This is a genomic window from Ruegeria sp. BK1, assembly GCF_056535645.1.
In genome coordinates, this window is the sequence record NZ_JBQFIS010000001.1 from 1,242,239 (window position 1) to 1,468,049 (window position 225,811).

The 225,811-nt window shown below is 58.1% G+C and carries 225 protein-coding genes, 1 tRNA gene and 2 pseudogenes (1 of these 228 only partly in view); 104 read left to right on the plus strand and 124 right to left on the minus strand.

Annotated elements, in window-relative coordinates:
* The first annotated feature begins 16 nt into the window (after positions 1-16).
* A complete protein-coding gene (locus tag ACR3E7_RS06160) occupies positions 17-496 on the plus strand; it encodes a hypothetical protein (protein ID WP_480502467.1) in 480 nt (159 codons plus the stop codon).
* Between the two features lie 12 nt (positions 497-508).
* Here ACR3E7_RS06160 and ntrX read toward each other — a convergent pair whose 3' ends face one another.
* From ntrX to dusB, 5 genes are all read right to left on the minus strand, one after another.
* A complete protein-coding gene (gene ntrX, locus ACR3E7_RS06165) occupies positions 509-1,918 on the minus strand; it encodes a nitrogen assimilation response regulator NtrX (protein ID WP_170782496.1) in 1,410 nt (469 codons plus the stop codon).
* Positions 1,915-4,203 carry a sensor histidine kinase NtrY-like gene (locus ACR3E7_RS06170; RefSeq protein WP_480502468.1) on the minus strand — a complete coding sequence of 763 codons (2,289 nt, stop codon included), beginning with the start codon at positions 4,201-4,203 and terminating at the stop codon, positions 1,915-1,917. Before ACR3E7_RS06170 ends, ntrX begins: the two co-directional genes overlap by 4 nt.
* Positions 4,204-4,302: 99 nt before the next feature.
* Positions 4,303-5,670 (minus strand): response regulator, encoded by a 1,368-nt coding sequence (locus ACR3E7_RS06175; protein WP_170774324.1) that lies wholly within the window; start codon positions 5,668-5,670, stop codon positions 4,303-4,305.
* 34 nt (positions 5,671-5,704) lie between these two features.
* Positions 5,705-6,772, minus strand: a complete 1,068-nt coding sequence (locus ACR3E7_RS06180) for a two-component system sensor histidine kinase NtrB (RefSeq protein ID WP_170788681.1) — start codon at positions 6,770-6,772, stop codon at positions 5,705-5,707.
* Positions 6,769-7,752, minus strand: coding sequence for a tRNA dihydrouridine synthase DusB (dusB, locus tag ACR3E7_RS06185; RefSeq protein WP_480502469.1), 984 nt, complete (start codon positions 7,750-7,752; stop codon positions 6,769-6,771). Before dusB ends, ACR3E7_RS06180 begins: the two co-directional genes overlap by 4 nt.
* A gap of 183 nt (positions 7,753-7,935) precedes the next feature.
* Between dusB and ACR3E7_RS06190 the strand changes: the two genes are divergently transcribed.
* The 6 genes from ACR3E7_RS06190 to ACR3E7_RS06215 all read left to right on the plus strand — a co-directional run bounded on the left by ACR3E7_RS06190 (position 7,936) and on the right by ACR3E7_RS06215 (position 13,903).
* Positions 7,936-9,066, plus strand: a complete 1,131-nt coding sequence (locus tag ACR3E7_RS06190) for a bifunctional 2-C-methyl-D-erythritol 4-phosphate cytidylyltransferase/2-C-methyl-D-erythritol 2,4-cyclodiphosphate synthase (RefSeq protein WP_480502470.1) — start codon at positions 7,936-7,938, stop codon at positions 9,064-9,066.
* Entirely contained in the window at positions 9,063-9,560 is a 498-nt protein-coding gene (locus tag ACR3E7_RS06195; protein ID WP_480502471.1) for a phosphatidylglycerophosphatase A family protein, read from the plus strand. The genes ACR3E7_RS06190 and ACR3E7_RS06195 overlap by 4 nt, the downstream gene beginning before the upstream one ends.
* A complete protein-coding gene (locus ACR3E7_RS06200; RefSeq protein WP_480502472.1) occupies positions 9,557-10,039 on the plus strand; it encodes a CinA family protein in 483 nt (160 codons plus the stop codon). The genes ACR3E7_RS06195 and ACR3E7_RS06200 overlap by 4 nt, the downstream gene beginning before the upstream one ends.
* 145 nt (positions 10,040-10,184) lie before the next feature.
* A complete protein-coding gene (locus tag ACR3E7_RS06205) occupies positions 10,185-11,366 on the plus strand; it encodes an ammonium transporter (RefSeq protein WP_170774337.1) in 1,182 nt (393 codons plus the stop codon).
* A 129-nt stretch (positions 11,367-11,495) separates the two neighbouring features.
* Positions 11,496-12,176, plus strand: a complete 681-nt coding sequence (locus ACR3E7_RS06210; RefSeq protein ID WP_480502473.1) for an orotate phosphoribosyltransferase — start codon at positions 11,496-11,498, stop codon at positions 12,174-12,176.
* A 236-nt stretch (positions 12,177-12,412) separates the two neighbouring features.
* Positions 12,413-13,903 (plus strand): replicative DNA helicase, encoded by a 1,491-nt coding sequence (locus ACR3E7_RS06215; protein WP_170774341.1) that lies wholly within the window; start codon positions 12,413-12,415, stop codon positions 13,901-13,903.
* A 1-nt stretch (position 13,904) separates the two neighbouring features.
* On the opposite strand, the gene ACR3E7_RS06220 is transcribed toward ACR3E7_RS06215, so the two are convergent.
* The gene (locus ACR3E7_RS06220; protein WP_480502474.1) at positions 13,905-14,444 is read right to left on the minus strand and encodes a GNAT family N-acetyltransferase; all 540 of its coding nucleotides are present in this window, start codon (positions 14,442-14,444) and stop codon (positions 13,905-13,907) included.
* A 218-nt stretch (positions 14,445-14,662) separates the two neighbouring features.
* On the opposite strand from ACR3E7_RS06220, the gene alr reads away from it, so the two are divergent.
* Genes alr through ACR3E7_RS06235 form a run of 3 tightly spaced genes read left to right on the plus strand, consistent with a single transcriptional unit; the run spans position 14,663 to position 17,219 of the window.
* Positions 14,663-15,697, plus strand: coding sequence for an alanine racemase (alr, locus tag ACR3E7_RS06225; RefSeq protein ID WP_480502475.1), 1,035 nt, complete (start codon positions 14,663-14,665; stop codon positions 15,695-15,697).
* Entirely contained in the window at positions 15,694-16,476 is a 783-nt protein-coding gene (locus ACR3E7_RS06230; protein ID WP_170774347.1) for an MlaE family ABC transporter permease, read from the plus strand. Before alr ends, ACR3E7_RS06230 begins: the two co-directional genes overlap by 4 nt.
* Positions 16,473-17,219, plus strand: coding sequence for an ABC transporter ATP-binding protein (locus ACR3E7_RS06235; RefSeq protein ID WP_480502476.1), 747 nt, complete (start codon positions 16,473-16,475; stop codon positions 17,217-17,219). The genes ACR3E7_RS06230 and ACR3E7_RS06235 overlap by 4 nt, the downstream gene beginning before the upstream one ends.
* On the opposite strand, the gene ACR3E7_RS06240 is transcribed toward ACR3E7_RS06235, so the two are convergent.
* On the minus strand, positions 17,216-17,746 hold the full coding sequence (locus tag ACR3E7_RS06240) for an acyl-CoA thioesterase (protein ID WP_170788689.1): 531 nt from the start codon (positions 17,744-17,746) through the stop codon (positions 17,216-17,218). The two genes, ACR3E7_RS06235 and ACR3E7_RS06240, sit on opposite strands and share 4 nt — an antisense overlap.
* On the opposite strand from ACR3E7_RS06240, the gene ACR3E7_RS06245 reads away from it, so the two are divergent.
* From ACR3E7_RS06245 to ACR3E7_RS06280, 8 genes are all read left to right on the plus strand, one after another.
* Positions 17,745-18,191 carry a paraquat-inducible protein A gene (locus tag ACR3E7_RS06245; protein WP_170788690.1) on the plus strand — a complete coding sequence of 149 codons (447 nt, stop codon included), beginning with the start codon at positions 17,745-17,747 and terminating at the stop codon, positions 18,189-18,191. The genes ACR3E7_RS06240 and ACR3E7_RS06245 overlap by 2 nt on opposite strands.
* 156 nt (positions 18,192-18,347) lie before the next feature.
* Positions 18,348-19,130, plus strand: a complete 783-nt coding sequence (locus ACR3E7_RS06250; RefSeq protein WP_170774360.1) for a GumC domain-containing protein — start codon at positions 18,348-18,350, stop codon at positions 19,128-19,130.
* 122 nt (positions 19,131-19,252) lie between these two features.
* The gene (gene radA / locus ACR3E7_RS06255; protein ID WP_480502881.1) at positions 19,253-20,614 is read left to right on the plus strand and encodes a DNA repair protein RadA; all 1,362 of its coding nucleotides are present in this window, start codon (positions 19,253-19,255) and stop codon (positions 20,612-20,614) included.
* 42 nt (positions 20,615-20,656) lie between these two features.
* Positions 20,657-21,256, plus strand: coding sequence for a CvpA family protein (locus tag ACR3E7_RS06260; RefSeq protein WP_170788691.1), 600 nt, complete (start codon positions 20,657-20,659; stop codon positions 21,254-21,256).
* A gap of 16 nt (positions 21,257-21,272) precedes the next feature.
* Positions 21,273-21,548 carry a hypothetical protein gene (locus tag ACR3E7_RS06265; protein ID WP_170788692.1) on the plus strand — a complete coding sequence of 92 codons (276 nt, stop codon included), beginning with the start codon at positions 21,273-21,275 and terminating at the stop codon, positions 21,546-21,548.
* A gap of 317 nt (positions 21,549-21,865) precedes the next feature.
* Positions 21,866-23,392: an amidophosphoribosyltransferase gene (gene purF / locus ACR3E7_RS06270; protein ID WP_170774364.1), complete on the plus strand. Its 1,527-nt coding sequence runs from the start codon at positions 21,866-21,868 to the stop codon at positions 23,390-23,392.
* A 265-nt stretch (positions 23,393-23,657) separates the two neighbouring features.
* Positions 23,658-23,906, plus strand: a complete 249-nt coding sequence (locus ACR3E7_RS06275; protein ID WP_170782508.1) for a hypothetical protein — start codon at positions 23,658-23,660, stop codon at positions 23,904-23,906.
* Positions 23,907-23,948: 42 nt separating this feature from the next.
* Positions 23,949-24,593, plus strand: a complete 645-nt coding sequence (locus ACR3E7_RS06280; RefSeq protein WP_170782509.1) for an SDR family NAD(P)-dependent oxidoreductase — start codon at positions 23,949-23,951, stop codon at positions 24,591-24,593.
* 63 nt (positions 24,594-24,656) lie between these two features.
* On the opposite strand, the gene ACR3E7_RS06285 is transcribed toward ACR3E7_RS06280, so the two are convergent.
* From ACR3E7_RS06285 to ACR3E7_RS06305, 5 genes are all read right to left on the minus strand, one after another.
* Positions 24,657-25,499 (minus strand): ATP-binding protein, encoded by an 843-nt coding sequence (locus ACR3E7_RS06285; RefSeq protein WP_480502477.1) that lies wholly within the window; start codon positions 25,497-25,499, stop codon positions 24,657-24,659.
* Positions 25,500-25,610: 111 nt separating this feature from the next.
* Complete coding sequence (gene tatC, locus ACR3E7_RS06290; protein WP_170788693.1) at positions 25,611-26,483, minus strand: twin-arginine translocase subunit TatC; 873 nt, start codon at positions 26,481-26,483, stop codon at positions 25,611-25,613.
* Positions 26,480-26,938, minus strand: coding sequence for a Sec-independent protein translocase protein TatB (gene tatB, locus ACR3E7_RS06295; RefSeq protein WP_170788694.1), 459 nt, complete (start codon positions 26,936-26,938; stop codon positions 26,480-26,482). Before tatB ends, tatC begins: the two co-directional genes overlap by 4 nt.
* 6 nt (positions 26,939-26,944) lie before the next feature.
* The gene (locus ACR3E7_RS06300) at positions 26,945-27,163 is read right to left on the minus strand and encodes a twin-arginine translocase TatA/TatE family subunit (protein WP_353390118.1); all 219 of its coding nucleotides are present in this window, start codon (positions 27,161-27,163) and stop codon (positions 26,945-26,947) included.
* A gap of 12 nt (positions 27,164-27,175) precedes the next feature.
* The gene (locus ACR3E7_RS06305; protein WP_353390121.1) at positions 27,176-27,388 is read right to left on the minus strand and encodes a hypothetical protein; all 213 of its coding nucleotides are present in this window, start codon (positions 27,386-27,388) and stop codon (positions 27,176-27,178) included.
* A gap of 218 nt (positions 27,389-27,606) precedes the next feature.
* On the opposite strand from ACR3E7_RS06305, the gene ACR3E7_RS06310 reads away from it, so the two are divergent.
* Positions 27,607-27,912: a hypothetical protein gene (locus ACR3E7_RS06310; RefSeq protein ID WP_170782513.1), complete on the plus strand. Its 306-nt coding sequence runs from the start codon at positions 27,607-27,609 to the stop codon at positions 27,910-27,912.
* A 21-nt stretch (positions 27,913-27,933) separates the two neighbouring features.
* Positions 27,934-28,605 (plus strand): helix-turn-helix transcriptional regulator, encoded by a 672-nt coding sequence (locus tag ACR3E7_RS06315; protein WP_170788695.1) that lies wholly within the window; start codon positions 27,934-27,936, stop codon positions 28,603-28,605.
* Between the two features lie 61 nt (positions 28,606-28,666).
* Here ACR3E7_RS06315 and ACR3E7_RS06320 read toward each other — a convergent pair whose 3' ends face one another.
* The 8 genes from ACR3E7_RS06320 to ACR3E7_RS06355 form a co-directional block, all read right to left on the minus strand.
* Positions 28,667-29,827, minus strand: coding sequence for a peptidoglycan DD-metalloendopeptidase family protein (locus ACR3E7_RS06320; protein ID WP_480502478.1), 1,161 nt, complete (start codon positions 29,825-29,827; stop codon positions 28,667-28,669).
* 63 nt (positions 29,828-29,890) lie between these two features.
* Complete coding sequence (locus ACR3E7_RS06325; RefSeq protein WP_170774383.1) at positions 29,891-30,541, minus strand: protein-L-isoaspartate(D-aspartate) O-methyltransferase; 651 nt, start codon at positions 30,539-30,541, stop codon at positions 29,891-29,893.
* Positions 30,538-31,320, minus strand: coding sequence for a 5'/3'-nucleotidase SurE (surE, locus tag ACR3E7_RS06330; protein WP_170774385.1), 783 nt, complete (start codon positions 31,318-31,320; stop codon positions 30,538-30,540). The genes ACR3E7_RS06325 and surE overlap by 4 nt, the downstream gene beginning before the upstream one ends.
* A 121-nt stretch (positions 31,321-31,441) precedes the next feature.
* Positions 31,442-32,527, minus strand: coding sequence for an ABC transporter ATP-binding protein (locus ACR3E7_RS06335; RefSeq protein ID WP_480502479.1), 1,086 nt, complete (start codon positions 32,525-32,527; stop codon positions 31,442-31,444).
* Positions 32,528-32,607: 80 nt separating this feature from the next.
* On the minus strand, positions 32,608-33,666 hold the full coding sequence (locus ACR3E7_RS06340; protein ID WP_480502480.1) for a methyltransferase domain-containing protein: 1,059 nt from the start codon (positions 33,664-33,666) through the stop codon (positions 32,608-32,610).
* An 87-nt stretch (positions 33,667-33,753) separates the two neighbouring features.
* Positions 33,754-34,863 (minus strand): hypothetical protein, encoded by a 1,110-nt coding sequence (locus ACR3E7_RS06345; protein ID WP_480502481.1) that lies wholly within the window; start codon positions 34,861-34,863, stop codon positions 33,754-33,756.
* 3 nt (positions 34,864-34,866) lie between these two features.
* Positions 34,867-35,646 (minus strand): SDR family oxidoreductase, encoded by a 780-nt coding sequence (locus ACR3E7_RS06350; protein WP_480502882.1) that lies wholly within the window; start codon positions 35,644-35,646, stop codon positions 34,867-34,869.
* Between the two features lie 73 nt (positions 35,647-35,719).
* On the minus strand, positions 35,720-36,082 hold the full coding sequence (locus tag ACR3E7_RS06355; RefSeq protein ID WP_170774396.1) for a nuclear transport factor 2 family protein: 363 nt from the start codon (positions 36,080-36,082) through the stop codon (positions 35,720-35,722).
* 109 nt (positions 36,083-36,191) lie between these two features.
* Between ACR3E7_RS06355 and ACR3E7_RS06360 the strand changes: the two genes are divergently transcribed.
* The 3 genes from ACR3E7_RS06360 (at position 36,192) to ACR3E7_RS06370 (ending at position 40,341) form a co-directional block, all read left to right on the plus strand.
* Positions 36,192-37,796: a peptide chain release factor 3 gene (locus tag ACR3E7_RS06360; RefSeq protein ID WP_170782518.1), complete on the plus strand. Its 1,605-nt coding sequence runs from the start codon at positions 36,192-36,194 to the stop codon at positions 37,794-37,796.
* 18 nt (positions 37,797-37,814) lie between these two features.
* Positions 37,815-38,753 carry a glycosyltransferase family 2 protein gene (locus ACR3E7_RS06365; protein ID WP_480502482.1) on the plus strand — a complete coding sequence of 313 codons (939 nt, stop codon included), beginning with the start codon at positions 37,815-37,817 and terminating at the stop codon, positions 38,751-38,753.
* A gap of 184 nt (positions 38,754-38,937) precedes the next feature.
* The gene (locus ACR3E7_RS06370) at positions 38,938-40,341 is read left to right on the plus strand and encodes a DEAD/DEAH box helicase (RefSeq protein WP_480502483.1); all 1,404 of its coding nucleotides are present in this window, start codon (positions 38,938-38,940) and stop codon (positions 40,339-40,341) included.
* On the opposite strand, the gene ACR3E7_RS06375 is transcribed toward ACR3E7_RS06370, so the two are convergent.
* From ACR3E7_RS06375 to ACR3E7_RS06385, 3 genes are read right to left on the minus strand one after another with little or no spacing between them, the layout of a single operon-like run.
* Positions 40,338-41,240, minus strand: coding sequence for an EamA family transporter (locus ACR3E7_RS06375; RefSeq protein ID WP_480502484.1), 903 nt, complete (start codon positions 41,238-41,240; stop codon positions 40,338-40,340). The genes ACR3E7_RS06370 and ACR3E7_RS06375 overlap by 4 nt on opposite strands.
* Positions 41,241-41,261: 21 nt before the next feature.
* Positions 41,262-42,140: a fatty acid desaturase gene (locus ACR3E7_RS06380; RefSeq protein WP_480502485.1), complete on the minus strand. Its 879-nt coding sequence runs from the start codon at positions 42,138-42,140 to the stop codon at positions 41,262-41,264.
* A complete protein-coding gene (locus ACR3E7_RS06385; RefSeq protein ID WP_480502486.1) occupies positions 42,133-42,336 on the minus strand; it encodes a DUF2061 domain-containing protein in 204 nt (67 codons plus the stop codon). The genes ACR3E7_RS06380 and ACR3E7_RS06385 overlap by 8 nt, the downstream gene beginning before the upstream one ends.
* Before the next feature lie 106 nt (positions 42,337-42,442).
* Here ACR3E7_RS06385 and ACR3E7_RS06390 point away from each other — a divergent pair, with 106 nt between their 5' ends.
* Positions 42,443-43,303: a helix-turn-helix domain-containing protein gene (locus ACR3E7_RS06390; RefSeq protein WP_480502487.1), complete on the plus strand. Its 861-nt coding sequence runs from the start codon at positions 42,443-42,445 to the stop codon at positions 43,301-43,303.
* A gap of 71 nt (positions 43,304-43,374) precedes the next feature.
* On the plus strand, positions 43,375-43,557 hold the full coding sequence (locus ACR3E7_RS06395) for a hypothetical protein (RefSeq protein ID WP_170354385.1): 183 nt from the start codon (positions 43,375-43,377) through the stop codon (positions 43,555-43,557).
* Here ACR3E7_RS06395 and ACR3E7_RS06400 read toward each other — a convergent pair.
* From ACR3E7_RS06400 to bcoG, 3 genes are read right to left on the minus strand one after another with little or no spacing between them, the layout of a single operon-like run.
* A complete protein-coding gene (locus tag ACR3E7_RS06400) occupies positions 43,554-44,315 on the minus strand; it encodes an SDR family oxidoreductase (protein WP_480502488.1) in 762 nt (253 codons plus the stop codon). The two genes, ACR3E7_RS06395 and ACR3E7_RS06400, sit on opposite strands and share 4 nt — an antisense overlap.
* Positions 44,312-45,793 carry a carnitine 3-dehydrogenase gene (locus tag ACR3E7_RS06405; RefSeq protein WP_480502489.1) on the minus strand — a complete coding sequence of 494 codons (1,482 nt, stop codon included), beginning with the start codon at positions 45,791-45,793 and terminating at the stop codon, positions 44,312-44,314. The genes ACR3E7_RS06400 and ACR3E7_RS06405 overlap by 4 nt, the downstream gene beginning before the upstream one ends.
* Before the next feature lie 47 nt (positions 45,794-45,840).
* The gene (bcoG, locus tag ACR3E7_RS06410; protein WP_480502490.1) at positions 45,841-46,755 is read right to left on the minus strand and encodes a 3-dehydrocarnitine:acetyl-CoA trimethylamine transferase BcoG; all 915 of its coding nucleotides are present in this window, start codon (positions 46,753-46,755) and stop codon (positions 45,841-45,843) included.
* Positions 46,756-46,886: 131 nt separating this feature from the next.
* On the opposite strand from bcoG, the gene ACR3E7_RS06415 reads away from it, so the two are divergent.
* The gene (locus ACR3E7_RS06415; protein ID WP_480502491.1) at positions 46,887-47,873 is read left to right on the plus strand and encodes a GlxA family transcriptional regulator; all 987 of its coding nucleotides are present in this window, start codon (positions 46,887-46,889) and stop codon (positions 47,871-47,873) included.
* 88 nt (positions 47,874-47,961) lie between these two features.
* Here the strand turns inward: ACR3E7_RS06415 and ACR3E7_RS06420 are convergent, their stop codons facing one another.
* The 3 genes from ACR3E7_RS06420 to ACR3E7_RS06430 are packed head-to-tail and all read right to left on the minus strand — an operon-like array spanning position 47,962 to position 50,970.
* A complete protein-coding gene (locus ACR3E7_RS06420) occupies positions 47,962-49,008 on the minus strand; it encodes an aldo/keto reductase (RefSeq protein WP_170788711.1) in 1,047 nt (348 codons plus the stop codon).
* Between the two features lie 32 nt (positions 49,009-49,040).
* Positions 49,041-49,499, minus strand: a complete 459-nt coding sequence (locus tag ACR3E7_RS06425; RefSeq protein ID WP_170788712.1) for a DNA polymerase III subunit chi — start codon at positions 49,497-49,499, stop codon at positions 49,041-49,043.
* A gap of 4 nt (positions 49,500-49,503) precedes the next feature.
* The gene (locus ACR3E7_RS06430; protein WP_480502492.1) at positions 49,504-50,970 is read right to left on the minus strand and encodes a leucyl aminopeptidase; all 1,467 of its coding nucleotides are present in this window, start codon (positions 50,968-50,970) and stop codon (positions 49,504-49,506) included.
* Between the two features lie 231 nt (positions 50,971-51,201).
* On the opposite strand from ACR3E7_RS06430, the gene lptG reads away from it, so the two are divergent.
* From lptG to rsmA, 5 genes are all read left to right on the plus strand, one after another.
* The gene (lptG, locus tag ACR3E7_RS06435; RefSeq protein ID WP_170788714.1) at positions 51,202-52,302 is read left to right on the plus strand and encodes an LPS export ABC transporter permease LptG; all 1,101 of its coding nucleotides are present in this window, start codon (positions 51,202-51,204) and stop codon (positions 52,300-52,302) included.
* Entirely contained in the window at positions 52,302-54,464 is a 2,163-nt protein-coding gene (locus ACR3E7_RS06440) for an LPS-assembly protein LptD (protein ID WP_170788715.1), read from the plus strand. Before lptG ends, ACR3E7_RS06440 begins: the two co-directional genes overlap by 1 nt.
* A 56-nt stretch (positions 54,465-54,520) precedes the next feature.
* Positions 54,521-55,708: a peptidylprolyl isomerase gene (locus ACR3E7_RS06445; protein WP_480502493.1), complete on the plus strand. Its 1,188-nt coding sequence runs from the start codon at positions 54,521-54,523 to the stop codon at positions 55,706-55,708.
* A complete protein-coding gene (pdxA, locus tag ACR3E7_RS06450; RefSeq protein ID WP_170788716.1) occupies positions 55,705-56,670 on the plus strand; it encodes a 4-hydroxythreonine-4-phosphate dehydrogenase PdxA in 966 nt (321 codons plus the stop codon). Before ACR3E7_RS06445 ends, pdxA begins: the two co-directional genes overlap by 4 nt.
* Positions 56,671-56,751: 81 nt before the next feature.
* Positions 56,752-57,594 (plus strand): 16S rRNA (adenine(1518)-N(6)/adenine(1519)-N(6))-dimethyltransferase RsmA, encoded by an 843-nt coding sequence (gene rsmA / locus ACR3E7_RS06455; protein ID WP_480502494.1) that lies wholly within the window; start codon positions 56,752-56,754, stop codon positions 57,592-57,594.
* A 55-nt stretch (positions 57,595-57,649) separates the two neighbouring features.
* On the opposite strand, the gene ACR3E7_RS06460 is transcribed toward rsmA, so the two are convergent.
* The 3 genes from ACR3E7_RS06460 to prfA all read right to left on the minus strand — a co-directional run bounded on the left by ACR3E7_RS06460 (position 57,650) and on the right by prfA (position 60,360).
* Positions 57,650-58,225 (minus strand): DUF4167 domain-containing protein, encoded by a 576-nt coding sequence (locus ACR3E7_RS06460; protein WP_170774436.1) that lies wholly within the window; start codon positions 58,223-58,225, stop codon positions 57,650-57,652.
* 237 nt (positions 58,226-58,462) lie between these two features.
* Positions 58,463-59,308 carry a peptide chain release factor N(5)-glutamine methyltransferase gene (gene prmC, locus ACR3E7_RS06465; RefSeq protein ID WP_480502495.1) on the minus strand — a complete coding sequence of 282 codons (846 nt, stop codon included), beginning with the start codon at positions 59,306-59,308 and terminating at the stop codon, positions 58,463-58,465.
* On the minus strand, positions 59,305-60,360 hold the full coding sequence (gene prfA, locus ACR3E7_RS06470; RefSeq protein ID WP_170782537.1) for a peptide chain release factor 1: 1,056 nt from the start codon (positions 60,358-60,360) through the stop codon (positions 59,305-59,307). Before prfA ends, prmC begins: the two co-directional genes overlap by 4 nt.
* Before the next feature lie 63 nt (positions 60,361-60,423).
* Here prfA and ACR3E7_RS06475 point away from each other — a divergent pair, with 63 nt between their 5' ends.
* A complete protein-coding gene (locus tag ACR3E7_RS06475) occupies positions 60,424-60,711 on the plus strand; it encodes a hypothetical protein (protein WP_480502496.1) in 288 nt (95 codons plus the stop codon).
* On the opposite strand, the gene ACR3E7_RS06480 is transcribed toward ACR3E7_RS06475, so the two are convergent.
* The 4 genes from ACR3E7_RS06480 to ACR3E7_RS06495 all read right to left on the minus strand — a co-directional run bounded on the left by ACR3E7_RS06480 (position 60,652) and on the right by ACR3E7_RS06495 (position 64,278).
* Complete coding sequence (locus tag ACR3E7_RS06480) at positions 60,652-61,059, minus strand: DUF1499 domain-containing protein (protein ID WP_170782538.1); 408 nt, start codon at positions 61,057-61,059, stop codon at positions 60,652-60,654. The genes ACR3E7_RS06475 and ACR3E7_RS06480 overlap by 60 nt on opposite strands.
* Before the next feature lie 66 nt (positions 61,060-61,125).
* Positions 61,126-62,073 carry an agmatinase gene (gene speB / locus ACR3E7_RS06485; RefSeq protein ID WP_480502497.1) on the minus strand — a complete coding sequence of 316 codons (948 nt, stop codon included), beginning with the start codon at positions 62,071-62,073 and terminating at the stop codon, positions 61,126-61,128.
* A gap of 63 nt (positions 62,074-62,136) precedes the next feature.
* Positions 62,137-63,102, minus strand: coding sequence for an agmatinase (gene speB / locus ACR3E7_RS06490; RefSeq protein WP_480502498.1), 966 nt, complete (start codon positions 63,100-63,102; stop codon positions 62,137-62,139).
* A 12-nt stretch (positions 63,103-63,114) separates the two neighbouring features.
* Entirely contained in the window at positions 63,115-64,278 is a 1,164-nt protein-coding gene (locus ACR3E7_RS06495) for a M20 aminoacylase family protein (RefSeq protein WP_480502499.1), read from the minus strand.
* A 66-nt stretch (positions 64,279-64,344) separates the two neighbouring features.
* On the opposite strand from ACR3E7_RS06495, the gene mazG reads away from it, so the two are divergent.
* From mazG to ACR3E7_RS06510, 3 genes are all read left to right on the plus strand, one after another.
* A complete protein-coding gene (gene mazG, locus ACR3E7_RS06500; protein ID WP_170774452.1) occupies positions 64,345-65,202 on the plus strand; it encodes a nucleoside triphosphate pyrophosphohydrolase in 858 nt (285 codons plus the stop codon).
* A gap of 63 nt (positions 65,203-65,265) precedes the next feature.
* Entirely contained in the window at positions 65,266-66,204 is a 939-nt protein-coding gene (locus ACR3E7_RS06505) for a nucleoside hydrolase (protein ID WP_170774454.1), read from the plus strand.
* The gene (locus tag ACR3E7_RS06510; RefSeq protein ID WP_170788724.1) at positions 66,201-66,650 is read left to right on the plus strand and encodes a GNAT family N-acetyltransferase; all 450 of its coding nucleotides are present in this window, start codon (positions 66,201-66,203) and stop codon (positions 66,648-66,650) included. Before ACR3E7_RS06505 ends, ACR3E7_RS06510 begins: the two co-directional genes overlap by 4 nt.
* 35 nt (positions 66,651-66,685) lie before the next feature.
* Here ACR3E7_RS06510 and ACR3E7_RS06515 read toward each other — a convergent pair whose 3' ends face one another.
* The 5 genes from ACR3E7_RS06515 to ACR3E7_RS06535 form a co-directional block, all read right to left on the minus strand.
* Positions 66,686-66,853 (minus strand): hypothetical protein, encoded by a 168-nt coding sequence (locus ACR3E7_RS06515; RefSeq protein WP_170788725.1) that lies wholly within the window; start codon positions 66,851-66,853, stop codon positions 66,686-66,688.
* 324 nt (positions 66,854-67,177) lie between these two features.
* A complete protein-coding gene (gene eno / locus ACR3E7_RS06520; protein WP_480502500.1) occupies positions 67,178-68,455 on the minus strand; it encodes a phosphopyruvate hydratase in 1,278 nt (425 codons plus the stop codon).
* 124 nt (positions 68,456-68,579) lie between these two features.
* On the minus strand, positions 68,580-69,461 hold the full coding sequence (locus ACR3E7_RS06525) for a DMT family transporter (protein ID WP_480502501.1): 882 nt from the start codon (positions 69,459-69,461) through the stop codon (positions 68,580-68,582).
* 126 nt (positions 69,462-69,587) lie between these two features.
* Positions 69,588-70,001 (minus strand): Fur family transcriptional regulator, encoded by a 414-nt coding sequence (locus ACR3E7_RS06530; protein WP_480502502.1) that lies wholly within the window; start codon positions 69,999-70,001, stop codon positions 69,588-69,590.
* A gap of 74 nt (positions 70,002-70,075) precedes the next feature.
* A complete protein-coding gene (locus ACR3E7_RS06535) occupies positions 70,076-70,780 on the minus strand; it encodes an endonuclease/exonuclease/phosphatase family protein (protein WP_170788728.1) in 705 nt (234 codons plus the stop codon).
* A gap of 165 nt (positions 70,781-70,945) precedes the next feature.
* Between ACR3E7_RS06535 and ACR3E7_RS06540 the strand changes: the two genes are divergently transcribed.
* Positions 70,946-71,857, plus strand: coding sequence for an FHA domain-containing protein (locus ACR3E7_RS06540; RefSeq protein WP_170774468.1), 912 nt, complete (start codon positions 70,946-70,948; stop codon positions 71,855-71,857).
* On the opposite strand, the gene ACR3E7_RS06545 is transcribed toward ACR3E7_RS06540, so the two are convergent.
* Positions 71,833-73,251, minus strand: a complete 1,419-nt coding sequence (locus ACR3E7_RS06545; RefSeq protein ID WP_480502883.1) for a protein adenylyltransferase SelO — start codon at positions 73,249-73,251, stop codon at positions 71,833-71,835. The genes ACR3E7_RS06540 and ACR3E7_RS06545 overlap by 25 nt on opposite strands.
* Before the next feature lie 86 nt (positions 73,252-73,337).
* Here ACR3E7_RS06545 and ACR3E7_RS06550 point away from each other — a divergent pair, with 86 nt between their 5' ends.
* A complete protein-coding gene (locus tag ACR3E7_RS06550; protein WP_480502503.1) occupies positions 73,338-73,757 on the plus strand; it encodes a cupin domain-containing protein in 420 nt (139 codons plus the stop codon).
* A gap of 3 nt (positions 73,758-73,760) precedes the next feature.
* Positions 73,761-74,651, plus strand: a complete 891-nt coding sequence (locus ACR3E7_RS06555) for a fatty acid desaturase (RefSeq protein WP_480502504.1) — start codon at positions 73,761-73,763, stop codon at positions 74,649-74,651.
* Positions 74,652-74,716: 65 nt separating this feature from the next.
* Here the strand turns inward: ACR3E7_RS06555 and ACR3E7_RS06560 are convergent, their stop codons facing one another.
* Positions 74,717-75,691 (minus strand): leishmanolysin-related zinc metalloendopeptidase, encoded by a 975-nt coding sequence (locus ACR3E7_RS06560; RefSeq protein WP_170752718.1) that lies wholly within the window; start codon positions 75,689-75,691, stop codon positions 74,717-74,719.
* Between the two features lie 197 nt (positions 75,692-75,888).
* Positions 75,889-77,022, minus strand: a complete 1,134-nt coding sequence (locus tag ACR3E7_RS06565; RefSeq protein ID WP_480502505.1) for an anhydro-N-acetylmuramic acid kinase — start codon at positions 77,020-77,022, stop codon at positions 75,889-75,891.
* 181 nt (positions 77,023-77,203) lie between these two features.
* On the opposite strand from ACR3E7_RS06565, the gene tyrS reads away from it, so the two are divergent.
* Positions 77,204-78,448 (plus strand): tyrosine--tRNA ligase, encoded by a 1,245-nt coding sequence (gene tyrS / locus ACR3E7_RS06570; protein WP_170774478.1) that lies wholly within the window; start codon positions 77,204-77,206, stop codon positions 78,446-78,448.
* 69 nt (positions 78,449-78,517) lie between these two features.
* On the opposite strand, the gene ACR3E7_RS06575 is transcribed toward tyrS, so the two are convergent.
* Positions 78,518-79,534 carry a hypothetical protein gene (locus ACR3E7_RS06575; RefSeq protein ID WP_214648110.1) on the minus strand — a complete coding sequence of 339 codons (1,017 nt, stop codon included), beginning with the start codon at positions 79,532-79,534 and terminating at the stop codon, positions 78,518-78,520.
* Between the two features lie 206 nt (positions 79,535-79,740).
* On the opposite strand from ACR3E7_RS06575, the gene ACR3E7_RS06580 reads away from it, so the two are divergent.
* Both ACR3E7_RS06580 and ACR3E7_RS06585 read left to right on the plus strand, forming a co-directional pair.
* Positions 79,741-80,496 (plus strand): SDR family NAD(P)-dependent oxidoreductase, encoded by a 756-nt coding sequence (locus tag ACR3E7_RS06580; RefSeq protein WP_480502506.1) that lies wholly within the window; start codon positions 79,741-79,743, stop codon positions 80,494-80,496.
* Between the two features lie 9 nt (positions 80,497-80,505).
* Complete coding sequence (locus ACR3E7_RS06585; protein ID WP_170782551.1) at positions 80,506-81,054, plus strand: sugar O-acetyltransferase; 549 nt, start codon at positions 80,506-80,508, stop codon at positions 81,052-81,054.
* On the opposite strand, the gene ACR3E7_RS06590 is transcribed toward ACR3E7_RS06585, so the two are convergent.
* The 3 genes from ACR3E7_RS06590 to ACR3E7_RS06600 all read right to left on the minus strand — a co-directional run bounded on the left by ACR3E7_RS06590 (position 81,051) and on the right by ACR3E7_RS06600 (position 84,242).
* Positions 81,051-82,859: an ABC-F family ATP-binding cassette domain-containing protein gene (locus tag ACR3E7_RS06590; RefSeq protein WP_480502507.1), complete on the minus strand. Its 1,809-nt coding sequence runs from the start codon at positions 82,857-82,859 to the stop codon at positions 81,051-81,053. The genes ACR3E7_RS06585 and ACR3E7_RS06590 overlap by 4 nt on opposite strands.
* Before the next feature lie 69 nt (positions 82,860-82,928).
* Positions 82,929-83,663, minus strand: a complete 735-nt coding sequence (locus ACR3E7_RS06595; protein WP_170788734.1) for a GNAT family N-acetyltransferase — start codon at positions 83,661-83,663, stop codon at positions 82,929-82,931.
* Between the two features lie 102 nt (positions 83,664-83,765).
* Entirely contained in the window at positions 83,766-84,242 is a 477-nt protein-coding gene (locus ACR3E7_RS06600; protein WP_170774488.1) for an outer membrane protein assembly factor BamE, read from the minus strand.
* Between the two features lie 85 nt (positions 84,243-84,327).
* Between ACR3E7_RS06600 and ACR3E7_RS06605 the strand changes: the two genes are divergently transcribed.
* The 8 genes from ACR3E7_RS06605 (at position 84,328) to ACR3E7_RS06640 (ending at position 89,645) form a co-directional block, all read left to right on the plus strand.
* A complete protein-coding gene (locus ACR3E7_RS06605) occupies positions 84,328-84,864 on the plus strand; it encodes a YceD family protein (protein ID WP_480502508.1) in 537 nt (178 codons plus the stop codon).
* A 206-nt stretch (positions 84,865-85,070) separates the two neighbouring features.
* The gene (rpmF, locus tag ACR3E7_RS06610) at positions 85,071-85,277 is read left to right on the plus strand and encodes a 50S ribosomal protein L32 (protein WP_037316137.1); all 207 of its coding nucleotides are present in this window, start codon (positions 85,071-85,073) and stop codon (positions 85,275-85,277) included.
* Positions 85,278-85,301: 24 nt separating this feature from the next.
* Positions 85,302-86,390 carry a phosphate acyltransferase PlsX gene (plsX, locus tag ACR3E7_RS06615; RefSeq protein ID WP_170774492.1) on the plus strand — a complete coding sequence of 363 codons (1,089 nt, stop codon included), beginning with the start codon at positions 85,302-85,304 and terminating at the stop codon, positions 86,388-86,390.
* A 21-nt stretch (positions 86,391-86,411) separates the two neighbouring features.
* A complete protein-coding gene (locus ACR3E7_RS06620; protein WP_170774494.1) occupies positions 86,412-87,383 on the plus strand; it encodes a beta-ketoacyl-ACP synthase III in 972 nt (323 codons plus the stop codon).
* Positions 87,384-87,479: 96 nt separating this feature from the next.
* On the plus strand, positions 87,480-87,782 hold the full coding sequence (ihfA, locus tag ACR3E7_RS06625; RefSeq protein WP_480502509.1) for an integration host factor subunit alpha: 303 nt from the start codon (positions 87,480-87,482) through the stop codon (positions 87,780-87,782).
* Positions 87,783-87,800: 18 nt separating this feature from the next.
* Entirely contained in the window at positions 87,801-88,367 is a 567-nt protein-coding gene (locus ACR3E7_RS06630; protein ID WP_170788736.1) for a MerR family transcriptional regulator, read from the plus strand.
* 60 nt (positions 88,368-88,427) lie between these two features.
* Positions 88,428-88,504 (plus strand) — tRNA-Pro (locus tag ACR3E7_RS06635).
* A gap of 61 nt (positions 88,505-88,565) precedes the next feature.
* A complete protein-coding gene (locus ACR3E7_RS06640; RefSeq protein ID WP_480502510.1) occupies positions 88,566-89,645 on the plus strand; it encodes a 2'-deoxycytidine 5'-triphosphate deaminase in 1,080 nt (359 codons plus the stop codon).
* Here ACR3E7_RS06640 and ACR3E7_RS06645 read toward each other — a convergent pair.
* From ACR3E7_RS06645 to argS, 6 genes are all read right to left on the minus strand, one after another.
* Complete coding sequence (locus ACR3E7_RS06645; RefSeq protein ID WP_170788738.1) at positions 89,642-89,866, minus strand: hypothetical protein; 225 nt, start codon at positions 89,864-89,866, stop codon at positions 89,642-89,644. The genes ACR3E7_RS06640 and ACR3E7_RS06645 overlap by 4 nt on opposite strands.
* 64 nt (positions 89,867-89,930) lie before the next feature.
* A complete protein-coding gene (gene scpB / locus ACR3E7_RS06650) occupies positions 89,931-90,581 on the minus strand; it encodes an SMC-Scp complex subunit ScpB (protein ID WP_170782557.1) in 651 nt (216 codons plus the stop codon).
* A complete protein-coding gene (locus tag ACR3E7_RS06655) occupies positions 90,574-91,368 on the minus strand; it encodes a segregation and condensation protein A (RefSeq protein ID WP_170788739.1) in 795 nt (264 codons plus the stop codon). Before ACR3E7_RS06655 ends, scpB begins: the two co-directional genes overlap by 8 nt.
* On the minus strand, positions 91,358-92,365 hold the full coding sequence (gene nagZ, locus ACR3E7_RS06660) for a beta-N-acetylhexosaminidase (RefSeq protein ID WP_480502511.1): 1,008 nt from the start codon (positions 92,363-92,365) through the stop codon (positions 91,358-91,360). Before nagZ ends, ACR3E7_RS06655 begins: the two co-directional genes overlap by 11 nt.
* A complete protein-coding gene (locus tag ACR3E7_RS06665) occupies positions 92,362-93,414 on the minus strand; it encodes an SPOR domain-containing protein (RefSeq protein ID WP_480502512.1) in 1,053 nt (350 codons plus the stop codon). Before ACR3E7_RS06665 ends, nagZ begins: the two co-directional genes overlap by 4 nt.
* 88 nt (positions 93,415-93,502) lie before the next feature.
* A complete protein-coding gene (gene argS / locus ACR3E7_RS06670; protein ID WP_480502513.1) occupies positions 93,503-95,248 on the minus strand; it encodes an arginine--tRNA ligase in 1,746 nt (581 codons plus the stop codon).
* A 133-nt stretch (positions 95,249-95,381) separates the two neighbouring features.
* Here argS and ACR3E7_RS06675 point away from each other — a divergent pair, with 133 nt between their 5' ends.
* Positions 95,382-95,933, plus strand: a complete 552-nt coding sequence (locus tag ACR3E7_RS06675) for a putative pterin-binding protein (protein WP_480502514.1) — start codon at positions 95,382-95,384, stop codon at positions 95,931-95,933.
* On the opposite strand, the gene ACR3E7_RS06680 is transcribed toward ACR3E7_RS06675, so the two are convergent.
* On the minus strand, positions 95,915-97,087 hold the full coding sequence (locus tag ACR3E7_RS06680; RefSeq protein ID WP_480502515.1) for a deoxyguanosinetriphosphate triphosphohydrolase: 1,173 nt from the start codon (positions 97,085-97,087) through the stop codon (positions 95,915-95,917). The genes ACR3E7_RS06675 and ACR3E7_RS06680 overlap by 19 nt on opposite strands.
* 76 nt (positions 97,088-97,163) lie before the next feature.
* Here ACR3E7_RS06680 and ACR3E7_RS06685 point away from each other — a divergent pair, with 76 nt between their 5' ends.
* Together ACR3E7_RS06685 and xth are read left to right on the plus strand one after the other, a co-directional pair.
* Entirely contained in the window at positions 97,164-97,487 is a 324-nt protein-coding gene (locus ACR3E7_RS06685) for a HesB/IscA family protein (protein WP_170774515.1), read from the plus strand.
* Between the two features lie 284 nt (positions 97,488-97,771).
* Positions 97,772-98,551, plus strand: coding sequence for an exodeoxyribonuclease III (gene xth, locus ACR3E7_RS06690; RefSeq protein WP_480502516.1), 780 nt, complete (start codon positions 97,772-97,774; stop codon positions 98,549-98,551).
* A gap of 4 nt (positions 98,552-98,555) precedes the next feature.
* Here the strand turns inward: xth and ACR3E7_RS06695 are convergent, their stop codons facing one another.
* Together ACR3E7_RS06695 and dksA are read right to left on the minus strand one after the other, a co-directional pair.
* Positions 98,556-99,707, minus strand: a complete 1,152-nt coding sequence (locus tag ACR3E7_RS06695; RefSeq protein ID WP_480502517.1) for an FAD-dependent monooxygenase — start codon at positions 99,705-99,707, stop codon at positions 98,556-98,558.
* A gap of 70 nt (positions 99,708-99,777) precedes the next feature.
* Entirely contained in the window at positions 99,778-100,200 is a 423-nt protein-coding gene (dksA, locus tag ACR3E7_RS06700; protein ID WP_170774521.1) for an RNA polymerase-binding protein DksA, read from the minus strand.
* A 372-nt stretch (positions 100,201-100,572) separates the two neighbouring features.
* On the opposite strand from dksA, the gene ACR3E7_RS06705 reads away from it, so the two are divergent.
* From ACR3E7_RS06705 to ACR3E7_RS06725, 5 genes are all read left to right on the plus strand, one after another.
* Entirely contained in the window at positions 100,573-101,418 is an 846-nt protein-coding gene (locus ACR3E7_RS06705) for an AAA family ATPase (RefSeq protein WP_170788747.1), read from the plus strand.
* A 97-nt stretch (positions 101,419-101,515) separates the two neighbouring features.
* Positions 101,516-101,965 carry an N-acetyltransferase family protein gene (locus ACR3E7_RS06710; RefSeq protein ID WP_480502518.1) on the plus strand — a complete coding sequence of 150 codons (450 nt, stop codon included), beginning with the start codon at positions 101,516-101,518 and terminating at the stop codon, positions 101,963-101,965.
* Positions 101,962-103,326, plus strand: a complete 1,365-nt coding sequence (locus tag ACR3E7_RS06715; protein WP_170788749.1) for a DUF2927 domain-containing protein — start codon at positions 101,962-101,964, stop codon at positions 103,324-103,326. Before ACR3E7_RS06710 ends, ACR3E7_RS06715 begins: the two co-directional genes overlap by 4 nt.
* Positions 103,327-103,329: 3 nt before the next feature.
* Complete coding sequence (locus tag ACR3E7_RS06720) at positions 103,330-103,500, plus strand: hypothetical protein (RefSeq protein WP_170788750.1); 171 nt, start codon at positions 103,330-103,332, stop codon at positions 103,498-103,500.
* A gap of 2 nt (positions 103,501-103,502) precedes the next feature.
* Complete coding sequence (locus tag ACR3E7_RS06725; protein ID WP_170782570.1) at positions 103,503-104,687, plus strand: vWA domain-containing protein; 1,185 nt, start codon at positions 103,503-103,505, stop codon at positions 104,685-104,687.
* Here ACR3E7_RS06725 and trhA read toward each other — a convergent pair.
* Positions 104,676-105,359 (minus strand): PAQR family membrane homeostasis protein TrhA, encoded by a 684-nt coding sequence (gene trhA / locus ACR3E7_RS06730; RefSeq protein WP_480502884.1) that lies wholly within the window; start codon positions 105,357-105,359, stop codon positions 104,676-104,678. The two genes, ACR3E7_RS06725 and trhA, sit on opposite strands and share 12 nt — an antisense overlap.
* A gap of 159 nt (positions 105,360-105,518) precedes the next feature.
* Here trhA and ACR3E7_RS06735 point away from each other — a divergent pair, with 159 nt between their 5' ends.
* Positions 105,519-106,208, plus strand: a complete 690-nt coding sequence (locus ACR3E7_RS06735) for a M48 family metallopeptidase (RefSeq protein WP_480502519.1) — start codon at positions 105,519-105,521, stop codon at positions 106,206-106,208.
* Positions 106,209-106,279: 71 nt separating this feature from the next.
* Here ACR3E7_RS06735 and ACR3E7_RS06740 read toward each other — a convergent pair whose 3' ends face one another.
* Genes ACR3E7_RS06740 through ACR3E7_RS06755 form a run of 4 tightly spaced genes read right to left on the minus strand, consistent with a single transcriptional unit; the run spans position 106,280 to position 111,106 of the window.
* A complete protein-coding gene (locus ACR3E7_RS06740) occupies positions 106,280-106,822 on the minus strand; it encodes an RSP_2648 family PIN domain-containing protein (RefSeq protein WP_480502520.1) in 543 nt (180 codons plus the stop codon).
* A complete protein-coding gene (locus ACR3E7_RS06745; RefSeq protein ID WP_480502521.1) occupies positions 106,819-108,021 on the minus strand; it encodes an RSP_2647 family RNA methyltransferase in 1,203 nt (400 codons plus the stop codon). The genes ACR3E7_RS06740 and ACR3E7_RS06745 overlap by 4 nt, the downstream gene beginning before the upstream one ends.
* 39 nt (positions 108,022-108,060) lie before the next feature.
* Positions 108,061-108,330, minus strand: coding sequence for a hypothetical protein (locus tag ACR3E7_RS06750; RefSeq protein WP_480502522.1), 270 nt, complete (start codon positions 108,328-108,330; stop codon positions 108,061-108,063).
* On the minus strand, positions 108,317-111,106 hold the full coding sequence (locus tag ACR3E7_RS06755; protein ID WP_480502523.1) for a [protein-PII] uridylyltransferase family protein: 2,790 nt from the start codon (positions 111,104-111,106) through the stop codon (positions 108,317-108,319). Before ACR3E7_RS06755 ends, ACR3E7_RS06750 begins: the two co-directional genes overlap by 14 nt.
* Before the next feature lie 186 nt (positions 111,107-111,292).
* On the opposite strand from ACR3E7_RS06755, the gene ACR3E7_RS06760 reads away from it, so the two are divergent.
* The 5 genes from ACR3E7_RS06760 to ACR3E7_RS06780 all read left to right on the plus strand — a co-directional run bounded on the left by ACR3E7_RS06760 (position 111,293) and on the right by ACR3E7_RS06780 (position 115,114).
* On the plus strand, positions 111,293-111,715 hold the full coding sequence (locus tag ACR3E7_RS06760) for a DUF2852 domain-containing protein (RefSeq protein ID WP_480502524.1): 423 nt from the start codon (positions 111,293-111,295) through the stop codon (positions 111,713-111,715).
* 66 nt (positions 111,716-111,781) lie between these two features.
* A complete protein-coding gene (locus ACR3E7_RS06765) occupies positions 111,782-112,213 on the plus strand; it encodes an RDD family protein (RefSeq protein ID WP_170774546.1) in 432 nt (143 codons plus the stop codon).
* A 78-nt stretch (positions 112,214-112,291) separates the two neighbouring features.
* Complete coding sequence (locus ACR3E7_RS06770) at positions 112,292-113,116, plus strand: arginyltransferase (RefSeq protein ID WP_170788758.1); 825 nt, start codon at positions 112,292-112,294, stop codon at positions 113,114-113,116.
* Between the two features lie 6 nt (positions 113,117-113,122).
* Positions 113,123-113,512 (plus strand): VOC family protein, encoded by a 390-nt coding sequence (locus ACR3E7_RS06775; protein ID WP_170788759.1) that lies wholly within the window; start codon positions 113,123-113,125, stop codon positions 113,510-113,512.
* A 243-nt stretch (positions 113,513-113,755) separates the two neighbouring features.
* Positions 113,756-115,114, plus strand: coding sequence for a dicarboxylate/amino acid:cation symporter (locus ACR3E7_RS06780; RefSeq protein WP_480502525.1), 1,359 nt, complete (start codon positions 113,756-113,758; stop codon positions 115,112-115,114).
* A 56-nt stretch (positions 115,115-115,170) separates the two neighbouring features.
* On the opposite strand, the gene ACR3E7_RS06785 is transcribed toward ACR3E7_RS06780, so the two are convergent.
* The 3 genes from ACR3E7_RS06785 to ACR3E7_RS06795 form a co-directional block, all read right to left on the minus strand.
* On the minus strand, positions 115,171-117,525 hold the full coding sequence (locus ACR3E7_RS06785; RefSeq protein WP_480502526.1) for a TRAP transporter large permease: 2,355 nt from the start codon (positions 117,523-117,525) through the stop codon (positions 115,171-115,173).
* Between the two features lie 17 nt (positions 117,526-117,542).
* On the minus strand, positions 117,543-118,469 hold the full coding sequence (locus ACR3E7_RS06790; RefSeq protein ID WP_480502527.1) for a TRAP transporter small permease subunit: 927 nt from the start codon (positions 118,467-118,469) through the stop codon (positions 117,543-117,545).
* A 122-nt stretch (positions 118,470-118,591) separates the two neighbouring features.
* Positions 118,592-119,674, minus strand: a complete 1,083-nt coding sequence (locus ACR3E7_RS06795; RefSeq protein ID WP_170774558.1) for a TRAP transporter substrate-binding protein — start codon at positions 119,672-119,674, stop codon at positions 118,592-118,594.
* Positions 119,675-119,921: 247 nt separating this feature from the next.
* On the opposite strand from ACR3E7_RS06795, the gene ACR3E7_RS06800 reads away from it, so the two are divergent.
* Positions 119,922-121,355 (plus strand): cache domain-containing protein, encoded by a 1,434-nt coding sequence (locus ACR3E7_RS06800; RefSeq protein ID WP_170774560.1) that lies wholly within the window; start codon positions 119,922-119,924, stop codon positions 121,353-121,355.
* Positions 121,352-121,999 (plus strand): response regulator transcription factor, encoded by a 648-nt coding sequence (locus ACR3E7_RS06805; protein WP_480502528.1) that lies wholly within the window; start codon positions 121,352-121,354, stop codon positions 121,997-121,999. Before ACR3E7_RS06800 ends, ACR3E7_RS06805 begins: the two co-directional genes overlap by 4 nt.
* Positions 122,000-122,082: 83 nt before the next feature.
* Here the strand turns inward: ACR3E7_RS06805 and ACR3E7_RS06810 are convergent, their stop codons facing one another.
* A complete protein-coding gene (locus ACR3E7_RS06810; protein ID WP_480502529.1) occupies positions 122,083-122,925 on the minus strand; it encodes a HalD/BesD family halogenase in 843 nt (280 codons plus the stop codon).
* A gap of 426 nt (positions 122,926-123,351) precedes the next feature.
* On the opposite strand from ACR3E7_RS06810, the gene ACR3E7_RS06815 reads away from it, so the two are divergent.
* The 3 genes from ACR3E7_RS06815 (at position 123,352) to ACR3E7_RS06825 (ending at position 126,762) form a co-directional block, all read left to right on the plus strand.
* Positions 123,352-125,103, plus strand: a complete 1,752-nt coding sequence (locus ACR3E7_RS06815) for an acetolactate synthase 3 large subunit (RefSeq protein ID WP_480502530.1) — start codon at positions 123,352-123,354, stop codon at positions 125,101-125,103.
* 67 nt (positions 125,104-125,170) lie between these two features.
* Complete coding sequence (ilvN, locus tag ACR3E7_RS06820) at positions 125,171-125,731, plus strand: acetolactate synthase small subunit (protein WP_170774568.1); 561 nt, start codon at positions 125,171-125,173, stop codon at positions 125,729-125,731.
* 293 nt (positions 125,732-126,024) lie between these two features.
* The gene (locus ACR3E7_RS06825) at positions 126,025-126,762 is read left to right on the plus strand and encodes a helix-turn-helix domain-containing protein (RefSeq protein ID WP_480502531.1); all 738 of its coding nucleotides are present in this window, start codon (positions 126,025-126,027) and stop codon (positions 126,760-126,762) included.
* Here the strand turns inward: ACR3E7_RS06825 and ACR3E7_RS06830 are convergent.
* The 6 genes from ACR3E7_RS06830 to ACR3E7_RS06855 all read right to left on the minus strand — a co-directional run bounded on the left by ACR3E7_RS06830 (position 126,759) and on the right by ACR3E7_RS06855 (position 135,385).
* Positions 126,759-127,535, minus strand: coding sequence for a DUF2189 domain-containing protein (locus tag ACR3E7_RS06830; RefSeq protein ID WP_170774571.1), 777 nt, complete (start codon positions 127,533-127,535; stop codon positions 126,759-126,761). The two genes, ACR3E7_RS06825 and ACR3E7_RS06830, sit on opposite strands and share 4 nt — an antisense overlap.
* A gap of 30 nt (positions 127,536-127,565) precedes the next feature.
* Positions 127,566-128,960, minus strand: coding sequence for an amidase (locus ACR3E7_RS06835; RefSeq protein ID WP_480502885.1), 1,395 nt, complete (start codon positions 128,958-128,960; stop codon positions 127,566-127,568).
* A gap of 186 nt (positions 128,961-129,146) precedes the next feature.
* The gene (prfB, locus tag ACR3E7_RS06840) at positions 129,147-130,271 is read right to left on the minus strand and encodes a peptide chain release factor 2 (RefSeq protein WP_170782586.1); all 1,125 of its coding nucleotides are present in this window, start codon (positions 130,269-130,271) and stop codon (positions 129,147-129,149) included.
* A 90-nt stretch (positions 130,272-130,361) separates the two neighbouring features.
* Complete coding sequence (locus tag ACR3E7_RS06845; RefSeq protein WP_480502532.1) at positions 130,362-132,848, minus strand: penicillin-binding protein 1A; 2,487 nt, start codon at positions 132,846-132,848, stop codon at positions 130,362-130,364.
* Positions 132,849-132,943: 95 nt separating this feature from the next.
* Complete coding sequence (locus tag ACR3E7_RS06850) at positions 132,944-134,164, minus strand: N-acetylmuramoyl-L-alanine amidase (protein WP_480502533.1); 1,221 nt, start codon at positions 134,162-134,164, stop codon at positions 132,944-132,946.
* Positions 134,165-134,230: 66 nt separating this feature from the next.
* Positions 134,231-135,385 carry a pyridoxal phosphate-dependent aminotransferase gene (locus ACR3E7_RS06855; protein ID WP_480502534.1) on the minus strand — a complete coding sequence of 385 codons (1,155 nt, stop codon included), beginning with the start codon at positions 135,383-135,385 and terminating at the stop codon, positions 134,231-134,233.
* Here ACR3E7_RS06855 and ACR3E7_RS06860 point away from each other — a divergent pair.
* Entirely contained in the window at positions 135,384-136,766 is a 1,383-nt protein-coding gene (locus tag ACR3E7_RS06860; protein ID WP_480502535.1) for a M48 family metalloprotease, read from the plus strand. The two genes, ACR3E7_RS06855 and ACR3E7_RS06860, sit on opposite strands and share 2 nt — an antisense overlap.
* A complete protein-coding gene (locus tag ACR3E7_RS06865; protein WP_170782591.1) occupies positions 136,763-137,521 on the plus strand; it encodes a DsbA family protein in 759 nt (252 codons plus the stop codon). The genes ACR3E7_RS06860 and ACR3E7_RS06865 overlap by 4 nt, the downstream gene beginning before the upstream one ends.
* 42 nt (positions 137,522-137,563) lie before the next feature.
* Here ACR3E7_RS06865 and ACR3E7_RS06870 read toward each other — a convergent pair whose 3' ends face one another.
* The 4 genes from ACR3E7_RS06870 to hemA form a co-directional block, all read right to left on the minus strand.
* Positions 137,564-138,232, minus strand: coding sequence for a DUF1194 domain-containing protein (locus tag ACR3E7_RS06870; protein WP_480502536.1), 669 nt, complete (start codon positions 138,230-138,232; stop codon positions 137,564-137,566).
* Between the two features lie 96 nt (positions 138,233-138,328).
* Positions 138,329-139,450, minus strand: coding sequence for a flavodoxin-dependent (E)-4-hydroxy-3-methylbut-2-enyl-diphosphate synthase (gene ispG / locus ACR3E7_RS06875; protein WP_170782593.1), 1,122 nt, complete (start codon positions 139,448-139,450; stop codon positions 138,329-138,331).
* Positions 139,451-139,522: 72 nt separating this feature from the next.
* Positions 139,523-140,737, minus strand: a complete 1,215-nt coding sequence (locus tag ACR3E7_RS06880) for a helix-turn-helix domain-containing protein (protein WP_170782594.1) — start codon at positions 140,735-140,737, stop codon at positions 139,523-139,525.
* A gap of 126 nt (positions 140,738-140,863) precedes the next feature.
* A complete protein-coding gene (hemA, locus tag ACR3E7_RS06885) occupies positions 140,864-142,087 on the minus strand; it encodes a 5-aminolevulinate synthase (RefSeq protein ID WP_170788775.1) in 1,224 nt (407 codons plus the stop codon).
* Between the two features lie 315 nt (positions 142,088-142,402).
* Here hemA and ACR3E7_RS06890 point away from each other — a divergent pair, with 315 nt between their 5' ends.
* The gene (locus ACR3E7_RS06890) at positions 142,403-143,788 is read left to right on the plus strand and encodes a dipeptidase (RefSeq protein ID WP_480502537.1); all 1,386 of its coding nucleotides are present in this window, start codon (positions 142,403-142,405) and stop codon (positions 143,786-143,788) included.
* A gap of 133 nt (positions 143,789-143,921) precedes the next feature.
* On the opposite strand, the gene lpdA is transcribed toward ACR3E7_RS06890, so the two are convergent.
* On the minus strand, positions 143,922-145,316 hold the full coding sequence (gene lpdA / locus ACR3E7_RS06895; protein ID WP_480502538.1) for a dihydrolipoyl dehydrogenase: 1,395 nt from the start codon (positions 145,314-145,316) through the stop codon (positions 143,922-143,924).
* Between the two features lie 216 nt (positions 145,317-145,532).
* Here lpdA and ACR3E7_RS06900 point away from each other — a divergent pair, with 216 nt between their 5' ends.
* Positions 145,533-145,967, plus strand: coding sequence for a hypothetical protein (locus tag ACR3E7_RS06900; protein WP_170782598.1), 435 nt, complete (start codon positions 145,533-145,535; stop codon positions 145,965-145,967).
* On the opposite strand, the gene ACR3E7_RS06905 is transcribed toward ACR3E7_RS06900, so the two are convergent.
* From ACR3E7_RS06905 to ACR3E7_RS06920, 4 genes are all read right to left on the minus strand, one after another.
* Entirely contained in the window at positions 145,964-146,539 is a 576-nt protein-coding gene (locus ACR3E7_RS06905) for a DUF924 family protein (protein ID WP_480502539.1), read from the minus strand. The two genes, ACR3E7_RS06900 and ACR3E7_RS06905, sit on opposite strands and share 4 nt — an antisense overlap.
* A gap of 109 nt (positions 146,540-146,648) precedes the next feature.
* Complete coding sequence (locus tag ACR3E7_RS06910) at positions 146,649-147,920, minus strand: MFS transporter (protein WP_170788778.1); 1,272 nt, start codon at positions 147,918-147,920, stop codon at positions 146,649-146,651.
* A gap of 109 nt (positions 147,921-148,029) precedes the next feature.
* Complete coding sequence (gene queA / locus ACR3E7_RS06915) at positions 148,030-149,079, minus strand: tRNA preQ1(34) S-adenosylmethionine ribosyltransferase-isomerase QueA (protein ID WP_480502540.1); 1,050 nt, start codon at positions 149,077-149,079, stop codon at positions 148,030-148,032.
* Positions 149,080-149,123: 44 nt separating this feature from the next.
* Positions 149,124-152,510: a YhdP family protein gene (locus ACR3E7_RS06920; RefSeq protein ID WP_480502541.1), complete on the minus strand. Its 3,387-nt coding sequence runs from the start codon at positions 152,508-152,510 to the stop codon at positions 149,124-149,126.
* Positions 152,511-152,578: 68 nt separating this feature from the next.
* Here ACR3E7_RS06920 and ACR3E7_RS06925 point away from each other — a divergent pair, with 68 nt between their 5' ends.
* The 8 genes from ACR3E7_RS06925 to ACR3E7_RS06960 all read left to right on the plus strand — a co-directional run bounded on the left by ACR3E7_RS06925 (position 152,579) and on the right by ACR3E7_RS06960 (position 161,958).
* Entirely contained in the window at positions 152,579-153,040 is a 462-nt protein-coding gene (locus tag ACR3E7_RS06925; RefSeq protein ID WP_480502542.1) for a peroxiredoxin, read from the plus strand.
* 81 nt (positions 153,041-153,121) lie between these two features.
* A complete protein-coding gene (locus ACR3E7_RS06930; RefSeq protein WP_170788994.1) occupies positions 153,122-153,802 on the plus strand; it encodes a ferritin-like domain-containing protein in 681 nt (226 codons plus the stop codon).
* A 928-nt stretch (positions 153,803-154,730) separates the two neighbouring features.
* Entirely contained in the window at positions 154,731-156,182 is a 1,452-nt protein-coding gene (locus ACR3E7_RS06935) for a tyrosine-type recombinase/integrase (RefSeq protein ID WP_480502543.1), read from the plus strand.
* On the plus strand, positions 156,179-157,756 hold the full coding sequence (locus ACR3E7_RS06940) for a site-specific integrase (RefSeq protein WP_170788783.1): 1,578 nt from the start codon (positions 156,179-156,181) through the stop codon (positions 157,754-157,756). The genes ACR3E7_RS06935 and ACR3E7_RS06940 overlap by 4 nt, the downstream gene beginning before the upstream one ends.
* A complete protein-coding gene (locus ACR3E7_RS06945) occupies positions 157,753-159,843 on the plus strand; it encodes a hypothetical protein (protein WP_170724862.1) in 2,091 nt (696 codons plus the stop codon). The genes ACR3E7_RS06940 and ACR3E7_RS06945 overlap by 4 nt, the downstream gene beginning before the upstream one ends.
* A complete protein-coding gene (locus ACR3E7_RS06950) occupies positions 159,840-160,241 on the plus strand; it encodes a hypothetical protein (RefSeq protein ID WP_170724860.1) in 402 nt (133 codons plus the stop codon). The genes ACR3E7_RS06945 and ACR3E7_RS06950 overlap by 4 nt, the downstream gene beginning before the upstream one ends.
* A 422-nt stretch (positions 160,242-160,663) precedes the next feature.
* Positions 160,664-160,870, plus strand: coding sequence for a cold-shock protein (locus ACR3E7_RS06955; protein ID WP_170382448.1), 207 nt, complete (start codon positions 160,664-160,666; stop codon positions 160,868-160,870).
* Between the two features lie 74 nt (positions 160,871-160,944).
* On the plus strand, positions 160,945-161,958 hold the full coding sequence (locus ACR3E7_RS06960; RefSeq protein WP_480502544.1) for a fatty acid desaturase: 1,014 nt from the start codon (positions 160,945-160,947) through the stop codon (positions 161,956-161,958).
* On the opposite strand, the gene ACR3E7_RS06965 is transcribed toward ACR3E7_RS06960, so the two are convergent.
* From ACR3E7_RS06965 to ACR3E7_RS06985, 5 genes are all read right to left on the minus strand, one after another.
* On the minus strand, positions 161,950-162,198 hold the full coding sequence (locus ACR3E7_RS06965) for a ParB N-terminal domain-containing protein (RefSeq protein ID WP_039524390.1): 249 nt from the start codon (positions 162,196-162,198) through the stop codon (positions 161,950-161,952). The two genes, ACR3E7_RS06960 and ACR3E7_RS06965, sit on opposite strands and share 9 nt — an antisense overlap.
* Before the next feature lie 74 nt (positions 162,199-162,272).
* Positions 162,273-162,962, minus strand: a complete 690-nt coding sequence (locus tag ACR3E7_RS06970) for a hypothetical protein (protein ID WP_170382452.1) — start codon at positions 162,960-162,962, stop codon at positions 162,273-162,275.
* A 1,738-nt stretch (positions 162,963-164,700) separates the two neighbouring features.
* Positions 164,701-165,159, minus strand: a complete 459-nt coding sequence (locus tag ACR3E7_RS06975) for a hypothetical protein (protein ID WP_170337121.1) — start codon at positions 165,157-165,159, stop codon at positions 164,701-164,703.
* 268 nt (positions 165,160-165,427) lie between these two features.
* Positions 165,428-166,498, minus strand: a complete 1,071-nt coding sequence (locus ACR3E7_RS06980) for a CobW family GTP-binding protein (RefSeq protein WP_170788790.1) — start codon at positions 166,496-166,498, stop codon at positions 165,428-165,430.
* Positions 166,491-168,149 carry an amidohydrolase gene (locus ACR3E7_RS06985; protein WP_170788791.1) on the minus strand — a complete coding sequence of 553 codons (1,659 nt, stop codon included), beginning with the start codon at positions 168,147-168,149 and terminating at the stop codon, positions 166,491-166,493. Before ACR3E7_RS06985 ends, ACR3E7_RS06980 begins: the two co-directional genes overlap by 8 nt.
* 257 nt (positions 168,150-168,406) lie before the next feature.
* On the opposite strand from ACR3E7_RS06985, the gene ACR3E7_RS06990 reads away from it, so the two are divergent.
* On the plus strand, positions 168,407-168,718 hold the full coding sequence (locus ACR3E7_RS06990) for an antibiotic biosynthesis monooxygenase family protein (protein WP_353392269.1): 312 nt from the start codon (positions 168,407-168,409) through the stop codon (positions 168,716-168,718).
* Positions 168,719-169,103: 385 nt separating this feature from the next.
* On the opposite strand, the gene ACR3E7_RS06995 is transcribed toward ACR3E7_RS06990, so the two are convergent.
* The 9 genes from ACR3E7_RS06995 to ACR3E7_RS07035 all read right to left on the minus strand — a co-directional run bounded on the left by ACR3E7_RS06995 (position 169,104) and on the right by ACR3E7_RS07035 (position 180,970).
* Entirely contained in the window at positions 169,104-170,615 is a 1,512-nt protein-coding gene (locus ACR3E7_RS06995) for a Na+/H+ antiporter NhaC family protein (protein ID WP_170724473.1), read from the minus strand.
* A gap of 203 nt (positions 170,616-170,818) precedes the next feature.
* Positions 170,819-172,906 carry a mechanosensitive ion channel family protein gene (locus ACR3E7_RS07000; RefSeq protein WP_170724472.1) on the minus strand — a complete coding sequence of 696 codons (2,088 nt, stop codon included), beginning with the start codon at positions 172,904-172,906 and terminating at the stop codon, positions 170,819-170,821.
* Entirely contained in the window at positions 172,903-174,168 is a 1,266-nt protein-coding gene (locus ACR3E7_RS07005) for a threonine/serine exporter family protein (RefSeq protein WP_170724471.1), read from the minus strand. Before ACR3E7_RS07005 ends, ACR3E7_RS07000 begins: the two co-directional genes overlap by 4 nt.
* 53 nt (positions 174,169-174,221) lie before the next feature.
* Positions 174,222-174,674, minus strand: a complete 453-nt coding sequence (locus ACR3E7_RS07010; RefSeq protein ID WP_170724470.1) for a VOC family protein — start codon at positions 174,672-174,674, stop codon at positions 174,222-174,224.
* A 71-nt stretch (positions 174,675-174,745) separates the two neighbouring features.
* Positions 174,746-176,104: a serine hydrolase domain-containing protein gene (locus tag ACR3E7_RS07015; protein ID WP_170724469.1), complete on the minus strand. Its 1,359-nt coding sequence runs from the start codon at positions 176,102-176,104 to the stop codon at positions 174,746-174,748.
* A 39-nt stretch (positions 176,105-176,143) separates the two neighbouring features.
* Positions 176,144-176,410, minus strand: coding sequence for a hypothetical protein (locus tag ACR3E7_RS07020; RefSeq protein WP_170621461.1), 267 nt, complete (start codon positions 176,408-176,410; stop codon positions 176,144-176,146).
* A gap of 64 nt (positions 176,411-176,474) precedes the next feature.
* Entirely contained in the window at positions 176,475-177,479 is a 1,005-nt protein-coding gene (locus tag ACR3E7_RS07025) for a linear amide C-N hydrolase (protein ID WP_170621463.1), read from the minus strand.
* A gap of 66 nt (positions 177,480-177,545) precedes the next feature.
* Positions 177,546-178,841 carry a serine hydrolase domain-containing protein gene (locus ACR3E7_RS07030; RefSeq protein ID WP_170724468.1) on the minus strand — a complete coding sequence of 432 codons (1,296 nt, stop codon included), beginning with the start codon at positions 178,839-178,841 and terminating at the stop codon, positions 177,546-177,548.
* Positions 178,842-179,284: 443 nt separating this feature from the next.
* Entirely contained in the window at positions 179,285-180,970 is a 1,686-nt protein-coding gene (locus tag ACR3E7_RS07035; RefSeq protein ID WP_170788792.1) for an aspartate-alanine antiporter-like transporter, read from the minus strand.
* 326 nt (positions 180,971-181,296) lie between these two features.
* Between ACR3E7_RS07035 and ACR3E7_RS07040 the strand changes: the two genes are divergently transcribed.
* From ACR3E7_RS07040 to ACR3E7_RS07070, 7 genes are all read left to right on the plus strand, one after another.
* A complete protein-coding gene (locus tag ACR3E7_RS07040) occupies positions 181,297-183,474 on the plus strand; it encodes an FUSC family protein (RefSeq protein ID WP_480502545.1) in 2,178 nt (725 codons plus the stop codon).
* Positions 183,475-183,487: 13 nt separating this feature from the next.
* On the plus strand, positions 183,488-183,700 hold the full coding sequence (locus ACR3E7_RS07045; RefSeq protein ID WP_170621470.1) for a DUF1656 domain-containing protein: 213 nt from the start codon (positions 183,488-183,490) through the stop codon (positions 183,698-183,700).
* A gap of 4 nt (positions 183,701-183,704) precedes the next feature.
* Positions 183,705-184,844: an HlyD family secretion protein gene (locus ACR3E7_RS07050; RefSeq protein ID WP_170724466.1), complete on the plus strand. Its 1,140-nt coding sequence runs from the start codon at positions 183,705-183,707 to the stop codon at positions 184,842-184,844.
* A gap of 260 nt (positions 184,845-185,104) precedes the next feature.
* Complete coding sequence (locus ACR3E7_RS07055; protein ID WP_170788793.1) at positions 185,105-185,629, plus strand: hypothetical protein; 525 nt, start codon at positions 185,105-185,107, stop codon at positions 185,627-185,629.
* Between the two features lie 323 nt (positions 185,630-185,952).
* Positions 185,953-186,462, plus strand: coding sequence for a hypothetical protein (locus ACR3E7_RS07060; RefSeq protein WP_170724464.1), 510 nt, complete (start codon positions 185,953-185,955; stop codon positions 186,460-186,462).
* A gap of 3 nt (positions 186,463-186,465) precedes the next feature.
* Complete coding sequence (locus ACR3E7_RS07065) at positions 186,466-186,846, plus strand: hypothetical protein (RefSeq protein ID WP_170724463.1); 381 nt, start codon at positions 186,466-186,468, stop codon at positions 186,844-186,846.
* Positions 186,847-187,033: 187 nt separating this feature from the next.
* On the plus strand, positions 187,034-187,366 hold the full coding sequence (locus tag ACR3E7_RS07070; RefSeq protein ID WP_170724462.1) for a hypothetical protein: 333 nt from the start codon (positions 187,034-187,036) through the stop codon (positions 187,364-187,366).
* A gap of 68 nt (positions 187,367-187,434) precedes the next feature.
* On the opposite strand, the gene ACR3E7_RS07075 is transcribed toward ACR3E7_RS07070, so the two are convergent.
* Entirely contained in the window at positions 187,435-187,677 is a 243-nt protein-coding gene (locus tag ACR3E7_RS07075) for a helix-turn-helix domain-containing protein (protein ID WP_480502546.1), read from the minus strand.
* Positions 187,678-187,783: 106 nt separating this feature from the next.
* Between ACR3E7_RS07075 and ACR3E7_RS07080 the strand changes: the two genes are divergently transcribed.
* Both ACR3E7_RS07080 and ACR3E7_RS07085 read left to right on the plus strand, forming a co-directional pair.
* Positions 187,784-188,086, plus strand: coding sequence for a hypothetical protein (locus ACR3E7_RS07080; protein WP_170724461.1), 303 nt, complete (start codon positions 187,784-187,786; stop codon positions 188,084-188,086).
* Positions 188,087-188,608: 522 nt separating this feature from the next.
* On the plus strand, positions 188,609-189,415 hold the full coding sequence (locus ACR3E7_RS07085; protein ID WP_170724460.1) for a ferritin-like domain-containing protein: 807 nt from the start codon (positions 188,609-188,611) through the stop codon (positions 189,413-189,415).
* A gap of 381 nt (positions 189,416-189,796) precedes the next feature.
* On the opposite strand, the gene ACR3E7_RS07090 is transcribed toward ACR3E7_RS07085, so the two are convergent.
* The gene (locus ACR3E7_RS07090; protein ID WP_480502547.1) at positions 189,797-190,759 is read right to left on the minus strand and encodes a hypothetical protein; all 963 of its coding nucleotides are present in this window, start codon (positions 190,757-190,759) and stop codon (positions 189,797-189,799) included.
* A 264-nt stretch (positions 190,760-191,023) separates the two neighbouring features.
* Here ACR3E7_RS07090 and ACR3E7_RS07095 point away from each other — a divergent pair.
* The 5 genes and pseudogenes from ACR3E7_RS07095 to aqpZ form a co-directional block, all read left to right on the plus strand.
* Positions 191,024-191,215, plus strand: a pseudogene (locus tag ACR3E7_RS07095) (DUF455 family protein); the annotation flags it as partial.
* Positions 191,216-191,395: 180 nt separating this feature from the next.
* Positions 191,396-192,721: a DUF5930 domain-containing protein gene (locus ACR3E7_RS07100; protein ID WP_480502548.1), complete on the plus strand. Its 1,326-nt coding sequence runs from the start codon at positions 191,396-191,398 to the stop codon at positions 192,719-192,721.
* Positions 192,711-193,211, plus strand: a complete 501-nt coding sequence (locus tag ACR3E7_RS07105) for a bactofilin family protein (RefSeq protein ID WP_170788795.1) — start codon at positions 192,711-192,713, stop codon at positions 193,209-193,211. The genes ACR3E7_RS07100 and ACR3E7_RS07105 overlap by 11 nt, the downstream gene beginning before the upstream one ends.
* Positions 193,212-193,301: 90 nt before the next feature.
* The gene (locus ACR3E7_RS07110; RefSeq protein WP_170788796.1) at positions 193,302-194,111 is read left to right on the plus strand and encodes a M90 family metallopeptidase; all 810 of its coding nucleotides are present in this window, start codon (positions 193,302-193,304) and stop codon (positions 194,109-194,111) included.
* Positions 194,112-194,177: 66 nt separating this feature from the next.
* A complete protein-coding gene (gene aqpZ, locus ACR3E7_RS07115) occupies positions 194,178-194,864 on the plus strand; it encodes an aquaporin Z (protein ID WP_170770562.1) in 687 nt (228 codons plus the stop codon).
* 39 nt (positions 194,865-194,903) lie between these two features.
* Here aqpZ and ACR3E7_RS07120 read toward each other — a convergent pair whose 3' ends face one another.
* Together ACR3E7_RS07120 and ACR3E7_RS07125 are read right to left on the minus strand one after the other, a co-directional pair.
* Entirely contained in the window at positions 194,904-195,452 is a 549-nt protein-coding gene (locus tag ACR3E7_RS07120) for a peptidylprolyl isomerase (RefSeq protein WP_170788797.1), read from the minus strand.
* The gene (locus tag ACR3E7_RS07125) at positions 195,445-195,951 is read right to left on the minus strand and encodes a peptidylprolyl isomerase (RefSeq protein WP_170770558.1); all 507 of its coding nucleotides are present in this window, start codon (positions 195,949-195,951) and stop codon (positions 195,445-195,447) included. Before ACR3E7_RS07125 ends, ACR3E7_RS07120 begins: the two co-directional genes overlap by 8 nt.
* 132 nt (positions 195,952-196,083) lie before the next feature.
* Between ACR3E7_RS07125 and ACR3E7_RS07130 the strand changes: the two genes are divergently transcribed.
* The 6 genes from ACR3E7_RS07130 to ACR3E7_RS07155 all read left to right on the plus strand — a co-directional run bounded on the left by ACR3E7_RS07130 (position 196,084) and on the right by ACR3E7_RS07155 (position 201,941).
* Positions 196,084-197,274 (plus strand): phosphoglycerate kinase, encoded by a 1,191-nt coding sequence (locus ACR3E7_RS07130; protein WP_480502549.1) that lies wholly within the window; start codon positions 196,084-196,086, stop codon positions 197,272-197,274.
* Between the two features lie 125 nt (positions 197,275-197,399).
* Positions 197,400-197,699: an FtsB family cell division protein gene (locus ACR3E7_RS07135; RefSeq protein WP_170770553.1), complete on the plus strand. Its 300-nt coding sequence runs from the start codon at positions 197,400-197,402 to the stop codon at positions 197,697-197,699.
* A gap of 164 nt (positions 197,700-197,863) precedes the next feature.
* Positions 197,864-198,853, plus strand: a complete 990-nt coding sequence (gene pdhA / locus ACR3E7_RS07140) for a pyruvate dehydrogenase (acetyl-transferring) E1 component subunit alpha (RefSeq protein ID WP_170788800.1) — start codon at positions 197,864-197,866, stop codon at positions 198,851-198,853.
* Between the two features lie 15 nt (positions 198,854-198,868).
* Positions 198,869-200,239: a pyruvate dehydrogenase complex E1 component subunit beta gene (locus ACR3E7_RS07145; RefSeq protein ID WP_480502550.1), complete on the plus strand. Its 1,371-nt coding sequence runs from the start codon at positions 198,869-198,871 to the stop codon at positions 200,237-200,239.
* A gap of 12 nt (positions 200,240-200,251) precedes the next feature.
* Positions 200,252-201,550 (plus strand): pyruvate dehydrogenase complex dihydrolipoamide acetyltransferase, encoded by a 1,299-nt coding sequence (locus ACR3E7_RS07150; protein WP_170788803.1) that lies wholly within the window; start codon positions 200,252-200,254, stop codon positions 201,548-201,550.
* Between the two features lie 154 nt (positions 201,551-201,704).
* On the plus strand, positions 201,705-201,941 hold the full coding sequence (locus tag ACR3E7_RS07155) for a hypothetical protein (RefSeq protein ID WP_170770544.1): 237 nt from the start codon (positions 201,705-201,707) through the stop codon (positions 201,939-201,941).
* A gap of 7 nt (positions 201,942-201,948) precedes the next feature.
* On the opposite strand, the gene cysE is transcribed toward ACR3E7_RS07155, so the two are convergent.
* The gene (gene cysE / locus ACR3E7_RS07160; RefSeq protein ID WP_170770542.1) at positions 201,949-202,758 is read right to left on the minus strand and encodes a serine O-acetyltransferase; all 810 of its coding nucleotides are present in this window, start codon (positions 202,756-202,758) and stop codon (positions 201,949-201,951) included.
* An 84-nt stretch (positions 202,759-202,842) separates the two neighbouring features.
* Here cysE and ACR3E7_RS07165 point away from each other — a divergent pair, with 84 nt between their 5' ends.
* Entirely contained in the window at positions 202,843-203,181 is a 339-nt protein-coding gene (locus ACR3E7_RS07165; protein WP_480502551.1) for a TraR/DksA family transcriptional regulator, read from the plus strand.
* Here the strand turns inward: ACR3E7_RS07165 and ACR3E7_RS07170 are convergent.
* From ACR3E7_RS07170 to ACR3E7_RS07245, 16 genes and pseudogenes are all read right to left on the minus strand, one after another.
* Positions 203,162-203,458 carry a DUF7742 family protein gene (locus ACR3E7_RS07170; RefSeq protein ID WP_170770538.1) on the minus strand — a complete coding sequence of 99 codons (297 nt, stop codon included), beginning with the start codon at positions 203,456-203,458 and terminating at the stop codon, positions 203,162-203,164. The two genes, ACR3E7_RS07165 and ACR3E7_RS07170, sit on opposite strands and share 20 nt — an antisense overlap.
* A 2-nt stretch (positions 203,459-203,460) precedes the next feature.
* Positions 203,461-207,429: a baseplate multidomain protein megatron gene (locus tag ACR3E7_RS07175; protein WP_480502552.1), complete on the minus strand. Its 3,969-nt coding sequence runs from the start codon at positions 207,427-207,429 to the stop codon at positions 203,461-203,463.
* Entirely contained in the window at positions 207,430-207,876 is a 447-nt protein-coding gene (locus ACR3E7_RS07180) for an NlpC/P60 family protein (protein ID WP_480502553.1), read from the minus strand. It abuts the gene before it with no gap.
* Positions 207,873-208,760: a DUF2163 domain-containing protein gene (locus ACR3E7_RS07185; RefSeq protein WP_480502554.1), complete on the minus strand. Its 888-nt coding sequence runs from the start codon at positions 208,758-208,760 to the stop codon at positions 207,873-207,875. The genes ACR3E7_RS07180 and ACR3E7_RS07185 overlap by 4 nt, the downstream gene beginning before the upstream one ends.
* Positions 208,760-209,392 (minus strand): DUF2460 domain-containing protein, encoded by a 633-nt coding sequence (locus ACR3E7_RS07190; protein ID WP_170788808.1) that lies wholly within the window; start codon positions 209,390-209,392, stop codon positions 208,760-208,762. Before ACR3E7_RS07190 ends, ACR3E7_RS07185 begins: the two co-directional genes overlap by 1 nt.
* A 15-nt stretch (positions 209,393-209,407) precedes the next feature.
* Positions 209,408-210,073: a phage tail tape measure protein gene (locus tag ACR3E7_RS07195; protein ID WP_480502555.1), complete on the minus strand. Its 666-nt coding sequence runs from the start codon at positions 210,071-210,073 to the stop codon at positions 209,408-209,410.
* The gene (locus ACR3E7_RS07200; RefSeq protein ID WP_170788810.1) at positions 210,057-210,269 is read right to left on the minus strand and encodes a rcc01693 family protein; all 213 of its coding nucleotides are present in this window, start codon (positions 210,267-210,269) and stop codon (positions 210,057-210,059) included. The genes ACR3E7_RS07195 and ACR3E7_RS07200 overlap by 17 nt, the downstream gene beginning before the upstream one ends.
* Positions 210,266-210,583, minus strand: coding sequence for a gene transfer agent family protein (locus ACR3E7_RS07205; RefSeq protein WP_480502556.1), 318 nt, complete (start codon positions 210,581-210,583; stop codon positions 210,266-210,268). The genes ACR3E7_RS07200 and ACR3E7_RS07205 overlap by 4 nt, the downstream gene beginning before the upstream one ends.
* 4 nt (positions 210,584-210,587) lie before the next feature.
* Positions 210,588-211,000 (minus strand): annotated as a pseudogene (locus ACR3E7_RS07210) (phage major tail protein, TP901-1 family).
* A gap of 20 nt (positions 211,001-211,020) precedes the next feature.
* Positions 211,021-211,434 (minus strand): DUF3168 domain-containing protein, encoded by a 414-nt coding sequence (locus ACR3E7_RS07215; RefSeq protein ID WP_480502557.1) that lies wholly within the window; start codon positions 211,432-211,434, stop codon positions 211,021-211,023.
* A complete protein-coding gene (locus ACR3E7_RS07220; RefSeq protein ID WP_170782621.1) occupies positions 211,431-211,769 on the minus strand; it encodes a phage head closure protein in 339 nt (112 codons plus the stop codon). The genes ACR3E7_RS07215 and ACR3E7_RS07220 overlap by 4 nt, the downstream gene beginning before the upstream one ends.
* Positions 211,766-212,365 (minus strand): head-tail connector protein, encoded by a 600-nt coding sequence (locus ACR3E7_RS07225; RefSeq protein ID WP_480502558.1) that lies wholly within the window; start codon positions 212,363-212,365, stop codon positions 211,766-211,768. Before ACR3E7_RS07225 ends, ACR3E7_RS07220 begins: the two co-directional genes overlap by 4 nt.
* A gap of 174 nt (positions 212,366-212,539) precedes the next feature.
* Positions 212,540-213,718, minus strand: coding sequence for a phage major capsid protein (locus tag ACR3E7_RS07230; protein WP_480502559.1), 1,179 nt, complete (start codon positions 213,716-213,718; stop codon positions 212,540-212,542).
* A 36-nt stretch (positions 213,719-213,754) separates the two neighbouring features.
* On the minus strand, positions 213,755-214,300 hold the full coding sequence (locus tag ACR3E7_RS07235; protein WP_480502560.1) for an HK97 family phage prohead protease: 546 nt from the start codon (positions 214,298-214,300) through the stop codon (positions 213,755-213,757).
* Positions 214,301-214,326: 26 nt separating this feature from the next.
* The gene (locus ACR3E7_RS07240; RefSeq protein ID WP_170788816.1) at positions 214,327-214,545 is read right to left on the minus strand and encodes a GTA head formation protein, RCAP_rcc01685 family; all 219 of its coding nucleotides are present in this window, start codon (positions 214,543-214,545) and stop codon (positions 214,327-214,329) included.
* On the minus strand, positions 214,538-215,698 hold the full coding sequence (locus ACR3E7_RS07245; RefSeq protein ID WP_480502561.1) for a phage portal protein: 1,161 nt from the start codon (positions 215,696-215,698) through the stop codon (positions 214,538-214,540). Before ACR3E7_RS07245 ends, ACR3E7_RS07240 begins: the two co-directional genes overlap by 8 nt.
* A 159-nt stretch (positions 215,699-215,857) precedes the next feature.
* Here ACR3E7_RS07245 and ACR3E7_RS07250 point away from each other — a divergent pair, with 159 nt between their 5' ends.
* A complete protein-coding gene (locus tag ACR3E7_RS07250; RefSeq protein WP_480502562.1) occupies positions 215,858-216,292 on the plus strand; it encodes a hypothetical protein in 435 nt (144 codons plus the stop codon).
* Positions 216,293-216,379: 87 nt separating this feature from the next.
* Here ACR3E7_RS07250 and ACR3E7_RS07255 read toward each other — a convergent pair whose 3' ends face one another.
* Together ACR3E7_RS07255 and ACR3E7_RS07260 are read right to left on the minus strand one after the other, a co-directional pair.
* The gene (locus ACR3E7_RS07255; protein ID WP_480502886.1) at positions 216,380-217,666 is read right to left on the minus strand and encodes a DNA-packaging protein; all 1,287 of its coding nucleotides are present in this window, start codon (positions 217,664-217,666) and stop codon (positions 216,380-216,382) included.
* Positions 217,667-218,223: 557 nt separating this feature from the next.
* Complete coding sequence (locus ACR3E7_RS07260; protein WP_480502563.1) at positions 218,224-219,105, minus strand: DMT family transporter; 882 nt, start codon at positions 219,103-219,105, stop codon at positions 218,224-218,226.
* 372 nt (positions 219,106-219,477) lie between these two features.
* On the opposite strand from ACR3E7_RS07260, the gene ACR3E7_RS07265 reads away from it, so the two are divergent.
* Entirely contained in the window at positions 219,478-220,734 is a 1,257-nt protein-coding gene (locus ACR3E7_RS07265) for a DEAD/DEAH box helicase (protein ID WP_480502564.1), read from the plus strand.
* 39 nt (positions 220,735-220,773) lie between these two features.
* Here ACR3E7_RS07265 and mltG read toward each other — a convergent pair whose 3' ends face one another.
* The 6 genes from mltG to fabG form a co-directional block, all read right to left on the minus strand.
* The gene (gene mltG, locus ACR3E7_RS07270; RefSeq protein ID WP_480502565.1) at positions 220,774-221,934 is read right to left on the minus strand and encodes an endolytic transglycosylase MltG; all 1,161 of its coding nucleotides are present in this window, start codon (positions 221,932-221,934) and stop codon (positions 220,774-220,776) included.
* Positions 221,935-223,200 carry a beta-ketoacyl-ACP synthase II gene (fabF, locus tag ACR3E7_RS07275; protein WP_170770498.1) on the minus strand — a complete coding sequence of 422 codons (1,266 nt, stop codon included), beginning with the start codon at positions 223,198-223,200 and terminating at the stop codon, positions 221,935-221,937. It lies immediately after the preceding gene.
* A gap of 185 nt (positions 223,201-223,385) precedes the next feature.
* Complete coding sequence (locus tag ACR3E7_RS07280) at positions 223,386-224,129, minus strand: 1-(5-phosphoribosyl)-5-[(5-phosphoribosylamino)methylideneamino]imidazole-4-carboxamide isomerase (protein ID WP_170782627.1); 744 nt, start codon at positions 224,127-224,129, stop codon at positions 223,386-223,388.
* 118 nt (positions 224,130-224,247) lie between these two features.
* Entirely contained in the window at positions 224,248-224,787 is a 540-nt protein-coding gene (locus tag ACR3E7_RS07285; protein WP_480502566.1) for a GNAT family N-acetyltransferase, read from the minus strand.
* 141 nt (positions 224,788-224,928) lie between these two features.
* Positions 224,929-225,162: an acyl carrier protein gene (locus tag ACR3E7_RS07290; protein ID WP_008756330.1), complete on the minus strand. Its 234-nt coding sequence runs from the start codon at positions 225,160-225,162 to the stop codon at positions 224,929-224,931.
* 208 nt (positions 225,163-225,370) lie between these two features.
* Positions 225,371-225,811 carry the 3' portion of a 3-oxoacyl-[acyl-carrier-protein] reductase gene (fabG, locus tag ACR3E7_RS07295; protein ID WP_170782629.1) on the minus strand. 297 nt of this gene lie beyond the right edge of the window, so the window shows 441 of its 738 coding nt (coding positions 298-738); its start codon lies off the right edge, out of view; the stop codon is at positions 225,371-225,373.

The window sequence follows — 225,811 nt, forward strand, 5'->3', positions numbered from 1 at the left end:
AGGGCAAGATAAGCCTATGAAAACAGTTGCCCGTTTCCTGATACCTGTCTTTGCGTTGACCTCATGCGGTCCGCTTTCGATGTATTACCAAGAAGGCGCAAGCGTTTCGCGTGTGCAGACCGAGACTACACAATGTCAGGTTCAGGCACTGGATGACGCTCCGGTGGCGACCCAGGTGCGTCAAGGCCCCCCCACCTATTGGCCGGGCCGTACCCGCTGCGACGGACGCGGCAATTGTTATCGCACAGCGGGATGGTGGCAGCCTGGGCAGATCTACACCGTGGACGTCAATAAAGGCCTACGCGACCGTGTTGAAGCACAGTGCATGGCGGCCAAAGGGTATCGCCCGATCAGCCTGCAACCATGCAAGCAACGGATAAAAGCCAGTGTACCACCCGCACGCACGACCCAATTTCCGCCGATCGGAACCGAGTCCTGCTTTGTTAAATTCGACGACGGATCGTTTCAGATCATCACACCCGGCCAGACGGGGTGAAGGACCGGCGGATTATTCCGCCGGCTCCGGTTCGTCCAGTTGCGCCACCCTTGCGCCCGATTTGTTCGACGTCACCACACCCAGTGATTTCAGCTTGCGGTGCAGCGCGCTGCGCTCCATCCCGACAAAGCTGGCGGTGCGGCTGATATTGCCGCCAAAGCGGTTGATCTGGGTCAGCAGGTATTCCCGCTCGAACGCCTCGCGGGCTTCGCGCAGCGGCAAGGTCGCCAGCGCGCCAGACAGAACAACGCGGCCGGAATCGTCGGCCTTTTCATCCTCGGTCGGCAGCTCTTTAGCCTCGATCGGCCCCGTGCCGTCGCCCAGGATCAGCACCCGTTCGATCAGGTTTTTCAACTGACGCACATTACCCGGCCATGTCATGGTCTGCAGCAAGGCCACCGCTTCTTCGGAAATCTCGCGAACCGGCAGGCCCTGCGTTTCGTTGCACATCTCGATGAAATGCTGGGCCAAAACCGGAATATCTTCGCGCCGATCCTCAAGCGAGGGCACGTCGATCGGCACCACATTCAGCCGGTGATACAGTTCCTCGCGGAAGCGATCAGCGGCAATCTCGGCATCCAGATCCTTGTTGGTGGATGAGATCACGCGCAAATCCACCCGAACCTTGTCCGACCCACCGACACGTTGGAATTGCTGGTCGACCAGCACGCGCAGGATTTTGGATTGCGTGCCCAACGGCATATCCGCGACCTCGTCGAAATAGACCACACCGCCATGCGCCTCTTCCAACAGACCTGATTCCACCCCCCGGTCCGAGGATTCGCGGCCAAACAGAACTTCTTCCACGCGCTCGGGTTCGATCCCGGCGCAGTTTACGGTCACGAAGGGCGCGTTGGCACGGTTTGAATGCGCGTGGATATAGCGCGCCGCGATCTCTTTGCCCGACCCTGCCGGGCCGCTCAGCATAACGCGGCCGTTCGATTTTGTGACCTTGTCCAACTGCCCCTGCATCGCTCGGAACGAGGCGGATTTGCCGATCATGTCGGAATTTGTCACCTCTTTGCGCTTGAGCGAGGCATTCTCGCGGCGTAGACGCGATGTTTCCATTGCGCGGCGGATGACCACCATCAACTGGTCAATATTGAAGGGTTTTTCGATAAAGTCATAAGCCCCCTGCTTGATCGCCGCGACCGCAATTTCGATGTTGCCGTGGCCGGAAATAATCACCACCGGCACATCCGGGTTGTCACGTTTGACGGCTTTCAAAATATCGATCCCGTCCATCCGGCTGTCCTTCAGCCAGATATCCAGAATCAACAGCCCCGGCGGTTCCGAGTTGATCTGGGCCATGCACTCATCCGAGTTGCCCGCCAAGCGGGTCGTATAGCCCTCGTCCTCCAGAATGTCGGACACCAGTTCGCGAATATCGCGTTCGTCATCTACGATCAGAATGTCGCTCATCTTTGGCCTGCTTTCAGTTTGTTTGTTTGAATTGCCTGCTTTTGGGGCGCGTCAGACGGGGAAAAATTACCCGCTGGTAAACGGATCACGGCCATCGCGCCAAAATGCTCCTGTCCGTCGAAGACCGGCGCGTCTTCCAAAGTCAGCGCGCCGCCATGTTCTTCGATAATCTTTTTGACGATGGGCAGGCCCAAACCTGTCCCAGCATCCCGCGTTGTCACATACGGCTCGAACAGGCGCGCCCGATCTTCGGGCAGGCCAATGCCGTTGTCTGCAATTGTGATGACGGTACCCGCGTCATCGCTTTCTACGTCCACTTTGATTTGTGGCTTCAGGTTCTCGGGGGGGCCTTTTTGTTTAAGGGTTTCTATGGCTTCCCCGGCATTCTTGATCAGGTTCGTCAGTGCCTGGTTCAACATCGTCGCATCCAGATCAGCTGGGATCGGATCATCCGGCAATTGCGCCGTGATCTCGACATCGGGCTGCCCTGATTGCTGCAACAAAACCGCCTCGCGTACCAGATCGACAACGTTTTCCTCACGCCGATCGGGCTCGGGCATCCGTGCGAATTTTGAGAATTCGTCCACGATCCGCCGCAGATCATTGGTCTGCCGCACGATCACATCGGTCATGGATACAAGGCTATCGCAATCCTCTTCATCCAGCTTGCGCGAGAATTTGCGTTTGATCCGTTCGGCGCTCAGTTGGATCGGGGTCAGCGGGTTCTTGATCTCATGCGCAATGCGTCGCGCCACATCGCCCCACGCGGCCATCCGCTGCGCGCTAACCAGATCGGTCACGTCATCAAAGGCGACAACATAGCCTTCCAGCCCGCCATCCTCACCCCGTCTGGTTGCCATCCGCACCAGCAGGTTTTCAAGACGGCCCTTGCGCGTCACCTTGACCTCACCCTGAACGGCTTCCTGCCCGCTTTCCTTAAGGCTTTCGAACAAGGGCAGAAACTCGGGCACCGCTATGCCAATCGCCAGCGTTTCGTCCCCGCGCGACCAGTCCAACAATCGTTCCGCCGAACGGTTCACCAGTGTAACGCACCCATCGGGATCGACACCAACAACGCCCGACGTGACCGAACTGAGCACCGAATCGAACAACCGACGACGACGTTCGATCTGGCGGGTATTTTCCAGCAGAGTGTCGCGCTGTGCATTGAGTTGCCGCGTCATCTGGTTGAAATAACGTCCCAATATGGCAATCTCATCGTCGCTGGCCTCTTCGATGACTTGAACGCTCAGATCACCGGCCCCCACACGTTGCGCCGCTGTAGTAAGCCGTCCGACGGGACGCGACAGGCGCTCGGCAAACCACATACCCAGCGACATCGCCGCCAAGATCAAAATGACCGCAAATCCCAGATACAGCAGACCAAATTCGAACAGTACCCTGCCCCGTTCGCTTTCAAGCTGTTGATAGAACTGCACCGTTTCCTTGGTGTCATCCAGCAGCGTCAACAACTGACCATCCACCTCGCGGCTGACATAGAGATACCGGTCCAGATAGGCGCGTAGCGGCACGAGCGCCCGGAATTCACTGTTTTGCCAATCGTCGATGATCAGAAGGCCTGTGTCAGAGGCCTCTACGATCTGCTCGGGCGTCGGTGCCTCATAGTTGAACAGGTAAGACCGGTCACCGCGCGACTTTATTTCCCCTGCTCCGTCAATGACATAAGCCTCACGCAGCCCACGCTGAATTTGCGATTGTCCTTGCGCAAGAACCGCGCGCAATTCCGCGTCCGAGATATAGAAATCCACCGCGCGCGCATTGTTGAGGTACAGCGCCAGAACCGTTGCGTCCTGCCGCAAACCTTCGCGGTGCTCCTGCTCATAGGCTTCGGCGGCGGTCAGGGATGAGCCAACAACCTGCCTCACCCGGTCCGAGAACCAGCCCTCGAGACCGATATTTACCGTCAGGCCAGCGAAAATCGCCACCGTCACTGTCGGCACCAGTGCGAGCAGGGTAAAGGCACCAATCAGACGCAGGTGCAGACGCGATCCGGCCGATTTCGCCCGGCGCGCGGCGATCAAACTGCCCAATTGGCTGAGAACCAGCGCAGCAACCACCAGCACATAGACCAGATCTGCCAACAGAATCAAGCGCAGCGACGGCGCGGTTGTGCCCAAGTCAAAGGGACCGATGACCAGATAGGTCACCAACGCCAGAACCGGGCCCAGAAGAACCAGACCCAAGGTGCTAATATTGCGCAGCTTTCGGGATTTCCGCCACCGATTAATCGATAGGATCAGCCCGCTCTGTGCTCGGGATGCCACCGTCTGCCCTCATCCTGATGCGCCGTTTTCACGGCAAACCGCCATATTTCGTGGTCCTTGTCGGGGTTAAACCCGAATGCCACGCTTTGTGTGGCGATATTACATCAGTTTGCGGCGGCGTGTCACCTGAATATCGAGGTCTGTGATCTTTTTCCGCAGCGTATTCCGGTTAATCCCCAGAAGATCAGCACATTTTGCCTGATTTCCGCCGGTTGCATCCAGGGCCAACTCGATCAGAGGGGCCTCTACCTCGCGCAGGATGCGTTGATACAGGCCCGGCGGCGGCAGAATATTGCCGTGCAAGTCGAAATACCGCCGCAAGTGACGCGCGACCGAAGTCGACAGTTTCTCGCGCTCACCATCGCCCAGAACAGGTTCGGCTTCGGGCTGGCTGCCCAGAACCGCCTCGACCTCGGATTTCGAGATTTCATCGGCGCGGCTGGTCAGGCTGAGGCGGCGGATCGCGTTTTCCAACTGTCGCACATTTCCCGGCCACGAATAGCGCCGCACCAGCTCTACCGCATCCGGGCTGAGCCAGCGTTTGGTGCCGTGTTCGCGCTCTTCCCGCGCCAGAAAGTGGTCGGCCAAAAGGGTGATGTCATCCACACGTTCGCGCAGCGCAGGCACGTGGATTGTCGCGCCGCACAGACGGTAATACAGGTCCTGACGTACGCGCCCGCTCTCCATCGCGTCGGTCAGGTCCGACTGGCTGGTGGCCATAAAGCGTGGGACGTGGTCGCCGGGCGTGTCCATCATGCGGACGATGCGAGCCTGCAGTTCGTCCTCGATATCGGCAATCTCGTCGATCAGCAACGTCCCACCTCGAACCCGCGCCATCACCCGTGCAGGACCTTCCAGATCGCGCAAATCAGCGGCTGTTGCCGTGACAAAGGGCAGTGTGCGACGGTCCGAGAAATCATGAATAGCCCGTGCAATCAATGATTTACCTGTTCCACTTTCACCAGATATCATCACCGAAAGATCAGTGTTCATCACCCGTGCGACCAACCGGTACAGCGCCTGCATCACCGGGGTCCGCCCGACTAGGGGCAGTTCTTCTGGGCGGTCCTGCGCCGGTTCGCTGGCGTCGGTTTGCACGCGCTGTTTCTGCTCCAGCGCCCGCGCGGTCCGTTTCATCAGATCAGGCAGGTCAAACGGCTTGGGCAGATAATCATAGGCATCGGCCTCGGCCGCCTGAATCGCCGTCATGATCGTGTTCTGGGCCGAGATCACGATGACAGGCAGGCCGGGTCGGTCCTGCGCGATCTTGGGCAGCATCTCCAGGCCATTGCCATCCGGCATAACGACATCTGAGATCACCACATCGCCTTTCCCTTCGCCAACCCAGCGCATCAGCGTGGTCAACGAAGAGGTCGCGTGCACCTTGCACCCCGCCCGCGTCAGGGCCTGTGTCAAAACGGTGCGGATCGTGCGGTCGTCATCTGCGACCAGTACTGTTCCATCCATTGGGTGCTCTCCTTAAGCTCTTGTCGGCTTTGTCCTACGTTGCATCCTTCGGTGCCCGCCTCAGCGAGATACGAAACACCGTGCGGCCCGGCACCGAGTCGGCGGAAATCCAGCCGTCATGGTCCGAGATGATCTTGCTCACCAGCGCCAGCCCGAGGCCGGTGCCGTTTTCCTTACCCGACACGAAAGGGTCGAAAATATCGCTACGGATTTTCTCGGGCAGGCCCGGACCATCGTCGATGATCTCAACCTGCAGGGGCAACGAATGGCCCGAGCCATCGCTGCGCCGCAGGCGGAAGGAATGTTCGAAATACGTCCGCAGACGAATGGTTCCGCCTTTGGAATCAGCTGCTTCCGAAGCATTCTTCAACAGGTTCAGAATGACTTGAAGGAATTGATCGGGGTCGCCATAGGCCAAAGGCAACGAGGGATCGTAGTCCTCGATAATCTTCATATGCGCGCCGAACCCCAGCAGCGCAGACCGTCGCGCGCGGTCCAGAACGTCGTGGATATTGACGGGTTTGAAGTCGGGCTCCGACAGGTTTCCGAATTGCTCGACCTGTTCCAGCAGCTTTACGATACGGCGACTTTCGGCGACGATAAGATCTGTTAACTCAAGGTCTTGCTGAGAGATATTCATGCTCAGCAACTGCGCTGCGCCAGTGATGCCGGCCAGCGGGTTCTTGATCTCATGCGCCAACATCTCGGCCATACCAATCGCCGACTGCGCCGCCGATTTAACCGTATTGCCCCGCGTCATCCGCCCCGCCAGCTCGCGCGGTGAGATAATCATGATCATCGACCCCGGATGCCCAACCAAAGGGGCAATCTGTAGCGCGCATTGCAGCGGCGCACGATTACCCGATCCCGCATCTACATCATTCACGAACAGGGGTGTTCCCTGTGCCCGCGCCCGCTCGAACGCTTCCTCGAGGGGGGCATCAACCGCGATCTGATCCCACACCGGGTGCCCGATCACCGATTTACGCGAGGCGTTCAGGAAGCCCTCTCCGGCTGAATTGACGTCGGATATCCGATCGTCGCCATCAATGATGAAGGCTGGTACCGGAAGCGAAGTCCAAATACTCTGGTCCGAATTCATGCAACCGCCTCCACTTGCGTCCCAAGCGCGTCACCCAGCAGGCGGATCACCTCATCCGTATCGCGAGAAGTCAGAACAGCGCGGCGCAAGGCTGCGGGCGTTCTAGCCTGATCCATGTACCAACCCAGATGCTTACGCGCGACGCGCAGACCCAGATCGGTACCGTAAAAGCCCAGCATCGCCTGATAATGCGTTCGCACCATCTCGATCAGGTCATCGCCCTGCGGCACCACCGGTGCCGGCGCGCCATAAAGATCGTGGCATACTCGCGCCAGGACCCAGGGCTGACCCTGAGCGCCCCGCCCGATCATGACGCCATCCGCGCCTGACTGGTTCAGAGCTATTCCCGCTGTTTCTGTATCCACGATATCCCCGTTTGCAATAACGGGGATATCGACCGCCTCTTTCACCGCACGGATGGCCTGCCAGTCCGCCTGCCCCTTGTAGAACTGACAGCGCGTGCGCCCGTGGATCGTCACCATTTGCACCCCTGCCTCCTGCGCGCGCCGCGCGACGTCCGGCGCGTTCAGTAACTTGTCGTCCCACCCCAACCGCGTTTTCAGCGTGACCGGAACATCGACCGCCGCGATCACCGCCTCGATCAATGTCAGCGCATAATCCGGCGTTTTCAGCAGCGCCGAGCCGGAATAGCCATTCGTTACCTTTTTGGCGGGACACCCCATGTTGATGTCGATCACCCGCGCGCCCCGATCAACGACCTGCCGGGCGGCCTCGGCCATCCAGTGCGCCTCGCGCCCGGCCAGTTGAACGGCGGTGTTTTCCACGTCGGCCGACAGCTCGGCCCGTTCGCGCACGCCGGGTTTGGCCTGCACCATTTCCTGACTGGCGACCATCTCACTAACCACCATGCCCGCGCCAAAGCGCATTACCAGATCGCGGAACGGGCGGTCGGTGATTCCGGCCATCGGGGCCAGCAGAACCGGAGGGGTCAGGTCTTTTTCAGCGAGTTGCAGTGTCAACGTGCTTAATCCTTGGGCAGATGCGACTTAGATATCGAATTGAGCGTATATGAACAACAAATCGGCAACTGAAAAGCCCGCAAAATCATCACATGCTTAATTTTTAGGCGGGTTAACGCGGGTGATTGCCTCTGCATTCACCGCACCCTAAACATTGCCCTGAATTTGCCGGAGACACTCCTTATGACCACCGCCGCCATTATCGTTGCCGCAGGACGCGGCCTGCGCGCCGGAGGGGGTATCCCGAAACAATGGCGGCCTCTAGCCGGACGCCGCGTCGCGGACTGGACGATCGAGCGGTTTCGTGAGCAGGTCGATCATATTGCGCTAGTTCTATCACCTGATGACCAAGAAGCGTGGGCAAAGCTCGCCGAGTCGGGCCTGATTCTGGCCGCAGGCGGCGCAGATCGCGCGGGATCGGTGCGCAAGGGGCTGGCCGCCCTGAGCGGTTTGGATGTGACCCGCGTTCTGATCCACGACATCGCCCGCCCCTGTGTCAGCACGCAGACTATTCGCAACGTGTTGCAAGCGTTGGAAACTCGCCCTGCAGCAGCCCCCGGATTGGCGATGACAGACGCGCTCTGGACCGGAGATGGCGCAACCGTCACCGGCACACAAGACCGCAGCGGCCTGTTCGCCGCGCAGACGCCGCAGGGCTTTCACTATGACGCTATAGTCGCGGCCCATGCTGCGTATTCCGGCAGTGCCGCAGATGATGTCGAGGTTGCTCGGGCCGCTGGTTTGGACGTGGCCATCGTGCCTGGCGATGCGGACAATATCAAAATCACACGGCCCGAGGATTTTGCCCGGGCGGAACGCATATTGGGAACGAAAATGGATGTAAGGCTGGGCAACGGGTATGACGTGCATCGCTTTGGCGACGGGGATCATGTAATCCTGTGCGGCGTGAAAGTGCCGCATAGTCGCGGCCTTCAGGGGCATTCGGACGCCGATGTGGGGATGCATGCCGTGACGGATGCCATCTATGGCGCTCTGGCGCAGGGCGATATCGGCCAACATTTCCCGCCCTCGGACCCAAAATGGAAAGGGGCCGCCAGCGAGATTTTCCTGCGCCATGCGGTCGAACTGGCCGCGACGATGGGATACGCGATCTCAAATGTTGATTGCACGCTGGTCTGCGAATACCCCAAGATCGGCCCCCATGCCGAAGCGATGCAGTTCGAGATGGCCCGGATCATGGGGCTGCGGACCGATCAGATCTCAGTCAAGGCGACCACATCAGAGCGGCTGGGCTTCACTGGCCGCAGCGAAGGTATTGCTTCTCTGGCTACAGCCTGTCTGGTGAAATCATGAACGCGGCACAATTGATCGGAACCGTCTGTGGCTTGGGTTATCTACGCCCCGCACCGGGCACGTGGGGGTCACTGGCCGCCCTGCCCTTGGCGTGGGTCTTTCATACACTGGGTGGTTTTCCCCTGCTGGTGATCGCCACGTTTGCGGTGTTCTTTGGCGGGCTCTGGGCGACCCGCGTGATGACCGCAGGGCAAGAGGATCACGACCCGTCCGAGATCGTCGTAGATGAGGTCGCAGGCCAGTTCATCGCGCTTTGGGCGATCTCTTACCCCTCCTGGGTGCATGGGATCGAGATCACGGCCCTCTGGCCCGGCTGGGTTGCAGGGTTCGTGCTGTTCCGGCTGTTCGACATCACCAAACCCGGCCCGGTGGGTTGGGCGGATCGCAAGGGAGATGCGATGGGCGTGATGCTGGACGATGTGATCGCCGGGGTGTTTGCCGCCATCGGCGTGCTGATCCTGGCCGGGATCGCGCACGGGGTGTTGGGACTTTGATCGTCGCCGCGTTACTGGACCGCGCCAAGGCGCAAGGTGTGATGATTGCCACTGCTGAAAGCTGCACTGGTGGCATGGTGGCGTCTGCTCTGACTGATATCCCCGGCAGCTCGGCCGTAGTGGACCGCGGCTTTGTCACCTACACCAACGCCGCCAAACGACAGATGCTGGGCGTGCAGGCCGCGACGCTGGATGCTTACGGCGCGGTCTCGGAAGAGGTCGCACGCGAAATGGCCGAAGGCGCGCTGCATCATTCACAGGCACAACTTGCCGTGTCGATCACAGGCATTGCAGGCCCCGGCGGGTCCGAGTTCAAACCCGAGGGCCGTGTCTGCTTCGGCCTTGCCGCCGATGGTTTGCACACACGGTCTGAGACAGTTGAATTTGGTCCGTTGGGTCGGGAAAACGTCCGGCGCGCGGCTCGAGATCACGCGCTGGGCCTGCTTTCTCAGGCGCTTTCTAGTATTGCTCAAAAATAGGGCATGTTGCTCTGATCGCCGCCTATTTAATCACCTTTTCACAAAAAGCCCCGAAAACAGGCTGCTTTTTGTGATGTTGCCTCTTTTTTCCTCGCCCCTGATCCGCTTCAAGCCGCGCCACGCAAGTTGAAGAGGAGACCGGCCGATGAATGGAGCCGATACAGCCTGGATCATTGTGGCAACCGCCTTGGTCCTGTTCATGACATTGCCGGGCCTCGCCCTGTTCTATGGCGGCCTCGTGCGCGCCCGCAACGTGCTGAGCGTGTTCATGCACTGTTTCTCGATCGCTTGTTTGATGAGCATCCTGTGGCTGGTCGCAGGCTATTCCATCGCGTTCGGCGATGGCGGATCAGGCTTGTGGGGCGGTCTGGGCAAGGCGTTTCTGAACGGTGTCGATGCAGACAGCCTATCGGGCACGCTGCCCGAGGTTCTCTTCTTCGCATTCCAGATGACCTTTGCCATCATCACCCCTGCCCTGATCGTCGGCGCTTATGTCGAGCGCGTGGGCTTTGGCTTTGTGCTGACCTTCTCGGGCCTGTGGATGTTGCTGTGCTATGCGCCAGTGGTGCATTGGATCTGGGGTGGTGGCATTCTGACAGATGGCGGCATTTTGGGCGAGGTCGGCGTGCGTGACTTTGCAGGCGGAATCGTGGTGCATGAAACCGCCGGTCTGGCCGCGCTGATTATCGCCGTGGTTCTGGGCCCGCGCCGCAACCGCACGACGCCCCCACACAATCCGGGCTTTGTCATGATCGGTGCCGCGATGCTGTGGGTTGGCTGGTTCGGCTTCAATGGCGGTTCGCAACTGGCCGCTGACGGCGGTGCTGCGATGGCGATGACCGTGACGCATATCTCGGCCGCGACTGCCTCCCTGACTTGGGCGCTGTATGAGCGGATCAAGTACGGCAAGGCCTCGATGGTCGGTCTAGTGACAGGTACGATCGCCGGCTTGGCCTCGATCACACCCGCCTCGGGCTATGTGGATCCGGTTCAGGCGCTGATCATCGGTGCCGTGGCCGGTGTGTTGTGTCAGGAAGCCGTCAATGTCATCCGCAACGTTCTGAAAATCGACGATACGCTGGATGTATTCGCCGTGCATGGCGTCGGCGGCATCTTTGGCACGCTTATGATCGCCGTCTTTGGCCTGGGCGCCTGGACTGCACAGTTGGGTGGCCTGGTCATTGTAGGTGTGTTCACAGTCGTTGTGACCTTTGTACTGATCAAACTGGTCGCGCTGATCACTCCGCTGCGGGTGGATGCAGAGACCGAGACCAATGGCCTCGATCTGTCGGTGCATGGTGAGCGCGCTTACGACATGACAAGCTGATCGCGCGTCAATCTGAATGTGCATAGCGGGCCCCTTGCGGGTCCGCTTTTCTTTTGTCCGCCCCCTCGACTCTGTGCCCTGCGGCGGGCTATCAGCCCGCAACGTGTTATCAGCCCAGAGGTTTGCATCATGATCCCCAGCTCGTACCCCGACAGCACCGAAATCGCCCGCCTGACCGCGCGCATGCTGCTGGAGATCAAAGCCGTCCACTTCAACGCGCGCGAGCCGTTCACACTGGCCTCTGGCCTGCCCAGCCCGACCTATATCGACTGCCGCAAGCTGATCTCATACCCCCGCATCCGCTCGACCCTGATGGACTTCCTGACCGTCACCGTGATGCGCGAAGCTGGGTTCGAGGCGTTCGACAACATCGCAGGTGGTGAAACCGCAGGTATCCCCTTTGCCGCCATGGTCGCCGAGCGGATGGCCCTGCCGATGACCTATGTGCGCAAAAAGCCCAAGGGCTATGGCCGCAATGCCCGGATCGAGGGTGCAATGTCCGAGGGTGAGCGCGTTCTGCTGGTCGAAGATCTGACCACCGACGGCGGATCAAAGCTGTCCTTTGTGGATGCGATCCGCGACACCGGGGCGACCTGCGGCCACACGGCGGTGATCTTTTACTACGGCATCTTCCCCGAGACCGAGAAAACCCTGGGCGATCACGGTGTGAAACTGCATCACCTGTGCACTTGGTGGGATGTTTTGGCCGAAGCAAAAGCGCAGAAAGCCTTTGATGCAAAGACACTTGACGGTGTCGAAGCCTTCCTGAACGACCCGCGTGGATGGCAGGAAGCCAACAAACCCTCCTAAAGTGCCTGTGCATAAGCTGGGGGTAACTTGGCAAAGAATCGCCCCCTCAGCGCTCGCATCTAGTGCTGCCGCGATGAAGCAGCACTAAATGTTGCGCCGCGCGGTGTTCTTTGGCAAAGTTGTCCAAACTTATCCCAAGCTGAAGTCGAGTTATTCGCGACTTATCTTCAGAGATTTACAGATGGCCCAACGGGTGCCGGATTGATTAGAACTGTCGCACGGGCAGCGGGGACAAAATGAACGAGATAAGCAGTATCGAGCAGGCGGCGGCGCAGATTCAGAACGCCGAAACCATGCCGCATTCCATCGAGGCCGAGCAGCAGCTTTTGGGCGCGATTCTGACCAATAACGATCTCTATGATCGCGTCGCCTCGATCATTGGGGCCGAGCATTTCTATGACCCGGTCCATGCCCGCATCTACGAGGTGGCGGCCAATCGCATCGCCAAGAATGCTTTGGCCTCGCCCGTGACGCTGAAATCCTTCATGGCCGAGGATGAGGGCCTCAAGGAACTGGGTGGCCCCGCCTATCTGGTCAAACTGGCGGGTGCGTCGATCAGTGCCTTTGCGGTGCATGACTATGCCCAGATGATCTATGACCTCGCCATCCGGCGCGAGTTGATCCGGCTGGGCCGCGATATCTCGGACAAGGCGGCGCGGGTGGATGTCAGCAGCGAGCCCAAGGAACAGATCGTCGAGGCCGAGCAACAGCTTTATCAGCTATCCGAGCAGGGCCAGACCGAACAGGGATTTCAATCCTTCCTCAAGGCGGTCACAGAAGCCGTCAACGTCACCAACGAAGCGTATCAGCGCGGTGGTGGCATGGCAGGGATTTCCACCGGTCTGGCCGACTTGGACAAACAGCTTGGGGGCCTGCACCCGTCCGACCTGATTATTCTGGCCGGTCGTCCGTCGATGGGGAAAACCTCATTGGCGACCAACGTCGCGTTCAACGTGGCCAAAGCCTACAAACGCGGCACCAAGCCAGATGGGTCTGAGGGTGCGATTGACGGCGGAGTGGTCGGTTTCTTCTCGCTGGAGATGAGCGCCGAGCAGTTGGCAGGCCGGGTTCTGGCCGAAGCCTCGGAAATCTCCTCGCACAAGATCCGTCAGGGCGACATGACCGAAGCCGAGTTCCGCCGCTTTGTAGACGCGGCGAAAGAGTTGGAAGCCTGCCCACTGTTCATCGACGACACCCCGGCTTTGCCGATCTCGCAACTTGCCGCCCGCGCGCGGCGGTTGAAGCGGACGCACGGTTTGGACCTGCTGGTCATCGACTATTTGCAGCTGTGTCGCGGCATGGCCGACAATCGCGTCAACGAGATTGCCGAGATTTCGATGGGCATGAAGGCCATCGCCAAAGAACTGAACATCCCGGTCATCGCTCTCTCCCAGCTGTCGCGCCAGGTGGAAAACCGCGACGACAAGCGTCCGCAACTGTCAGACCTGCGGGAATCGGGCTCGATCGAACAGGATGCCGACGTGGTGATGTTCGTGTTCCGCGAGGAATACTACAAAGAGCGCGAAAAGCCCGGCGATCATGAGCTGGAAAAGATGGAAGAGTGGAAACAGGCCATGGACCGCCTGCATGGCAAGGCCGAGGTCATCGTCGGCAAGCAGCGCCACGGCCCCATCGGCACGGTTGAACTCTCGTTCGAGGCGCAGTTCACCCGCTTTGGCAATCTGGTCAAACCTTGGCAGCAGGACGGCCAGATCGAGGGCTACTGACCTACCACATCTCTGGCACATCGAAGGCAGACACGCATCGTGACGAGCCTGCCAGCGGCGTCAGGTCCGATTTGGTGAGCGATTGCCCCTGCCATCCATGTGGCATGCTCAGCGCGTGGGGTGGGCTGGCGAACTCTATCGTCATTGGCTGGAATCCTGCTTTGCTATAGTAAGCGGGATCGCCATAGGTAACGACAACATCCAAACCCGCCTGACGCATCTGGTCCAGACCATAAGCAATCAGTTTTCTCCCAATCCCCTGCCCCTGATAGTCAGTACGAACCGCGACCGGAGACATCAGAACCACGTCGCGCGGATCATCTTCGTAAAAAAGCCGAGAAAAAAAGATACAACCCTTCAGATCTCCAACCTCGCCAGCGGTGACGCAGAACAGGTCTTCGGGGGGCGTGGTGTCCATTAGGGCTTGCGTCAGCGCAAAAAGCGCATCGCCTTCCGCTTCGCCCTCGGACGCTGCGAACACATCGCGGTAGAATTCAGGAATTGCGGCCTCTTGCCCGGTAAGCCCCGAAGATAGCATCATAATTTCACCCTTGCCCGCTGCATTACACCGTTTAGCATGATTCCTCGCCTAACCCTGCGACTGCCGTTCGGCAATTTCAATGGGATTGAGATTTTTCGCGATTTCCTGCGCGCTTTTCCCTGATCCGTGGCCAATCCCTGCCCACGTTCCTGTCAAACCGGGCAATAAACGGTGCGTACCCCCTTGACCTGCCGCGATCCAATGTCATGAACAGTGCCATGAGTACCGCACGTTTGACTATCAACCTTCTTGCGCTGGCCAATAACTGGCGCGCCTTGGATGCCAAGACGAATGCCGAGACCGCTGCGGTGGTCAAGGCCGATGCCTATGGGCTTGGGGCTGGCCCCGTTTCCGATGCGCTGGCCGAAGAAGGCGTGCGCACCTTTTTTGTTGCCGCTGCCGAAGAAGGTGCTGAGGTCCGTGCCGCCGTAGGCCCCGGTCCGATGATCGGCGTGTTCTCAGGCCATATGGAGGGCGATGCAGATCTGTTGCAGGCCCATGACCTGACGCCGATGCTGAACTCACCCGAACAGGTCCAGCGCCACGAACAAAGTCTGCCCGGCCACGCCTTCGGCATACAGCTCGACACGGGCATGAACCGTCTGGGTCTGGAACGCTCAGATTGGGCTGAACTGCGCGAACGGATCGAGGCACAAAACCCTGCGCTGATCATGTCGCATCTGGCCTGCGCCGATGAGCCCGACCACCCAATGAACACCTATCAACTGCGCAATTTCCGCGAGATGACCGAGGGTGTCACTGCACGACGCTCCTTGGCAGCAACCGGTGGGATATTGTTGGGACCCGAATATCACTTTGACCTCTGCCGCGCTGGCGTCGGCCTTTACGGCGGCATGCCCTTTGCCGCGGCGAAACCCGTGGTGACAGCGGACCTGCCCGTCATTCAGGTCCGTGAACTGGCCGAAGGTGAGACCGTCGGCTACGGCAACAGCTGGACCGCGCGACGCCCATCCCGCATCGCCACCGTCGCGGCCGGATATGCCGACGGATTGCATCGCGCGATTGGGGGCGGCATCGACGCCTTTGCAGGCGGTCAGCCCTGCCCGGTTGTTGGGCGCATTTCGATGGACCTGATCACCGTGGATGTCACCGACCTGCCCGAAGATCCCGAACGCCTGCGCATCCTGAACGGCCACCAGACCGTGGATGATCTGGCCGAGGCCGCAGGCACCATCGGCTATGAAATCCTCACATCGCTGGGCGCGCGCTATTCCCGAGGCTACGTGGAATGAACCCTTTGTATATGCTGGGCGGGCTGGGTCGCGTCGTCCTGTCCCTGTTTGCGAATTTCGGCAAAGTGTCGCTTTTCACGGTCGATGCGATCTCGCACATTTTCCGCCCGCCTTATTACCCGCGCGAATTTGTCGTGGCGCTGATGAATATCGGCTGGCTGTCGCTGCCGGTCGTCGGTCTGACTGCCATCTTCACCGGCGGCGCCCTGGCGCTGCAGATCTACGCCGGTGGCGCCCGTTTCAACGCCGAGGCCGTGGTGCCGCAAATCGTCGCCATCGGCATGGTGCGCGAACTGGGCCCGGTGTTGGGCGGGTTGATGATTGCCGCGCGCGTCACCTCGTCTATCGCGGCGGAAATCGCGACAATGAAAGTGACCGAGCAGATCGACGCGCTGGTCACGCTGTCCACCCATCCAATGAAATACCTAACCGCTCCACGCGTATTGGCTGCAATCATCACCGTGCCCGCTCTGGTGGCCGTGGGCGACGTGATCGGCATCGCCGGCGGCTATGTGGTCGCAACGCAAAGCCTTGGCTTCAACGCCGCCGTCTACCTGCAAAACACGGTCAATTTTCTTGAGCTGATCGACGTGATCTCGTCCCTAACCAAAGGGGCCGCCTTCGGCCTGATCACCGCCGTGATGGGCTGCTACTACGGCATGAACTCGGGCCGGGGCGCACAGGGCGTCGGGCGTGCCACCAAGTCTTCGGTCGAGGCTGCAGCCATTATGATCCTGGCCGCCAACTTCATTCTGACAGGGGTGTTCTTTTCGGTATGATACGGCTTGAGAATGTACACAAGGCCTTTGGCGACAACCGCGTGCTGCAGGGCATGAACCTTGAGATCCCCCAGGGCACCTCAATGGTGATCATCGGCGGCTCGGGCACCGGTAAGTCCGTGGCGCTGAAGTGTATTCTGGGTCTGATCAAACCCGACAGTGGCATGATCTACGTGGACGGCAAAGACGCCACCAAGGGCGACCGCGACGCGTTTCTGGCCCGCTTCGGGATGCTGTTTCAAGGCGCGGCGCTGTTTGACTCGCTGCCTGTCTGGCAAAACGTCGCCTTCCGCCTGCTGCGCGGCCCGCTGAAACGCCCGCCAGAATACGCCCGCGAGATCGCCATCGAGAAACTGCGCCGCGTGGGTCTGAAATCCGACGTGGCCGACCGCTTTCCGTCTGAGCTGTCGGGTGGGATGCAAAAACGCGTGGGCCTCGCCCGTGCCATCGCCGCCGAGCCCGAGATCATTTTCTTTGACGAACCTACCACGGGCTTGGACCCAATCATGTCGGGCGTCATCAACGACCTGATCCGCGAAATCGTGACCGAGATGGGCGCCACCGCCATGACCATCACCCACGACATGAGTTCCGTCCGCGCCATTGCCGACAATGTGGCGATGCTGCACGGAGGGGTCATCCAGTGGACTGGGCCTGTTGGTCAAATGGATGCCTCGGGTGATCCCTATGTGGAGCAGTTCATCAGTGGCAGTGCAGAAGGGCCGATTGAGGCGGTGCGTTAATCTTCGTTCTTTGCCATCCAATTTTCCGAACGCTCGACAATTTCCTGCGGAATGACTTCAGCGCGCCTCGTCTGCAAATTGAGCAAAACGCATTTGAAAACGGTCGTAAATGCAGGTTCTCCATCAGCAACGCGAACTAGTTTGTGGCTGAAAGTCATAGATTTCGTTCCAACCTCTAGAATCTCGCTTTCCATCTGGATGGCTTCGCCAGCACTCAATTCCGCAAGAAAATTGCTGTCTGCATGGACCACCGCAAAGGACAGCTTTCGTCCCGACCGCATGTCGTCGGCCGTAAGCCCCAACTCAGCCTGCAGCGCAAAAACGGAATCCGAGCAGGCTGCAAAATACTTGGACACATTCATGTGCCCAAGAAAATCACAGTCCGATGGGTCGACAATTGACTTGTAGGCCACAAAACCCGACATCGTTCCTCCCTTCAAAAAATAACTCTGTGGTGAGTGCTGATTTAGGTTAAGCATAGCAGAACATCGCAGCGAATTTTTAATCTCGCCAAGACGCCCTGTCATGACCCTCCGCCTCGCCACCCTCGCCCTCCTGATCCTCTACCCCATCGCGTGGTTCGCCCCGCTGATGCGCGCAGGTCTCCTGCCGATCTTCGGCCTCAGCGAAATCAGCGTCATCACCGGGCTCCAGTCCCTCTGGCAATCCGACATTTTCCTCGCATTGGTCGTCACCGTCTTCGCCCTGTTTGCGCCCTATATAAAAACCATCGGCACCGCCCTGATCCAATGGAGCCTGCTGGACCCGCGCGTTCAACCCGCGCTGAACATCCTTGGTAAGTTGGCCATGGCCGATATTTTCCTGATCGCACTCTACATCACGCTGGCCAAGGGCATCTCTTACGCGACCATCGAAACCGCATGGGGTCTTTACCTGTTCACGGGCTGCATTCTGGCCTCGCTGGCATTGGGACATATTACAGAGATGACATCCGCCTCACGAAAAGCTTAAAGCTAATTGATTGAAAACATTTACCCCAGTATCATCTTAATATTTCGAGCAGCAACAAATAGTAGTTTTCGGGTCCGTGGCGGATCTCTGTCTGTACGTTAAGTCTACTCCGCTTCGGCTCCGGTGTGTTCCGGTTCTAGAAGGAGATCGACAACCATGGCCGCCCTCCACAACATAACATTGCAATTTCAGAATGCCTTTTTAAGACTGACTTTTTTCCTCATCTGCATGGCTGCGCTTGCGGCCGTGGCAACCACCGCATTATCCGCACTCGGGGTCCTACCCTGGCTGTCCATGCAAGCTGGTTTCGGCACCGCGCCGACCGCAGATGCGGGCATGTTCATACAGATCGGATTGACCGCACTGATTCTCATGCTGGCCTTCTACCTGCCCGCAAATAGCCGGATGATGGCGCTTGAAAATGCGCATCGCAAGTTTGCGATGAACATGCAGGACATAACTTACGCTTACCAACTGGCTCATGCCGCGGATCGGGGTGACACATTCATGATGTCGTCCGAGTTCGATGCCGTCAAAGAACGTATCGCCTTTTTGCGCCAACATCCCGACCTGCAAGCGCTGGAGCCCGAAATTCTGGAACTCGCCGCTCAGATGAGTCAGATCAGCCATGAATTGGCCGTCACCTACAGTGATGAACGCGTGGCCCGAGCGCGCACCTTCCTGCAACAGCGTCAGGAAGAGATCGAACAATTCCAGCAGCGCATCGGTGACGCTCAAACCATCCAGCAAGAACTGCGGCAATGGACCCGCGATGTCGAAATCGAAGAATCCATCGCCAAATCGCAACTGGCACGCCTGCGGGACGAGTTGTTCGACCTGCTGCCCGAACTTTCGACCCAGCTTCAGGCCCCGGTCGAGGATCGCAAAACGGCGACATCCAGCGTCATCGCCATGTCGCCTTCACGCGCCGCAGAGTAGGCGCCCTTGGGCGCCCGTCGCGGACGATGGCCCGCAGGGCTTGAGGACGTGGCGCGCCACCGGCGGCAATGAAAGCCCGCAAGGGCTTGAAGAACCGCCCCACCTCGGGCACCAAGGGCCGCATGGCAAAGACGACTTTTTCATGCTCGGCCTGTGGCGCCACGCATTCCCGCTGGTCCGGCCGCTGTGACGGCTGCGGCGAGTGGAACACGATTGTACAAGAAGCCCCCCTTTCGGCTGGCCCAGCCAAGAAATCCCTCGGCGGCAAGCGGGGCCAGACCATCGCACTCACGGACTTGTCGACCGAGGAAACCCCTCCGCCTCGCACATTGTGTGGGGTCGAGGAACTGGATCGCGTACTGGGCGGTGGCCTTGTCCCCGCCTCGGCCCTACTGGTGGGCGGAGATCCAGGCATCGGAAAATCCACCCTCTTGCTGCAAGCCGCCGCACGGTTTGCTCGTGCTGGCGTCAAAACCATCTATGTCTCGGGCGAGGAAGCCAGCGCCCAGGTACGGATGCGCGCCCGCCGTCTGGGGCTGGAGGACGCGCCGGTGCAACTGGCGGCAGAAACAAACATGCGCAACATCCTTACCACGCTTGAGGCGGAAAAGCCCGGCCTTGCTATAATCGACTCGATTCAGACCATGTGGGCCGACAATGTCGACAGCGCGCCCGGATCCGTGTCACAAGTAAGGGCCGCAGCCCATGAATTGACCACGTTTGCGAAACGATACGGCATTTCGATCATCATGGTCGGCCATGTCACCAAAGAGGGCCAGATCGCGGGCCCCCGCGTCGTGGAGCACATGGTCGACACGGTGCTGTATTTTGAAGGCGAACGCGGACATCAGTTCCGTATCTTGCGCGCAGTGAAGAACCGTTTTGGCCCCGCCGACGAGATTGGCGTATTCGAGATGACGGGTAAGGGATTGGCACAAGTCACCAACCCCTCGGCCCTGTTCCTGTCCGAACGCGGCGCGCCCAGTCCCGGCTCGGCCGTGTTTGCCGGGATCGAAGGCACCCGCCCGGTTCTTGTTGAGTTACAAGCACTTGTCGCCCCCTCTCCCCACTCACAACCGCGCCGCACCGTTGTAGGATGGGATAGCGGGCGACTGGCCATGATCCTGGCGGTGCTCGAAGCGCGCTGTGGCGTGCCGTTCACCGGTTTGGACGTCTACCTGAACGTCGCCGGAGGCCTGAAGGTCAGCGAGCCCGCAGCCGACCTTGCGGTGGCAGCAGCCCTGCTCAGTGCGCGCGAGGATACCGCCCTGCCTGCAGATACTGTCGTATTCGGAGAAATCTCTCTTTCCGGGGCTCTGAGACCCGCAGCCCAAACCGAAAACAGGTTGAAAGAAGCCCAGAAACTTGGTTTCACATCAGCTATAGCTCCGGCAGGTGGCAAAACCGGCACTGTGGCAGGTCTGACACTCACCCGACCCTCTGATTTAGTGGGGTTTGTTGGCGAAACCTTCGGAGCAGGTTAAGGTAAAGCCTTGAGAGGCTGAAAAAAACTACAGGCGAGGGCCATGGAAGGTTTTACAATTATTGACGGGGTGGTTGCCCTGATCATCGTGGTGTCGGGTCTTCTGGCCTATTCCCGCGGTTTATTGCGCGAGATTTTGGCGATTGCAGGATGGGTTGCGGCCGCTGTTTTGGCCTTTATTTTCGCCCCCCAAGCGGTTCCGCTTATCAAAGAAGTTCCGGTTGTCGGAGATTTCCTGCGCGACAGTTGCGAATTGTCAGTAATCACTGGTTTTGCGGCGGTCTTTGCGGTAGCGCTGATCGTGGTCAGCATCTTTACCCCGCTGTTTTCGTCGTTGGTGCAACGCTCAGCCCTGGGCGGTTTGGATCAGGCACTTGGCTTCTTCTTCGGGATTGCGCGTGGCATCCTGCTGGTCGCCATTGCCTTCTTTGTCTACGACACCGTCATGACCGGTCAATCCTATACGATCGTCGATGAAAGCCGCTCGGCCAAAGTGTTCGAACAGTTCAGCGACCAGATCGAAGAACAAAACCCGGAAGAGGCGCTTGGTTGGATCACACAGCAATATGAAGAGCTTGTCGCCAGCTGCTCGACCGAGCCCACCGCGACCGAAGAGCTGACCGAACCGGCAGCAACTGAATAACCGCGAAAGCCCGGCCTTGGCCGGGCTTTTCTTTTACCAGTCAGGTAAAGCCCTCGCCTGCGCAAACGGTGCAGCGGATATTCTTCAAGCCGAAGCAGCCATCACAGCGGCTGGTTATAGGTTTCCCAAACACATCGCGGCTTTTGACCACTTCGCCTGCGCCATTGCAGATCTGGCAAGGCGAACGCCCCATGCCACGGCAACGGTGGCATCGGCGTTTTACGGGTGTTTCTTTCTTCTGACCCTGTTTGTGCTGCCACATGGCTCAATTCATCCCAGCGAAAACAAATGATACTCTCTATCCGGTCATGACAGCACACCCTGCCCTGCCTGTCACTTGAACAGGCGTGGTTGCTGCGAAATTCGCCTGCAACAGATGCGAATTGTGATCCTTTGATGACACAGGCATCGTTACGCAGTATGTGAGGGCCGAACTGAGATGGAATCGGAGCCACCGATCTTGCTGTACCCGTTTTCTTTCGCACCAGCCCGTTGCGGCAAGGGTGCGACTGTATCCGCAGGCAAGCCAGCGGCTTTGAACAGGGCAAGCGCCCCGCTGTTTCTCAACCTGCCGTCAATCGCTACGTCATAGAAAGTTGGAGCCCGTACATGTGTGGGATTTTGGGGATCGCAAGCCGAACGCATGATGTGTTTGCGGAAATCTATGACGGGCTGCTGATGTTGCAGCACCGGGGTCAGGATGCCTCGGGGATCGTTACTTATAACGGCGAATTCTTCCGCGAGAAGAAAGCTAATGGCTTGGTCAAGGACGTCTTCAACGCCAAGGATGCGGAAACCCTGCTGGGCAAGGTGGGCATCGGCCACGTGCGCTATCCAACCGCCGGATCGCTGAGCGCCGCCGAAGCGCAGCCCTTCTTCGTGAACGCCCCATATGGCATCTATCTGGTCCATAACGGCAACATCACCAACACGGCCGAACAGCGAGAGAAAGTGACCGGCAAATACAGCCGCCACCTGCGTACCACCTCGGACTCCGAAATTCTGCTGAATGTGCTGGCAGACAAGGTGGCTGATGCGATCAAGGTCAACGGCAATGCCGATCCGATCCGCAACATCTTTGCCGGTGTGAAGATGACGATGGAGCGTATTCAGGGCGCCTATTCGGTGATTTGTCTGATTGCCGGTGTCGGCATGCTGGCGTTCCGCGACCCGCACGGGATTCGCCCCTTGTCCGTCGCGGTCCGAGAATCGGATGTGGATGGTGACGATTTTGCCTTTGCGTCCGAGGATGTGGCCTTTGGCATCAACGGTTTTGACAAACTGCGCGACCTGCGCCCCGGCGAGGCAATCCTGATCGATCTCGACGGCAACAAGCATGAGTTTCAGGCCGTCGAAGGCAAGCTGACGCCTTGTATCTTTGAATATGTCTACCTCGCCCGTCCGGATTCGCTGTTGGATGGGGTCTCCGTCTACAAAACACAGATGCGCATGGGGCAGACTCTGGCCAAGCAGATCCAGGACTCAGGGCTTGAGATCGACCGGATCATTCCCGTCCCCGACAGCGCCCGCCCTGTGGCGCTTGAGGCCGCAAAGATCACCGGTATTCCCTACCGTGAAGGGTTGGTGAAGAACCGATATGTCGGCCGAACCTTCATCATGCCCGGTCAGGAAGAACGCCAGAAATCGGTGCGCCGCAAGCTGAATGCGGTCCCGTTGGAGTTCAAAGGTCACAACGTGCTACTGATCGACGATTCCATCGTCCGCGGCAACACGATCAAGAAGATCGTGCAAATGTGCCGCGAGGCTGGCGCGAAAAAAGTCTATATCGCCAGCGCCTCGCCGCCTGTGAAATATCCCAATGTCTATGGCATCGACATGCCCACCAAGCATGAACTGGTCGCCAACGGCAAAGAGATCGAAGAGATCCGGCAGGAACTGGGCGCAGATGCGCTGTTCTATCAAAAGTTGGACGACCTGATCTGGGCCGCCAAGGAAGGCAACCCCGAGATCGAGGCGTTTGATTGCTCGTGCTTTGACGGTAATTACATCACCGGCAGCGTCAGCGACGATTATCTGGACAGCCTGGAAAACAGCACCCGCGTCAGCAAAAAGCGCGAGGACATGCAGGTGCCGGGCGGGTCTTGGAACGCCACGAAATTGGCGTCGGGTTCGTAAATCCAGCGAATCAGAAGCGCGGAAAAGCTCGGATCTTAGTGTCGGTCCGGGCTTTTTTTGTCAGATGCAGCGCCGGGGGCAAAATTTTCTGACACACAACTCTCTGGCGAAGGAAACGCAATCGCAATGGGTTCGCAGACCCACGCGAAATTGTGAGAAAACCAGCGAGCACCGCCGCCTTTCGTTTCACCTGCTCATTTGCTAGGCCGCTGCCACCACTCACTCAGACATAAGGGGTTGGGGCCCTTCGCCCCTGCCGCAAACCATGCCAAATTCCACCGTCGAAAGTGCGGCTACGCAGAAGGACGCGCTAAAGAAAAGTTCGGTCGCCCTGTTGGGCGTGTTCGGGCCCAAAACCGAGCTACGTGCGCTGATGCGCCTGTCCTCGGGTCGGGTCAAAGAAGTCAAACCGGGTAGCCGCGTTGCCTCGGGCACCGTCGTAGCCATTGATGCCGAAGGGATCATGCTGCGACAAAGCGGCCAGACCCAGCGGATCGCCATCCCCGGTCGCTAATCCTGTCTTGACGGCTTGCGCGCAGGGGTTCAAACCCAACCCATGACCGATCAGACTAAAATTGCCCTCATCACCGGGGCGTCTCGGGGCCTGGGTGCTGCCCTGGCCGAGGCGCTGGCCCCCGAATACCACATCGTTGCTGTTGCCCGCACCACCGGTGGGCTGGAAGAGTTGGACGACCGCATTCAGGCCAAGGGCGGCGCGGCCACGCTGGCGCCAATGGACATCGCCGACCCGAACGCCATGGCAACCCTGTGCCGAGGTATTCACGATCGCTGGGGCAAGGTGGATCTATGGCTGCATACCGCCATCCACACCTCGGCCCTGACGCCTACGCACTTCATTGATCCCAAGGAATGGGCGAAGGCTTTGAACACCAACGCGACGGCGACTTCAGTTCTGATCCCATATGTCGCGCCTTTGTTGGGCGAGAGCGGTCACGCTGTGTTTTTCGACGACCCCAAGGCGGGTGAGAAATTCTATGGCATCTACGGCGCGACCAAAGGCGCACAGATGGCGTTGGCGCGGAGTTGGCAGCTTGAGACCGAGCGTACTGGCCCGCGCGTGTCTATTGTCGAGCCCGCCCCCATGCCCACCGCCGTACGCGCCCGGTTCCATCCCGGCGAGGACCGTGGTGCTTTGACGAGCCCTACGGATGAGGCGGCCCGGATTTTGGCGTCGCTATAGGGGAATGGCCCTTGCGGGCCATGCCTCTGGCAGGGATATTTTTAGCCAGATGAAGCGGGCGGATCAGCCGATATGGGTCCCGGTGCGCCCGGCCAGATCGACGAAGAATTGCCACGCTACGCGGCCAGAACGTGCGCCGCGTGTGGCCTGCCATTCGATGGCTTCGGCGCGCAGGGTGTCGGGGGCGACGTTGACGCCATAGGCGGCGCAGTAGCGGTTGATCATGGCGAGGTACTCGTCCTGATCGCAGGGGTGGAAGCCCAGCCAAAGGCCGAAGCGGTCGGAGAGTGAGACTTTTTCCTCGACCGCCTCGGACGGGTTGATGGCGCTGGACCGTTCGTTTTCAATCATGTCGCGCGGCATCAGGTGACGGCGGTTCGAGGTGGCGTAGAAGACAACATTCTCCGGACGGCCTTCGATACCACCGTCCAGCACCGCCTTGAGCGATTTGTAGTGTTGGTCATCATGGCTGAACGAAAGATCATCGCAGAACAGGATGAACCGATGCGGCGCGGCCCGCAGATGGTTTAGCAAACGCGCGACTGAGCCCATGTCCTCGCGCTGAAGTTCGACCAGTTTCAGATCGGGGTATTCAACTTGCAAGGTTCCATGGACCGCTTTGACAAGGCTGGACTTGCCCATACCCCGCGCACCCCAGAGCAACGCATTGTTTGCCTTATACCCAGCCGCAAAGCGCCGCGTGTTGTCCAGAAGTGTGTCGCGCGAGCGGTTGATGCCCACCAGCAGGTCCAAATCGACTCGGTTCACCTTGGTCACTGGTTCCAGCCGGTCAGGGTCCACATGCCAGACAAAAGCCGGGGCCGCGCCGAAATCAGGGGCTGCCAAGGGGGCTGGAGCCATGCGCTCCAAGGCATCAGCAATGCGGTTCAGGGCTTGGTCATCCATCAGGGCCTCCAGCTGTTTTGGGGTTCAAACCATGATCAGATGCAAGCGGCAAGACCCGCGCATAAAAAAGGCGCGCCACCAGTGGGCGCGCCTGATCCGGGTTAAGCCGGTTTACTTGCTTTCTTCGTCGACGATTTCGGCATCCGCCTCTTCTTCGTCGTCATAGTAGCCGTCAGCGCGCAGCTGTTCTTCGCGCTTTTTCTCGACACGCGCTACGAGGAAGATCGAGATTTCGTACAGTCCATAGACCACCACGAACAAGATCACCTGAGTAATCACGTCGGGCGGTGTCACCAGCGCGGCAAGCACCAGAATGGCGACCACGGCGTATTTGCGAACCGATCCCAGACCTTCGGCCGTCACAAGCCCCGCCTTGCCCATCAGCGTCAGCAGAACCGGCAGTTGGAAGCACAGACCAAAGGCTACGATGAATTTGATCGTCAGGTTTAGATATTCCTGCGCCGAGCCCTGAAAGACCACGCTCAGCGGGGCAGCAACTGCGCCATCGGTCACGGCCTCGCCTTCGGCACCAAATTGCTGGAAGCCAAGGAAGAAATCATAGGCCAGCGGTGTCACTACGTAAAAGGCAAAGCTGGCGCCCAATAGGAACATGAAAGGCGAGGCCAGCATGAACGGCAGGAACGCGTTCTTTTCCGATTTGTACAACCCAGGCGCCACGAACCGCCACATCTGCATCCCGATATAGGGAAAGGCCAGAATGAACCCGCCCAGCAGTGAGACTTTGATGGCCACAAAGAACCCTTCCTGCGGCGAGATGAAGATCAGCCCGCAATCCTGCCCGCGTTCAGCCAGAACGTCACACAAGGGGCGCGTCAGAAAGTTGAAAAGCGGCGTCGCCACAGTGAAACAGATGATCATCCCGATCAGAAACGCCACAACGCAATGAATAAGCCGCGTGCGCAGTTCTGCCAGATGCTCGATCAATGGGGCCGAGCTGTCCTCGATCTCGTCGGTCTTGGTCATGTCTTGCTTTCGGTTTTCAACGCGGCCTCGGCCTCTTCGGCCTTGGCCAGAGCGTCAGCCGCCTCTTTCGCCTTGCGCTCGGCGGCGGCGCGCGCAGTCGAGGCTTGAATCTTTTTGGCTTGCTCTGCCCGTTCGGCCGCCAGCTTGCCGGTCTCGCTTTCGGGGTCGAACTTGGTCGGGTCGATGCTCTTGGCCAGATCCTGCGCGGCCTCTTTCACGCCATCCATGGCGCTGCCCACAGGGTTGGTGGCCGCGTTCAGACCCTTCTTGATCTCATTGACACCCGCTTGATCAGCGGCCTCATTCATGGCGCTGGAGAACTCACGCGCCATGCCGCGGGCCTTGCCGACAAACCGGCCCACATTGCGGAACAGCACCGGCAGGTCCTTTGGCCCCACAACGATCAGGGCAACAACGCCGATGACCAGAAGCTCGGTCCAGCCCAGATCAAACATCTGCGCTTAGACCTTGTCTTTGTCGGTCTCGGGGGTAACGTCCTTGGCCATCTCGGAGGCGTCCTGTTCCAGCTCATCCGCGCCCTCGCGAACGCCCTTCTTGAACGAGGTGATGCCTTTGCCCACTTCGCCCATCAGCGAGCTGATTTTACCACGGCCAAACAGCACCAGGACCACAACGGCGATCAGCAGCAGGCCGGGAAGGCCGATATTGTTAAGTGGCATGATTTTTCTCCTTTAGTCGGAAACTTGTTCTGTTGAACTCAAGCGCCGCGTTTCCTCTGCGATTCGAAACAGAAGAAACCCAATAATCGCGCTGGTAAAGATGCTAATCACGGTCCACAGCAGAAAGCTTCTACCTTTTTTATTGGCAGCCCAGCCAACCAGAACAGGCAAAAGAAGAAAGAATGCAATCAGTATCAAGCCCGGTAGGCCGATATTGTTAAGCATGTCTTATCTCCTTCTCGTCAGCGCCACGCACCGGGAATGTGATCTGGAACCGTGTCTACGCCTGACGAGCCGTGAACAACAGTGCGCCAGATCAAATCCACGTTCGAATTCGCCCTGTTCACGCGTTTTTTGGGCGCTGGATTTTCCCAACTGACAGGTTTATGTCAGTTGTACGTGACTAGGAAGAGATCATCGAAACCAGGTCAACGGAGATTGAAATGACCCATGTTGCCGAAATCGTCACCTTTTCCCTCGCTGACAGCACCACACCCGAGGCGTTCGTGAAGCTCAGCCAAACCACCGAAGCCTTCGTGCGAGCGGCCCCCGGCTTTGCGCATCGACAGCTGAGCCAGGGCGAGGATGGCCGCTGGACCGACTACGTGGTCTGGACCGATATGAAAGCCGCACAGGACGCCGCCGCGCAGTTCCCGCAACAAGACTTCGCTGCCGCCTTGATGACGGCAATCAAGCCCGACAGCATCCAGATGCGTCACGAGAAAGTGCTATGGAACATGACCGCTTAAACGCGGTTCGGACGGCGTGACATGCGCCGCACGGATCGCCTGTTTGACATCATTCAAATCCTGCGCGACGGCAAATTGCACCGCGCGCAGGACATAGCGGACCGGCTCGAGGTGTCGGTCCGCACGATCTATCGCGATATGGATACGCTGGTCGCCTCGGGCGTCCCGGTCGAGGGTGAGCGCGGCGTGGGCTATATGGTGCGCGAACAGATCACTCTGCCGCCGCTGAACCTGACCCCAGCCGAGCTTGAGGCGCTGAACCTTGGCATGGCGATCGTTGCCCAGGCCGCCGACCCCGATCTGAAAACCGCAGCCGAGACGCTCGCAGACAAAATCGACGCAGTTCTTCCCACGCAGGTGATCGCCGAGGCCGACACCTGGAAATTCGCCGTCTACCCCTTTGCCGATGCCGCGCGTGGACTGGCCCATATGGCCCCGATCCGCGCCGCCATAAAATCGCGCCAGAAACTGCACCTCAGCTACCGCCGGATCGACGGCACACTGACCGACCGCACAATCCGCCCCCTAAACATGGAATATTGGGGGCGCGTTTGGACCCTCACCGCCTGGTGCGAGCTACGTCAGGGCTTCCGCGTCTTCCGCATCGACCTGATCGAAGCTGTCCAACCCCTGCCCGAACTCTTCACAGATGAACCCGGCAAACGCCTAAGCGACTTCGACCCCAAAGCGTGATCCGCCCTTCATCTGGCCAAAAATATCCCCGCCGGAGGCATAGCCCGGAACGGGCCATTTCCTATTTCAAAAAAGGCTCAGGATCGACCGCTTCGAACCCTTTGCGAACCTCGAAATGCACATAGGCATTGTCACCGTCCCGCAGGGCGGCAATCTTCTCACCGCGACGCACCCGATCTCCCTTTTTAACGGTGATACCGTCCACATTGGCATAAACAGTCAGCAGATCATTGTTGTGCTTGATCACAATGATCGGAACCTGATCTGCATCCGCAGTGATCGCCGCGACAGTGCCGCTATCGGCCGCTTTTACCGCGGTGCCCGGAGCCGCCGCGATATCGATCCCCTCGTTCTTGCCTTTCTGGTAGGTCCGAATGATCGAACCAGTCACCGGCAAACCCAGCGCCGAGTTGCTCTGAGACGTCGGCGCTTCCGCCGTCACATCCGGCGCAGGCGGGGCTGCCACAACCTCTTCGTCAGGCAAAGGCTGGGTGGCACTTGGAGGCGTCGGCGTGGGTGAGCCTTCACCCGGCTGAGTCACATTAGTCGCCGGTTCCTCTGTCTGGCGTGGCGGCGTCTGGGTTTTAACCGGGATCAGCAAATACTGGCCTTCGCGCACGGTGAAATCGGAATCCAATCCGTTCCAATCGGCCAGTGCATCCACCGGCACGTCATAAAGGCGCGAAATCGTAAACGCGGTTTCCCCCCGCTTGACCTGATGCCGGATGGGCTCCGGCCCCGAGGCCACCGGTGCAGGCGCTGCCGCCGGCTGCGCAGGCGCAAGGGTCGAGGTACGCACAGACCCATCGGTCGGTGCTTCATCAATCGCAGTCCCGGCAATCGTGGCAATATCGACGTTGCCCGACGTCGCACTGACCGCACGCGGCAACGCGATCACCTCGCCATCCCGCAACGTATCGGTCGGCTTCAAACCGTTGAATACGGCCAGCTCCCCTTCGGGCAATCCGACCCGCGCCGCCACGTCGCTGACCTTGTCGCCGCGCCGAGCGATGGCGACTTGGTAGGTGGGATAAGTAATGACCCCGCGTGCATCGGGCGCAGGGCGCCTTGTGGTGGCCGATTGCGCCGCGTCAGCGGTCGAAAACCCGCCTACCTGACCGCGCAGATCATAGTCCAGCGGGCCTTCACACCCGGCCAGAACCACCATTGCCACCATGCCGCTTGCGCAGCGGAGCGTCGCTGATTTGGAAACTGCTCTCATTTTACCGTCCTCATCACCTGCCCCTGTTGACCGGGGTTCGGGTGGGTTCCTCAGAATAAACTTCTACGCCTCGTCTTTTCCCAGCCCTTCCAGCAAGGGCACGAAACGAACAGGCAACAATTCGTCATAGTCCAGGCCGGTTTCGGTCCGTCGCACACGGATCAGAGTTTGAACCGCATCCGACTGCCCCACCGGCAATACCATGATACCGCCGATTTTGAGCTGCGCCAAGAGCGGGCCCGGAGGGTCCTCAGCCGCCGCGGTCACAATGATACGATCAAACGGCGCCTGTTCAGGCAAACCAAATGAGCCGTCCGTCAACATCGCGGTCACATTGGTCAAACCCAGCTCGCGGAACAACGCGCCGGTTTCCCGCACCAATCGCTTGTGACGCTCAACTGTGTAAACCCGGCGGGCCAACTTGGACAGGATAGCCGCCTGATAGCCCGACCCGGTCCCGATCTCGAGCACAGTATCGCGTGGCCCCACATCCAGCGCCTGCGTCATCAGCCCCACGACCGACGGCTGGCTGATCGTCTGCCCGCAAGCAATCGGCAACGGCGTGTCCTCATAGGCGCGCTCGGCAAACAGGCCCCTGACGAACTGGCCCCGGTCGATCTGTTCCATCGCCGCCAACACACGCTTGTCTGTCACGCCACGTGACCGAAGCGCAAACAGGAACTGCATCTTGGTTTCTGCACTCAAGCCCGTCATTCGATCGACTTCAAGGTCTCAAGCGTGTCATGCGCTGTCAGGTCCGCACGCATCGGCGTGACCGAGATATAGCCCGCCAGATTGACCGCCGCATCCGTCCCGGGCGCGGTCGGATTGTGCTGATAGCCGCCCTTGATCCACAAGAACCGCCGCCCTGAGGGCGAGCTGTGTGGTTCGACCGAGAAATGCGTGTCACGGCGAAAGCCCTGCGGCGCCACGCGGGTGCCCAGCACCTCATCTGCGGGAACGGGCGGGAAATTCACGTTATAAAACAGGCGGTAATCGCCCTGCTCGGCCGGGGTCGCGTCCAAGATCTTGCGCACAAGATCCGCCCCAAACCGGGCGGCGGCCTCGAACGGGTCGTCCAGCCCCAGATTGCGCGGGCCAAAGTATTGCGACAGGGCTATCGCTGGGACACCCTGCAAAGCGGCTTCCATCGCGCCACCGATCGTTCCGGAATAGAGCGTATTTTCGGCCGAGTTATTGCCCCGGTTCACCCCGGACAACACCAGATCGGGCAGTGCATCCTTCATCACATCATGCAGACCGGCCAGCACGCAATCGGCGGGCGAGCCCTCGGCGGCATAGCGACGTTCACCCAGCTTGGCGACCATCATCGGATGGGTATAGCTGATGCAATGGCCCACGCCGGATTGCTCGAATGCTGGCGCAACGACCCAAACCTCTCCGTCGGGTCCGGCAAGCTGGGCGGCGATTGCCTCAAGCGTGATCAGGCCCGGTGCATTGATGCCATCATCATTGGTCAGAAGAATACGCATATGCCCCATCCATCCCTGCGTTTTTCCCTTGATAGACCCGGCCCCGCGCCTCGGCAAGCGACGCGCACGCGCAATCTGCGGCATTCGCGCACCAGTTGGGTCTAAAATGCCACGTCAGGCATTAATCGGGGAAAACAAAGCACCGGTCGCGGCGAATGGTCAGCCACATAACGCGCCCCGGCTGCGGTACAAAGACATTCGGCACCGTGGCCTTCAGGATCGAACCGTCATAGTCCATGCGGAACTCAACCAGGCTTTCATTGCCCAGAAAGCGCGCCCGCTGGACCACGCCACGCGCGGCCACCCCATCAGTCGGTGTGGGCAGCGGTCCTTTGCCGTTTCGGTCGAAATCCAGTTTGACGTGCTGCGGGCGGAAGACGATCTCAACGTCCGTGCCGTCAGGTACACCCGGCGCAAGAAACTGGCCGAATGGCGTTTCCGCCAGAGCTCCGTTAACTTGCGCCTTCAACACATTGACATCACTGAAGAATGCAACCGCCGCCTTATCCGCTGGCCGGGTATAGACATTATAGGGCGCGCCTTGCTGCACGATCTTACCACGCCGCATCAGGGCAATCTCATCGGCCATGCGCATCGCCTCTTCCGGCTCATGCGTCACCAAAACCACAGCGGCGTCTTCTTCTTTGAGGATTGCCAGCGTTTCATCCCGGATACCGTCGCGCAGACGATTGTCCAGCCCCGAGAACGGCTCGTCCATCAACATGATCCGGGGACGCGGCGCCAAAGCCCGCGCCAGTGCGACCCGTTGTTGTTCGCCACCCGACAGATGATGCGGATAGCTGTCGACGAAGCGCATCAGATCAACCTTGGTCAGCAATTCCTCGACCCGCGCGCGTTTTTCGTCCTTGTGGCCCTTCAGACCGAAAGCCACGTTGTCGGCCACGCTAAGATGAGGAAACAAGGCAAAGTCCTGAAACATTAGCCCAATCTCGCGCCGCTCGGGCGGGACACGAAACACCGTGTCGCAGATCAGCTTGCCATCCACATAAATCTGGCCGGACTCCTGCATCTCGACCCCGGCGATCATACGCAGCGTGGTCGACTTGCCGCAGCCCGACGGCCCCAGCAAACACGTCACCTGCCCCGCCTGAACACTCAGCGAGACATCATCCACCACAATGCGCCCTTCATACCGGGCGACCAAATTGCGGATTTCCAGACGTGGAGGCGTTGAATTCACTGTCACCGAAGGACCCCGTTGCCTTTCCCGATCAATTTCATCGGGCTTAGGCGGGGATAGCAACCCCGCCGTTCAGGCGCAAGCGGTCAGCAGCACCCGCCCGAGACGGCTTCACCGGTGCTGGCACTGGTGGCTTCGAATGGGCTTTCCCCTCCACAACCTTCGAAGATGCCATAATGGGTCGAGAAATCGCCGATAAACTCGAAATGGCGCGCAAATCGCGTGTCTTTCAGCATCATCCAGGTGTTGCCACAGACCGGAAAGACCTTGCCCGCCTCGATCGCGTGATGGTCGTCCAGCTCGAACAGATGCGGCGCGTGGGGGATCGTGCCCTTGTAGATCACCGCTTGGCCGTAATCCTCGCAAGCTGGTTCCAGTTCGGGCAGTTTGAACAGACGATACTTGGCCGACAGGAAGCTCAAGGGCGCAACCCGCTCTTCCAGCACCGGGTTTTCGATGGTCAGCGGGCGATGCGTCACCCGGCGCGGATCGGCAAACCCGGCCTTGCGCGAGATCGACAGGAAATCATTCCAATAGAGCGCGCCCGACAGGCACTCCCCATACAAAACCTCATCCTCGGCCATTGCGGCGGGGATGCGGCGGTCAGCATAGACGTCCGAGAAATACATCTCGCCGCCATCTTTCAGCAGACGGTGCGCGCCGCGCAGAACGGCCTCTTTATCGGTGGCCAGATTGATCACGCAGTTCGAAACGATGATGTCGAAGGAACCGGGCTCAAGGTCCAGCTCGTCCAGCTTTTCGATATAGCCGTGGTGGAATTCCACATTCGACGCACCATGGCCGAACGCTTGCGCGTGATATTCTTGATGAGCGCGGGCCACATCCAACTGTTCGGGCGTCATGTCCACGCCGACCACGCGGCCATTTTCGCCAACCATCGCCGACAGCGCATAAACGTCGCGCCCGGCACCACAGCCCAGATCAAGGATGCTCATCCCTTCCAGATCCAGCGGTGCAATCAGACCGCAGCCATAGTAACGCGTCAGCACATCATCATGAATTTTTGAGAGAATTTTCTTTACATGATCCGGCATGTCATCGGGCGTGCAGCAGGCATTGGTCTGCAAATCCGCGCTACTTTGAAGGACGTCACCGTAATAGTTCTGCACCGATTCATGCTTCATCGAAGGTATCCCCTGTGTCTGGTAGGGGATCAGCTAATGCAGCAAGGGCCGTGGCGCAATCCGCACATGTGCGATTTTACAAAAGCGTTACCCGAGCAGGTCGAAATCCACGGCAGCGCGCACCTGCCCGTTCACCTGAACCTCCAGCCGGTGTGGGCCGGGCACCAGTTTGAACGTGGTCGCATTGCCCTTGAGCTTGTGGGTCTTGCTTAGCGTCAGCGCACCATCCCGCAGCGCGGTCTGTTTCAATTTGTGCACCTTGGCCGAGGTTTTACCGCCAGGGCGTTGAAAGTGAATGATATAATCCACTAGAATGGGCTGGTCTCCGGCACCACTGAGCGCCACATCGAAATTCAGCGCACCCCCGATCCGGGCATCGCCTTGCACCTGAATATCGGCCGAAATCGCCGCGTCAGGATCATAGCCCAGCATCTTCATCGCGCCGGGATGTCCGGATTTCACCAATCCACGCAGGGTGTGGCTGGTCATCCAGCGCAACTCATCTGCGTCCTGCCCGCCCTCGCGCCATTGCTGCAGACGGTCCAGCACCAGATCGGGGTCTTTCTTGGTGATATCGTTCAGATGGTTCGCCACCGACCGCGTCACGTATCGCGTCGGATCGCTGTGCAGGCGATCCAGCAAAGGCAACGGGTCGGTCAGTTCCAGGCACACCGCCTGCCCCCATGGCAAACGCGGGCGAGTGCCTTCGCTGACCAAGCGCCGAACATGATAGCTGTCATGCGCGCACCACGCCTGCATCCTGTCCAGCACCTTGTCCTGATGGGCGTTCAGGAACGGGCGAATGGCCCATTCCATCGAGAATCTCTGCGTCAGTTCCTCAAGCACGCCCAATGCCAGATCGGGATGGGCGAGGCCAACGGCCACTACCCAATCGCCCAAGGGTGCAAAGATGAAATCACCGAAATCATCATCTGTCTTTGACGGGTCCAGCGGCGGTGGCAGCGCACTTAACAGCCTAGGCGCAATGTCCGGCAGCGCGCCGGGGATGGCCTGTTGAAGGCAGTCGGCTATCCACGCCATGCGCTCTTTCAATTCCAGATCCAGCAGGCGGGACATGACCTGAACCTCGAACGCCTCTGCCTCGAAAACGGGGTCGGCCGCCGAAAAAAGCCCCGCCAGATAGCGGGTCTTTTCTGCATTAAACAGCTGGTCTTTTAGTGAAAAATTCTGCGCCATCGCCTACATCGTCAAATTGGTTCCGCCACCGTCCAGTAGGATGTTCTGGCCCACGATAAAGCCCGCATGTTGCGAACACAGAAAGGCGCAGGCAGCCCCAAATTCCTGCCGTGTGCCATAGCGGCGCGCAGGGATCGTGGCGGCGCGCTCTGCACGGGCGTCTTCCATCGAGATGTTCTTTTGCAGCGAAACCGCACTATCTAGGGACTCCGCGCGGTCAGTGGCGTGGATACCCGGCAGCAGATTGTTGATTGTCACCCCTTGCGGGGCTACCTGCCGCGCGGTTCCCGCGACGTAGCCGGTCAACCCAGTCCGCGCCGCGTTCGACAGGCCCAGCACGGCAATCGGCGCGCGCACCGATTGCGAAGTGATATTGACCACACGGCCCCAGCCCTTTTCCATCATCCCCGGCAACAACGCCTTCATGAAAGCAATCGGTGTCAGCATGTTGGCATCCAGCGCCTTGATGAAGTCTTCACGCTCCCAATCCGACCACATACCCGGAGGCGGACCGCCCGCATTTGTCACAAGGATATCAACACCCTGTGCGGCTTCGATCACCTGCGCCTGCCCCTCGGTCGAGGTCACATCACAGGCCACCGTCTGAACATCAATGCCATAGGTGTCCCGCAAGCGCGCGGCTTCGGCCTCAAGCGCCTCGGCTCCGCGGGCGTTCATCACCAGATTGACACCGGCCTCGGCCAAAGCTTCGGCACAGCCCAGACCCAAACCCTTGCTGCTGGCACAGACCAGCGCGCGTTTTCCTTTGATACCTAGATCCATCTGATCCTCCCCATCTGTTATTGTTGCCATGTCTAGCACCGGCCAGACAGAGAAGACCAGATTTCAAGCAATATCAGTAAAAGAACTCTTCCCGAACGATCTTGCCATTTGCGACGTGATAGACACCAACTTCTTTCATATCAAAGGCTTCACCGGTCTCTTTTACCTTACCTTGTACCTCGAAGATCACGGCAAAACGGTCTTCACCATGGGGCATCGGGTCGCTGACCGAGGCACCGGAAACCTCATGCGCGCCTTCCCACCATTCATGTTTGCCCCGGATCGCGTCGCGACCGTGGGTTTCGCGGCCCATATCCATGAAATCCTGCGCTTCGACCGAGACGGCATCCTCAGCATAGAGTTTCTCAAGATTTTCCTTGGCGCGGTCCTCGCGGCAACCTGCGACCAGCTCGTCGGCAATCTCTTTCAAATTCATTGTCTCTCTCCACTATTTGTTCACTATATGTTCCTATTGCCACAGGTGTATGATTCGAACCACCCCCTTTGTCTTGCCTCGGCAAGATTCCCCGCCTATACGCGCGAATATGCTTGATACCTCGAACCAACCCACCCTGCCGCCCGAGATCGCCCGTCGCCGGACCTTCGCGATCATCTCGCACCCTGATGCGGGCAAAACGACGCTGACGGAAAAGTTCCTGCTTTATGGCGGCGCGATCCAGATGGCCGGTCAGGTGCGCGCTAAGGGTGAGGCGCGGCGCACGCGCTCGGATTTCATGCAGATGGAGAAGGATCGTGGTATCTCGGTTTCCGCCTCGGCCATGTCGTTTGATTATGGGAACTTCCGGTTCAATCTGGTGGACACGCCCGGCCACAGCGATTTCTCGGAAGATACCTATCGCACTCTGACTGCCGTGGACGCCGCCGTCATGGTAATCGACGGCGCGAAAGGTGTGGAAAGCCAGACGCAGAAACTGTTCGAGGTTTGCCGCCTGCGCGATCTGCCGATCCTGACCTTCTGTAACAAGATGGACCGCGAAAGCCGCGATACGTTCGAGATCATTGACGAGATTCAGGAAATGCTGGCCATCGACGTCACGCCCGCCGCGTGGCCGATTGGCGTGGGTCGCGATTTCATCGGCTGCTATGACATGCTGCGCGACCGGCTGGAACTGATGGACCGCGCCGACCGCAACAAGGTAGCCGAGAGCATTCAGATCGACGGTCTGGATGACCCAAAACTAGCCGAACATGTTCCCGAGCACTTGCTTGAGAAACTGCTGGAAGAGGTCGAGATGGCGCGCGAATTGCTGCCCGCGCTGGACCCGCAGGCGGTTCTTGAGGGGCATATGACCCCCATCTGGTTCGGTTCGGCGATCAACTCGTTCGGTGTCAAAGAACTGATGGAGGGCATCGGCGCTTACGGCCCGCAGCCGCAAGTGCAATCGGCCGAACCACGTCAGATCGCGCCGGATGAAAAGAAGGTCGCAGGCTTTGTCTTCAAGGTTCAGGCCAATATGGACCCCAAGCACCGCGACCGGGTGGCCTTTGTACGGATGGCCTCGGGCCATTTCAAACGCGGCATGAAACTGACCCATGTGCGGTCCAAGAAGCCCATGGCAATCTCGAACCCGGTGCTGTTTCTGGCCTCGGATCGCGAACTAGCGGATGAAGCATGGGCCGGTGACATCATCGGCATCCCCAACCATGGCCAGCTGCGCATCGGCGACACGCTGACTGAAGGTGAGGCGCTGCGCGTGACCGGCATCCCGTCCTTCGCGCCGGAATTGCTGCAAGGCGTGCGTGCGGGCGACCCGATGAAGGCCAAGCACCTGGAAAAGGCACTCATGCAATTTGCCGAGGAAGGCGCAGCCAAGGTGTTCAAACCCTCGATTGGGTCGGGCTTTATCGTGGGTGTCGTCGGCGCGCTGCAATTCGAAGTGCTCGCCAGCCGGATCGAGATGGAATACGGCCTGCCCGTGCGGTTTGAGGCGTCTCAGTTCACATCCGCCCGCTGGGTCAGTGGTGACAAGGTGGCGGTGGACAAGTTCGTCAACGCCAACAAGCAGCACATCGCGCATGATCATGACGGCGACATCGTCTACCTGACACGTCTGCAATGGGATATCGACCGGGTGGTGCGGGACTATCCTGACCTGACCCTGACTGCGACCAAGGAAATGATGACGTGACCGGCCAAAGGGCCGCGCATGGGCGCTAAACCGACCTGGGGAACTGTCTCGACGGTACGGGGGACGGCCCCGGACATCCTGCGTTTAGTGGCCTATCACCTCGACCTTGGGGTGGATCGGATGCATGTCTATCTGGACGAACCCTGCCCCAAGGCCTTCAACGCCCTGAACCGGCATCCAAAGGTTGAGGTCCGCAATTGCGACGACGGGTTCTGGGCCAATCGTAAGCGGGAGCGCCCCGACAAGCACCAGGTGCGCCAGACAGCCAACGCTTCATTCACTTACCGAAAGGCCAGCGAAGACTGGTTGCTGCATATTGATCTGGACGAGTTTCTGTGGCCCGACCGCCCGGTAGCCGATCTGCTGGACGAGGTCGCGCAGGGTACCCCTTATATCCGCGTACGCCCGGAAGAGGCAGTGGCCGACGCCAAGGACCTGTACAAAGCCTATATCCCGTCCGGGCCTGATCGTGCCGCAACGGTGCAGGCGCTCTATCCCAACTATGGGGCTTTCGTGAAGGGTGGGTTTCTCAGTCACCTGCAAGGCAAGGTGTTTGCTCGCACCGGTTTGCCAGGCATCAACTTCCGCATTCACGGGTTGTTCCAGCATGGGGAACGCCTGATCTGCAAAGCGGAACTTGCCGAGGCTGCGCTCTGCCACCGGCACGCCCCGGATTGGGATCACTGGCTGGCGCATTACCGGTTCCGACTTGAGCGTGGGTCATACAAACCCGGAATGACGCCAAATGTCCCGCGGGATGAGGGCGGGATGAACATGAACGAACTGCTCAGCTGGATCGAAAGCGAGGACGGTGTCGACGGTTTGCGCGCGTTTTTCGATGAGATCAGCGGCGCGCACCCCGAGGTGCGGGCACGGCTTGAACAACACGGGTTGATCCGGCATCGGCCACTGGATCTGGACCGGAAGCTTGCGAAACATTTCCCCGGAAGCATCTGAATTGTTGCATTAAATCTGCACAGTATCGGAGCACAGGGGTCTGAAACCCTCTTCATTTGACCCTGCCCAACGTTTTTGTTATGTCCCGCCTCAGCCGAAATGCGCGGGATACGCATGGCCATCCGGGCCCGGCACACCTTCATACGCGCGGGCCAGGTCGAGTGTCCGCAAAAACCGGACATACATGACAAAGTTTAACGAACTGAACCTGAACCCAAAGGTCCTCAAAGCCATTGAGGAAGCCGGATACGAAACCCCCACCCCGATTCAGGCCGGAGCGATTCCACCTGCGCTTGAGGGCAAGGATGTACTGGGCATCGCGCAGACCGGCACCGGCAAAACCGCCAGCTTCACGCTGCCGATGATCACTCTGCTGGCCCGTGGCCGCGCCCGTGCTCGGATGCCGCGCTCGCTGGTGCTGTGCCCGACGCGGGAACTGGCCGCGCAGGTGGCTGAGAATTTCGACACCTACACCAAGCACCTGAAACTGACCAAGGCGCTGTTGATCGGCGGTGTCAGCTTCAAGGAACAGGAAGCGCTGATCGACCGGGGCGTGGATGTTCTGATCGCCACTCCGGGCCGCCTGCTGGACCATTTCGAACGTGGCAAACTGCTGCTGACCGGCGTTCAGATCATGGTGGTGGACGAGGCCGACCGGATGCTGGATATGGGGTTCATCCCCGATATCGAGCGCATCTTCTCGCTGACCCCGTTCACCCGTCAGACGCTGTTCTTCTCAGCCACCATGGCGTCCGAGATTGAGCGCATCACCGACACATTCCTGTCTGCCCCTGCCCGGATCGAGGTTGCCCGTCAGGCCACCGCGTCCGAGACGATCGAACAGGGCGTGGTCATGTTCAAAGGTGGCCGCCGCGACCGCGAGGCCAGCGCCAAGCGCAAGGTTCTGCGCGCGCTGATCGACGCCGAGGGTGAAGGCTGCACCAACGCGATCATTTTCTGCAACCGCAAGACGGATGTGGATATCTGCGCGAAATCGCTGAAGAAATACGGCTATAACGCCGCCGCCATTCACGGCGATCTGGATCAGTCGCAGCGCATGAAAACCCTGGACGGATTCCGCGACGGCTCACTGCGCCTGCTGGTGGCCTCGGACGTGGCCGCACGGGGGTTGGATATCCCCTCGGTCAGCCATGTGTTCAACTTTGACGTCCCCGGCCATGCCGAGGATTACGTTCACCGCATCGGTCGCACCGGTCGAGCGGGGCGCGAGGGAAAGGCGATCACGATCTGCTCGGGCCGCGATGAAAAGGCGCTGGATGCGATTGAGAAGCTGATCCAGAAGGACATTCCCCGGCTCGACAATCCGGTCAAGGAAGAGCCCAAGGACGAAAAGCCCAAGCGCGCGAAAAAGATTAAGCCGGTCGACGAGGCAAAGGTCGACAAAAAACCCGAGCGCAAGAAGGACGCGGACCGCCGAAAGGACAAGGAACTGCGTGGCCGTGGTCGCCGCACCGATTCAGGTCCGGCGGTTGTTGGCATGGGTGATCACCTGCCCAGCTTCATAGCGCTGAGCTTTGACGAACGCCGCGCAGGCGTAACGGCGCTAGCCGAGGCGGACGCCTCTTAAATCGTTAGCACCAGGGCCAGGATTGAGGCCCCCAGCAATGCCATCCCGGCGATCTCGCGCCGGGTGATGGTTTCGCGGAAGAACAGGATCGAGGCGAACAGGCTGAGGATCAGTTCAACCTGCCCCAACGCCTTCACATAAGCCGCATTCTGCAATGTGAAGGCGAAGAACCAGCAAAACGACCCGCTTAGACTGGTGAGGCCTACGAAGACGCCGGTGCGCCGCGTCTCCCACACCGCACGCAGTTCGGCGCGGTCTCGCCACAGCAGCCACAGCCCCATGCTGACGAATTGGAATGTCACAACAACGGCCAGCGTCACCAATGCGCGGAACCATGCGTCGATCTCGCCAAGCTGTAGCGATGCGCCCCGGTAGCTGACCGAGGAAAAGGCGAACAGAATCCCCGACCCCAGCCCCAGCCGTGACGCGCGATTGGTCAGGTGTTTCCACCACGCACCGTCCCCTCCGGGGTTTTTCGACAGCAGCAGAACTGCGGTCAGGCCCATCAGAATGGCGACTAGCGCTCCGGCTGAAACCTGGTCGCCCAGCACAAGGAAACCGACGACAGCGGTCTGGATCACCTCGGTTTTCTTGAACGTGATTCCGACCGCGAAGTTGCGCTGCTTGAACAAGGAGACCACACAGATGGTTGCCAAGATCTGCGTTGTGCCGCCAATGGTCGCGAACAGCCAGAACAGGGGTGGCATCGAAGGCAAAGACAACTCGCTGAGTTGCAGTGCAGCCCAAAGCGCCAGAACGGCCAACGGCATCGAATAGGCAAATCTGGCAAAGGTCGCACCTGCGGCGGACAATTTCACGCTGCTCAGTGATTTTTGCAGCATGAACCGCACGGTCTGAAACGAGGCGGCGGCGATGGTGACAGGTATCCAGAGGCTCATACCGCCCCTTGTGGCCGCAATTTACCCCTTTGGCCAGAGCGGATGCGGCACCGGATCCTTGGCCTTTAGGAAATGGGCCCGAAACACCTGCGCGTAAGAGCGATAGACATAAGCCTCGTTCCGCGCCAAGTACGTGTCTTGCCCTGCGCGATACAAGGCGGGCAACCGGTACCACGGCGCCGCTGGATTCATGTGATGAACCACGTGCAGGTTGTTGTGAAGAAAGAGAAAGGCCAAGGGCCCTCGATCTTCGATGATCACCGTACGAGCCGAAGCCCGATCATGGGCGCGGTGTTCAAGAAAGGTTCGGATCTTCACCAAGCCTAGCCCCAGATATGCAGCCAGTACATAGGCCCAGATTGGCATGGGCGACAGCGACACAATCCACAGCACCACCAGAACTCCGCATAGATGCAATGCCCAGGCAAGCAGGATATCTGGTTGCAAAACGGACCGTAACTCATTCCGTATGAACACAAATTGACCAATGGCCGGACCCAACACGATGCGCCCTAGTAACGTATTGTTCACTGCCAGCAAGCGTTTCTGCCAACCGCGCAGAGCTGCCCAGACCTGTGGATCCAGATAGTTAGATTCGGGATCGTCATAGGGGTCGGTCAGCGTCGCATCCCGATGATGTGCCAGATGCTGGTCGCGGAACCGGCGGTACGGAATGAACAGCGTTAACGGCAACGCCATCAACGCCTCATTCAACGCCTTTTGCCGAAAGGGGTGGCCGTGGATCGCTTCATGCGTCAGCGAAGAATGCAGTGCCGCCACGACGCCCACCAATGGCACAGCGGCCCAAACCGGCAAATAAAACAGCATTGCCGACCACGCCCCATAGCACCCAAGGATCAGGGCAAGGGTGCCCCATTCAGGCCCTGCACGCTCAGACATTGCGGCCCCATGAGATACCTGCCCATATACGTTCGTAAATCACGTAGAGCGTCAGGCCGATGGCCGTGTTGACCAAAGCCAAACCGCCCCCGATCGCGGCTGAGCCGGTTGCGACCAACCCCACAACGGTCATCACCACAAGGCCCTCCGCATTCCACAATACGGCCTTCACGACTGATCTGCGTCGTGTCTCCATTCCGTCACCCATATTTTTGTTATGGCTTAAGAATTACGGATCACGCAGATGGTGAACATTCTGAATGTGATTAACAAAATTCATCATTTGTGATAAAACCAAACACATGTCCGAAAATATCGACAAACGAGACCGTGCCGCACAGTTCCGCCTCCGCCTTGCCCGCGCGATGGAGGAGCGGCACGTGAGCCAAAGTGCTCTGGCGCGAAACATCGGCGTAGATCGCTCGACCGTGTCGCAACTGCTGACCGGCGATGGAGCGCGTTTGCCGAATGCGCATGTGGTTGGCGGCTGCGCGTCAGCGCTGGGAGTTTCGGCGGATTGGCTCCTGTCGCTCTCGGACCGACCTGAAAGCGCGGCTGAACTTTTGGCGGGTGCGCTAACTGTGACTGAGGCCGCCCGCGCGTTGGTGGATGAGCGGATATTCGAATGGCATCAAGAGGCCGCCGGATACAAAATCCGTTATGTTCCAGCGACTTTGCCGGACATGTTAAAGACCCGCGCCGTGCTGGAATGGGAGTATGCACCGCATCTGGGGCGGACGGCAGATCAGGCCATCGGCGCATCTGAGGACCGGTTGACCTGGATGCGCCGAGCGCAGTCGGACTACGAAATTGCCATGCCTTTGTTTGAAATCGAAAGCTTCGCAAGCGCAACGGGATATTACCGAGGGCTGGATCTGCAAACACGTCAGGATCAGATCGACCATCTACTTGCTCTGTGCGACCAACTCTACCCGCGCCTGCGCATCTATCTGTTTGATGCAAAAAGGCTTTATTCGGCACCAGTCACGATCTTTGGCCCCTTGCTCTGCGTGTTCTATGCGGGCAGCCACTATATGGCGTTCCGCGACCGTGACCGGATCGAAACGTTCACCCGCCATTTTGACACTCTGGTCCGCGAGGCCGACGTCACCGCGCGGGATTTTCCCGGCCATCTGCGCGCGCTACGCGACAGTATGCGTTGAACTCAATCCTGTGCTAACGTCACTGGGCGCGAACCCTTTCGCATTCCGATTATGAACGGAGGAGCACAGGAATGGACGCAATGCAAACCGCCCAATACGCACGGGCCTTATATTCCGCCCACGGAGACAGAGCCGAGGCGGAAGCTGCGCAGAAGATGCGTGAATGCGAGGCCGCCGGAAATATGCAACAGGCACAGGATTGGCAGGCGGTCCGCCAGACCATCCGCCAGATTCGTGGTCCCAATCAGGGCTAAATCTTGGGGTCGGGGTTGACGGTTTGCCCGTCCACCGCGATCACTTGCCCAGAAACCAGCCGCGCCGCGTCTGACGCCAGAAACACGGCCATATCGGCAATGTCGCGCCCCTCGACAAACCGCCCCATCGAGGTACCTGCGGCATAGCCGTTATACACCTGATCGCGGGTCATGCCTTTGGCATTGGCCTCGCGGGCCAGAACGCCCTCCATCCGGGGGCCTTCGACCGCGCCGGGGCAGATCGTATTGCAACGCACGCCGTGAGGGCCAAGTTCCATCGCCAGCGTTTTGGCCAGTCCGATGACACCCCATTTCGCCGCCGCATAGGGCGCGCGATTGGGATATCCGTATTGCCCGGCCGTAGACGAAGTGATGATGATCGCCCCACTGCCCTGACGCTTGAGGATCGGTGCCGCGTATTTTGCGCATAAAAACGCCCCCTCTAGGTTGACCGCCAGACAGGCACGCCATTCGTCAAGCGCCACATCCTCGACCAACGCCGTCGGTCCGGCGATCCCGGCATTGGCGCAGAGCGTATCCAGCCCACCCCATTGCGCCGCAATCTCGGCGAACAGGGCGGCAACCGAGGGCTCATCCGCCACATCCACCTGCGACCGTTTCCAATGCTCTGGGCACGCGCTTAACGCCTCCGCATCCAGATCGGCGACCCAGACCTGCGCCCCAACGGCGTCGAACGCCTCGGCCATGGCCCGGCCGACGCCCGAGGCCCCGGCCGTGATCAGAACCCGCCCGCTCATGCAGGTTTACGGATCGCCGCCCCCGCGCCTTCGGGATAAGGCAACCCGGCCTGCGCCTCGGCAATGCGGGCCATGGCCGCCTCGATCTGTGGCGACGGAGCACTTGGACGGCGGGTGTCTAGACTGACATGCAGCAGAAAGCTTTCACCCGTGGCCAGCAGTTTGTCGCCCTCATACATACTGTGGAAAACGTGCAGTTTTTTGCCCTGCCCCAACAGCATCTGCGTGCGCACCTGTATCTTTGCGCCTGCATGAACCTCATCCACATAGCGGATGTGGTTTTCAGCGGTGAAGTAGCTGCCGCCCGAGGCGATATAGTCCGCGTCGCAGCCAATAACCTCCATGAACCGGTCGGTAGCAGCGGCAAAGGCCTCTAGATAACGCGCCTCGTTCATGTGGCCGTTATAGTCCGTCCAATCCAGCGGCACAGCGCGCGACAAGGTCAGGATCGGTTGGCTGAGATCAGCCTGATCGATCGTAGGCAACGCACCGGGTTTCAGCATCGCATCATGCTGGTTCAGTACCGCCCCCGCGCCATAGTTTTGCGCCTTGAGCGCGCGCATCATGCCCACGAGGTTATTGTCGCGGATGCGCTCCAGTTCGCGGATCGTATGCATCCCCGATTGCGCATCCGACTGATCGGCGATCATATCGACCAGTTCATCGGTGAACTCGGGCACATCCATCAGCTTGGTCCAAGGCCATTTCAGCGCTGGCCCAAACTGAGCCATAAAGTGCCGCATCCCGGCCTCGCCTCCGGCCACGCGGTAGGTCTCGAACAGGCCCATCTGCGCCCAGCGGATGCCGAACCCCATACGGATCGCCTCGTCCACCTCTTCGGTGGTGGCGATGCCGTCCTTGACCAGCCACAGCGCCTCGCGCCAAACCGCTTCAAGGAACCGGTCAGCGATATGCGCGTCGATTTCTTTTTTGATGTGCAGAGGGAAGAACCCCACCGATTTCAGGAGCCCCTGCGCACGCTCGACCATCTCAGGCGGGTTCTTGTCCGTCGGTACAAGTTCGATCAGTGGCAGCAAGTACACCGGGTTGAACGGATGCGTCACAACGATCTGTTCGGGCCGTAACGCACCCTCCTGCAATTCCGAAGGTTTGAACCCACTGGTCGACGAGCCAATGATCGCGCCCGGATCACACGCCTCCTGCAACCCCTTGTAAACCTTCAACTTAAGATCCAACCGCTCGGGCACACTTTCCTGAATCCACTCCGCGCCCTGCACGGCCTCAACCATATCTTCATGAAAACTCAGAGAACCCTCGGGTGGCAACGGAACATCACTCAATCCCGGCAGCGAACGCCGCGCATTGTCCAGAACCTCCCCAATCTTGCGCTCAGCTTCAGGATCAGGGTCAAAAACCCGAACATCCCACCCGTTCAGCAAAAACCGCGCGGCCCAACCGCCGCCGATCACACCACCACCAATGATTGCCGCTGTTTTCACGTCGATCCGCCTCTTCATCTGGCTAAAAATACCTCGGGGGTTTGGGGGCTGGCCCCCAATCACGCTTACTTCGCCACCGGCGCGCGCTTGGTCAAACCGAGCTTCTTGCGTACCTCAGCAGGCCCAATGACCTTAGCGCCCATATTTTCAATGATGGTCCCCGCACGCTCGACCAACTGCCAGTTCTCAGCCAGAACACCCTTGTCCAGCCACAGATTGTCTTCCAACCCCACACGCACGTTGCCGCCCGCAAGCACAGTAGCCGCCACATAAGCCATCTGGTTCCGCCCCAAGGAAAACGCACTGAACGTCCAGTCATCAGGCACATTGTTCACCATCGCCATAAAAGTGTTCAGATCATCCGGTGCGCCCCACGGCACCCCCATACACAGCTGAACCAGAGCGTTCGGCTCCAGAATTCCCTCTTTCACCAACTGTTTGGCGAACCACAGATGACCGGTGTCAAAAGCCTCAATCTCGGGCTTCACACCCATATCTGTCATCATCTGCCCCATCGCCCGCAGCGCGCCTGGGGTGTTGGTCATGACGTAATCCGCCTCGGCAAAGTTCATGGTGCCGCAGTCCAGCGTGCAAATCTCAGGCAGACATTCCGCGATATGTGCGACGCGCTCGGAGGCGCCGATCATATCGGTGCCCTCAGCCACCGGAAACGGGCTCTCGACGCCGCCGAACACGATATCCCCACCCATCCCGGCCGTCAGGTTCAGCACTACATCCACATCCGCATCGCGAATCCGGTCCGTCACCTCGCGATACAGGTCCAGCCGTCGGCTGGGTGCGCCGGTCTCGGGGTCGCGCACATGGCAATGCACCACCGCCGCCCCTGCTTTGGCCGCCGCAATCGCGCTGTCGGCAATCTGCTGCGGCGAGCGCGGTACATGCGGGCTGCGATCCTGCGTTCCGCCCGAGCCGGTCACGGCACAGGTGACAAATACTTCGCGGTTCATTTCCAAAGGCATGGCGTTCTCCCCAGCTTATACCCGGTTTTGCCCTGAGTTTTCCCCAGACTTCTCCCCGGCAATCGATTTGCGTTGCCTGCGACTCTGACGCAGCCTTGTGGAAACACTTGCCAGAATGCGAATCAAACTTGATGAAATCCGCAAAAAACATCCTCCAACCCGAACATCGCGCCCTGAAAACGGCTGTGCTGGTGCTGGACGACTGCAACACGCTTAGTTTTGCATCCGCTGTAGACCCCATGCGCGCAGCCAACCGTCTGGCCGATCGCCCCGCCTTTGACTGGGATTATGTCACTGCCACGCCTGAGCCCGCGATGCTGACCAGCGCACTGACCGTACCGGGTATCCCGCTGGCGCGCCTGCAAAGCTGCGACCTGATGATCGTGGTCGCAGGCTTCCAACTGGCGCGCCACGCAACCCCCAGTCTGTTGGCTGGACTACGCCGGATCGCAAACACCGGCGCCACAATGGCAGGCATCGACGGAGGCCCCTGGCTACTGGCCGAAGCAGGCCTGCTGGACGGCCACGCCGCAACAACCCATTGGGAAGATCTGGATAATTTCGCAGCCCGTTTCCCCGAAGTCGACGTCCGCCCCGACCGGTTCGCTGTCTCGCAAAACCGCCTCACCTCAGGCGGCGCAATCCCAGCGGTCGAAATGATGCTGCATATCATCGCCGCCCGCCACGGCGCAGGCTTCGCCGCACGCGTCTCGGGCCTATTCCTCTATGACGGCGCGCCCGACCCCAGCAAACCGCAAAGCCGCACCGGCGCCCCACACCGCCACACAGCGCTGACGGCCAAAGCCAACAGCCTGATGCAATCCGCGCTGGATAACCCCCTGCCGCTGACCAACATAGCCGAGACACTGGGTACCAGCCCCCGCACCCTGCAACAGCAATTCCGCCTGCGCCTGAACACCACGCCGCAAGACCACTACCTGCAACTGCGCCTGGCCGAGGCCCGCCGTCTGGTCACAGATACTGACATGCCGCTGATGGACGTAGCACTAGCCACAGGCTTTGCCTCGCAATCAAGCTTCGCCCGCGCCTTCCGCACGGCCCACGGCCTGTCGGCCCGTGACCTAAGACAAGAACGCGCGCACCCCACCCATCACTGACCGGATCCGCTTTCATCTGGCCAAAAATATCCCGGGGGAGACGCCCGTAAAGGGCGGCGGGGGCAGAGCCCCCGACCCACCGCGAAACCTAGTACGGCATCGGAAAGGCGCGATGGGCCGCGGTGATCTCGCTCAAAACTTCCGAGGACAACTCAAGATCCTTACCCGCAAGGATACGTTCCAGTTGCTTGACCGTCGTGGCCCCGAATATTGCCGACAACATGAACTTCCGTGTCTGGCACCATGCTAGCGACATCTGGACCGGGTCCAGCCCATGCCGATCTGCAATATCAAGATAGGCCGCAACCGCGTCAAACACACGATCTGACTTGCGCCCACCCATCTCGGCATTGATCGACATGCGCGATCCGTCGGGCACCGCACCGCCCTGATACTTACCAGTCAGGAACCCCGCAGCCAAAGGTGAGAACGCCATCAATCCCACATCCTCATGCACGCTCAACTCGGCCATATCGGTATCGAAATGCCGACAAAGCAGTGAATACTCATTCTGAACCGAAGCCACCCGTGGCCCCGCCCCTGCCTCAGCCAAGCGTAACCATTGCGCGGTGCCCCAAGCGCTTTCGTTGGACAGGCCAAAGGCGCGGATATTGCCCTTGTTCACCTGCACCTGCAGCGCCTCCAGACACTCCTGCATGTTGGCCAGCACTTCGTCGGTGTTGTCACCTGCCGGCGCAAAGGTCCAATTCTGGCGGAACATGTAGCTGCCCCGGTTTGGCCAGTGAAATTGGTAAAGGTCGATGCAGTCCGTCTTCAACCGCCGCAGGGATCCCTCGACCGCCTCTGGAATGGTTTGGGCAGAGATTGGAGACCCGTTCCGCGCATGCGTAAACCCTGCTCCTGAATGTTTGGTCGCCAGCACATAGTCACTGCGGCGCGACGGGTTTGCCGCGTTCCAGTTCCCCAAGATCTCTTCGGTGCGCCCCACCGTTTCGGCCGAGATCGGGTTAACCGGATACATCTCGGCTGCGTCGACGAAATTGATCCCGGCCTCCAACGCCATATCCATCTGAATGTGGGCGTCCGCCTCGGATGTCTGGGTTCCGAATGTCATGGTCCCAAGACATAGATCGGTCACCATGATGCCGGTGCGGCCCAAAGGCTTCATTTCCATTTATCACTCTCCTGAAATCTGTACGGCAGGGCCTAAGCCTCGGCCTTCTTCTCCCATCGACCCGAAGCCTCGGACCAGTATTGCGCCGAACAACCTGCGTCAGTCAGTGCTTTCCACTGCCCCCGCGCGTGCTGCACCGCCTGTTCATCATTGCCGTCGAACAGGATGCATACCCGCTCCAACGCGTTCACTTCGTCCGGGGCAACAGCGGCACCGTCAACGGCCATCACACAAGCCGGATCGTTGCCAGCCTGCGGGCCGGTGGTCAGCAAGATGGGCTGATCCGCGTCATGCGGACCTCCCGCAAGACCATGCGGCAGGAACCCATCCTCGGGCCCCAGCCACAGTTTTTCATCCAGCCAGTCCATCCGTGCGGGATCAGTGCCCCGCACGGCAATCCGCCACCCGGCCTGACGCGCCTTGTCCAGCAACGCCGGCAAAGTGTGCTCCAGCGGGCGTTGGGTCAGGTGGTAGAAATAGACAGCCCCCATCCGATTACTCGAAATTGTCCTGCACGAACCGGCTCAGCGCCCGCACGCCCCATCCCGTTGCCCCTTTTGGCGCGTAGGACGTCTCGGACGCGACCGAGGCGACACCAGCGATATCCAGGTGAATCCACGGCGTTTCCTCTTTCACGAACCGTTGCAGGAACTGCGCCGCCGTGATCGAGCCCGCAGGCCGTCCGCCCACGTTCTTCATATCCGCGATGCGCGACTTCAGCATCTCGTCATATTTCGGGCCAAGCGGCATCCGCCACGCGCCCTCATCCTCGGCCTTGGCGGATTTCAGGAAGGCTTCGCAGAACGTATCATTGTTCGAGAAGACGCCCGCATTCTCATGCCCCAGACCGATGATGATCGCACCGGTCAAGGTCGCCAGATCGACCATGCCTACAGGGCTGAAGCGTTCTTGCGCGTACCACATCACGTCGCACAGGACCAAGCGGCCCTCGGCATCGGTGTTGATAATCTCGACTGTATCGCCCTTCATGGACTTGACGACATCGCCCGGACGCGTGGCATTGCCCGAGGGCATGTTCTCGACTAGCCCAACTAGGCCGACCACGTTGGCCTTGGCCTTGCGCTTGGCCAGCGCGCGCATGGTGCCAGCGACAACGCCTGCGCCGCCCATATCCATGGTCATGTCTTCCATGCCACCCGCAGGTTTCAACGAAATCCCGCCGGTATCGAACACAACGCCTTTGCCCACCAGCGCCAGCGGAGAATCGCCCTTGTCGCCACCGTTCCACTGCATCACCACAACCTTCGAGGGGCTAACCGAGCCCTGCCCGACGCTCAGCAATGTGCGCATCCCCAGTTCTTCGAGCTTGTCCTCTTCCAGAACCTCGACCTCAAGGCCCAGTTCCTGCATTTCGACCAAGCGATCGGCGAATTCGGTGGTGGTCAGAACGTTTGCAGGCTCATTGGTCAAGTCGCGCGTCATCCGCACGCCGTCGGCAATGGCGTAGAGCGGCGCAAATGCCACCTCGACCTCATCGGGTTTTTGATGCGCGATCGTGACCGGAGCGGCCGCGTCGGCATCTTTTGTCTTGTGCGCATCGAAATCATAGCTGCGAAGGGCGATACCAAGGGCCAGTTCCTCGGTCCTAATCTGGTTCGCCGCCATGACCAATAGCGCTTTGCCGCCTGCCAGTTTGGCCAGCGCAACACCGCCCTTGCGGGCCTCGGCCGGATCAGGACGGCGGGGCAGAATCAGGATGTCCAGTGCCTCGGCCACCATTCCTCCGGGCCAAGCCAGCGTGATCACGTCACCGCTTTTCACCTTGCCGAAGCGTTCGCTTTCCACCAGTCGTGCGACGGCTCCACGGGTCAGACGATTGGCACGCCGTGCTGCTGGGCCCATCTTACCATCGTCCGTGATGATTATCGCCACGCGCCCCTCGGCCTGTGCCATTACGTCGATGTCGAAAGACTGAAACTGGATCGGGATAAGACTGCTCATGGCGAACTCCTGAAAATCTGTTTCCCAAGACCTAGCCCGCGCTGCCCGGCTTGACCAGATAGCAGTTTTCCCCGACAGGCATTTGCAGTACAGTCGCGAAAAAATTCCGGCAGGTTGGTGGGAGAGTGCAGTGGTAAGACGGGGCAGGCATATGCCGTCGCATATAAGCGCGGCCCGCGGTGTGTCCGACCCGTTGCCTCCCACAAATATTGGTCCGGCAGGATGGGTGCTATGATCCTCGACCGCTACTTCGCCCGCCGCTTCATGCAGAGTTTTTTAGTCATCGGCGCGATTTTCCTGACCCTGCTGATTCTGATCGACCTGATCGAACAGGTGCGCCGCTTTGACGACGAAAACCTGTCCTTCGGACGGTTGCTGCATTTGACCCTGCTGAATACCCCCGCTGCCATCAGCGAGATGCTGCCCCTTTTGGTGATCCTGTCCACAATCGCGCTTTTTGTCGGTCTGGCCCGCAGTTCGGAGCTGGTGGTGACACGCGCCATCGGTCGGTCAGGCATTCGCGCGCTGCTCGCGCCCGCCACGCTGGCGCTGGTCATCGGCGCAGGAGCGGTCGCCCTGCTGAATCCCATTGCGGCTGCCACGTCCGAGGAATATCAACGCCTGTCCGACAGCTACCGCAACAACGGAAGTTCGGCCTTTTCGATCAGCAGCGAAGGCCTGTGGTTGCGACAGGGCTCGCGCAATGGACAATCGGTGATCCACGCGCGGGGCACCGCAAATGGGAACACTTTGGTCCTGAACGAGGTGACGATCATCACCTTTTCACCTGACGGGACACCGAACCAGCAGATCCAAGCAGACGCGGCTGAACTTAAGGACGGGAATTGGATCCTCAGCAACGCAAAGGTTTGGCCGTTGATCCAAGGCGTCAATCCTGAAACCAACGCGGCAGAGCATGAAAGGCTGGAGATTCCGACCTCGCTCACACGTCAGCGTATTCTGGATACATTGGGCGATCAGGGATCCGTGTCGGTCTATGACCTGCCAGAACTGATCCGCGATTTGGGTGAAGCGGGGTTTTCGACCAAACAATATGAGGTCTGGCTGCAAGTTCAGCTTGCCCGGCCCTTCTTTCTAGTGGCAATGGTCCTGATCGGGGCCGCCTTCACAATGCGCCATGTAAGGTTCGGAGGCACCGGGATCGCCGTACTGTCGGCGGTTTTGCTGGGGTTCGCCATCTACTTCGTAAGAAACTTTGCCCAAATTCTGGGAGAAAACGGACAATTGCCTATCTTCGTCGCGGCCTGGGCTCCGCCATTTGCAGCCATTCTTTTGTCGCTCGGCCTCCTTTTACACGCGGAGGACGGCTGATGCGTCTTTTCGCGCGTTTATTGTTGTCTGGTGCCGTCGCGCTCACACTGCCCGTAGCTGCGACAGCGCAAGCACAGCCCACAGCCGCCCCAGTGCAGGATCAGGAGCAACAGGATGAACCGGCGTTGCTGGTGGCCGACAAGATCTTTATCACCCCCGACCGCGTTCTGGTGGCTGAGGGCAATGTCGAGGCGTTTCAGGGCGACGCCAAAGTCACCGCCAACCGGATCACGTATAACCGCGACACCGGCGAGCTGAATCTGGAAGGCCCCGTGCGCATTGATCAGGCCGGGACAACCACGATTCTGGCGGATTCGGCCACGTTGGACAGCGGCATCCAAAACGGCCTGCTGATAGGTGCGCGGATGGTGTTCGAACAGCAGGTGCAGATCGCATCCGTTCAGGCCAAACGTGCGGGCGGACGGTATACGCAGTTCGACAAGGTCTCGGCCACATCCTGTCATATTTGTTCGGACGGCAGGCCGCCTCTTTGGCAGATCCGGGCGCGGAAAGTCACGCATGACCAGCTGGAGCGGCAACTATACTTCGAAGGCGCACAGTTCAGGATTCTGGACCTGCCTGTCTTCTACTTCCCTTATCTGCGCCTTCCCGATCCGACGCTGGACCGCGCCACGGGGTTTCTGGTGCCGTCGATCCGCACGACGTCGCAGCTTGGGACCGGAGTTCAGGTTCCCTATTTCTTCAAGTTGGGTGATCACCGGGATCTGACGCTGACGCCTTATATCTCGCCCGAAACCAAAACGCTGGGCTACCGTTATCGGCAAGCGTTCAAGCGGGGGCGGATCGAAATTGATGGCGCGTATACACGTGACGACCTGGAACCCGGTGAGGATCGCGGGTTCTTATTTGCAAACGGATATTTTGGGCTTAACGACGGATATCTGCTCAGTTTCAACCTGCAAACCACCTCGGACGACGCGTATCTGGCCGATTATGGCCTGCCCGAATTCGACCGCCTGCGCAGTGAAATTGCATTGGAACGGTACGAGCGCGATACCGCATTCCGCACCAGCTTTATCCACTTCAAAACCCTGCGCGACAGTGAAGATCAGGATGAAATCCCATCGCGCATCTTCGATCTGTTCTACGAGAAACGCCTGTTTCCCAAATCGGTCGGAGGCGAAGTACGGCTAGGCGTCGAGACCCACGCGCATGAGCGCACCAGCGACGAAGACGTGCTGGGCCGCGACGTCGCACGGGCGACATTCGATGCGGAATGGCTTCGCAGCTGGACTTTTGCATCCGGGCTGCGTGCCGACGCGCAACTGGGTGCGTCTGTGGACACATTCAACATTCGCCATGACAGCAATTTTCCCGATCAGGTGACGCGCACCACGCCGCGCGCCGCGCTGACCCTGCGCTATCCGATGGCACGCCGCGAACAAAGCGGGGCAACACAGGTGCTGGAGCCGATTGCGCAGGTCGGTTGGACCCAGGTTTCGACCAATGATGTGCCGCTGGATGAAAGCACCTTTCAGGAATTCGACCAAGGGAACCTTTTGTCCCTGTCGCGCTTTCCCGCGCCCGACAGGCGCGAGGATGGGGTCACGGGCGTATTCGGGCTCAACTGGTCCCGATATGCGGGCAATGGTCGCCGTGCGTTGGTTACAGTCGGGCAGGTCTATCGCGCAGATGCAGACCCCGAGTTCAACCTGACCTCGGGCTTGCAGGGAACCTCGTCCGATCTGTTGCTGGCCGGGCAGCTGCAAACCGCCAATGGTTGGTCCCTCGCGGGGCGCGGTCTGTTGAACGGCGATTTCAGCTTCGCCAAGGCCGAGATGCGCGCGGCCTGGCAAAGGGAAACCGTTGGGATCGTAGGAAGTTACGTCTGGCAAGAACCCGACCCGGATGAAAATATCGACGACGAGATATCGGAAATACGTTTGGACGGGCGCTATACAATCGACCAAAACTGGCTGACCCAGGCCCTCGCCCGATATGATATTAGTGAATCCGAGCCGATCCGATACGGGCTTGGCGTCACCTACCGCAACGAATGCGTACAAGTTAACATGAGTGTCAGCAGGCGCTTTACTTCGTCATCAAGTATTGAGCCTTCGACAGAATTCGGCTTTACCGTAGCTTTGACGGGATATTCCGTTGAAGGCAGTGGCCAACAGTTCAAGAGAAGATGCAGTTGATTCCAGGTTTCTCAAGTTTCCTTCGTTCCGGTTGGCTTAAACCGGTTGCTCCGGTTTTGACCGCGCTTGTCCTTGCTTTCGTCGCTCCGCAAACGCAGGCCCAAAGCCTGTTCTCGCCTGCAATCAAGGTCAATCAGGATATCGTTACCTGGTACGAACTGGATCAACGCCAGCAATTCCTGACCGTTCTGGGCGCGCCGGGCGCATCAGACGAAGAAGTCCGCCAGGCCCTAATTGATGACCGTCTACGCCGACAGGTCATGCGTCAGGCCGGAATCTCGGCCAACCCCGAGGCCGTTCAACTGGGCATTGACGAGTTCGCAGCACGCGGCCAGCTTTCCAGCGATGAATTCCTGCAACTCCTTGCTGATGCCGGGGTATCACGTGAAACCGTACGTGATTTTATCGCCGACCAACTCTCGTGGCGTGATTTCATCAGCGCCCGGTTTATCTCGCAAGCGCGCCCGACCGAGGATGAGATTAACCGTGCCCTGGGCCAATCGGGCAGCGGCGGCCTTCAGGTTTTGCTCTCCGAAATCATCATCCCCGTGACACCGCAGACTCTGCCGCAAGTGCAATTGTTGGCCGACGAAATCGCTCTGGTTGAAGGGTTCGATGCCTTTTCAGCGGCGGCAACGCAATATTCGGCCGCTGGCACCCGCACCAATGGCGGTCAATTGGACTGGTTGAACCTGACCGAGCTTCCGCCCGCTTTGCAGCCGGTTATTCTTGGGTTGAAGACCGGTGACATCACCCAACCCATATCCCTGTCCAACGCCGTCGCACTGTTTCAGATGCGGGGCATCCGGGAAAGCGCAACAGCCGCGCCACAGTACTCCAAGGTCGATTACGCAATCTACAATCTGCCAGGCGGACGCAGCCCGGCAACCCTCGCGCGCGCAGCCGAATTACGTGAAGAGGTCGATACCTGCGACGATCTCTACGGTATCGCACAGGATCAGCCCCCAGAAGTTCTGGAACGGATTGAGGCCGCACCAGCCGAGATTCCGCGCGATATAGCGCTGGAACTGGCCAAGCTGGACCTCAACGAGGTATCCACCACCCTGACCAGCAACAATGGTCAGACACTGCGCTTCCTGATGCTGTGCACGCGCACACTGGACCGTGGAGAAGAAACATCGCGGGCAGACGTCGCCAACGCCCTGACGCAGCAGCGCCTGCAAGCCTTTTCCGAAAGCCTTCTGGAGCAGCTGCGCGCCGACGCCACGATCGTCGAGCAATGACAGCCCCTATCGCGCTAAGCTGCGGTGACCCGGCCGGTATCGGCCCGGAAATCGCAGCAAAAGCTTGGGCCGAGCTGCGCGACACCTGCCCGTTCTTCTTCATCGGAGACGCAGCGCATTTGCCGGGCGGGACCCCGACCGCAAAAATTTCGGATCCGGCCGAGGCAATGAAACTTAGCACCACGGCCCTGCCCGTCCTACAGCTCGACTTTCCCGAATCCGCTCTTCCCGGCCGCCCTGCCTCCGCCAACGCGCCAGGTGTCATTGATGCAATCGAGTTTGGCGTATCCCTGGTCCAATCCGGTGCGGCCTCTGCGCTGTGCACGGCACCGATCCACAAAAAGGCTCTGATCGACGGCGCCGGTTTCGCCTATCCCGGCCATACCGAGTTTCTGGCGGCGCTTTCTGGTTGCAAACGGGTGGTGATGATGCTGGCCAGCGACCAGCTTCGTGTGGTGCCCGCAACGATCCACATTCCGCTGTCCCGCGTCCCGGCGGAACTGACCCCTGACCTCCTGCAAGACACGATCGAGATCACCGCGCATGGCCTACGCACCCAATTCGGTATCCCGAACCCTCGCATCGCCATCGCGGGCCTCAACCCTCACGCAGGCGAAGGCGGCAAAATGGGGCATGAGGAACTGGACTGGATCGGCCCCCTTATCGAAAGGCTGCCTACCTATGACTACACGGTCACCGGCCCCCACCCGGCCGACACCATGTTTCACGCCGCCGCCCGCACCCGCTATGACGCAGCTATCGCGATGTATCACGACCAAGCGCTGATCCCGATCAAGACGCTGGACTTCGACCGCGGCGTGAACGTGACACTGGGACTACCCTTCATCCGCACCTCACCCGACCACGGCACCGCCATGGACATCGCCGGGCAAGGCATCGCCAACCCCTCCAGCCTGATCGAGGCCCTGAAGCTTGCCCAACGCATGGCGCAAAGCACTTGACCCTTCACCTGGCTGAAAATATCCCCGCCGGAGGCAAAAAAACTGGCGCACCGCCTCAACCCGCGCCACGGTAACCGGATCATGAGCGCCATCGACACACTTCCCCCACTGCGCGACGTCATCGCCGCACACCAGCTTTCGGCCCGCAAATCTCTGGGCCAGAATTTTCTGCTGGATCTGAACCTAACTGCCAAGATCGCCCGTCAGGCCGGTGATCTGACTACATGCGACGTGCTGGAAATCGGCCCCGGTCCCGGCGGCCTGACCCGTGGGCTTCTGTCCGAAGGCGCCCGAAAAGTCGTCGCCGTCGAAAAAGACACCCGCTGCATCACCGCCCTCAACGAGATCGCAGCCGCCTATCCGGGCAGGCTTGAGGTCATTAACGGCGATGCGCTTGAAATCAATCCGCTCGCCCACCTGACGCCCCCCATTCGCATTGCCGCGAACCTGCCCTACAATGTGGGCACCGAATTGCTGGTGCGCTGGCTGACCCCGCCAGAATGGCCCCCGTTCTGGCAAAGCCTGACCCTAATGTTCCAACGCGAAGTGGCCGAGCGGATCGTCGCCCAACCCGGCAGCAAAGCCTATGGCCGCCTTGCCATCCTTGCTCAATGGCGGGCCGAGGCAAGGATCGCCATGTCCCTGCCGCCGGGTGCCTTTACGCCACCCCCAAAAGTTTCCAGCGCGGTGGTCCACCTGACCGCCCTGCCCGAGCCTCGTTTTCCGGCAGATGCAGCCACCCTGTCCCGCGTTGTCGCGGCAGCCTTCAACCAGCGGCGCAAAATGCTGCGCGCCTCGTTGAAAGGCGTCGCCCCCGATATCGAAGACAGGTTGCGCGCTGCTGGCATAGAACCCACCGAAAGGGCCGAACAGGTCCCGTTGGAAGCCTTCTGCGCTCTGGCTCGTGCAGTGAAGCAGCCCTAAGAAACAAAAAAACCTCGGGTCGAAACCCGAGGCCTAACTTTGCTATTCAAACCGATTACTCAGCCGCCTCCGGGGCGTCTCCCTTGTCGGCAGCGGGTTCTTCCGCAGCGGGGGCGGCCTTGGGCTTGCGCGCACGTGGCTTGCGTGCCGGTTTTTCTTTCTTCTCAGGTGCGGCGTCGCCGCCTTTGCTTTCGGGTGTCTCCACCAGACCGGATTCAGGTGCCGCATCTTCGGGCGCGAACCCCATCACATCAGGCTGCGGAGCCTCTGCCGGGTCGGCTTGACGGGCGGCTTCACGTTCCTGACGCTCGGCGCGCTCGCGGTCACGTTCGGCCTGGCGTTCGCGGTTCTGACGCTCTTGCTCTTCGCGGCGGGCTTCCATCTCGCGTTGGGCTTCGCTCAGCAGGCGCAGGTAATGCTCGGCATGTTGCTGGAAATTCTCGGCGGCCACACGGTCATTGGACAGCTGCGCATCGCGGGCAAGCTGGTTGTACTTGTCAATGATCTGCTGGGGCGTGCCTCGCACTTTGCCTTCCGGCCCCGAGCTGTCAAAGACCCGGTTTACAACGTTGCCGCCAGAAGGACGATTGCGGTTATTCTTGGCCCGCGAGCGGGATTTGGAAGATCTCATCTACTTTCGTCAGCCTTGTCTTACGATGTCGATCACCTCGCGACGTACACTGCTCAAAGGCTTTAGCTGTGACGCGATGTCGACTTTTTGGGCTTGGCGTCAGGGGCGCGCTGTAACGGCGTCAACCTCGCTGACTATTCCTGAGTAAACATGTCCGGCAGGTTCAGACAAGGGGTTTGTCCCATTTTTCGCTGCTTTTTTACATCAATCGGCAGAAATCGGCCTCAGAACGTGTCGTCATTGCGGCATTCTGGCGAAAACGACGCGGTCACGCCCATCCAGATCAGGAATAACGCGCGTCTCAGACAAACCTGCCGCATCAAAAAGCGCCGCCACGGCAGCGCCCTGCGTCGGGCCAATTTCCACCAGCAACCGCCCGCCCGGTAATAGAAAATCAGGCACACCGGCGGCGATGCGTCTATACGCCCCAAGCCCATCCCCTTCGTCGGTCAGAGCCATGCGCGGTTCATGCTCGCGCACTTCCGGGGACAGCGCCTCCATTTCGGACAGCGAAATATACGGGGGATTCGAGACAATAAGATCGAATTCACCCTCAATGTTTCCAAACCAATCGGATTGAAGAACCTCCACCCGGTCTTGTACCTGATGCTGCACGGCATTCGCACTGGTTTGCAGGCAGGCCGATTCACTCAGATCAACGCCAACGCCCGACGCGCTGGTGCGTTCAGCCAGCAAAGTGATCAGAATACAGCCCGAACCTGTGCCCAAGTCCATAACGTGATCGAACGGCTCGCTCAAGGCGGCTTCGATCAGGGTCTCTGTCTCGGGACGCGGGTCCAGCACATCGCGACTGACCCGGAACCTACGGCCATAGAACTCACGCTCGCCCAGCAGATGCGACACCGGGACACGAATGGCCCGCAGCGCGATCAGTTGATCATAGCGTTCGGCGATTTCCGGAGCCAATTCCTCTGGCGCAATCAAGGTGACACGGCTGGCCTCGATCCGGGCGGCATGGGCAAGCAGAACACGTGCATCGCGCGCCGGGTCATCGACGCCCGCCGCGCGCAGCCGAGCCGTCGCGGCAACCATCGCCATAGCCGCTGTCTGCGGCCCGTTCATTGTGCCATCTCGGCCAGCAAACGTGCCTGATCGTCAGCGGTGAGCGCGTCGATGATTTCGTCCAAGTCGCCCTGCATCACCTGATCCAACTTATAAAGCGTCAGGTTGATGCGGTGATCCGTCATGCGGCCCTGCGGGAAGTTATAGGTCCTGATCCGCTCAGAGCGGTCCCCGGACCCCACCTGACTGGCCCGATCGGCTGAGCGTTCACTGTCGATCCGCTGGCGCTCCAAGTCATAGAGGCGCGTTTTCAGCACCTGCATAGCAATCTCGCGGTTGCGGTGTTGGGATTTCTCGGAACTGGTCACAACCAGCCCGGTCGGAAGGTGGGTAATGCGCACCGCCGAGTCGGTAGTGTTCACATGCTGTCCCCCCGCGCCCGAGCTGCGCATGGTGTCGATACGGATGTCATTGGCGTCGACCTGAATGTCCACATCCTCAGCCTCGGGCAAAACGGCCACGGTGGCTGCCGAGGTATGAATCCGCCCCCCGCTTTCGGTTTCGGGCACGCGCTGCACCCGGTGCACGCCGGATTCGTACTTCATCCGGGCAAAGACGTTCTCGCCCTTGATATGGGCCACCACCTCTTTGATGCCACCCAGATCGGAGGCCTGTTCTTCGATGATCTCAAACCGCCAGCCGCGCGCCTCGGCGTAACGCTGATACATGCGCAACAGATCGCCTGCGAACAATGCGGCCTCGTCCCCACCCGTGCCCGGTCGGATTTCCAGCATCGCTGGGCGTGCGTCGGCCTCGTCTCGGGGCAACAGCGCCAATTGCAGCGCATGTTCTGCTTGCGGGATACGGGCCTGAAGATCAGGAATTTCCTCTTCGGCCAGTTCCTTCATGTCGGGGTCGGCCAGCATTGCCTCGGCCTCGGCCAAATCGGCCCGCAGCTGCCGCCAGGCCATGATCTGATCAACCACGGGCTTGAGATCCGAATACTCCTTGGCCAAGGCCGCAATATCTCCACCCGAGGCACCATCGGACATGGCCGCTTCGAGGTATTGGAATCGCTGGGTTATCTGCTCAAGGCGTTCTTCGGGGATCATCTGGGCGGTGTCCCCTAATATGCCGCTTTGGTCAAGAGCCGTGCTTGTGCTAAGATAGCCGACATGAAGGGGTTGGTTTTCGTTTTATCGCTGTTTGCGGTGCCTGCCATGGCGGATTACGTCGGGCCGGACGGCAAGGTGCGCGACTGCTATTGCACAGACAAATCAGGTGCACGCGTGGATTTGGGTGAGATGATCTGCTTGCAGGTCGATGGCCGCATGTTCATGGCACAGTGTCAGATGTCGCTGAACGTGCCAATGTGGCGCGAGGTGTCCGAGGGGTGTTTGTCCTCAGGGTTGGAGCGCAGCAAGCCACTCGTCAACTCGGTCTCGGTTTACCCCAAAATCTGATCGCCCAAAGCGCAGGCGTGCATGGATGCGTAGGGTATCGCCGTCTTGCTGGACCGTGGTGTAGTCGGGAAAGCCGATCACTTTGCTGCGGGTAATGTAGGTGATCATCCCCTCATCCACTGACCCGGCCAGCACGGTAGTGCGCGGCGTGGCCTGCGCGATGTCGTCCAGTCGGGCAAGACCTTCCGGCCCGGTTTCAACGATGCGAATGACGCCGCCTTGCATATCCGTATCCGCCGTTGCAGTCAGCGGCATATGCCATTGGGCAGGGTCAGAGGGTGCGAGACGGATATAAACCCACAAAGCCACAACAGCCCCGACTAGCACCCAAACGACCATCTTCTTCATCCTGAACCTCGTGTTTCCGCAGAACCTATTTGGTTCTTAGCGCCCGGCAAGGCACCAAGCGCCCCCTTACCGTGACGTCACGCTAGGCAGGATGCATAGCAGTTCGAAAAGCAGGTTTGCCGCGGTCAGCGCCGTCGTCCCCGCAGGGTCATAGGGCGGAGACACCTCGACCAGATCGCAGCCCAACACGTTCACCCCACTCAAAGCTTGAAGCAATTGCAGAGCTTGCGGCGTGGTCAATCCGGCGATCTCAGGCGTACCGGTGCCGGGCGCAAAGGCCGGATCAAGGCTGTCGATATCATAGGTGATATAGGTCGGATGCTCTCCGATCTCATTGCGAATTTGCGCGCCGATTACCGTCAGGTTCTGCTGCCACAACTCCCACGCGGGGAATTGCTTGAAACCCCAGCCCTTGGCCTGGGTGAAATCTGACGCCGCATAGCCCGAGCCGCGAATGCCGATCTGAAAGGTCTTGTCGGGGACGATCAGGCCCTCTTCATAGGCGCGGCGAAAGACGGTGCCATGGGTTTCACGCTCGCCAAACATCTCGTCATTCACGTCGGCGTGCGCATCCACATGCACCAGCGCCACAGGCCCGTGCTTGGCCGCGATCGCCCGCAGGATTGGCAGGGTGATCGAATGATCGCCGCCCATCGCAACTGGCGTCACCCCCTGCGCCAGAATGGCGTCATAGCTTTCCTTGATGATCTTCAGGCTTTCTGCCAGTGAAAACGTGTTGATCGCAAGATCGCCAATATCGGCGATTTGAAGGCTGTCAAAGGGCGCGGCAAAACTGGCCATGTTACAGGGCCGTATCATCGCACTTTCGGCGCGGATCTGTTTTGGCCCGAACCGCGTGCCCGACCGCCACGAGGTGCCGATATCCATCGGAATGCCCAGCACGGCCACATCCAGCCCCGCCAGAGACTCCGCCTGCGGAAGGCGCATGAACGTGTTCGGCCCCGAAAACCGCGCCAGATCATTGCCGCTGAGGGGTTGGTTAAACTGTGTCATGCCCGTATCTCTCCCTTCCGACCTTTTGGCTAAGGTGATACCGGAAAGATGGCTAACCAATGGTTAAGGCTGCAGTTTGTTCCATCCCAAAAGACAAATAATCTGCGTTGCCACATGGGCACCGGCGATCGCCGTCGCGCCCGAGGTATCAAAAGGCGGAGAGACCTCGACTACATCGCCGCCCTTGATGTTGATCCCGGCAATGTCACGCAAGATGATCTGCGCCTGAATAGAACTCAGACCACCCCAGACTGGTGTACCGGTGCCGGGCGCAAATGCCGGGTCCAAACCGTCGATGTCGAAGCTCAGGTAAACGGGGCTATCGCTCATGATCTCTTTGATCTTTTGCGCCACGGCAGCGGGGCCGGATTCGTAGACCTCACGCGCGTCGATGATGTTGACGCCCAGCGTGTCCTCGTTGGTGGTGCGGATGCCCACCTGAACGGATCGCTTGGGGTCCACGATCCCCGACTTTACCGCCTTGTAAAACATCGTCCCGTGATCCACGCGGGTCATATCGTCATCGGCCCATGTGTCCGTATGCGCATCGAATTGCAGCAGCGACATGGGCCCGTATTTCTCGGCATAGGCTTTCAGGATCGGGAAACTGATATAGTGATCCCCGCCCAAAGTGACCGAGGCCACATCGGCGGCAAGAATGGTGCGGATATGATCCGTCAGCGTGTCGGGAAAGGCTGGGATATTGGCATAGTCATAGGCCATGTCGCCATAGTCTACGATGGCCAACTCGCTGAGTGCATCAAAGGGCCAGCCATAGGGCGCGTCGGGCGATTGCAGCGCGCTGGCCTCGCGGATTGCGCGCGGGCCCAGCCTGGTGCCGGGGCGGTTCGTCACCGCCTGATCGAACGGAACGCCGGTCACGGCGATGTCCACCCCTTTCAGGTCCTTGGTGTATAGCCGCCGCAGAAACGACGTCGCTCCACCAAAGGTATTCTCGAACGACAGCCCCTTGAGGTCGGGGTTGGTGAATGCCTCATCCACCTGAGTTTTTGCGTCTTCCAGTCCCATGTCTTTCCCTTATCAGCCCAGTGGCTGTGCCTTTTCGACGATCCGCGCAAAGAAGGATGCCCCGATGGGCGCGATCTCATCGTTGAAGTTGTATTTCGGATGGTGCAGCCCGGCGCCATCACCCTGCCCCACAAACAGATAGGCACCGGGGCGCGATTGTAGCATGAATGAGAAATCCTCGGCCCCCATCATCGGCGGAACCTCGGTCAGCACGCGCTCATCCCCCGAGATATCGCGCGCCACATCGGCGGCGAATTCAGCCTTGGCGGCGTCGTTGATCGTGGCGGGGTAATTGACCTCATAATCCAGCCGAGCTTCCACCCCGTAAGACTGCGCCTGACCCTGCACGATCTGCGCCATTCGATCCATCACCATCTTCTGTACACTCGGATCAAAGGTGCGCACGGTACCGTTGATATAGGCAGTATCAGGGATCACGTTGTTCACCGAACCGGTATGGATCTGAGTGACCGAGACCACCAGATCGTCCAGCGCATAGTTGTTGCGACTGACAATGGTCTGAATCGCCTGCGCAATCCCGCAAGCTGCCATCACAGGATCGCGGGTTTCATGCGGCATCGCCCCGTGGCCGCCGACACCTTGAATATGAACTTCAAACGTGTCCACCGCAGCCATGATCGGACCGGTATTGGTCTGAAACATCCCCTCGGGCACGCCCGGGGCATTGTGCAGGGCGTAGACCTGAGAGATGTCGAACCGCTCCATGATGCCTTCTTCGACCATGACGCCCGCGCCGCCGCCATCCTCTTCTGCGGGTTGAAAGATCAGCGCCACGCGGCCCGCAAAATTTCGCGTCTCGGCCAGATAGCGCGCTGCGCCCAGCAGCATCGTTGTATGTCCGTCGTGACCGCAGGCGTGCATATTCCCCGGCTTGGTCGAGGCATAGTCCACCCCGGTTTCCTCTGGGATCGGCAGCGCATCCATATCAGCGCGCAGACCGATGGTCGGCCCTTCGCCCTGCCCGTTGATAATGGCGACGATGCCGGTGGTCGCGATCCCCTCGTGAATCTCGTCCACACCGAATTCACGCAGACGCTCGGCCACGAAAGCTGCCGTTTCATGGCATTCGAATTTCAGTTCAGGGATCGTATGCAGGTGCTGCCGCCACGCGGTCATATCGGCGGTATAATCGGCAATTCGGTTGACGACGGGCATCTGGGGTGGACTCCTGTTGCGGTCTGCGGAATGGATGCATCTGACACCGGAACGAAAGGGTTCGCAATGGCCGAAAATCCTCTGATCCACGATAAAGACGCAGGCATCGAACGTCTGCTGGAGATCATGCGCCGCCTGCGCGACCCGCAGACTGGCTGTCCGTGGGATATCGAGCAGGATTTTGCGACCATCGCCCCATACACGATCGAAGAAGCCTATGAGGTCGCTGATGCTATCGAACGCGAGGCTTATGACGAGCTGAAGGGAGAGTTGGGCGACCTGCTGTTCCAATCGGTCTTTCACGCACAAATGGCTGAAGAAGCTGGGCATTTCACCTTTCAAGACGTGGTCCGCACCATGTCCGACAAGATGGTTGCGCGTCACCCACATGTGTTCGGTGACGAATCCCGCGACAAGTCTGCCGAACAGCAGACGCTGGATTGGGAAACGATCAAGGCAGCGGAACGTGCAGGTAAGGAACAGAAAGGCGCGCTAGACGGTGTGGCCGCGAACCTGCCTGCCCTGCTGCGCGCGCACAAGCTGCAAAAACGCGCCGCGCGCGTGGGGTTCGACTGGCCCGACGCCAGCCATGTTCTAGCCAAGATCACCGAAGAGGCCGCCGAACTGGAAGAGGCCCGCGACAGCATGGATGCCGATGCACTCGAAGACGAATTCGGCGATCTGCTGTTTGTGATCGTCAATCTGGGCCGTCATCTGGGGATCGAGCCCGAAGCCGCCCTGCGCCGCACCAATGCCAAGTTCACCCGCCGGTTTGAACAGGTCGAATCCCGTCTGGCCGAACGCGGTAAAACACCCAGCCAAAGCGATCTGGCTGAGATGGACGCGCTGTGGGACGAGGTGAAAACCGAGGAGCATCGCGCCAATGGCAAACTCCCGCCGGTGGATGTCGCCACGGGGGTCTGAAACCGCTGGACAAGTGCTTTGACACTTGCGAGTGTCCGCCCTTCACGACCCCCGGAGACACCCATGCCGCGCAAAATCATTATCGACACCGACCCCGGTCAGGACGACGCCGTTGCCATCCTGTTGGCGCTGGCCAGCCCGGATGAAATCGACTTGCTGGGCGTAACAGCCGTCGCAGGGAACGTGCCGCTGGAGCTAACCGCCAAGAACGCGCGCATCGTCTGCGAACTGGCCGGCCACACGGACGTGCCGGTTTATGCAGGCTGTGATCGGCCGCTGAACCGCCCTTTGGTCACAGCAGAACATGTGCACGGCAAAACCGGACTGGACGGTCCCGTTCTGCCCGATCCGCAAATGCCGTTGGCCCAAGGGCACGCGGTCGATTTCATCATCGACACCCTGCGCGCGCATGAGCCGGGCACGGTGACTCTATGCCCTCTGGGGCCGCTCACCAATATTGCGACGGCTTTCACCAAGGCCCCCGATATCGTTGACCGGGTACAGGAAATCGTGCTGATGGGTGGGGCGTACTTTGAGGTCGGCAACATCACTCCGGCAGCGGAATTCAATATCTATGTCGACCCTGAAGCCGCTGATATCGTGTTCAAATCCGGCGCGCACATCGTTGTCATGCCACTGGACGTGACCCATGACGCGCTGGTCACGCCACACCGCAACGACGCATTCCGCGCGCTGGACAGCAAGGTCGGACACGCAGTCGCCGAGATGACTGATTTCTTCGAACGGTTCGACAAGGAAAAATACGGATCGGAGGGCGCACCCCTGCACGATCCCTGCGTCACCGCCTATCTGATCCGGCCTGAGCTGTTCTCGGGCCGTCACATCAATGTCGAGATCGAGACCCAGTCCGAGCTGACACTGGGCATGACCGTTGCCGATTGGTGGCGCGTCACAGATCGCCCGGCAAACGCCATGTTCATGGGCAGCGTCGATGCACAAGGGTTCTTCGATCTGCTAACCGAACGGCTGGCTCGACTATGAGTGCTGCACTTAAACTCGCCCGGCCTGAGGATCTGGGCCGTCTGATGACTCTTGTCGCCGCCTTTCACGCCGAAGCGGGCATCGATCAGGACGCTGATCACCGGCGCAACGCGCTGGCACCGCTGCTGGACGGTATTCCCCATGGCTGCGTATATTTGATCGGTCCGGCGCGTGCACCGCTTGGATACGCGGTTTTGACCTTTGGGTGGTCTGTCGAGTTCGGCGGAATGGACGCCTTTATCGACGAGATTTACATCCGCCCCGCCGTGCGGGGTCGCGGCATCGCCACCGAGGTGCTGCTGGACCTGCCCAAAGCCCTTGCCAGTGCCGGGCTGACCGCCCTGCACCTTGAGGTCGACCGCACCAATGAAACCGCGCAGAAGCTATATCTGCGCACCGGCTTCAAACCGCGCGATCGCTATGTATTGATGAGCAAGAAGCTCTGATAGCAGTCTTTTGTCAGCCCCCCAGCGACAGCACGTTAGCGCAACTCGCCGCTATACATATAGATGGGCGAATCCATGTCTTTGACGGGGTCGGTTGCCGAAACTGACTGCCCTGAAACCGGGTAAACACCTGGTGCCGAGCAGGCCGCCAGAAAAACAGTACTAATCACTGTTGCCGCAAGAAGGAATTTGGAACCAGTCATGGTATTCTCCTTTCGAGTAGTGACCTCAGGTTAGGGTTTGGCGGGCTCGCCCAAATAGGGAAAAGTTCACACAAAATTGCCTTTATGTTGCCACAATGTTGGCAACTACCTGCAAACGTTGGACAAAAATTTTTCGAAAAATTGAAGATTCTTTACCTAACGTAACCTGCGCACACTTTTCAGGCGACAGCACGAGGTTTTCAACGCGCATAAAGGGTGCGGATCGGACAATCCGCATAACCGATTCCCCACGAGTTCAGGGCGAGAGACGAAAAAGCCCGGCCTTCCAGCGAAGACCGGGCCTATTTGCGTTTTTTGGTACGATCAGCGTTTGAGGATCGAAGCCCCCGCATATTCTGCGACCTCACCTAACGATTCCTCGATGCGGATCAGCTGGTTGTATTTGGCTAGCCGGTCCGACCGCGCGAGGCTGCCGGTTTTGATCTGACCGCAATTGGTCGCAACCGCCAGATCTGCAATGGTGGCGTCCTCGGTCTCGCCCGAACGGTGCGACATCACGTTGGTGTACCGCGCGCGGTGGGCCATATCGACAGCGCGCAGCGTCTCGGTCAGCGAACCGATCTGGTTCACTTTGACCAGCATCGAGTTCGCACAGCCGCGATCGATGCCTTCGGCCAGACGTTCAGGGTTGGTCACGAACAGGTCGTCACCCACCAATTGCACCTCGTTGCCGATGGCGTCGGTCAGAGCTTTCCAGCCGTCCCAGTCATCTTCGGACATGCCGTCTTCGATCGAGATGATCGGATAATCATTGACCAGCGCCGCCAGATAGGCCGCGTTTTCCTCGGACGTCAGTGTTGTGCCCTCGCCCGCCAGCACGTATTTGCCGTCTTTGTAGTATTCGGTCGCGGCGCAATCCAACGCCAGGTGGATTTCTTCACCCGGTTTGTAGCCAGCCTTTTCGATGGATTTCAGGATGAAATCCAGCGCCTCGCGCGTGTTGGCAATGTTGGGGGCAAAGCCGCCCTCATCACCGACGCCGGTGGCCAGACCTGCGGCGGACAGTTCTTTCTTCAGGGTGTGGAACACCTCGGACCCCATGCGCACCGCCTCGCGGATATTCGCGGCCGAGGTCGGCATGATCATGAATTCCTGAATGTCGATAGGGTTGTCGGCATGTTCGCCGCCATTGATGATGTTCATCATCGGCACTGGCAGAACGCGGGCCGAGGTGCCGCCGACATAGCGGTACAAAGGCTGGGTGGTGAAATCGGCCGCCGCCTTGGCCGCCGCTAGCGAGACACCCAGAATAGCGTTTGCGCCCAGACGACCTTTATTCTCGGTCCCGTCCAATTCGATCATCGCCTGGTCGATGGCGACCTGTTCAGTCGCGTCGAAACCCACCAGTTCCTCGGCAATCTCGCCGTTCACGGCAGCGACCGCTTCCAGCACGCCCTTGCCCATATAGCGCGCCTTGTCACCGTCGCGCTTTTCCACCGCCTCATAGGCCCCTGTGGACGCGCCCGAGGGCACAGCCGCGCGGCCCATGGTGCCATCTTCCAGGATCACGTCCACCTCGACCGTCGGGTTGCCCCGGCTGTCCAGAATTTCGCGTGCGTGGATGTCGATAATCGTGCTCATGAGGCCCGTCCCTGTGGCTGCAATCCGTTGCACGCCTCATACCATCACCGGGCAAAAAGTAAACCACTCATGTTAACGCTAACACATTGCGCAGCAGGTGTTTGCGCAAACCTGCGACGATCCGTCAAGCCGCAGCCACCATGACCCGCGCCAAACGACGTTCCCGCAGGAAAGTGTAAAGACCCGATCCCAGGATCAACGAAGCCCCCGCAATGGTCATCAGATCCGGGCGTTCGCCGAACATGATCATGCCCGCCGTGATCGAAAACACCAGCCGCGTATAGCGGAACGGAGTCAGCGCCGAGGCGTCCCCCACTCGCATCGCCGTGACGATGCCGTAGTAGCCCAAAACACTAAACAGGACGGCCCCAATCAACGGCCCCATCTGCGGGCCTGCGATCGGCACCAGCGATTGTGTTTGAACCACCATTAGCACCAATCCACCCAGGATCGCCGCGACATAGGCCTGCATCGCTACCACGGACGAGGCGATATCAGCGTCCAGTCGCCGCGTAATCAGATCGCGGGCGGCGATACAAACAACGCTGATCACAACCAACAGGGTCTCGGGCTGGAACCCGGCCAGACCGGGGCGGATGATCATCAAAACGCCCAGAAACCCGACGCAGACCGCACTCCACCTACGCCAGCCGACCTGCTCACCCAGAAACAGCGCCGCGCCGACAGTTACGGCAAGCGGCAATGCCTGGAAAACGGCGGCGACTGTGGACAGATCAACTAAGGCCAGCGCAGTCACGAAGGCAATCGCACCGACCCCTTCGCTGACTGCACGGACAAGTGGCAAGGGGCGCCACGCAGCCCGATCAAAGATGCGCTTGCGCGTTACGACGGTCATCACCGCAAAGATCAGGCCGCACACAGCGCCCAGCAAAATCATGATCTGACCGGTCGGCACCGAGGCCGACAGGTGCTTGATGAACATATCCTCAAGCGCAAAAGCCGCCATTGCGCCGACGACCAGCAAGATGCCGTTTACGTTGTTCATAATCCGATCCGTCAGAGGAGCGCTGTTCGCCCGATCACAGAAATCGAACGCGGCTTGGTCAGGCAAGTCCTATCCGCATGGAATACATGAATTCGCGTGCGGTCACCGTTCGCGATTCGTGATGAATCAGTCCTGTTCCAGCGGAACACCATAGAGTTCCAGCCGGTGGCCTTTCAGCTTATAGCCCAGCTTGGCCGCGATCTTTTCCTGCAAAGCCTCGATCTCGGGGTCGACGAATTCAATGACCTGCCCCGATTGCATGTCGATCAGATGGTCGTGATGGTCCCGTTCGGCATCCTCATAGCGCGCGCGGCCATCACCGAATTCCAGACGCTCGAGAATCCCGGCTTCTTCGAACAGCTTCACAGTGCGATAGACCGTCGCGATAGAAATCCCCGCATCGACCTTTGAAGCGCGGGCATACAGTTCTTCTACATCCGGGTGATCCTCGCTTTGTTGCAGCACCTGGGCGATGGTGCGGCGCTGACCTGTCATGCGCAGGCCCTTGGCCTCGCAACGGGCGATGATCGTGTCGGACATGAGTGACCCTCGGGGTGTATTCGGTTCTCTGTCTTAATACGTCTGCGCACTCTGCGCCACAGGGGAATTGTATCTTAGGCAACGCGCCGCAGGTCGGCCCAGATCGGCAAATGGTCCGAGGCAATATGCGCAGGTCGCGCATCGTGAACGCCGTGCACCACTGCCTCAAGCCCTGCGCCCAGCGCGATGCGATCCAGCGCGCCCAAAGGCTGCGCTGCGGGAAAGCTGGGAACCGGAGGAAGAAACCGCATGTCTGGCGCCAGATGGTCCAGCACCGGCTGACGCGACCATTCGTTGAAGTCCCCGGCCCAGACCGTGGGCATCTGCGTCAGGTCAACGTCACAGCGGCGGATATGGGTGATCTGCTGACGGCGCGATGCGGGCAGCAGACCCAGATGCATGCCCATCACGCGCAGCGGCCCGATGGGGGTGTCGAATTCAACCCGCACCGCCCCCCGAGGCTCCAGCCCCGGAAGGTCGTGATGTCCGGTCTGTCGCACTTGGATCGTCTCGCCCTTCCAGATCACCGCATTTCCATGCCAGCCCAGACTGCCTGCCCCACCAAGATCGACAATCTGCCATCCGGCCTCGTCCAGCATGAAATGCGGCAGGGCTGCGGGGCGCGGTGGCAGGCGTTTGTCGGCCTCCTGCAACACCACGATATCGGCCTTCATATTGTCGATGACCTGCATGATGCGCTGCGGCTGGCGGCGGAAATCAAGCCCGACGCATTTCTGGATGTTGTAGCTGGCAATGCGAAGCGTTGGCGTGGATGTCATAGCGCTCGGATCAAATATCTGACCACAACAGTGCCACGCCCTGCGCCCAGCGCAACAGTAAATTTCCGCGCGTGTCGAAAGGATCGGATGTGCAAGAGGGTTTTCGCCTTGTATACCCTTTGGCATAACAGTCCATACACCGCCTGCCCAAACCGAGGACCCCACGTGAGCACCACCTTCGCGACCCTGGTCATTGCTGATATTTCCGGCAGCACGCCTTTGTACAAGGCCGTGGGCGATGCCGAGGCACAAAGGCTGATCCAGTTGGAACTGGATCGCCTGCGGCGCGTCCTGTTTGAGCATGGCGGGGTGCAGGTCGGTCAGAAGGGGGACGATGTTCTTAGCTATTTTAAGGATGCGGATGCGGCAATCAACGCCGTTTTGACCCTGATCGAAGGATCACCGGAAACCTCGCTGTCGGTCCATGTCGGCGTTCACTGTGGGCCGATCGTCATTGCGGAAAAGGGTGTCTATGGCGAGGCCGTGAACGTAACCGCCCGTCTTGCCTCTGTGGCCAATCCCGGCGAGGCCTGCGTCAGTGACGAAGCCGCCGCGTTGCTGCACAACGGCGCGCGCCAGATGCTGACCCCGCTGGGTCAGCTCAACCTCAAGGGTTTGACCGAACAATTCGCGGCGCATTCGCTGATCAGCCCTACGGCAAATTCCTTCACCCAAACCCGCCTGCCCCAATCCTATGGCCGCACCGAAGACAATCTTGCCGCACCCGAGCATCTGACGCTGGTCCTGCGACACGAGGGCCAAAGCTGGAGCTGCCCCGACAATGGCGAGCTGACGGTTGGTCGATCGCCGGGATGCGACGTGGTGCTCAGCCAGCCTTGGGTGTCCCGTCTGCATATGGTGATCACCATGAAAGACGGCAGGCTGATCCTGTCGGATCGCAGCACATCAGGCACCTATGTCAAATCCGAAGGCGGGCGGGAAATCCAGCTTAAGCGTGAAACTGTCATGCTGGCTGATAGCGGCCTGATCTCTCCCACATTGCCCCTCGAACATTCCGAGGCCTGTTTAGAATTCGAGATCCTAGGCCGTCGTCAGGTGCCGCAAAACGTGGCGTGAACCACTTCACCTTCCGAAGGCAGGCGCGTCAGGTCGATCGCTTCAGGCTGGTCCTCATAAGGGCGCGACAGCACGTCATTCAAACGGTGGAACGGGGCATAATCGCCCCGTAAAGCGGCTTGTATCATCTGCTCGACACGGTGATTGCGCGGGATGAAAACCGGGTTCGCCGACATCATGGTGGCACGTGGATCGTTTTCCCGCTGCAGCCGCGCCTTCCAAGCATCGGCCCATTGATCAAAGGCCTGCGGGTCTGTGAACTGATCGCGCGCAGTATCACCGCCCAGCGCGCGGAAGGTATTTGTAAAGTCAGCCTGGTTCTGCGCCATTCGCGCCAAAAGGTCCGAAACCAGTTGCCGATCCCCGTCCTCCTCGGTCACAAGCCCGATCTTGGCCCGAAACCGCGTCAGCCAGTGCTGTTCCAGCAAATCGGGCATGGCGTGAACGATCTCGGTCGCTTCTTCCACAGCGGCCTCTTTGTCGTCCATCTGCTGGATCAGGGCCGTCGCCAGTTGCGCCAAATTCCACACCGCGATGCCCGGTTGGTTCGAATAGGCATAGCGTCCCTTCCGGTCGATCGAGCTGTAGACCGTGTTCGGATGATAGCTGTCCATGAAGGCGCAGGGGCCGTAGTCGATGGTCTCGCCGGCGATCGAGCAATTGTCGGTATTCATTACACCATGGATGAAACCCACGCTCATCCACCCGGCAATCAGTTCAGATTGCGCCTGCGCCACGGCGCGCAACAGACCCATAGGACCCGCAGCCTGCGGATAGTGGCGTTCGATGGCATATTCAGTCAGGCGGCGCAGGCTGTCCAACTGCCCTCGCCCGGCAAAGACCTGAAACGTCCCCACGCGCAGATGGCTACGTGCGACGCGGGTCAGAACCGCGCCCGGCATGGGTTCTTCGCGGAAAACAACCTCGCCCGTCTCGACAGCAGCCAAAGCCCGCGTCGTGGGGATGCCCAGCGCGTGCATCGCCTCGGACACCACGTATTCGCGCAACACAGGCCCCGACCAAGCGCGCCCGTCCCCCTGACGGCTAAAGGGCGTGGGGCCAGACCCTTTCAACTGAATATCCCGGCGCAGACCGTCTGTTCCGACGGTCTCACCCAGCAAAACCGCGCGCCCGTCCCCCAACTGGGGATTGTAGTTGCCGAATTGATGCCCTGAATAAAGCTGCGCGATGGGTTCGGCCCCCTCGGGGAGCGTATTGCCGGCAAAAGCCTCGGCCATGTCCTGCACCTCACCCGGTGTGATCCGCAGGACCTTCGCCAGATCGGTGTTAAAGGCGATCAATTGCGGCGCGCGCACAGGCACTGGGGCCTGCCGGGCGTAGAAGCTGTTGGGAAGGCGGGCGTAGCTGTTGTCAAACGGGATCGTCAGGGTCATGTGCCAAAGATATTCCTCATCCACGCGAATACCATAGCGGATCACGCAATCCCGTGCATAATCGCTCCAAACACCCCGAGGGCCCCATGACCGCACAAGAGATTATCGACCACCTGAACCTGCAACAGCACCCCGAAGGGGGTTGGTTCCGCGAGACATGGCGCGCCGACAACGCAGGCCGCGCCAGCGGTACCTGCATCTACTTCCTTCTGGCCGAAGGAGAGCGCAGCCACTGGCACCGAGTCGATGCGACCGAGATCTGGCTGTACCACGCCGGTGATCCACTGATCCTGTCGCTCAGCGCCTCGGATGCGGGGCCTGCCACAGATCATATGCTGTCCCCCGACCTGACCAAAGGCGCGCCGCAACTCATCGTCCCCAAGGGTCATTGGCAGGCCGCACGCAGTACCGGAGCCTATACGCTGGTCAGCTGCACGGTTTCTCCGGGGTTCGAGTTCAATGGCTTTGAACTGGCCGCACCGGGTTTCGATATACCAAAGGGTTAGGCCATGGATCACCGCGCCCTCATCACGTCCATTCCAGCCGAGGCCAAAGACAAACTGCAAGAGCGGTCCGACAAAGCCGGGCTGCGGCATCTGGCGCTCTATGTGCTGGCATTGACTGCCACCAGTATTGGTATCATCGCTCAGGTGCCATTCTGGCCTTTGCTGATCCTGCCTCAGGGTATCATGTTGGTGTTCCTCTTTACCCTCAGCCATGAATGCACGCACAAGACGCCGTTCAAATCCCCTTGGCTGAACGAGGCCATTGGCCATCTGGTGGCGATTCCGATTGCCCTGCCCTTTGTCTGGTTTCGGTATTTTCACCTGGCCCATCACAAATGGACCAACCACCCCGAGAATGATCCCGAACTGGGCGGCAAACCCAAGCCCGACAATTGGTCCAGCCTGCTGATTTACCTCAGCGGCTGGCCCTATTGGCGCGGCATGGCGCAGGTTCTGGTGCAAAATGCCCGTGGCCGGATCAACGCGCCCTATCTACCGGCGCGTCAGCACAAAGCCATGCGGCTGGAGGCGCGGGTGCTACTGGGCCTCTACGCCCTAGCGCTTGTCAGCCTGTTTATATCACCCGTGCTGTGGTGGCTGTGGCTGCTCCCCGTTCTGGTCGGCCAGCCCTTTCTAAGGCTGTACCTTCTGGCCGAACACGGACTCTGCCCGCCGGTCGCAAATATGCTCGAGAATTCCCGCACCACCTTCACCAACCGCCTGATCCGCTTTCTGGCCTGGAACATGCCCTACCACGCCGAGCACCACGCCTTTCCGAATGTCCCCTTCCATCAGCTACCCGCGCTGCACAGATGGACCCGAGCGCATTTGAGATCGACATCAGACGGGTATTCTGACTTTACAAGCGCGTACATCCGCAAAGTAAGGAACTAACAACACCGGCGGTTGCTCTGGATGGCTAGCAACCAGACGTCATCAAGCAGCTTATGACCAGAATATTAGGCCAGTGCGATTTCGTTTTCGATGCCAGCCGCACCTTCCGCAAGGACATAACCAAGATCCTCTAGGGACGCGACTGACCAATCTGACAAATAGTTGGTGGCATCATACGAGCCATCATCTGCCACATACCCGATATACCCGGTCATCAGCTCATCCTGATACTCTTCTTCGTCCCAGTGTCCTCCGGCTGTGCCCGACCCACCGTCAGTCTCTACAAACAAGAAATCGTCTTCAGTGAAGTAGCCGACATATGCTGAGTTCGCTGCATCACCGGTATAAACGCTGGTCACTATGTCATCAGTCGGCCGTCTGGTGCCATTGTCGTCCACCACAGTCGATACCAGACCGTAGTAATCCCAAAGCGTACCAAGACCCATGACATGCATCATTTCATGCAGAACAATATCATCGAATTGCCCAGCATCATGATACGCCAGAGCGTCCGCTTCATCGAACGTCATTTCTCCCAAAGCTGGCAAACCAGTATCAGAGCGTATTGCGGTCGGACCCGCCTGCCCCAGCACGCCGCCTTCTCCGTCTATGGCATCCAAATCCGCCATGATGACGAGGTCGTCGTAGAGGTTCCCTTCTCCATCGACAGCGTCTTCGATATCGCCATCAACAAGCGAAGCCAAATAGTCTGCGGACGCAATGAACACTGACTTCAGATCTTCAGGCCAGTCACCTACAAACCGGACTTCAATATTGTATTGAAGGCTGTCGTCGATTCCGTCACCTTGACCGGTGATGTACGTGTCCGTGACAACCTCTGTTTCGGTTTCACCCCCGCCGCCTATGCCTGCTGGCGGCCCTTTGCTGCCCCTGGCGGCCGCTGACTCATCGATCATCAGCAGATCACCGCTCAAAGTTCCGATGGATTGTTTGTTATTTTCGGATTCATGCAGACGCGAAGCTCCCGCGCCTGATGACTTCACGTAGTCAAGGAAATTTCCACTGTTTTCAGATGGCATACCCTTCTCGCTCGAGCCTAGTCGAATACCGCCACCCAGTTTATTTTCGAGGATCTAATCCAAACAAAAGAAAATGACTAAAATGTGACTTGACGCGAATTTAGTGCACTCATTTCACAACAATAGACCAATAAATCTAGGCTTTGTTTGCATAAAGCACACTAAATGATAGTTATTGGTGTGACACATAGAGTGATCTAAAAACGCTTAATCGAGTCCTCAATACGCTCGACACTACTCACTACGCCTCCTCCCACAAGCGCGCTGACGCCTGTGGTTCCGGGGCATGAGGTCGGCAAGCCCCGCGCCACACGGACGGCGAGATAGGCGAAGGCTTGGGCCTCCAGCATGTCTCCGTCCAGACCCACGGTCTCGACCGGTTCGACAGCGCAATCGAGGCCCGCGCGCAGCATGTCCATCAGAACCGGGTTGCGGCGGCCTCCGCCCGTCACCAGCACACGCGCGGGGGGTTTGGGGCAATGCTCCATCCCCTGCATCACGCCTGCGGCGCACATGCCGGTCAGGGTCGCCACGGCGTCAGCGTCCGAGAGTTCCTGCACCAGTCGGATCATCTCGGCAAAATCGTTCCGGTCCAGCGATTTGGGGGGCATCTTGTTAAAGAAGGGCTCGGACAGGAACAGCTCCAGCGCGCCCGCCTCGACCGCACCCTGACGGGCCAGCGCGCCGTCCCGGTCCATCGGCAGGCCCAGCCGCTCCTGCATCAGATCATCCACTGGTGCGTTGGCTGGTCCCGTGTCAAAGGCCAGCAGCGCGCCGGGAGCCTCGGGGCCGTCAAAGCTGGGGTCCACATAGGTCAGGTTCCCCACCCCGCCCAAGTTCAGAAAGCACAAGGGGTCGGTCGCCCCGATCCACTTGGCGCAGGCAAAATGGAAGAATGGCGCCAGCGGAGCGCCCTCGCCCCCCATCGCTACATCGTCGCTGCGGAAATCCCACACGACCGGAACACCCAGCGCCTGTGTCAGACCGTCTCCATCGCCCACCTGCAACGTCCCCCGCCCGCGCGGCTCATGCGCCAAGGTCTGACCGTGAAAACCGATCAAGTCGATTTCATCGAACTCGGACAGCGCCTCGGCATGGGCAACCGTGACCAACTCGGCGGCGGCATCGACCTCGGGCCCGTGCCACTGGCCCAGCGCGGCCCGCAGAACCGCACGCTCGGCATCTGAATAGGCCCGGTATCCGCTGGGACCAAAGCCCAGAATGCGCACACCATCGGTTTCGACCACAGCCGTATCAACACCGTCCAGAGACGTGCCCGACATGGCGCCCAATGCCTTAACTGCGCCCGTTTTGCTGATCGCCCGACCCATGTTTGCCCTCGTGTTCCTCACGCCCGTTGATCCGGCGCGTTGGCCTCAACCTGCACGGTAACGCGAAGACAGTGCAAGCCACATCAGGCGTGGCCTCCGCTTTTCGTGCAAAAGGTGCCTTTTCCTTGCCACCCCCACCGCCTATACACTGCCCCGCAACATAAACCCAAAGGGCACGGATATGACCTACCACCCCAAATCGGATTTCATCGCCACGATGATCGAGCGCGGCTTTCTCGCCGACTGCACCGATTATCAGGGCCTTGACGAGGCGCTGATCAGCGGGGTGCAAACAGCTTATATCGGCTATGACGCAACGGCGCAGTCGCTGCATGTGGGCCACCTGATGAACATCATGGTGCTGCGCTGGCTGCAAAAGACCGGCCACAAGCCGATCACTCTGATGGGCGGCGGTACGACCAAGGTCGGCGACCCCTCGTTCCGGTCGGATGAACGCCCCCTGCTGGGCCCCGAACAGATCGACGCCAATATCGCCGGGATGCAAAAGGTGTTCGCCAAGTACCTGTCGTATGATGACAGCGAGACCGGCGCGCTGATGCTGAACAATGCGGAATGGCTGGACAGCCTGAACTACCTCGATTTCCTGCGCGATATCGGGCGGCACTTCTCGGTCAACCGGATGTTGTCTTTCGAGTCCGTAAAATCGCGGCTGGACCGCGAACAATCGCTGAGCTTCCTCGAATTCAACTACATGATCCTGCAGGCCTATGACTTCCTTGAGCTGAACCGCCGCTATAGCTGCGTTCTGCAGATGGGCGGTTCGGACCAATGGGGCAACATCGTCAACGGTATCGACCTGACCCGCCGCGTATTGGATCACGAGATATACGGCCTGACCACACCGCTGCTGACCACCAGCGACGGCCGCAAGATGGGCAAGTCGCAGGGCGGTGCGGTTTGGCTGAACGGTGACATGCTGTCAGCCTATGAGTTCTGGCAGTTCTGGCGCAACACCACCGATGCGGATGTTGGCCGGTTCCTGAAGATCTTCACCGAACTTCCGGTGGATGAATGCGACCGTCTGGCCGCGTTGCAAGGATCTGAGATCAACGAGGCCAAAATCCGCCTCGCCAACGAAGTCACTACTCTGCTGCACGGGGCCGATGCCGCCGCAACCGCCGCGGCGACCGCCCGCGAAGTGTTTGAAAAAGGCGGCGTGGGCGATGATCTTCCAACGCTGACGCTGCGCGCAGATGATCTACCTACTTCGATCGTGCAGTTGATCGTGAAATCAGGCCTGGCCAAAACCGGCAAAGAGGCCAAGCGCCTGATCGCCGAAAACGGAGCCAAACTGGATGACGCGCCGCTGACTGACGCAGGGTTGATGATCGACGCCGGTGCGCTGTCGTCTCCGATCAAACTGAGCGCGGGTAAAAAGCGCCACGCGCTGGTGCAACTGGGCTAAGCTCAGTTCTACGCTAAGAAAAACGGCCACCCAAATGGGTGGCCGTCGTCGTTTCAGGTTTGGCCTGTCTCAGCGGTTCCCACGGTTGCCATTGTTTCCGCCGTTACCGTTTCCGCCGCCACCGTTGCCCGAGCCGCCGCCCTGACCATTGTTGCCGCCGCCATTACCGGTGCCTGGGCCGGACCCGCCAGTGTTGCCGCCACCGTTACCGGGGTTGCCGTTGTTGCCGTTACCGTTTCCGGGGCCGCCATTGTTCCCACCGTTGCCATTGCCGCCGCCGTTGCCACCGCCATTATTGCCGCCGCCGCCGTTGCCTGAGCCACCGCTCTGACCGTTATTGCCGCCGCCATTACCGGTGCCGGGACCGGAGCCGCCATTGTTGCCACCGCCGTTACCGGGGTTGCCACCATTGCCGTTCCCGTTTCCGGGGCCGCCATTGTTCCCACCGTTGCCGTTTCCGCCACCGTTGCCACCGCCATTATTTCCGCCGTTGCCATTGCCGCCGCCGTTGCCACCGCCATTATTTCCGCCGTTACCACCGCCGCCATTGCCGGGTCCACCACCATTGCCGGGGCCACCGCCACCATCACCTGGTTCGTCGCCGCCACCGCCATCACCCGGCCCATCTCCGCCGTCACCAGGCCCGTCACCGGGGCCACCATCACCGGGCCCATCGCCGCCGCCACCGTCACCCGGCCCATCACCAGAGTTTCCGCCACCGCCCGGACCGCCGACACCCGGCCCTGCATCGGCCGACTGCTCGTTGTCACGATCTTCCCCAAGCGGAGCGTTGGATCCGATCGAGGCAGTCGGCACATCTGTTAGCAAACCTGCAAGCCCCGGACATTGTTCGCCCGTTACCTGCAAAGTGGTCAGAAAATCACTCTGTTTTTGCAACCGCTCCAAAAAGCTGGGCGTCACCTGCGCACAGTCGCACAAGGCCGCGTAATCCCCGCTTTTGGTCACATCGCGCGCGGTTTTCCAATTGCACACTTCAGGCGCGGCCGAGGCTTCACCCACAAACATCACACTCGCCAAGGGGACAACTAAAAGCCCTCCGGCCGCACCTTTCAAAACATTTCGCATCACAGCACCTCCATTCACCAAACACGCGAATTGCAAAGTTTCTTCGGTCACGAAGTGGCGATTGGACGTGATCCCCACATGAGCCAAACATGAAGACGCCTTCATACTTGCTCGTGTCACAGCCCCTTCCCTGCAACCGATCACTGGACAGACAGGGGTGCAACAGGTTATTGAACAGGTGTTCATATATTGAAAAGGAGCCCGCAATGCACCTGTCCAACACAGCCGCACTCATCACCGGCGGAGCGTCGGGTCTGGGCGAGGCGACCGCGCGCCACTTCGCTGATCAGGGCGCGCAGGTCACGATTCTGGACCGCGATGCCGACCGGGGCCCAAATGTCGCCAACGAAATCGGTGGTCACTTTGTCCAGACCGATGTGACCAACGAGGCATCGGTGACCGAGGCCGTTGCATTTGCGACAAGTAAGATGGGGCGTGTCACGGCAGCTGTGAATTGCGCAGGCATCGCCTTGGGCATCAAGACCGTTGGACGCGACGGCCCGCATCCTCTGGAAGCGTTTCAGCGCACCATCGACATCAATCTAGTCGGCTCGTTCAACGTCTCGCGCCTTGCGGCGGCTGAGATGGCCAAGAATGACCCAGAACCGGACGGTGCACGCGGCGTGATCATCAACACGGCCTCTATCGCGGCGTTCGACGGGCAAAAGGGGCAGACGGCCTATGCGGCCTCAAAAGGAGGGATCGTGGGAATGACCCTGCCCATGGCGCGCGACCTGGCCTCGACCGGTATCCGCGTGATGGCGATTGCACCGGGCATATTCATGACGCCCATGCTGGCCGGACTACCGGAAGAGGTGCAACAGCAGCTGGCCGCCGATGTGCCTAACCCTGCTCGCCTTGGCGACCCGCACGAATATGGGAGGCTGGCCGGGCTCATCGTGGAAATGGGCTATCTGAACGGAGAGGTCATCCGCATCGACGGTGCGCTCAGAATGCGGTAAACCTGCGCCATGAACGAGCGCGAGAAAATGGAGGCCGGGCAGTGGTATTGTTGTCTGGACCCGGAACTGAACGCCTTGCGCGATCAAGCCAGACGCGCCGTTCATGCGCACAACACCAGTTCACCGGACCGGCGCACCGACATGGGGCCGGAACTACGCGCCCTCTTGGGTCATGTGGGCGCGGACTGTTTGCTAGAAGCACCGTTTCACTGTGCCTATGGGATGAACATTCATCTGGGTGACAGAGTTTATTTCAACGCCGGTTGCATCGTTCTGGATACGGCCCCGGTCCGGATCGGCGACGATACGATGTTCGGGCCACATGTGCAGATTTATTGCGCCCAACATGCCAAAGATCCGGCAGACCGCGCGCAGGGGCTGGAGGTCGGCCTGCCTGTCACAATCGGCAAACATGTCTGGATCGGAGGCGGAGCAATCCTGTTGCCCGGTATCACCATCGGCGACAATGCCACCATCGGCGCGGGCAGCGTAGTCACAAAGGATGTCGTCGCCGGGCAGACCGTGGTTGGAAACCCAGCCCGCGTGCTGCCAGCCTAAGCGCCCTCAGCTTTTTCCTCTAGCATCAGCCATTCCTCTTCGGCAGCGGCGAGTTTTTCCTGCCGCTCGACCAAAGCCTCGGTCGCTTTCTGGAACTTAACCGGCTCGCGGGTGAACAGTTCGGGGTCGGACATGAGTTCCTCAAGCTTTCCGATCTCGGCCTCAAGCCGCTCCATTTCGGCAGGCAGTTTTTCAAGGCGATGTTTTTCCGAGAAGGACAGACCCGCCTTCGGCTGCGCCTCTTGCTTGACCTTCGGCTTGGAAGGTTTTGATTTCTCTTCCTTCTTAGGCAGGAGATCGCCGCGCTGAGCTATGTAATCCGACCAACCACCCGCATAGACAGTGGCGCGGCCATTGCCTTCCATCGCGATGGTCGTAGTAGCGACACGGTCCAGAAAATCGCGGTCGTGGCTAACCAGCAGAACGGTGCCCTCATAATCGTCCAACAGCTCTTGCAGCAGGTCCAGCGTTTCCACGTCCAGATCGTTGGTCGGTTCGTCCAGCACCAGCAAGTTGGACGTCTTGGCCATCAACTTGGCCAACAACAGCCGCGCTTTCTCACCGCCCGAGAGGGATTTGACCGCAGCCCGCGCCTGCCGTTCATCGAACAGGAATTCCTTGAGGTAGCCGACCACATGTTTGGGCTGTCCGCCCACCATGACTTGATCGGCCTTGCCCGAAACCCGCATTTCGGGATCGCCGGTCAGGCTGTCCCACAGGGTCATCTCGGGGTCTAACTGGGCGCGGGTCTGGTCGAAGACCGCAACCTCAAGATTGGTGCCCAGCGTGACTGCGCCCTCATCCGGGGTTTCCTGACCTAGCAGCATTTTCAGTAGCGTCGTCTTGCCCACACCGTTGGGGCCAACAAAGGCCACACGATCACCGCGCTGCACCAGCAGATCAAAATTCCGCACGATGGGTATTGAATCAAAAGCCTTGGCCAACCCTTTGGCTTCGATCACCTTGCGCCCCGATTTAGGCCCTGCCTCCAACGTCATCGCCGCCGAGCCCTGACGTTTGATCTGCGCTGCCTTCTCAGCCCGCAACGCCTGCAAGGCGCGCACCCGGCCCTGATTGCGTTTGCGGCGGGCGCTGATGCCTTCAACGGCCCATTTCGCCTCGGATTTGATCAGGCGGTTCAGCTTGTGGCGCTGCTGATCCTCTTCTTCCCAGATCTTGTCGCGCCATGTCTCGAACGCATCAAACCCCTGTTCCTGCCGCCGCACCGCACCCCGGTCGATCCAAAGGGTCGCACGGGTCAAAGCGCGCAGAAAAGCGCGGTCGTGCGAGATCAGGACATAAGCCGCGCGGGTCGAGCCCAGCTCACGTTCCAGCCAGGCAATCGCTTCGATGTCCAGATGGTTGGTCGGTTCGTCCAGCAGCATCAGGTCTGGCGCTTCGGCCATCAGTTTTGCCAATGCCGCGCGGCGACGCTCCCCGCCCGAGGCCGTTTCGACCAGGCGCGCCGGATCGAACTTCAGCCCCTCGCCTGCGCGCTCGACTTTATACAGTTCGCCCGGCTCTAGCCCGCTGGAGGCATAGTCGCCCAGTGTGGCAAAGCCCTCCATGCCCGGGTCTTGCTCCATATAACCGACCGACTTGCCCGGAGGCACCACGATGTCGCCCTGATCGGCCTCAACCAGTCCCGCCATCACTTTCATCAGGGTCGATTTGCCGGACCCGTTGCGCCCCACCAGCGCCACGCGATCGCCGGGTTGAACCACCAGATCAAGCTCGGAAAACACCGGATCGCCCCCGAAGGTCAGGGAAATGCCGGACATCTGCAACAAAGGAATTCTCGCCATGCCCGCCAGCTAAACCGGCAGGGTCGGCGCGTCAACGCCCAGCCCTTGTTCTCGTCAAAAATACGGAATCTACCCAGCCACCACCCGCAACAGACGTTTCCGGGCTGGCGGAATCGCCCCGATCTCGAGCCCGGTAAACACGTGCAGCGTGTTCATATGCCGATCGACCACTGCATGATCACTGACCCAGCCGCCCATCAACAGATAGGTGCGCAGCAAGGGCGGCATCCGCAACATCGCTTTTTTGACGTCGGGCCGACGCCGCAACCGTGCGGCAAAACGAAAGACATCCGGTGCCTTGACCCGTGGCAACCAGCGCTTGGGCGCCAGATGACGGTGTTTTAGCATTGCAAAAGCATCCAGATACTCGGCCGTTTCTGTCCCGGCAAAGGACGAACAGCCAAACAGCATCTCAACGTTGTTCTGATCCACATAAGCCGTCATCGCGCCCCATGCGACGCGCAGTATGTCAGGATCGGTCCAGTCGGGATGAATGCAGAACCGCCCCATCTCGACCATGCGCCCCTGAAATTCCTCCAAAGCGGACAGATCGTAAAATTGCGCTGAATAGCTGAGGCCGATTTCGTCCCCACGCTCCATCGTCAACATGCGGAAACAGCAGACGAGTTCGCCACTGGAACGCATATCTTCGACAAGAACATGCGCACAGAGGCGATCAAAATCATCCCGATCCGTCTGATCCGTTCCAAAGGCCAGAGTGCGCAACTTCTGTGCCGCCACGATGTCCGCCCCAGTCAATGCCAACCGGGCGCGATACCGGCCTTTGCCAAGCAGTAAAGCCATGGTCGTCCTCTATTCGGCGATCACCGACCCGTTTCATCCCGTCTCGGTGCCTATCACATTATGTGTGACCATCCTGTGACGCGGACAAGAGGCGAAGGCTGATTAGTTGGTCGCGCCCGGAATATTGGCCGGGTTGAAGTTGCCGATATTGCCGAACAGCTGGCGCAGGAATCCGCGGTTCTGAATGCTCGATTCGGTTACCCGCCGCTCCAGAGGGACCACGATCCCGTCTTCAAGGCCGAACCGTTCGATGTTCCGCACCACACCACCCTGATCAAAGCTGATGGCGACAAGCTCACGCTCGACCACTTCGGGTCGTTTCGGACCATAGTGACGCACCCGAGACCGCACATAGTAGAACCCAGAATCCCGCACTACGCCGGACGAGGACGGCGCACCGACCGAGTCGAGGACGCTTTCGCGTGTGTCCACGCCCACCTGAATCTCGGCCAGGTCTTCGGGTGGCGGGATGTACCCGTGATTCTCGAACACAGGTGAGCACGCGCTGATACCTGCCACACAGGCTGCAAGCACTAGCGTTCTGGACGCCGGTTTCAACCTGTTCACAACCTTTAACATGCACACCCTCTTGCCTTGGTCCCTTGCGGACCCTATCCGCTTACATCAAACCGCAGCCCCGGTTCAACACAGGAAAGGGTAACGAATGAGCAACCAGACATCTCTGCGGGTGGCCGACCTGCCGCAAAACGCGCCAACCTCGTTCGATCTGCGCCCCGACACCAAAGCGCTTGAGGCGATCCGCGATGACCTGGGCCTGCTGGGTCTGCGAAAGCTCAGCTTTGTCGGAGACGTCCGCGCGCAAGGAAAACGCGACTGGGCACTCGCAGGTAAGCTGGGCGCAACAGTGATCCAGCCCTGCGTCGTCACGCTAGAGCCGGTGACGACCCGGATAGACGTGCCCGTCACGCGGGTATTTCTGGCCGACTGGACCGACCCCGATGAGGAAGAGTTCGAAATCCCAGAAGGCGACGAGTCGGAGCCCTTGGGGTCCGAGATCGACCCAGCCATTGTAATGATCGAGGCGCTGTCGCTGTCCCTGCCCCAATACCCGCGCAAAGATGGTGCGGAACTGGAACAGGCCGACTATACAGAGCCGGGCAAACAGGCGATGACAGATGAAGATACAAAACCCTTTGCCGGACTTGCCAGCCTGCGCGATGCACTAAAAAAAGACGAGTGACACGGGTCTGATTTCCTGTCATAGCACGCCCTCAGAAAAATCGCTTGAACATGTCGAGAATCGCAGTATTTTCGCGCGCTCATCGGAATTTGGGTTGGACATTGCGGGGCTCGTCCCCTAAACGCGCGTCAAACCACGTAAAAAACGAAGAATGAAACCCGGTCGGCAGCGAATCTGCGGACCCTCAGTAGACAAAGGTTGAGACCATGGCCGTCCAACAGAACAAAGTTTCCAAGTCGCGTCGCAACAACCGCCGCGCACACGACGCTCTGGTTGCTGCAAACCCGAACGAATGCGCAAACTGCGGCGAGCTGAAGCGCCCGCACCACGTATGTGCGTCCTGCGGCCACTATGATGACCGTGAAGTCGTCGCTCAGGCCGACGAAATCGACCTGGACGAAGACGCGGCCTAAGCCTTTCAAAGCGCAGGCCAAGGCATGACGGAACAGCCCACGCAAACCGGACGGATCACCATCTCGGTTGACGCTATGGGCGGAGATTCGGGTCCCGCCGCAGTTGTGGCGGGGATCGCCAAATCGGCGGACAAGAACCCCGACATCGCGTTTATCCTGCACGGGCCTGAGGCTGAGTTGCGCAAACTTGTTGCGAAACGGCGTGTCCTGAATGGGCGCGTCGTTTTTCGTGATTGCACCGACGTGGTCACGATGGAGGACAAGCCCAGCCAGGTTGTACGCCACGGCAAGCAGACCTCAATGTGGTCGACACTGGAATCGGTGCGCCAGGGCGAAGCCCATGGTGCGGTGTCCTGCGGCAATACTGGCGCGTTGATGGCGCTGTCGATGATGCGGCTGCGTAAATTGCCGGGTGTAAACCGCCCGGCCATCGCGATTCTGTGGCCATCGCGCAACCCGCAGGGGTTCAACGTGATGTTGGATGTGGGCGCCGATGTACGCGCCGACGCGAAGGATCTGCTGCAATACGCGCTGATGGGCGCCTCGTACGCGCGCAACGGCATGGCGCTGGAACGCCCCCGGATCGGCTTGCTGAACGTAGGCACCGAAGAACACAAGGGGCGCGCTGAATTGAAAGAAGCGCATGCCATGATCACGGACTTTGCGGATCAGGCGAGCTTTGATTTCGTGGGCTTTGTCGAAGGCAGTGATATCCCCGGTGACAAGGCAGATGTCATTGTAACCGATGGGTTTACCGGCAATGTCGCGATCAAGACCGGCGAAGGCACGGCCAGCCTGATCGGGGACCTTCTGCGTGAGGCGTTCAAATACTCGCCCCTGTCTCGGCTGGCGTCGGTTCTGGCCATCACCTCACTAAACCGGTTGAAGAAACGTATCGACCCACGCCGTGTAAATGGCGGGGTTTTCCTGGGCCTCAATGGGACTGTGGTGAAATCTCATGGCGGCGCAGATGCCACCGGAGTTTCGGCCGCCGTGAAACTGGCCTTTACCTTGGCACAGTCCGGGTTCTCTGAAAAATTGGCGGCACGGGTTGCATCGACAGTCGAGCTTGCACAAGATGCCGCCCAAGCTCCGTCCAAGGCGGGCGAATAACAAAAAAGGCAGTACCCCAACATGGCAGGCCGTTCAGTTGTTGTAGGTGTCGGACATTATTTGCCAGAGCGAATTGTGCCGAATTCCGAGTTCGAAAAGTCGCTTGATACGTCCGATGAGTGGATCAAGACGCGGTCCGGCATCGAACGCCGCCATTTCGCAGCCGAGGGCGAGACCACATCCGACATGGCCACAAAGGCAGCCGAAGCAGCGCTTGCCGATGCTGGACTGACGGCCGACGACATCGACGCCATCGTTCTGGCCACATCGACGGCGGACCTGACCTTCCCTTCAGCGGCTACCATGGTGCAATCGCGGTTGGGTATGACCAAAGGCTTTGCCTTTGACGTTCAGGCCGTCTGTGCGGGATTCGTTTACGCTCTGACTAATGCCAACGCACTGATCCTTTCGGATCAGGCCAAGCGGGTGCTGGTAATCGGGGCCGAAACCTTCTCGCGAATCATGGATTGGACGGACCGGTCCACCTGCGTGCTTTTTGGCGATGGTGCGGGCGCGCTGATTCTTGAACGCCAAGAAGGTGACGGCACGGCCGAAGATCGCGGTATTCTCGCTACTGATCTGAATTCCGACGGTCGCTATAAAGACTTGTTGTATGTAGACGGCGGCGTGTCGACGCAAACAACGGGCTATCTGCGGATGAAGGGCAATCAACTGTTCCGCCAGGCGGTTGAACGTTTGACCTCAACTGCTGAGACTTGCTTGGAAAAAGTGGGTTTGGGTCACGAGGATGTGGATTGGATTGTCCCCCATCAAGCCAATATCCGCATCATTCAGGGCACCGCCAAGAAATTGGGCGTTCCCATGGATCACGTCGTAGTCACCCTACAGGATCACGGCAACACTTCTGCGGCATCGATTCCCTTGGCCATGTCCGTGGCCAAGCAACGCGGCCAGTTCAAACCGGGTGATTTGCTTGTTACTGAGGCAATCGGGGGTGGATTGGCCTGGGGATCAGTCCTCCTTCGGTGGTAACAGGCGCAAAACGGCTTACACACAGACCTGCAATTCATTGATATTGACAGTGAATTTGCCCTGACCCTATGCTCTACCATCAACAGGGGGATTGGCATGGGCGACAAAACACTGACCCGAATGGATCTGAGCGAGGCCGTTTTTCGCGAGGTTGGCCTTTCACGCAATGAAAGCGCACAGCTGGTCGAAAGGGTTCTGGACCATATGTCCGACGCGCTGGTGCGGGGTGAGCAGGTTAAGATTTCGTCTTTCGGAACATTCAGCGTTCGGGACAAAACTGCCCGTATCGGCCGCAACCCCAAAACCGGGGAAGAGGTTCCTATTCAGCCGCGCCGCGTGCTGACCTTCCGCCCGTCGCATCTGATGAAGGATCGCGTCGCCGCAGGAAACCGCAAATAGGATCAGGACGGCAGCGCCATGAGCAAGTCCCCAGACGCCTTTCGCACGATCAGTGAAGTAGCGGACTGGCTGGGCGTTCAGGCCCATGTCCTGCGATTCTGGGAAAGCCGCTTCACGCAGGTCAAACCGGTCAAACGCGCCGGTGGGCGGCGCTATTACCGCCCCAATGACATGCGCTTGCTGGGTGGTATCAAAAAGCTGCTGCACGAGGATGGGATCACCATCAAAGGCGTGCAGCGCATTTTGCGCGAACAGGGCGTGGCCTATGTCGCCTCATTGTCTCAGGGTTTGGAGGATGAGGCCAAGCCCGCCGCAACCGACGACAACGTGGTCGTTCCCTTTACAACAAAGCCCGCGCCCCAAGAGCAGATCTCGCTTGATTTGCCCGAGGCACCGGTGCCCGCAGCACCCGCGCCGCCGCAGCCTGTATTGGACAAGCTGGATGAGGCGCCGTTGCTGGGCGGCATCGCCACCCAAGCGTGGAATCGGACCGAATTTGACGACCAGCTTTTGCGTCAGATCGCGCCTGTTGCCCGTGACCTGCGCGCCCTTCTGAACCGAATTGAGAATCGGTCGGCGGGATAAGAAAAAGGCAATGTTTTCCTCTTGCCCCTGCCGGGAAAACCGTTATGAACACTCCAACGTCGGGCTATGGCGCAGCCTGGTAGCGCGTCCGTCTGGGGGACGGAAGGTCGCAGGTTCGAGTCCTGCTAGCCCGACCAAATCACACCGACGTTTATGGCAGACAGGCCAGATCCCGCTCTGGCATCAGGGGGGATCGGAATGACAGGTGTATGCCCAAACCAGCAGATCGAAGGCATGATTGCACGCGGTGAGATCACCGCCGATCCCGCCATAATCGACCCGCAGGTACAACCGGCCAGCCTTGACTTGCGTTTGGGAACAGTGGCTTACCGCGTGCGCGCCTCATTTCTGGCAGGCGAAGGGCGCTCGGTCGCCGACCGTCTGGCCGAGTTCGAGATGCACCGCATCGACATTAGCGACGGTGCGGTTCTGGAAAAGGGTTGCGTCTATCTGGTGCCACTGATGGAATCACTCGCCCTGCCCGACAGCGTGACCGCCGTGGCCAATGCCAAAAGCTCGACCGGGCGGCTGGACTTGCTGACCCGCACCATCACCGATGGCGGCACCGAGTTCGACCGGGTGCCTGCGGGTTATACCGGGCCTCTATATGCCGAAATTTGCCCGCGATCATTCTCGGTCCTGGTGCGGCCCGGAATGCGTCTGAACCAAATCCGGTTCCGTCAGGGCCAAGCGGTGCTAAGCGATGCGGAACTAAACGCGCTGCACGCCGAGTCGCCATTGGTGGATGGACCGGCCGTGATTCAGGACGGGCTGGGCTTTTCGGTTGATCTGCAACTGCCCGATACCGATCTGGTGGGCTATCGTGCCAAGCCACACACGGGTGTGATCGATCTGGACCGGATCGGCGAATACGACCCGCAGGAATACTGGGAAGAGGTACGCACCACGGATGGTCGCATCATCCTCGATCCCGGCGCGTTCTATATTCTGGTCAGCCGCGAGGCGGTGCATATCCCGCCCTTGTATGCCGCTGAAATGGCCCCTTATCTGGCTATGGTTGGTGAATTCCGGGTGCACTACGCCGGCTTCTTCGATCCCGGTTTCGGCCACGCGGCCGCTGGAGGCGCGGGTTCACGCGGAGTGCTGGAAGTGCGCTGCCACGAGGCCCCTTTTGTGCTGGAACATGGACAGGTCGTCGGGCGTTTGGTCTATGAGAAAATGGCCGAGATGCCCACGCAACTCTATGGCGCGGGCATTGCCTCGAACTATCAGGGACAGGGGTTGAAGCTGTCCAAGCACTTCAAGCCGGTTGGCTAGAACTTCATAAAGCGGCGCATCTGGCGGGTCATCTTCTGCGCTTGCCTCATGTTTTGAGAAGGGCGTGGACCGCTGCTTTGTTTCTGTTGGCCTGAATCACCGCCCTGATCCGATTTGCCGCCCATACGGCTGGCCATATCAAAGCCCTTGTCCACGCCTTTATTGACCAGACGGCGCATCACCTGACGCACGATCATATCGATCATTCGATTGGCATTCATTGCTCAACTCCGTTTCCTGAACCTCAAAATAGGTGATCTGTCTGGCAACAAAAGGGCCGTTTGATCACTCTTCCTCGAACAGTTCCACCTGATCTTCATCTTCTTCTTCGTCGCTGCCCTCTCCCAAGGGAATCGTACCCGGAGGTGGCCTGTTTTCCAGCAACCCTGCGGCGCGCAATTCCTGAAGCCCTGGAAGGTCGCGGGCGTTTTCCAGCCCGAAATGATCCAGAAACTGCGGCGTAACCACAAATGTCACCGGACGGCCCGGTGTCATGCGACGACGCCCCAGCCTGATCCACTCCATTTCCAGCAACTGGTCAATGGTCCCGCGCGAGACGGACACGCCACGGATTTCCTCGATCTCGGCCCGCGTGCAGGGCTGGTGATAGGCCACGATGGCCAGCGTTTCGATGGCGGCACGGCTGAGTTTTCGTGTCTCAACCGTTTCCTTTTGCATCAAAAAGCCCAGATCAGGGGCTGTGCGGATGGCCCAGGCCTCTCCCACGCGCACAACGCGCACGCCGCGCCCTTCATAGCGCTTGCGCAGCAGATCAACCGCTTGTGCCGCGTCGCTGCCGTGGGGCATCCGGGCTTCAAGATCGCTGATCGAAACGGGTTCAGCACTCGCGAACAGCACGGCTTCGACCATACGTTCCTGTTCGGCCAAGGGGGGCGCTTCGAACAGGGTGCCGGTTTCCTCAGAGGTTTCAGTCACGTGTTTCGGTCCTCTTGCGCAGATGGATCGGTGCAAAGGTTTCGCTTTGCTTGATCTCCATATGTCCTTCTTTCACCAGCTCCAACGAGGCCGCAAACGTCGCCGCCGTGGCCGAGCGCCGCCGCACCGGATCGGCATCCCAACCGTCGGGCAGATAGGTCTCCATATCTGTCCAGGCGCCCGCAAACCCGATCAAGGGGCGCATCCGTTCCAACGCCTGTTCCATGGTAAAGACAGCATCGCGGTCCATGACAAAGGGTCGGAATTCATCGCGGGTGCGGATGCGCGCATAACCCTGCATCAGATCCAACAACGTGGCTGAATAGGTCACGGTGCGGATGCGAGTGACATCCTCACCCTGCCCCCGTTTGAAGAAATCACGCCCCAACTGATCCCGCGCCATCAGACGTGCAGCCGCGTCGCGCATGGCCTGAAGGCGTTCAAGTTGGAACGCCAGATGCGCGGCCAATTCCTCACCAGACGGTCCTTCGTCATCGGGATCGGGCGGCAGCAGCAGGCGGGATTTCAGAAAGGCCAGCCAAGCGGCCATGACCAGATAATCCGCCGCCAGTTCGATCCGCAGCGCACGGGCTTTTTCAACGAAGGTCAGATATTGCTGCGCCAGCGCCAAAACCGAGATTCTGCGCAGGTCAACTTTCTGCGTCCGCGACAGGGTCAGCAGCACGTCCAATGGGCCTTCGAACCCGTCGACGTCAACAATCAGCGCCTCGGCGACAAGCCGATCCGCGACCGAGACCGGATCTTCGCTAAAAAGGTTATCGTTCATATACCTGCCCGCCCATTAGGGCAGATAGTTCCGCCTCGGCGGCTTCGATGTCAAGTTCCACAGGCTTTTGCCGCATCGACAGCGCTTTTTCGGCGCGTTTTTGCGCTAGTGGGGTCATCTCTCCGACGGCGTCCAGCACCTTGGCGCGGACTTCAAAAGTACCGTTGCAATGCAGAACCACGTCGCAGCCCGCAGCCAGCGCTTGCCCGGCGATTTCTTCGGGCGCGCCGGACAGGGCTTTCATCGAGATATCGTCGGTCATAATCAGCCCGTCAAATCCGATCTTGTCACGGATCAGGCCGATCATCGTAGGTGAAATCGTCGCCGGTTGCGGGTCGATCCGGTCATAGACTAGATGTGCGGTCATCCCCATCGGCAGGTCGTTCAGCGCGCGAAACGGTGCGAAATCGGCCCCTTCCAGTGCTTCTTGAGTCAGATCCACATGCGGCAGGTCATGGTGGCTGTCCAGCGTGGACAAGCCATGCCCGGGCATGTGTTTGATGACCGGAAGAACACCGCCGTCCAGATGCCCTTTGGCAACCGCGCGGCCAAGTTTCGCAACCTGTTTAGGATCAGAGCCATAGCAGCGGTTCTTGAGGAACGCATGGGTGTCGTCACGCGCCAGATCAACCATCGGGGCACAGTTGCTGTCGATCCCAAGCTCGAACAATTCTAGCGCGATCAAGCGATAGCGCAGATACATCGCCCGTTCGGCCTGTTCCCCAGCACGAGCCGCATGATCCAGCGGCGGGGCCCATTCGCGTGCCAAAGGCGCGCGCAGGCGCTGAACGCGTCCACCTTCCTGATCAATCGTTATCGGGCAGTTGCGGCCCACCGCCTCGCGAAAGTCGTCACACAGGGCGCGCACTTGATCGGCGGTGTCGATATTTCGGGCAAAGAGGATGAACCCGAACGGGTTCATCTCGCGGAACAGTTTTTTCTCGTCGGGTGTAAGCCGCAGCCCTTCCGCGTCAGAGATCGCAGCGCCGAATGTCACCGGGCTGCGACCGGGATACAGTCAGCCCCCTGCGCCTGAAGCGCAGCACAGAACTGACGCGAGTCGCTCAGATCATCAAAACCCAAAACCCGCAGCCGATAGAATGTGCGTCCACCGCTTGAGGTTTTTTGAATAACTCGTTGTTTTCCATCCATATACTCACCGAATCGACCGTTCAGGCGATCCCATTCTGATTGCGCAACCTGGGTGCTTTCATAGGCCCCGAGCTGGGCCATACGGGTGCCCTTTGAAAGGGTATCAGCGTCGACATCCAAGCCAACAGCGGCTTTGACAGCCGCATTGATGGCATCTTCGGTGCTGCTGCTAGGTGTGATCGGGTTGCTGATCCTGCGTGCCGGGCGTGTGATGGGCCGCAGCGACCGGCGCACACCGGGCAGCGCTGCAATTGCGGGGTCCGGCAGTTGCGCTGCGTAGTCCGCAGGGTCAATCGCCGGTTCGTCGTCAAGCGCAAGCGACGCCAGTTGCACACCGTCCTGTGGCTGTTCAATTGGCTTGTCCGCCAGTTCAGCAACCACCGCATCCACGGCACCTTGGCGCAGTTGCGCCGCCTCTTGATCAGAGATTTCTTCTTCCACCAAGTGCACGGCCGGTGTGGGCTTCAGCGGTTCAACCGGCGTGTCTTCATCCGTTAGCGAAACGGGGCGCGGCGCCAAAATCAATCGATCTGCAGGCGGCGCAGCGGTGCCGACGGCTGCCACTGCGTTCACCGCCAAGCCCTGATGATCTGCAGGTGTCCCACCTGGATTTTCCGGCTGGATACGCATCGGCCCTTCGATCGCGCGGACAACCGGAACACCGCTGACATCGCGCATGACCAACTTATAGCCCCAAACGGCGATACCGGCGACCAAAGCCAAGGACGCGGCCGCCCCCAGAAAATTCACGATCCGACCCAAGCCCGCTGCCTGCGGCGTCTCTTCATACCCGTGCAAGTCGTCGGAATAATCGTAACCGCCCTGAACCGAGGGTTGATTCGTGTAATGCATCTGCTCGGGACGCATCTGCCCCGAGTAAACGTTATTTGCCATGTCCGCCTCACCGCCCGTTTCGCGCCGGAAAATAAGGCGCGCGGGTCATTTCTTGCCTACCTCGTACCGGCGGTTCGGGCGGTGTTTGTTACCGCATCTCCTGCGCCGGGGTAACGCCAAGAATACCCAAGCCCGCTGAAATCACAACAGAAACGGCACGGGCCAAAGCGATTTTTGACTGGCTTGTGGCAACATCGCCATCCTGAATGAACCGCAGTTGGGTTTCGTCGTTGCCCTTGTTCCACAGCGCGTGGAAGTCTCCGGCCAGTTCATAAAGGTAGAACGCAACGCGGTGCGGCTCGTTCGTGCGGGCAGCGATTTCCACCAGACGCGGCCATTCGGCCAGCTTTTTAGCAACAGTCAACTCGGATGCGTGATCGTTCTTACTCAGATCGGCCCCTTTGAGGGTCGCATCATCTGTGGCGATCCCGGCCTCAGCCGCGCGGCGCAAAACGCTCATGACGCGGGCATGGGCGTATTGCACGTAGAACACAGGGTTCTCGCGGCTTTGCTCCAGCACCTTGTCGAAATCAAAATCCAGCGGCGCGTCGTTCTTGCGGGTCAGCATGACGAAACGCGTAACATCCGGCCCCACCTGATCCACCACATCGCGCAGAGTGACAAAGTTCCCTGCCCGTTTAGACATCTTGAACGGCTCGCCATTCTTCCAAAGCTTCACCAACTGGGTCAGCTTGATATCCAGCGGCACCTTGCCATCGGACAGCGCCGACACAGCCGCCTTCATCCGTTTGACATAGCCGCCGTGGTCGGCACCAAACACGTCGATCAGAGCGTCAAAGCCACGGCTCACCTTGTCATAGTGATAGGCGATATCGGGCGCGAAATAGGTCCACGCGCCGTCTGATTTCTTGACCGGACGGTCCACGTCATCGCCATGTTCGGTCGATTTGAACAGGGTCTGCTCGCGCGGCTCCCAATCTTCGGGCTTTTTGCCTTTGGGCGGCTCCAGCACGCCTTCATAGATCAGGCCCTTGTCGGTCAGCGATTGCAGCGCAGCCTCGATCCGGCCCGTGCCATAGAGAGATTTCTCAGAAAAGAACACGTCCATCTCGACGCCCAGCGCCTTCAGATCAGCACGGATCAGGTCCATCATCGCATCGGTGGCAAAGTTGCGCAGGTCCTCAAGCCATTCGCTTTCAGGCTTGTCGATCAGGGTATCGCCGTATTTCTCTTTCAGCGCCTCGCCGATCGGGATCAGATAGTCACCGGGATAGAGCCCCTCGGCAATCTCGGGGCTGAGGCCATTGGCCTCGCGATACCGCTCATAGGCCGAACGCGCTAGTACATCCACCTGCGCGCCGCCATCGTTGATGTAATACTCACGCGTAACTTCATGGCCAGAATAAGCCAGCAGGCTTGCCAAGGCGTCACCGAAGACCGCGCCCCGCGTATGGCCTACATGCAGCGGACCGGTGGGATTGGCCGAGACATATTCGACGTTCACCTTCTGCCCGTGTCCCATGGTCGAGCGACCATAATCGTTGCCCTGTTCCAGCACGGCGGTCAGCACACCCTGCCAGACCGACGGCGCCAGCCGCAGGTTCAAAAACCCCGGCCCTGCCACCTCGGCGCTGGTGATCCGATCATCGGCAGCCAGCTTTCCGGCCAGCACATCGGCAATGTCGCGCGGCTTCATCTTGGCTGGTTTTGCCAATACCATCGCCGCGTTGGTCGCCATATCGCCATGTGCCGCGTCGCGCGGAGGCTCAACCGCCACGTTGTCAAAGCTCAGTCCCTCGGGCATAGCACCTTCGGACTGCATCTGCGCCAGCGCGCCCAGTACAAGGGCGCGGATCTCGGAAAACAGGTTCATTTCGAATGTCCTTTTGCTTGCCCGGCGGTTTATCACGCAGCGCGGTAAGGTCAATGGATGCCTAAAGTTTGACCTTGGTTTGGGCGCAATCCCCGCTACAGTCTGCCCGAACTGCGAAATTCGGAGACCATTGATGCGCCTCGCCCTACCCCTCAGCCTGCTTCTGTCCACCGCCCTGCCCGTTCTGGCCGAGATGCCCGCACCGCAAGGACATGTGCTGGTGACATTGGGTGGCGCTGTCAGCGAAACCAACCTGCCGGCGCGGGGCGAGAATGATGGCGGGCTGCTTGGGTTTCTCGAAGTGACCCATGAGGGTGCAGCAGGGTTTGACGCGGCCCTTCTGGACAGCCTACCCCAGATTCAAATCACTATTCCCTATGGCCCGCCCGATCATCAGCGCAACTACACTTTCAGTGGCCCGCTGCTGTCGGACGTTATGATCCTTGCGGGAGCCGAAGGAAAAACCGCACGTCCCATGGCAATGGACGGGTATCAGGCGGAAATCCCATGGGACAGCATTTCGACGTACAAACCCATTTTAGCCACCCATGCCGACGGTGAACCGATGGGCGTCGGAGGATATGGCCCCACCATGATCGTGTTCCCGCCAACCGACGATGCCGACGCAACCGACTCGCAAGCCAGCCAACAGGTCTGGGCGCTGGCCTATATCGGGATCGAGTGACCCGTCGGCGCGGGTCGTCCTGTCAACCGTACATGATCCTGTATCGCAAACCGGTCCGTCATCCCGGCGATATAGTCTGACACGATCCGGGCAAGTGCGGTTTCATTGTCAGCCGCCTCAATCTCAGCGTGCCAGCGGGCCGGCATTTGACGGGGGTCCCCGAGATAAATCGGGAACAACTCTTCGACGATCTTGCTAACTTCGGCCCGCACCTCCATCACCGAGGGCGCGCGATACATTCGGGTGAACAGAAAGGCGCGGATGTCCTGCAACTGCGCCCACAATTGCTCCGAGAACTGGATCACCGGGCGACCCAAATGGCGGATATCTTCCACCGATTGCGCACCAGATTCGGCAATTAACCCAGCGGACGTGTCGATCACATCCGAGACCATGACCCCAAAGACGCGCCTCAAAGCCTCATGCCTGCGCCGATACGGGTCCAGTGCTGGGTACGCACGATCGACCTCGGCATAGCACGTACCCACAATCGGCAGGGTTTGAATTTCGTCATCACTGAACAAATCCGCCCGCAGCCCGTCCAGCAAATCATGGTTGTTATAAGCGATATCATCTGACAATGCGGCCACTTGCGCCTCGGCGCTGGCATGGGTGTGCAGTTCCAGATCAAAAACGCCGTTGCACTCTGCCAACGCCCAAGGCAACACGCCCTCAACTGGGCCGTTGTGCTTGGCAATCCCTTCCAACGTCTCCCATGTCAGGTTGCAGCCATCGAACTCGGCATAGTGCCGCTCCAGCTTGGTCACGATACGAATGGCTTGTGCATTGTGATCGAAGCCACCATAGGGCTGCATGATGGCATGCAACGCATCCTCACCCGTATGACCAAATGGTGTATGACCCAAATCATGAGCCAAAGCGACGGCCTCGGTCAGTTCCGGGTTAAGGCCCAAAGCACCGGAAATAGTCCGCGCCACCTGCGCCACCTCAATGGAATGCGTCAGGCGGGTGCGATAGCTATCCCCTTCATGCTCCACAAAAACCTGCGTCTTGTGCTTGAGCCGCCGAAACGCGCTGGCATGAATGATCCTGTCACGATCGCGCTGAAAGCATGACCGAAAACTGCTCTCTTCCTCTGGCACCAACCGCCCTCGCGCGCGACTGGGGTCCGAGGCAAAACCCGCTCTTTCCAAAGGTCTTGTCCTTGTCGCCTGTCCTTGGGTTTTCTATATGGTAGTGTGGTACAGAAATAAACCTTTGGAGCGTGGCATGAATCTGCCCCCAACAGTCACCGAACGCGCCTTCGACCGTCTGGCTGAAATCGGCGCTGCGGATCAGGGACAAGCCCTGCGCGTCGCGGTAGAAGGCGGCGGCTGTTCCGGGTTCCAATACGAGATCGCCCTGGACGAACCGAAAGAGGATGATCTGATCCTTGAGGGTAAAGGACAGAAAGTCATCGTGGACTCGGTCTCGTTGCCGTTTTTGGAAAACGCGGTCATAGACTTTACACAGGAACTGATCGGTGCACGGTTTGTGATCGAAAACCCGAACGCGACCTCATCGTGCGGCTGCGGCACATCATTTTCCATGTAAGCAAAGGCGGGGGCGTTGCCCCCACACCCCCAGGATATTTATAGCCAGATGAAGAAGGGATCCGCTCTCCGACCTCAATGCCGGAGAGCTTCACCTGGCGCGGTCATCGGCGTCCCCGCCTGTACCGCATATTAGAGATCGCACGGATTGGTTAACGATCCGTTTCTTCATCTGGCTAAAAATATCCCGGAGCGCGAGGCAGAGCCTCGCTCCCCAGCCCTCCGCCATCTTGCCGCTGCGTTCATTCTGCGCGATAGGTTGCCAATGGCTCTGGAGGATTGCGCATGAAAATCGCCACATTCAACATCAACGGTATCAAAGCACGGATTGAGGCTCTGCCCCGTTGGCTGGATGACGCGCAGCCCGACATCGTGTTGCTGCAAGAGATCAAGTCGGTGGATGAGAACTTTCCCAAGGAACTTTTCGAAGACCGGGGCTACAATGTCGAAACCCACGGGCAGAAAAGCTTTAACGGCGTAGCGATCCTTTCAAAATTCCCGCTTGAGGATGTATCACGAGGGCTACCGGGCGACGATGACGACGAACAAGCGAGGTGGATTGAGGCGACGGTCGTCGGAAAGCACTCGTTGCGGATTTGCGGTTTGTATCTGCCTAACGGCAATCCGGCTCCGGGACCGAAATATGACTATAAGCTTGCCTGGATGGAGCGCCTTTATCAGCGCGCGCAGGAGCTGATTGCTGGTGAAGAGCCGGCACTGGTGGCCGGGGATTACAACATCATTCCTCAGGCCGAAGACGCCGCACGTCCCGAGGCATGGCGGGAGGATGCTCTGTTTCGGCCTGAAAGCCGGGCGGCATTTCGTAAAATCCTGAACCTCGGCTTTACCGAGGCGTTCCGGGCGCGCACACAGGGGCCTGGGCACTATTCCTTTTGGGATTATCAGGCCGGGGCATGGAACAGGAATGACGGCATCCGCATCGACCATTTCCTGTTGACCCCGCAGGCGGCAGATCTGATGCGCGATTGCCGGATTGATTCCGAGATACGCGGGCACGAAAAGCCTTCAGATCACGTTCCGGTTTGGGTGGAACTCGATCTTTAATTCCTTATTCGGTCGGGTCGTAGTTGTAGATCCAGTCGTATTTGCGTGCCAATTTCCCACCGATAACGGACAAGGCCAGTTGCGCGCCCAGACGCATCAGTCCGCGCAAGTGGAAATTGCGGGCATTGGCACCAGCGGTGGCCACGACGTTGCGGGCTCTGGGGCGGCGGGTAGTCTCGTAGACCGAAAGCGCCTGGGTCACTCCTGATTGCTCAGAAAATGCACGCGCCAAGATCCAGGCGTCCTCCAACGCAAGACATGCCCCCTGCGCCATGAAAGGTAGTGTGGGGTGGGCAGCGTCCCCCAGCAAAGCAAGCCGACCGTTCTGCCAACTTTGCGCCACCGGCCGCAGGTAAAGGGCCCAAAGGTGGGTTTGCGCAACCTCGGTCAGCACCTCCCGCACTGGGCCGCCGAAATCCTGAAAGCGCGCCCTAAGATCGTCAGGATCACCTTCCCTGCGCCAACTTTCATCTGTCCAGTCCGAGCGTTCCTCGATTGCTACCACATTCATCATTTGCTGGTCACGTAGAGGGTACAAGACCACATGGCGACCCGGGCCCATTGTCAGTGACGCACATGGCGCTCGGTCGCGTTGAGCCCATGGTATCGTTGCACGCCAAGCGATTTGGCGGGTGAATTGCGGCTGTTCCTCTCCGTTCAGGATCGGACGCAGAATGCTGCGTCCTCCGTCTGCAGCGATGGCGCATTCGGTGCGCAATCGCTCACCGCTTTGTAAAACCACTTCGGCTTCGCCAGGATGTTTGATCACCTGCGACACTTGAGCACCCAACCGAATATCGACCCCCGCGTTTCGCGCGGCCTTCGCCAACAGATCCAATAGATCGGCGCGATGGTAGTAGTAGGTCGGGCCGGCCGTCGGGGGCGGAATACGGCTGATGACGCGGCCTCGGCGGTAGTCGCGAAGAATCGTTCCGTTTGAGCGTTGTCCTACACGCGGCTCTGTGTGCTCAACACCCAGCGCACGCAGCACAGCCATGCCATTAGCGCTGATCTGAAGGCCCGCGCCCACTTCGGTCAGGGCTGGTGCTTGTTCCAGCACCGTCACCTGCGCGCCCTTCAGGCGCAGGGCCAGAGCAGCCGCCAAACCACCAATACCGCCGCCGATTACGGCAAAACTCAAACCGTCGTTATTCATGCGCAAGGCTTAACGCAAAAACGCCGAGGCGACAGGCCCCGGCGTCAAAGATTTCCGAATTTCGCAGCGATCAATCGTCGCGGTGGACCTTCTCGCGGCGTTCGTGACGCTCTTGCGCCTCAAGCGTCATGGTCGCGATCGGGCGCGCATCCAGACGCCGCAGCGAGATCGGATCACCCGTCATTTCGCAATAGCCGTACTCGCCCTCATCAATCCGGCGCAGAGCCGAGTCGATCTTGGCCACCAGCTTGCGCTGACGGTCGCGGGTGCGCAGTTCCAGCGCGCGATCGGTTTCCTCGCTCGCGCGGTCTGCAACGTCCGGAATGTTACGAGTGTTGTCTTGCAGACCTTCGATCGTGTCGCGGCTGCCTGCCAAAAGTTCAGTCTTCCAGTCCAGCAGCTTACGACGAAAATACTCAAGCTGCTTGTCGTTCATAAATGGTTCGTCTTCGGCTGGACGATAATCTTCGGGCAGAAATACTTCCTGCTTCATTTTTGCTCCCTCGGTGTGGCCTGCAACGCCGAGTGCTCTCTCTTCACCAGACATGAGGCATTCCCTTCTGCGGAGCGTTTATCTGACGGCGCGGGGATTGTCACTATGCAAACGACGCGCCTGTGTTGTGTAATCCTAAAGCGTCTAAATATGAGACAACTAATAACAAAACCTTGTTTTTCTGTGAAAAAGTGCGGGCGATTTCTGGGCAAACTTTATATTGCCTCAGGGTGTGTTAGCGCACGAATCAAGCAAAGCCCTTGGAGTTGCTGGTCAATTCCGCATCGGGCGACGCAGCGACGTGGGTTGTAAAAATCTTCGCCCCTCTGTAACCCCAAAGGCACAACCTGCGCGACCTATCATGAGGCCCCAATGACCGCACGCTTTCAAGGCACAGCCGAATATGTTGCCACCGATGATCTGACCATCGCCGTCAACGCCGCGGTCACTTTGGAACGGCCTTTGCTGGTCAAGGGCGAGCCGGGCACCGGTAAGACCGAACTGGCCAAGCAGGTAGCTGGTGCGCTGGGTCTGAAGATGATCGAGTGGAACGTAAAGTCCACCACCCGCGCCCAACAGGGCCTGTATGAATATGACGCCGTCAGCCGTCTGCGCGACAGCCAGTTGGGCGATGAGCGCGTGCATGACGTGTCGAACTATATCCGCAAGGGCAAGCTGTGGCAGGCATTCGACGCCGACGAAAAGGTCGTGCTGCTGATTGATGAGATCGACAAGGCCGATATCGAATTTCCCAACGACCTGCTGCAGGAACTCGATAAGATGGAGTTCCATGTCTACGAGACTGGTGAGACAATCAAAGCCAAGAACCGGCCTATTGTGATCATCACCTCGAATAACGAAAAGGAACTGCCTGACGCCTTCCTGCGCCGGTGTTTCTTTCACTATATCCGCTTCCCAGATGAGACCACGATGCGCCGCATCGTCGAGGTCCATCACCCTGGGATCAAGGATGCCCTGCTGACCACCGCGCTGACACAGTTCTATGAAATCCGTGAGACGCAGGGGCTGAAGAAAAAGCCCTCGACCTCGGAAGTGCTGGACTGGCTCAAGCTGTTGCTGGCCGAGGATCTGACCGCCGAGGATCTGAAACGCGACGGGGCGAATGCGCTGCCCAAGTTACATGGCGCGCTGCTGAAAAATGAGCAGGATGTGCATCTGTTCGAACGTCTGGCCTTTATGGCGCGTAGCAAACGCTGAACATCCAGTGATCAGCCTTGCCTTACGGCAAGCGGGCTGTCAGCATTGGCACATGATCGCCCGACTGTCGGGCATCCGAGCAGATGGGGCAATCTGAGTGTCTGACACCCTTACGATCCGTGCCTTGCGGCCCGATGACCGGGCCGAATGGGCTGAGATGTGGCGCGATTATCTGGCGTTCTACGAAACATCCGTACCCGACAAAACCTATGACAGCACATTCGCGCGGCTTTTAGGGGATGATCCGCATGATTTCTCGTGCTTTGTTGCCGAAAGCTCCGATGGTTTGGTCGGCCTGACGCACTACCTGTTTCACCGCCATGCGTGGAAAGAGGAAAGTGTCTGCTACCTTCAGGATCTGTTCGCCCGCCCCGAGGCGCGCGGAACCGGCGTTGGACGCGCGCTAATTCAAGCCGTGTATGACGAGGCTGACCGACAAGGCGCGCCATCGGTCTATTGGCTGACGCAAGAATTCAACCATACCGCGCGCAAATTGTATGATCGGATCGGCAAACAGACACCTTTCATTCGGTATCAACGCGCATGATCCGCTGGGCTGCTCTTGTGTTCGGTTTGGCATTGGCTGGATGTACGGCTGTTTCCGTCCCAGAACCACCCAGCCGGGTGAAGCCCACAGTTGAAGGGCTGCCGCCCCCAAAGGCCTTTGTAACCCCGCGCCCTACCCCGCCCGGTCGGGCAAATGCCGATATGGCGCGCGATTTCGTATCACTTCACTTTGCGCTGGAAAGCGGCACGCCCCTACCGGTCTTTACTCGCTTCGAGGGGCCCGTAACGGTGCGCCTGACCGGCCAGGTTACTCCGTCGATGCAGCAGGACTTGACCCGGTTGCTCAACCGTCTGCGCCGCGAAGCCCGGATCGACATCAAGCAAATCCCCGAAGGTCAGGCAAATATCACCATCGAGGCCGTCACTCAGGACCAAATTCAGGATATCCTGCCGCAAGCCGCCTGTTTCGTCGTCCCGAACGCCTCCAGTTTCGAGGAATACAGCCGGGATCGGCGCAAGAAGAAAAGCAGTTGGGTCCGGCTGCAAGACCGGCAGCGACTGGGGATTTTCATCCCCTACGATGCCAGCCCGCAGGAAAAGCGCGATTGCCTGCACGAAGAGATTGCACAGGCTCTGGGGCCGCTGAACGACCTGTATCACCTGCCGGATTCAGTCTTTAACGATGACAACATACATACCGTTCTGACCGGGTTCGATATGCTGATGCTGCGCGCCGCCTACTCGCCTGACTTGCGCAGCGGCATGAGCCGTGAACAAGTCGAAGCCGTTATCCCCGGCATTCTACGCCGTCTGAACCCAAACGGCGAAGTCCAGCCCGTAGGTCCCCCTTCAGAAACCCCGCGTGAATGGATCAGGGCGGTGCAAAAATCGCTGAACCCCAACCGCAACGTGCAGGCCCGGCTACGCTCTGCCCAGCGCGCCGCGCAGATCGGACAGGAACAGGGCTGGACCGACCACCGCCGCGCCTATCCGCACTACCTGATGGGGCGCATGGGGCAATTTGACAACCCGCAAGCCGCTTTGCGCGAATATGATATCGCGCTGCAATTTCTGCGCACGTCACCGAGTACTGAGGTGCATCAGGCCTACATTACCACGCAGCTTGGCGCCTATGCGCTGGCGCAAGGCAGCGGTCCCGACTTCCTGCCCGAATTGGACAAAGCCATCGACGTGATGACCCGCGCCGAGAATGCCTCGCAACTTGCGACGCTGCTGCTGCTGAAATCCGAGGCGCTGAATCAGGCCGGACGCCCGGTCGAGGCACGTTCCGTCAGGCTGGACAGTCTGGGATGGGCACGCTACGGCTTTGGCTCGGAAACGGTGGTCCGGTCGTTGATGCAAGAGGTTGCAGAAGCGCCGTCCAATAACAGAGGCGGTTAACGCATGGTCGTAGTTCTGGGAATGGCGATACTGGGGGCAATCCTCGGGGCACTGACGGCACGCAGACGTAATGGCAGCGGCGCGGATATGGCGCAATACGCTGCGGGCTACGGCATCGCCTTTTCGTTGGTGGGTCTCGTCCTGTCCCTCATTCTCGTCCGACTGATCGCGTAGCCATGTTCCTGCCCTTCTTCGAAAACCTCCGCAAAGCCCGTATTCCCGTCTCACTACGCGAATATCTGACCTTTCTGGAAGGCATGAAAAAGGGCCTAGCCACCTATGATGTCGAGGCATTCTACTACCTCGCCCGCGTTTCGATGGTGAAGGACGAGCGCAATATCGACAAGTTCGATCAGGCCTTTGCTGCAAGTTTCAAGGGCTTGGAAGAGATCAGCTTTGATCAGGTGATCGAGGCCGTGGACATCCCCGCCGAGTGGCTGGCCAAGATGGCCGAAAAACACCTGTCCGAGGACGAAAAGGCCGAGATCGAGGCCATGGGCGGGTTCGAAAAACTGATGGAGACGCTGCAAGAGCGTCTCAAGGATCAGGAAAGCCGCCATCAGGGCGGCAACAAATGGATCGGCACTGCCGGGACCTCTCCGTTCGGGGCGTATGGCTATAACCCCGAGGGCGTGCGCATCGGCCAGAAGGAAAGCCGCCATCAGCGCGCGGTCAAGGTCTGGGACAAGCGCGAATTCAAGAATCTGGACGACACGGTCGAACTGGGTACCCGCAACATCAAAGTCGCCCTGAAACGCCTGCGCCGTTGGGCACGCGAGGGCGCGGCGGATGAGCTGGACCTTGACGGCACCATCCGCGCCACCGCCGAACACGGTTATCTGGACGTCAAAACCCGGCCCGAACGTCACAACGCGGTCAAAGTGCTGCTGTTTCTGGACGTGGGCGGCTCAATGGACCCGCATATCAAGGTGGTCGAAGAGCTGTTCTCGGCCGCGCGGACCGAGTTCAAGCATCTGGAATATTACTACTTCCACAACTGCTTGTACGAAGGCGTCTGGCGCGACAACGCCCGCCGCTGGGATCAGCAGACCCCCACCCATGAGGTGCTGCGCACCTACGGCCCCGATTACAAATGTATTTTCGTAGGCGATGCCTCCATGAGCCCCTATGAAATCGCCTACCCCGGCGGGGCGAATGAGCACTGGAACCAAGAGGCAGGTCAGGTCTGGCTGCAACGCGCACGAGACCAGTGGAATTCAAACCTGTGGATCAACCCAGTGCCCGAGAAATACTGGGAATACACTCATTCCGTTAGCATGATCCGCGAGATTTTCGAGGACCGCATGGTGCCGATGACCTTGGCTGGGCTGGAACAGGGCATGCGCGAGCTAACGCGATAAAGGTTCGCTCGGTAACGCCGGGGCCCATGCCGTATGCGCGGAAACGGCGGCAAAAAACAGAACGCTGTCTGTCAGAACAAAAACATGCCAGATCGTGTTGTGAAAAGGCAGCCAGTCCAACAGGTAAAAGGCAATCCCGGTCGTGTAGACAATGCCGCCTGCGACCATCAGCCAGATAACGGGATGGGACAGGTCCGCTAGCAGAGATTGCCCCGCCCAGACGACGGCCCACCCCATTAAAACGTAGAGCCCCAACCCAAACCATCGAAAGCGATGCGGGTCAATCATCTTCAGGGCCGACCCAAGCGTTGCCGAAGACCACAAACCAATCAACAAACCCGGCGACTGTCCGCCCGAAATCAATATGAATGGCGTATAGGTTCCAGCAATTTTCACATAGATTCCGGAATGGTCCAACCGCTGCAATACATGCCCCCACCTGTCCGATTGCACCATGTTGTAAGCTGCCGAAAGCGACAGCATCAGAATAAGCGTGACCCCATAAACTGAAACGCCCAGTATCGCGGCGGGCTCGGTGCGGTACTGAACCGTCAAGAAAATGAGCGTAGGAACCGCGATGCTGGCGGCGCTGACGCCCAGAATATGCACAAACCCGTCGCTGATACGCTCGGCGCGGCTGTAAGATGGGCGGATTTCTGCAAAAGACCACATGATAACAAGGGTATGGCGCAACTCCTCGCGCGGCAAGCAAAGGCTCAGTCGTTTCAGGCGACCTCACCCTAGATTGATGTCACGCGAGCTAGGGCATCGTGATCGTTTCAGCCCCGATTTTTTGTTGCCCTCGCCCCGATCGCCCCCCATATCTGAGGTATGCTGCGATTAACTCCGATCTTGCTGGCGATTGCCTATGCCGTTGTCATGTACCGGATTTCCGTCTGGCGCACCCATCGCGAGTTGGATGCGAAATCTACAGAGTTGGCGGATCCCGCTCTAAAACGCATGACTGACCGATTGGCCGCCGCGCTCGAGATCGAACGTGTGCCGGTTTATATCTATGAGATCGACCCTGTGAATGGGCTGGCCGCACCGGATGGACGGATTTTCGTCACCCGTGGGTTCTATCGCAAGTTCCGCAATGGAGACGTCTCGGCCGAGGAGATGGCCAGCGTGATCGCGCATGAGCTGGGCCATGTGGCCTTGGGTCATGCGCGGCGGCGGATGATTGATTTTTCCGGTCAGAATGCACTGCGGACGGCGTTGATGATGGTGTTGAACCGGTTCATTCCGTTTGTTGGCGCATGGCTCGCTAATATGCTCGCGCATCTGCTGGCCTCGCGCTTGTCACGTGGCGATGAATATGAGGCGGATGAATACGCCGCCGCGTTGTTGACCAAGGCAGGAATTGGGATCGGGCCGCAGAAATCTCTGTTTCACAAGCTTGAGGAACTGACCGAGCAACGCGCAGGTGTCACGCCCGCCTGGTTGATGAGCCATCCCAAGACAGATGAACGAATTGCGGCGCTGGAGGCGTTGGAGCAGCGTTGGGGTGCGGGTGGATAGGTTTCGGCTGTGAGGGGCCAGCCCCTCACACACCCCGGGATATTTTTAGCCAGATGAAGGGCGGATCGGGATTAGGTCGTGAGAGCTTTGCCCAAACGCGGGAGGCGGGCTTTTTTCATTAGCGCGCGCAGGGTCCATTGGTCACCTGAGAGGTGGTTGGCCTGCGTGAGGACTCGGTGGGCGGTATCCGAGAGGCCTTGCGGGTCGGCTTTCCAGAAGCCATGCAGCAGCGTGTCTGGGTCATGGCGGATCAGGCCCTCATCCGACAGGATGTTTCGGGGGAAGTCCTTGGCATTCATAGTGATGATCGCATCTGACGACGAGGTTATGGCGGTGGCCAGAACGTGGATATCGGCGGCATCGGGTAGCCAGAGGCGCTGTTCCACGCCCGGTTGCGCCGCGCGTTCCGCCTTGGGCCAGTGCGATTGTGTCAGGGCAATTTCGGCGCGGGCCTGTACTTCGCCCGTGGGGCCCAGTTTGCGGGCGGCACGGGCCCATTCTTCGAGGATGCGCGCCGACCAGATGGGTTCGAAATGGCCCAGTTTTGCCGCGCCCAGTAGCATCTCTCGCATCACCGTGGGGTAGATGACGCATGTATCCAGAACCGCCCTCACAGCCGGTAGAACACGGCTTTGAGGTAGCCGCTTTCCTCCAGTTGCGGCAGTTGCGGGTGGTCGGGGCCAGCAAAGCCGGTGTGGATCAGTTGCGCCTGCCGCCCGGCCCGGCCGATCCCGCGGGATGAGGCGTCGCGGAAACGACCCAGATCGGCGGCGTGAGAACAGGAACACAGGCCAAGATAACCGCCCGGTTTGACCAGCGGCGCGGCCAGACGCGCGATGCGCTCATAGGCGCGCAGCCCCGCGTCCAGCGCCTGTTTCGAGGGCGCAAAGGCGGGCGGGTCGCAGATCACCACATCGAATTGCGCGGCCTCTTCACCCAATTGGGTCAGAACGTCGAAGGCATCGCCTTGGCGGGTTTGGAACCGGTCGGCACAGCCAGACGCCTGCGCGCCCTGAGTGGCCAGGTCCAGTGCGGCGGCTGAACCATCGACGGACAGCGCTTGCCCCGCTCCGCCTGCCAGCATCGCCAGACCGAACCCGCCCACATGGCTGAACACATCCAGCACCTGCGCGCCGGGTTGAACCAGACGCGCCGCGAAGGCGTGGTTGGGGCGCTGATCATAGAACAGCCCGGTTTTCTGGCCGCCGGTCAGGTCGGCCATATAGGTCGCGCCATTCATAGGCACTGGCAGTGGCGCATCGGGGGCCGTGCCGCGCAGGGTGAGGTTCACATCGTCTAGCCCTTCAAGCCCGCGTGTCCGGCCCGAGGCGTTTTTCAGCACCGTGGTCACGCCGGTCACGGCGACCAGCGCGTCGGTCAGAGTGTCCAGATGCGCTTCGGCCCACGCCGCGTTGGGTTGGATGACGCAGGCGTCACCAAAGCGGTCAATGATCACACCGGGAAAGCCATCGGCTTCAGCGTGGATCAGACGGTAATAGGGCGCGTCGAACAGGCGCTCGCGCATGTCTAGCGCGCGGCGCAGGCGGGTTTCGAACCACGTGGCGTTTAAATCAGCATCCAGATCGCGGTCCAACACGCGGCACATGATCTTGGACTCGGGGTTTACTGCAACCAACGCGATGGGCGCGCGTTTTTCATCCTCTAACACGGCCAAAGCCCCTGCCGGGATTTTGCGGGTGCGGCGGTCGGTGACGATATCATTGGCATAGACCCAGGGGAACCCGTGGCGCAGGCCGCGCGCATTGGCTTTGGGTTTCAGGCGGATACGGGGTCGGTCGGCGGTTTGGGTCATGCCGCCTCTCTTAGTGGCTCCGGCGCGCGGGGAAAAGCCCTAGCGGTTGCGGGATTTCCAGCCGCCCCGGCGTTTGGGTTTTTGTGCTGCCTGCAGCCCCTCGGCCAGCACCTGCGTCATCGGGTGATCCGCCTGCGCCGCGTAGATCGAGTGCAGATCGGTCAGCGCCTGCGTCTGATCCCGATCCACAGGCAGGCTGAGTGCCCAGTCCAGAAAGATGCTACGGCACTCGGGCAAGGTGATGCCCTCCATATTATATGCCTCGCGGATCAGGCCCTTGTGGTCATTGGGGTCGTCACTGCGCGCCATGAGTATCCTCCGAAATAACGCGGCCGATGATCCCGGCGGCGGTGTCGTAACTGTCCTGCAACGCGGCCTGAAGCTGGTCGACCTTTTCAAACCCGGTGGCCCGGCACAGGAAAGCGGTGCCGCCCTCGCCGATTTTGTCGGCCTCGATCACCTTGCCCGACAGCAGCCGGGCCGCGCATTGTACCGACCAGCATAGATCATAGCAGTCCTTCAGCGTTTGCGCCTGCGCGACATTCAGCAGCCCGGCAGCGACCGCGCCATCCAGCCCCGTATGAACATCCCGCTGAGGCAGACCGGACAACAACGCGCCCGTCTCTGCCATCAGTTCGATATCCATCATGCGGCCTGCGCCGTTCTTGGCATCCCAGATACCGGCAGGAGATTTGGCGGCGGCCAGACGGCTGCGCATCTCGGCCACCTCGCGCAGCACATGCGCGGCATCGCGAGGGCGGGCCAGGAATTCGGCGCGGAAGGTTTCGATATCCTGCGCCAGATCAGCATTTCCAGCCACAACGCGGGCGCGGGTCAGGGCCAAGTGTTCCCAGACCCATGCTTCATTCTGCTGGTAGTTAGTGAAACTGGCCCAACTGGTTGCCACCGGCCCCTGATTTCCCGAAGGGCGCAGACGCATGTCGACCTCATAGAGCCGCCCCTGCGACGTGGGCGCAGACAAGGCCGTGATCAGCGCCTGCGTGAAGCGCGCGTAATAGGTTCGTGTCGCCAGCGGGCGCGGACCGTCGGACATGTCCTGATCCAGCGGGTCATAGATCACGATCATATCCAGATCGGATTGCGAATTGATCCGCCCCGCCCCGATCGAGCCCATGCCCAGCACCGCCGCCCCGCGTCCCGGCGCCGGCCCGTGTTTGCGGGCGAATTGCGCGGCCACATGCGGCAAAAGCGCGGCAATCACGGCGCTAGCCAGATCGGCATAGTGCTGCCCGGCCTGCGCCCCGTCGATCAGCCTGCGCAGGTGGTGAACACCAATGCGGAAATGCCATTCCTTGCACCAGCGGCGGGCGAAATCCAGCTGTGTCTCGTAATCCGCCTCTTGCGCCAGCGCCTGCTCCAGATCGGCCTGCAAGGCCGCCTGCCCCGGCCAGTCGTCAAAGAAGCTGCCGCCGATCACCGCGTCAAAAACCGAGGCATTGCGCGAAAGGTGCCCCGCCAGCGCGTGAGATGTCCCTACGATATCGACCAGTAGATCGATCAGATGTGGGTTGGCCTCGAACAGGGAAAACAGTTGCACCCCCGCAGGCAGGCCCGACAGGAACCCGTCGAGCGCCAGCAGCGCTTCATCCGGTTTCGCGGTCTTGGCCAAACGCGCCAGCAATTCGGGTTTCAGCCGTTCGAATATCCGCGCGCCCCGTTGCGATCGCAGCGCCGGATAGGTCGGCCAGCGCGCCATGACGCCTTCGTCAAACGCGACTTCGGGGGTTGGCGCGGGGGCTGCGGCTCCGGGGGCGAAGAAGCCCTCGGTCAACTCATCCACCTCGGTCAGGCGGCGGGTCAGGTCATCGGTCAACTCAGCGCTGTCGATTCCCATCAGGCAGGCGACGCGCTCGATACCTTCCGCAGATTGCGGCACTTTGTGGGTCTGCGCGTCGTGGATCATCTGGATGCGGTGTTCGACGTCGCGATGAGCGCGGTAATGGTCGGTCAGCTTGTCGGCGACCTCTGGCGGCACCCAGCTTTTTTCGGCCAGCGCGGCCAGCCCCGGCACCGTGCCGCGGACGCGCAGGTCGGGGTCACGCCCTCCGGCGATCAATTGGCGGGTCTGGGTGAAGAACTCGATCTCGCGGATGCCACCCTGCCCCAGTTTCATGTCGTGGCCCGGAATGATCAGAGCGCCGCCGGTTCCCTTATTCTCGCGGATGCGCAGGCGCATGTCGTGGGCGTCCTGGATGGCTGCAAAATCCAGATGCCGCCGCCAGACAAAGGGGCGCAACGTATCCAGAAATCGCTGCCCTGCTGCGATGTCCCCTGCACAGGGGCGCGCTTTGATATAGGCGGCACGCTCCCAAGTGCGGCCCAGACTTTCGTAATACCGCTCGGCGGCCTCGGCGGCCATACATACGGGCGTCACCCCCGGATCAGGGCGCAGGCGCAGATCAGTGCGGAACACATAGCCATCGGCGGTTTTGTCGCTGAGCGTGGCGCAGAAGTTCCGCGTGGCACGCACCATGCCATGCCGGGCCTCATAAAAATCATCCGGGTCAAACCGGGTCTCATCGAACAGCACGATCAGGTCGATATCCGAGCTGTAGTTCAGTTCATGCGCGCCCATCTTGCCCATGGCCAGAATGATCATCCCGGCGGCGGTCTCAACGTCGTCCTCGACCATACCGGGCAGTTTACCGCGCCGGATCAGCGCCGCGATCTCGGCCTTGGCGGCCACATCAGCCGCCAGCGCGCCGAAATCCGTCAGCGCAGCGGTGACTTTTTCTAGCGGCCATGCCCCTGCTACATCGGCCAGCGCGGTCAGCAGCGCCATCCGTCGCTTGCCTTGCCGTAAACCGGGCTTCAGTTGATCCGGTGGCAGTGCGCGCGCGGCGGACATTACCTCGGCCAAGGCTTGATCGGGATGGTGCAACGCCTGCGCCAGCCAGTCTTTTTCCTGATCAATCAACCCTTTGAGGTACGGGCTTGAGCCTGCAACGCCGGCAATCAATTCGCCCTGCTGCGGCGTAGCATCGGGGACCGTTGCGCGCGCTTCATCGCCCAAAGCCGGATCGAACGGGCGCGGCATTCGGTGAATTGTCAGAGCGTCGGTCATGCGGCCTCCTGCATCACAATGATCAGAGATGGCCTGATTTCAAAGGCTTGCACAAGTGGAAACTAGCCTTGTGCGACACCAGCTCCGAGTAGATGTAAAACATTTTTACATTTCCCCCTTGCAACCCGTTATGCAGCTCCCATCTATTCAATGTGAAAGCGATTTACATAAACCCGGAGACACCACATGACCGCACTATCCGACCCCGCCGTCCCTTCGAATCCGGGATGGTTGCACCGTATCGAGGCCTGGCTGGACGACAAAGGCAAAGGCGCCTGGATCGCCGCAATGGTGCTTGGTTTCATCTTCTTCTGGCCCGTGGGCCTTGCCCTTTTGGCCTATATGATCTGGAGCAAACGCATGTTCAGCAAATCCTGTAGCCGTCGCAAATCCTGGAACAGCCACATGAGCGCCATGAAACCTTCGGGCAACAGCGCGTTCGACGCCTACAAGTCCGACACTCTGGCGCGACTGGAACGTGAACAGAAAGAATTTGAAGCCTTCCTGCGCCGTTTGCGCGAAGCCAAGGACAAGGCCGAGTTCGACCAGTTCATGGATGAACGCGCCCGCGAAAACCGCGACGACGCCAAAACCGGCGCGACAGCCTGATCCGACCTTGCCCTGCCCCGGATTTCGGGACAGGGTGATCCTATTCAACGACGCGGATATCCCTATATGACCCATCTACCCGATCCCGATCGCCAGCCGGAATTCTATCAATCGGTGGCGACTAAACGCTTTGTTGCCTGGCTGTTCGATATCGCGCTGATTTCGCTGCTGTGTATCGTGCCGGTCTTCCTGACCCTTGGCGCGGGGCTGTTTTTCCTGCCGCTGATCTACGGCGTCATCAGCTTTGTTTACCGCGTGGTCACTATCACCAACGGGTCGGCCACGCTGGGCATGCGCTTTATGGGGATCGAGCTGCGCGACGCATTCGGCGCGCGGATGGATCTGGGCAAAGCGGTGGCCCACACGGCGGGGTATTTCGTTAGCATGGCATTCTTTGTCGTGCAGATCGTTTCGGTCATCATGATGCTGACCAGCGCACGCTGTCAGGGCCTGACGGATTCGTTCCTTGGAACAGTAATGATCAACCAGCGCGCATAAGACAAACAGGGCCGCGTGAATCACTTGGCGGTTCCGGGATCGGTTGTTATCATCCGACCCAGGAAACACGGAACGTTCATGCGACACACGCTGCCCATTGCGCCACAATTCTATGTGACGGCCCCACAGCCTTGCCCTTATCTTGAGGGCAAGATGGAGCGGAAACTGTTCACCGCCCTGCAAGGTGAAGGCGCGGACCAGTTGAACAATTCCCTTTCACAACAAGGGTTTCGGCGGTCTCAGAACGTGCTCTACCGTCCCTCTTGCGCCGATTGCGCGGCCTGTTTGTCGGCACGGATCGACGTGTCGGCCTTCAAACCCCGCAAAAGCCAGAAACGCGCAGCCAAGCGCAACGCCTATTTGCAGCGCAAGGCGAACTCGCCCTGGGCCACAGATGAGCAGTATGAGCTGTTCCGCCGTTATCTGGACACCCGCCATTCAGATGGTGGCATGGCCGATATGGACGTGTTCGAATTCGCCGCGATGATCGAGGAAACGCCGATCCGGTCGCGCGTCGTAGAATACGCTGACCCAAACTCGCATGAGCTGATCGCTGTCAGCCTGACCGATGTACTCGATGACGGGCTGAGCATGGTCTATTCCTTTTACGACCCACATCAGCCGCAGAATTCCCTTGGGACATATATGATCCTCGACCATATCGACATCGCACGCGAAGCCGGTTTGCCCTATGTCTATCTGGGCTATTGGGTGCCGGGCAGCCCCAAGATGGGCTACAAGGCCCGTTTCTCGGGGTTGGAGGTCTATATTCGGGGCGAATGGACACGCGTCAGTGATCCCTCCGACCTTGCAGCTGCAGGACATCATCCGCTGTCCACCGCTCCGATTGCCGAGCAGGTCGCCAATATCCAACTGCCCGACCGTCACCCCACCAAAGGCTGATCCCCCATGCGGCAAAGCTTGCACGCGGTCACACTGGTCGTGCCCGGCTATGATGAGGCGATTGCATTCTATACCCAAACCCTGTCCTTTTCGCTGTTGCAGGATATCGACCTGGGCGGAGGCAAGCGATGGGTGCGTGTCGCCCCTGCGGGATCCGAGCTGGGCTCGCTTTTACTGGCGCAGGCCGACGGGCCGGAACAAGCGGCGGCGATTGGCAACCAGACCGGCGGCCGGGTTGGTTTTTTCCTGCAAACCGATGATTTTCAACGCGACTACACCGCCATGAAAGCGGCCGGCGTGACGTTCGAGGAAACTCCGCGTCATGAACCTTATGGAACCGTCGCGGTCTGGCGTGACCCGTTTGGAAATCGCTGGGATTTGATTGAGTTCATCTAGGGCGTGGTGCGGTATTTCGACTGCCTCAGGGCAGATCAGACAGAAAAGATGAAGAATTATTAATCATCTAAATGGCGACTTCCCTACGCCCAGCGATTGAATCCTTACCCTACGTCACCAAGTAATCCTGACCCTCAGCCGTTCGACCCCGTTTAGATCCGCACGGCTGGGCTTCAATGACATAGCCCGTGATGCAACAGGTTCCCGACCTGCGGGTTTGGCTTTGGTAAAGGGAGACGGACAATGACTCATGCTATTCGACGGCTGCTTGCGGCCAACCTGACAACGCAAATCCTGATGGCCCTTGTACTTGGCTCAGCCCTTGGACTGGCCCTGAACTATTGGCAAATCCCGTTCCTTCAGGAGCATATGGTCAATGGCCTGTTCACCATGGTCGGTCAGATGTTCCTGAACGGGCTGCAAATGCTGGTCGTGCCGCTAGTGGTGTTTTCCCTACTGTGCGGCGTGGTTGGGATTGGTGATCTCAAGGTGTTGGGCCGCGTAGGCGGGCTGACCTTTGTCACCTATCTGGCGACTACGGCGCTGGCGGTGATGACGGCGCTGGTGTTCGCCAACATCATCAATCCCGGCATGGGATTTGACAGCCTGCATATGGCCAGCGCGGATGTGTCCGTCGCAACGCAGGATACTGCGTGGCAGATACTGGCAAACATCATCCCCAAGAACCCGGTTCAGGCGCTGGCCAATGGCGAAATGCTGCAAATCATCTTCTACGTGATCGTTGTCGGTATCGCCGTGCTGATGATCGGCAGCCGCGCCAAAACTTTTGTCGAGGGTTGCACCTTCATGAACGAACTGGCGATGAAAATCGTCGAGATCGTGATGGCCTTTGCCCCGATCGGTGTCTTTTGCCTGATCGCCAAGACCTTCGCGGTCGAAGGGTTCAGCCTGTTCGCTCCGGTCATCGGGTACCTGACGACCATCAGCCTCACGCTGGTCTTTCACCTCTGCGTGACGCTGATGGTGCTGCTTTATGTGTGCACCGGTCTCAGCCCGCGCGCGTTTCTGCGCAAGATGCGCTCGGCGCAGGTATTTGCCTTCTCGACCTCAAGCTCAAACGCGACGATCCCGGCCTCGATGCAATGCGTGACGCAGCGCATCGGTGTCGACCGCTCGGTTGCTTCGTTCGGCATCCCGTTGGGCGCGACGATCAACATGGACGGCACCGCGATCATGCATGGGGTGGCAACCGTGTTCCTGGCCAATGCCTATGGGATTGATCTGGGGCTGGGTGGCTATATGACCATCATCTCGATCTCGGTTCTGGCATCCATCGGAACGGCAGGCGTTCCCGGCGTGGGGATTGTGATGCTGGCAATGGTTCTGAACCAGCTGGGTATGCCACTGGACGGGATCGCCATCATCCTCGCCGTTGACCGGATCATCGACATGATGCGGACGGTGGTGAACATCACCGGCGACGCGGTTGTCACCACCATCGTTGCGCAGCGTGTCGGCAAGCTGGACCGGGCGGTCTTCAATGACCCCGATGCTGGGACGCAGACCCCCGCCACGCTGGATATCGACCACGAGGCCGAAGCTGCTTTTGCGGAACTGACGCGTCCAAAGGCAAAAGCCTGAACAAAAAAGACCGGAGGCCACAGGGCCTCCGGTCTGTCATTCTTCTGTCGGCCTGATCAGTTCGGGATCAGATCCGGCACGATGGTCACGATGGACGGGAAGAACCACAGGATGGCGATTCCCACCACCTGGATCAGCACGAAGGGCACGATCCCGCGATAGATATGGCCCGTCGTAACTTCTTTCGGAGCAACACCGCGCAAGTAGAACAGCGCGAACCCGAAAGGTGGCGTCAGGAACGAAGTTTGCAGGTTCACCGCCACCATGATCGTCACCCATTTCGGATCGAACGACCCGCCATAGATCACCGGACCCACAATGGGGATCACGATGTAGATGATCTCGAGGAAGTCCAGCACGAAGCCCAGAATGAACAGCACCAGCATCACGATCAGGAAGACCGTAAACTCGTTGTCAAAACTGCGCAGGAACTGCTGGATATAGTGTTCCCCCCCGAACGAGATCACCACAAGGTTCAGCAACTGCGAGCCGATCAGGATGGTAAAGACCATCGAGGTCACCTTGGCCGTCTCGCGCACCACGGGCGTCAGAACCCCGCTGGTGAACAAGACCCAGCAACCAAACAGCAGGCCGAACAGGGCAAACAGGTAGGCGCCATAGGCCACGATGAAGGCAATCCAGGTCTCGACGCTGACATCGCTCTGGTTGATGCGCAGATCGAAGTTCACGCCCATCAGCAAGGCCACGATCACGGCCAAAGTCGCCCAGATGATCACCTTGGCCGAGCGGCCCTGATCCTGCAGCTTGCGGTAAGCGGCCAGCATGATCGCCCCGCCTGCCCCCAGCGCCGCAGCGGGCGTCGGGTTAGTCACACCACCCAGGATCGAGCCCAGAACCGCGATGATCAGAACCAGCGGCGGGAAGACCACACGGATCAGATCATTGGTCGCACAGCGCGCGGCGGCCTCTTTGCAGCCATAGATGGCCAGCGCAAACGGCACCGCCAGCAGCACAAAGGTCACACCCGAGGACGTGGTCGGAGCGATGAACAGCACATCGAACAACAGCATCAGCAACAGGCCGATGGCCCCTACGATCAGCGGCTGCGCCGGCTTCGATGGCGCGATGCCGCGACCCATGACCAGCGTCAGACCCAGCAGCACGACCATGACGGCCACACCGGTGCCGATCGGCGCAGCCGAAGCGATCTTGGCTTGCTGCGCAGCGGCCAGTTCCTCTTCGCTTAGGCGGGTTGACTCGGCGGCCCCACCTGCGGCGTCGATGGCCTCTTGCTCGGCTACGGCCTGATCCCAGGCCAGTTGCCCATGCAGGTCGATCATCGAGGCTTTGCATTCCTCAGACACGTTCGTGCGCAGCGATGCGCCCTCACCGATATCCGAGAAAGCCGAGACGCCGATATTCTGGCTTCCGACAACACCAGCACTGCTCAGAACCATCATGCCCACGATCAGCGCAACCGGTGCACTCAGCAACCAGGTCAGACCTTCGGCACGGGTGATCGGCTCACCACTACCGCCTGACATTTCAACGGCCGGGGCCTTTTCCGGATTCAGCAGCGCATAGCCAAAGGCATAAAGCGCATACAGCAGCGCCAGCATGATCCCCGGCAGCAAGGCAGCCTGAAACAATGTCCCAACCGAGACCACAGCGGGCTCACCCAGATAGGTCAGCGCGTCTGTACAACCCGCATCCTGCGCGCGGGTTTCCTGCGCGGTCGAATACAGGTCTCCTGCCAGTGTCCCCAGCAGAACGATCACGATTGAGGGCGGAATGATCTGTCCCAGCGTTCCCGAGGCCGCGATCACACCGGTCGCCAGTTCCGGCGAGTAGTTGTTGCGCAGCATGGTTGGCAGCGCCAGCAGGCCCATCGTCACCACGGTCGCACCCACGATCCCGGTCGAGGCCGCAAGAAACGCCCCCACAACCACAATCGACACAGCCAGACCACCGGGCAGCGGGCCAAAGACACGCGCCATCGTGGTCAGCAGATCGTTTGCGATCTTCGAGCGTTCCAGCGTGATACCCATCAGGACGAACATCAGAACGGCCAGCAGGGTTTCAATCGACTGACCGGCCAGCACGCGTTCGTTCATACGGTTCACGATGAATGACACATTGCGGTCCAGCGCGGTTTCCCAGCCCTGCACAAAGACCGGTTCGGCGATCCTTGGTAGGTCCGGGAAGCGGAACACTGATACCGTTTCTGGTTTGACCCCCGAATTGACGAGGTCCCGGTACGCTTGGGAGCCGGTATCAATTGCCTGGTGGATCAGCAGCCCCGCACTGTCCAGCGCAGCGATGATCCCGAAGGAAATGATCCCTGCCCCGCCGATAGCAAATGCCACCGGAAAACCGGATAGGATGCCTCCGAAAAGGCAGAAGAATACGATAATGAGGCCTATCTCGACGCCATCAAGTCCGAATAGCATAGTCTTGGTCTCCGTCCTTAATGCGTGCCTTCGAAGGCTTCTTCACCCTCACCAAGGCTGTCCTTGTCGAGGTATTTTCCAGTGCTCTCGGGCCCTTCCGAGTATTCCAGGAACGAGCGGTAGAGAAATGCGATGGCGTGCAGGAACACCATGGCCGCAAATGCCACCAGCAGGATCTTGAACAGGAAGTAGGCGTTGAACCCGTTGGGGCTGAAGCCGATGGTTTCCACGTTCCAGCGCAGCGCGCGGGATTTGGCGACCAGACGGTCCAACGTATCACTGGCCGAGGGTTTCGGCACGATCAGGTGTCGCCACATGAAGTACCAGCCATACATCCAGGTCAGCACGGCCATGGGCATCATGAACAGAACCGCCCCGCACATATCGACCACACGCTTAGCCCGGTGGCTGATCCCGGCGTAGATCAGGTCAACGCGTACATGCCCGCCCTGAACGAAAGTGTAGGTGCAGCACAGGCAGACAACCATGGCGTTATAAAGTTTAAGTTCTTCCGCGAACCAACTGATATCTTGCGTAAACGGGATACCCAGGCCAAAGGACATATCGGGCCGAGTAAAGACCCGCTGCATGAACACGATGACGATCTGCTGGATCACCATCAGCAAGCCGGCCCAGGCGAAAAAGCGGCCGGTTGTGTTGGCGAAACCCTCAAGGACCCGCACCATTCCCCACATGAAGTTGCGGTAATACAGTCCAACTGCGGTCAGAACCAAAAAGAAGGTAAAGACCACAAAGAAGAACTCGACCGAACCGCCGTAATAGACAAAACGCATGATCGACGCCTTGTCCGACCAATCCAGCCAGAGTTGCGGATGCGTGATGGCATATCCGAAATTATAGAAAGCTTCGGCAATGTTCTGAATGAGCCATAGCAGCCCATTCCACAGGGCGCCGAAGAACGAGATACCGTTATCGTCCTGCATGTTGTCCCCAGGTCGCGTCAGTTGCACGAGGTGTTATCGCGGGCTTGTCCAAGCCCGGCACGTGCAACGGGAAAGGTTTCCCCGCACAGGGCGGGGAAACCATTTGGTCGTGAGTAGGTTGCTTAGCCGCGAACGCGGTCGCGCTGCGTGGTGTAGGCACCCGAGGACAGGTTCTGCCACGCCGAAGATGCTGCCATCGACGACATTGCGCTGTCGTGGATTTTCTTGAATAGCTCGTCGCCCATGTTTTCGTCCAGAACTTCCTGGCTGGCCTGACCGAAGGCATCCCAGACGCTGTCGGGGAATTCCAGAACCTTCACGCCACCCGACTGCAGGCGCTGCAGCGCCGCGCCGTTGTTGGCCAGGAATTGCGCCAGGTTCCACTGGTGTGCTTCACCAGCTGCGATCTCGATGATCTTCTGCTGTGCAGGTGTCAGTTCGTCGAACACGTCGCGGTTCGTTGCCAGCGACAGACCTGCGCCCGGCTCGTGGAAGCCCGCGGTGTAGTATGTCTTGGTGATTTCCTGGAAACCGGCTTTTTCGTCCGCCCAGGGGCCAATCCACTCGGTGCCGTCAATCGCACCCGAGGACAGCGCCTGATACACTTCCGAGCCCGGAATGTTCTGAACCGATGCGCCCAGCTTGCCCAGCGCCTGACCACCCAGACCCGGCATACGGAACTTCAGACCTTGGAAATCCTCGGGGCCGTTGATCTCTTTCGAGTACCAGCCACCTGCCTGCGCACCGGTGTTACCCGCCAGGAAGGATTTCAGGCCGAAGATCGAACCCAGCTCGTCATGCAGCTCCATGCCGCCATCATGGTAGTACCAGTTCACAAGTTCCTGCGCGGTCATGCCGAAGGGCACGGCAGTGAAGAACGCATAGCCCGGATGCTGACCTACAAAGTAATAGTCGGCAGCGTGATACATGTCGGCCTGACCGGACGACACCGCGTCAAACACTTCGAAGGCACCAACCAGTTCGCCAGCGGCCTTGATTTCGACATTCAGGCTGCCGTCGGACATAGTGTTGATGCTGTCGGCACAACGTTGCGCGCTGTCGAACACGCCCGCCAGACCGCGACCCCACGAGGTCACCATGGTCAGGGTGCGTTTGCCCTGTGCATAAGCCGGAGCTGCCAGCGTGGTGGCGGCAGCGGCCGAGCCGCCCAGTGCAGATGTTTTTAGAAATGAACGACGATCCATATGAGTGTTCCTCCCCTACATAGTCCAATCCCCCGAACTTTGCGGGGGCAGTCGTTTTCAGTGCGGCCAGCCTAATGACGGGAATTTGAATGTGAATACCTACTACTACGTAGGATTGCCGGTTTTTGAGGTGGGTGCGGGACAAAACCGGTAAATCTGGGGCCCATTTTCCGGCGAAACGGGCGACGTCACGATCGCAGACCCAAAGATTTTGCATTTTGACGCCTGCTTGCGTAACGATTCGACCATGAGGGGAATCCGCAATCTGATCTCGCTGACCTATGGCCAGAAACTGTCGCTTGTGGCGGCCATTCCTCTGTTGGTGGCCGTGGCAGCGATTGCATTCTTCGTCACCTACGAGGCCCGCGCCACCGCCGAGCGTGAAATTCAGGCGCTGGAACGTCGCCTGATCGAAGCCAAGAAAGAAGAGCTGCGCAACTACGTCACGCAGGCCCGCAACGGGTTCGCCTATATCTACGGCCGCGCCTCGACCGACGACAATGTGGCTCAGAATCTGGTCACGCAGATTCTGTCGGCCATGATCTACGGCAAGGATGGGTTCTTCTTTGTCTATGATTACGACGGCAACAATCTGGTCAGCCCGCGTCAGACCCAGTTCATCAACCGCAACTGGGAAGGTCTGACCGATAGCGACGGCACCCCGATTGTGGACGAGTTCATCCGCCTCGCCCGGCAGGGGGCTGGTTGGCACAGTTTCATGTGGCAAAAACCGTCGACCGGGGAAGAGGCGCAGATGATCGCCTATGTGGTTGGTCTTCAGGATTGGCGATGGGCCGTGGGCACAGGGGTCTTCATCGACGATATCGTCGCCACCGTCGCCAATGCCCGCGCCGAGGTCGAAGCCCGCGTGCAGCGCACCTTTGCCTATATCGGCGGTATCGTTCTGGCCGCCGTTCTGATCGTGTTTGCCTCGGGCATGTTACTGAATTTCCGCGAACGCAGGCTGGCGGATGCCAAGCTGAAAGAGCTGACTCAACGCGTGTTTGACGCGCAAGAGGAAGAGCGCGGACGGGTGGCCCGTGAGCTCCATGACGGGATCAGCCAGATCCTGGTCGGTGTGCGCTATGCGCTGGACAATGCCCGCCGCCGGCTGACGCGCGGCGATGACGCAGGCGCGCGCGACCCGCTGGACAAAGGGATCGACCATCTGGGCACCGCGATTACCGAGGTCCGCCGCATCAGCCGTGACCTGCGCCCCGGCGTGCTGGACGATCTGGGTTTGGGCCCTGCCCTTAAGGCACTAACCGATGATTTCCGCGAGCGTACGGGGATCGAGACCGAGTTCTCGACCGTCGTGTTTCGCAACCGTCTGGATCAGGACAGCAAGATCGCACTCTACCGTATCGCGCAGGAGGCGCTGACCAATATCGAGCGACATTCCGGCGCAACCAGCGTCACCATCGACCTGCGCGGCCACAAAAAGGGCGCGACCATGCGGATCACCGACAATGGCCGCGGTTTGCGCAGCGCACCCAGCGATGGCAGTGCCGGGATCGGGCTGCGCAACATGCAGGAACGGATCGAACAACTTGACGGATCGCTGCGCATTCTGTCATCACGCGGCCCACGCAGCGGAACGGTGATCGAGGTCAGCCTACCTCTCAGCCACTTGCTGCCGCCGCAGGAAGACGCAACCCCAAACCGAAAGGCCGGAACATGAGCGACACCACGATCCGGGTTCTGATCGTCGATGACCATCCAATGGTTGCCGAGGGGATCCAGTCGATATTGGAAAGCTATGACGAGATCGAGGTGGTCGGCACTCTGGGTAGCGGGCAGGATGCGGTCGATCAGGTGGCTGGGTTGCAGCCGGATGTCATTCTGATGGACCTCAATATGCCCGGCCTCGGTGGCCTCAGCGCGACCGAGATCATTCTCGAACGTCTGCCAGAAACGCGCATCCTGATCCTGTCGATGCATGATAGCCCGGAATATATCTCGACGGCGCTCAGCCACGGGGCCAAAGGCTATGTCCTCAAAGATGTCCCCACAGATGAAATCAAGCAGGCCATCGACGCTGTCATGCGTGGCGAGCAATATCTGTGCACCGGTGCCAGCGGCTCTCTTGAGCCCAAGGGCGACAACACGCGTGAGGCCCTGACCGGGCGCGAACAAACGATCCTGCTGGAACTCGCACAGGGCAAGTCCAACAAAGAGGTCGCTCACACACTGGACATCTCGGTCCGTACGGTCGAGACACATCGCAAGAACATCAAACGCAAGCTGGGGATATCCTCGACCGCCGGTCTGACCCGCTATGCGCTGGAACACGGCGTCTTGCAGGGCACCAGCCCAGGGTTCTGACCGCAGCGCGGCACGCGCTGCCCGGCCCAACCGGCGAAGATACGCCGCAGGCGCATCGACAACGGGCGGGAGCCCCGCCCGCTTCAGTCGAGCAAACGGTCCTGCCGCAGCCCTTCCCGATCTTGATGATGTTGCAGCACCCGCCCATAAAGCTGCCGAGTTCGTTCGACGCTGCCGCACATCCCCTCGGCCTCAACGAATGAAAAAATACCCACATAGCGACGTTGCGTCCCGGTCACCGCTGCGACCCGATGCAACGCGTAACGGCCCTTGAAGATCTGAAGATCGCCGGGTTGCAACTCCAATTGCCGGACCCGCGCCCTTTCCCCGCGAAGCACGGCTGAGACGGCTGGAAAATTCTCGTCCGTTGGGCTGCGCAGGTTCGGTACATATTCGAACGCGCCACCCCCTTCGCCGTTTTGGATGGCCAAAGTCACGGTGAAATTGTTAGTATCGAAGTGCCAGGGAAAGCCCTGCCCTTCCTCCACCACATTGATGATCACATCCGCCAAAGGATCGTCATAGCGAAAGAAACAGTCGTCGGGCTCATCCAACGCTGCGCGAATAAACGGCAGGAAGTCTGCGCATTCGTAAATTCGTCGCAACGGCCCCGTTTTTGCGAAATTGTCCGCTGGCACAAAGGCGTTTGAGCGGTCAAAAAACTGCCGAACCGGGTGATTTCGATCCAGCGAGGGTTCATCACGGGTAAAATAGGCATTGGTTCGGCTGAATGAACGATGGGCGTGCTCGGCCACCATATCGGCCTCTTGTCGCAATTGCGCGACTCCGTCGGAATGCACAAACCCCGGCAACACCGCGCAGCCATCCTGATCCAACTCACGCCTCAGATCGCTGATCAACCGCTCATATGCTCGAGAGCCCGGGCAATCTATCGGATACCGTCCAAGGTCAATAAGATCGTGCATGATATCCCGCCTCCATCGCCTATATGCTCGGGTCCACGTTGCCCCAGCATGTTGCCGCTATCATGCTCGTTTCGGACATCACTTTGACACTTTCCGACACGGTCAAATCACAGAGTCGCGTGGATTTCCCTCCAGGTTTTCCCGAAAATTCCCATCATGCGGCAATCTGCGCAATAAAATGTCGCAAAATTCACTGCCTGAGATAGAAAATTGGTGCGATTGCCTGTTGACGCCCCGTCGCGCCCCTCATAATGTCCCTGCACGCAAAAAAGGAGCCTCTGGCGATGAAAGCGCTAGTCGTAATCGTAGGAAACACGCGCATGGGCCGGTGACGGTAAACCATAATTCAACCCATGCGCCTCCGAAAATCTCGGGGGCTTTTTTTTGGCAACACGCAAGACACATGTCGCGAACGGAGCAAAGCAGATGACACGTGAGATGACCGGCGCAAAGATGGTGGTTCAGGCCCTCAAGGATCAGGGCGTGGACACGGTATTCGGATACCCCGGCGGCGCCGTGCTACCGATCTATGATGAGATTTTTCTGCAAAACGACATTCGCCACATTCTGGTGCGTCACGAACAAGGGGCTGTGCACGCCGCCGAAGGGTACGCGCGCTCGACCGGCAAGCCCGGCGTTGCGCTTGTAACCTCAGGCCCCGGTGCCACCAATGCAGTAACCGGCCTGACCGATGCGTTGCTGGATTCGATCCCGATCGTGGTTCTAACCGGTCAGGTCCCGACCTTCATGATCGGCTCGGACGCGTTTCAAGAGGCTGACACCGTTGGCATCACCCGCCCCTGCACCAAGCACAACTGGCTGGTGAAGGATACAGACTCGCTTTCTGAGACCATGCACGAGGCTTTCCACGTCGCCACCTCTGGCCGCCCTGGTCCTGTGCTGATCGACATTCCTAAGGACGTGCAGTTCGCCTCGGGTGACTATACCGGCCCGAAACCTTCGACCTCACATTACCAGCCAGTTTTGAAAGGCGATCTCGAAGAGATCACCGAACTGGTTGCCGCGATTGAGACGGCGAAAAAACCTGTCTTCTACACGGGTGGTGGCGTGATCAACTCGGGCCCCGCGGCCAGCCAGTTGCTGCGCGAGCTGGTGGATGCAACCGGCTTTCCGATTACCTCGACCCTGATGGGACTGGGGGCCTATCCGGCGTCGGGCGAGAACTGGTTGGGCATGCTGGGAATGCATGGTCTCTATGAGGCCAATCTGGCGATGCATGACTGCGACCTGATGATCAACATCGGCGCACGTTTCGATGACCGGATCACCGGGCGCATTGATGCGTTCTCGCCGAACTCGAAAAAGGCGCATATCGACATTGATCCGTCGTCCATCAACAAGGTGATCCGCGTCGATATCCCGATTGTCGGGGACGTGGCACATGTGCTGGAAGATATCCTCAAGGTCTGGAAAGCACGTGGGCGTAAAACCGACGCAGCGGCGGTTAAACAATGGCAGTCGCAGATTGCGGATTGGCGCAAGGTCAACTGCCTGGCCTATACCAACAGCGAAAAGACGATCAAACCGCAATACGCGCTGCAACGTCTTGAAGAGCTAACCAAAAACCACGACCGCTATATCACCACCGAGGTCGGCCAGCACCAGATGTGGGCAGCACAATATCTTGGGTTCGAAGACCCCAACCGCTGGATGACATCCGGTGGTCTGGGCACCATGGGCTATGGCACTCCGGCCTCGATCGGTGTGCAGATGGCGCATCCCGACGCGCTGGTAATCAATGTCGCGGGTGAAGCCTCTTGGCTGATGAACATGCAGGAAATGGGCACCGCCGTTCAGTACCGCCTGCCCGTGAAACAGTTCATCCTGAACAACGAACGTCTGGGCATGGTACGCCAGTGGCAGGAATTGCTGCATGGCGAGCGGTACTCGCATTCGTGGTCCGAAGCCCTGCCCGACTTCGTCAAACTCGCCGAGGCCTTCGGGGCCAAGGGCATACTGTGTTCCAACCCCGCCGATTTGGATGACGCGATCATGGAGATGATCAACTATGACGGCCCTGTCATCTTTGATTGTCTGGTTGAAAAGCACGAAAACTGCTTCCCTATGATCCCGTCGGGCAAGGCCCATAACGAAATGCTGCTGGGCGAGGCCGAAACGCAGGGCGTGATCGACTCCAAAGGTTCGGTTCTGGTTTAACAAAATTCGTCGAATTTTGTCGGGCGCTTCAGTACCCGACCTTCGCAGGATGATGAAAGGGACTTAAATGTCTGCCCTACATATCAAACAAGGCTCCACCCGCCATTCGGCCTATAACCTAAGGCCCACATTCTCGGACGTGCAGGAACGGCACACGATTGCGGTTTTGGTCGAAAACGAACCGGGTGTTCTGGCTCGCGTGATCGGACTGTTCTCTGGCCGTGGATATAACATCGAAAGCCTCACCGTGGCCGAGGTCGATCACACCGGCCACCTGAGCCGCATTACCATCGTCACCACCGGCACGCCGCAGGTGATCGAGCAGATCAAGGCCCAGCTTGGTCGCATCGTATCGGTCCGGGATGTGCACGATCTGACGGTCGAGGGTTCATCGGTCGAGCGTGAGCTGGCCATCATCAAGGTCGTGGGCGAAGGCGACAAACGGGTCGAAGCTCTGCGTCTGGCCGATATCTTCCGCGCCAATGTAGTAGACAGCACCCTGAATTCGTTCATTTTCGAAATCACTGGGGCCCCGGACAAGATCGACGCCTTTGCCGACCTGATGCGCCCGCTGGGCCTGGTTGAAATCGCCCGCACCGGTGTCGCGGCCTTGCTGCGTGGTGACTGAATGAATTGCCCCGCCCATTGCATGTAAGCATCGGACGGGGCTAAACATTCACAAAACTGCAGACAATATGCAATTATGTCTGTTTATTTTTTACATAACAGAAAATAATTGAATAAAAGATTATACAAATAAAAATAAAGCCTATTGCCTTTGCGGTTTAGCGCGTTAGCTTCGACACGTAACGTGGCGTTTCTATGCGCCTGTTGGGGTCCTAAGTACGATTTCAGAACATGCGCGACCGTTTGGTCAGACATGGTACGGTTTCACAAAAACACTTGAATACCGGGACAGAAATGACCAACGACACCCGCAACCCTGCTGACTTGCGCAGGATGTTCGGCGCAAACCTCAGGCAGCTCGCGCAGCAATACCCATCTGTTTCCGAACTCTGCCGTCAGCTTGGCATCAACCGGACTCAATTCAACCGGTATTTGGGCGGAGAGAGCTTTCCCCGCCCCGATGTTCTGGACCGCATTTGCCGGTTCTTCGATGTCGACGCCCGTATTCTGCTGCACCCTCTTGAGGCATTGGACAAGGCCCCTCTACACCCCGCCGCTTCGGCCCTGACCGAGTTTCTGGGCTCGGGGCCCACGACGTTGACCGAGACGCTGCTGCCCGCCGGATTCTATTCTGTGTCAGAGACGGATCTTGAAAACCCCTTCCCGTCCCGGCGCCGGCTGCTGCACGCCCGCCGCCTGCCCCAATGCACCCTGATTCGCAGCTTCGAGCCCCCCTCGGATGGCAAAGACAGTTCAGCCAAAGCGCGCGAAGTTCAGGGGATCGCCGCTTGTGCCGGTCATCAAATCTATATCCTGATGTCCTGCCGCGCCGCCCAGAACAGCCGCATCTACCTGATGACTCGCAATTCGGACTCGCAAGAAGAGTATTGGCGCGGCGTCGCAATCTGCCTGTCCAAGACGAATGCAAATGCGACCACCATGCGCAAACTCCAGCTGCGCCATCTGGGCACCAAACCGACCGAGGCATTGCCCGCCGCCCGCACCGCGCGCAGGTTGGAAAAGCCGCTTTAGGTAAGTCCTTCGGCCTCTGTAATCTGACGGTAAAGATGCCAGCTTGCATGCCCCAATAGCGGCAATACTATCAGCAAGCCAAGAAACCAGGGGATCATGGCGACAAAGGTCAGAACGGCGATCAGCACCCCCCAACCCAACATGACCGGCAGGTTTGCACTGACATAGCTATAGCTTGCAATCATCGCCGTAACGAAATCCAGTTCGCGGTCCAGCAGCATCGGGATGGACAAGACGGTGATCATGTAAAGCACGGTCGCGAAAACTGCGCCCACCGCCGTGCCCACCGCCAACATGGTCAGCCCATTGGCCGTCAGATACACCTCGACTGAAGTGGATACGTTGGTCATGGTCGACAACCCCATGAATAAAGCAAAGATCATGTGACCCAGAAAGAACCAGAACAGGAACATGACCACGATGATTGCGCAGATCGACGGCAACTGACGCCGCCCCTGCTGCGCCACGACACCAAAGATCGCGCCATAATCCAAAGGCTCCCCCAGTTCCAACCGGTGAGAGACCTCATACAGCCCCACCGCCGCGAAGGGGCCCAACAGCGGAAACCCGATCGCCGCCAGCACCAGCCAGTACGAAGTCTGAGTCTGTATTGTTACCCAGGCAATCGCCCAGCCGGCCAGCACATAGAACCCAGCAAACAGCAACCCAAAAACCGGCGCCCGGCGAAAATCGGCCCAGGCACGGCGCAGGGATTCGCGCAGCATCTCACGGCTGACCGGTCCCATTTTCGGAACGCCAAAGGGTTTCTCCATCACATCCTCCTCCCTTCATCCGTCCTTCTATCAGGCCGGTCTTTTCTGCGGCCAACGCGTGACCTCATGATACGCCGCCCCAATGGACAGAACCTGCCCATCGGCCCCTTTGGCTCCAAAAAGCTGCATCCCCATCGGCAGCCCCTCGGCCCCGAACCCGACGGGCACGGACAAGGCAGGCAGACCAATCAGACTGACAGGCACCATGACCTGCATCCAGCGATGATAGGTGTCCATCTTCACCCCTGCGATTTCTGTTGGGAACGGCGTGTCCAGCTCAAACGGCCAGACTTGCGCAGATGGCAGCACCAACATGTCATAATCAACGAACACCTCTGCGGCCTTGCGATACCAGTCCGAGCGAATGACGCTGGCGCGATGCACCTGCATCGCCGTCAAGGCCAAGCCCCGATCCAGCTCCCACTGCGCGGTGTCTTTCAGCTTTGAGCGGTGTTCAGTCAAAGGCCTCAACCCGGCGGCCACGCTCCAGGCGCGTAGCGTCACCCAACTATCCCACATCAATTCCGCTTCGAATGGCGGCGCAAGTGGTTCCACTTGCGCGCCCAGATCCGAAAACACCGCAAGGGCCTGCGCGCATTGATCCAAAATTCCGTCTTCAAACGGAAAGGCACCGCCCCAATCCGCCAACCAACCAATCCGCAGGCCGCGCATATCGGCGGGTCTGACCCGTGAAACCGGCGTGCAAGCCGCAGATAACGGCTGTCCCGCGTCCGGCCCTGAGATCACGTCCAGCAACACGCCCAAGTCCTCAGGGCTGCGTGCCATAGGCCCCAGAGTCGACAACTGATGCAAATACCCGTCCCCTTCGGGTTGAGACGGAACGCGGCCCCAGCTTGGTCGAAACCCATAAACATTGTTCCAGGCCGCTGGGTTGCGCAAGCTGCCCATCATGTCTGACCCATCCGCCAGCGCCAGCATCCCCGAAGCCAAGGCCACTGCGGCTCCGCCAGAGGAACCTCCGCAGCTACGCTCAGCATCATATGGGTTGCGCGTCGCCCCATAGACCGGGTTGAACGTGTGCGACCCCAAACCGAATTCCGGCGTATTGGTCTTGCCGATTAGAATGGCCCCCGCCGCCCGCAACCGTGCCGCGATCAGATCGTCAACCTCCGGTACATGCCCTGCAAACAGCGGCGAGCCTTGGGTCGAGGCCATCCCGGCCACATTGACCAGATCCTTGACCGCCATCGGCAACCCATGCAGCGAGCCCCGTCGTGGACCTTCATCCATCGCCCGCGCCTCGGCCATCAATTCGGCCTCATCCCGCAGCGCCACGATGGCGTTCAATCGGCCATTGACCGCCCCGATCCGCTCCAGCGTCAACCGCATGACATCCGCAGCCGAGACCTGCCCCGATGCCATTGCGCCCAAAAGTTCAGTTGCGGTGATTTGGCTCAGTTCCATCCCGGTCCCATCGGCAGTCATATCGCGTCAATACGATCAGCCTAACGACCCCGCCGCACCATTTAAACCCACTGTTTAAATGTATCTTTTCCGGTCCACCGCCACGCAATGATCCCCTTCATCTGGCCCAAAATATCCCGGGGGAGTCGCGCGCACGCGCGGCGGGGGCAGAGCCCCCTGCCAGACTTATTCACCTTGCGCTTCGGACCGGGACTTGCCAGCCACATCCAGCGCCAAAGTCGCCGCCATGAACCCGTCCAGATCCCCATCCAACACGCCCTTTGTGTCCGAGGTCTCATGGTTGGTCCGCAAATCCTTCACCATTTGATACGGTTGCAACACGTAAGACCGGATCTGGTTGCCCCAACCCGCATCACCCTTGGCCTCATGCGCGGCGTTGATATCCGCGTTCCGGCGGTCCAGCTCTTGCTGGTAGAGGCGCGATTTCAGCGCCTTCATGGCGATGTCCCGGTTCTGGTGCTGCGATTTCTCGGAACTGGTCACAACGATTCCGGTCGGGATGTGCGTGATCCGCACCGCCGAGTCCGTGGTGTTCACGTGCTGACCACCCGCGCCGGATGACCGATAGGTATCAATCCGAATATCCGACGGGTTCACCTCGATCTCGATATTGTCGTCGACCACCGGATAGACCCAGACCGAGCTAAAGGACGTGTGTCGCTTGGCCGCCGAGTCATAAGGCGAAATCCGAACCAGCCGGTGTACGCCGCTTTCCGACTTCAACCAGCCATACGCGTTGTGACCCGAAATCTTATAGGCTGCCGATTTGATCCCTGCCTCTTCGCCCGCGGTCTCGGATTGCAGCTCGACGGTGTAACCCTTCTTCTCAGCCCAACGCACATACATTCGCGCCAGCATTGAGGCCCAGTCACAGCTTTCCGTCCCACCCGCGCCCGAGTTGATCTCAAGGAAGGTATCGTTGCTGTCGGCTTCGCCGTCCAGCAGGGCTTCTAGTTCTTTCTTGGCGGCCTTGGCCTGCAGCGCCTTGATCGCGCCCTCGGCGTCGGTAACGACCTCTTCGTCCTCTTCCATCTCGCCCAGTTCGATCAACTCGATATTGTCACTCAGATCGGTCTTGATGGTTTCATAGGTCTCAATCGCATCGACCAGCATCTGCCGCTCGCGCATCAGCTTCTGTGCATTCTCGGGATTATCCCACAAGTTCGGATCTTCAACACGCGCGTTGAATTCCTCAAGACGATGAGGTGCGGTCTCATAGTCCATGCGCTGCGCCAGCAGCTCCAGCGACTTTTCGATTTCCGCCACGATATTCTGGGTTTCGGCGCGCATGGTCAGGTCCCAACTTGCTCAATCAGGCTTGCGTGATAGCAAGAGGTTGGGGCCACCACAAGACAGCGGAGGCCGCAAACCAATCAGGTGTCAGTAAAGACCGCCAGTTGCCACATCGCCCTGGCTGGCGTTGGGTCCGACGGTGACGGTGTTCCCGGTCGAGGTTGTCACCTGACGACCCGAGCTGGCCTCTTCAAACAAAGGCAGATCCGATCCCATCGCAAATCCACCGTCATAGACACGGTCGATAAACCCATCGACACCATCGCGGAAATACTCGGCCACCACATAGTCACCGGTCGCCTCCGGTGGCAGGCGCGCGCCGCTGAACCGGTCAATCTTGATGAAATGACCACCCTCTGGAACCTCGAAAGGACCGCCGCCATATTTCTCGGTCGCGGTTTCCATAAAGCTTTGGAAAACTGGTCCGCACATAGTGCCGCCATAGGCTCCCCGCCCCATGGGACGCGGGCGGTCGTAACCGATATAGCAGCCCGCCACGATGTTCGAGGTAAAGCCGATAAACCACGCATCCTTCGAATCGTTGGTGGTGCCGGTCTTGCCGGCGGTCGGCACAGGCAGGTTCACAAAAGACGACGCCGTTCCACGATCCACCACACCCTTCATCATCGAGGTCAGCTGATAGGCGGTGATCGCATCCATGACCTGCCAACGGTCGGTGACGATGGTCGGCGACTCGTCCGGCTCCAACCAGGCCGAGTTGCAGTCCAGACATTCCCGGTCGTCGTGCCGGTAGATCGTCTTGCCGAACCGGTCCTGAATGCGGTCAACCAGAGTGGGTTCGACCCGCTCGCCGCCATTGGCAAACATCGCATAGGCTGCGACCATCTTATAGAGCGTCGTCTCTTCGGACCCCAATGAGTTCGCAAGGAATGCCCCCATGCGGTCATAGACTCCGAACCGTTCGGCATAGCCCGCGACCACCGGCATCGTGACTTCTTGTGCCAGACGAATGGTCATCAGGTTCCGCGACTGTTCAATCCCGGTCCTCAAGGGCGTCGGACCGTAGAATTTGTTCGACGAGTTCTTGGGCCGCCACAGACCTTGCGGCGTGTTCACCTCAATTGGGGCATCCACAACGATGGTGGCAGGGCTATAGCCACTGTCCAGCGCCGCGGCATAGACGAAGGGTTTAAAGCTCGATCCCGGCTGGCGCTGTGCCTGCGTGGCGCGGTTGAACACCGAATCCTGATACGAGAACCCGCCCTGCATTGCTAGAACACGGCCCGAGTTTACGTCCATCGCAACAAAGCCACCCTGCACTTCGGGCACCTGACGGGCGGACCACTGGCCCTCTTCCCCGGCCATTACCAGAATGACGTCGCCGCGCTTGAAGTTGTCAAAGAAGTTACCTTGCATCCACTGGATGTCAGAGCGAGGAACGATGCCGTCAGCCGGGCCGTCCTCGATACCCACGGTCAGGGACTGATCGGCTACGTTCAGCACAACGGCCGGATACCATTGCGTCGGCAGTTCCACGTCGCGGGGGATTTCCATGATCGCCAGCGCCTCGCGCCATTGCGCTTCGTCTGCCAGGGCATCTTCGGCAATCACCTCACCCGTACCGCGCCATTTCCCACGTGATCGGTCGTATTTCTGCAGCGCCGTGCGCAGGGCCTTGGCGGCCACGACTTGCATTTCCTCATCCACCGAGGCGCGGACGGTGAAGCCACCGGTAAAGAACTCACCCTCACCGAAATCCTCGCTCAGCTGACGACGGATTTCGTCGGTGAAATAGTCACGCGGCGGCAATGCGGTACGGAAGCTTTCGAAATCGCCGTTTTGGACCGATCGCAGCGGTTGCGCCACCTCGGCCTCATAGGTGGCCAAGTCGAGGTATCCGTTCTGATTCATCTCGCGCAGCACATAGTTACGTCGCGCCAGCAGGCGCTCTTTCTCGCGCACCGGGTGGTAGTCTGAAGGCGCCTTGGGCATCGCCGCCAAGGTCGCCGCCTCATGCGGGGCCAGTTCCTGCAGTGTCTTGTTGAAATAGGTCTGCGCAGCCGCCGTCACACCATACGAGTTCTGCCCCAGAAAAATCTCGTTCATATAGAGTTCCAGGATCTGTTCCTTGTCCAGCGTATCCTCAAGTCGGGTGGCGAGGATAATCTCCTTGATCTTGCGCTCGGCGCGACGGTCGCCGGACAGCAGGAAGTTCTTCATCACCTGTTGGGTGATGGTCGAAGCACCACGCACGTTTTCACCCTTGGATTTCACCGCCTCAACGCCAGCTGCGATGATCCCGCGCGGGTCATAGCCTTGGTGCGTGTAAAAGTTCTTGTCCTCGGCCGAGATAAAGGCCTGTTTCACCAGATCAGGGATTTCTTCTGAAGGCGTGAACAGGCGGCGTTCCTGCGCGAATTCGTCGATCAACTGACCCTCACCCGAATAGATCCGGCTAATCGTGGGTGGTTTATACTGCGCAAGTGATTCATGGCTGGGCAGGTCGCGCCCATACATCCAGAAGATCGCGCCAATCACCAGCGCGGCCATGAAAAACCCAAGAGTCACGAGGCTGAAGATCGCCCCAAAGATCGAAAATATGAAACGGATCACGTCACTGCCTTTTGCTCGCGGTGCCGCCTATATAGGGACGCCCGCGCGTTGGGTCAAAACACGATGCCCCATATTAGCCGTTTTGCGCCGTAGGGTCACTGGCCAATCAGGGATCGGCGGATCACATCCTGCTGACGCCAGACTTCAAGCCCGTCGCGGATGCCATGTGCCATACCCAAGCGCCACTCTGGATTATTGATGTTTTTCCAGTCTCTGGGACTGGACAGAAAGCCAAGCTCGATCAAAACCGAAGGGATGTCAGCTGCTTTGAGAACGGAAAACGAAGCGGTGCGGATCGGGTGGTTGTTCATCGGCCCGCCCTGCTGCGTCATGCCATTGGCCAGCGCTGCGGCCAGCGCATCGGTGCGCGGTTTGGTTTCCTGACGCGCCAGGTCCAGAAGAACATCGGCCACCTGATCGTCGGCCCCGCTGAGGTCGATCCCCGAGATCAGATCACCCCGGTCATGCCGCTCGGCCAGTTTGTGGCTAGCCACGTCCGAAGCCTCCTCCGATAGGGTATAGACCGCCGCTCCATGAGCGCGCCCTTCCGACAGGATATCCGCATGCAGCGAGATGAACACATCCACCCCGGCCCGGTGGGCCAGCGCGATACGGCGCTCTAGCGACACGAAATGATCATCGGTCCGGGTCAGAACGATCTCATAGCCCCCTGTGCGCAACAAAACTTCGCGCAACTCGCGGGCGAAGGTCAGCATCAGGGTCTTTTCGTCCAGCCCGTTCACCTCGGCACCGGGATCAATGCCGCCATGGCCGGGGTCCAGCATCACCCGCAGCGGGCGCGGGCCATCTGCCTCGTGATCTGGCGCATTTACCGAGGGTTCGGGCAAGTCCCAGCCTGGCTGGCGGGGTGCTCCGGCGCTGGCAACAAACGTATCGAAATCGGTTCCCTTCAAGTCAAGCGTCAGGGCCGCCGTACCCGTTGCCTCGTCGATCCTCAAATTAGCGCTCTCGACCGCCAAAGGGGCGCCAAGGTCCAACACCATGCGCGACCATCCGGGGACATAGCCCCCGAATTGCACGCCACTGATCCGATCCGTCTGCAAGAAATCCGCATCTTTCAGCCCGGTCCAATCGACCTCCTGAAAGTCCAGAACCATCCGGTAGGGGTCGCGCAGCGTGAACACACGGTAGGGAACCCCTTGGCTGAGCCCAAGTTGCACCCGCACGCCCGAGCGCCCCTCATCCACGATGCGGCTTTCATCGGGCAACACACGGGCCAGCGCGCTAAGTTCATGCGCAACCGCAGCCCCCGTCAGCGCCCAGATCAGCACTATGGCGTAGAAAATCCTGCTCATGGCCTCAAGTTATCCCGAGATCGTTTGACCAGCAGACTAACGCAGCCGCGCCGGTTTGTGAACGCTCTACCCAATATTGCCCCGCTCGGTCATAAAGATACGCAATCGGTCTAGCCCCTCACGGATATCAGAGGTGGAGCGGGCATAGGAAAAGCGCAAGGTGCCGTGGCCGCGTTCGGGATCGAAATCCAGACCGGGTGTGACGGCCACGCCGGCCTTGTCCAAAATCTCGGCCGCAAAGGCGCGGCTGTCGTCGGTTAGGTCGGATACATCGGCATAGACGTAAAACGCCCCGTCCGGTGGTGCGATATTGGTGAACCCGGCCTTGGGCAGACCTTCCAGCATCAAAGCGCGGTTCTGGCGGTAGACGTCCAGATTGGCTTGCAACTCATCCTCGCATTCCATCGCCGCCAGAGCCGCCACCTGACTGGCATGCGGCGCGCAAATGAACATGTTCTGGGCGATCCGCTCAACCACACGCACCTGACCCTCGGGCACGACCATCCAGCCGACGCGCCAGCCAGTCATCGAAAAATACTTGGAAAACGAGTTGATCACATAGCATTCATCCGTCAGCTCCAGCGCGGTGACGGCTTTGGCCTCATATTCCAGCCCATGGTAAATCTCGTCGCTGATGAAGGACGCGCCCTGCCCCTGCGCCGCTTCGATCAGCGCGCCCATTGCTGCGTGGTCCAGCATGGTGCCGGTCGGGTTTGCAGGAGAGGCCACCATCAGCCCTTGCAGATCGAGCCCGGCGAAGTCCGCAGGCACAGGCTGCAATCGGTTTTCAGGCGCGGTTGGCAAATCAACCGGAACCAAGCCCAGAGCCTTTAGGATCTGACGATAAGACGGGTAGCCCGGAGCGCCGATTCCGACGCGGTCGCCGCTGTCGAACAGGGCCGTGAACGCCAGCAGAAACGCGCCCGAAGAGCCCGGCGTCACGACAACTCGATTGGGATCTAGATCGACATTGTACCATGCACCATAAAGCTGCGCGATCCGCTGTCGCAGCGCGGGCATTCCAAGCGCCACAGTATAACCCAAAGGGCTGTCCTGCATGGCCTTCGCCAGTGCTTCGGTCGCGCCCTTGGGGGCTCCGGTTCCGGGCTGGCCGACCTCCATATGGATGATGTGGCGACCCGCCTCTTCGGCCTTTCGTGCGGCCTCCATCACGTCCATCACAATAAACGGATCGACGCCGGACCGGGTTGAGTTTCTCATGCCCATCTCCCATGTTGCTTGTATGGCTTTTGAGCGTGTATCCAGGCTGGCGTCAATCCCGGCCCTGTTTCTATGTGTGATGACTTGGTTCGTCAGCGCAGCTCAAACCAATGCGCAAAGCTTGATCCGCGACCCCGACATCGAAAACGGCCTACGTGAACTGGCCTTTCCTGTGCTGCGGGCCGCCGGGCTGAACACCAATCGGGTGCAAATTCTGGTCGTTTATGACAGCACATTCAATGCCTTCGTTATCGACAACAACGCGATCTATCTGAACTACGGCCTGATCTTGTCCGTAGACACCCCCGAGATGCTGCAAGCGGTGATCGCGCATGAGGCCGCCCATATTGCCAACGGCCATCTCGCCCGCCGGTTCGAAAACCTGAAAGCCGCCAAACGCAATGCCGGGTTGGGAACAGCGCTTGCGCTGGCCGTTGCCGTCGCCGGAGGTGGCGAAGCAGCGGCAGGTATCGCTGCGGGCACCTCGAGCTCGGCCTTGCGCAGTTTTCTGGGGCACACACGGGCCGAGGAATCCTCGGCCGACCGCAGCGCAGCAAGCTATCTGCGATGGGCAGGTATTTCACCCAGCGGGATGGTTGCCCTGCACCAGAAATTCGTGGGTCAGGAGCTGCTGAGCGAGGCCAATCAGGACCCCTATATGCGCTCGCACCCCACCAACCGCGATCGTCTGCGCGCGGCCCAGACGTTTTTAGGGGAATTTGGCGCGTCTGCGGTCCCCAACGCGCAGTCAGAATATTGGTTTGCCCGCGTAAAAGGAAAGTTATCCGCCTTCCTGCGCGCGCCCTCGTGGACATTGCGACGCGCGAAAGAGGAAACCGCGCAAGACATTCGCCTGATGCGCGAGGCGGCGGCCCATCACCAGAACCGCAATCTTGCGGAGGCGAGGGGCGCCATTGACGGCGCCTTGGCCATTCGCCCCGACGATCCTTATTACTATGAACTGAAAGGCCAGATCCTGCTGGAAAACCGTCAGTTGCCCGAGGCCGTTGCGGCCTATGGTCACGCGATGGAGATGGCACCAAACAACGCCTTGATCCTTGCAGGCTACGGTCGCGCGCTTTTAGCACAGGATCGGACGAAAGACGCCCTGCAAGTGCTTGAAAAGGCACGCGCCCGCGACCATCGCAACACTGGCTCTCTGCGAGATCTGAGCGTGGCATATGCGCGGGTCGGCAACACTGGCATGGCCTCAGTCGTTACGGCGGAAAGATATGCCTTGCAAGGCAAGTTTACCGATGCAGGTATTCACGCAAGACGCGCTCTTGGGCAACTACCCGAGGGTTCAACAGGTTGGCAACGGGCACAGGATGTGCTGATTGCCTCGGAAAACGCAAAGAAATCGAAAAGGAAACGGAAATGATCCTCAGACATGCTGCACCGGCCCTTCTGGGGCTTTCCCTGCTTGCCGCCCCGGCGCAGGCGTTGGACCTCAACACCATGAGCGATGCCGAGAGAGAGCAGTTCGGCGCGCAGGTACGTGCCTATCTTCTGGAAAATCCCGAGGTCATCATCGAAGCGATCAACATCCTTGAACAACGCAACGCTCAGGCCGAGGCCGCCGCGGATCAAGAACTGGTCGCAGTCAATGCCGACGAGTTGTTCAATGATGGCTACAGCTGGGTGGGTGGCAATCCCGATGGCGACATCACGCTGGTCGAATTCATGGACTACCGCTGCGGCTATTGCCGCCGGGCCGTCCCCGAAGTGGCCGAGCTGTTGTCCGAAGACGGCAATATCCGTCTGGTGATCAAGGAATTCCCGATCCTGGGCGAAGCCTCGGTGGTCTCTTCCCGCTTTGCCGTGGCCACCAAGCATGTGGCGGGCGATGACGCTTATAAGCTGGTGCACGACGCTCTGCTGGACTTTGGTGGTGAGCCGAACGAGGTTTCTCTGCGCCGTTTGTCGGATGGTCTGGGGCTGGATAGCGATGCCATTTTGGCAGCGATGGACAGCGATCGTGTGACCGATGAGATCAACCAGACCCGCGAATTGGCGCGGCGGATGCAAATCCAAGGCACACCGTCCTTCGTTCTTGGCACCGAAATGCTGCGCGGCTATCTGACTGCCGACCAGATGCTGCAAATTGCAGACGCCGTGCGGGCTGAACAAGGCTAAGTTTAAACACAGGCGGCGCGCAATAGTGCGCCGCCCTATCCCTTACCGATCGGCTACAGCCATCGGAATTTCACGCAGCAATTTTCGCCGAAGGGCTGCGGCATAGTCCTCATACCCCGCCGCAATTTCCACAAAAGCGCCCTGTCCTGAAATGACGTGCTCGACGTAGTAGGCCAGCACCTCGGGCTCTGCCCCCTCGATCACCAGCGCATTCACGGTGACACCTTGCATCACCTGCATCTCGCGCGCGACATGGGGGCGAAAGCCGTTATTGTGTTTGCCGTCCCCTGACACATCTATGACGCGCCGACGGCAATCGGGCCCATAGTCGAACATCAACGCTCCGAACGCGACCGCCGGGCCTATGCCGGTTCCACCCGTTGCACTTCGAGGGGCCGCCAGAACCTCGGCAGCGATCGATTTCAACCCTGCCGCCCCTTTGACCAGACGCCAGGCCGAAATCTGCGTCTGCTGGCGCGAGTCTGACCACTCATACACCATCAGGGCCACGCCACCGGGTTGGGCCGAAATCGCCGTTACAACGTCAGGGTCCAGCAAGGCAGCGGCGACGCCATCGCGTTGCAACTGATGTTCGGCCTCATCGACGCTGCCCGACACATCCAACGCAAAAGCCAATGCCAATTCACACGCGCGCGCCGCGCCTATGGGAGCGGTCCACATTAGCAGAACAAGGACGAGTGTAGCCTTCATAGGCCCGACTTGGCCCCAGAACGGCGGGACCTGTCAACACAGACCGGTTCACCCTGTCGAGAACACATCCCTCCCCGGAACCGCGCGCTTGTTGGGTTATTCCGCAGCCTCGGCCGCTGCGTCCAGTTCAGCCGCTTTCTTTTCGACCTGTTCAACGATGTGGTCGATCATCTGATCGTTGGACATCTTGTGGCTGGCCTTGCCCGCCAGATAGACCATACCCGAGCCCGCACCGCCGCCGGTAAAGCCAACGTCAGTCATCAGCGCCTCACCGGGGCCATTCACGACGCAGCCGATGATCGACAGGCTCATCGGCGTCTTGATATGCTCCAGTCGCTGCTCTAGCGCTTCGACCGTCTTAATCACGTCAAAGCCCTGCCGCGCGCAGGACGGGCATGAGATGATATTCACACCGCGATGGCGCAGGCCCAGTGATTTCAGGATCTCATAGCCCACCTTGACTTCTTCCACCGGGTCCGCGGATAGGCTGACGCGGATCGTATCGCCGATCCCCATCCACAGCAGATTGCCCAGCCCAATGGCGGATTTGATGGTGCCGCTGACCAGTCCTCCGGCCTCGGTGATACCCAAATGGATGGGAGCATCTGTGGCCTCGGCAATCCCCTGATAGGCCGCAGCCGACAGGAACACGTCACTGGCCTTCACGCTGATCTTGAAGTTGTGAAAGTCGTTGTCTTCCAGAATGCGGATATGTTCGAGCCCGCTTTCGACCATTGCCTCGGGGCATGGCTCACCATATTTCTCAAGCAGGTGCTTTTCCAGCGACCCCGCATTGACCCCGATCCGGATCGAGCAATTGTGGTCGCGGGCGGCCTTGATCACCTCCTGTACCCGCTTTTCGTCACCGATATTGCCCGGATTGATCCGCAGGCAGGCAGCGCCTGCCTCAGCAGCCTCGATGCCGCGTTTATAGTGGAAATGGATATCTGCCACGATCGGTACAGGGCTTTCGCGCACGATCTCTTTCAGTGCCTTTGACGACGCCTCATCCGGGACCGAGACCCGCACAATATCCGCCCCCGCCTCGGCTGCGGCCTGCACTTGCGCTACCGTCGCGGCTACATCCGTGGTCAGCGTGTTGGTCATGGTCTGAACTGCAATCGGCGCATCACCCCCGATGGCAACGTCGCCAACCATGATCTGACGGGATTTGCGACGATATATGTTTCGCCACGGGCGCACGTGATTGAGGGACATGAGGGTCGGGTCCAAGACAGCCAGAGTTGCGCCTTTAGATAGTTCTCTTAACCCGCCATCGCAATGGCTAGATCATTCAGACGCGGCAACGGGTTCCTGTGCCTGAAGCTCGGCAACCAAGCGTTTGAGCGCGCTGTTCTGCTCGGCCTCAAGATCGGCGACCGTGTAGTTTTCCGCCACGGCATCCTTGGACAAGACTACGCCTTTAGCCACGGTACCCGGCGCACCGACCGGGCCGAAATGTTCACCGTTCATCGAGAAATAGACCGACCCCGACGCGCCTGCGCGCAGTTGCGGTGGTTCTTCGGTCAGCGGAACCTCGAACGTGTTGCCTTGCTCGACCGTGCCCAGCGTGCCTTCGAAGATGACGCTGCCATCTGCGGCTGTCACGCGCATCCAAGACGGATTGACCGCGACGATCTTGAGCGTGGTGTCCAGTTGCTCGACCACTTGTGGCAGCACCGGGCGTTCAACAGTATGCACCTCGGCCACTTCAATCTGAGGCGGCTCGGGCGGCAGGAAAGTCCCGACCGTGCGCGGATCAAGGGTCGAGATCGGAGCGTCACGCGCGACCAGAACCGGTACATCCAGCGCCTGTGGGCGATACAGACGATCCAGCGCCTCGACGCTGGGTGGTTCGATCTCAGCCGTGGTTTCAGTCGATATTGTTGCGCGGGCAACATCCAGAGGATCAAGATCGGACAAAACGACCGGCGCCTGTTCAACCGGGCTGACCTGAACCTGCTGTATTCTGTTCAGCACCGACCAGCCGCCATAGCCGATCCCGCAGATCACAGCCAGCAACACCAGCGATGAGCCGATGGCACGCGGATCGATCTGGCTGACCAGCGGTTCTTTTCCCGGAATATAGGGTGTATTGGGCGACATGAACGGATCATGGCCCATCGGGCCACGGGCAGGCAGCCCGCCTATAGGCTTGCGCACTACCGACGCTTGCGCAGACATGCCATGGGCCACTTCGAACCCACTTTCCTTGCAGAAGGCGGCAAAGGTTTCATCCGGGTTCATCCCCAGATAGCGTGCATAAGACCGCACATACCCGGCGATAAAGCCGGGTGTGTCAAAAGCGTCGGGGTTCGCTTCTTCAATCGCTGCGATGTAGGTGGCTTTGATCCGCAGTTCGCGTTGAACATCCAGAAGAGATTTGCCCATCGTCGCGCGTTCGCCGCGCATCATGTCGCCAAGTCGGACCTCATAATCGTCATAGCCTTTCGGCCGGACGTCACTGTCCTCATCCGATCCGCGCTGAGATCTGCGCCCAATCATTCCTGCTGCCCCATTCTGCCTACGCGTGTTTCACGCCAGAGCCGAATCATGCCTACCGATTCGTCTGCTACTTTTGTTAGCTTAAGCCTAACACGCTATGAACGCGTTGCACACTTTGGCGTGAGGTTAACCGGCGAGTTCGGCGCGATTTAGCGCACAATGTGACCAAAGTTCGTCCATCGCCTGCACCAGAGCGTTCATTTCATCCGGCCCGTGAACCGGCGATGGAGTGAACCGCAAACGCTCGGTTCCGCGCGGAACGGTCGGGAAATTGATCGGCTGAACGTAGATTCCATAGTCGTCCAGCAGCATATCGCTGAGCTTTTTGGTATGAACAGGATTGCCAACGATCACCGGCACAATATGGCTGCCATGGTCGATCAGCGGCAGGCCCAACCCTTTCAGTCGCAGCTTCAGGATTTTCGCCTGTGTTTGGTGCAGCTCACGCAGTTCCGGGGCAGTCTTCAGATAGGCAACCGAGGCCGCCGCACCCGCAGCAACGGCAGGCGGCAGCGACGTGGTAAAGATGAAGCCCGGCGCATAAGAGCGTACAGCGTCACACATTTTCGCACTTGCCGCGATATAGCCGCCCATCACACCAAAAGCCTTGGCCAATGTGCCGTTGATAATGTCGATCCGATGCGCAAGGCGATCCCGCTCGGTCACACCGCCACCGCGGGGGCCGTACATGCCAACCGCATGAACCTCATCAATGTAGGTCAGAGCACCAAATTCATCTGCCAGATCGCAAATTTCTTCGATCGGGCCGAAATCGCCATCCATCGAATAGACGGATTCAAACGCGATCAGCTTGGGAGCGGCCGGATCGTCAGCCTCCAGCAGTTCGCGCAGATGAGCGACGTCGTTATGACGGAAGATCCGCTTGGCGCCACCGTTGCGGCGCACGCCCTCGATCATCGAAGCGTGGTTCAGCGCATCCGAATAGATAATTAGACCAGGAAACAGTTTGGGCAGCGTGCTCAGCGTTGCGTCATTGGCAATATAGGCCGAGGTGAAGAGCAACGCCGCCTCTTTGCCATGCAGATCAGCCAGTTCAGCCTCAAGCTGCTTGTGGTAAACCGTCGTGCCCGAGATGTTGCGCGTGCCACCCGAACCGGCCCCTGCCGAATCCACAGCTTCGTGCATCGCGTTCAGGACAACCGGGTTCTGGCCCATGCCCAAGTAGTCATTGCCGCACCAGACGGTGATGTTCTGTGTGGACCCGTCCGGGCGCGTGTGTACCGCATGCGGGAAATGGCCGTTGCGACGTTCGATGTCGATGAAGGTCCGGTAGCGTCCTTCGTCGTGCAGCCTGGCAATCGCGGTATCGAGCTGAGCAGTATAGTCCACCGGTTTCTCCTTAAAAGCCCGGCCAATCCGCATTGACCGAACATCTTCCCCGACCCCGTTTTCATCCGACGCCGATATGGTCCCAAGTGATCGCACCATATAAGTGAGTCTGGGAATGCTTATTTGATTTGCATCAAATATCGCCTCACATCCTACCCGACAAGTAAACTTACGTCCAAGAAACGCGAGGAAACGACGCAGGGGGGGCGGTCGCATGCGTCAGTTATTGCGCCTTTTTTGACAGTAAACGGACTGGACGGCAAGGATCGCCCTGTTAGGGTGCCGCCAGAAATCCTTTTGGCCGGAGTCCCCCTCATGACGCTTGACGCAGTTCTCACCCGTATCGACGCCGATCTGCAAACCTCAATCGACCGGTTGATGGAATTGCTGCGCATCCCTTCGATTTCGACTGACCCGGCTTTTGACGCTCAAGTCAGCCAAGCTGCGGACTGGCTGGTGGCCGACCTGAAAACCATCGGCATTCAGGCAGAAAAGCGCGAAACCACGGGCCACCCGATGGTCGTTGGGCATATCGGAGAAGATAACGACGCGCCGCATATACTGTTTTACGGGCACTATGATGTGCAGCCAGTGGACCCGCTGAACCTGTGGAACCGCGACCCGTTCGACCCGACCATCGAAGACACCGACAACGGCCCCGTCATCCGGGGGCGGGGATCCTCGGATGATAAGGGACAGTTGATGACTTTTGTCGAGGCCTGCCGCGCCTGGAAAGCCGTTCACGGCACCCTGCCTTGCCGCATTACTTTTTTCTTCGAAGGCGAAGAGGAATCCGGTTCGCCCTCACTTGTGCCCTTCCTGCGCGAAAACGCGGCCGAGTTGAAAGCCGATCTGGCCCTGGTTTGCGATACCTCGATGGTGTCGCGTGGGGTGCCTTCAATCGCGTCTCAGCTGCGCGGGATGCTCAAGGACGAATTCACCATCGTCGGCCCCCGGATCGACCTGCACTCGGGCCACTACGGGGGACCGGGTCTGAACCCGCTGCGAGAATTGTCGAAGATTGTTGCCTCTTTCTATGATGACGAAACCGGTCGGGTTGCAGTCGACGGCTTTTATGATGGCGTCCACGAGGTTCCCGCTGACCAGTTGCGCCAATGGCAAGACTGCGGTTTCGACGAAGCTGACTATCTGAACTCCGTCGGCTATTCGCAACCGCATGGCGAAAAGGGCTATTCCACCCTTGAACAACAATGGGCGCGCCCGACACTCGAGGTCAACGGGCTTTGGGGGGGGTACAACGGTGCGGGGTCCAAAACGGTGATCCCCTCGCGCGCCCATTGCAAGATCACGTGCCGCCTTGTTGGCGATATGGACCCTGACGATCTGCGCAACAAAATCCGCAAACATGTGGAGGATCGCCTTTCGGCAGATGCAACGGTTGAATGGGATAACGACCTTGAAGGCGCCCCGGCATCGGTGATGAACCTGGATCGCCCCGAATTCGAGGCCGCACGCGGCGCGCTATCGGACGAATGGGGGCGCGAGGCTGTCTTCACCGGCATGGGAGGATCAATCCCGGTCGTCGGATATTTCAGCACCGAATTGGGGCTGGATTCCATGCTTGTCGGTTTTGCCAATGACGACGATGCGATTCATTCGCCGAACGAGAAATACGACGTAAAGAGCTTCCACAAAGGCATCCGGTCCTGGGCCCGTATCCTGGACGCACTGAGCAACTAGGGGTTAAGCGAGGCTCTGCCTCGCGCTCCGGGATATTTAAGGCCAGATGAATGAAGGATCCCCGCTTCATCTGGCTAAAAATATCCCGGGGGAGTCGCGGCTTGCCGCGGCGGGGGCAGAGCCCCCCCTTCCCTTACATGTGGAGCGCGCGCCCATAGGCATCCAATACACTTTCATGCATCATCTCGGACAGCGTTGGGTGCGGGAAAACTGTGTTCATCAGATCTTCTTCCGTGGTCTCCAATTGACGACCGACTACATAGCCCTGAATCATTTCCGTCACTTCCGCGCCAACCATGTGCGCACCCAACAATTCGCCAGTTTTGGCATCAAAGATCGTTTTGATCATCCCCTCAGGCTCACCCAGGGCAATAGCCTTGCCGTTGCCGATGAAGGGGAAGCGGCCGACTTTGATGTCATAACCCAGTTCTTTGGCCTTGGCTTCTGTATACCCGACCGAAGCGACCTGCGGCTGACAATAGGTGCAACCCGCAATGCTCTCGGGCTTGACCGGGTGTGCGTGTTTACCTGCGATCAGTTCGGCGACCATCACGCCTTCATGACTGGCTTTATGCGCCAGCCAGGGCGCGCCGGCGATGTCCCCGATTGCATATAGCCCCTCGACACCGGTCCGGCAGAACTCATCTGTAACCACGTGGGTACGGTCGATTTTCACCCCTAAGGCCTCGAGCCCCAGATTCTCGACGTTACCGACAATACCAACGGCTGAGATGACCGTATCGAAATCGTGCTTTTCGACCTTGCCCTTCACCTCGATATGCGCGGTGACTTTGCCTTTGCCGCGATCAAGCTGCTTGACCATCGCTTTTTCCATGATGGTCATGCCCTGCTTGGTGAAGGCTTTTTTGGCAAAGGCGCTGATCTCGGCGTCCTCGACCGGCAGAACCCGATCCATCACCTCGACCACCGTCGTGTCCGCGCCCAGTGTATTGTAGAAGCTGGCAAATTCGATCCCAATTGCGCCTGACCCAATCACCAACAGCTTTTTCGGCATCCGGGGCGGTTGAAGTGCATGTTTGTAGGTCCAAACCAGATCGCCATCTGCCTCAAGACCGGGCAACTCGCGCGCACGCGCGCCCGTCGCTAGCACGATGTTCTTGGCCGTCAGGTCCTCGATCCCTTTTTCGGTTTTGACCGAGACCTTGCCCTTGGCCGGGATCGTTGCCTCGCCCATCACAACGGTCACTTTGTTCTTTTTCAGCAGATGACCAATGCCGCCTGACAATTGCGCCGCAACCCCGCGCGACCTTTTAACCACCGCATCCAGATCATACCCGATCTTGTCGGCCTTCAGACCAAAATCCTTGGCGCGTTCCATTAGGTGAAACACTTCTGAAGATCGCAGCAGCGCCTTTGTTGGAATACAGCCCCAGTTCAGGCAGATACCGCCCAGGTGCTCACGCTCGACAACGGCCGTTTTCAGACCGAGCTGCGATGCGCGAATTGCTGCTACATACCCGCCGGGCCCGGCGCCGATTACGATCAGATCAAAAGAGTGTGCTGCCATTGTTCCCTCTCGGCGCAGGTCGTTTCAGAGATTAGTTTACCATTAAACTAAATTCAAAAATGCATCAACAATATCGTCCCGCGGCAAAAGCGACGCAGGGTCAGCGCACAATATAAACGCTGTTTTCAGCCTATACCGCGCAAGACACAATGGCTAGAACATAGACGTCGGGCCCGCCCGGCACTCATTGATTGTATTGTATTGGAAGTTTCGACCATGGCCAGAACGCTGACTGACCTGTTGCTTGCCCTATTGAACGCGACCCTGATCCTGGTGGCCCTGTGCCTGTTTCTGGGGTGGAAGCTCGCCTCGACGGTTGACGATGTCACGACGACCCTCACGGAAAAGGTTCAAATCGTTGCTCCGCTGAAAGAAGAGGTGAAAGGAGTGCGTGGCGAATTGACCGCCCTGCGCAGTGAATTGTCGTCATTACAATCGGCGGCGGTTGTCGCAGACAGCGCCGTCGCCGCGCAAATATCGTTGGCCTTGGCCAAGCTTGACCAGCTTGAAACCAAGCTGCAAACGTCACAGGCGCGTATCGCCGATCTCACTGAATCGCCGGACCACTTAATTAATACCGCCATAAACACGACGGCCGACGCAATCGCCGACCGCGTGATTGCCATTCGTGGCTGTGTGCCTTCGTCTTAGTTCGCGGCCTGCAATTCACGGACCGTTGCACCGTAGCCACCCATGTCCACATAGGCGGCTTCGGGCGCGGTCATGGGGCGCGACAAAGCCTCGTTCCGATAGGGGAAGCGACCGAACTGGCGGATCACTTCACGATGGGCCCGCGCGTGCAGCAGATTGCTGGAGTCCGAATTGATGTTCTGACACATCAACCGCACGCAGCGTTCCTGATCGCACAAGTTTTCCGAATGCATCATCGGTAAATAAAAGAATTGCCGTGCGGGCTCGTCAATCTTGAGGTCCCAACCCTTGTCCACCGCGCATTTCGCAGCCGTCAGAGCGGCGCGGTCCGATGCAAAAGCTTTAGCACTGCCTCGGAACATATTGCGTGGGAATTGATCCATCAGGATGATGTAAGCCAATGATCCGCTGGGATAGGTCAGCCATAGCGAGAATTTGCCCTCGCACGCCAGTTCCCATGTGGTCAGGAATTTTTCGCGGATTTCGGCATCAAGCGCCTCATCCTGCTCATACCACCCTTTGGGACCAACTTCATCCAACCAAAAACTCAGTACGTCTTCAGGCCCTGCCATTGCCCAATACTCCGTCTGTTCGCCTCCCCAGGGACGTAACGTCATTTAAGGGCGTTTTACAGATTTATGACAGTAACATATTGCAACATTTGCGCAATAATTCCGTGTTTTAGGCAACATCTTGCGTATCCTGATCGGCCTCGGCGGCTTCGATGGCCACTTCCTGCGCGACCTCGAACGCCACCGGAGAGGCGGTTGGATATAGCGGCGACATAGTGCCCGTCTCATCCACCGGAATAGCGGCGCGCTGTGTCATGCGGTACATGGCGTATCCGGCCAGGGCCACCAGCAGGGCGGCAATGATCAGGAAGAAGCCCGGAGGCCCAAAGATTGCGTCGCCCATCAGCCAACCGGTGATCAGCGGACCCGCGATTGCCCCCATACCGTTGATAAACACCAAACCGCCCGAAGCCGCTGCCATATCTTCATTGTCCAGAAAGTCATTCGCATGGGCAATCAGTAGCGAATAGAGCGGGTTCGACATGCCACCAATCACAAAGGCCGAGGCGAGCAGGATCGGAAAGACCGTCCCAAACAGCATGGCCGTAACTGCGCCCCCCGCCCCGGTCAGAGCCACGAGCATGATCAGGAAGCGCCGGTCCATACGATCTGAAAACCAACCCAGCGGATATTGCAGCAGCACGGCGCCCACGTAGAACGCGGCGACGAAGGTCGATATCTCGACCAGTGTCAGGCCAGCCCGTGCGCCGTAAACGGCCGCCATGCCGAACTGGGCCGAGAACACACCCCCCAGAAGGAACATGCCGATACAGCCCAGAGGTGAATTGCCCATCAACTCGCGCAGGGTCATTGGTTTGGTGCTGTCAAAAGCGGGCGTTGGAGAGATCGACAGCAAGATCGGAGCAAATGATACGGACACCAGGATCGAGGCGATGACAAAGGTTTCATAGCCTGACGGATCACCAATCAGAACCAGCCCCTGTGCAGCGATAATCCCCGTCATCTGCACAATCATGTAAAGTGACAGCGCTTGTCCTCGGTTCTCGTTATTGGCCGCATTGTTGAGCCAGCTTTCAGCGGTGACGTAAACGCCGGAAAAGCAGAACCCGATCACCATACGACCCAAAATCCATGCGATTTCATTGGTCAACAGCGGATACATGATCATCACCGCTGAAATGAAAGAGGCCAGCGCCGCAAAGACCCTTACATGGCCCACGCGGCGGATCATCTCGGGGGCAAGACGTGAGCCGCCCAGAAAACCCAGGAAATAGGCGGACATGACAAAGGACATCTCGAGGGTTGAAAACCCTTCGATCTCACCCCGCACGCCCAGAATTGTACCCTGCAGGCCGTTGCCAACCATAAGCAGGCCCATACCAAGAAGAAGCGCCCACGCGCTGGAAAGGACCTGAATCATTGGGGCCTCCGAGTTGAAGCGGTTTGACAGTTTCGATCAGTTTCAGATGAAAAGCGGCTTGGGTCGTGCTTGTCTACGACATTACCATGTTTTGATCCCGACACGCGACTTATTCCGGGATCAAAAGCGATGCATCGCCGTATGAGAAGAACCGATATTTCTGTTCAATTGCATGAGCATAAACATCGTGAATCCTGTCCTGCCCCATCAGTGCCGAGACCAGCATCAGCAAAGTGGATTTCGGCAGGTGGAAGTTTGTCATTAGCGCATCGGTGACGTGGAACTGGAAACCGGGATAGATGAAAATGTCGGTCTCGCCTTCCCACGGCGCGATTTCTCCGCTGCGCGCGGCGCTCTCGATCAGGCGCAAGGCGGTGGTACCCACCGGGATCACGCGGCCTCCGGCAGCCTTGGTGGCGCGTATCTGCTGCGCGGCCTCTTCGCTGACACGACCCCATTCGGCGTGCATCTTGTGGGTTGTCACATCCTCGACCTTGACCGGCAGGAAGGTGCCCGCGCCGACATGCAAAGTGACATGGCTGAACTCCACGCGACGCGCTTCAAGGGCCTGCATCAGCGCGGTGTCGAAGTGCAGTGATGCGGTCGGGGCTGCGACCGCGCCAGAATTACGCGCCCAGATGGTCTGGTAATCAGTCTTGTCCTGCTCATCCGCCGGGCGCTTGGCGGCGATATAGGGCGGCAAAGGCATCGCCCCGGCCTGTTCAAGCGCGGCATCAAAATCCTCACCCGTCAGGTTGAACCGCAGATAGGCCTGCCCCTCTTCGACCCGGTCCAGCGTCGCGCTGAGGTCGTCCGAGAACCGGATATCCTCGCCCGGTTTGACCTTTTTCAACGGTTTGATCAGCGCGGTCCACGTGCCATCCGCCTGCGGCTCCAACAAGGTGGCCTCGATCGCGGCCGAGACCGGCCCCTGCGCGCTGTTGCGGTGGCGGCGACCATTCAGTCGGGCGGGAATGACGCGGGTGTCGTTCAGGACAAGGCGATCCCCGGCCCGCAACCAGCCGGGAAGATCGAACACATGCGCATCCGAAATGGCATTGCCGTGCGCAACCAACAAACGCGCCGACGACCGAGGGGTCGCGGGCCGCGTGGCAATCAGGTCTTCGGGTAGATGGAAATCAAAATCGCTGAGTTTCATGCGGGCGCATTACAAGGCCCCGCTGGATTCAGCAACAACCCAATTTAGCGGTCCTCGCCGCGGGTCCCAGAGGCTGCTTTCGTGTTGTCCGATTTGACCGGCTGAGAATTCGGCCCGTCCGTCACTTTTGGCGGTGGTGGTCTAAGCAAATTACGCAAGAACAAAGGCGCAAGGCCCGACAAAGGGTTGACCGCAACCTTGGGCGCGGTGAGCGGACCGGTCAGGGAATAGTTGAACCCGATGACCCCTTCACCCTTTTTGGTCAACAGGCTGCCCACCGCGTTGACCAGGTATATTGGTGAAATCGCGCCGCGCAGGTTCAGCAGCCCATTCGCAAGGTCGACTGTTCCATCGAAGGACAGCCCCATTGAAGGACCAACCGCGCTGCCGCTGAGGACCTTGATCTCGGTCGGTGTGATGCGCATTCGGCTTTCAATTGTCGCAAAAAAGATCCCCTGCCCGGCCATTTCGTCAATCAACCCGACCAGGCTGATTGCGTTCAGCAGGGCCGCCATGGCGGGCGCATCGGTGATCCGCGTGTTCGAGATTTTCAAGTTGGCGTCATAGTCACTGCCGTTGCCGACCGGCTCCAGCGTCATGGTCAGTGTGCCGCCCCGCGCCTGTGTGATTACCCCGGCAGCGCGAAGCGCCTCGCCTGCATCATCCGAGATCAACTCGACCGCGCTGCGTGCACCGCGTGGAGTGATCGTCCCGCGTACCGGGGCACTGCCGTTGATCCGCGCAGTGAAGCCGCCCGTGACACCGCCCGTGGTACGGAAATCGCCCTTAAAGCCTGTCAATGCAATGCTTTCCGTCACTTGCAGCCGGTCCAGAACTACATCCAAGTTCGGCCCGTTCCCGGTCCCCCCGCTGCCGCTGCTACCGCCGCCGAAGGTGGCGCCACCCAGATTGACCACCCCGCCTTGCACCCGAATATCAGGCACCGAGGCGCCACGGCTGACCAACTCGGCCGGGACGGCAAGCCAATTGCCCAGATCGAACGAGCTGAACTCGACTTTGTCGAATTCGCCATCCTCGCGGAATGAGATAGACGCGGTGCTGCGCAGCCCTGCCGCATCCAGTTTCAGCGTATTAACCCGCAGTTGATCGCCCAAGGTCGCGTCGAGCGTCATTTTGCCTTGAGCTTGCCGCCCCTTGCGCCAACCCAACTCGGGGATCGACAGCGCGACACCGACCAGATCCGAAGTCGCCGTCAGCGCGATCGGTTCACCCGCTCCAATTCCCAGATTGATATCGGCTGTACCCTGCCCGGTCAGCATCCCCTGAGGCAGGCCCGCCTTCAATTCGGTCATCAGTCGCGGGGACAGTTCAATCTCGCCCGACAGCTGACTGCGTTGCGGCTCGGTGCCACCGATGGGTTGGCGCCATGTTGCGTGCATGGGCACGTCGCCAAACAGACCGTAGCCGCCAATTTCGACAGTAGTTTGATCGCCCGACAATGTCAGTCGATCGGCACTGATCGTGAAACCAGGAACCAGCCGGTCGCTTTTTACATTGTCGATGTCACCGGTGAAATGAAACTCGGTATCTTCGAATTTCAGCCCTTTTATCAACGGCAGGGACAGCGTGCCCGACAGGCTGACATCACCCGCTGCTAAATCAACGGGCAAATTGGCCTTGCTTAGCAATTCCAGCGGCGGCAGGTCCAGAAGTGACAGCGCAGCAGTCGCCTTGCCCTTGGCTTTGATCCGGGCAATCGCAGGCGAGTCCTTTTTGATCGACGTATCGGGGATGATGAAGGACGTCCCCGACGCATCGACCGCGCCCCCTTCGGGGGCCATTACCACCCCGCTTTCGGCCGAGGCGGTGAAGCGGTTTTCCAGGAGGCTTACCCGGCCTTGTGCGTCCTGAATGGGCGGCAGGGTCTTGGCAAATCTGATCTTCGCGTTGTCGAACCCGAAACCCAGATAGAGATCAGGTTTGGTTTCGGGACGGACCCGAAGCGAGAATTCGATGTCCGCGAAATCACCCTCATACAGGTTTTCAGACACCCATAGGCGGGGTTTGGGGGCCAAAATCTCGGGCCAGTAGTTCAAAAGCCGGTCCGAGGTCATCGTATCCAGATGCGCATCCAGAGACGCGACCCACCCGTCGGGTCGCCCAAGTAAGCGCCCCGAGGCCCGCAATGTGTGATCGGCATCCGTCAGGGTCAGTTGTCCCAAACGCAATTCGAACGGCAAAAGTTTCATCTGGAAATCCAGTTCGGCCCGTGCGGATTCCAACGATTCCGGAAACAGGCCGCCGGGATAGATGTCGATGCTGTTGAGCTGCAACTGAGCGGTCAGGCTTTCCAACGCACCGTCTTCGATGCCTTGCAGAAACGCCTTGCCCTCCGCCTGAATGGCTCCAAGGTCCGAGACCACGGACGCCTCGTTAAAATCCAGCACCTGCTGGCTTGGGTCATAGGTGAAATACGTCCGGGCAGACTCGAAGCGAATGGGTTTTGTCTCGGGCGTAGGCTGAACGGCCCCTGCGCCAAGGTTCAGGGTGGCAAACAGCGGGCCCAGCGCGGCTTGATCGTCGATGCTGCCCCGCAAGGACCCTGAAATCGGCGCTTTGAGCACTTGCAGCCAGGCTAGCGCAAGGCTTTGCCCAGCAATATCCTCGGAAGGTAAATCGGTGATCGAAAATCCGAAACTTGCCTGAGGACTACCCAGAAGACTGGTATAATTGGCCTCGATCGAGCTGGCATAGTCCCGCCCGGTCAGAACCGAAAAGCCGGTGGCAAGGCGCATTTCGTCACCGTCGCGTGTGACGGTAATGTGGCCGCCATCGAAAACCCAGGCCCTACCAAGTCGCAAATCCTGGTAGTCCAGCGTCAGCGATTGCAATTCGACCGACCGCAGACCCGACAGGATTGGCGACAGAAACACATCATCCGATTCCTCGATCAGTTCAGCTAGCGTCGGGGCCTGCTGCACCGGAGAGCTGCCGGACCCGACCGTCAGCGACAACGCCCCGTCCTTGTTGCGCGTCAGGGCTATCTGGGCATCTTGCAGGATGATGCGACGCGGGCGGATCTGGCCACGCAACAGGCCGCGCATAGACAGGCGCGTCCGCAAGTCGCCGACCTGCGCGATCTGCTGACCCGCCGCGTCACTGATCGTCACGTCACGTAACCTTAGCCGCGGAAGCCATTGTTCATTCACGAAAAACGTCGCATCACCGAACCGAACTTTCAACCCGCCCAGCGTCTGATCCAGCCGTTTTTCAGCCTGCGTGCGCATCCATTGGGGCGCGTGTAACTGGTGACCGATCAGAAAGAACCAACCGGCGACAGCCAGCGCGCCAAGCATCAACGTAAAGCCAAGGGTCACATAGGCAACCAGCCGACGGCGCGACCTGCGACGCCGGGGTGTCTTGCTCTGGTCTGCACATTTGTCGTCGTGCTGCACCAAATTGCTATCCACGCCTTTCAACCCGCTCGCACCGCCCTATGATCACGGGCAGCACTTAAAAACCTTTAGCGGAGTTTCCAATGCCCGACGTTACAGACATCGCCCCTGATTTCACTTTGCCTCGCGACGGCGGTGGCGAGGTCACGTTGTCAGACCTGCGCGGCGGTGCCGTCGTTTTGTTCTTTTACCCCCGCGATGATACGCCGGGCTGCACCAAGGAATCCATCGGTTTCTCGGAACAACTTCAGGCCTTTGCGGATGCGGGCGCTCACGTTTTCGGCATTTCGCGCGACAGCGTGGCCAAGCACGACAAATTCGTCGCCAAACACAGCCTGACCACGCCACTTTTGTCCGACGAAAGCTCGACCGTATGTGAGGATTATGGCGTGTGGGTTGAAAAGAACATGTATGGGCGCAAGTCGATGGGGATCGAACGAGCCACTTTTTTGATCGACGCCGAGGGCAAGGTCGCCAAGGTCTGGCGCAAGGTCAAAGTACCCGGCCATGTGGATGAGGTGCTTGAGGCCGTCCGCGACCTCTGACCCCTTTTCTTGCGGTCGCCATCCGGTCTATGACGCAGTCCGATCAAGCGGAGAAAAACGGTGTCTAAAACCCTGACCCAGATGGCGACCGAAGTTCTGACGACCGCGGATGGACACGCAAAAACCGCGCTGTCCAAACGCTATGCCGCCGAATGGTTCGCCGCCCGCGGCGGGGATGCGCCCGCAATTGAAATCGGCACGGCGTCTCCGCCTTTGTCCCCCGCGCGCCCAGATAAGCCCGAGCTTCTGTCCCCGCGCGAGGTGCCCAAGCGCAAACCCGGCACCGAGGCGGGCCGGATCGCATTGTTGCATGCGGTTGCCCATATCGAACTGAACGCAGTGGATCTTCATTGGGACATCATCGCACGTTTCGGGCATGTCCCCATGCCCATCGGATTTTATGACGACTGGGTGAAATGCGCCAAAGAAGAATCGCGCCATTTCGAGATGGTCTGTGATTGTTTGGAACGCATGGGCAGCCACTATGGTGCCCTGCCTGCCCATGCCGGGATGTGGCGCGCCGCTGAAGACACCGCCGAGGACCTGATGGGCCGTCTGGCCGTCGTCCCCATGGTGCTCGAGGCGCGCGGGCTGGATGTCACACCGGGCATGATCGGCATCTTCCGCAAAGCTAAGGATGAGCACGCCATTGCCGCACTCGAGGTGATCTATGCCGAAGAGGTAGGACATGTGGCCTATGGCTCGAAATGGTTCCATTTATATGCCAACCATTTCGTTCCAGAGGAAGCTTCGAGCACCTAAATTCTTGTAAATTATTTAAAATATTCTCATCAGGTCAGGTTCTCTCTTCAAAAGACTTGCTCCATCACTTGGGATTACAGAACAAGTATTTTTCGGATGGAACTTTCGAAATGTGCCCATGTTCAAATATGCAGCGCCTATAAAAATATAATTTTCACAATGCTTTACAAGATTTGACGTTTTGGAAACAAAAATGACCGACAGCACTCAATGCCAATTAGTTAGGTGCTCGTTGCTGACTAGATTTGACTTACAGTCACGGACGGAGACTCAGATGGTCCCAACTACTTCAGGTGTCTTCATTTCTGGACTGCCAACGGCGGTATGTTTTCCGACCACTGGGAGGCGTAATACCCGGCCATTTCAGAGTGACTGGCACCTTGGCACGCGCGCTCTCCAAATAGCTGGCGTGTGCCGAGGTGCCTTGGTCCGTCAGGACCAATCGAAATTCCATTTCAAGAGTTGTCTTTGAGCTGATTTGCCTGCTCTGCGTCAAGCTATAGCTGTCATCGTTCACCTTAAGATTTCTGACATGATTGGTAAGCCTGCTGAGGCCGCTTGGACCCGTGCCTCCTAGTTGGTTTGGCTGTCGAGGTTGTTCCCTTCGATCACTTGCAGTTGCGGGCTCTCCGGTGATTCGCAGCGCTGGTCAAAACTGGCGCCGACAATGCTTAAAAAAGCGTTAGACCGGCAAAAAAATTTTAGGGGCTCATCGCCAAGAATAGACATTCGTAGGGCACTATCGCCTTTCTACTCTTATTTTATCCTTGGAACCAAGAACAGCCCTCTCATCTATCCATTAAGGAGCAAGAATAGTATAAGCGTCTGTTCTTGCTAAATATTTTAGACACCACCAAGCGCGAGAAAGTTGAAGATTGGCCCCCATTCGAGTATCGTTTGGAGACCATCCACTGCCTCGGAGAAACCCTTGAAGCCCATTTCAACAATAGGCCGACAACCTGTGAAAAAGACTCAAACTCGAGCTGGCGAAACCCGGTTTTCGATTTACCGTGAAGATGGCAGCATCGCTCTGTGGCCTTGGGCTTGGGTTGTCAGCGAGACACGTCAGCGGAACTACACCCCTGATACTATTTCCACTCGACTGTCTCACATCACCATTCTCGAACTTTGGGCAATTCACCGAGGTATCGACCTTTACACCATCATGCTAGATGGAGAATGCCTGAGCTTAGAGCAAGTCGCAGACTTAAACTACTTCCTGAATTTTCAAATCCAGGATTTGCGTAAGCTGGCGTGGGTTTTGCCCATGAATGAGCAAAAGTTTCTTACCAGGTGTCTGGAAGAGCGAAGCGTTCAAGCTGGCACAATAATCCAACGGCAGATTGGTATTGAAGAATACCTCCATTGGCTCGGCGAATATGGCAATCGCTTGCTTCGAAAAAAGCCAAGTCCAGGATCCGGACGGAAACTGTGCCGTCGCAAACAACTCTTGGAACCAGCGATCAAGCTAAGTGACGGCGGCTACCACACAGCGCCGGGGAGTTATGCGCATTACTTTCGAAAGGTTCGCAAAGGTATGCCACAAAGCCGCATCAAGGCATACGATCATGAGGAAGCTGCTGACCGCTTTTACCTATGGTTAGCGATATGCAATCCGTATGATGTTTGGCCTAAGAACCGAATTCGAGCACTACGAAACTACCTAATTTTATTGATGTTTTCCGAACTTGGTTTGCGCGCTGGCGAGTTGGGTCAAATGAAGACCGAAGATTATAAGAGCGAAGATGATTTGATCGAGGTCGTTCGCCGCCACAACGACCCAGAAGACCCTAGGAAACGTCAGCCAAACGCAAAGACCTTCGACCGAAAAATCAGTTTGACAGCGTCGCCGTTGCTGATCGAGACCCTCGATGAATGGATGGATGCGAGGGACGACATCGATTTTCAAAGCGGCCGAAACTCAAATTCCTTCATGTTTGTCAACTTGGCTCGTGATCCCGCTGAGTATGGCAAGCCCATGTCCAAGACCGCAATTGACGATGTGTTCAGAGACGCCTCCAAAGCAGCTGGAGTTCGAAAACTGACGCCGCACCCTATGCGACACAAGAAGGCTCGAGAAATGGCCAAGCATCTAAACGAACGTGGAACCAGCGGCGAAGAAGCTCGAAGGGTCTTCACCTATCACTTTGGATGGTCGCAAAAATCTCACATGATCTCTCGCTATCTCGGAGGAGAGTCCGACATTGGCGCGGCTAAAAGTATCCGAACGATCTGGGCGGAACAGGAAGCTCGAGCCGCTGCCAAAGACACGGAATCCCTCAACATAATTGGCTCAGAAACAAGTGAGTACATTAGCCTGCTCGTTCACCGCGAAAAGTTGGCCGAAGAAGCCGCGACCAAGAAGAAAGAAAAGAAATGAACAAGCACAAACCGTGCTCTCACGGCATTCCAGCACTGCGCCCAACCAATATCCGCCGAGCTGCCAATGGTGAAACTTTCGATATTACTTCCGATTACTGGGAGGTAAGTGCAACAGGGAGCATCGCTAAATTCAATTTTGAGTGGTGTACTGAGGTTTTGTCGCCGTTGATGAAAAACGCGCTCAAGGAGGTAGTAGCTTACCGGCTTGAGTCCAATCTTGCATCGACGATTAGTGGAGAGTTAACAGCCTTCAAACGGCCGTGCCTCTGGATTCAAGCGCAAGCAAACAGTCCAGTTGCCAATATCAGTTTAGAAGATGTGTTGGCGTATCGTTTGGACGGCGGAACTAAAAACGATTATTCGATGAGGAACCTTGTTGCCACGTGGCTCGATCTTGGGTTCACAGCCATAAAAAAGGAAGCGGCTGATTTTATTAATAAAATCCCTCCGCAGAGTAATGAGAAAACTCACATTCTAACTCTTGATCCGGTATCCGGACCATATCTGGATGGCGAAATCGCAATTGTGGATCGCGAACTGCAAGTCGCGTACGAAACGGGTGAAATCAACAATGCTCAGTATGTGTTGGTTCAGATGTTTCGACTTTATGGGCAGCGATCAAGCATGGTGGCGAACCTGAAACTCAGGGACGTTAAGACCCCGAAACACCATGGAGAGGAAACCTCGGTTAGATTTGAAATCCTGAAACAGAAAGGGAGCCAAGCCCAAAGGTTTGGCCCAAAGCGCCCTGCACCGATGCTGTTTACGCACGCATTAGAAGCTTATTTGGACGAATTGACAGGGGAAACTGCTGCTTCTGAGTGGGATGAAGATCAACCGTTATTTAGGGCAAAGACTGATGTCTTTTTGACCAGGAGACATGCAAACGACATACGACGGTCCACGAAGGTTAAAGGTCAAATTGCGGTGGGGTACAAAGCCCACATGACAGCCGAAAGAGCTAGAGCACGGTATCAAACTATCCTAGCCAGTTTGCGCATTATAAGCCCTCGCACGGGCGAGCCAATGGTGTTTAACCAGTTGAGGGAAAGGCACACAATCGCGACAATTATGGCGATGCGAGGATGTACGGCGGAAGAAATCGCGGCATGGCTACATCATACAAGCCCTGGAAGCTGCGAAGCCTACATCGAACTAGCCTCGCGGCATCATCAGCTCATGAGTAGTCTCCTTGACGGTAAGATGGTGCACGTCGCCGGTAGGTTCTTGGGCCAAGTGATCGAAGATAACCCTGATGACTTCGAGGTCGGTTCGGTTATCACAGCGACCGAAGCTGACGGCGCTCCTGATCTGGGTACATGCGCTTCTGGAGGTTGCAGCGCGTTGGATAGCCTCGCGGCGCCATATGCATGCTTTCTCTGCCGCCATTTCAATCTCTCAATTGAATCCGAGCTTGACCCGTTACTGCGCCTTCTAGCTGGCAGAAAGGCAGAAGCTAAAATGCATGGCGATGACGAATATTCTCGAGAACTTAATCGGCACATTGCTGCGATCTTCGCTGCTAAAAAATCGCAGCATCAGGCGCGCAAAGAAAGGGAGAGCACCGCATGACTTTTCATTTCAAGTCGAAACAACAGATTTCAGTTGAAGAATACATCGCAAAGGCCAAGAAACTGTCGATCCTTGACCCCCGTGTCGAGGGACATGTCGTTTGGGACAGTGCCACTTGGGACATCACTGCTTTTGTAAAACGGACAAGGAATTCCAAAGGAGAAACGATTGGTTTCCATCATGCGGATCGATTGCGGTCCCGCGCGAATGATCCCGAGTTCGCAATGAACTTGCCATTTGGTGACTTTGCAAAGGCATACTTCGCCTTTCAACTCAATGAAAACGCCACAAAAACAGGAAAATTTAGAAAATCCAATGTCTTTGGCCACAAAGTGAAGTTCTGCCGCATCTTAGACCGCGTTCTCGAAAGCCGAGGACTTCCCGGCCGCCTAGACCTTATAGCAAAGTCAGACCTGAACAAAGTCGTCGAGATAGCGAGTAAATCGCATAAGCGTAAGGCTGCGGAGACCATGCGATCTATTGCGAGAGTGTTGGAGGACGCGGGCATCGCGCATGACTTAAAGAGCTGGTGGCATCCAGAACTCCAGGACAAACGCTTTCGGAGCAGAGTGAATGAGGACTTTCTCCGAAAAAACTTGACCGAGGAGGAAGTGTCATGCTTGGGAGAAGCCTTTCACCGGGCAAAAACGCCGCGAGATCAAGTCGCTATGGGCATTGTCGCACTTTTGATGTGTGCCCCCTCTCGAAAAGAGGAGGTCTTCATTCTACCAGCCAAGGTTCAGGCTTTGGATAACCCGGGCGAAGGTTACGTCAACCCAGATGTGCCCTTCAACGAAGATTGTCGTTTCAAGGCTGGCCTCAGGTGGTGGCCAGTAAAAGGCGGCAAGCCTATGATAAAGTTTGTTCCGAAAGAAATGGTTCCGGTTGCTAAGTTGGCACTCGAAAGGATTTGTGAACATACTGAGAAAGCGCGCAAGTTAGCAAAGTGGATGATGGAGAACCATGGTAGGGTTTTTGTACCTGAGAATCTTCAACATGTTCGGGCCACCGGCGAAATCACACGTTCAGAGCTAGAAGAATTTCTTGGTGTCGATGGAAATTTTTGGCTTCAGTCCAGGCGCATCCTAGCAGCCAAGTATAGGACCGGCGAAAACGGAAAACCCATAGCTGTGTACGACTTCGCTCAGGTTGAAGAGAAGTGTTTGGCCGAAGCACCCGACGGTTTGCCAGTACTCAGCGAATTGTCTTCTGTAGAATACTCCGAGGCGCTGTGCGTCTGTTTGAAAAACCAATTTGCTTACAATGCTGAAGCACGGCCTTACATGATAGAAGCGTTAAGTAGTGATGTGGTCGACCTCGTCCTATCAGGCAGGCCAGAAAGATCTAAAAAGAGTGGCCAAACTCAACCTGCGGTTCCCTCCATTTTCGAGCGTTTCGATATCCGGTTAAAGAACGGTAAGTACCCCAAAATCACTACACACCAAATGCGCCATTACCTAAACACAATGGCTCAACGCGCCAACGTTCCCCAATCGCACATAGCCTACTGGAGTGGGCGTGCGAATGTAATGCAAAACCGAAATTACGACCACACAGACAAACTTTATCAAGTCGAACAAATAAAGCGCGGTGGCAAGGATGAGAACCTACCGGCAATCAGGGTCGTGGACGACTCGGATGTCGAAAATGCGGCCTACGAAACTGCAAACCTGAAGATGCATCTTCTTTCGACGTTATTCGGATATTGCAATCGTCGCTTCAATCAAGAGCCGTGCGACCGAGCTGGTGCCTGTAGAACATGCACTAGGCTGGTATGCCTAGGCGGTTCCAAAAGAGCCGCTGATCAGCTCCTTAGAGATGCGGAAAGAGATCAGAAATCTCTTGAGACCCTGCGTGCTCGCCAGGCTAAAGGAATGCGGGTCAATGAAAAAACCATAGAAGCTATCGAACATAGTCACGCTCGTAGCCAGGCTCTCGCTGAGGCCGTTATGGATCCGGCAAACGAAGGGACTCTGATCCGCAATACCGACCTCGGCCCATTGATCGAGTTCAGCCACGCTGAACGGATCATCGACAAAAAGCTGGCAGAGCTTGAAACCTCTCGAACCACGAGGAATTTGACGTGAAGCTTACGGCCGAAAAAGTGGATAAAATTTTGGTCCTGATTAGTCAAATGAGGGGCGAAATCACCCAATCCAAAATACATGTCAAAGTTGAATCCAAAGTTGTCAATATCTCACTTAAGCAGTTGTTCAAACACCCTCTCATCCATGCGGCCTACCTAGACAAAGCGGCAGCCTTCTCGCGCAAAAAAGAGACAGATAAAGGTAAGAAGACCCGAAAGGCACCAAAAAACGCCGCTGCAATAATGGAAGAACAGCAGAAAAAGATCGCTCGACTCGAAGAGAAATTAGACGTGATCTTGTCAAACGCGGTGGCACAAGGGGTTGATCCTCGCTTGATGAAGCAACCGCTTAACGTCTCTAGACTTGGGAATACCTACCCAGAGGGACGCAGAAAATGAGTCGCAGCATGGCCGATGCTGCGCGATGCCCCAAAGACTGCAATGCGCAGAAACCGGACTTTGCAAAGTCTCGCTACGGCATCAAAACGGACGCTTATAGCTGTCTCGGATGTTGCGGGATAGATTCCCAAAAGCGGTCATTGATCTTTTGTACGGCCTCCCAAGCCGCCTTCGCGTTTGGATCGCAGAACGACAGCGTCTTCTCAACTTGTAGAGTTCTAAGCCAGGCAGGTTCGATTTCTCTGTTGCCCTCCACCGCATCAAGGCTTGTATCGTGCGTACTCGAAGTCCATATACACAAGGCTTACGTTTTTCTTTTTCGACCTGCTGTCTCCCCAATTCGGCGTTCAGTCTTTCGATTCAGACCGACCACGCCGAGTCGCCGCAATAATGCGGGCGGCAAGTATTTGGAGATTTCCACCATGGCAAATGGCACAGTAAAATGGTTCAACTCGACTAAAGGTTTTGGCTTTATCGAGCCTGAAGATGGCAAGCGCGATGTGTTCGTACATATCTCAGCAATCGAACGTTCCGGCCTTAGTGAATTAAAAGACGGTCAGAAGGTTACTTTTGACGTCGAAGCTGGCCGTGACGGACGCGAAAGCGCCGCCAATCTGGCACTCGCCTGACCTTTTTTAAGGGCACCCTTTTCGGGTGCCCTATTGAACAATGGGCTACAATAAGCCATTGGAGAACAAGTAACTTGCAACCTAAAGACTGGACGCGGGTGCTCGCGCAATACCGTGTTGCCGATGCGAAGCGCAGTGTTTTTGAACTTGCGATCACAGTTGCTCCCTTATTCGCGCTATGGGCTCTAGCGTGGATGGCTTTATATTTTAGTGTCTGGATCGCAATACTACTGGCCATCCTGAATGCCGCGTTTCTGGTCCGTATCTTCATCATTATGCATGATTGCGGTCATGGATCTTTCTTTAGAAGTCGCACTGTTTGCAATTGGACCGGTCGGGTTCTAGGTGTTCTTGCCCTGACACCCTATGACGTTTGGCGGCAAAGCCATGCGATTCACCACGCTTCAACCGGTAACCTTGATCGGCGTGGTATGGGTGACATCCCTACATTGACCACTGAAGAATACCTGAAGCGGAAGTGGTTCGGGCGTGCCGCTTATCGTCTGACCCGGAACCCCGTCTTCCTGTTCGGTGTTGCGCCGATCTATACGTTCTTTATTCAAAACCGTTTACCTCTTGGTTTCATGCGTTCGGGCTGGCTGTACTGGGCAAGTGCGATGGGAACAAACGCTGCAATTGCAGGGATATTGGCCCTAGTTTTTTGGGCCGGAGGCATTGAGGTATTATCGTATGTTTTCCTACCAACCATGATTGTCGCATCATCGATTGGTATTTGGCTTTTCTATATTCAACACCAGTTTGAACACACGACCTGGGAACGGGAAGAGGGGTGGAACCTTCAGAACGCCGCATTCTATGGAAGTTCTCACTATGCCCTACCAGGCATCCTGCGGTGGTTCTCTGCTAACATCGGCGTACACCATGTTCACCACCTTGCCAGCCGCATACCGTTTTACCGGCTAAACGAAGTTTTGCGTGACCATTCTGCGTTAGAAAATTGCCAGCGTATTACTCTATATGAGAGCTTTCATTGTGCACGATTGCATCTTTGGGATGAAAAAAGTCAACGTCTGCTGACATTTTCCGAGGCTTTGTCGAACGCCAATTCCAAAAGGCATTTAGTGTAGTCTGGCGCGTACCAGATAGGCTTCGACCGTATCACCGCCCAGGGCGCGAATGGCCTCTAATCGGTGAAGGCCTTCAATCAGCACGAACCTCTTGTTGTCCGAGCGTATTTGGATCGGGGTCTTCTGGCCGTTCTTCAGGATATCTTCGGCCAGCGTCAGAACTTTTTGTTGATCAAGCGTTTTCGCCCGTTTCACAGGTACATAGATCAGGTCGAGCGGATATGGTCTTTTCTCCAACATAAGCTACGTGAGCAACCTTTCGTGCAATTGTTCCGGTTCAGAGTTCGTTGCAAAAGCGGGGGTTGGAACGTGCGTCATAGAACCGAACGAACAGCGTCGCGCAGTTCCTGATGCATAACCCAAGTGGCTGGCTCATCGTCACTTTCGATGTGAGAAAACGCCAGGACCTGAGCGGCGCCATCATTCTGCACCGATCCGGCTTCGGGTAGGTCCAGTTCCAGATATTCTGCGATCAATAGTCCGATTTTCTTAAAAACCTTGATGGAGGCCTCGCGCGATTTGTAACCGGCCGCCTGAGACAAATGACCAATGGTCAGACCGTCCTTGCCTGCGATTGTAAGTGCTTTGAGCATAGTGACCTGCGCAGGGGTGAGCCTAATCTGTCGCAATGCCTCGGCATATTCTCTTTCACTGGGAACGAGGGTGCCGGAGTTTCTCTCCAAACGGCGTTGACCGCTACGTTTCCTGTCTCGTTCACCGAGAATTTCTTTTAATGCTTCGATGGCCAATGCTGGTGTTTCGCCGACTGCATCAGCAATCATTGTCTGCGTTTTAGCCGGTGGCTTGGGGAATGCGCGCGCAACGCTGTTACCGCTCAGGATGCCGGCCTTAATCAAGTACTTTCCAAATTCTTCTTCAATCACTCCTGCTACGTCAGCGTTCCGCGACTCACGAACACTGCGATCCTGAAATGCTCTTTGTTCCAGACCACGAGCTGACATCTTTGAACCGTGAAGGGTTACTTGAGGGGCATTTTTGCGCATCAGAGAAACACCACCACAATTATGGTCGCAACAAACACCAATAACGCGATAAACATCTTTACTCTGTAGGACCAGCGATGCGCCCTTTCGGCCTTGAGCATTTTGCCAAGGTTTTCGTCAATCGAGTTATGGTTCACGGCTTGGTCCTTCCGGATTTGTCAGGCGATATTGATTTCCAGCGAACCTATTTTCGCGGCATATTTTCGGCGCACTTATCGTTCTGTCTTGTGAACGGCCGATTACATTCCCAACCATCACCTCTTCGATTCAAATGAGCGTTGGAAGGGACTAGGATCGCAACGCAACTGTCCTGGTTTGCGCGAAAGCCACGTTCACATTTCCATCCAGAGTAGGTTTCAGGCGCAAGGTATGCATGCTGTGGAACGGCCACAGGCTCACAGCCGCTCTCCGCTGCCCTGTACCCTCTGAGGCATACCCACCCATCCGAGCTTCTTTTGTCGCTCAGACGACCGTTTTTTGGAACTTCTATTGCAACACATGTTTGGCTTTCCTTACGAAATCCCCAGTTGCAGTGTATTTCCTGTGCGCCAAACCGGGTTCCGACGTACCCATTTTGAGGCGCTATCAATTCTTCGCATCTTTCACCGACTTGTCGGAAGAGCCGATTGCACTCCCATCGATCTCCGGTCGATGCAAGATATGCGTTTTTAGGAACTTCTATTTCCTCACAAAAATCTCCAACACGCTTGAATCCATGGTTGCATACCCAACCTGGACCATAGGAACTGCCGGTCAAATGCGCATTTTCAGGTGCGTTTGCTCTTTGACACGATCCGTTCTTGTTTTCGAAGCCTTCGTCACAGACCGATCCATCAGCATTGCCTGCGACTTGGGCGGGAAGCTGCGTTCCGGAGAGCAACACCAAGAGTGTCGGGATCAAACAAAGAACGCGGCGCGAAAACACGATGAGTGACTGATTGAAACGGAGCCTGAGACCTGATCTATCCGGCATCGGGCACGCGATTTATAAGCCATGTTCTGTTCATACGGCGCCTTCATTGATGGGTCACGCGATAACTGGAGCATGTCACTGGAGCATGTCAGGTGACAGTTGCGAATGCTTGCGAGGAACGAGCTCAACGCGAAGACCCCAGCGCGACCCGTTCCTATGCTGGGGCACATGCTACAGTTAGTCTGAAGGCCATTGGATCATCGAAGCCGGCAGCATCGCGACGACGAGTAATTTTCACCAATGCACGTTTGTGGTCCTTTGCCAGAATAGAGTCAAGGAAGTTTCCCTCGTCGCAACGCTAGTACTGCTAAGGCAGGTGTTTGTGAAACAAGCACGTGACCAAGTAGCCTGGTGAACCGCCGAAAGAAGTTACTTGGCATTAATCTGTTGTTGTAGGGATTTGGGGGCGGAGCAGCAGCGAATGGCAGCTTAAGTCCGCGTCTCTCTTGTCGAGCCTGAGTGCGGCGACAGAGCGGTACGTGATCAAGGTTTCCTCGTGGCTATGAATGACTGGCCTGACGTCATCAGCAGCAACGCATCGACATTCGTGCCGCTCCTGTGAACTGACGCTTCGCAAGCACTCGCGGCGCGAGCAAATGGTTGATCTGCTACGCTTCTCGGGAATTGCAAAGTCTAATTGCGAATGTCCGTTTTGGGCTGCCACCGGTCATTAATGTGAAAAGTAACGAAAGGCGACAACAAGCCCAATGCGGGCTTTGCCAACCTTTCAAATCAGCATCATCCCCGACCATTTCAGTTCGAGTTTCAATCCCTAGCGGGCAAGGCAACCTCGCCTTCCCAGTCAGAAATACGGTGCGGTAGCGCCAGGAATTTTGACGCCACACGTGTTTTGGTCGTTCCACTTCCAGTCATCCCCGAATATTTGCCGGTGGAGGAAACAATCCGCCAGTTGTTGACGCCGAAGGCAACAACCTCCCATCTCATGGTGAACGTGTCCTCTTCTTCACCATAAACACAGACGCCACCGCCGCTGACACCGCTGGGTCCGCCGAAACCCGAGCCCACGCACCGGACAAAACCAGGATCGATTGGTCCCTCGTCAACGGTATAAGTCCCATAGTTGTCCTCTTTCCAGAACACGTCCTCGCCCGCGGAAATTTGCTCTTGGTTGACGACATAGAAGTTCGTTGCCGACACTTTCTCTGCAGCAGTCAGACAATGAGGCGCAAAGAGAACTGCGGGGATAAGCATTGAACGCAACATGTTGTTTCCTTCGACAGTGGGGCAAAACCAGCATGATAGAGACTACGAAATTTATTGCTAGGAAAGGAACGCATAGCCGGACCTGAAAAGTCAGCTTCGTCCCGCATCTCAGAGATTGCAAAGCTTAGTGATGAAGGTCCGCTTTGGGCTGAGAGCGGTCATCGATTGGTCGGGCTCTCTACTAAATTAGACAAAATCATCCCCACACGACTTATCCACAGGACACACTGTCCGGGAATTATGGGCACAGTGACATTTGTAGAAGCGCTTATCTTGTTTTTTGCGCCTTGCAAGAAAGAACACCCCCGCGCAGTGCGTCGCCATAGACTTGTCCTTTCGGCCCTATAAAGACCAGACGCGTGTGTGGACCTGTCTCTGTCCAACAGTCGCCCTCTCGCATGCTCCATCTGGAACCGACTCTTTGGAAGATCAAACGCTGATCCGGCTTTTGGGCAATGAAAACAAATCCCTTTGCCCTGAGTATCGTATCAGGCAGATCAGAGAAGAACTGCTGCAAAGCTTTTTCGTCGAGCGCGTCGTTGGTTTCCACACTGATGGTTTCAAAACCGTGTTCGGCTTCGGGCACAGGGGATTCATAATCGGAGACGTCTTGTTTTGTGTCAATGCCAAGCGCCACATCTGTCGGTATCCGGCCTTCAATAGCCTCAAGTATTGGCGTATCCGCATACAGAGCCCCGACGCGCGACTTTGCTCGAGCGCGGCTTTCATCGGAAAGCAAATCAAGTTTGCTCAGCAAAATCATGTCCGCTGACACGAGTTGGGCGTTGAATAATTCGCGTGTCGCAGGGTCGCTCGCACGTGCTTCAAGTGTTTCCGCGTCGACAACTGTGATGATACCGTCAAGCCGGATCGCTTCATTTGCAAGCGCGATCTGAGCAATCGAGCCGGGTTCGGAAATGCCGCTACATTCCAGAACGATGGCATCTGGGCGATCTCTACGCTGGGCAATGTCGACGAGTGATTTGGACAGGTCACTCGCAACAGCACAACAGGCGCACCCGTTGGTCAAAGTAATCGTGTCGTCGGTTTGTTCGGCAATAAGTTCCGCATCGATGTTGATCTTGCCGAAGTCGTTCACCAAAACAACGATTTTGCGGCCTTGCGGGTCCGCCAGTAACCGATTGAGTAGAGTGGTTTTCCCCGCGCCGAGAAATCCTCCGATGATTGTTAAAGGCAGCGACCTTGCAGGGGCCGCCAATTCGCGAGGCATCGACATGGCGGCAAAGATCAAGCCAGCAATTGTTTGCCTCTGGTCAAGCGCTCGCATGAATTGATCATGCCGCGACGCGGTGTTTTGAGCATGCGGGCGCTCAGTCATTCGGCGCCTCAATAACGCGTCCACCCAAGACTGTGCCCCAAATACCAATGTCTTTGATTTTCTCTGGTTCGACTTCCATCGGGTCTTCCTCCAAGACGCAAAAATCCGCGAACTTGCCAACTTCAAGGCTTCCAATTTCGTTTTCGAGATTGAGAATGTAGGCGGCATCAATAGTAACAGCGCGCAATGCCCGCTCCACACTGATCCGCTCGCCAGGTGCGACGACTGTCTTTTCGTCTTCGGCCAGACGAGTGACGGCTGCATACACGGCAGTCAAAGGATGCATTGGCACGACGACCTGCGGGTAATCGGAGTGCAGCGCAAAAATCACGCCCTCTTTTTCCAAACTTCCAAGGCGGGCTTCGGTCTGCGCGCGGTCTGGGCCATAGGCATTTTCAGAATGCAGGAGAGCGCGGAAATGCGAGAAGTAATTGTTCACACTGGCGTTACCGCCTAGGGCCTTAAGGCGGCGCGCCTGCATCGGGTTGCTCATGGCATAGTGCTCGATGGTAAACCGATGATCGAACCGAGGATGTTCTGCCTGTAATCGAGCAAGTAAGTCCAAAGTAAAGTCTACCGCCTGATCGCCATTGGCATGGCAGTGGATCTGGTGGCCACCTTTCCAAAACGGCACCATGCCTTCATAAGTGGCGTCGCCCGGGAAACCATTTCCACCGTCCAGGTAGCCGGGAAAGTTCAACAGCGCTCCCATGAGTGGGAACGACCCGTCGCTCAGGAATTTAACACCGCCAATAAACAGGTTGTCCTTTTCGTGCTTGGCGAGCTCCCAAACAACGTCCGATGCCTTGTCCCCATGCGCCCCCACAAAGGACATGGCATGCGGTTTCAGACAGAACCGGATAGGCAGGTTCGGGTCTTCTGTTGCAGTTTCGTGGTCATTCAGTTCGGCGTCAATGTTCATCACGCCGAACATAAGGTCGGCGACTGTCGTAATGCCTGCCTTTAGAGCAATTTGACCAAAAAACTTCAAGCCGTCCACGCCACCCAATTGGGCGATAATTGGCATGATCGGGGCGATGCCAATCGAAACACCTTCCACCTCCGTGAAAACGCCGTTCAAGCGCCCGTCCGGATACTGCAAAATGTGGGTCGGGTTTGCACCATCCGCCACGTTGGCCATTTCGATGGCAGCTGAGTTCAGATAGGCGAAATGCGGTGCAAAACCCAAAATGTAAATGGGCCGCGTGGCCGTGATCTTGTCGAGCGTGTCACGATCAATCGACCCGCCTTGGTTCGCAGGGTCAAAGCCCCATGCGATGATGGGTTCACCTTCCTTTTTCGTCTCGTGGAGTTCGCCAAGATATTCGATCACATCGTCAAAGTGCGGATGCGCAGGGTTCATGCCCTCGCGTCCCGGCCAAGGCAGCGGCCCGATGTAGTCGACCGCCATGAAGCCTGCGGACATCCAGCAATGCGAATGCGGCTCGATCAAGCCTGGCAAGACGATTTTGTCTTTCAGAGTTTCATCGACCGTCACGTCGTAGCGCGACAGCCAAGGCTGCATCTGATCTATCGTTCCGAGCGAAAGGATACGGCCGTTCAAAACCGCGACGGCATCAGCCTCAGGTCGGCCCGGGTCCATCGTGCGAAATTTCTTAGCGATGAAAACCGTGACTTTTTCCTTGGTCATCCCAAACTCCTAAAATATCTCCATAACAAGGTTAATGCTCGGGATCGGGCAATCAAAGTAAATTGTGGAGAGTCGGACAATGCACACAACCGCAATCCTCGCCTAAAACGAAAAATAAGCATTTTGAGTTACGTGAGTGGGAGGATCCGTGTCAGCATCGTGTATGAGACTGGACACAGATTCTTATGAGCCACTTCGGGCTTATCCCTCGTGATTATGGAAACAAGAATTCTAAAATGTCGTTTTGGACACTTCTCATGATAAAAGTGCCTGCGGAGAAGGCAAAGCAAACCGCAGAAGCATTCATTCACCGCAACATTATCGAGGAATGCGCCGATGCCATTCCAGGCTTTCGCCACGGCGAGTTGATGGTGTCGCATGAAGGCGATGGGCAGCTTTGCGTTATGTGCAACTGGACGGATAAAGCCGCCTACGAGCAATGGGTCGCAAGCCCCATTCGTGACAAGCAAAATGTGGACGCCCTCGGCTTCCTAACAGAAAAAGGTTACGAAGCGACTGACATGCATACACTCATGTTCGACAGTCTGCACACCGTCGCACAAAAATAGCAACAAAATCGCTTTTGCTTCTTGGCTTTTCCCTGCGCCTGAGGGCAGACGCAGGACTCCGTTTTTAGTGCGTCATTTGTAAGACTGCGCCGCCGGGCAGCGATGCTGGCTCTTTCGATGGTTTGAACCGATGCACAATTTCGCCACTGGCCGGCACCCCGTCACACCCGGCGGGTTTTTTGTTTTTAGCTCCAATCATTTATTGGCTTGAGAGAGCTTTGACTGATACCGCCCTGCCCTTCTCAGATAGCATAAGTCCATTTTTCATTGGCATCTCACATATGCATTTGTATGAAAAGTTTTTTAATCATGCAGTTAGCCGCATAGTCGCCAAAGTTTCAACGCGTTCCAGAAAGCGACCCCAAGACGGAAAATTTTCGGCCCTCTAAGTTGAGGTTCGCCGCTGCGGTAGTTCGCTGGGTTCGGAACCATAGGACTCTTCCGCGGTCACGGAATCTGGGATTTCATCCCGCTTGAACTTTGTAATTCCAATACCAATCAAAACGACGGGTGTGATCCAGAGCAGGACGGCGTAAGGCGCTATCGAAAGAACGCCTATGCCCATTGTGCCCGCCACAAAGGCGCCATGAACGTTCCACGGAATCAATGGTGAAAAAATGGACCCTGATCCCGCTATTGCTGCTGAGGCGACATATGGTTCCAGACGAGCCTTTATATAGCGTTCTCGATAGGTCGCTGAATTTAGTATTATCGACATGTAAGGATCTGCCGTAGCCGCGTTCAAGCCAATTCCAGTTACTGCTGTAGCGACAATCAGACGTGCGCCTCCAGTGGCCCATGCCAGCAGCGGAGCAAGCAAGCGCCTAAGCATCCCGGAAAACTCGACCAGCGCTCCAAATGCAGCCGCAACGAGTATCAACCAAATAGTCGGCAACATGGACACAACGCCACCGCCTACGAATGTGGAGTCGAGTGTTTCACTCCCGCTGTTTAGTGAAAAACCGTTGCCCAATACTTCAAGTGAAAGCTTACCCCAGCCTCCTAACGTTCCAAGGCCCTCGTCGATCATTAACGCGTCAATCAGATCCTGCTGTGTAAATGCAGCGAGTACTGCCGCAGTTATTGCTCCTGCCATTAGCGACAAGAACGCGGTCGTCCGCGCCGACAGCACGAGAACCAAGATGAGTGGCAAGAATGAGATGAAAGACACGGTAAAATGCTCTTCAATAGCCTGGAGTATTTGAGCACTGTCATAGTTGTCAGACATACCGTGTCGCCAACCAAGAAAAAGGAAAAGCACTGCGCTAGCAATCCAGCCAGGCGCAAGGACAGTACGTAGCGCGCGTGCGTGGTCCTTAGCTTCGGCACCCACCACCGATGCCGTGAGAATGAAGGTATCCGAAATTCGACCTAGGCTGTCCCCCGTAAACGCTCCACAAACGGCAGCGGCTGCTGTGACCAGTGGAGAAACATGCATAGCTGGTGCGAGAGCTACAAACGGCAAACCCACAGCGGCTATCGTGGTGAATGAACTTCCAATTGCATACGAAAGACCAGATGCGACCACAAAGACGATTATGTACAGAAAGCGCGGCGAACCGTATTGAGCTCCGAAATAAATCACTGAAGCAATCGTCCCAGACATAAAAAGTGCTCCAATTAGAGCACCCACCGCAATCAGCACAAAAATTGTTCCCAGAGCTGAATTGATACTATCGGACATGACCGCCGCGAGGTCTTCGGCGGAATTGCCAGTCGTGATGGCGATCACAAGTGCAAGTGTGAGACCAAGCGTCATGGCAATCTGTAATGGACCATCTTCGGCTTTTTCACCGAACAGCAAAACTGATGCGAATATCAGTGACACCATTCCACCGACGGTTACGAGCGAGGCGATCAAAGAACTGGTAGCGCGAGATTCCACTTCATCGTTCATAACATCAATCCCCTGAGCCGATTATTTTAAGGTTCAATTGGTTTGCAACCTGGCGTTGCTTCCATATTGATATCGAAACGTGTTTCCGTACCGCAGACTGCAACAAAGCATACTTGGTCGTATCTTTCTAGTTTCCGGTTGTTTGCGGCCAAGTTCCTAAAACCAAGTGGGGGTTTGAAGGTGGGACTTTCCACGGCTTTCGTTCATGAGGGTTTGTCTTCTCGAGATTGACGGAGCGGGCTGTTTTCTTCATCGTTCGGTGTACTTTCCTCGCTCTTGCTTGTTTCTTCAGCCTCAGGCTCCTCAACCGACAACGGTTCCTCAACACTGCTTTTCTCATCGTCCGGGCCATCAAATTCCGGAGATCCTCTTGGGGGATAACGTAACGTGCCCTCAAGCCTGTCGCGTTCGGCAGTTGCAAAATCCGGGAATGGAAGTTCACGCCGGCGGCGCCACTGTTCAACCTGTTCGACGGCATGCTTTGACTTTGCAGCATCAAGCCCTCCGTCCTGAGACATGTAAACCGTTTGGCTGGGAAACGCGAAGCCAGTACCCGAAGCTTCGACAATTTCCTTCATTCTGAACAAGACATCTTCCTGAATAGCATAAAAAGCGTTCCACTCGCGGGTTTGAGCGTAAACACGGATTTCAATATTCAGAGATGAGTCTCCATACCCTATAAACCTCACCCGCGCTGTATCTGAAGTGATACGTGGGTGTGCGTACATCATTGAACGAGTTTCGGCGAGAACATACCTCAACTGGTCAGTATCCGTTTCAAGTCGCAAGCCAAGCGTTGTCCGGATCATCATTTCATCACAACGGGCCCAGTTGACGAGCTCCATATTCACAAACTTTGAATTCGGAATGGCTATCGTGGTTCGGTCCAATCCACGAACATGGGTTGATCGTACTCCAATGCTTTCAATTGTTCCTTCCTTGTCGAGGAACGAACAATAATCACCAACCTTCACAGCCTTTTCCATATAGATCACAAAGCCGCTGATCAGGTTCTCAAGGGTCGGGCGGATCGCGAGCGCGACTGCAAGACCGCCAACGCCAAGTCCTGCTATAATGCTTAAGAGCGGGAATCCTAGGGTTTGCGCACCGTAGGCGAGAATCCATGTGGCTCCAACAAGAGCGATAATATGGTTGAGCAAACGCATCATACTTTCATCATACTGACGCACAATGGACGTTTTTTTCTCGGCTACCCTGTCGCTTAAGAGCGACATAAATCGCCAGAAGGTTACAGCCGCAGCTGCATAGATCGCGATTGTTGCAAAGAACGTCTCCGTTAGAGCCAAAGAACCTGTCAAAAAGAGTTGGTTGTTAAAGAAATTGTTGAGCGCGAGTAAGATCAAAAGCCCTGCGCTGGCAAAAACGAACTTCCTTGTCGACTCTGGCATTTGTCCCGAAGCAACGCGACGGTTAAGCAGAAACCTAAGCCCGTAAAGAAGTGCCAGAGAGACAATTAAGAAGAAGACAGTGAAACAAATCTTCCAAATTGGAGTTCCCCAAAAGATTTTACGGGAGGCGGGGGGAAGGGCGTTTTCGACAAACAAAGGGATAAACGGTCCACTCAGTTGAAGAAAACGAGTGCTCCATAACTCGCCGATGCGATGCGGTGACTGCATTGCAATTTCACGCAAGTAGCGTGGAGCGATTTGCGACGAACTCGCCGAGAAAAGAAACTCACCCTCCCGGTTTCCCGCGTTGACCCTTTGGATTATTAGTGGGGTATTGGGCACCAAAAAAGTAGTTCGATCCTCCAAGTACACCGTCTCATCGTCGGGTAGAGCTTCCGCTTCTTCCGTTCCAACTTCACCAATGATGTCGATGAGAGCCAGGGCAGTTCTAATGCTCGCATCACGTCTCTCCGCAACGTTTTCTTCCGTTAGATCAAGAAGTGAAATGAGCGCATCACCGATTAGAACCAGTTGCTCCCATTGTTGAGCTGATTTCCCAACCTGGTATTCCAAGTAGATACCAATGAGTGCATCGCGCAAATTTTCCAATGACTGCAACGTGTCTCGTGGCGAATGCGTCAAAACTGGCGGCAGGCTTTCGAATGGCTCAATATCTTCCGTAATTGCCTGCGCAATCACTTGCTGACCGATAAATATCCAGCAAAGAAATGCGGCGATGACCTTTGTCCAGCGGCGTAAACCAAGAACACTCAGCACTGACGTGCCAAAAGAACATCTTTTTGCAGCACACTTCGCGCAAAAATCTTCTTGCTTTCGGGTGACGCGTAGCTCGTGTTCTTGGCTTGCTGGAAGGTTGATCATGCGCTCATTTTTTCCTCAAACCCCCTGATCCAATGCTTCCCGGAGATCATTCGTCCAATCAGCATCCCTAGGCCAATCGCGAGGAGATTACCAAACAGCGGCATGAGGTCTGCAATACCTGTCATCTCACCATGAGAAATCCACGTTTCGATTTCACGAACACCGTGAGATCCCGGCGACAACGCAAAAACGACCGGCACCATCAGCACAAACGTCGGAACAGCGCGTGGTTTTTGTGAAATCCACAAGCTTACGTACATACACACTGCTGCTGAAACCAACGTCCCAAAGATACCATTTGTGCCTATCGCTACGGCCTGCGCTGTTGCCGTGGAGAGCAGCAAGACGCCCAGTGCAGTCAGGAAATGGTCTTTGTCCATCTGAAACGCCCACATGATACCAAGAAGGAATGGAATTCGAGCAAAATAGATGGCCCACCACGGAAACTCCTCGCCGTCAGGCGCAACAGGGAGAAGAGCTGAGACCGGTGTCGAAGTAACAACCGCAGCGAAGTATGCACCAGAAGCCAACAGCACCAGTATGAAGACACTGTAGAAAAATCGATCTACCGCAGGCGACCACCTACCCTGCGCCAGCTCGTAAGCCTGCATACTGATGGAGTCTCCTGGGATGAAGACAAAAGTGGATGCGATCAGCAAAAGTCCCGGTGCAGCTAAGGCATAACCCGTTTGCCAACCGACCATAGCAATCAGGCCACTCGCAAATGCTGCAATTAAGGGACCAAGCCTCGCCAAAGCCGGGTTCTTGTCCACGGCCAAAAACACAGCACCAGTTGCCATGCCCGTCAAAATACCGAAAAAGATACCTTCCCACGTACCGACGACTTCAACAGCAAAAGCCGCCGACACCGAGACGACGCCAAGCCAAACGAGCAATGGCGAATAAGGAGGTTTACTCGACTTCAGATCAGAAAGATTTTTGCAGGCTTCTTCCGGAGTCAGCTTGCCTTCAAAGACATCTGCGAGGTGGTTCTTTAGTTTTTGAGTGTTCGTGAGCGCCGGGAACCCAGGCATATCTACCTTCACGAGAACCGTCTGACCTTTGTACTCCAATATTGCAGACTCTGCACCATAGACGACCGTGACATCCTTTACACCAAAAGAGGCCGCAGCCTTTTCTACGACTTCCTCATGGCCTACGACGCCTTCCCAACTCCACGATAGAAGGAGCTGCATTAGATCGACCAAGTATTCCCTGATTTGTGCGTCGGGTTTCGCCGGGTCTGGTGTTTTGTTAGTCACTCGTTTTCCCTCTCATACGCTGGTCAAAGAAATCGTGTTGCACGCTTGGCCTACTATTCCATCTCCAGGAATTCGACTGTGATGCCGTCTGAGTTACGGACCCAAGCAACGGCATTAACCGGGCTGGAAAAATGATCGCTGTCCACCTCAATGAAGTCACCCAGAAGCGCAAAGCCGTGCCCGGTGGCTTTGGCAACCGCAGCCTTGGCATCATCAACGTAAACTCCGATGTGGACGGACCCCGTATCTACTGGCGTTGAGGAAATGACCGTGCGATTGGGCGGCGACTGGTAACAAAGCAACTCGATACGACTTCCGTTACCGGTCAGAAAAGCCTGCTCTGCCGTCGCATCTGCCACACCGATAAGGCGTCCGATCACCTCCGGCACCTGCTGCCGGAGCTCTACTTGGTAACCGAGACATTCCTCGAAAAACTGAATAGTCTTTCCAATATCGGTGACCGTAAAGCATGTATGATTCAGACTAACACAGTCGCTTTGTTCCACGAGCCTCTATCTCCGGTCCTAGAATAGTGCGATGTGGGCCGCGCGAAAGCATACGAGCGGCCCATCGATATTCAACCGCCTGCCAACTGCTTTGCCGCTGCGCGCATATAGCCGGGGTTGAGGTCCGGCGCGAGATTGACAGGCGACGTCGAGAAGAACACGCCCACGACATCGCGAGCCGGATCGGTGTAAATGCCCTGATACAAGTTACCGTGCTTGAAAAGCGCTCCGTCTTCCCACACTGCATCCCACTGGTGCGAGTTGAAGATTGGCATATCATTACCAAAGCACATCTTTACCCACGAATGGTCGGTAAAATCACCCGCCAGGTAGGCCTCTTTGCTGCTGGCGGTCTGCATCTTGCGCAGCACATCCGGCGACACTACGGGCTCTGCCGAAACCTTGCGCCAGCTTGGCGTAAATATCAGCGCATAGCGCGCTAGGTCTTCAAGCGTGGAATTCAATAAACCATAGCCAATGGCCAAACCGGCAGGAGAAATATTGATCGCCAATGGCGACCGCGCGCCGATTTTCGACCAGATACGCTCGCCAAGATAGGCGGTGTAGGTTTGTCCGGTCACGCTTTCCACTGCTGCGCACAATACTTTGGTGATAACGGAGCTATAGCGCGCAACTTTGCCCGGCGACTCGCCTGCTATGGGGGCTACGTCGCGCAGCACCTCATATTCATCTTCCTTTACCCCATCCGCATTCGGGATCCCAAAATCAGCCGCCAGCATCCGTTGAAACACAGAATGGGGGTCCATCGTGGCCTTGGCATCCTCGGAGATATCGAGACCTGACGCCATGTTCATCGCATCGATGAGCGCGACCTTGTCCCACTCGGACCCTTTTAGCATAGCCGCAAAATCAGTAACTGGCTTGGATGTGTCGACCTTGCCTTCAAGCTCTAGCATCGTAAGCAGAGTGCCCACGGCCGACTTAGCGACTGAAGCCCAGATGTGCATCTGTTCAGGATGCATGCCCGGAAAGGCTTCGTAGACGACCTCGCCTTTGTGCAGGATCATCACGCCTTGAAGCCTCGTGTCAAAATCCGCGATGTGGTCATCCAAGGTTGCACTTTCACTGCCGTCACCCAGCATGTAGGTTAAGTCCCCCAGCGATGGGTTTGGTCGACGAGCTAGTTCACTGACCGGACCTTTGGAATAGGTAAAGGCAGCCGGCACGAATTCGGTCATGTTTGTGGTGTAATACAGCGCGTGGTCGCCACCCAACTGCATGTGCGTGTTGCTAAAGTTTTTTCGGGCTGCGGCGACGAACTCGAGGTCGAACCCATCGTGTACGGCACCTACTGGCAGCGTTACTTTAGCGCCTGGTACGCTCATTGGATCGTCTGGTGCATGAACAATACGATGGCCTAAGGGCAGAAAAATACCAGAAATCTCTGACAGGGGCGTTCGTGGTTTCATTTCAGTTTCTCCTTTTCACAGTGCATTAGTTTTGCTCAGTCAAAAAGCCCCGACGTCGCGATGTGCCTCAGGTATTGCATGATCGAATCGTCCGCCGCGTTCACCGAAAAATGCACGATAACCAAATCGCGAGACGACGACGCATAGATTGCCTGCCGTTGGAAGCCAGCCTTGAACATGTCGCCGTCCGGCCAGAGTGATTGTGCCGAAATTCTTGGGTTCAGTCGCGATTTTACCGATTTCCGGGTTGATGGGCTTCGGCAGGGCAGCTGGTGGCAACAGGTTCGGGGCGGGACCACTGGTCATAATTGCTTACTCCTATTGAAAAATCAGATCGGAGGAGGCAGAATCTTCTCACCTTTTTGGCTATTCACAATTCGGCTGGGTTGAGCACTGATCCGCCGCGCAACCACGCCAGTTCTTTTGATGGATTGAAACAGTCCGAAACCTCTCCCGTTGCTCGAATGTCCTTCTTAAGATCGAACATTACGACCGGCGCTCCGTCGCTCAGGTTGAGCTTGTGCAAATCTATCCAAGCGACTGTCGGATTCTGAGTGAACTCGAAATAATACCTTCCATTGGTCAGATCACTGATCGTGCGCCAGCGGGTGGGAGAGACGTTGGGCCGGGTTGGATCACTAATACCCCAAGGCGTTGACATGTTCCGAATGACGGCCAGTACATTTGCGACAGCCTCATGGTAGTCAGCCGGCTCCTCAGGCAGCGCACTGAGATAATAGGCGCCGCGCACAAAACGTTCGTCGGCCTGCGAGCCGCCCGGAAGCGGTTGATCCCCGCCAAGACCAACATACTTCTTCATGTTTTCAAGCTGTTGTTCGTATGGTGGCGAGTTCGTCATGATTGTGACATCACGGCCTTTGTGAACGCTGAACTTTCCGTCCAACACCTCGATTACCGCCGAGTTGCCGGTCTTGTCGGCAATTGAGTAGTGGAAGGGTGACTGCACCTTGTCATCAAAATGCATCATGTAGATCGGCACGATCTGAATGCTGTCTAGTGCAGCGAGCACTTCGTCCACCGTCGCGAAGTTGTCGAGCATCCATTGCGCAAAAATCGAAACTGACAGACCGCCCTTTGAGGTATCGCGAGGGCCAAAGTCCGACTCCGCGAGATACAACAGGTTGGCGTTCAATCCCGCTTCGTTCATGCCATCAGTAATTGCCGCTCCGTAGCAGGCCCCAACTATACTTCCGTACTTCGATGTCCAGGTCTCAGGATTGTCGTCTACCGCGCCGTCACGCTTCATCCCTTTGGGAAACGCGTAAACTTTGGTTTGCAAGCTCTCGAACCAATCCTCATTCCGGCCTACCAGCATTGGTTGGCCATCCTTGTTGAAAAAAATGCGCGAACACATGGTCTTCTCCCTGTCTCAGACTCTACTGTTGATCTTGGCCTGACTGTCGCTTCAAAACTTTGAAGGTTACCTAGGCAGCGGATTACCGTTGATTGCCCGAACGATAGCACGCGCCATGCCTTCTTCCTGGTTTTCCCCATCACTGGTGCTGAAGAATGCCACGACGGTGTCGGTCTCGGGTGAGATGTAAATCCCCTGCCCGCCCACTCCGGCCTTGAACAGGTCGCCGTCTGAAAAGACAGCATCCCACTGGTAACGGTTAGAGATCGCGCCGGCATCATCCCAGAAGGTGATGCTGTTCTTCTTGCCGATCCAGCCCTTGTCGTACATGTCGAGATACGTCCGGTCATAGATCTTGGCCATGACCGCGTCAGGGATCAGTTGCTCACCAGCCAGCTTCGCGCAGCTTGGCGAAAAGGCCATGCCGAACCTGGCCAGATCGCGCAGCGTAGAGTTCATGCCGAAAAAACCGAGTGTATTTCCGGTCGGGCTGACCACGTAAAAAGCGTCATGCTCCATGCCAAGCTTAGACCACAACCGTTCTGAGAACTGCGCGTAGAGCGGTTTGTCGGCGATCCGCTCATTAATCCGGTTCATGACAAAGGTGTCGATGGAGTTGTATTCAAACTTCTGATGCGGTGGAGAATGCCGCTCCATATCGCGCAAGACATCAACCCATGTTTCATTGCGACCGCGCACATCGGGCAACATGCCGACCGCGCTCGTCGCCGCCCAGCGAAACCAGATTTGGTCAGGATCGGTGCGCGAGTTTGGCTCCGGCTCATCGTGCTCTGTGCCGTTGAGGCCCGTGGCCATGTCCATGGCTTCGACGACTTTCACCGTGTCCCATACCGATCCTTGCAATTCTGTCAGGTAGGAACTGACCGGCGCGTCCACATCGACATTCCCCTCATGTTCATGCATCGCCATCATGGTTGACCCGGTGACTTTGGTGACGGACATCCACAGATGCTTCTCATGCGGTTTCATCGTGCGATAGCGTTCGTAAACGATCTCACCACCTTTCACGACCATCATGGCGTCGATTGGTTTGGTGGCAAAATGTTCATCCACGCTGACCCAGTCACCATGCTTGTTCCGGTATTCGATATTCCCGATTGACGGGTCGACTGCGTAGGGCAGGTCGACCACGGGTCCACCGCGCATTACCTGCGCCGTTGGTCTGATTTTTGAGAAGTTCACATAGGAGTACTGCGTTTCAGGAGATGGAAACTGTACCTTGACCATATTCTCCGGCGCGTTGAGATAGGCGCTGATCTCGAGAACGCGGTCAAGCGGCACGTTTGTACTGAGATCTTCGGGTTTCGCGAGGATAGGTCCATCGGTCGATGTATTCGCCATTTTTTTGCTCCCAGCTGTAATGAAACTTGCGTTTGTCCAATATCACAATGAAATCAAACAAGATCATGAATCGAGATAGATGCAACTGTTTTCTGGTCAAACTTGTGGGTCATTCGCTTGGCGCCCCTATCTTGACCAAAGGTGCCTTACCAAAGACGTGGAAAGTAACCTTCCCCCGGTCTTTCGCGTGATGGGATACAGCCCGCCAGACCGGATCAAAGTCGGTGAATTCCTTGGTATCGAGGCGGAAGCCTAAAGTTACCCCTGAAGCTTGCGAGTCGCCGTTGAAAAAAGCTGCCCACAAGTAGGCACTTCGACAGATTTTTCTTTTTTCGCACTTTCACCAGTCGAGAGATGCACGTGCACCTCGCGACCTGTTTGATCAACAGCAAGACAATACACAATCGATTGAGAAACCGATCCAGTGGCGGCAAGAAGTCTTTTCAGGGCACTATGGCCAGAATGACGAGTCCGACGACGATAAATGTCAAGCTGGATACAGCGCCTGGTAAGCCAAAGGCAACAGCCGGTGCGGAACTCTTGGCATCCTTGCAGACCTCAGCGATTGCGACGCCTGTCATGACGCCAGTCGTGGCACCGGCGTTCTCAGCAACGTTCAACCTCATGATGAAGTGCCCGAACAAGAAACAAGAAATCGTGCAAACCGTCGTCACAAATGCTCCGGCAATCAGAAGGTTTACCCCAAAAGCCTGCATGGTCGAAATCAACGAACCACCTGCGCCAATTGCGACAGCCGCGATAAAGAGTGACAACCCTAGGTCAGAGAGCGCCGTTGCCGCGGGCGCGGATACCGACCCCATGCTGGGGCTGCGGGTCCTTAACCAACCGAGAATAGCCCCGCCAAACATGGCACCCATTGCGGACCCCCCGAGGGGTGGAATTTCAATCCCGGCTACGGTCACTGAAATCGTACCCAAGGCCGCAAATATGGCGATGAAAAATGAAGTATTCATCAAATCAGTCGTCATCTGGTTTGTGACCTCGTAACCGACTTCGTCGGCAAATATCGACACACACCGTGCTGAACCAAACACAAACAGCACGTCCCCAGCGATCAGTTCAAAATCCTCGTCGTCTATTGGCATTTCTGTACCGAGCCGCACTACGCGCTCCAGGCTGACACCGTAGCCATGCTCGTTTAGCAGTTCCGAGAGTCTTCTGCCGACGTGTGCATTGTTGGTGAGAACGAGTTCTGCCGATGCCATATCCACGGCCAAAGCGTCATTATCCGCAACTTCCGGCCCCAGCGTCTCATTACCCCTCAAGAGCAAATGGCTGGGCGCAAGGAAGGTCAAGATATCATCTTTTGCAAGGACCAGATCATCGGTGACGGTCAAACGTTCTCCATTGCGAATTACCTGCTCAAGTGAAGGTAAAGCTCCTTCTTCTCGCCGCTTTTCAACGTTTTTGACAAGCTCGCCAGTTGTACTTCCGATGTACTTCGGTAATTCCAGCCTCCAGGCCCGGACGGATGGCGCTACGCGCTTCTGGGGCACACTCCCGACTGCGTCAAGTTTCGCCGCTTCTTTAGCTATGTCTGCTCCCACAAGCGTTGGGCACAATTTAATAAGGATAATTAGTCCAAATGTGCCATACAGATAAGTGATGGCGTAGGCGCTGGCGAGGATATTGCCCGCATCTGACGGCGCCATACCCTCTGGAAGCTGGACCGATCCGGAAAACACAGCGCCTTGAGCGGCGGCTAGGACCGCAGATGTTGTGACCGCGCCGGCAGTCAGCCCACCGGCGACAATGTTGTTCAAGCCAAACACCAAAGCCATGAGATAAACCGAGACCCCAGCGACCACGGCAGTAAAAACGCACATTACCAAGTATTTGAAAGCCGACTTACTTGTTAAAACACGCACCAGGCCAGGTCCAACCATCGTTCCCAGAACAAAAAGGTAAATTGTAAACGTCAACCCTTTGATTATTTCCGGAACTTCGATTTGTGCCAATCCGATAACCAACCCGACAATCAGTATTCCTGTAGTTGGTCCAAGCCCGATACCGGCAATCTTCAGCTTGCCGACCAGATACCCCAATCCGATGACAACAAAGAGAAGAATGACAACATTTTCTCGAGCATAAGAAATCAAAGCTTCCACGCGTCTCTCCCGATCAGGCTAGTTCCTCAACTGCAATATTGCGGCACACCAATCGATGTCCAAGGCCAAGTATTCTGTTTCAAACACCACCGTCTCTGGCTGCTTTAGGCAAGTTATTCAGCAAGATGTGACTTGTCATCAAGCGTTTTCAACAGCTTCACAATGTAGGCAACCATTCTGTGACACAGGGCTGTCGCACGGGGCAAGGCTAGCCAAGGAGGAGAGTGAACGCGCCATTTCAGCCTGTTTAGGATTGCAATTGGAAAACTCATAAGATCAAGATACATCTCGATTAATGCATTATTGTGATCTCATCAAACAATGCCATGACCATGGACTCGTTGCGCCTTAAATCTGCTATCAAGTTAGCGTTGGCTTTGGTGCTCGCGTATTGGATAGCCTTGTCGATGGATTGGGCCAAGCCTTACTGGGCCGGTCTCTCAATAGTTGCATGTTCGTTGACAACATTTGGCGAGTCCTTTCACAAAGGACTACTCCGGCTGGGTGGCACATTCTTGGCAATTGTCGTTGCGATTGCTCTACTGTCGCTGTTCCCGCAGGATCGTTGGCTATTTATCGCAGCGCTCAGTTTATGGCTGGCATTCTGTTGCTTCAATATGTTCCGAACGTCTCGTTCATACTTCTGGATGACTGCCGGATTTGTGGTGCCCATATTGGTCATTGGAGGCGGCGAAAACCCAGTCAATGATTTTACTGTTGTGGTTCTTCGAGCTCAGCAAACCGTTCTTGGTATTGTATGCTTCAGTGTCGTCTACTCACTGTTATGGCCCTACAGCAGTCGGGAACAGTTCGAAGAAGAAGTACGCAAAGCGCTTACTTTGAAACGACGTCTTCTGATGGCGACATTGGACATCTTGACTGGAAATGAGCGCAAGGAAGACCTGCCAAAGCTTCGGATGCAGATCGCTCAATTGCACTCTACTGTCGAGAGGCTTTTGGATGCCGCAATTGTCGATAGTTATGATGTCTGGGATAGACGCATTGTCTGGCGTCAATTCGTGGCAAATATGGCGTCACTGGACCGAGAGCTTCAGCGCCTATATTTGAACGCAAGAGACTTGGAAGACTCCCGTGACACAGCCCAAGTCCAATCGCTTTGTTCTGCGATACTGAGTACCGAGCAATATCTTATTGAAGCAGAGAAAACTCTCTCCGGAACAGCATCGCAAGTTGGGGATCACACCGAAAACCAGATTACCCAAGAAATGGTCAATAGCGGGCAAGGACACTTCCAGCTTGCTGCCATGACTGCTACCCGTCACAATGTCCAACGGTCGCTAGAATACAGTCGGTCTTTGTCAGAACTGATGGCCGACATCAAAGATGCAGGCCGGAAGGCAAACACACGGCGTTTCGCCTCATCCCAACAACCTGAACCCACATCCGAAATCCTAGATCGGGATATGTGGAGCGCGCTAATCCGTGTTCAGGTAATATTTCTTGCGACAGTGGCATGTGTCCTGTTTGTTCCAGGCTTTCCCAATCCGGCTCTTGTAATCTGCATAGGCGTTTCTCTCGCTCTGAACCTTGCTTTACATCCGCAGGCATCTGTCTCCATCGCGCTGCCTTTCGCAGCGATTCTACTGTTGATCGTTGGAACTGTTCACCTTCTTCTATTACCGCTATTGGCCACCTTCTGGCAGTTGGCCTTATTAATCTTCGGCACCACAGTCCTGGTGGCTTACTTAACTTCCCGCCCGGAACAAATGATTGTTCGAAGTTTTTTCCTGAACTTGTTTCTGGTCGGCCTTCAGATCGATAATCAGCAGCAATACAGTTTCCTCTTCTTTGCAACCATGTTCATCGGTTTGTTCTGTGTAATTGTGATCATCGAATGCACTCGTTTTTTCCCGGTTTCTTTAAGGCCGGAAGTCCGTGTGGAAGCTCTGATAAAGCGTTTCTTTTCTAGCGCGGATTATGTGGTCCGACACAGCCTCACCGACCAAAGTGAGCAACCAAACTGGTTTAATCGGATGCGCCTTTCGCTACATGTCAGCGAGATAGATAGTATTCCGACCAAACTTGTTCCTTGGCTATCTGCATTGTCGGAACCAGCACTGGGCAATACCAAAAGGACGGATGCGCTTCAAATCGCGGCAAGTTTAGAAGCGCTGAGCAGCAAGTTAATTGAATTTGCCGCAACCCGAAGACTGTCACAGGCAGCTTCAATGAGAGAAGGCGGTGGCGAAGCAATGAAGCAGTGGCGCTTGGCCGTTGCGGATGTAATGTTGGATATTGAACGCGACCCAGGGCGGATTGACCCTGAATATCTGCAAAACAGGCTTCAAAGCGCTACTGTAGCTCTTGAGAAGACTGTAGAAGTCCTAATTAACAAAGAGCCTAATTCAAATTTGAATACCGCTGACTACGAAAACATGTACCGTCTTCTTGGCGCGTATCGAGGTCTTGCGGAGGGTATTTTGGGGTACACCGGCCGAGCGGCATTCATTGATTGGCCCGCACTACGAGAGTCCCGTTTTTGAGGTCGAAGAAAAAATGCTACCTGTTCCAAGCGAATTCGACTTTTTTGGCATCTACCTCTCACCACTTTTCGTATCTTCCCTACTGGCAGTCGTTCTAACTATGATGACGGCGCGTGTTTTGAACCGTTTCCGAATGTCGCGTTTCATCTCTCATCCGGCGTTGGTTTTTGTTGCACTTGTAGCAATCTATACGTCCGTCATCGGAACCTTTCTTATCCCGGCATAGTCAAATGAACCGAAACATCAAGTTGATCGTCACAGTTGCAATCGTACTCGTCGCTCTGGGCACCGTGTTCTTGAAATACGCCAATTACGTGTCCAACCCTTGGACGCGCAATGGGCAGGTCCGCGCAAATGTTCTGGAAGTTGCACCTCGTGTTTCCGGGCCAATTGTCAACCTTCCGATACGAGACAACCAATTTGTAAAGGCTGGGGATCTTCTCTTCGAAATCGATCCGCGCACTTTCGAAGCCGCACTGTCGCAAGCACAAGCGAGATTCGACAAAACCGTCGAAGATCTGGCTTCGTTGGATAAGCAAATTGAGGCCGCCCGTGCGAGTGTTCAGCAATATGAATCGTCCATCCAACAAGCCGAGTCTCAATTGTCATCCGCAAAAGCCCAGCAGACAGAGGCACAACGTCAATTTGACCGGGCCTCTGTTTTGGTAAGCGACGGTCGCATCCCCGAGTCACAATTCGACGAACTACAAAGAGATTTGGACGTTGCTCAAGCAAACACCGCCAGAGCACAAGGCGGAGTGGTTCAAGCCAAAGCCGCGCTCGCCCAAGCGCAGGCTTCGCTGGAGGGCTCAATTGCAAGCCGCGGCGTAACTGGTGAGGAAAACTCAAGCCTCCGCGAGGCTAAAGCTGCTCTAGAAGCTGCGCGCCTCAACCTTGAATTCACTAAAGTACATGCCTCAGTTGACGGATATGTTGCAAATCTGACATTGCGTCTCGGCAGCCAGGCTGTCGCTAATCAACCGATCCTTGCACTCATTGATGCCCAAAGCTTTTGGGTCGACGCTTATTTCCGCGAAAACTATGTGGGCGATATATCCCCTGGTAACCGCGCCGCCATAACGCTCATGTCTAACCCCGATATCGTAATTCCTGGGGTGGTAGATAGCATCGGGCGAGGAATCGCAAAAAGTGATGGGAGTGTTGGGGTCAATCTCTTGCCAAACGTGAGTCCAACGTTTGAATGGATCCGGCTGGCACAGCGAATTCCGGTAAGAATAGAAATTGACCAACTCCCCGAGGGAGTCGAATTGCTTGTAGGCACAACGGCGTCGGTTCTTGTGATGACTAATACGGATTCAACCGATGTAAATGAAGCGTTACCACCGCCGGCGCCGACAATTCTACAATAGTCGGTTCAATAGGTTCGGTACTCGCGAGGCCTACAAGACGACTGGTTGGTGATACGTGAGTGGTTGGAAGCGCACGGTGTCGCTGCCCCTGATCGCGTCTTTTCTAAAGTGCCTGAGTTGGCGGGCAACATGTCCGATTGGCGCCCTATGTCAAAGCATGGCGCACAAGACTAGTGACGAGACGCCAGTTCTGCTGGCCACCAGTTGTAGTGCTGCAATCCTAGTAATAACAACGCTTTGTCAGTATGGAGATGCGCAAAATGAGCAGACGACACCCCATTTGGTATGGCGTAGGCGTTACTATAATCCCCTTAGTCGTTCTGATTGCCGGGTACTTTAATATCCACCCAGAAATCTATCGAGGAATCCCGCAGGGATTTGGATCAGAGCGAGACTCTTCGCGATCTGGTATCGCGTGGGATGAAGATGAAAAGGAAGATCCGCCCTTGGAGTATGTGTCTGATTCTTTTGAGGGACTGTACATTTCAACCGAACGGGCGTCCGTGACTAGCTTTTGGAGCCTTTGGAACGCACCAAGCTCAGAAATCGAGTATGAATGGCGATACCGAGTTAAGAACCTGACTGATGATGACCTACGAGTTTCTGTCGAATATGAACTCGTTGGAAAACATGATCGGGTTTTTGCCACGTCTGACGGCTACGAAGATGCCAAACCCGGCGAAACGGTGGAAATCACCGGCAAGGGCCGTATCGACTATTTCGACGCCAGACAGGTTTTGGGTTCAAGTTGGGGAATTCGTCGAAGGCCAGTTCCTGGATCGTAGCACCGAGAGATTACAACGAACACAGGGTTTGCCGCAAAACAAGGACTCAGGCACAGTGTCCGCACGGGGGTAACCAGATAGGATTGTGCCCGCGGACACACCTAAGTGTGGCATGAGAGGCACTTCACAACTGTGACGTCTTGAGCTATTCCTAAGTTATGACTTGCTGCCTACACCAATTGAGCACCCGAATAACTCGCTGATTCAGTGAGCCTTTGGGAGTGCCATGGTGGGCCGGGAGTCTTATAAGCTCTTTACGCCAGATTAGCGTCGACGGTGAGGGATCATGCCCCTCCACTCCTACCATTTAGGAGGAGTCTGTCATGTCGGATAGCAATAGCGGTGTCGTCGATTATGACGACATCAAGAATTCAGTTGAGGAAGAGCTGGGCCACACGCCCGACGGCTGGGCAGGTCTGGTCACGGATCTTTTCCAGAAGATCAAGGAGCACTGCGACAAGCAGGAGATCGAGTATCCTGTGGTGTCTCAGATCAAGCAAAAGTTTGGCCAGTTGCGTATCTATTTCGGGACTGTGGTTAAGGATGAGCGGATCGACAGCTTGATTCAAGCGACTATCGAGCGAGCCAATCACAGCTGCGAAAAGTGCAGTAACGCAGCCCAGGTGCAGCTCGTAGAGGGCTTTGTCGCAACGCTGTGCTGTTGGTGTGCGCATGAGCTCGTGTCGTCCAGGCGTCCGCAGAGTAAGCGCCTATTCGGAGATGGGCGGCCTGTGAAGGATGGGATGGCCTGCAATGTGTGTGGCTATAGGGGTCAGATCGACCGGACTGATGAGCACGGACGTTGCCCTGCTTGCGTGAAGAAGAATTGGTGAAACATGCTCAAAGTCATTGTCTTTGTGAATGAGAGAGAGGTTGCCAGGGCTCACTTGAGCAACATCAGCGACCTCTCTGATATCTCCGACTATGAAGTCCAGATGAACGAAAGAGAATGCGCCAAGCTCGGTATTGCAGAGCGAGGCATCAAGGGCGAGATCCTGAGCCACAAGCGCAAGCAGACCGTCTGGGCTTTGGTCGAGAAGGCCGCAACGCTCTGGATGCGGAAAACAGGTGAGCGAGGTGATGAACTGACCAGGGCATTCCTGGCGAGGAGAAAGGCCGAGTTTATCGCCGGGCGACTGCCGCTGTCTGATCCGATCACCGCAGAAGAGATCAGGGCGCGCAAAGTGTATGATGAGAATGACGATGAGAGTGATTGAGCCGGTTTACACCGAGACTGAAGATCCGCGTTTTAGCGGATGACACTTGCTGTCAGAGACGACGAAAGCGGCCGGTGGTTTCCCATCGGACCAAAGGATCGCGCAGACCTGACTTATGAAGAGATGGCGGAAAAGCGGAGCTCTGAGATCATCGACGCGAAGGCGGAGTAGCTGAAAGGAGGGCGAAATGAACGGAATCCATTTGAGGCCTGAAGAAATCGCCTATGGCTGGGCCGCATGGCGAGAGCAGATGGTCCTTCAACTCGAAGACGATGATGCGCCTGAGTATATCAAGCGAACCGTTAGGGAGTGGTTTTTCGAGGAATACGAGAAAGCCACCCTCCGCGGCATGGAGATGCCCTGCCCTGATTTCTTCGACATCCGGTGGACCGGCAATGATGGACTTATCACGCAACATGAGGACACGCCCATGGCAGACATCCTGGCATCGACGCTGCGAACGAAGCTCCAAGCCAACGTCATTCAGATCGAGAAGTTCATTGATCGGTGGCAGTTGTGACTATCGTCAGAGTTGTTTTCTGCGATAGATTCAATGTCCAGAGGTGTACCGAGAGAAATCGCTAGATTCTACTCAGCTTCTTCTCCAATTTCGGATACCAATCTGGTCAAAGATAGACCAAGTGCGCCACTGAGAAGTTGTAGCGTTCCGAGAGTTGGTTGGTGGTGGCCGGATTCCAGAAGTGAGATGTATTGCATGCTTCGGTTAGCCTGCGTGGCGAGCTCTAGTTGCGATAACTTCTTGGCGAGTCTGTGGCGACGCAAAACTCTTGAAAATGCCAATAGCAGAGGGTCGTTTTTTGCGTTCGCCATATTTTGACAAATCGCCCACGTAACGCTAGTCGTCTATACAGTATACTTTGAATCTCGGGGTAAATTTCAACTGCACAAAGGTTTGGCAAAAAGCGGGGGCCGTTAAATGGCGGAAAGAGTTCATCTGACAGAAACCCAGATGATTGAAATACTGAACAGACTGGAAATGCGCTTTTTGGAGCGATTGGCTCTCGAAAATGAACACAAGATTTTTGTCAAACCGCACCTTGCATCAGGTGAAAAACCAACTCGAACAGGTAGAAGGCCAAGGTCTCAATACGTTGGGCAACTGCATCTCTCGATTTTGGAGGAAGATGAAGCTTGGTTCAAAAAGACTGCACAAGCCAACAACCTTCAATACGGAAAGTTCTTCACCTGCTTACGCCAAATTTTCGAGCGACACGGTTAGGTTCGTAATGAAAGAAGGTCAAAAGCCAAACAGCTTTATGCTTAGCAAAGGCGCGAAAGTATAAACGGGATTTGAATCCAAATACCTGGTGGGGGTTCTCAAGGGCTACCGCACCGCAATCTAGGGCTGCGATGATTAAGGTCGCCGCCCCAGATAGCAGTGCTGTATCCCGCTTCGTCTAGTTTACCAGCCCCGCTCACCGATCCGTTCGCCAGTATCCCGAGTTAAAGGGCTGGCTCATCAACCGTCCGATCTTCTAATGAACCGGTCACTCAATATGCGCTCTCACGGACACACAGCCGTTGAATCGGGAGCGCATGATGGTTCAGACCACGCAGCAACCTGAAATCTGGACGCAGGCTGCGCCCTATAGTAGGCGTAGCGGGCAACCTTAAAAAGTTTGTTGCACCATTTGGTTAAAAGCCAAGCTCTGCTAATTCTACCGACCCGGGAGCAAGTTACCCATTGTCTAGCCGTACTGAAAAAGATGCTGAAACGCAGCATCCGACTACGCTAACTGCGATGGCAGTCGACGTGCTCTCCACGAAGGATGGTCACGCAAAAACAGCCAAATCACGAGCTTACGCTTCTGTTTGGAAAACTGCGCGGACTACAGGTGAAGTCATTGAAATCGGACGTTCTATTCCACCAGATCATCCTGCCCGCCCGCGGCAACCAGAGTTGCTCAGCCCCCGCAACGTACCAAAGCGCAAGCCGGGATCTCCGGCAGGAAGAATAGCGCTCCTGCATGCAGTCGCTCATATCGAACTCAATGCAGTCGATCTGCACTGGGATATTATCTCACGTTTCGCCCACGTACCGATGCCGATGGGATTTTATGACGATTGGGTGAAAGCCGCAGACGACGAAGCAAAACACTTCAATCTAATCTGTGATTGCCTGGAAACGATGGGAAGCTACTACGGAGCGCTGCCCGCTCATGATGGAATGTGGCGTGCGGCATCAGATACTGCAAATGACCTGCAAGGGCGGTTAGCTATCGTTCCAATGGTATTGGAGGCACGAGGGCTAGATGTAACGCCAGGAATGATAGAAATTTTCGAGAAAGCCGGCGAGACCGCGGCCGTTGAAAGCCTCAAAACCATCTACAGCGAGGAAGTCAGCCACGTAGCGTATGGGGCGAAATGGTTTAACTTCGGCTGTGGCAGAGACAATAGTGATCCAAAAGAAGTATTCCATGCGCTAGTAAAGCGCTATTTCAAAGGAGGTTTGAAGCCTCCGTTCAACGAAGAAAAACGCGCAGATGCCGGATTGCCACCTGACTTTTATTGGCCGCTCGCTGAGGAGCTTCCTGCTTATGTTCGCTGAGAAAATTGGCATTTGACCGCGCCATTGAAGCATTTTCCTTTGCGGACCTCGTGCTTCAAGTAATCACCCTGCGCGCTGATACACAAGGCGACAGTTACAACTCATCAAGGGCGAGACCGTTTCAACAAACGGGATCATTCTGTGTTTTCTTCCTCTTGCTCCGCTTCCAGAATTAGCTGGCTCAAGGGCGGTCTCAGAGCACGACTTAATCGGATTAATGTATCCAGGGTCGGTTGATGATGGCAGCTTTCCAGCAAGGAAATATAACGCATGCTTCTTTCGGTTCTGTGTGCGAGCTCCTCTTGGTTGCAGAAGAAGTTGGCTTGTGATGATGTAATGATATGGCCACGAAAAATATTTCTGAAAATCTCGATGTGTTTCCTATTTCTTCGAAACGTCCAAAACGAAAACATCAATGAAGCCTCTAATTTCTAATGAGATTTTGGCTTCTAGGTCGCGCTTTAGCTCCACCGGTTTTTTGATGCCGTGTTTCTTCTTTCCTGCAACTTTTTCTTTTTCGCCGAACCAAAGGACAAGATAGATACCTTGTTTCTCTGCGTCTGGATGGATTGCATACAAGTTATTCAATTGTTCAGTGGCAGCCTCGTAAAGCTTTGGATGCCATTGCCCTTTGACCTCGGTTACAAGCAGACGTCTTTCGCTGCCTAATAGCTTTCCAGCCGTGAAATCGCAGCGCTTATCATGCTTTAGATGGTGTTCTGGCGTGATTGTAATGCTTTGAGGCCGCAGTATCAGGTCCAGCCGTTCAGCAATGATCTTGGTGCACGGTTCTTCGTCTAGCCTCTTATCTCCAGCGTAGAACAGAGATGCCGTATCGAATTCTCCACCGTCTATTGCGCCTTGAAGTTTGAATAGCTCGTGCAGCACGAGTTTTCTTAACCCATCGACGGTAACAACTGCGCCGTGGTCTAGCATTTCCACAATTTGCAGTGGTGTCGGTGGGGTGAAATCTGCAAGAGCTTTCTTTCTGGTCTGTGCGGAGCGTATGCTTTTGAGGTCTTTGACCATATCAGCGCAACGGCTATCCGAGATCAGGCGTTTCAACACGGGTATTGCCGCGTCAGGGTGATCGCTGGAAATTGACCACACCAGTTCAGTGAGGCAGCGATAAGCCTTTTCTCCATTTGGGCTTTCCGATCCGTGGCTAATGGGCAAAGGTACTTTTGGCCATACTCCTATGAATACATCAAGGATGGCCTCGACTTTGCAAGAGGACAGGCTTGCTCGCTTTGGAAGATCGCAAGCTGCTGCGGTCTGACCAAGAAAGACTCGCTTGGGCCATGCGGAACTTTGCGTGATCCGAGCAGGCCCAGCTTGCACCAATGTGTAACCGCCTGAGCCTTCCAACCTATCCTAGTGAAGCAGAAGGATTACCCAAGCCAAACCTAGTGCTCTTCCCGTTCGCCGTTTCTGTCCTCGTTTCGATCAAGATTGGAACTCAAGTACATGGGACTTTTGATCGGGTTTTGAGGCGAAAAAGTTCCACAATGTACGTGGAACTTTTTGAAGTGGAAGTATCTCGGTTCGATGTATTGATTGTTTTCAAGGGGATTGCACTGATGAATACAATGATAAAACGATTTTAGTTGGTATAACGAATCCCTTTGCGGGCGCGAGAATGCCGACCCCAAGGATGTGTTCCACTCCTTGGTGCGGCGCTACTTCCACGGTGTGCTGAAACCACCCTTCAACGAAGAAAAACGCGCCGAGGCCGGATTGCCCCCCGATTTCTACTGGCCCCTGACCGAGGACCTACCTGCGCCCGGTCAAGCGCGTTAAACCTGAACAAGTTGACGTTATCGGCAACTTCCCGCCTAAAATGGGCGGGAAAAAACCGGTTCGTTGTGTGAACTGGTTAACAAACTTGCCCAAATCGCACGTCCCCTCTATGCAGTTGGCCCAAGGGACGGAGACAACTCACAACCGGTCCCGAATTGGGGATGGACAGAGGGAAGACGCGTGCGAACACGTCTGGCAATTAAACTACATTCACTGCTCGAGCGGCACCTACCAGAACGCCGGGTATTTCTGAAATCCGACAATGATACACGGTTCATCCGTCTCAACTCCGAGACGCAGGTGGCAGCTGTTGCTGGGGTCGCGCTGATCGTCGGCTGGACCGCCGTGGCAACCGCGATCCTGTTGATGGACAGTATCGGATCGGGCAATTTCCGCGATCAGGCGAAACGGGATCAGGCGACCTACCAAGAACGTCTAAACGTCCTGTCAGCGGAACGTGACATGCGCGCCGCCGAGGCGTTGTTGGCGCAGGACCGGTTCAACGCGGCACTTCAGCAGATTTCGGCCATGCAATCCGAATTGCTAGCTTCGGAAAACCGCCGCCGCGAGCTGGAAACGGGCATTGAGGTCATTCAGACCACCCTGCGCGCGACGATGAAACAGCGCGAAGACGCGCGTCTGGAGCTGGCTCAGCTCAAGCAGGAAGGCGGCGCGGACGAGGCCTATATGGCCAGCGCAAGCGACCCCGCCCAGATGGATTTCATGACCCAAGCGCTGGCCCGTACGGCGCTGGAACGGGACCAGATCGCAGCTAATGCCAAGGATGCGCTGGAAGAACGTGACGATCTTGAGCTGGAAATCCGGCTCATGCAGGAACGCAGTGACGAGATTTTCCGTCAACTGGAAGAGGCAATGGTCATCTCGGTCGAACCGCTCGACAAGATGTTCCGTCAGGCAGGAATGCCCACAGACCGCATCATCGAAGAAGTGCGGCGTGGTTACAGCGGCATGGGTGGCCCCCTGACCCCCATATCCTTCAGCACGCGCGGTGAGGAACTGACCCCCGACGAAATCCGCGCCAACACTCTGCTACAGCAGATGGACCAGCTGAACCTGTACCGTATCGCTGCCGAGAAGGCGCCGTTTGCCAGCCCCGTGAACGCGGTTGTGCGTTACACCAGTGGCTTCGGCACCCGCCGGGACCCCAAAACCGGTGGCCGGCGCATGCACAACGGTGCAGACTTCGCTGGTGCGCACGGGACGGATATCTTTGCGACCGCCGATGGTGTGGTCACCCATGCTGGCTGGCAGTCCGGGTTCGGACGGCTGGTGAAAATCAAGCACGCCTTCGGAATTGAGACACTTTACGCTCATAACACCAAGATACGTGTAAAGGTTGGTCAAAGGGTCTCGCGCGGGGATCATATTGCTGATATGGGTAGCACCGGACGGTCGACCGGCACGCATCTTCACTATGAGGTGCGCGTGAACGGAAAACCTGTTAACCCAATGACTTACATTAAGGCTGCGAGAAATGTTTTCTAAGAGCAAAATCAACGAGCCCGCATCCAATGCGTCCGAGGCGGCAAAGCCTGCGGCTCCGGCCACACCGGCGGCACCTACCCCGTCTGAAACCAAGGCCAGCACTGCACCCAAGCCCAAGCCTCCGGCGTCGGTTCTGTCTGCGGACCTACACATCACCGGCAACCTGAAAACCTCGGGCGATATCCAGGTCGAAGGCACGGTCGAAGGCGACATCCGCGCCCACCTGCTGACCATCGGCGAAACCGCCACCATCAAGGGCGAAGTGACCGCCGATGACGTGGTGATCAATGGCCGTATCGTAGGCCGGGTGCGTGGTCTGAAAGTCCGTCTGACGTCGACCGCACGGGTCGAAGGCGACATCATTCACAAGACCATCGCTATCGAAAGCGGCGCGCATTTCGAAGGTTCGGTGCAGCGTCAGGACGACCCGCTGAACCCTGGTCGCGGCGGCAAAGGCGGCGCGAACCCGGCTGCTGAAGTCAAGCAGTAAAGCCGACACGCAATCAATTCTATCAACGCCGCAGGGAAACCTGCGGCGTTTTTGGTTTCACACCGCCATTGTCCCTTGTAGTCTTTGCAAATGTTGATTTTTTTCTCGGTTCTTTTGCTGATCGTTGGGTTTTTCGCCTATCGTCATTGGTCCAAAATCCAAGCACGCAATGCGCTTTTGGCAGCTCCTCTGACCAAGCATCAGCGTCGGGTCATCGACGCACAGGTTCCGCTGTTGCGCCGCCTGCCCGTCGGCCTGCGGGACAAGCTGGATGGCAAAATCAACCTATTCCTGGATCAGGTACAATTCCACGGCTGCGACGGACTGGACGTCACCCAGGAGATGAAGCTAGCCATTGCTGCGCAGGCCTCTTTGCTGCTGGTCAACCGTGACATCTGGTACGACAACCTGACCACCATTCTGATCTATCCCAACGCCTTCAAGTCGCGTCAGCGCAGGCAAGACGGCTATGTGATCAGCGAGAAAGAGATCGTGCGCACCGGCGAAAGCTGGGATCGCGGCCCTGTCATCCTGTCGTGGCGCCACAGCCAGCAAGGCGCGTTGGACGACCGGGATGGGCAAAACGTCGTGTTGCACGAATTCGCGCATCAGGTCGATGATCTGTCCGGCGGCACCAACGGCGTCCCGATCCTGAGCGACGGGCAGAGTTTCGCAGAATGGGAACGGGTTTTTCTGACCGCCTATGACACCCATGTTCACGCCGTGGAACATGGCCGCCCCACGGTCATCGACCCCTATGGCGCCACCGGACACGAGGAATTCTTTGCCGTCTCTGTCGAGGTCTTTTTCGAGCGGCCCAAAGCCCTGAAAGCCGATGCGCCCGAGGTCTACGACCAGCTTTCCAAGCTGTTCCAACTGAACCCGGCAAACTGGGAATAACCTAAACATTTAACAAAAATGAATTTTTGAATTACGCTAAGCCTATTGATTTTCGGAGGGCTTTTCATGTCATCAAAACTTCTGGCCGAGTTTTTCGGCACGTTCTGGCTGGTGCTGGGCGGGTGCGGCAGTGCAGTATTGGCAGCCGGAGTGGCCGATGTGGGTATCGGCTGGCTGGGCGTTTCATTCGCCTTTGGTCTGACGGTTCTGACCATGGCCTATGCGGTCGGTCACATCTCGGGCGGGCATTTCAATCCGGCGGTCAGCCTTGGTCTGATGATCGGCGGACGGTTTGACGCCAAGGATCTGATTCCCTACTGGATCGCGCAGGTGATAGGCGCGGTCGCAGCAGCAGCTGTGTTGTATCTGATCGTCAGCGGCGCGCCGGGGTTTGAAGGCGCAGGCGGGTTTGCCTCAAACGGGTATGGTGAGGCCTCACCGGAAGGCTATTCGATGCTATCCGCGCTGGTGATCGAGATCGTGATGACCGCGTTTTTTCTGATCATCATCCTTGGTGCGACATCGAATTTTGCACCCGAAGGCTTTGCGCCGATCGCCATTGGCCTGGGCCTGACGCTGATCCACCTGATCTCGATCCCCGTGACGAATACATCGGTAAACCCAGCGCGCTCGACCGGCGTTGCCCTCTTTGCAGACGGTCCTGCGATGGCGCAGCTTTGGCTGTTCTGGGTTGCACCCCTGATCGGGGCCGCAATCGGGGCACTGATCTGGAAAGCAATGGGCGACGACTGAAGCAAAAAGACCCGATGCAATGCATCGGGGCTTTTACTATTATTCCGTGACGGTGACTTTTTTCATCACATCCGGCTGGCCGATCACCGCGCCGTTGGGTCCGTCGCCGCGCTTGATCGAATCCACCACGTCCATACCGCCGGTCACTTGACCCACAACCGTATACTGACCGTTCAGGAACGGACCGGGCGCAAACATGATAAAGAACTGCGAGTTGGCGCTGTTGGGGTCTTGCGCCCGCGCCATGCCCACAACACCCCGATCATAGTTATAGTCCGAGAACTCGGCAGGCAGGTCCGGGCGATCCGACCCGCCGGTGCCCGCGCGGCGCAGATCACTGCCCAGACGGCCATGCTCTACATCCCCGGTCTGCGCCATGAAGCCTTCAATCACGCGGTGGAAGACCACCCCGTCATACTTGCCTTCGGCAGCCAGAGTGCTGATCTGTTCCACATGTTTCGGGGCCAGATCGTCAAACAGATCAACGGTCACGGTGCCATTGGCACCCTCACCCTCGATCTCAATCTCAAGGCCTGTGGCAAGCGCAGGGCTAGCCAGCAAGGCAAATGCAGCGGCCAGCTTATACATCGGCGGCCACCTTGACGCTGATCATGCGGTCAGGGCTCATCGGCGGTTCACCACGAGTGATGGCATCGACATGCTCCATCCCTTCGATGACACGACCGTAGACGGTGTATTGGCCGTTCAGGAAGTGATTGTCCTTGAAGTTAATGAAGAACTGCGAATTGGCCGAATCCGGGTTCTGCGAGCGTGCCGCGCCCAGCGTGCCCCGGTCGTGTGGCAGTTTCGAGAACTCTGCCGGAACGTTCGGCAGCGACGAGCCGCCTGTACCCGCCATACGGATGTTGAACCCGTCTTCCATGTCGCCGTGCTGCACATCGCCGGTCTGCGCCATGAAGCCGTCGATCACACGGTGGAAGGCCACGTTGTCATACTCGCCACCACGGGCCAGCTCTTTCATCCGGGCCGAGTGCTGAGGGGCCACGTCAGGCAGCAGTTCGATGACGACATTGCCGTCTTTCAGCTCGATGATGATGGTGTTTTCGGGATCCTTGATCTCGGCCATGTGGCCCTCCTGTCGTTTATCTTGCGCAAATACCTATGCGGCATGGGCGTGAATGCCAAGTGACGCATTGACCTGAGGGCAAAATGCAGGAAAAGAACCGCCTAAATCGGTTGTAACGACAAGGACAGAGTGATGGGCTGGAAAACACTGGACGATATGGACCTGAACGGCAAACGCGTGCTGGTGCGCGTCGATATCAACGTGCCGGTCGTTGACGGTGTTGTGACCGACGCCACCCGCATTCAGCGCATCGTGCCCACCGTGCGCGATATCCTTGCGGCAGGCGGCAAACCGATCCTGCTAGCGCATTTCGGCCGCCCGGGTGGCGAGCGACGTGAGAACCTGTCGCTGAAACAGCTGATCCCCACCCTGACCACTGCCTTTGGCGCAGATGTGCTGTTTGCCGCCGATTGCGTCGGCACCGAGGCCGAGCTGGCCGCCGAGCAGCTGCAGCCCGGCCAGGTTCTGTTGCTGGAAAACACCCGTTTCCACGCTGCTGAAACCAAGAATGACGCTGATCTGGCCGCTGGAATGGCCAAACTCGGCGAAGTCTATTGCAACGACGCTTTCTCGGCCGCGCACCGCGCACACAGTTCGACCGAGGCCATTGCCCGCCTTCTGCCCGCCTGCGCCGGTCGCCTGATGCAAGCCGAGCTCGAGGCCCTTGAGGGCGCTCTGGGCGCGCCAAAACGCCCGGTGACGGCGGTTGTGGGCGGAGCCAAAGTGTCCACCAAGCTGGAGCTGCTGGGCAATCTGATCGAAAAAGTGGACTATCTGATCATCGGCGGCGGAATGGCCAACACTTTCCTCGTTGCCAAAGGCCTGAATGCCGGCAAGTCGCTGGCGGAAACCGCCATGAAGGACACCGCAGCCGAAATCATGGCCAAAGCGGAAACCTCGGGCTGCAAGATCGTTCTGCCAACGGATATCGTTGTGGCCGACAAGTTCGAGGCAGGTGCCCCACATCAGGTTCTGCCCGTAGATCAATGCACCGATGACGGCATGATCCTGGACGCCGGCCCTGACAGTGTTGCCGCAATTTCCCAGATCTTCGCAGAAAGCAAAACGCTGATTTGGAACGGCCCGCTGGGCGCATTTGAGATCGAGCCCTTTGACGCTGCCACCAACGCCGCAGCCTTGAAAGCCGCCGCTTTGACCCGCTCGGGCCAGTTGGTGTCCGTCGCCGGCGGCGGCGACACGGTTGCGGCGCTGAACGCATCCGGCGCGGCCAAGGATTTCTCGTATATCTCGACGGCAGGCGGCGCGTTTTTGGAGTGGATGGAAGGCAAGACCCTGCCGGGCGTCGCCGCGCTCGAGCAATAAAAAACGCGGCCCCTGACGCTTTTTTGCGAATCAGGGGATTCACAACCCGAATCACCTGTGACATAGTGCTTTCAGAGGCCCGGAAAGGGCCCGTTATTGAGGCGTTTCATACGGCGGTAAACAGAGTGTCCCGTTCCAATCGGCCCGGTTTGGGCGCAGTCGTTTTCTTCATGGTGGCGTTTATGCTGGGTGTTTATTTCACCTTCGCTGCCGTGCAGGGGGACTATGGCCTGTTCCGACGGGTCGAGATTGCAGCGGAACGGGACGCCCTGTCGCGCGATCTGGAAAAGCTGGAAGCCAAGATCGCCCAGATGGAGAACCTGACCCGTCGCCTCTCGGACACTTATCTGGATCTGGATCTGCTGGATCAACAGGCACGCTCGGTACTGGGCATGATCCGCTCGGACGAAATTGTTATCCGCTAAGCCCGGCCAAGATTTTTCGACGAAAAATCTCTGACGTCGCACCCTTTGATACCTGTGCTTGCAGGGTCAGTGTCGCCGCATATTTTCCCTCGCCAGAGCATCGGAAATGCCTTATGAAATAGTTTAACGCTAAACTATCTTGCCGAGAGGGGGAGATCGCCAATATGGCTGCGCGAAAAACTACAAAGAAACCAAATGTTTCTGCTGAAGAACTCACCACATATTACCGGGAAATGCTACTGATCCGCCGATTCGAGGAGAAGGCCGGCCAGCTCTATGGAATGGGCCTGATTGGCGGCTTCTGCCACCTCTATATCGGTCAGGAAGCCGTTGTTGTGGGTCTCGAGGCCGCAGCGAAAGAGGGTGACAAGCGAATTACCTCTTACCGCGACCATGGCCACATGCTGGCCTGCGGCATGGATCCGGGCGGCGTGATGGCCGAACTGACCGGACGTATTGGCGGCCTGTCCAAGGGCAAGGGTGGCTCGATGCACATGTTCTCGAAAGAGAAGAATTTCTATGGCGGCCACGGCATCGTTGGCGCGCAGGTTCCATTGGGTGCAGGTCTGGCGTTTGCAGATAAGTATAAAGAAAACGGCGGCGTCACCTTTACCTATTTTGGCGATGGTGCTGCGAACCAGGGTCAGGTTTACGAGACGTTTAACATGGCGGCCCTGTGGGACCTTCCCGTGGTTTTCGTGATCGAGAACAACCAATACGCAATGGGAACATCACAGGCACGCTCGACCTCGACCAAAGATATCTACCATCGTGGCGAGGCTTTCGGCATCCCCGGCGAGATCGTGAACGGCATGGATGTGCTTGCGGTCAAAGCTGCCGGTGAAAAAGCCGTCGCCCACTGCCGCGCGGGTAAAGGCCCATATATCCTTGAGGTCAAAACCTACCGCTACCGCGGCCACTCGATGTCCGACCCGGCCAAATACCGCACCCGCGAAGAGGTTCAGAAGGTCCGCGAACAAAGCGACCCGATCGAACATGTGCGTGAGCTGCTACTGACCGGCAAACACGCGAGCGAAGATGACCTGAAGGCGATCGACAAAGAGATCAAAGAGATCGTCAACCAGGCCGCCGAATTCTCGAAAGAAAGCCCCGAGCCTTCCGTGGAAGAGCTCTGGACAGATATCTACGCCTGAGAGGACGATTAAGACATGGCAACCGAAATTCTCATGCCCGCCCTTTCGCCCACAATGGAAGAGGGCACGCTGGCCAAATGGCTGGTCAAAGAAGGCGACACTGTATCATCCGGCGATATCATGGCCGAGATCGAAACCGACAAGGCGACGATGGAGTTCGAAGCTGTCGATGAAGGTATCGTTGGCAAGATCCTGATCGCGGAAGGCACGGAAGGGGTCAAGGTGAATACCCCCATAGCCGTGCTTGTGGACGAAGGCGAAGACGCCTCCGCCCTGCCCGCGGCTGCGCCCGCAGCCGCAGCGGTGACCGAGGCCGCCCCTGCGGCGGTTGAGGCCCCCGCTCCCGCCGCCGCACCGGCGGCTCCGGTCGTCGATCTGTCGCCGGATTGGCCAGCCGATGCCGAGATGAAATCCGAAACCGTCCGCGAGGCCCTACGCGATGCGATGGCCGAGGAAATGCGCGGTGACGGCGACGTCTACCTGATGGGCGAAGAGGTTGCCGAGTATCAGGGCGCATACAAGATCAGCCAAGGTCTGCTGGATGAATTCGGCCCCAAACGCGTGATCGACACGCCGATCACCGAACATGGTTTTGCCGGTATCGCAGTTGGTTCTGCCTTTGGCGGCCTGAAACCCATCGTTGAGTTCATGACCTTCAACTTCGCCATGCAGGCGATTGACCAGATCATCAACTCCGCCGCCAAGACGCTCTATATGTCCGGCGGTCAAATGGGCTGTCCCATCGTGTTCCGTGGCCCCAACGGTGCCGCCGCCCGCGTGGCCGCGCAGCACAGCCAGGATTACGCGGCGTGGTATATGCAAATCCCCGGCCTGAAAGTCGTCATGCCCTATTCGGCAGCCGACGCCAAAGGTCTGCTGAAATCGGCCATTCGCGACCCCAACCCGGTGATTTTCCTAGAAAACGAAATCCTCTATGGCCGGTCTTTCGACGTGCCCCAAGTGGATGATCTGACCATCCCGCTGGGCAAAGCGCGTATCTGGCGCGAAGGCACAGACGTGACCATCGTCAGCTTTGGCATCGGCATGCAATACGCGCTGGAAGCCGCTGACAAGCTGGCCGAGGAAGGTATCAGCGCCGAGGTCATCGACCTGCGCACCATCCGCCCGATGGACACTGGCGCGATCATCAACTCGGTGATGAAAACCAACCGTCTTGTGACCGTCGAGGAAGGCTGGCCGCAAGGCTCGGTCGGCAGCTATATCAGCTCGGTCGTGATGCAGGAGGCGTTCGACTATCTCGACGCGCCGGTCATCAACTGCACCGGCAAGGACGTTCCGATGCCTTACGCCGCGAACCTCGAAAAGCTGGCCCTGATCACCACTGATGAGGTCATCGCCGCCGTCAAACAAGTGACCTACCGGTAAGGAGCGACACAGATGCCCACAGAAATTCTGATGCCCGCCCTGTCGCCGACCATGGAAGAAGGCACGCTTGCCAAATGGCTGGTCAAAGAGGGCGATACCGTGTCGTCTGGCGACCTGCTGGCCGAGATTGAAACCGACAAGGCGACGATGGAATTCGAGGCCGTTGACGAAGGCACCATTGGCAAAATCCTGATCCCGGAAGGCTCCGAAGGCGTGAAGGTCAACACGGCCATCGCGATCCTGCTGGAAGATGGTGAAAGCGCCGATGATATCAGCGCAACACCCGCAGCAGCCCCCGCGGCTGCCCCGGCAGTCGCTGCGGGTAACGAGGCCGCCCCTGCGGCGTCCGAGGCACCCGCCCCCGCCCCGGCTGCTCCGGTCAAGGCCGATGGCGGTCGTATCTTTGCCTCGCCTCTGGCCCGCCGGATCGCCGCGCAAAAGGGCCTTGATCTGGCGCAGATCACCGGCTCGGGTCCGCATGGACGTATCGTCAAAGCGGATGTGGAAGGCGCAACGGCGACGGCCCCAGCGGCAGCGCCCGCACCTGCAGCAGCGGCTCCGGCGGCGGCGGCACCGGCTGGCCCCTCGGCAGACGCAGTTGCCAAGATGTACGAGGGTCGCGACTACGAGGAAATCAAGCTCGACGGCATGCGCAAGACCATCGCTGCGCGCCTGTCCGAGGCCAAGCAGACCATCCCGCATTTCTACCTGCGCCGCGATATCAAACTGGACGCGCTGCTCAAGTTCCGCAGCCAGTTGAACAAGCAGCTGGAAGGCCGTGGCGTGAAGCTCAGCGTCAACGACTTCATCATCAAAGCTGTCGCCAACGCGCTGCAACAAGTTCCAGCCTGTAACGCGGTTTGGGCCGGTGATCGGGTGCTGCAACTGAAACCCTCGGACGTGGCCGTGGCCGTCGCGATCGAGGGCGGGTTGTTCACCCCGGTGCTGCAGGATGCCGACACCAAGTCGCTGTCTGCTTTGTCGACCGAGATGAAGGACCTGGCCGGGCGCGCGCGTGAACGCAAACTGGCACCGCATGAATATCAGGGCGGTACCTTTGCGATCTCGAATCTGGGCATGTTTGGCATCGACAATTTCGACGCTATCGTGAACCCGCCGCACGCTGGAATTCTGGCTGTGGGCACCGGTGTCAAGAAACCGGTTGTAGGCGATGATGGAGAGCTGACCGCAGCAACCGTGATGTCCGTCACCATGTCCGTCGATCATCGGGTTATCGATGGTGCGCTTGGGGCAGAACTGCTGCAAGCTATCGTGGAAAACCTTGAAAACCCGATGGTTATGCTGGCCTAACATCTAATAACACAAAACAGCCGCGCCCGATTTTCCGGCGCGGCTTTTTGGTGCCCTGACGGGATGTGAGCAAGCGTGATCTGCCCGACTGTTGCTAGGTTCTGCGCAGCACACCAAATTGAGTGCAGATCAGAAACGAATGCACAGGTGCCCCATGACCTTCACGCGAATTACTCGAACAGGATTGGTTTTGCTGATGCTGGCTGCGATTGCACCCGCCGACGCCTATGCCAAGCCCAATAGCTATCCCGGCGAAAACTCGAAATACAATTCAAAAAGCGCGGTTGCCAAATGGGAAGCAGAACGTTCCAAACGAATTGAAGAGCGTAAGAAACGGCGAGAAGAACGGCGGCTCAAGCGGTTGAACGAAAAGAACAACCGCTCGAACTAATACTCACTTACTGGTCCTTTCCCAGCATGTGATCCATCGAGATCGAGGGCTGATCGCACCCTGCTTCGCCCACGATCTTGGCTGGAATGCCCGCCACTGTTTTGCACGCGGGCACTTCCTGTAACACAACCGAGCCCGCAGCGATCCGGCTGCAATGACCCACTTCGATATTGCCCAGAACCTTGGCCCCGGCCCCGATCAGAACACCGTTGCCAATCTTGGGATGACGCTGCTCTTCTTCCTTACCGGTCCCGCCCAGCGTCACTGAATGCAGCATCGAGACATTGTCCCCCACCACAGCAGTTTCACCAATCACTATGGAATGGGCATGGTCGATCATGATCCCTTTGCCGATTTTCGCGGCGGGGTGAATGTCGATCCCGAAAATCTCGGACGAGCGCATCTGGAAGAAATAGGCCAGATCGTAGCGTTTCTTCTGCCACAGCCAATGCGCCACACGGTAGGCCTGCATCGCCTGATAACCTTTGAAGTACAGGATCGGCTGCAGCAGGCGGTGGCAGGCTGGATCGCGTTCGTAGACCGCCATAAGGTCAGCGCGAGCCGCCTCGATCAATGACGGATCGTCGGCATAGGCTTCGTCCACAATCTCACGCAGCACCATCATCGACATCTCGTTCGAGCACAGCTTGGCCGCTACACGATACGACAACGCGCGCTCAAGACTGCGGTGATGCAGGATACAGGCATGCACCAGCCCGCCCATCAGGGGCTCATTTTCAACGGCCGCTTCGGCCTCGGTCGTGATGCGGTCCCAGACGGGGTCGACGGGGGTCACAAGACTGCGCTTTTCCAACATGGCTTTTCATCCTTTGCTGCGCCTAGAATGCCATTTAGTGGCAAAAACGCCAAACGCAAACCCGTGATCTGCAAGGCAACGAAAATGAATGCATCGCAACTGGCAGAATTCGAAGCCAAAATTCGAGCGCGGTTGGAAGAACTGGCGGAGGATTCAGCCGCTGGACAGGACGCGCAAGCGGTTGTCGAGCTGGACCAGCAAGCCGTCGGTCGCCTGAGCCGAATGGACGCTTTGCAAAATCAGGCCATGGCCAAGGCGCAGCAAGCAAACAGGAATCTGGAAATGCGTAGGTTGCAATCCGCATTGCAGTGTATGGAGGACTGGGAATACGGGTTTTGCGAGGATTGTGGAGAGGATATCCCCGCTGGCCGCCTGAATTTGGACCTGGCGGCCAGCAAATGCGTCAGTTGCGCGTCTGGTTAATCCGAGTGTCGATCAGGTGACGCAGCACCAGTTCAAAGCACTGACAATAGCGCAGATCGTCAAAGCTGGGCTCATCCGCCAGCTTCCTGTTACGCGCCGCCGCCATCAGGGAACCATTTCCAAACAGCGGATGCATACACCCGGTCTGGCCGACATAGGCATCGGCCAGTTCTGCTTCTTGGATCATACGTTGGCACAGGCGGTCCCGGTCCAGCGGGTCAACCCGTAACAGCACCCGCGCGGCGGCACTGACATCGCCGTGAAGCACCGGGCGCATGGTCAGCCCTGCCCGACCGACAGTCGCGCAAACAGGCCGGGGCCAAAGCTGGCGGAAACCTGCGCGACCTGTACGTCGTACCCCGCTGAGACACCATCGCTTAGCTTCATCGCGGCGCTATAGACCCAACGCGGTTCTGCAGTGATCTCTTCTCGGATCAAGGACCCGCTGGAGCGAACCTGTACCAGATAGGTTTCAGCTTCTTCCGCCAGTGGTACGTCCAACCCCTCCCAGTCGTCGCCATCCAGACGGGTGCGGCGAATCCAGCTGATCTGGTCCTCGGACGCAGCGCGATGCGCGCGCAGATGAACCGGAGCATAGGGCCGCAAGCCATTGCCGTTGAAAGCCAGAACCTGATGCACATAGGACGGATCATCGTACCCTCGCGCTGCCGGGCCTATGCGATAATGCTTGGCGACACGACGTTCGGACCTCAGAAGGTTGGTCTGCGCGATCCGTTGATCCAGCAAGACAAAGGTCGAACCTTCAGGCCAGACATCCGGTATGGCGGCATCGCTGCCCAACTGACCACGCAGGCGACCAGACAGCGCGCAAGTGCCGGGGCTTTCCAATGTTGCCTGGGCGAACTGAAACACCTCCCATTTGCCGGGCGAGCCGTCGCCGATTGCTGCCAGATTGGCCCCATTCAGCAGGGCGTCTCGCGGTCGGGACTCCAAAAGCCCTGCGATCAACTCGACACGCAAAGGCGCGCCATTATCCCATACACCGGCACTTGCACGCCGCAGAGGTGTTTGCGTGAAGCCGATCACCGCCTGCCGCGAGATCACATCCTGCAAGCTGTAATCCTCATCACTGCCAGAGGAATAGACCGCCGCCCCACCGGGCCACGGATCGGCCGACACTGCGATGTAGGGCGCATGAGGCGCCTCGGCCCCCGTGATCAGCGGCAGGTCCAGAAATACGGGCAGAACCGGAACCGGCGCGACAAAGGGCCGTTCGGGAACGGGATCCTCGGGCAAGTCCGAGGCGCTGTAGACGCCCGGCTCAACCCGGACCGCGTCCGCCAATTGCAGCTCGGCCTGTTCCAGACGGTCTATGCGATAACGCGCGCCCTGTTCGTCCCCTGACAGGCTGATAACATCGCCCGCACCGATAGTCAGCATCGATGGAGGCAAGGCAAAGCGGACAGTTTCGCGCGACACGCGCGCCTCGCTGAGCCAACGTTCGACCGTCTGACGCCCTTCGGTGCGGGTCATCGACAGGGGCATCTCGTTGACCGAGACGGAATGTGTCTGATCGTCTGGTAGAACGGCCTCCTCCGAGACGATGTCGTGATCGGCATCCGATTGCACGAAACGCAACCGCACGCGACCCGTCATCTCAGCTTCGGCTTCGCGCCGGTGCTCGATGGTGTTTTCGACATCCGGGCTGATGGCCAGTTGCTCGGTGTCAAGCACCTGCGGCGTCTGCGCCGCCCGCATCCGAAAGATCAAAACGCCGTCGCGTTCAATGGAATCGAACCCATAGCGCAGCATCAAAGGCTGCAAAGCCGCCCGCGCGTCCGAGACCTGCTCGATCACATAGCCGCGGACAACACCATAAAGCTGCGTGGTGTCGATATCGGTCACTCCGGCTCCGTGGCAGATTTCCGTCACCACGGACGCCAGACTACGCGCGCCAGAGCGTCCGTTCAGCCAATGACCACGGGCATAGTTTTCACCGTCGCTCCACTGGCTGCGCAGATTGGGAAAGGTGGGATAGGGCCGTGCGTCCCAGGCCCAGACATAGGCGTTGGACATGTCAATCATCGGTGCGTCATAGACATCTGATACGGGGTTCAGGGTCGGGTCGGACCAGTACCCCAGCACCGCGCGCAGATATTGAAACTGCATGAAATCATCCCGCAACCCATTGGAATAGGCTGGCAAGCTGGATTCCGAGGACTTTGGGTCCAGAAATTTGTTCGGCTGGTTCGTGCCCTTGTCGATGGCCGCACAGCCAAGTTCTGTGAACCAGATCGGTTTCGACCCCGGAACCCATGCTGTTTGGTTCGTCTGTCGCACTCCGCCGATGCGTTCGTGATGCGGGTTGGACCACCAATTGCGCAGGTCCTTGTAGCGCCAGATCCACGGCTCGTTGTGTTGCGCGTCTTCAATGGGCGCGCGGATTTGAGCCTCGGCCTCTTCGGGCGAGGCATAGAACCAGTCATACCCCTCGCCGCCTTCGATATTGCTGCGCAGGTAGTCCAGATCGTAGATCGCATTCGCGCCGGCCTTCAGGTCGGCATGATCCTCGCCGTCCCGCCAATCCGACAGTGGCATGTAGTTGTCGATGCCGACGAAGTCGATATTGTCATCCGCCCACAGTGGGTCGAGGTGAAAGTACCGATCCCCGCTGCCATCCGCAGGCTGATAACCGAAGTATTCGCTCCAATCCGCTGCATATCCGATCTTGGTGTCAGGCCCCAGAATTGCGCGCACTTCGGCCGCGAGGGTGCGCATCTGAGCAACGGCCGAAAAACCCGAAGCACCTCGGATCTGCGTCAGACCACGCATCTCGGACGCGATGCAGAAGGACTCGACCCCACCTGCGGTCTTACATAGCGCGGCATAGTGCAGAATAAAGCGGAACATCCCCCAGTCCTGCGGGCCGGTATAGGTCACTGCACCATCGGCGATGGCAAAATCCGACGCCCGCGCCTGACCGAAGAATGCATTGACCTGCGCATCGGCCTGAGCGGCGCCATCCGGCGAGCCCGCGCGTCCCGGTGCGGTGCTAAGCGTGATCCGTCCGCGCCACGGAAGATGGGGCTGACCGGTTCCGCCCGACCAGGGGTCTGGCAGGTTATTGCCGCTGAGTTGGTCCATCAGAATGAACGGGTAGAACATCACCCGTTTGCCCGATTGCTTCAGGTGCTGGATGGCCTGCACGACCGACGCATCGGCCGGGGTCGCCCCATAGACCGGTCGGTCATTTTCATGCTGTACAAGCTGCGCCTCGGCACGAGACACGCCGGCAACCGTCCAGGGCATATTCTCGCCCTCATATTCCTTGTGCAAAACCTTGGGCTGCAACTGACATTCGCCGCAACGCAGGTCATTCCCGAACCACGACACGATCAAAGAGGCCGCGTCGCATGACGGCAGTTCGGCTTCCAACGCGCGGGTCGAGGTTACAAAATCCGGCACGCCAGACGCCGAGTTCACATTGGCCGCCCAGCTTTGCCCCCGTCCCTTGGTGTAATTCACCTGAGTGCTCGCCAGCGCGTATTCGCCGGTGCCCGGCATCAGGGCCACGCCCCGCACGATACTGGACAGTGCATTCGGTGTCTCTGGCAGGTCGGGCTGATCCGGACGCACCACCTCGAACGAGAATTGCGGCACCCTGTTGCCGAAGGCCGCCAGCTGCAAATCTTCGATCACTACATAGGCTGTCCCCCGGTAGGCCGGAACACTACCGGCCCCCTCAATCGCTTCGATCAAGGGATCAGGCAATTGCGCCTCATCGCCTGGGTAGACCCGCATGTTCAGGCCTGCACGTTCCAGTTCCTCGCCGTCGGCCCAGACCCGGGACACATCGGCGATCTGTCCCGCCCCGACTGCAATCGCCAACGAGATCGAATAACTGTAGCTGTGAGTGGTGGTCGTGACCTCGGGTGCTTTCGGGCTTCCTTTGCCGCCGCCGCCCGACTGCGTGGTTGTGCTGGTGCTGAGCGTTTCCAGAAAGTCCGAGGCCCAGATGACCTGCCCACCAACCCGCATCCGCCCGAATAAGGTAGCGACCGAGGCACCTTCACCCGTTTCTGTCAGTCGGAACCGGTCCAGCCGTCCGGTTTCAACGACCTCGCTGCCACTGCCCATGACCGATTGGCTCATCAGCCGCTGGTCGATTACACGACCCAGCGACGCCCCGATGGCGCGCCCTATGACCGCCGTAGACAACCCCGCGACCGTGCCCCCAATCGCGCCGCCAATCGCGGCACCGGCCGCAGAAAGTACAATCGTCGCCATTTACATATCCTTCCGCGGAAAACAGAAACAGGCGACCACGCGGCGGCGCCAGGGATCGCTCAGGGTATTCTCGACAACGCCATGGCCGGAATACGCATGAATAAACTGCGGTAATGGTTTGATCTGGCTGACAAGTCCGACATGCTTAGCCACGCGTCCGTCACGCATCCGAAACAGCAAAACATCTCCGACTGCCGCCTCCTTAACTGGCTTTGCGATCAGGTGGCGGCGGGCCGCATCCCACATCCGTTCCTCACCCTGCGGTTCAGACCAATCCATAGAGTAGGAAGGCACCGCCTCCGGCTCGACCCCCATGACCGCGCGCCAGACGCCGCGCAGTAGACCCAGACAATCCGCGCCCGCCCCCTTGGTCGAGGCCTGATGAACATAGGGCGTGCCCAGCCAGCTTCGCGCCTCGGTCACGATATCCTGCCTTTCTTCGGTCATCGTCTGCTTCCCCCTGCGTTCGGATTGCTTTTCTTGGGTACGGCCATCACCCAATCCTCGCTCGGAAGATCAGGAAATCCTTGGAAGTTTATGAGATTGCTAAATTTTAATCGACAGGTCTCCATGCGCTTATCGCAACCTGCGGTCAGGCGAACGTGGTCTCCAGCGGCCAGACCACCGCTTATCCCGGACCACAACGTGATGCGACGACCACCCGAGATCGGCTCATCCTGCTTGACCGACGCCCATAGGCCCTCGGCCTGCCCCGACAAAACGTCAACGCGGCCTCGTTCAAACCACGCGGCTAAAGCGGCTTCAGCACCCGTTACCTCAAGCACACTACCAGCAGTCAAACGAGCAATCTGGGCTTCGGCAAGGAACCCCGGTGCTCCAACGTCGAAACGACAACTTCGGTCGCCCAGAACCGCCGTACAAGGTTTTTGATAGATCCGCCCCAGAGGCCGGTTCAACAGATCCGTCAGGCCCCGTAGTTCAGCATGAAACGCCCCACCCGCACGACGTATCTCACCAATCGAGCCGCGAAATTGCAGGATACGCTGTTCTGGCTGCGCCCAGTTCACCAACCAGGCTTTGACTTCGGCCCCATCAAAACGACCCGCCTCAATATCCTGTTCCCGAACCGCTGCATCGGACAACGCGCCCATTGCCTCGGAATTATCGATGGACAGGCCCGTAGCTTGTTCTACCGCTGCGGCGGTCAAGCCGGTGCTGGCCTTGAAGGTCAGCCCCTCGAACTGCAATTCCAGATCATGATCCGTAAACCCATAGACCTGCCCGTCCGGTCGCGTGATGGCCCAGCACCGGCACGTAGTCGTCAGCCCGGTTTGCAGATGCGCTTGCAAGCTTTCCCGATCCACGCTCATCAGATACGCACCTCGACAACCGGTACATTGGGAACGTCGCCGGCCTGAAAGCTGGCAACGCTGGTTTGAATCTTGTCGGTGTCAAAACGCACGGGCACGTCAAACTCGAACCCCGCGGTGATCTCGACATTCTCGGGCGGCGGGTCGGCGAACATCACTTGCCCGCGCAGCAGATCAACCTCGAAATCCACCCCTTCGCGCATTTCATCCTGTTCCAGGCCCAACCGCACCGTACCCAGAACCGGCTTGGTGATGGGGCGCACATACTGGAATCCGCCCGAACTGTAGGTTTTAACAAGCTGAAATTCAGTCTTCACACCGTCTCCGCGCGCGATGACCTGATCGCCTTTGTCCACGTCAGCGGTTGCTGCACCGGATTTGTAGTCGGACCAGTCCTTCCAGCGGAACCCGAACATTTGGCCCTGCCGGGCCTCGAAAAACGAGATCAAAGTCTCGATATCATCCAGAGACCGCATCCCGAACCCAGCGTCATACCGCCTGCGCGAATGAGCCCAAGGGGTGTTGCGTTCTTCGAAACCATTGGCCAGCGTCACGATGTCCGTTCGCCGCTCCGGTCCGCCGACCGAGCCGAAACTCAGGCTGGCGGGAAATCTCACCTCGTGGAAATTCATGACCTGCTCCGTGATTTACCTATTGCGATTGCCGCGACCCAAGGCGCGGCTCATCTGTGCGGCGATCTGGCTTTGACTGCGTCGAAAGCCCTGCACGTCAGGTGTGGTGATGTTCATCACCACATTCACCGCTCCACCTCCGCCCGATGTGCGAACGCCCAGCTTGCCATCTGGTCCGCGCGCCAGAGGCATAATCGCCTCAGGGCCAGCCTCACCCATCAGGCCGGTCGCGCCGCGCATCGGGAAAGTCGTCGGGCCGGTGATCACCCCGCCATTGGCAAAGGGCATTACCCGGCCCTGGCTAAAACTGCCGCCGTCTGCAAAGGGCAGGATGCCTTGGACAAAACTGCCGACCCCGTTTGCCAGCAGGCCACCGAAATGATCCGTTACCGGCTTGATCGCCGCCGCGTAAGCTGCCTGAAACATTGAGTTCTTCAGGACACCCAGCGCGTCCGACAGGTTCATCCCATCCAGCAGCACGCCATCAAAGGCCCTCCGCAACCCGCCAGACATGCCGCGCTCCAGCGTGGCGACGTCCTTGCCAGTTTCCTCGAAGGCTGCGCTGATCCGCTTCATCTGGCTGTCAAATGCTGCCGCCATGGAAGCGGCATCGCCTAGCGCGTCGCCCAACGCCTCACCCCGCTCCTGAAGGTCGTCCAGCCCATCACGATCCGTCGTCATCACGCTCTCCTTGTTTCTTGTCCGGGTAGGCCGCCAGCAAAGCGTCCAGCCCCTTGCGGTTCATCGCAGGCATCCCTGCGCCCTGCCCCAGCATCAGCCGCAGCTCTGCCGGGGTCAGACGCCAGAACTGGTCCGGCGTCAGACGCAAGCCGGTCATCCCGGCCCGCATCAGGGTGGGCCAGTCGAACCCGCTCAACGATCCGGCACCATGAAGGCGCGGGCCAAAAGCTCGGCTGCAGCGCGGGCCCCTGCCATGGGGCCGCCATCGATCTCAGCCCGCAGCATGTCGGCACGCGATACATCCGCCCCACCGCCCCGCAGCCCCACCACGATCAGCGCCAAAACATCGCCGCTGGAATAGGCTCCGCCTTCGAACCGCTGCACCAGTTCCACCAACGTCCCGGTGCCCAGCTCCTGTTCCAGTTCCGCCAAAGCACCCAGCGTCAGCTTGAGCACCCGTCGCTGCCCATCGATGGTCAATGCCACCTCACCCGTCCACGGATTGGCCATCGGCTTACAGCGCCGTAAAGGTCAGAGCCCCGGCGCTGGCCAGGCTCATCTCATAGGTGGCCTCGCCGTTATGCGAGCCCGCATACTCGATGCCAGTCACCTGAAACGCGCCTTCGACAATGCCGAAATCGGGGATGATCACCTGGAAATCTGGCGTCCACCGTCAAAGAACAACTGACGCGCACGTTCATCGGTGCCTTCGTCCTTGAACACACCCGAGCCCGAGATCGAGGCCGATTTGACCCCAGCCCCCGACAGCAGCTCGCGCCATCCGCCCTGGCTTTCAAGGCTGGTGACATCCACACTTTCCGCGTTGAAACTGACCCGCGTGGCGCGCAGGCCCGCGATGGTCTCAAACAGGCCAGTGCCGTTCATATCCACTTTGACCAACAGGTCTTTTCCGTTCTGAGCAGCCATATGCTCTCTCCGTTGATTGCTTAGTCGTCTTCCACGCGGGCGCGGAATTTCAGGTCGATCTGGCGGATCGCGCCGCCCGTTCCCGTGCGCCGGGCGCTGGCACGTTCGAACCACAGCCCCACAAGGCGGCCCCGATCCAAGCTGAGTGCTGCGCCTTCCAGCGCGTCGCACACCGCGCCCGCCAACGTCTTGGCCGTTCCAAAGCCTGCGGCCTCGGACACCACCGACACAGTGAACCGATGCACAGCGCCCGCGCCTGACCGGTCTGAGGCATCGCGCACCTCTTCCGGGCCCAACGTCACATAGGTTTGGGGCACCGCACCCGCCGGAACCGCGTCATAGATCGCGCCGCCTGACAGCGTACTGACCTGAGCGTCACCGGACAGCTTTTGAAACACCGCCGCCTGCAATGCGGCCGAAACGCCATAACTCATGCTGCCACCTCTTCATCTGCAAAACAGGTCAGGTACTGGCCGCGCGGGTCGCGCTCGGCCACGGCGCGGATTACGAACCGGCGCGAGCCCTCAGAGAACCGCTGATCAGGGCTTGGGCGCATCGACGATCCCTGAGGCGCGCCGCGCACCACGATGCGATAGCCAACGCGCGAGATCGGAACGCCCGCAACAGACCGCTCGGACCCACTTCGCGCGGTGACCTCGGCCCAGACCGTGCCCAGGGCAGCCCATGTCTCGGTATAGCCACCCGCCCCGTCGGCACTGCGTACCGGCGCTTCAAGCACCAGTTTTCTGTTCAACCGGGGCGTCTTCATTGCGCCACCCCGGCACCAAAGCGCACAATCCGGTAGCGTTGGATCAGGCTGGTGACGCCAAAGGGCATACAGCCCGCGCCCAGCGCCGTCTCATCGCGGTATTCATAGTAATGCGCCGCCAGCAGCAGCACCGCCTGGCCCAGATCAGCGGGCAGAGCCCCCCAATCCGCAGCCATCCCGGCGGTAAATGCAATCTTGACCGACCCGCCCGTGGGAATGGTCGGCAGGCTTGCTCCGGCAGGACGCAGACGCGGGCGTTGGCTGTCTTGGGCCAGACGATATCGGCCACTGTCCACCACCGTGTCGGTGCCGGTTGCGTCGGTCACAGTTACCGCGCTGATCGCCGTGACAGGGGCCACCGGCAACACCTCAACCGCCGTATCGCGCCAGCTGTTCAGACCCCATGAAAACCCGCGCGAGATCAGCACCTTTCCAGTGCGCGCTTCAATCGCTGCAATCGCCGCCCGCAGAAAGCTTTTCAACACTTCATCTTGCACACTGTCTTCGGTGAAACCCGTTCCCAGCCGCAGATGAGCCTTGAACTGGTCCACCGGCAGCGCCGCATCCGCGATGGCGGTTTCTTCGATCAACATCATCCATTCACTCCGCAATCTCGGACCCCACCGGGGCCGTAACTTCAGGAATTGACGGGCACGCGCCGCCCCACGTTGCTCGGACGGAGGGGAGCAGCTAGACAACGCAAGGGATCTCACCCCGGCACGCACCCGCCGCCCCGGGGGGCCAATGGCCCCCCGAGGATTCAGCCCGCTTTAGGCGGTGCCGAATTTCACCAGCTTGATCGCGGCAAAGTCGCTCACGTCGCCGCCGACGCGCTTGGTCGCGTAGAACAGGACATGCGGTTTGGCGCTGAACGGGTCGCGCAACACGCGCAGGTCGGGACGCTCGGCAATGGTGTAACCCGCCTGAAAATCACCAAACGCGATCGAGAAACTGTCGGTGCCCGCATCCGGCATGTCCTCGGCGATCAGCACCGGATAACCCATCAGGCGCGCAGGCTCACCCGCCGCCAGACCGTCCGACCACAGGAAGCGGCCATCGCTGTCCTTCAGCTTGCGGATCAGACCCGCGGTTTTCGAGTTCATCACGAATGTGCCGTTCACGCGGTACTGCGCACCCAGCGCGTAAACCACATCGACAATCGCATCCGCATCAACACCGCCGTCGATGCCGGTGGGCACGTAGCCAATGTTGCCCCAGTCCCAAACGTCATTGTCGACCTTGGTGTGGCTCAGGATACCTTTGGGCTTGTCTGCCCCATCACCGTTGATAAAGGCCGAAGCCTCAGCTCGCGCGAACTTGTCGGCGATGCGCCCGGCCAGCCAGCCTTCGACGTCAAAGGCGCTGTCGTCCAACAAACGCTGCGAGGCTTTGGGCAGCGCGCTCAGCTCGTGCAGCGGGATCGAGATGCGGTCAATCGACGGGGTTGCCGTCTCGGTCGCGGCGGCGTTCTCATCGGCCCAGCCTGCGCCCACGTCCGTGTGGTCGATCAGCACGTCGAACGAGTTCGCCTCGACATTCACGACCGACGCAATCGAGCGGATCGAGGCGGTGGATTTCAGCACCGACTTGATCATTTCAGCGGTCTGCGGGTCGACCAGATAGCCGCCATCGCTGTTCACGGCGCTGGACAGGGATTTCGATTCCATCTCAAGCCCGCGCAGGCCGTCATCCTCGCCCGAACGCACATAGGCGTCGAAAGCTTTTTGATGCGGTGCGCCGTCCTCAATCGAGGCCGCAAGGTGCGGACGCGCCGCGATGGTAGATTTACGATCCAGCATGGTCAGTCGCTCTTCTGTCTGTTGCAGTTGGGTTTTCACGTCGGCCTTGAGGCCCCTGAATTCATTCACGAAGCCAGCCATCGCCTGCTTCACCTCCTGAACCAGGGGCGCACCCTCTCCGGTCAAGGCCGGGGTTTCGGTCTTGCTCATCAGCACTTCCATTTCTTGGGTGGGGGTTGAGGCGCGCTAGGTCCGCGCCAGCTCCTGCCGGGCGGTGTTGAACACCTCGGCAATACTGCGCCAGGTGTCTTGCGCGTCAGGCTCAACGCCCTTCGCCGCCACCCGCGCACTGGGCAGCATCGGGAACGTCACCAAGGACACCTCCCACAGCTCCAGTTCGGTGAGGACCCGCTGGCCCTTGTCATTCTTCACGGCCTGCTTGGTGCGATAGCCGATCGACAGGTCATCCATTGCGCCTGCACGGATCAGCTCGGCCGCCTCACGGCCTTTTTGCGTGGCCTCTAGCAGACGCCCTTTGACCCAGAGGCCCCGGTCATCCTCACGCACCTCGTCCCAGACGCCGATGGGTTGCGTCGGATCATGCTGCCACAGCATCTTGACCCGCTGCCCAGCTTTCGCCAGACCGTCAAGCGAGCCGCGATACGCCCCGCGTTGCACGACGTCGCTGCCCTGATCGACCTGTCCGAATAGGCTGGCATAACCCTCGATCACCGCATCATCCCTTACCGAAAGCCCGTCTCCGAACCGTGCGAATTTGTGTTCCAAATCCATGAACACCTCCTCGTAAGCCTCTGATTTTACGGCGCCGCCGCAAGGAATGACTGAAACACCTGCGCCAGGATCACTGCCGCGACGCCATAGACCGTCAGCCACAACCGTTTCTCCAGCCGCTCCATCATTTCTTCGATCTGATCCAGCCTGCGGCACAAATGGTCGTGCTGGATCTCGGCCACCCTCTCATGCGCGGCCAGACGCAGGCCCGGCGCGCAATCGAACGGGGGATACCCCTCAGCCATCCGCGCGCTCCGGCAGCCCCAGCAAGGCGCGCTTTTCAGCGTCGGACAGGAAGTCGGCGCCATTGACCCGCGCCCATTGCGCATCGCGTTCCGCCGACAGCGCAGGCACCTGATCCAGATCGGGCTTCAGCACCAGATCCTCGCCGGTGTACCCCACCAGCCACTCCGACACCGCCGCCGCCACCCGCGTCACCAGAGGCAGCACGGTCAGGCGGTAAAACGCCCGATTGGCCTCTTGATAGTTCGAATAGGTCGCGTCCCCTTGTATCCCCAGCAACATCGGCGGGACACCGAAGGCCAGCGCGATCTCGCGGGCGGCGGCTTCCTTGGTCTTTTGAAACTCCATATCGGACGGCGAAAAGCCCATCGGCTTCCAATCCAGCCCCCCTTCCAGAACCATCGGACGACCTGCATTGCGCGCCCCGCGATAGTTCTGCTCGATCTCATCCGACAATCGCCGGAACTGATCCTCGGCCATCACCCCATGGCCATCGCCCTTCCACACCAAAGCCCCCGAAGGCCGCGCCGCGTTGTCGAGCAGCGATTTTGACCACCGCGACGCGCTGTTATGCACATCAATCGCCATCGCCGCCGCCTGCATGGGCGAAAAGCCATAATGGTCATCCTGAGGGTGGAAAGATTTGATGTGACAGATCGCATCCGCAGGGAAGCGGTGTGTCTTGCCGCCCGCCGTGTAATCATACGCCTTGGGCCAACCATCCGCACCCGGCACCACGCTCATCCGGTCAGAACGCAGGACGTGCAGCTCAAGCGGCAAGCCTTCTTCGGCCTGCACGGCCTCGACATAGGCATTGCCCGACAGCAACAACTGCCCGAACAAAGCCTCCATCAACTCCGCCCGCCCCTGCGCCGCGTTAGGGCGACGCATCAACGACAGGATCGGATGCGCATCATAGCGCTGCGCCTGATCCTGCAGGACCAGAGGCAGCGCCGCCGCCGCCTCGGCAATCAGCTTGACCGACCGAAACCCCACCGGGTTGCCCGAAAACCCCGTGCGGGTCAACGACACCGCGTCCCGAGGGCTCCACGCCACGCGCCCGCCTGTCTGCCACGCCACCACGGGACCCGCCGCGCTGGCCTTCGCATCGGGCGCTTCGCCCGCCGATCCACGACGCAAGAAATCGAATACCATCTGTGCTCCTTTCTGCCGCTGCTCTGCCCGGCTTGTTGAAAGGAGTTATGCAGGAAAGAAGTTTAAGCCTTGGGAATGGGGCGTACGGGGGTTGGGCAACGGTGGCATTATCGTGTGGTTACGACGTTTTACCTGCCATGATAAAAACACGTGACATGAATGTCAGAAAATCTGTATCAACCTAACATGTTGATTGAGTTCTTTAAAAAAGTTGGCAGTTCGAAATGGTTGCCGTGGATCGGGTTAACTCCAATCCTGATTTTCTTAGTTTGCGCGATTATTGTCGGAGAAGGTCTCCTTGGTATCGCAGGTGTAGCCTTTTTAGCCAGCATGCCTTTAGGTGTCGCGGTGGGTGGGTTTGCCGCGCATCGTTTGAGCAGGAAATTGTTCCCACGTAAGCCCGAGATCGAACATAGGCTTACCCAATCGCTTTCGGCACTCGGGTTTCTTTCGTTGCCTTCTTTCGTCGGATGGGCGGCCAATTCTTACTTGGATGCAGGAATCGACATGTATTCTCTGAAAACACATTTGTTTTGGGCTTGCGTCGTAAGTGGCGGCTTTTTTCTGATCAATCCAAGTTCATCAAAGACTTAGCTTGTCGTTCGGTAAAAAAAACCAAAGCTGACAAATCCGAACGCCTCGTCTAGTCAAGCTGTGACGAACCAGACTTTCCAAAAGCCTTCACAAACTCCGCACCCTAGGCCTCCGATACCCCCCCGCAGGCCCCACAACCAACTCATGCAGCGCCCAGACCAGCGCGTCGACCCGGTCAGGCGAGCCCGGCCCCTCATACCCGCGCGCCGTCATCTGGCACATCTGTTCCTCCAGCGCGTCCAGCCCTGCCACATGGCAAACCCGCCCCTGCTCGTACAAGGCCGCCATAGGCTCGGCCCGCGCGACCTTGCCGCGTGAGGCCCGCACCGCCCGATAAGGGACCAGAGGGTCCACCTGCCGCACCACCTCTTCCACCAATTGCCCGCCCTGATTGACCTCGGCCACCAGCCGTTCGGCCCCGAACTCATCCATCGCGCCAATCGCCGCCTGCGCCCAGCCCGCCGGGCCAACGCCCTGCACCGTCCGGTCGGCCAGCACATAGGCCCGCCAGTCCTCGGGCGCGCCCTGTAGCTGAGCCCCCACGACCACAATCCCGCAAGCATCCGCGTCCGCCCCCGCCGTCACCGCCGGGTCCAGCGCCACGACGATGCGATCCAACGCAGGCACCCGCGCGCACCGCGCCGCCTCCAGCATCGAGCCGGTCCACAGCGCGCCCTCAGCATCCGACAGCAGCACCCCGTCCAACTCCTGCCGCCCCAGCCGCGTCCCCGCATAGCGCGCGCGCACCTCGTCCAGAAACGAATCCGCCAGATTGGCCCGGTTCGCCTCGGTCGGTGCATGGGTCTGCACGGTGGAGGGCGACGCCAATAAATTCTTCAAAACCTTCACATTACGCGGTGTGGTGGTCACGCAGACCCGAGGCCGATCCCCCAACCGCAGCGCAAACTGCAACATATCCCAGGTCTCGCCCGCCTTCTTCCACTTGGCCAGCTCATCCACCCAGGCCGCATCGAACTGCGGGCCCCGCAGCCCCTCAGGATCATGCGCCGAAAACGCCTGCGCCTCGGCCCCGTTTGGCCAGATCAGCTTGCGCTCCGACGCTTTCCACACCGGCCGACGATCCGGGGGCGAGCATTGCAATATGCCGCTATCGCCAAAGATCATCACATCGCGCACCTGATCAAAGGTCTCCCCAACCAGCGCCACCCGGCTGGCCTCGCCCTTGTCCAGCGGCTTGGACCCTTCGACCATCGACCGCACCCATTCTGACCCCGCCCGCGTCTTGCCAGCCCCGCGCCCGCCCATGATCACCCAGGACCGCCAGTCACCCTCGGGCGGTAGTTGATGCGGCAGCGCCCAAAATTCAAACAGGAAAGGGAGGGCACACAACCCCCCCTCCCCGATCTCACTCAGAAATCTGTCCCTCACCGCAGCATCGGCGGAGGCGAGCCAGCCTGCACCCGATTTCAAATCGAGCGCGCTCAAGGTCGAGCGCGTATCCCCCTTGGGCAATTCCGGCTTGTCTGTGATGTTGTTCGACAAAGCTTGTCTCCACTTTCTGACAACTTCGGATCAGCCCCTCTAACTGACCCAGTTGTTTTGCCGTTCCGGCAAGATCTGCATCCTCCCCGGTTCCGATTTGCCTGCGCAGTTCTTCTGCTGCTTGGCGCAAACCGCGAATAGATGTTTCCAGCGACTGCAACAGTTCCGCCGTCTGGGACATCCGCTCTTCCGGGGTAATTAAAGTCATGTGTGCCTGTGACCTCATGCGTGAGTTTTCTCCGCACGAGAGAAACGAAAAAACGACCGCCGGGTTGCCCCGCGGCCGTTGCTCATTTCTTCTAGCATGACACAATCAATACGACAAAAAGCACGCAAAGTCAATATGTTGCGCAACACCCATGCAACAGGAACCGCACTGCCTGTTAAGACTGTTGGCGTTTGATCTGTCTATCCAGCGGTAAACTCGCTCAACCCCGAGCGATCTCCAGCACAGCGGCACTCACAATCAGCACTGCCCCCGTGGCCTCGCGCAGTCCAAAGGGCTCGCCCGAAAATACAGCAGCCGAAATCAGGCCGACCACAACCTCGCTCATCAACAACAACCCCACCCGAGCCGGTGTCAGTAAGGTCGCGGGCCAGATCGTCAGAAAGATCATCGGCAGAGTGTACAGCACCGACAGTATCGCAATGGGCAGCACACCGACAACAATCGCGCTTTGCTCTTGCACCCCGCCTGCGCTGAACACCAGGCTGATCAGCGACAGCAGCAGAGCCCCAGTAATAAACGCAAAAACCTGCCCCGGAACCGAAATGCCCGAGGAGCGATACAAACCCAGCGTGCCCACCGCCCAAGCCATGCCGGATACCAGCGCCGCCCAATCTCCGACATTGCTGGGCCAAGGGATGCCATGGCCGCTGCCAAGGACGATCGCCATTCCGCCAAGGCCGGATATCAACCCCAAAACGCGGGCTCTGGTCAGACGCTCGCCAAGAAAAACCCGGCCTAAGATCGTGCCCCAAACCGGCGTCAGGTAGAACAGCAGGATGGCTCGAACGACATCCGTATAGACCAGACTGATCGTGAACAGACCAAAGGCCGCACCCGTGAACATGCCGCTGAACATCAAATCCTGCCAGCGCCGTGCCAAACCATGCCGGTCGCGCCACAAAAGCGGCAAAAGGAAAAGCAGCGCTGCCGAATACATCACGATCCCCGGCCAAGCCCCTTCCAACCCCTGATCCACGAAGTAGCGGACAGGGATCCAGTACAGTCCCCACATCATACCGCCAAGAACCAGGGCACCACTGGCGAGCTTGAGGCTATGGCCCTGCTGTGCACTTCCCGTCATTCCCAACCCCAAACTTCGCCTCGCAATGTTACGACGCGCTGAACCGCCACTCGGAAATCGATGGCTCAAACTGATTGAGAACGCCAGCAGAATCTAGAACTCCGACCGCCAGTCCATCAGACAAATACTTGACAATGCCCGCGCCAACGCTCATGTGCCGTCCATCAGCGCCGCCGCGTGAGCATCCGGGCCTTTGCCCCCACGGCGCACCATATCTCTCCTGGTTCCCCTTCACGCAGGGTTCTTGATGCGATGGCCGGATGGCGCAGGATACGCCTGTGCGTCCCGAGGTCTCGCTAAACCCTGCCTGCCGCGCTTTTGCGCGGTCACACGCATCCGCGCGCAAAGTTGCGGATATCAAAGGATTATTACGTGTTCGACTTCGACATGCTGGGCCTTGCCCCGGCTTTGAATGACGCCCTGAAACGGGCAAACTTTACTCAACCCACACCGATCCAAAACCAGGCCATCCCAATGGCGCTGAATGGACATGACATTCTTGGGCTGGCCCAGACCGGCACTGGTAAAACGCTGGCCTTTGGTCTGCCGCTGATTGATCACCTTCTGGCGCAACCGGCCAAACCTGCCCCCAAGACAGTCAAGGCGCTGATCCTTGCCCCGACGCGCGAACTGGTGAACCAAATCGCTGACAGCCTGCGTACCCTCACGCAAAAGACAAAACTACGCGTCGCCGCCGTTGTTGGTGGGCAATCAATCGGCAAGCAGATTTCGTTCCTATCGCGCGGCACCGATATTTTGGTCGCCACCCCGGGACGACTGATCGACCTGATGGAGCGTGGAGCCGTCGATCTTGGTTCTGTGCGCCATCTGGTGCTGGACGAGGCTGATCAAATGCTGGACATGGGCTTTATCCACGCGCTCCGCAAAATCGCGCCCGCTTTGGGCACGCCGCGCCAGACGATGCTGTTCTCGGCCACTATGCCCAAGCAGATGGAGGAGCTAAGCCAGTCCTACCTCACCAACCCGCAGCGCATACAGGTGTCGCCTCCTGGCAAGGCGGCGGACAAGATCACTCAGTCCGTGCACTTCCTGTCCCGCGCGGACAAGCCCCGCAAGTTGCGTGAAATCCTCTCGGCCGACTTGGACGCTCTGACGCTAGTCTTCGCCCGCACGAAACACGGGGCTGAGCGGTTGATGAAGGACCTCGTTCGGGATGGCTTCAATGCAGCCTCGATCCACGGAAACAAAAGCCAAGGTCAGCGGGATCGCGCCATCAAGGCGTTCCGCGCTGGCGAGATCAACATCCTCGTCGCGACAGACGTTGCTGCGCGTGGCATCGACATCCCCGGCGTAGCCTATGTGATCAACTATGACCTGCCCGAGGTGCCCGATAATTATGTCCACCGCATCGGTCGCACTGCCCGCGCAGGGCGCGAGGGTGAAGGCATCGCCTTCTGCGCCCCGGATGAACTGGACCAACTGAAGCAAATCCAGAAGCTGATGAAGATCGACATTCCGGTCGCCAGCGGCACCATGCCCGAATTCGCCGAGCCCAAAAAGCCGCGCAAACAGGGCGGTTTTCGGGCGCGTAGGCCACAGGGGGGTAACACATCTTCCAAGCCTTCGGCGTCTAAACGGCGGCGTCCGCGCAGACGCCCCGCTGCGTAAAAAAGAAAGGGCCGCGATTTCGACGCGGCCCTTTTTTTCTTAGTTGCCCGAACTGTTTCTCTCGGCCTCAATCTCGCGCCACTTGGCGACGTTTCGATTGTGCTCGTCCAGCGTTTCGGCAAAAGCGTGCCCACCAGTTCCATCCGCGACGAAGAACACAAAGTTTGTCTCCTCCGGTGCCACGGCGGCCTCAAGACTGGCCAGCCCCGGATTGGCAATCGGGGTCGGTGGCAGACCGTCAATCACATAGGTATTCCAAGGTGTTGCGCGGCGCAGTTCACTGCGGCGCAAGCCACGCCCCAGCGTGCCCTTGCCCTCGGTCACGCCATAGATAACCGTCGGGTCCGTTTGCAGTTTCATACCCCGCTCCAACCGGTTCACGAAGACGCTGGCCACTTGCCCACGCTCATGCGGGACGCCGGTTTCCTTTTCGATGATCGAAGCCAGAATCAACATCTCTTCGGGGTTTGAGATCGGCAGATCATCCTGACGGCTTTCCCAGATCGCGTTGATCCGAAGTTGCTGCTTGTCCTGCATCCCCTTCAGCACGGCGGTCCGGTCGGCTCCGCGCGCAATGTCGTAGCTGTCAGGCGCCAACATCCCCTCGGCGGGTATCTCAGCCACCTCGCCCGTCAACGCGTCGATCTGCTTCAGCCCTTCGACCACCTGCCACGAGGTCACACCCTCGGCCACCGAAACACGATAGCGCGTATCCGCATCTTCGCGTTTATCGGTATAGGCGGCAGGCACCTCGTCCGAGGTCACATCAAAAGTCGCAATCTCATCAAAATCCAGCGTCGCCGGATTCAGCTCGCGCACGCGGGTCTGAATTCGGGTGACGCCGATGCGATATTCGATCTCCGACCCGCAGGTGCTGGCACCGCTGCTGGTGATCTCATCTATGATCTGTTCCATCGACGCGCCTTCGCGCACCAGAAAGCTGCCAGCCTTAAGCTGGGGGGCCTTGTCGGTATAGTCTGCCGCCATCCGAAACAGCACGGCGCTGGTGATGGCGCCTTGCTCTTGCAGCTGTTGGCTGACCGCACCCATGTTCGAACCGCGCTGGACCTGAAGGCAGATCGCAGTTTCAAGCGGGCCCGCGTTTTTGTAACGGGATTGCCCCCACAAGATCAGACCACCCATCAGGAACAAGCCAACCACCAAAACGGTCAGCATGTTCGATGCAAGGGCCCGCCACATTTAACTGACCTTTCCGAAGATCACGCTGGCATTGGTACCACCGAACCCAAAAGAATTCGACAGGGCCACGTTGATCTCACGCTCGCGCTTGGCGTTGGGGGCGAGGTCAATCGGCGTCTCGACAGCCGGGTTGTCCAGGTTGATCGTAGGCGGTGCAACCTGATCGCGGATTGCCAGGATCGAGAAGATCGCCTCGATTGCGCCCGCCGCGCCCAGCAGGTGGCCGGTCGCCGATTTGGTCGAGGTCATGGTCGCATTCGCCGCGTGATCGCCCAGCAGGCGTTCGACCGCGCCCAGTTCGATCGTATCCGCCATGGTCGAGGTGCCATGCGCGTTGATATAGTCCAGATCTTTCGGCTCCAGCCCGGCGCTGCGTAGCGCGGCTTTCATCGAGCGCTCGGCCCCGTCACCATCCTCGGATGGAGCCGTGATGTGATAGGCGTCACCGGACATGCCATAGCCCAGCACCTCGGCGTAAATCTTCGCCCCCCGCGCCTTGGCGTGTTCATATTCTTCCAGCACGACAATGCCCGCACCTTCGCCCATGACGAAGCCGTCGCGGTCGATGTCATAAGGGCGGCTGGCTTTCTTGGGATCATCGGCATATTTGGTCGACAATGCCTTGCACGCGTTGAACCCGGCAATTCCGATCTCACAGATGCAGCCTTCGCCGCCGCCCGCAACCATGACATCCGCATCGCCTGCACGAATGATACGGCTTGCATCGCCAATTGCATGGGCACCGGTCGAGCAAGCAGTCACGACCGAATGGTTCGGCCCTTTGAACCCGCGACGGATCGACACCTGACCCGAGGCCAGATTGATCAGCGCGCCAGGAATAAAGAAGGGCGACACACGGCGGGGGCCCTTGTCACGGATCAGATTGGCGGTATCCGCGATAGACCCAAGCCCACCAATACCCGAGCCTATCAGAACACCCGTGCTCAAGCGCGCTTCTTCATCTTCAGGCATCCAGCCAGCGTCTTCGCAGGCCATATCGGCAGCCGCAATCGAGTACAGGATAAAGTCCTCAATCTTGCGCTGTTCTTTCGGCGACATCCAATCGTCGGGGTTGAACGTTCCGTTCGTGCCATCACCGCGTGGAACCTCGCAGGCATAGGTCGTCGTGACCCCACTGCCTTCGGCATCAAACTGAGTGATCGGGCCCGCACCGGATTCTCCGTCCAACAGCCGCGACCAGGTTTCCTCGACCCCGCTGGCCAACGGAGTGACCAATCCCAGACCGGTTACAACGACTCTGCGCATGAAATGCCTCTTGCCTGCTTCGTGTTTAAGAAACGCTCATACCCCGGCGTAGGGGCCGGGGGCAAGAGCAAGGGCGCATTCAGCCCAGAACCAGTTATCATCATGTGCGTCGCACAGACACCGAAAAACAAAAACCGCCCCCTCAGGTCGTTTGAGAGGGCGGCAAATTCATGATGGAAGTGATTTTACTGGAATTCGGCCACCGGCTCATGTGCGGTCGAGGCCACAGCCAGTGCATCCGACAGCTCCAGCGTCTTGCGGAACAACGCCCGCCCTACAATCGCTCCCGAAATGTTTGGGATATAGGCCAGGCGCGAGATATCGTCGGCCGTGCGTACAACACCGCTGGCGATGACAGGCGTGCGCGATTTCTCAGCAACCCCCGAGATCAGACCCAACTGCGCCTCGACATCTTCCATGTCGCTGTCGATATCTGTCACCAGAATTGCGGCAAACGGAGTATCGGCGAAGGCTTCGATATAAGCTTCGGCGGTAAATGCGCTTTGGCTGCGCCAACCTTCGGTCATCACGTGACCTTGCCAGACATCGACCGCCAGAACGATCTGATCCGGATACAGCTTTGCCAGCTCTTTTACCAGATTTGGGTCCCAGGCGGCCAATGTACCGATGACGATCCGACCCGCGCCCTTGTCGATCCAATGTTCGACCTGCTCACGGGTGCGCATGCCGCCCGCCAACTGCACCGGGATCTCGGCCGAGCGGATGATCTCTTCGACCAATTCCGCATTAGTATCACGCCCTTCGATGGCGTCGAAGTCCGTCAGGTGCATCCATTCCGCCCCTGCGGCAGCCCAGCTACGGGCTGTTTCGGCAGGGTTCACGTGCCAGATCATAGCTTCGTCCAGGCGGCCCTTGTCCAGTGTGACACACCGGCCGTTCTGCAATTCCATCGTGGGGTAAATCCTCATGAGCCTGATCCTCCGCTCAATCCTTGTGCTATACCCCAGTATCATAGCCGAAGAAATTACCCGTGCGGCAACCAGTTTCGGCAAACCACGGGCATTTTGCGGCATCGCAGCACGGGGATCAGTGACGTGTCGGTGGACCTGTTCGACGCATCAATTTTACCGCAGTTCCTTGATAATCGCAGTCGCGCAGAGGCTGGTACCCCAGTTTTTCCGCCAATCTTTGCGAAGTCTCATTTTCGGAATTTATCATTGCAACCAATGGCCCCGGCATGATGCGGTCAAACCAGTCATGCGCGGCCTGAGCGGCCTCAAGCCCCATGCCCTGTCCCTGTGCCTCGGGGGCCAGAACCCAACCTGCCTCGGGAAAACTGTCAAAATCCTCGCCCAACGCACGGTTGCCATAGAAAAAGCCGGCCTGCCCAATCATCTGCCGATTCGATTGCTGAATCACTGCCCACTGACCAAACCCGGCCATCTGCCAATGCCCGGCATTGCGCAAAAACGAATCCCACGCTTCGCCACGCGATCGCGGTTTGCCGCCAATATGCCGCACGACACACGGGTTACGCCAGATCTCGGCGAACCGGTTGAAATCCTCAGGCCGCATGGCGCAAAGCGTCAAGCGTGCCGTGTTTATCATCGGGGTGGATCGTATCATGCCCTGCCCGCTCTGAAATTTTTGCCTCAGCGGAAAGCGTGCGTGCGAAATGTACATCTGACAAGCCTGAATACGCGTCATGCAACAAAAAACGGCGCCTCCGTTGCCCGGAAGCGCCGCTTTCATAAGATTTCGAAGGTCTTAGGACGCTTCAGATATGAATTTGACGGCGTCGCCAAAGGTCTGGATGGTCTCGGCTGCGTCATCAGGGATCTCGATGCCGAACTCTTCTTCGAAGGCCATAACCAGCTCAACGGTGTCCAGGCTGTCTGCGCCCAGATCGTCGATGAAGGAAGCGTTTTCCGCTACTTTGTCTTCTTCAACACCCAGGTGCTCAACAACGATCTTCTTAACGCGATCTGCGACGTCGCTCATGTCTATTCCTCATTCCATTTCAGGGCATAGTGCCCGGTTCTGCCCTTGCCCGCTCAGGCTGGCCTTGATGTGCCCGTCTGGGCGGTTTGGGTTCCCGATTGCCGGGAAACTAGAAGGCCGACCCTATGGCCGACCCCCGAATTGATGCGCCGCCTATAGCACAGACAACGCCCAAGGCAAACGCTTTCGCGCCTGCCCCGACAGGTGGTCACAACATGGCCATACCGCCGTTTACATGCAAGGTGGTTCCGGTCACATATCCGGCCTCGGGGCTGGCAAGGTACAGAACTGCCGCAGCAATTTCCGATGCATCCCCCATACGTCCGGCCGGGACCTGACCCAGAATGCCCGCCTTCTGATCGTCGGTCAGCTTGTCGGTCATCGCCGTAGTAATAAAGCCCGGAGCCACCGCATTGGCCGTGATTCCGCGACTTGCAACCTCGTATGCCAGCGACTTGGTCATCCCGACCATCCCCGCTTTGGACGCCGCATAATTCGCCTGACCGGGGTTGCCCGTCGCGCCCACCACGGACGAGATGTTGATGATCCGACCCCAACGCGCCTTCATCATGCCGCGCAGCACGCCTTTGCAAAGTTTCGCGGTCGAGGTCATGTTGACGTCGATTACGCTCTGCCATTCGTCATCCGA

What these genes read in the sequence shown, in the direction of transcription:
- ACR3E7_RS06795 (WP_170774558.1), bottom strand. Translation starts at nt 119,674, where the DNA reads ATGGATCGTCGTTCATTTCTAAAAACATCTGCACTGGGCGGCTCGGCC.
- ACR3E7_RS06235 (WP_480502476.1), top strand. Translation starts at nt 16,473, where the DNA reads ATGATACGGCTTGAGAATGTACACAAGGCCTTTGGCGACAACCGCGTG.
- ACR3E7_RS06205 (WP_170774337.1), top strand. Translation starts at nt 10,185, where the DNA reads ATGAATGGAGCCGATACAGCCTGGATCATTGTGGCAACCGCCTTGGTC.
- pdxA (WP_170788716.1), top strand. Translation starts at nt 55,705, where the DNA reads ATGACAGCCCCTATCGCGCTAAGCTGCGGTGACCCGGCCGGTATCGGC.
- argS (WP_480502513.1), bottom strand. Translation starts at nt 95,248, where the DNA reads ATGAACCTGTTTTCCGAGATCCGCGCCCTTGTACTGGGCGCGCTGGCG.
- ACR3E7_RS06320 (WP_480502478.1), bottom strand. Translation starts at nt 29,827, where the DNA reads ATGAGAGCAGTTTCCAAATCAGCGACGCTCCGCTGCGCAAGCGGCATG.
- rpmF (WP_037316137.1), top strand. Translation starts at nt 85,071, where the DNA reads ATGGCCGTCCAACAGAACAAAGTTTCCAAGTCGCGTCGCAACAACCGC.
- dksA (WP_170774521.1), bottom strand. Translation starts at nt 100,200, where the DNA reads ATGAAGCAGGAAGTATTTCTGCCCGAAGATTATCGTCCAGCCGAAGAC.
- ACR3E7_RS06360 (WP_170782518.1), top strand. Translation starts at nt 36,192, where the DNA reads ATGCTTGATACCTCGAACCAACCCACCCTGCCGCCCGAGATCGCCCGT.
- ACR3E7_RS07220 (WP_170782621.1), bottom strand. Translation starts at nt 211,769, where the DNA reads ATGAAGACGCCCCGGTTGAACAGAAAACTGGTGCTTGAAGCGCCGGTA.
- ACR3E7_RS06965 (WP_039524390.1), bottom strand. Translation starts at nt 162,198, where the DNA reads ATGTTGGAGAAAAGACCATATCCGCTCGACCTGATCTATGTACCTGTG.
- ACR3E7_RS06245 (WP_170788690.1), top strand. Translation starts at nt 17,745, where the DNA reads ATGACCCTCCGCCTCGCCACCCTCGCCCTCCTGATCCTCTACCCCATC.
- ACR3E7_RS07235 (WP_480502560.1), bottom strand. Translation starts at nt 214,300, where the DNA reads ATGGATTTGGAACACAAATTCGCACGGTTCGGAGACGGGCTTTCGGTA.
- ACR3E7_RS07175 (WP_480502552.1), bottom strand. Translation starts at nt 207,429, where the DNA reads ATGGCGACGATTGTACTTTCTGCGGCCGGTGCCGCGATTGGCGGCGCG.
- ACR3E7_RS07240 (WP_170788816.1), bottom strand. Translation starts at nt 214,545, where the DNA reads ATGGCTGAGGGGTATCCCCCGTTCGATTGCGCGCCGGGCCTGCGTCTG.
- ACR3E7_RS06750 (WP_480502522.1), bottom strand. Translation starts at nt 108,330, where the DNA reads ATGGCGCGCAGTGACGACCCCAATGACCACAAGGGCCTGATCCGCGAG.
- ACR3E7_RS06585 (WP_170782551.1), top strand. Translation starts at nt 80,506, where the DNA reads ATGAACGAGCGCGAGAAAATGGAGGCCGGGCAGTGGTATTGTTGTCTG.
- ACR3E7_RS06310 (WP_170782513.1), top strand. Translation starts at nt 27,607, where the DNA reads ATGACCCATGTTGCCGAAATCGTCACCTTTTCCCTCGCTGACAGCACC.
- cysE (WP_170770542.1), bottom strand. Translation starts at nt 202,758, where the DNA reads ATGTTGGAAAAGCGCAGTCTTGTGACCCCCGTCGACCCCGTCTGGGAC.
- ACR3E7_RS06375 (WP_480502484.1), bottom strand. Translation starts at nt 41,240, where the DNA reads ATGAGCCTCTGGATACCTGTCACCATCGCCGCCGCCTCGTTTCAGACC.
- ACR3E7_RS06980 (WP_170788790.1), bottom strand. Translation starts at nt 166,498, where the DNA reads ATGACTGAGCGCCCGCATGCTCAAAACACCGCGTCGCGGCATGATCAA.
- ACR3E7_RS06395 (WP_170354385.1), top strand. Translation starts at nt 43,375, where the DNA reads ATGGACGCAATGCAAACCGCCCAATACGCACGGGCCTTATATTCCGCC.
- ACR3E7_RS06945 (WP_170724862.1), top strand. Translation starts at nt 157,753, where the DNA reads ATGACTTTTCATTTCAAGTCGAAACAACAGATTTCAGTTGAAGAATAC.
- radA (WP_480502881.1), top strand. Translation starts at nt 19,253, where the DNA reads ATGGCAAAGACGACTTTTTCATGCTCGGCCTGTGGCGCCACGCATTCC.
- ACR3E7_RS06785 (WP_480502526.1), bottom strand. Translation starts at nt 117,525, where the DNA reads ATGCTATTCGGACTTGATGGCGTCGAGATAGGCCTCATTATCGTATTC.
- ACR3E7_RS06860 (WP_480502535.1), top strand. Translation starts at nt 135,384, where the DNA reads ATGCCCATCTCCCATGTTGCTTGTATGGCTTTTGAGCGTGTATCCAGG.
- ACR3E7_RS06430 (WP_480502492.1), bottom strand. Translation starts at nt 50,970, where the DNA reads ATGAGCAGTCTTATCCCGATCCAGTTTCAGTCTTTCGACATCGACGTA.
- pdhA (WP_170788800.1), top strand. Translation starts at nt 197,864, where the DNA reads ATGGCTGCGCGAAAAACTACAAAGAAACCAAATGTTTCTGCTGAAGAA.
- ACR3E7_RS07150 (WP_170788803.1), top strand. Translation starts at nt 200,252, where the DNA reads ATGCCCACAGAAATTCTGATGCCCGCCCTGTCGCCGACCATGGAAGAA.
- ACR3E7_RS06275 (WP_170782508.1), top strand. Translation starts at nt 23,658, where the DNA reads ATGCCAAATTCCACCGTCGAAAGTGCGGCTACGCAGAAGGACGCGCTA.
- ACR3E7_RS06735 (WP_480502519.1), top strand. Translation starts at nt 105,519, where the DNA reads ATGCTGCGATTAACTCCGATCTTGCTGGCGATTGCCTATGCCGTTGTC.
- ACR3E7_RS07020 (WP_170621461.1), bottom strand. Translation starts at nt 176,410, where the DNA reads ATGACCAGTGGTCCCGCCCCGAACCTGTTGCCACCAGCTGCCCTGCCG.
- ACR3E7_RS07030 (WP_170724468.1), bottom strand. Translation starts at nt 178,841, where the DNA reads ATGGCGAATACATCGACCGATGGACCTATCCTCGCGAAACCCGAAGAT.
- ACR3E7_RS07225 (WP_480502558.1), bottom strand. Translation starts at nt 212,365, where the DNA reads ATGATGTTGATCGAAGAAACCGCCATCGCGGATGCGGCGCTGCCGGTG.
- ACR3E7_RS06415 (WP_480502491.1), top strand. Translation starts at nt 46,887, where the DNA reads ATGAAATCCGCAAAAAACATCCTCCAACCCGAACATCGCGCCCTGAAA.
- ACR3E7_RS06755 (WP_480502523.1), bottom strand. Translation starts at nt 111,106, where the DNA reads ATGACCGACGCTCTGACAATTCACCGAATGCCGCGCCCGTTCGATCCG.
- ACR3E7_RS06175 (WP_170774324.1), bottom strand. Translation starts at nt 5,670, where the DNA reads ATGGATGGAACAGTACTGGTCGCAGATGACGACCGCACGATCCGCACC.
- ACR3E7_RS06305 (WP_353390121.1), bottom strand. Translation starts at nt 27,388, where the DNA reads ATGCTTAACAATATCGGCCTACCGGGCTTGATACTGATTGCATTCTTT.
- ACR3E7_RS06890 (WP_480502537.1), top strand. Translation starts at nt 142,403, where the DNA reads ATGACGCTTGACGCAGTTCTCACCCGTATCGACGCCGATCTGCAAACC.
- ACR3E7_RS06880 (WP_170782594.1), bottom strand. Translation starts at nt 140,737, where the DNA reads ATGATTGGGCGCAGATCTCAGCGCGGATCGGATGAGGACAGTGACGTC.
- ACR3E7_RS07025 (WP_170621463.1), bottom strand. Translation starts at nt 177,479, where the DNA reads ATGTGTTCGCGCATTTTTTTCAACAAGGATGGCCAACCAATGCTGGTA.
- ACR3E7_RS06870 (WP_480502536.1), bottom strand. Translation starts at nt 138,232, where the DNA reads ATGAAGGCTACACTCGTCCTTGTTCTGCTAATGTGGACCGCTCCCATA.
- ACR3E7_RS06865 (WP_170782591.1), top strand. Translation starts at nt 136,763, where the DNA reads ATGATCCTCAGACATGCTGCACCGGCCCTTCTGGGGCTTTCCCTGCTT.
- ACR3E7_RS06855 (WP_480502534.1), bottom strand. Translation starts at nt 135,385, where the DNA reads ATGAGAAACTCAACCCGGTCCGGCGTCGATCCGTTTATTGTGATGGAC.
- ACR3E7_RS06620 (WP_170774494.1), top strand. Translation starts at nt 86,412, where the DNA reads ATGGCAGGCCGTTCAGTTGTTGTAGGTGTCGGACATTATTTGCCAGAG.
- lptG (WP_170788714.1), top strand. Translation starts at nt 51,202, where the DNA reads ATGATCCTCGACCGCTACTTCGCCCGCCGCTTCATGCAGAGTTTTTTA.
- ACR3E7_RS07130 (WP_480502549.1), top strand. Translation starts at nt 196,084, where the DNA reads ATGGGCTGGAAAACACTGGACGATATGGACCTGAACGGCAAACGCGTG.
- ACR3E7_RS06300 (WP_353390118.1), bottom strand. Translation starts at nt 27,163, where the DNA reads ATGCCACTTAACAATATCGGCCTTCCCGGCCTGCTGCTGATCGCCGTT.
- ACR3E7_RS06400 (WP_480502488.1), bottom strand. Translation starts at nt 44,315, where the DNA reads ATGAGCGGGCGGGTTCTGATCACGGCCGGGGCCTCGGGCGTCGGCCGG.
- ACR3E7_RS06775 (WP_170788759.1), top strand. Translation starts at nt 113,123, where the DNA reads ATGCGGCAAAGCTTGCACGCGGTCACACTGGTCGTGCCCGGCTATGAT.
- ACR3E7_RS07040 (WP_480502545.1), top strand. Translation starts at nt 181,297, where the DNA reads ATGACCATGGACTCGTTGCGCCTTAAATCTGCTATCAAGTTAGCGTTG.
- ACR3E7_RS06745 (WP_480502521.1), bottom strand. Translation starts at nt 108,021, where the DNA reads ATGACCCAAACCGCCGACCGACCCCGTATCCGCCTGAAACCCAAAGCC.
- tatC (WP_170788693.1), bottom strand. Translation starts at nt 26,483, where the DNA reads ATGACCAAGACCGACGAGATCGAGGACAGCTCGGCCCCATTGATCGAG.
- ACR3E7_RS06190 (WP_480502470.1), top strand. Translation starts at nt 7,936, where the DNA reads ATGACCACCGCCGCCATTATCGTTGCCGCAGGACGCGGCCTGCGCGCC.
- ACR3E7_RS06835 (WP_480502885.1), bottom strand. Translation starts at nt 128,960, where the DNA reads ATGGAACTGAGCCAAATCACCGCAACTGAACTTTTGGGCGCAATGGCA.
- ACR3E7_RS06280 (WP_170782509.1), top strand. Translation starts at nt 23,949, where the DNA reads ATGACCGATCAGACTAAAATTGCCCTCATCACCGGGGCGTCTCGGGGC.
- trhA (WP_480502884.1), bottom strand. Translation starts at nt 105,359, where the DNA reads ATGTGGTCTTTTGCAGAAATCCGCCCATCTTACAGCCGCGCCGAGCGT.
- mazG (WP_170774452.1), top strand. Translation starts at nt 64,345, where the DNA reads ATGGCCGAAAATCCTCTGATCCACGATAAAGACGCAGGCATCGAACGT.
- ACR3E7_RS06770 (WP_170788758.1), top strand. Translation starts at nt 112,292, where the DNA reads ATGCGACACACGCTGCCCATTGCGCCACAATTCTATGTGACGGCCCCA.
- ACR3E7_RS06725 (WP_170782570.1), top strand. Translation starts at nt 103,503, where the DNA reads ATGTTCCTGCCCTTCTTCGAAAACCTCCGCAAAGCCCGTATTCCCGTC.
- ACR3E7_RS06460 (WP_170774436.1), bottom strand. Translation starts at nt 58,225, where the DNA reads ATGAGATCTTCCAAATCCCGCTCGCGGGCCAAGAATAACCGCAATCGT.
- ACR3E7_RS06805 (WP_480502528.1), top strand. Translation starts at nt 121,352, where the DNA reads ATGAGCGACACCACGATCCGGGTTCTGATCGTCGATGACCATCCAATG.
- rsmA (WP_480502494.1), top strand. Translation starts at nt 56,752, where the DNA reads ATGAGCGCCATCGACACACTTCCCCCACTGCGCGACGTCATCGCCGCA.
- ACR3E7_RS06370 (WP_480502483.1), top strand. Translation starts at nt 38,938, where the DNA reads ATGACAAAGTTTAACGAACTGAACCTGAACCCAAAGGTCCTCAAAGCC.
- ACR3E7_RS06990 (WP_353392269.1), top strand. Translation starts at nt 168,407, where the DNA reads ATGATAAAAGTGCCTGCGGAGAAGGCAAAGCAAACCGCAGAAGCATTC.
- ACR3E7_RS06800 (WP_170774560.1), top strand. Translation starts at nt 119,922, where the DNA reads ATGAGGGGAATCCGCAATCTGATCTCGCTGACCTATGGCCAGAAACTG.
- fabF (WP_170770498.1), bottom strand. Translation starts at nt 223,200, where the DNA reads ATGCGCAGAGTCGTTGTAACCGGTCTGGGATTGGTCACTCCGTTGGCC.
- surE (WP_170774385.1), bottom strand. Translation starts at nt 31,320, where the DNA reads ATGCGTATTCTTCTGACCAATGATGATGGCATCAATGCACCGGGCCTG.
- ACR3E7_RS06600 (WP_170774488.1), bottom strand. Translation starts at nt 84,242, where the DNA reads ATGTTAAAGGTTGTGAACAGGTTGAAACCGGCGTCCAGAACGCTAGTG.
- ACR3E7_RS07080 (WP_170724461.1), top strand. Translation starts at nt 187,784, where the DNA reads ATGGCGGAAAGAGTTCATCTGACAGAAACCCAGATGATTGAAATACTG.
- ACR3E7_RS07000 (WP_170724472.1), bottom strand. Translation starts at nt 172,906, where the DNA reads ATGATCAACCTTCCAGCAAGCCAAGAACACGAGCTACGCGTCACCCGA.
- ACR3E7_RS06555 (WP_480502504.1), top strand. Translation starts at nt 73,761, where the DNA reads ATGGATCACCGCGCCCTCATCACGTCCATTCCAGCCGAGGCCAAAGAC.
- ACR3E7_RS06535 (WP_170788728.1), bottom strand. Translation starts at nt 70,780, where the DNA reads ATGACATCCACGCCAACGCTTCGCATTGCCAGCTACAACATCCAGAAA.
- ntrX (WP_170782496.1), bottom strand. Translation starts at nt 1,918, where the DNA reads ATGAGCGACATTCTGATCGTAGATGACGAACGCGATATTCGCGAACTG.
- tatB (WP_170788694.1), bottom strand. Translation starts at nt 26,938, where the DNA reads ATGTTTGATCTGGGCTGGACCGAGCTTCTGGTCATCGGCGTTGTTGCC.
- ACR3E7_RS06940 (WP_170788783.1), top strand. Translation starts at nt 156,179, where the DNA reads ATGAACAAGCACAAACCGTGCTCTCACGGCATTCCAGCACTGCGCCCA.
- ACR3E7_RS06560 (WP_170752718.1), bottom strand. Translation starts at nt 75,691, where the DNA reads ATGCCATCTGAAAACAGTGGAAATTTCCTTGACTACGTGAAGTCATCA.
- ACR3E7_RS06665 (WP_480502512.1), bottom strand. Translation starts at nt 93,414, where the DNA reads ATGGCAAATAACGTTTACTCGGGGCAGATGCGTCCCGAGCAGATGCAT.
- ACR3E7_RS06195 (WP_480502471.1), top strand. Translation starts at nt 9,063, where the DNA reads ATGAACGCGGCACAATTGATCGGAACCGTCTGTGGCTTGGGTTATCTA.
- lpdA (WP_480502538.1), bottom strand. Translation starts at nt 145,316, where the DNA reads ATGGCAGCACACTCTTTTGATCTGATCGTAATCGGCGCCGGGCCCGGC.
- ACR3E7_RS06260 (WP_170788691.1), top strand. Translation starts at nt 20,657, where the DNA reads ATGGAAGGTTTTACAATTATTGACGGGGTGGTTGCCCTGATCATCGTG.
- ACR3E7_RS06525 (WP_480502501.1), bottom strand. Translation starts at nt 69,461, where the DNA reads ATGAACAACGTAAACGGCATCTTGCTGGTCGTCGGCGCAATGGCGGCT.
- ACR3E7_RS06390 (WP_480502487.1), top strand. Translation starts at nt 42,443, where the DNA reads ATGTCCGAAAATATCGACAAACGAGACCGTGCCGCACAGTTCCGCCTC.
- ACR3E7_RS06955 (WP_170382448.1), top strand. Translation starts at nt 160,664, where the DNA reads ATGGCAAATGGCACAGTAAAATGGTTCAACTCGACTAAAGGTTTTGGC.
- ACR3E7_RS06765 (WP_170774546.1), top strand. Translation starts at nt 111,782, where the DNA reads ATGACCCATCTACCCGATCCCGATCGCCAGCCGGAATTCTATCAATCG.
- ACR3E7_RS06640 (WP_480502510.1), top strand. Translation starts at nt 88,566, where the DNA reads ATGACAGGTGTATGCCCAAACCAGCAGATCGAAGGCATGATTGCACGC.
- ACR3E7_RS06630 (WP_170788736.1), top strand. Translation starts at nt 87,801, where the DNA reads ATGAGCAAGTCCCCAGACGCCTTTCGCACGATCAGTGAAGTAGCGGAC.
- ACR3E7_RS06575 (WP_214648110.1), bottom strand. Translation starts at nt 79,534, where the DNA reads ATGCGAAATGTTTTGAAAGGTGCGGCCGGAGGGCTTTTAGTTGTCCCC.
- ACR3E7_RS06985 (WP_170788791.1), bottom strand. Translation starts at nt 168,149, where the DNA reads ATGACCAAGGAAAAAGTCACGGTTTTCATCGCTAAGAAATTTCGCACG.
- ACR3E7_RS06925 (WP_480502542.1), top strand. Translation starts at nt 152,579, where the DNA reads ATGCCCGACGTTACAGACATCGCCCCTGATTTCACTTTGCCTCGCGAC.
- ACR3E7_RS06675 (WP_480502514.1), top strand. Translation starts at nt 95,382, where the DNA reads ATGCGCCTCGCCCTACCCCTCAGCCTGCTTCTGTCCACCGCCCTGCCC.
- ACR3E7_RS06505 (WP_170774454.1), top strand. Translation starts at nt 65,266, where the DNA reads ATGCCGCGCAAAATCATTATCGACACCGACCCCGGTCAGGACGACGCC.
- ACR3E7_RS06705 (WP_170788747.1), top strand. Translation starts at nt 100,573, where the DNA reads ATGACCGCACGCTTTCAAGGCACAGCCGAATATGTTGCCACCGATGAT.
- ACR3E7_RS07230 (WP_480502559.1), bottom strand. Translation starts at nt 213,718, where the DNA reads ATGAGCAAGACCGAAACCCCGGCCTTGACCGGAGAGGGTGCGCCCCTG.
- ACR3E7_RS06905 (WP_480502539.1), bottom strand. Translation starts at nt 146,539, where the DNA reads ATGGCAGGGCCTGAAGACGTACTGAGTTTTTGGTTGGATGAAGTTGGT.
- alr (WP_480502475.1), top strand. Translation starts at nt 14,663, where the DNA reads ATGAGTACCGCACGTTTGACTATCAACCTTCTTGCGCTGGCCAATAAC.
- ACR3E7_RS07085 (WP_170724460.1), top strand. Translation starts at nt 188,609, where the DNA reads ATGGCAGTCGACGTGCTCTCCACGAAGGATGGTCACGCAAAAACAGCC.
- bcoG (WP_480502490.1), bottom strand. Translation starts at nt 46,755, where the DNA reads ATGCCTTTGGAAATGAACCGCGAAGTATTTGTCACCTGTGCCGTGACC.
- ACR3E7_RS07125 (WP_170770558.1), bottom strand. Translation starts at nt 195,951, where the DNA reads ATGGCCGAGATCAAGGATCCCGAAAACACCATCATCATCGAGCTGAAA.
- purF (WP_170774364.1), top strand. Translation starts at nt 21,866, where the DNA reads ATGTGTGGGATTTTGGGGATCGCAAGCCGAACGCATGATGTGTTTGCG.
- ACR3E7_RS06780 (WP_480502525.1), top strand. Translation starts at nt 113,756, where the DNA reads ATGACTCATGCTATTCGACGGCTGCTTGCGGCCAACCTGACAACGCAA.
- ACR3E7_RS06995 (WP_170724473.1), bottom strand. Translation starts at nt 170,615, where the DNA reads ATGAACGATGAAGTGGAATCTCGCGCTACCAGTTCTTTGATCGCCTCG.
- ACR3E7_RS07070 (WP_170724462.1), top strand. Translation starts at nt 187,034, where the DNA reads ATGAACGGAATCCATTTGAGGCCTGAAGAAATCGCCTATGGCTGGGCC.
- ACR3E7_RS06655 (WP_170788739.1), bottom strand. Translation starts at nt 91,368, where the DNA reads ATGAACGATAACCTTTTTAGCGAAGATCCGGTCTCGGTCGCGGATCGG.
- prfB (WP_170782586.1), bottom strand. Translation starts at nt 130,271, where the DNA reads ATGCGCGCCGAAACCCAGAATATCGTGGCGGAAATCGAAAAGTCGCTG.
- ACR3E7_RS06315 (WP_170788695.1), top strand. Translation starts at nt 27,934, where the DNA reads ATGCGCCGCACGGATCGCCTGTTTGACATCATTCAAATCCTGCGCGAC.
- ACR3E7_RS06970 (WP_170382452.1), bottom strand. Translation starts at nt 162,962, where the DNA reads ATGCGCAAAAATGCCCCTCAAGTAACCCTTCACGGTTCAAAGATGTCA.
- ACR3E7_RS07185 (WP_480502554.1), bottom strand. Translation starts at nt 208,760, where the DNA reads ATGAGCGTGGATCGGGAAAGCTTGCAAGCGCATCTGCAAACCGGGCTG.
- ACR3E7_RS06695 (WP_480502517.1), bottom strand. Translation starts at nt 99,707, where the DNA reads ATGAATAACGACGGTTTGAGTTTTGCCGTAATCGGCGGCGGTATTGGT.
- xth (WP_480502516.1), top strand. Translation starts at nt 97,772, where the DNA reads ATGAAAATCGCCACATTCAACATCAACGGTATCAAAGCACGGATTGAG.
- ACR3E7_RS06825 (WP_480502531.1), top strand. Translation starts at nt 126,025, where the DNA reads ATGACCAACGACACCCGCAACCCTGCTGACTTGCGCAGGATGTTCGGC.
- ilvN (WP_170774568.1), top strand. Translation starts at nt 125,171, where the DNA reads ATGTCTGCCCTACATATCAAACAAGGCTCCACCCGCCATTCGGCCTAT.
- ACR3E7_RS07190 (WP_170788808.1), bottom strand. Translation starts at nt 209,392, where the DNA reads ATGAATTTCCACGAGGTGAGATTTCCCGCCAGCCTGAGTTTCGGCTCG.
- queA (WP_480502540.1), bottom strand. Translation starts at nt 149,079, where the DNA reads ATGAAACTCAGCGATTTTGATTTCCATCTACCCGAAGACCTGATTGCC.
- ACR3E7_RS06545 (WP_480502883.1), bottom strand. Translation starts at nt 73,251, where the DNA reads ATGACCCTGACGATCCCGTTTGACAACAGCTACGCCCGCCTTCCCAAC.
- ACR3E7_RS06510 (WP_170788724.1), top strand. Translation starts at nt 66,201, where the DNA reads ATGAGTGCTGCACTTAAACTCGCCCGGCCTGAGGATCTGGGCCGTCTG.
- ACR3E7_RS07060 (WP_170724464.1), top strand. Translation starts at nt 185,953, where the DNA reads ATGTCGGATAGCAATAGCGGTGTCGTCGATTATGACGACATCAAGAAT.
- ACR3E7_RS06590 (WP_480502507.1), bottom strand. Translation starts at nt 82,859, where the DNA reads ATGGCGAGAATTCCTTTGTTGCAGATGTCCGGCATTTCCCTGACCTTC.
- ACR3E7_RS07015 (WP_170724469.1), bottom strand. Translation starts at nt 176,104, where the DNA reads ATGAAACCACGAACGCCCCTGTCAGAGATTTCTGGTATTTTTCTGCCC.
- ACR3E7_RS07250 (WP_480502562.1), top strand. Translation starts at nt 215,858, where the DNA reads ATGTCAGAAAATCTGTATCAACCTAACATGTTGATTGAGTTCTTTAAA.
- ACR3E7_RS07245 (WP_480502561.1), bottom strand. Translation starts at nt 215,698, where the DNA reads ATGGTATTCGATTTCTTGCGTCGTGGATCGGCGGGCGAAGCGCCCGAT.
- ACR3E7_RS07180 (WP_480502553.1), bottom strand. Translation starts at nt 207,876, where the DNA reads ATGACCGAAGAAAGGCAGGATATCGTGACCGAGGCGCGAAGCTGGCTG.
- ACR3E7_RS07155 (WP_170770544.1), top strand. Translation starts at nt 201,705, where the DNA reads ATGACCTTCACGCGAATTACTCGAACAGGATTGGTTTTGCTGATGCTG.
- ACR3E7_RS06345 (WP_480502481.1), bottom strand. Translation starts at nt 34,863, where the DNA reads ATGGCGCAGAATTTTTCACTAAAAGACCAGCTGTTTAATGCAGAAAAG.
- ACR3E7_RS06340 (WP_480502480.1), bottom strand. Translation starts at nt 33,666, where the DNA reads ATGAAGCATGAATCGGTGCAGAACTATTACGGTGACGTCCTTCAAAGT.
- ACR3E7_RS07075 (WP_480502546.1), bottom strand. Translation starts at nt 187,677, where the DNA reads ATGGCGAACGCAAAAAACGACCCTCTGCTATTGGCATTTTCAAGAGTT.
- speB (WP_480502498.1), bottom strand. Translation starts at nt 63,102, where the DNA reads ATGGGACTGGAAGACGCAAAAACTCAGGTGGATGAGGCATTCACCAAC.
- ACR3E7_RS06495 (WP_480502499.1), bottom strand. Translation starts at nt 64,278, where the DNA reads ATGCCCGTCGTCAACCGAATTGCCGATTATACCGCCGATATGACCGCG.
- ACR3E7_RS06240 (WP_170788689.1), bottom strand. Translation starts at nt 17,746, where the DNA reads ATGACAGGGCGTCTTGGCGAGATTAAAAATTCGCTGCGATGTTCTGCT.
- ACR3E7_RS07195 (WP_480502555.1), bottom strand. Translation starts at nt 210,073, where the DNA reads ATGACGACGGATCGTGATGGGCTGGACGACCTTCAGGAGCGGGGTGAG.
- ACR3E7_RS06580 (WP_480502506.1), top strand. Translation starts at nt 79,741, where the DNA reads ATGCACCTGTCCAACACAGCCGCACTCATCACCGGCGGAGCGTCGGGT.
- ACR3E7_RS06910 (WP_170788778.1), bottom strand. Translation starts at nt 147,920, where the DNA reads ATGATTCAGGTCCTTTCCAGCGCGTGGGCGCTTCTTCTTGGTATGGGC.
- ACR3E7_RS06515 (WP_170788725.1), bottom strand. Translation starts at nt 66,853, where the DNA reads ATGACTGGTTCCAAATTCCTTCTTGCGGCAACAGTGATTAGTACTGTT.
- ACR3E7_RS06250 (WP_170774360.1), top strand. Translation starts at nt 18,348, where the DNA reads ATGGCCGCCCTCCACAACATAACATTGCAATTTCAGAATGCCTTTTTA.
- ACR3E7_RS07105 (WP_170788795.1), top strand. Translation starts at nt 192,711, where the DNA reads ATGTTTTCTAAGAGCAAAATCAACGAGCCCGCATCCAATGCGTCCGAG.
- ACR3E7_RS07055 (WP_170788793.1), top strand. Translation starts at nt 185,105, where the DNA reads ATGAGCAGACGACACCCCATTTGGTATGGCGTAGGCGTTACTATAATC.
- ACR3E7_RS07120 (WP_170788797.1), bottom strand. Translation starts at nt 195,452, where the DNA reads ATGTATAAGCTGGCCGCTGCATTTGCCTTGCTGGCTAGCCCTGCGCTT.
- prfA (WP_170782537.1), bottom strand. Translation starts at nt 60,360, where the DNA reads ATGATCCCCGAAGAACGCCTTGAGCAGATAACCCAGCGATTCCAATAC.
- ACR3E7_RS06425 (WP_170788712.1), bottom strand. Translation starts at nt 49,499, where the DNA reads ATGGGGGCTGTCTATTTCTACCACCTGACCCAACGCCCGCTGGAGCAC.
- mltG (WP_480502565.1), bottom strand. Translation starts at nt 221,934, where the DNA reads ATGTGGCGGGCCCTTGCATCGAACATGCTGACCGTTTTGGTGGTTGGC.
- ACR3E7_RS06685 (WP_170774515.1), top strand. Translation starts at nt 97,164, where the DNA reads ATGAATCTGCCCCCAACAGTCACCGAACGCGCCTTCGACCGTCTGGCT.
- ACR3E7_RS07045 (WP_170621470.1), top strand. Translation starts at nt 183,488, where the DNA reads ATGCTACCTGTTCCAAGCGAATTCGACTTTTTTGGCATCTACCTCTCA.
- ACR3E7_RS07145 (WP_480502550.1), top strand. Translation starts at nt 198,869, where the DNA reads ATGGCAACCGAAATTCTCATGCCCGCCCTTTCGCCCACAATGGAAGAG.
- ACR3E7_RS06475 (WP_480502496.1), top strand. Translation starts at nt 60,424, where the DNA reads ATGAAGGGGTTGGTTTTCGTTTTATCGCTGTTTGCGGTGCCTGCCATG.
- plsX (WP_170774492.1), top strand. Translation starts at nt 85,302, where the DNA reads ATGACGGAACAGCCCACGCAAACCGGACGGATCACCATCTCGGTTGAC.
- ACR3E7_RS06420 (WP_170788711.1), bottom strand. Translation starts at nt 49,008, where the DNA reads ATGGAAATGAAGCCTTTGGGCCGCACCGGCATCATGGTGACCGATCTA.
- ACR3E7_RS06810 (WP_480502529.1), bottom strand. Translation starts at nt 122,925, where the DNA reads ATGCACGATCTTATTGACCTTGGACGGTATCCGATAGATTGCCCGGGC.
- ACR3E7_RS07205 (WP_480502556.1), bottom strand. Translation starts at nt 210,583, where the DNA reads ATGGCCAATCCGTGGACGGGTGAGGTGGCATTGACCATCGATGGGCAG.
- ACR3E7_RS06325 (WP_170774383.1), bottom strand. Translation starts at nt 30,541, where the DNA reads ATGACGGGCTTGAGTGCAGAAACCAAGATGCAGTTCCTGTTTGCGCTT.
- ACR3E7_RS06285 (WP_480502477.1), bottom strand. Translation starts at nt 25,499, where the DNA reads ATGGATGACCAAGCCCTGAACCGCATTGCTGATGCCTTGGAGCGCATG.
- ACR3E7_RS06595 (WP_170788734.1), bottom strand. Translation starts at nt 83,663, where the DNA reads ATGGCTTTACTGCTTGGCAAAGGCCGGTATCGCGCCCGGTTGGCATTG.
- ACR3E7_RS06215 (WP_170774341.1), top strand. Translation starts at nt 12,413, where the DNA reads ATGAACGAGATAAGCAGTATCGAGCAGGCGGCGGCGCAGATTCAGAAC.
- ACR3E7_RS07170 (WP_170770538.1), bottom strand. Translation starts at nt 203,458, where the DNA reads ATGCGCCCGGTGCTTCACGGCGATGTCAGTGCCGCCGCGCGGGTGCTG.
- ACR3E7_RS06380 (WP_480502485.1), bottom strand. Translation starts at nt 42,140, where the DNA reads ATGTCTGAGCGTGCAGGGCCTGAATGGGGCACCCTTGCCCTGATCCTT.
- ACR3E7_RS06365 (WP_480502482.1), top strand. Translation starts at nt 37,815, where the DNA reads ATGGGCGCTAAACCGACCTGGGGAACTGTCTCGACGGTACGGGGGACG.
- ACR3E7_RS07110 (WP_170788796.1), top strand. Translation starts at nt 193,302, where the DNA reads ATGTTGATTTTTTTCTCGGTTCTTTTGCTGATCGTTGGGTTTTTCGCC.
- ACR3E7_RS07065 (WP_170724463.1), top strand. Translation starts at nt 186,466, where the DNA reads ATGCTCAAAGTCATTGTCTTTGTGAATGAGAGAGAGGTTGCCAGGGCT.
- ACR3E7_RS06530 (WP_480502502.1), bottom strand. Translation starts at nt 70,001, where the DNA reads ATGTCCGACACGATCATCGCCCGTTGCGAGGCCAAGGGCCTGCGCATG.
- ACR3E7_RS06230 (WP_170774347.1), top strand. Translation starts at nt 15,694, where the DNA reads ATGAACCCTTTGTATATGCTGGGCGGGCTGGGTCGCGTCGTCCTGTCC.
- speB (WP_480502497.1), bottom strand. Translation starts at nt 62,073, where the DNA reads ATGACACAGTTTAACCAACCCCTCAGCGGCAATGATCTGGCGCGGTTT.
- ACR3E7_RS06930 (WP_170788994.1), top strand. Translation starts at nt 153,122, where the DNA reads ATGGCGACCGAAGTTCTGACGACCGCGGATGGACACGCAAAAACCGCG.
- ACR3E7_RS07290 (WP_008756330.1), bottom strand. Translation starts at nt 225,162, where the DNA reads ATGAGCGACGTCGCAGATCGCGTTAAGAAGATCGTTGTTGAGCACCTG.
- ACR3E7_RS06815 (WP_480502530.1), top strand. Translation starts at nt 123,352, where the DNA reads ATGACACGTGAGATGACCGGCGCAAAGATGGTGGTTCAGGCCCTCAAG.
- aqpZ (WP_170770562.1), top strand. Translation starts at nt 194,178, where the DNA reads ATGTCATCAAAACTTCTGGCCGAGTTTTTCGGCACGTTCTGGCTGGTG.
- ACR3E7_RS07215 (WP_480502557.1), bottom strand. Translation starts at nt 211,434, where the DNA reads ATGAGTTATGGCGTTTCGGCCGCATTGCAGGCGGCGGTGTTTCAAAAG.
- ACR3E7_RS06355 (WP_170774396.1), bottom strand. Translation starts at nt 36,082, where the DNA reads ATGAATTTGAAAGAGATTGCCGACGAGCTGGTCGCAGGTTGCCGCGAG.
- ACR3E7_RS06350 (WP_480502882.1), bottom strand. Translation starts at nt 35,646, where the DNA reads ATGGATCTAGGTATCAAAGGAAAACGCGCGCTGGTCTGTGCCAGCAGC.
- tyrS (WP_170774478.1), top strand. Translation starts at nt 77,204, where the DNA reads ATGACCTACCACCCCAAATCGGATTTCATCGCCACGATGATCGAGCGC.
- ACR3E7_RS06550 (WP_480502503.1), top strand. Translation starts at nt 73,338, where the DNA reads ATGACCGCACAAGAGATTATCGACCACCTGAACCTGCAACAGCACCCC.
- ACR3E7_RS06565 (WP_480502505.1), bottom strand. Translation starts at nt 77,022, where the DNA reads ATGGGTCGGGCGATCAGCAAAACGGGCGCAGTTAAGGCATTGGGCGCC.
- ACR3E7_RS06790 (WP_480502527.1), bottom strand. Translation starts at nt 118,469, where the DNA reads ATGCAGGACGATAACGGTATCTCGTTCTTCGGCGCCCTGTGGAATGGG.
- ACR3E7_RS06645 (WP_170788738.1), bottom strand. Translation starts at nt 89,866, where the DNA reads ATGAATGCCAATCGAATGATCGATATGATCGTGCGTCAGGTGATGCGC.
- ACR3E7_RS06160 (WP_480502467.1), top strand. Translation starts at nt 17, where the DNA reads ATGAAAACAGTTGCCCGTTTCCTGATACCTGTCTTTGCGTTGACCTCA.
- ACR3E7_RS06830 (WP_170774571.1), bottom strand. Translation starts at nt 127,535, where the DNA reads ATGGAGAAACCCTTTGGCGTTCCGAAAATGGGACCGGTCAGCCGTGAG.
- ACR3E7_RS07050 (WP_170724466.1), top strand. Translation starts at nt 183,705, where the DNA reads ATGAACCGAAACATCAAGTTGATCGTCACAGTTGCAATCGTACTCGTC.
- ACR3E7_RS06715 (WP_170788749.1), top strand. Translation starts at nt 101,962, where the DNA reads ATGATCCGCTGGGCTGCTCTTGTGTTCGGTTTGGCATTGGCTGGATGT.
- ACR3E7_RS06210 (WP_480502473.1), top strand. Translation starts at nt 11,496, where the DNA reads ATGATCCCCAGCTCGTACCCCGACAGCACCGAAATCGCCCGCCTGACC.
- ACR3E7_RS07260 (WP_480502563.1), bottom strand. Translation starts at nt 219,105, where the DNA reads ATGACGGGAAGTGCACAGCAGGGCCATAGCCTCAAGCTCGCCAGTGGT.
- ACR3E7_RS06385 (WP_480502486.1), bottom strand. Translation starts at nt 42,336, where the DNA reads ATGGAGACACGACGCAGATCAGTCGTGAAGGCCGTATTGTGGAATGCG.
- ACR3E7_RS06605 (WP_480502508.1), top strand. Translation starts at nt 84,328, where the DNA reads ATGAGCAACCAGACATCTCTGCGGGTGGCCGACCTGCCGCAAAACGCG.
- ACR3E7_RS07165 (WP_480502551.1), top strand. Translation starts at nt 202,843, where the DNA reads ATGAATGCATCGCAACTGGCAGAATTCGAAGCCAAAATTCGAGCGCGG.
- ihfA (WP_480502509.1), top strand. Translation starts at nt 87,480, where the DNA reads ATGGGCGACAAAACACTGACCCGAATGGATCTGAGCGAGGCCGTTTTT.
- ACR3E7_RS06720 (WP_170788750.1), top strand. Translation starts at nt 103,330, where the DNA reads ATGGTCGTAGTTCTGGGAATGGCGATACTGGGGGCAATCCTCGGGGCA.
- ACR3E7_RS07280 (WP_170782627.1), bottom strand. Translation starts at nt 224,129, where the DNA reads ATGAGGATTTACCCCACGATGGAATTGCAGAACGGCCGGTGTGTCACA.
- ACR3E7_RS06900 (WP_170782598.1), top strand. Translation starts at nt 145,533, where the DNA reads ATGGCCAGAACGCTGACTGACCTGTTGCTTGCCCTATTGAACGCGACC.
- eno (WP_480502500.1), bottom strand. Translation starts at nt 68,455, where the DNA reads ATGAGCACGATTATCGACATCCACGCACGCGAAATTCTGGACAGCCGG.
- ACR3E7_RS06850 (WP_480502533.1), bottom strand. Translation starts at nt 134,164, where the DNA reads ATGAGCAGGATTTTCTACGCCATAGTGCTGATCTGGGCGCTGACGGGG.
- prmC (WP_480502495.1), bottom strand. Translation starts at nt 59,308, where the DNA reads ATGAACGGGCCGCAGACAGCGGCTATGGCGATGGTTGCCGCGACGGCT.
- ACR3E7_RS06975 (WP_170337121.1), bottom strand. Translation starts at nt 165,159, where the DNA reads ATGTTGCGTTCAATGCTTATCCCCGCAGTTCTCTTTGCGCCTCATTGT.
- ACR3E7_RS06220 (WP_480502474.1), bottom strand. Translation starts at nt 14,444, where the DNA reads ATGATGCTATCTTCGGGGCTTACCGGGCAAGAGGCCGCAATTCCTGAA.
- ispG (WP_170782593.1), bottom strand. Translation starts at nt 139,450, where the DNA reads ATGTCCCTCAATCACGTGCGCCCGTGGCGAAACATATATCGTCGCAAA.
- ACR3E7_RS06760 (WP_480502524.1), top strand. Translation starts at nt 111,293, where the DNA reads ATGACCGCACTATCCGACCCCGCCGTCCCTTCGAATCCGGGATGGTTG.
- ACR3E7_RS07285 (WP_480502566.1), bottom strand. Translation starts at nt 224,787, where the DNA reads ATGATACGATCCACCCCGATGATAAACACGGCACGCTTGACGCTTTGC.
- ACR3E7_RS06480 (WP_170782538.1), bottom strand. Translation starts at nt 61,059, where the DNA reads ATGAAGAAGATGGTCGTTTGGGTGCTAGTCGGGGCTGTTGTGGCTTTG.
- ACR3E7_RS06180 (WP_170788681.1), bottom strand. Translation starts at nt 6,772, where the DNA reads ATGAATTCGGACCAGAGTATTTGGACTTCGCTTCCGGTACCAGCCTTC.
- ACR3E7_RS06405 (WP_480502489.1), bottom strand. Translation starts at nt 45,793, where the DNA reads ATGAAGAGGCGGATCGACGTGAAAACAGCGGCAATCATTGGTGGTGGT.
- ACR3E7_RS06440 (WP_170788715.1), top strand. Translation starts at nt 52,302, where the DNA reads ATGCGTCTTTTCGCGCGTTTATTGTTGTCTGGTGCCGTCGCGCTCACA.